The 230126-nt window shown below is 64.2% G+C and carries 196 protein-coding genes and 4 tRNA genes (2 of these 200 cut by a window edge); 89 read left to right on the forward strand and 111 right to left on the reverse strand.

Annotated elements, in window-relative coordinates; all coding sequences use genetic code 11:
• Positions 1-734: the 3' portion of an efflux RND transporter periplasmic adaptor subunit gene (locus ACZ0AJ_RS15795; protein WP_499455417.1), read on the forward strand. Its footprint begins 433 nt before the window's first position; only the last 734 of its 1167 coding nucleotides appear in the window; its start codon lies off the left edge, out of view; it ends in the stop codon at positions 732-734.
• Complete coding sequence (locus tag ACZ0AJ_RS15800; RefSeq protein ID WP_499455419.1) at positions 731-3850, forward strand: efflux RND transporter permease subunit; 3120 nt, start codon at positions 731-733, stop codon at positions 3848-3850. Before ACZ0AJ_RS15795 ends, ACZ0AJ_RS15800 begins: the two co-directional genes overlap by 4 nt.
• A gap of 8 nt (positions 3851-3858) precedes the next feature.
• Here the strand turns inward: ACZ0AJ_RS15800 and ACZ0AJ_RS15805 are convergent, their stop codons facing one another.
• The 7 genes from ACZ0AJ_RS15805 to ACZ0AJ_RS15835 all read right to left on the reverse strand — a co-directional run bounded on the left by ACZ0AJ_RS15805 (position 3859) and on the right by ACZ0AJ_RS15835 (position 11708).
• A complete protein-coding gene (locus tag ACZ0AJ_RS15805) occupies positions 3859-4332 on the reverse strand; it encodes a hypothetical protein (RefSeq protein ID WP_499455420.1) in 474 nt (157 codons plus the stop codon).
• Positions 4329-5066: a phosphatase PAP2 family protein gene (locus ACZ0AJ_RS15810; protein WP_499455570.1), complete on the reverse strand. Its 738-nt coding sequence runs from the start codon at positions 5064-5066 to the stop codon at positions 4329-4331. Before ACZ0AJ_RS15810 ends, ACZ0AJ_RS15805 begins: the two co-directional genes overlap by 4 nt.
• A 28-nt stretch (positions 5067-5094) precedes the next feature.
• Complete coding sequence (locus tag ACZ0AJ_RS15815) at positions 5095-6735, reverse strand: phosphoethanolamine transferase (RefSeq protein ID WP_499455424.1); 1641 nt, start codon at positions 6733-6735, stop codon at positions 5095-5097.
• Positions 6736-6821: 86 nt separating this feature from the next.
• Positions 6822-8063 (reverse strand): sensor histidine kinase, encoded by a 1242-nt coding sequence (locus ACZ0AJ_RS15820; protein WP_499455571.1) that lies wholly within the window; start codon positions 8061-8063, stop codon positions 6822-6824.
• A complete protein-coding gene (locus tag ACZ0AJ_RS15825; RefSeq protein ID WP_499455426.1) occupies positions 8050-8739 on the reverse strand; it encodes a response regulator transcription factor in 690 nt (229 codons plus the stop codon). Before ACZ0AJ_RS15825 ends, ACZ0AJ_RS15820 begins: the two co-directional genes overlap by 14 nt.
• Positions 8740-8793: 54 nt before the next feature.
• Positions 8794-10800 (reverse strand): LTA synthase family protein, encoded by a 2007-nt coding sequence (locus tag ACZ0AJ_RS15830; RefSeq protein WP_499455428.1) that lies wholly within the window; start codon positions 10798-10800, stop codon positions 8794-8796.
• A gap of 260 nt (positions 10801-11060) precedes the next feature.
• Positions 11061-11708: an ElaB/YgaM/YqjD family protein gene (locus ACZ0AJ_RS15835; protein ID WP_499455430.1), complete on the reverse strand. Its 648-nt coding sequence runs from the start codon at positions 11706-11708 to the stop codon at positions 11061-11063.
• Between the two features lie 380 nt (positions 11709-12088).
• On the opposite strand from ACZ0AJ_RS15835, the gene ACZ0AJ_RS15840 reads away from it, so the two are divergent.
• Positions 12089-12985, forward strand: a complete 897-nt coding sequence (locus ACZ0AJ_RS15840; RefSeq protein ID WP_499455574.1) for a cupin-like domain-containing protein — start codon at positions 12089-12091, stop codon at positions 12983-12985.
• Here the strand turns inward: ACZ0AJ_RS15840 and ACZ0AJ_RS15845 are convergent.
• Complete coding sequence (locus ACZ0AJ_RS15845) at positions 12982-14907, reverse strand: metallophosphoesterase family protein (RefSeq protein WP_499455433.1); 1926 nt, start codon at positions 14905-14907, stop codon at positions 12982-12984. The two genes, ACZ0AJ_RS15840 and ACZ0AJ_RS15845, sit on opposite strands and share 4 nt — an antisense overlap.
• Before the next feature lie 294 nt (positions 14908-15201).
• Between ACZ0AJ_RS15845 and ACZ0AJ_RS15850 the strand changes: the two genes are divergently transcribed.
• Positions 15202-16389: a DUF2325 domain-containing protein gene (locus ACZ0AJ_RS15850; protein WP_499455434.1), complete on the forward strand. Its 1188-nt coding sequence runs from the start codon at positions 15202-15204 to the stop codon at positions 16387-16389.
• Positions 16390-16421: 32 nt separating this feature from the next.
• Here the strand turns inward: ACZ0AJ_RS15850 and ACZ0AJ_RS15855 are convergent, their stop codons facing one another.
• The 4 genes from ACZ0AJ_RS15855 to pepN all read right to left on the reverse strand — a co-directional run bounded on the left by ACZ0AJ_RS15855 (position 16422) and on the right by pepN (position 22546).
• Positions 16422-18443: a DUF4214 domain-containing protein gene (locus ACZ0AJ_RS15855; RefSeq protein ID WP_499455435.1), complete on the reverse strand. Its 2022-nt coding sequence runs from the start codon at positions 18441-18443 to the stop codon at positions 16422-16424.
• Between the two features lie 179 nt (positions 18444-18622).
• Positions 18623-18698, reverse strand: a tRNA-Thr gene (locus ACZ0AJ_RS15860).
• Between the two features lie 161 nt (positions 18699-18859).
• Complete coding sequence (locus ACZ0AJ_RS15865) at positions 18860-19861, reverse strand: class 1 fructose-bisphosphatase (RefSeq protein ID WP_332533143.1); 1002 nt, start codon at positions 19859-19861, stop codon at positions 18860-18862.
• Between the two features lie 27 nt (positions 19862-19888).
• On the reverse strand, positions 19889-22546 hold the full coding sequence (gene pepN / locus ACZ0AJ_RS15870; protein ID WP_499455436.1) for an aminopeptidase N: 2658 nt from the start codon (positions 22544-22546) through the stop codon (positions 19889-19891).
• 188 nt (positions 22547-22734) lie between these two features.
• Here pepN and ACZ0AJ_RS15875 point away from each other — a divergent pair, with 188 nt between their 5' ends.
• The gene (locus ACZ0AJ_RS15875; RefSeq protein WP_499455437.1) at positions 22735-23388 is read left to right on the forward strand and encodes a DUF4136 domain-containing protein; all 654 of its coding nucleotides are present in this window, start codon (positions 22735-22737) and stop codon (positions 23386-23388) included.
• Between the two features lie 169 nt (positions 23389-23557).
• Here the strand turns inward: ACZ0AJ_RS15875 and ACZ0AJ_RS15880 are convergent, their stop codons facing one another.
• Entirely contained in the window at positions 23558-23710 is a 153-nt protein-coding gene (locus ACZ0AJ_RS15880) for a hypothetical protein (protein WP_499455439.1), read from the reverse strand.
• Positions 23707-24684: a quinone oxidoreductase family protein gene (locus ACZ0AJ_RS15885; RefSeq protein WP_499455440.1), complete on the reverse strand. Its 978-nt coding sequence runs from the start codon at positions 24682-24684 to the stop codon at positions 23707-23709. The genes ACZ0AJ_RS15880 and ACZ0AJ_RS15885 overlap by 4 nt, the downstream gene beginning before the upstream one ends.
• 187 nt (positions 24685-24871) lie before the next feature.
• On the opposite strand from ACZ0AJ_RS15885, the gene ACZ0AJ_RS15890 reads away from it, so the two are divergent.
• The 13 genes from ACZ0AJ_RS15890 (at position 24872) to ACZ0AJ_RS15950 (ending at position 38859) form a co-directional block, all read left to right on the forward strand.
• The gene (locus tag ACZ0AJ_RS15890; RefSeq protein ID WP_183556443.1) at positions 24872-25597 is read left to right on the forward strand and encodes a YebC/PmpR family DNA-binding transcriptional regulator; all 726 of its coding nucleotides are present in this window, start codon (positions 24872-24874) and stop codon (positions 25595-25597) included.
• Between the two features lie 13 nt (positions 25598-25610).
• The gene (purD, locus tag ACZ0AJ_RS15895; protein ID WP_499455579.1) at positions 25611-26876 is read left to right on the forward strand and encodes a phosphoribosylamine--glycine ligase; all 1266 of its coding nucleotides are present in this window, start codon (positions 25611-25613) and stop codon (positions 26874-26876) included.
• A gap of 209 nt (positions 26877-27085) precedes the next feature.
• Complete coding sequence (gene hemF, locus ACZ0AJ_RS15900) at positions 27086-27997, forward strand: oxygen-dependent coproporphyrinogen oxidase (RefSeq protein ID WP_499455441.1); 912 nt, start codon at positions 27086-27088, stop codon at positions 27995-27997.
• Entirely contained in the window at positions 27994-28659 is a 666-nt protein-coding gene (locus ACZ0AJ_RS15905) for a nicotinate-nucleotide adenylyltransferase (protein ID WP_499455442.1), read from the forward strand. Before hemF ends, ACZ0AJ_RS15905 begins: the two co-directional genes overlap by 4 nt.
• Entirely contained in the window at positions 28659-29387 is a 729-nt protein-coding gene (gene rsfS / locus ACZ0AJ_RS15910) for a ribosome silencing factor (RefSeq protein ID WP_499455582.1), read from the forward strand. The genes ACZ0AJ_RS15905 and rsfS overlap by 1 nt, the downstream gene beginning before the upstream one ends.
• Positions 29388-29393: 6 nt before the next feature.
• A complete protein-coding gene (gene rlmH / locus ACZ0AJ_RS15915; protein WP_183556438.1) occupies positions 29394-29864 on the forward strand; it encodes a 23S rRNA (pseudouridine(1915)-N(3))-methyltransferase RlmH in 471 nt (156 codons plus the stop codon).
• A 59-nt stretch (positions 29865-29923) separates the two neighbouring features.
• Positions 29924-30541, forward strand: a complete 618-nt coding sequence (locus tag ACZ0AJ_RS15920) for a Maf family protein (protein ID WP_499455443.1) — start codon at positions 29924-29926, stop codon at positions 30539-30541.
• A 78-nt stretch (positions 30542-30619) separates the two neighbouring features.
• Entirely contained in the window at positions 30620-32083 is a 1464-nt protein-coding gene (rng, locus tag ACZ0AJ_RS15925; protein WP_499455445.1) for a ribonuclease G, read from the forward strand.
• 2 nt (positions 32084-32085) lie between these two features.
• Entirely contained in the window at positions 32086-32700 is a 615-nt protein-coding gene (locus ACZ0AJ_RS15930) for an HD domain-containing protein (protein ID WP_499455447.1), read from the forward strand.
• 272 nt (positions 32701-32972) lie between these two features.
• Complete coding sequence (locus ACZ0AJ_RS15935; RefSeq protein ID WP_499455449.1) at positions 32973-33872, forward strand: sensor histidine kinase; 900 nt, start codon at positions 32973-32975, stop codon at positions 33870-33872.
• Between the two features lie 230 nt (positions 33873-34102).
• Positions 34103-36514, forward strand: a complete 2412-nt coding sequence (locus ACZ0AJ_RS15940; protein ID WP_499455450.1) for a catalase — start codon at positions 34103-34105, stop codon at positions 36512-36514.
• Positions 36515-36745: 231 nt separating this feature from the next.
• Positions 36746-37822, forward strand: a complete 1077-nt coding sequence (locus ACZ0AJ_RS15945; RefSeq protein WP_499455451.1) for an acyltransferase family protein — start codon at positions 36746-36748, stop codon at positions 37820-37822.
• A gap of 86 nt (positions 37823-37908) precedes the next feature.
• The gene (locus ACZ0AJ_RS15950; RefSeq protein ID WP_499455452.1) at positions 37909-38859 is read left to right on the forward strand and encodes a zinc ribbon domain-containing protein; all 951 of its coding nucleotides are present in this window, start codon (positions 37909-37911) and stop codon (positions 38857-38859) included.
• Here ACZ0AJ_RS15950 and ACZ0AJ_RS15955 read toward each other — a convergent pair.
• Positions 38856-39092 carry a hypothetical protein gene (locus ACZ0AJ_RS15955; protein WP_183556428.1) on the reverse strand — a complete coding sequence of 79 codons (237 nt, stop codon included), beginning with the start codon at positions 39090-39092 and terminating at the stop codon, positions 38856-38858. The two genes, ACZ0AJ_RS15950 and ACZ0AJ_RS15955, sit on opposite strands and share 4 nt — an antisense overlap.
• 196 nt (positions 39093-39288) lie before the next feature.
• Here ACZ0AJ_RS15955 and ACZ0AJ_RS15960 point away from each other — a divergent pair, with 196 nt between their 5' ends.
• Positions 39289-41541 carry a family 1 glycosylhydrolase gene (locus tag ACZ0AJ_RS15960; RefSeq protein WP_499455585.1) on the forward strand — a complete coding sequence of 751 codons (2253 nt, stop codon included), beginning with the start codon at positions 39289-39291 and terminating at the stop codon, positions 41539-41541.
• A gap of 141 nt (positions 41542-41682) precedes the next feature.
• On the opposite strand, the gene msbA is transcribed toward ACZ0AJ_RS15960, so the two are convergent.
• Together msbA and ACZ0AJ_RS15970 are read right to left on the reverse strand one after the other, a co-directional pair.
• A complete protein-coding gene (gene msbA, locus ACZ0AJ_RS15965; protein ID WP_499455587.1) occupies positions 41683-43449 on the reverse strand; it encodes a lipid A export permease/ATP-binding protein MsbA in 1767 nt (588 codons plus the stop codon).
• On the reverse strand, positions 43406-44719 hold the full coding sequence (locus tag ACZ0AJ_RS15970; RefSeq protein ID WP_499455454.1) for an O-antigen ligase family protein: 1314 nt from the start codon (positions 44717-44719) through the stop codon (positions 43406-43408). Before ACZ0AJ_RS15970 ends, msbA begins: the two co-directional genes overlap by 44 nt.
• Before the next feature lie 53 nt (positions 44720-44772).
• Here ACZ0AJ_RS15970 and ACZ0AJ_RS15975 point away from each other — a divergent pair, with 53 nt between their 5' ends.
• Complete coding sequence (locus tag ACZ0AJ_RS15975) at positions 44773-45603, forward strand: glycosyltransferase family 2 protein (protein WP_499455455.1); 831 nt, start codon at positions 44773-44775, stop codon at positions 45601-45603.
• Positions 45604-45725: 122 nt separating this feature from the next.
• On the opposite strand, the gene ACZ0AJ_RS15980 is transcribed toward ACZ0AJ_RS15975, so the two are convergent.
• The 6 genes from ACZ0AJ_RS15980 to ACZ0AJ_RS16005 form a co-directional block, all read right to left on the reverse strand.
• Positions 45726-47330, reverse strand: a complete 1605-nt coding sequence (locus tag ACZ0AJ_RS15980; RefSeq protein WP_499455457.1) for an alkaline phosphatase D family protein — start codon at positions 47328-47330, stop codon at positions 45726-45728.
• A gap of 183 nt (positions 47331-47513) precedes the next feature.
• Positions 47514-48173, reverse strand: coding sequence for a hypothetical protein (locus tag ACZ0AJ_RS15985; RefSeq protein ID WP_499455458.1), 660 nt, complete (start codon positions 48171-48173; stop codon positions 47514-47516).
• A gap of 116 nt (positions 48174-48289) precedes the next feature.
• Positions 48290-49345 carry a glycosyltransferase family 9 protein gene (locus ACZ0AJ_RS15990; RefSeq protein WP_499455460.1) on the reverse strand — a complete coding sequence of 352 codons (1056 nt, stop codon included), beginning with the start codon at positions 49343-49345 and terminating at the stop codon, positions 48290-48292.
• Positions 49335-52829 carry a DNA polymerase III subunit alpha gene (gene dnaE, locus ACZ0AJ_RS15995; protein ID WP_499455590.1) on the reverse strand — a complete coding sequence of 1165 codons (3495 nt, stop codon included), beginning with the start codon at positions 52827-52829 and terminating at the stop codon, positions 49335-49337. The genes ACZ0AJ_RS15990 and dnaE overlap by 11 nt, the downstream gene beginning before the upstream one ends.
• A 124-nt stretch (positions 52830-52953) precedes the next feature.
• Entirely contained in the window at positions 52954-54492 is a 1539-nt protein-coding gene (locus ACZ0AJ_RS16000) for a methyltransferase regulatory domain-containing protein (RefSeq protein ID WP_499455461.1), read from the reverse strand.
• Between the two features lie 190 nt (positions 54493-54682).
• Complete coding sequence (locus tag ACZ0AJ_RS16005; RefSeq protein WP_499455462.1) at positions 54683-55369, reverse strand: PEP-CTERM sorting domain-containing protein; 687 nt, start codon at positions 55367-55369, stop codon at positions 54683-54685.
• A gap of 229 nt (positions 55370-55598) precedes the next feature.
• Between ACZ0AJ_RS16005 and ACZ0AJ_RS16010 the strand changes: the two genes are divergently transcribed.
• Positions 55599-56480 carry a sulfurtransferase gene (locus ACZ0AJ_RS16010; RefSeq protein WP_499455464.1) on the forward strand — a complete coding sequence of 294 codons (882 nt, stop codon included), beginning with the start codon at positions 55599-55601 and terminating at the stop codon, positions 56478-56480.
• Between the two features lies 1 nt (position 56481).
• Here ACZ0AJ_RS16010 and ACZ0AJ_RS16015 read toward each other — a convergent pair whose 3' ends face one another.
• The 7 genes from ACZ0AJ_RS16015 to ACZ0AJ_RS16045 form a co-directional block, all read right to left on the reverse strand.
• Positions 56482-57069: a DUF4214 domain-containing protein gene (locus ACZ0AJ_RS16015; RefSeq protein WP_499455465.1), complete on the reverse strand. Its 588-nt coding sequence runs from the start codon at positions 57067-57069 to the stop codon at positions 56482-56484.
• Between the two features lie 104 nt (positions 57070-57173).
• Positions 57174-58286, reverse strand: a complete 1113-nt coding sequence (locus tag ACZ0AJ_RS16020) for an acyltransferase family protein (protein ID WP_499455467.1) — start codon at positions 58284-58286, stop codon at positions 57174-57176.
• Positions 58287-58388: 102 nt separating this feature from the next.
• On the reverse strand, positions 58389-59723 hold the full coding sequence (locus ACZ0AJ_RS16025; RefSeq protein ID WP_499455469.1) for a TolC family outer membrane protein: 1335 nt from the start codon (positions 59721-59723) through the stop codon (positions 58389-58391).
• A gap of 5 nt (positions 59724-59728) precedes the next feature.
• The gene (locus tag ACZ0AJ_RS16030; RefSeq protein ID WP_499455470.1) at positions 59729-61081 is read right to left on the reverse strand and encodes an HlyD family type I secretion periplasmic adaptor subunit; all 1353 of its coding nucleotides are present in this window, start codon (positions 61079-61081) and stop codon (positions 59729-59731) included.
• Positions 61081-62910 carry a type I secretion system permease/ATPase gene (locus ACZ0AJ_RS16035; protein WP_499455471.1) on the reverse strand — a complete coding sequence of 610 codons (1830 nt, stop codon included), beginning with the start codon at positions 62908-62910 and terminating at the stop codon, positions 61081-61083. The genes ACZ0AJ_RS16030 and ACZ0AJ_RS16035 overlap by 1 nt, the downstream gene beginning before the upstream one ends.
• 285 nt (positions 62911-63195) lie before the next feature.
• Positions 63196-65043 (reverse strand): DUF4214 domain-containing protein, encoded by a 1848-nt coding sequence (locus tag ACZ0AJ_RS16040; protein ID WP_499455473.1) that lies wholly within the window; start codon positions 65041-65043, stop codon positions 63196-63198.
• Positions 65044-65434: 391 nt separating this feature from the next.
• Positions 65435-66766 (reverse strand): FecR family protein, encoded by a 1332-nt coding sequence (locus tag ACZ0AJ_RS16045; protein ID WP_499455474.1) that lies wholly within the window; start codon positions 66764-66766, stop codon positions 65435-65437.
• 181 nt (positions 66767-66947) lie between these two features.
• Between ACZ0AJ_RS16045 and ACZ0AJ_RS16050 the strand changes: the two genes are divergently transcribed.
• From ACZ0AJ_RS16050 to ACZ0AJ_RS16120, 15 genes are all read left to right on the forward strand, one after another.
• Complete coding sequence (locus ACZ0AJ_RS16050; RefSeq protein ID WP_499455592.1) at positions 66948-68855, forward strand: CHASE2 domain-containing protein; 1908 nt, start codon at positions 66948-66950, stop codon at positions 68853-68855.
• Complete coding sequence (locus tag ACZ0AJ_RS16055; RefSeq protein WP_499455476.1) at positions 68852-70111, forward strand: tetratricopeptide repeat protein; 1260 nt, start codon at positions 68852-68854, stop codon at positions 70109-70111. The genes ACZ0AJ_RS16050 and ACZ0AJ_RS16055 overlap by 4 nt, the downstream gene beginning before the upstream one ends.
• A gap of 77 nt (positions 70112-70188) precedes the next feature.
• On the forward strand, positions 70189-70524 hold the full coding sequence (locus tag ACZ0AJ_RS16060; protein ID WP_499455595.1) for a VanZ family protein: 336 nt from the start codon (positions 70189-70191) through the stop codon (positions 70522-70524).
• Positions 70525-70546: 22 nt separating this feature from the next.
• Complete coding sequence (locus ACZ0AJ_RS16065) at positions 70547-71308, forward strand: Crp/Fnr family transcriptional regulator (RefSeq protein ID WP_499455478.1); 762 nt, start codon at positions 70547-70549, stop codon at positions 71306-71308.
• 345 nt (positions 71309-71653) lie between these two features.
• Positions 71654-72454: an ABC transporter permease gene (locus tag ACZ0AJ_RS16070; RefSeq protein ID WP_499455479.1), complete on the forward strand. Its 801-nt coding sequence runs from the start codon at positions 71654-71656 to the stop codon at positions 72452-72454.
• Positions 72454-73677: an ABC transporter ATP-binding protein gene (locus ACZ0AJ_RS16075; protein ID WP_499455481.1), complete on the forward strand. Its 1224-nt coding sequence runs from the start codon at positions 72454-72456 to the stop codon at positions 73675-73677. The genes ACZ0AJ_RS16070 and ACZ0AJ_RS16075 overlap by 1 nt, the downstream gene beginning before the upstream one ends.
• Complete coding sequence (locus ACZ0AJ_RS16080; protein WP_499455482.1) at positions 73674-74993, forward strand: FkbM family methyltransferase; 1320 nt, start codon at positions 73674-73676, stop codon at positions 74991-74993. Before ACZ0AJ_RS16075 ends, ACZ0AJ_RS16080 begins: the two co-directional genes overlap by 4 nt.
• A 3-nt stretch (positions 74994-74996) precedes the next feature.
• The gene (locus ACZ0AJ_RS16085) at positions 74997-77927 is read left to right on the forward strand and encodes a glycosyltransferase (RefSeq protein WP_499455483.1); all 2931 of its coding nucleotides are present in this window, start codon (positions 74997-74999) and stop codon (positions 77925-77927) included.
• Between the two features lie 13 nt (positions 77928-77940).
• Positions 77941-78954, forward strand: a complete 1014-nt coding sequence (locus tag ACZ0AJ_RS16090) for a glycosyltransferase family 2 protein (RefSeq protein ID WP_499455484.1) — start codon at positions 77941-77943, stop codon at positions 78952-78954.
• On the forward strand, positions 78947-79321 hold the full coding sequence (locus ACZ0AJ_RS16095) for a GtrA family protein (RefSeq protein WP_499455485.1): 375 nt from the start codon (positions 78947-78949) through the stop codon (positions 79319-79321). Before ACZ0AJ_RS16090 ends, ACZ0AJ_RS16095 begins: the two co-directional genes overlap by 8 nt.
• A complete protein-coding gene (locus tag ACZ0AJ_RS16100; protein WP_499455486.1) occupies positions 79318-80172 on the forward strand; it encodes a GNAT family N-acetyltransferase in 855 nt (284 codons plus the stop codon). Before ACZ0AJ_RS16095 ends, ACZ0AJ_RS16100 begins: the two co-directional genes overlap by 4 nt.
• Complete coding sequence (locus tag ACZ0AJ_RS16105; RefSeq protein WP_499455487.1) at positions 80162-80941, forward strand: PIG-L deacetylase family protein; 780 nt, start codon at positions 80162-80164, stop codon at positions 80939-80941. The genes ACZ0AJ_RS16100 and ACZ0AJ_RS16105 overlap by 11 nt, the downstream gene beginning before the upstream one ends.
• Before the next feature lie 2 nt (positions 80942-80943).
• Positions 80944-83040 (forward strand): ArnT family glycosyltransferase, encoded by a 2097-nt coding sequence (locus ACZ0AJ_RS16110; RefSeq protein WP_499455489.1) that lies wholly within the window; start codon positions 80944-80946, stop codon positions 83038-83040.
• Between the two features lie 206 nt (positions 83041-83246).
• Complete coding sequence (locus tag ACZ0AJ_RS16115) at positions 83247-83411, forward strand: hypothetical protein (protein ID WP_499455490.1); 165 nt, start codon at positions 83247-83249, stop codon at positions 83409-83411.
• A 123-nt stretch (positions 83412-83534) separates the two neighbouring features.
• Entirely contained in the window at positions 83535-85247 is a 1713-nt protein-coding gene (locus ACZ0AJ_RS16120) for a PAS domain-containing protein (RefSeq protein WP_499455491.1), read from the forward strand.
• A gap of 144 nt (positions 85248-85391) precedes the next feature.
• Here ACZ0AJ_RS16120 and ACZ0AJ_RS16125 read toward each other — a convergent pair whose 3' ends face one another.
• The 4 genes from ACZ0AJ_RS16125 to ACZ0AJ_RS16140 all read right to left on the reverse strand — a co-directional run bounded on the left by ACZ0AJ_RS16125 (position 85392) and on the right by ACZ0AJ_RS16140 (position 89198).
• Positions 85392-86978 carry a DEAD/DEAH box helicase gene (locus ACZ0AJ_RS16125; protein ID WP_499455600.1) on the reverse strand — a complete coding sequence of 529 codons (1587 nt, stop codon included), beginning with the start codon at positions 86976-86978 and terminating at the stop codon, positions 85392-85394.
• A 280-nt stretch (positions 86979-87258) separates the two neighbouring features.
• Positions 87259-88011, reverse strand: coding sequence for a hypothetical protein (locus ACZ0AJ_RS16130; protein ID WP_499455602.1), 753 nt, complete (start codon positions 88009-88011; stop codon positions 87259-87261).
• 23 nt (positions 88012-88034) lie between these two features.
• On the reverse strand, positions 88035-88655 hold the full coding sequence (locus ACZ0AJ_RS16135) for an LON peptidase substrate-binding domain-containing protein (protein ID WP_258835566.1): 621 nt from the start codon (positions 88653-88655) through the stop codon (positions 88035-88037).
• 99 nt (positions 88656-88754) lie between these two features.
• Entirely contained in the window at positions 88755-89198 is a 444-nt protein-coding gene (locus ACZ0AJ_RS16140) for a hypothetical protein (RefSeq protein ID WP_499455604.1), read from the reverse strand.
• Positions 89199-89395: 197 nt separating this feature from the next.
• Here ACZ0AJ_RS16140 and ACZ0AJ_RS16145 point away from each other — a divergent pair, with 197 nt between their 5' ends.
• The gene (locus tag ACZ0AJ_RS16145) at positions 89396-91702 is read left to right on the forward strand and encodes a CHASE domain-containing protein (protein ID WP_499455606.1); all 2307 of its coding nucleotides are present in this window, start codon (positions 89396-89398) and stop codon (positions 91700-91702) included.
• Positions 91703-91718: 16 nt separating this feature from the next.
• Here the strand turns inward: ACZ0AJ_RS16145 and ACZ0AJ_RS16150 are convergent, their stop codons facing one another.
• Positions 91719-93599, reverse strand: coding sequence for a bifunctional diguanylate cyclase/phosphodiesterase (locus ACZ0AJ_RS16150; protein WP_499455608.1), 1881 nt, complete (start codon positions 93597-93599; stop codon positions 91719-91721).
• Between the two features lie 278 nt (positions 93600-93877).
• On the opposite strand from ACZ0AJ_RS16150, the gene ACZ0AJ_RS16155 reads away from it, so the two are divergent.
• The 4 genes from ACZ0AJ_RS16155 to ACZ0AJ_RS16170 all read left to right on the forward strand — a co-directional run bounded on the left by ACZ0AJ_RS16155 (position 93878) and on the right by ACZ0AJ_RS16170 (position 96809).
• On the forward strand, positions 93878-94285 hold the full coding sequence (locus tag ACZ0AJ_RS16155; protein WP_499455497.1) for a YbaN family protein: 408 nt from the start codon (positions 93878-93880) through the stop codon (positions 94283-94285).
• A gap of 59 nt (positions 94286-94344) precedes the next feature.
• Complete coding sequence (locus ACZ0AJ_RS16160; protein WP_499455498.1) at positions 94345-94803, forward strand: Rrf2 family transcriptional regulator; 459 nt, start codon at positions 94345-94347, stop codon at positions 94801-94803.
• Positions 94790-95773 (forward strand): NAD(P)/FAD-dependent oxidoreductase, encoded by a 984-nt coding sequence (locus tag ACZ0AJ_RS16165; protein ID WP_499455499.1) that lies wholly within the window; start codon positions 94790-94792, stop codon positions 95771-95773. The genes ACZ0AJ_RS16160 and ACZ0AJ_RS16165 overlap by 14 nt, the downstream gene beginning before the upstream one ends.
• Positions 95774-95834: 61 nt before the next feature.
• Complete coding sequence (locus tag ACZ0AJ_RS16170) at positions 95835-96809, forward strand: ribonuclease Z (protein ID WP_499455501.1); 975 nt, start codon at positions 95835-95837, stop codon at positions 96807-96809.
• Here the strand turns inward: ACZ0AJ_RS16170 and ACZ0AJ_RS16175 are convergent, their stop codons facing one another.
• The 4 genes from ACZ0AJ_RS16175 to ACZ0AJ_RS16190 are packed head-to-tail and all read right to left on the reverse strand — an operon-like array spanning position 96810 to position 100535.
• Positions 96810-97412 (reverse strand): hypothetical protein, encoded by a 603-nt coding sequence (locus ACZ0AJ_RS16175; RefSeq protein WP_499455502.1) that lies wholly within the window; start codon positions 97410-97412, stop codon positions 96810-96812.
• 43 nt (positions 97413-97455) lie between these two features.
• Positions 97456-98040, reverse strand: coding sequence for a cohesin domain-containing protein (locus ACZ0AJ_RS16180; protein ID WP_499455612.1), 585 nt, complete (start codon positions 98038-98040; stop codon positions 97456-97458).
• Positions 98041-98070: 30 nt separating this feature from the next.
• Complete coding sequence (locus ACZ0AJ_RS16185) at positions 98071-99489, reverse strand: MBL fold metallo-hydrolase (protein ID WP_499455614.1); 1419 nt, start codon at positions 99487-99489, stop codon at positions 98071-98073.
• A 53-nt stretch (positions 99490-99542) separates the two neighbouring features.
• Entirely contained in the window at positions 99543-100535 is a 993-nt protein-coding gene (locus ACZ0AJ_RS16190) for a Bug family tripartite tricarboxylate transporter substrate binding protein (protein WP_499455616.1), read from the reverse strand.
• Positions 100536-100689: 154 nt separating this feature from the next.
• On the opposite strand from ACZ0AJ_RS16190, the gene ACZ0AJ_RS16195 reads away from it, so the two are divergent.
• On the forward strand, positions 100690-101652 hold the full coding sequence (locus ACZ0AJ_RS16195; protein ID WP_499455505.1) for a LysR family transcriptional regulator: 963 nt from the start codon (positions 100690-100692) through the stop codon (positions 101650-101652).
• Here the strand turns inward: ACZ0AJ_RS16195 and ACZ0AJ_RS16200 are convergent.
• The 5 genes from ACZ0AJ_RS16200 to ACZ0AJ_RS16220 all read right to left on the reverse strand — a co-directional run bounded on the left by ACZ0AJ_RS16200 (position 101649) and on the right by ACZ0AJ_RS16220 (position 108231).
• Positions 101649-102731 (reverse strand): porin, encoded by a 1083-nt coding sequence (locus ACZ0AJ_RS16200; RefSeq protein ID WP_499455506.1) that lies wholly within the window; start codon positions 102729-102731, stop codon positions 101649-101651. The genes ACZ0AJ_RS16195 and ACZ0AJ_RS16200 overlap by 4 nt on opposite strands.
• Positions 102732-102814: 83 nt before the next feature.
• Positions 102815-104251 carry a pyruvate kinase gene (gene pyk / locus ACZ0AJ_RS16205; RefSeq protein WP_499455507.1) on the reverse strand — a complete coding sequence of 479 codons (1437 nt, stop codon included), beginning with the start codon at positions 104249-104251 and terminating at the stop codon, positions 102815-102817.
• Positions 104248-105594, reverse strand: coding sequence for a glycerate kinase type-2 family protein (locus ACZ0AJ_RS16210; RefSeq protein ID WP_499456802.1), 1347 nt, complete (start codon positions 105592-105594; stop codon positions 104248-104250). Before ACZ0AJ_RS16210 ends, pyk begins: the two co-directional genes overlap by 4 nt.
• Positions 105595-105626: 32 nt before the next feature.
• Positions 105627-106985, reverse strand: coding sequence for a dicarboxylate/amino acid:cation symporter (locus ACZ0AJ_RS16215; protein ID WP_499455619.1), 1359 nt, complete (start codon positions 106983-106985; stop codon positions 105627-105629).
• 151 nt (positions 106986-107136) lie between these two features.
• Positions 107137-108231, reverse strand: coding sequence for a tartrate dehydrogenase (locus ACZ0AJ_RS16220; RefSeq protein ID WP_499455509.1), 1095 nt, complete (start codon positions 108229-108231; stop codon positions 107137-107139).
• Between the two features lie 279 nt (positions 108232-108510).
• On the opposite strand from ACZ0AJ_RS16220, the gene ACZ0AJ_RS16225 reads away from it, so the two are divergent.
• Positions 108511-109479 (forward strand): L,D-transpeptidase, encoded by a 969-nt coding sequence (locus ACZ0AJ_RS16225; RefSeq protein ID WP_499455510.1) that lies wholly within the window; start codon positions 108511-108513, stop codon positions 109477-109479.
• Between the two features lie 16 nt (positions 109480-109495).
• On the forward strand, positions 109496-109753 hold the full coding sequence (locus ACZ0AJ_RS16230) for a hypothetical protein (protein ID WP_499455512.1): 258 nt from the start codon (positions 109496-109498) through the stop codon (positions 109751-109753).
• A gap of 249 nt (positions 109754-110002) precedes the next feature.
• Here the strand turns inward: ACZ0AJ_RS16230 and ACZ0AJ_RS16235 are convergent, their stop codons facing one another.
• The 9 genes from ACZ0AJ_RS16235 to ybiB form a co-directional block, all read right to left on the reverse strand.
• A complete protein-coding gene (locus ACZ0AJ_RS16235) occupies positions 110003-110308 on the reverse strand; it encodes a hypothetical protein (protein WP_499455513.1) in 306 nt (101 codons plus the stop codon).
• A 55-nt stretch (positions 110309-110363) separates the two neighbouring features.
• Entirely contained in the window at positions 110364-110879 is a 516-nt protein-coding gene (locus ACZ0AJ_RS16240; RefSeq protein ID WP_499455514.1) for a helix-turn-helix domain-containing protein, read from the reverse strand.
• A 676-nt stretch (positions 110880-111555) separates the two neighbouring features.
• A tRNA-Ile gene (locus ACZ0AJ_RS16245) sits at positions 111556-111634 on the reverse strand.
• A 113-nt stretch (positions 111635-111747) separates the two neighbouring features.
• On the reverse strand, positions 111748-114003 hold the full coding sequence (gene rpoD, locus ACZ0AJ_RS16250) for an RNA polymerase sigma factor RpoD (protein ID WP_183556376.1): 2256 nt from the start codon (positions 114001-114003) through the stop codon (positions 111748-111750).
• A 226-nt stretch (positions 114004-114229) separates the two neighbouring features.
• A complete protein-coding gene (dnaG, locus tag ACZ0AJ_RS16255) occupies positions 114230-116026 on the reverse strand; it encodes a DNA primase (protein WP_499455623.1) in 1797 nt (598 codons plus the stop codon).
• 121 nt (positions 116027-116147) lie between these two features.
• On the reverse strand, positions 116148-116597 hold the full coding sequence (locus ACZ0AJ_RS16260) for a GatB/YqeY domain-containing protein (protein ID WP_499455516.1): 450 nt from the start codon (positions 116595-116597) through the stop codon (positions 116148-116150).
• Positions 116598-116724: 127 nt separating this feature from the next.
• Positions 116725-116937, reverse strand: a complete 213-nt coding sequence (gene rpsU, locus ACZ0AJ_RS16265) for a 30S ribosomal protein S21 (RefSeq protein WP_005665410.1) — start codon at positions 116935-116937, stop codon at positions 116725-116727.
• Between the two features lie 95 nt (positions 116938-117032).
• Positions 117033-118250, reverse strand: a complete 1218-nt coding sequence (locus ACZ0AJ_RS16270; RefSeq protein ID WP_499455518.1) for a BaiN/RdsA family NAD(P)/FAD-dependent oxidoreductase — start codon at positions 118248-118250, stop codon at positions 117033-117035.
• Between the two features lie 73 nt (positions 118251-118323).
• Entirely contained in the window at positions 118324-119304 is a 981-nt protein-coding gene (gene ybiB, locus ACZ0AJ_RS16275) for a DNA-binding protein YbiB (protein WP_499455520.1), read from the reverse strand.
• Between the two features lie 168 nt (positions 119305-119472).
• On the opposite strand from ybiB, the gene ACZ0AJ_RS16280 reads away from it, so the two are divergent.
• The 3 genes from ACZ0AJ_RS16280 (at position 119473) to ACZ0AJ_RS16290 (ending at position 122654) form a co-directional block, all read left to right on the forward strand.
• On the forward strand, positions 119473-120534 hold the full coding sequence (locus tag ACZ0AJ_RS16280) for a 3-deoxy-7-phosphoheptulonate synthase (RefSeq protein ID WP_499455521.1): 1062 nt from the start codon (positions 119473-119475) through the stop codon (positions 120532-120534).
• An 89-nt stretch (positions 120535-120623) separates the two neighbouring features.
• Complete coding sequence (tsaD, locus tag ACZ0AJ_RS16285) at positions 120624-121664, forward strand: tRNA (adenosine(37)-N6)-threonylcarbamoyltransferase complex transferase subunit TsaD (RefSeq protein WP_499455522.1); 1041 nt, start codon at positions 120624-120626, stop codon at positions 121662-121664.
• 144 nt (positions 121665-121808) lie between these two features.
• A complete protein-coding gene (locus ACZ0AJ_RS16290) occupies positions 121809-122654 on the forward strand; it encodes an endonuclease/exonuclease/phosphatase family protein (protein ID WP_499455524.1) in 846 nt (281 codons plus the stop codon).
• Here ACZ0AJ_RS16290 and ACZ0AJ_RS16295 read toward each other — a convergent pair.
• The 3 genes from ACZ0AJ_RS16295 to ybaK form a co-directional block, all read right to left on the reverse strand.
• Positions 122651-123319, reverse strand: a complete 669-nt coding sequence (locus tag ACZ0AJ_RS16295) for a DsbA family oxidoreductase (protein WP_499455525.1) — start codon at positions 123317-123319, stop codon at positions 122651-122653. The genes ACZ0AJ_RS16290 and ACZ0AJ_RS16295 overlap by 4 nt on opposite strands.
• Positions 123320-123418: 99 nt before the next feature.
• Positions 123419-124042, reverse strand: coding sequence for a glycerol-3-phosphate 1-O-acyltransferase PlsY (gene plsY / locus ACZ0AJ_RS16300; protein ID WP_499455527.1), 624 nt, complete (start codon positions 124040-124042; stop codon positions 123419-123421).
• A gap of 89 nt (positions 124043-124131) precedes the next feature.
• Entirely contained in the window at positions 124132-124623 is a 492-nt protein-coding gene (gene ybaK / locus ACZ0AJ_RS16305; protein ID WP_499455529.1) for a Cys-tRNA(Pro) deacylase, read from the reverse strand.
• 38 nt (positions 124624-124661) lie between these two features.
• On the opposite strand from ybaK, the gene ACZ0AJ_RS16310 reads away from it, so the two are divergent.
• On the forward strand, positions 124662-125606 hold the full coding sequence (locus ACZ0AJ_RS16310) for an endonuclease/exonuclease/phosphatase family protein (RefSeq protein ID WP_499455531.1): 945 nt from the start codon (positions 124662-124664) through the stop codon (positions 125604-125606).
• A gap of 52 nt (positions 125607-125658) precedes the next feature.
• On the opposite strand, the gene ACZ0AJ_RS16315 is transcribed toward ACZ0AJ_RS16310, so the two are convergent.
• From ACZ0AJ_RS16315 to ACZ0AJ_RS16335, 5 genes are all read right to left on the reverse strand, one after another.
• Complete coding sequence (locus ACZ0AJ_RS16315; protein ID WP_499455628.1) at positions 125659-127770, reverse strand: putative bifunctional diguanylate cyclase/phosphodiesterase; 2112 nt, start codon at positions 127768-127770, stop codon at positions 125659-125661.
• A gap of 223 nt (positions 127771-127993) precedes the next feature.
• Complete coding sequence (locus ACZ0AJ_RS16320) at positions 127994-128215, reverse strand: hypothetical protein (protein ID WP_499455532.1); 222 nt, start codon at positions 128213-128215, stop codon at positions 127994-127996.
• A gap of 85 nt (positions 128216-128300) precedes the next feature.
• Positions 128301-129203 (reverse strand): site-specific tyrosine recombinase XerD, encoded by a 903-nt coding sequence (gene xerD, locus ACZ0AJ_RS16325; protein ID WP_499455533.1) that lies wholly within the window; start codon positions 129201-129203, stop codon positions 128301-128303.
• Positions 129176-129700 carry a methylated-DNA--[protein]-cysteine S-methyltransferase gene (locus ACZ0AJ_RS16330; protein ID WP_499455534.1) on the reverse strand — a complete coding sequence of 175 codons (525 nt, stop codon included), beginning with the start codon at positions 129698-129700 and terminating at the stop codon, positions 129176-129178. The genes xerD and ACZ0AJ_RS16330 overlap by 28 nt, the downstream gene beginning before the upstream one ends.
• Before the next feature lie 415 nt (positions 129701-130115).
• Positions 130116-131117, reverse strand: coding sequence for a TRAP transporter substrate-binding protein (locus ACZ0AJ_RS16335; RefSeq protein WP_499455536.1), 1002 nt, complete (start codon positions 131115-131117; stop codon positions 130116-130118).
• 108 nt (positions 131118-131225) lie between these two features.
• On the opposite strand from ACZ0AJ_RS16335, the gene ACZ0AJ_RS16340 reads away from it, so the two are divergent.
• Positions 131226-133259, forward strand: coding sequence for a two-component system sensor histidine kinase NtrB (locus ACZ0AJ_RS16340; RefSeq protein ID WP_499455538.1), 2034 nt, complete (start codon positions 131226-131228; stop codon positions 133257-133259).
• Between the two features lie 41 nt (positions 133260-133300).
• Positions 133301-133882, forward strand: coding sequence for a response regulator transcription factor (locus ACZ0AJ_RS16345; protein WP_183556360.1), 582 nt, complete (start codon positions 133301-133303; stop codon positions 133880-133882).
• A 103-nt stretch (positions 133883-133985) separates the two neighbouring features.
• On the opposite strand, the gene ACZ0AJ_RS16350 is transcribed toward ACZ0AJ_RS16345, so the two are convergent.
• Complete coding sequence (locus ACZ0AJ_RS16350) at positions 133986-134954, reverse strand: IS1595 family transposase (RefSeq protein WP_499455539.1); 969 nt, start codon at positions 134952-134954, stop codon at positions 133986-133988.
• A gap of 153 nt (positions 134955-135107) precedes the next feature.
• Between ACZ0AJ_RS16350 and ACZ0AJ_RS16355 the strand changes: the two genes are divergently transcribed.
• Positions 135108-135488 (forward strand): DUF3052 family protein, encoded by a 381-nt coding sequence (locus tag ACZ0AJ_RS16355; RefSeq protein ID WP_499455541.1) that lies wholly within the window; start codon positions 135108-135110, stop codon positions 135486-135488.
• Here ACZ0AJ_RS16355 and queG read toward each other — a convergent pair.
• Positions 135485-136600, reverse strand: coding sequence for a tRNA epoxyqueuosine(34) reductase QueG (gene queG / locus ACZ0AJ_RS16360; RefSeq protein WP_499455542.1), 1116 nt, complete (start codon positions 136598-136600; stop codon positions 135485-135487). The two genes, ACZ0AJ_RS16355 and queG, sit on opposite strands and share 4 nt — an antisense overlap.
• A gap of 65 nt (positions 136601-136665) precedes the next feature.
• Here queG and tsaE point away from each other — a divergent pair, with 65 nt between their 5' ends.
• The 3 genes from tsaE to ACZ0AJ_RS16375 are packed head-to-tail and all read left to right on the forward strand — an operon-like array spanning position 136666 to position 139470.
• A complete protein-coding gene (gene tsaE / locus ACZ0AJ_RS16365) occupies positions 136666-137166 on the forward strand; it encodes a tRNA (adenosine(37)-N6)-threonylcarbamoyltransferase complex ATPase subunit type 1 TsaE (RefSeq protein WP_499455544.1) in 501 nt (166 codons plus the stop codon).
• Positions 137127-138683, forward strand: coding sequence for an N-acetylmuramoyl-L-alanine amidase (locus tag ACZ0AJ_RS16370; protein ID WP_499455546.1), 1557 nt, complete (start codon positions 137127-137129; stop codon positions 138681-138683). Before tsaE ends, ACZ0AJ_RS16370 begins: the two co-directional genes overlap by 40 nt.
• Before the next feature lies 1 nt (position 138684).
• Complete coding sequence (locus ACZ0AJ_RS16375) at positions 138685-139470, forward strand: D-hexose-6-phosphate mutarotase (RefSeq protein ID WP_499455547.1); 786 nt, start codon at positions 138685-138687, stop codon at positions 139468-139470.
• Between the two features lie 19 nt (positions 139471-139489).
• Here ACZ0AJ_RS16375 and ACZ0AJ_RS16380 read toward each other — a convergent pair whose 3' ends face one another.
• Positions 139490-140533, reverse strand: a complete 1044-nt coding sequence (locus ACZ0AJ_RS16380; RefSeq protein WP_499455548.1) for a carbonic anhydrase — start codon at positions 140531-140533, stop codon at positions 139490-139492.
• Positions 140534-140757: 224 nt separating this feature from the next.
• Between ACZ0AJ_RS16380 and ACZ0AJ_RS16385 the strand changes: the two genes are divergently transcribed.
• The 8 genes from ACZ0AJ_RS16385 (at position 140758) to ACZ0AJ_RS16420 (ending at position 149330) form a co-directional block, all read left to right on the forward strand.
• Complete coding sequence (locus ACZ0AJ_RS16385; protein ID WP_499455550.1) at positions 140758-141702, forward strand: peptidylprolyl isomerase; 945 nt, start codon at positions 140758-140760, stop codon at positions 141700-141702.
• A gap of 72 nt (positions 141703-141774) precedes the next feature.
• Complete coding sequence (mutL, locus tag ACZ0AJ_RS16390; protein WP_499455551.1) at positions 141775-143721, forward strand: DNA mismatch repair endonuclease MutL; 1947 nt, start codon at positions 141775-141777, stop codon at positions 143719-143721.
• 8 nt (positions 143722-143729) lie between these two features.
• Positions 143730-144674: a tRNA (adenosine(37)-N6)-dimethylallyltransferase MiaA gene (miaA, locus tag ACZ0AJ_RS16395; protein ID WP_499455553.1), complete on the forward strand. Its 945-nt coding sequence runs from the start codon at positions 143730-143732 to the stop codon at positions 144672-144674.
• A gap of 82 nt (positions 144675-144756) precedes the next feature.
• A tRNA-Met gene (locus ACZ0AJ_RS16400) sits at positions 144757-144833 on the forward strand.
• A gap of 59 nt (positions 144834-144892) precedes the next feature.
• Positions 144893-144969, forward strand: a tRNA-Met gene (locus tag ACZ0AJ_RS16405).
• Between the two features lie 181 nt (positions 144970-145150).
• Positions 145151-146593, forward strand: a complete 1443-nt coding sequence (locus ACZ0AJ_RS16410) for an oligosaccharide flippase family protein (protein WP_499455554.1) — start codon at positions 145151-145153, stop codon at positions 146591-146593.
• Between the two features lie 493 nt (positions 146594-147086).
• Positions 147087-148073: a glycosyltransferase gene (locus tag ACZ0AJ_RS16415; protein ID WP_499455635.1), complete on the forward strand. Its 987-nt coding sequence runs from the start codon at positions 147087-147089 to the stop codon at positions 148071-148073.
• A gap of 42 nt (positions 148074-148115) precedes the next feature.
• Positions 148116-149330 (forward strand): glycosyltransferase, encoded by a 1215-nt coding sequence (locus ACZ0AJ_RS16420; protein ID WP_499455557.1) that lies wholly within the window; start codon positions 148116-148118, stop codon positions 149328-149330.
• 183 nt (positions 149331-149513) lie between these two features.
• Here ACZ0AJ_RS16420 and ACZ0AJ_RS16425 read toward each other — a convergent pair whose 3' ends face one another.
• The 6 genes from ACZ0AJ_RS16425 to gstA all read right to left on the reverse strand — a co-directional run bounded on the left by ACZ0AJ_RS16425 (position 149514) and on the right by gstA (position 155212).
• Positions 149514-149672, reverse strand: coding sequence for a hypothetical protein (locus tag ACZ0AJ_RS16425; RefSeq protein WP_211524545.1), 159 nt, complete (start codon positions 149670-149672; stop codon positions 149514-149516).
• Positions 149673-149799: 127 nt separating this feature from the next.
• Positions 149800-150132: a putative signal transducing protein gene (locus ACZ0AJ_RS16430; protein WP_499455558.1), complete on the reverse strand. Its 333-nt coding sequence runs from the start codon at positions 150130-150132 to the stop codon at positions 149800-149802.
• Between the two features lie 14 nt (positions 150133-150146).
• Entirely contained in the window at positions 150147-151415 is a 1269-nt protein-coding gene (locus tag ACZ0AJ_RS16435; RefSeq protein ID WP_499455559.1) for a DUF445 domain-containing protein, read from the reverse strand.
• 106 nt (positions 151416-151521) lie between these two features.
• Complete coding sequence (locus tag ACZ0AJ_RS16440) at positions 151522-153480, reverse strand: AAA family ATPase (RefSeq protein ID WP_499455561.1); 1959 nt, start codon at positions 153478-153480, stop codon at positions 151522-151524.
• Between the two features lie 561 nt (positions 153481-154041).
• Positions 154042-154605, reverse strand: coding sequence for a DUF1697 domain-containing protein (locus ACZ0AJ_RS16445; RefSeq protein ID WP_499455562.1), 564 nt, complete (start codon positions 154603-154605; stop codon positions 154042-154044).
• Position 154606: 1 nt separating this feature from the next.
• Entirely contained in the window at positions 154607-155212 is a 606-nt protein-coding gene (gstA, locus tag ACZ0AJ_RS16450; RefSeq protein WP_499455563.1) for a glutathione transferase GstA, read from the reverse strand.
• A 159-nt stretch (positions 155213-155371) separates the two neighbouring features.
• Here gstA and ACZ0AJ_RS16455 point away from each other — a divergent pair, with 159 nt between their 5' ends.
• Positions 155372-155701, forward strand: a complete 330-nt coding sequence (locus tag ACZ0AJ_RS16455) for a hypothetical protein (protein WP_499455565.1) — start codon at positions 155372-155374, stop codon at positions 155699-155701.
• Positions 155698-156531 carry an HDOD domain-containing protein gene (locus ACZ0AJ_RS16460; protein ID WP_499455566.1) on the forward strand — a complete coding sequence of 278 codons (834 nt, stop codon included), beginning with the start codon at positions 155698-155700 and terminating at the stop codon, positions 156529-156531. Before ACZ0AJ_RS16455 ends, ACZ0AJ_RS16460 begins: the two co-directional genes overlap by 4 nt.
• Before the next feature lie 114 nt (positions 156532-156645).
• Here ACZ0AJ_RS16460 and ACZ0AJ_RS16465 read toward each other — a convergent pair whose 3' ends face one another.
• The gene (locus tag ACZ0AJ_RS16465; RefSeq protein ID WP_183556342.1) at positions 156646-157053 is read right to left on the reverse strand and encodes a hypothetical protein; all 408 of its coding nucleotides are present in this window, start codon (positions 157051-157053) and stop codon (positions 156646-156648) included.
• Positions 157054-157658: 605 nt separating this feature from the next.
• Here ACZ0AJ_RS16465 and miaB point away from each other — a divergent pair.
• The 10 genes from miaB to ACZ0AJ_RS16515 all read left to right on the forward strand — a co-directional run bounded on the left by miaB (position 157659) and on the right by ACZ0AJ_RS16515 (position 168840).
• Positions 157659-159020, forward strand: coding sequence for a tRNA (N6-isopentenyl adenosine(37)-C2)-methylthiotransferase MiaB (miaB, locus tag ACZ0AJ_RS16470; RefSeq protein ID WP_499455568.1), 1362 nt, complete (start codon positions 157659-157661; stop codon positions 159018-159020).
• Positions 159017-160138, forward strand: a complete 1122-nt coding sequence (locus ACZ0AJ_RS16475) for a PhoH family protein (RefSeq protein WP_499455639.1) — start codon at positions 159017-159019, stop codon at positions 160136-160138. Before miaB ends, ACZ0AJ_RS16475 begins: the two co-directional genes overlap by 4 nt.
• Positions 160113-160580, forward strand: coding sequence for an rRNA maturation RNase YbeY (ybeY, locus tag ACZ0AJ_RS16480; RefSeq protein WP_499455641.1), 468 nt, complete (start codon positions 160113-160115; stop codon positions 160578-160580). The genes ACZ0AJ_RS16475 and ybeY overlap by 26 nt, the downstream gene beginning before the upstream one ends.
• Positions 160581-160703: 123 nt before the next feature.
• Positions 160704-161582: a CorC family transporter gene (locus ACZ0AJ_RS16485; protein WP_183556338.1), complete on the forward strand. Its 879-nt coding sequence runs from the start codon at positions 160704-160706 to the stop codon at positions 161580-161582.
• On the forward strand, positions 161582-163153 hold the full coding sequence (lnt, locus tag ACZ0AJ_RS16490) for an apolipoprotein N-acyltransferase (RefSeq protein WP_499455569.1): 1572 nt from the start codon (positions 161582-161584) through the stop codon (positions 163151-163153). Before ACZ0AJ_RS16485 ends, lnt begins: the two co-directional genes overlap by 1 nt.
• A 324-nt stretch (positions 163154-163477) precedes the next feature.
• Positions 163478-164392 carry a glycine--tRNA ligase subunit alpha gene (glyQ, locus tag ACZ0AJ_RS16495; RefSeq protein WP_332532295.1) on the forward strand — a complete coding sequence of 305 codons (915 nt, stop codon included), beginning with the start codon at positions 163478-163480 and terminating at the stop codon, positions 164390-164392.
• Positions 164393-164409: 17 nt separating this feature from the next.
• Positions 164410-166506: a glycine--tRNA ligase subunit beta gene (glyS, locus tag ACZ0AJ_RS16500; protein ID WP_258835628.1), complete on the forward strand. Its 2097-nt coding sequence runs from the start codon at positions 164410-164412 to the stop codon at positions 166504-166506.
• A 22-nt stretch (positions 166507-166528) separates the two neighbouring features.
• On the forward strand, positions 166529-167101 hold the full coding sequence (gene gmhB / locus ACZ0AJ_RS16505; protein ID WP_183556334.1) for a D-glycero-beta-D-manno-heptose 1,7-bisphosphate 7-phosphatase: 573 nt from the start codon (positions 166529-166531) through the stop codon (positions 167099-167101).
• 51 nt (positions 167102-167152) lie between these two features.
• Entirely contained in the window at positions 167153-167893 is a 741-nt protein-coding gene (locus tag ACZ0AJ_RS16510) for a lysophospholipid acyltransferase family protein (protein WP_258835629.1), read from the forward strand.
• A complete protein-coding gene (locus tag ACZ0AJ_RS16515; protein ID WP_499455572.1) occupies positions 167890-168840 on the forward strand; it encodes a M48 family metallopeptidase in 951 nt (316 codons plus the stop codon). Before ACZ0AJ_RS16510 ends, ACZ0AJ_RS16515 begins: the two co-directional genes overlap by 4 nt.
• 43 nt (positions 168841-168883) lie before the next feature.
• Here ACZ0AJ_RS16515 and ACZ0AJ_RS16520 read toward each other — a convergent pair whose 3' ends face one another.
• The 6 genes from ACZ0AJ_RS16520 to ACZ0AJ_RS16545 form a co-directional block, all read right to left on the reverse strand.
• On the reverse strand, positions 168884-169393 hold the full coding sequence (locus ACZ0AJ_RS16520) for a YcxB family protein (RefSeq protein WP_499455646.1): 510 nt from the start codon (positions 169391-169393) through the stop codon (positions 168884-168886).
• Between the two features lie 95 nt (positions 169394-169488).
• Positions 169489-170778 carry a lipid IV(A) 3-deoxy-D-manno-octulosonic acid transferase gene (waaA, locus tag ACZ0AJ_RS16525; RefSeq protein ID WP_499455575.1) on the reverse strand — a complete coding sequence of 430 codons (1290 nt, stop codon included), beginning with the start codon at positions 170776-170778 and terminating at the stop codon, positions 169489-169491.
• Between the two features lies 1 nt (position 170779).
• The gene (gene waaC / locus ACZ0AJ_RS16530; RefSeq protein ID WP_499455576.1) at positions 170780-171760 is read right to left on the reverse strand and encodes a lipopolysaccharide heptosyltransferase I; all 981 of its coding nucleotides are present in this window, start codon (positions 171758-171760) and stop codon (positions 170780-170782) included.
• Positions 171761-171770: 10 nt separating this feature from the next.
• The gene (locus ACZ0AJ_RS16535; RefSeq protein ID WP_499455577.1) at positions 171771-173153 is read right to left on the reverse strand and encodes a phosphomannomutase/phosphoglucomutase; all 1383 of its coding nucleotides are present in this window, start codon (positions 173151-173153) and stop codon (positions 171771-171773) included.
• 247 nt (positions 173154-173400) lie between these two features.
• A complete protein-coding gene (locus ACZ0AJ_RS16540) occupies positions 173401-173712 on the reverse strand; it encodes an H-NS histone family protein (protein WP_499455578.1) in 312 nt (103 codons plus the stop codon).
• Between the two features lie 103 nt (positions 173713-173815).
• Entirely contained in the window at positions 173816-174910 is a 1095-nt protein-coding gene (locus ACZ0AJ_RS16545) for an MraY family glycosyltransferase (protein ID WP_499455580.1), read from the reverse strand.
• Positions 174911-175183: 273 nt separating this feature from the next.
• Here ACZ0AJ_RS16545 and ACZ0AJ_RS16550 point away from each other — a divergent pair, with 273 nt between their 5' ends.
• On the forward strand, positions 175184-176032 hold the full coding sequence (locus tag ACZ0AJ_RS16550; RefSeq protein ID WP_499455581.1) for a symmetrical bis(5'-nucleosyl)-tetraphosphatase: 849 nt from the start codon (positions 175184-175186) through the stop codon (positions 176030-176032).
• Between the two features lies 1 nt (position 176033).
• Here ACZ0AJ_RS16550 and ACZ0AJ_RS16555 read toward each other — a convergent pair whose 3' ends face one another.
• From ACZ0AJ_RS16555 to ACZ0AJ_RS16580, 6 genes are read right to left on the reverse strand one after another with little or no spacing between them, the layout of a single operon-like run.
• Positions 176034-176777 (reverse strand): lysophospholipid acyltransferase family protein, encoded by a 744-nt coding sequence (locus ACZ0AJ_RS16555; protein ID WP_499455583.1) that lies wholly within the window; start codon positions 176775-176777, stop codon positions 176034-176036.
• Between the two features lie 55 nt (positions 176778-176832).
• Positions 176833-178128 (reverse strand): dihydroorotase, encoded by a 1296-nt coding sequence (locus ACZ0AJ_RS16560; protein WP_183556325.1) that lies wholly within the window; start codon positions 178126-178128, stop codon positions 176833-176835.
• Positions 178125-179099, reverse strand: a complete 975-nt coding sequence (locus ACZ0AJ_RS16565) for an aspartate carbamoyltransferase catalytic subunit (RefSeq protein WP_183556324.1) — start codon at positions 179097-179099, stop codon at positions 178125-178127. The genes ACZ0AJ_RS16560 and ACZ0AJ_RS16565 overlap by 4 nt, the downstream gene beginning before the upstream one ends.
• Positions 179080-179610 carry a bifunctional pyr operon transcriptional regulator/uracil phosphoribosyltransferase PyrR gene (pyrR, locus tag ACZ0AJ_RS16570; protein WP_258835639.1) on the reverse strand — a complete coding sequence of 177 codons (531 nt, stop codon included), beginning with the start codon at positions 179608-179610 and terminating at the stop codon, positions 179080-179082. Before pyrR ends, ACZ0AJ_RS16565 begins: the two co-directional genes overlap by 20 nt.
• Positions 179611-179614: 4 nt before the next feature.
• Positions 179615-180001 carry a Holliday junction resolvase RuvX gene (ruvX, locus tag ACZ0AJ_RS16575; RefSeq protein ID WP_258835640.1) on the reverse strand — a complete coding sequence of 129 codons (387 nt, stop codon included), beginning with the start codon at positions 179999-180001 and terminating at the stop codon, positions 179615-179617.
• A 26-nt stretch (positions 180002-180027) separates the two neighbouring features.
• Positions 180028-180684, reverse strand: coding sequence for a YqgE/AlgH family protein (locus ACZ0AJ_RS16580; RefSeq protein ID WP_370660855.1), 657 nt, complete (start codon positions 180682-180684; stop codon positions 180028-180030).
• Between the two features lie 194 nt (positions 180685-180878).
• Here ACZ0AJ_RS16580 and ACZ0AJ_RS16585 point away from each other — a divergent pair, with 194 nt between their 5' ends.
• The gene (locus ACZ0AJ_RS16585; protein WP_499455651.1) at positions 180879-182369 is read left to right on the forward strand and encodes a cryptochrome/photolyase family protein; all 1491 of its coding nucleotides are present in this window, start codon (positions 180879-180881) and stop codon (positions 182367-182369) included.
• Between the two features lie 25 nt (positions 182370-182394).
• Here the strand turns inward: ACZ0AJ_RS16585 and ACZ0AJ_RS16590 are convergent, their stop codons facing one another.
• The 6 genes from ACZ0AJ_RS16590 to ACZ0AJ_RS16615 all read right to left on the reverse strand — a co-directional run bounded on the left by ACZ0AJ_RS16590 (position 182395) and on the right by ACZ0AJ_RS16615 (position 191657).
• Complete coding sequence (locus ACZ0AJ_RS16590; protein ID WP_499455653.1) at positions 182395-187674, reverse strand: hybrid sensor histidine kinase/response regulator; 5280 nt, start codon at positions 187672-187674, stop codon at positions 182395-182397.
• Between the two features lie 7 nt (positions 187675-187681).
• Positions 187682-189949, reverse strand: coding sequence for a methyl-accepting chemotaxis protein (locus tag ACZ0AJ_RS16595; protein ID WP_499455655.1), 2268 nt, complete (start codon positions 189947-189949; stop codon positions 187682-187684).
• Between the two features lie 57 nt (positions 189950-190006).
• Entirely contained in the window at positions 190007-190549 is a 543-nt protein-coding gene (locus tag ACZ0AJ_RS16600; protein WP_183556318.1) for a chemotaxis protein CheW, read from the reverse strand.
• Entirely contained in the window at positions 190546-190944 is a 399-nt protein-coding gene (locus tag ACZ0AJ_RS16605; RefSeq protein WP_499455589.1) for a response regulator, read from the reverse strand. The genes ACZ0AJ_RS16600 and ACZ0AJ_RS16605 overlap by 4 nt, the downstream gene beginning before the upstream one ends.
• A 26-nt stretch (positions 190945-190970) precedes the next feature.
• Positions 190971-191366 carry a response regulator gene (locus ACZ0AJ_RS16610; protein ID WP_183556317.1) on the reverse strand — a complete coding sequence of 132 codons (396 nt, stop codon included), beginning with the start codon at positions 191364-191366 and terminating at the stop codon, positions 190971-190973.
• A gap of 138 nt (positions 191367-191504) precedes the next feature.
• Positions 191505-191657, reverse strand: coding sequence for a rubredoxin (locus ACZ0AJ_RS16615; protein WP_036170087.1), 153 nt, complete (start codon positions 191655-191657; stop codon positions 191505-191507).
• A gap of 98 nt (positions 191658-191755) precedes the next feature.
• Here ACZ0AJ_RS16615 and thiD point away from each other — a divergent pair, with 98 nt between their 5' ends.
• Positions 191756-192565, forward strand: coding sequence for a bifunctional hydroxymethylpyrimidine kinase/phosphomethylpyrimidine kinase (thiD, locus tag ACZ0AJ_RS16620; RefSeq protein ID WP_258835643.1), 810 nt, complete (start codon positions 191756-191758; stop codon positions 192563-192565).
• Positions 192566-192615: 50 nt separating this feature from the next.
• On the forward strand, positions 192616-193914 hold the full coding sequence (hemL, locus tag ACZ0AJ_RS16625; RefSeq protein WP_499455591.1) for a glutamate-1-semialdehyde 2,1-aminomutase: 1299 nt from the start codon (positions 192616-192618) through the stop codon (positions 193912-193914).
• A 146-nt stretch (positions 193915-194060) separates the two neighbouring features.
• Here hemL and corA read toward each other — a convergent pair whose 3' ends face one another.
• The 8 genes from corA to mpl form a co-directional block, all read right to left on the reverse strand.
• Positions 194061-195026: a magnesium/cobalt transporter CorA gene (corA, locus tag ACZ0AJ_RS16630; RefSeq protein ID WP_482896218.1), complete on the reverse strand. Its 966-nt coding sequence runs from the start codon at positions 195024-195026 to the stop codon at positions 194061-194063.
• A gap of 96 nt (positions 195027-195122) precedes the next feature.
• Positions 195123-195881: a monofunctional biosynthetic peptidoglycan transglycosylase gene (mtgA, locus tag ACZ0AJ_RS16635; RefSeq protein WP_499455593.1), complete on the reverse strand. Its 759-nt coding sequence runs from the start codon at positions 195879-195881 to the stop codon at positions 195123-195125.
• A 12-nt stretch (positions 195882-195893) separates the two neighbouring features.
• Positions 195894-196709: a shikimate dehydrogenase gene (gene aroE / locus ACZ0AJ_RS16640; RefSeq protein WP_499455594.1), complete on the reverse strand. Its 816-nt coding sequence runs from the start codon at positions 196707-196709 to the stop codon at positions 195894-195896.
• Positions 196706-197590 carry an energy transducer TonB gene (locus ACZ0AJ_RS16645; RefSeq protein ID WP_258835647.1) on the reverse strand — a complete coding sequence of 295 codons (885 nt, stop codon included), beginning with the start codon at positions 197588-197590 and terminating at the stop codon, positions 196706-196708. Before ACZ0AJ_RS16645 ends, aroE begins: the two co-directional genes overlap by 4 nt.
• Positions 197591-197777: 187 nt before the next feature.
• Complete coding sequence (locus ACZ0AJ_RS16650) at positions 197778-199829, reverse strand: ribonuclease catalytic domain-containing protein (protein ID WP_499455596.1); 2052 nt, start codon at positions 199827-199829, stop codon at positions 197778-197780.
• 2 nt (positions 199830-199831) lie between these two features.
• On the reverse strand, positions 199832-200419 hold the full coding sequence (locus ACZ0AJ_RS16655) for a chorismate--pyruvate lyase family protein (protein WP_499455597.1): 588 nt from the start codon (positions 200417-200419) through the stop codon (positions 199832-199834).
• Positions 200416-201015, reverse strand: a complete 600-nt coding sequence (locus tag ACZ0AJ_RS16660) for a YqiA/YcfP family alpha/beta fold hydrolase (protein WP_499455598.1) — start codon at positions 201013-201015, stop codon at positions 200416-200418. The genes ACZ0AJ_RS16655 and ACZ0AJ_RS16660 overlap by 4 nt, the downstream gene beginning before the upstream one ends.
• 14 nt (positions 201016-201029) lie before the next feature.
• Positions 201030-202406: a UDP-N-acetylmuramate:L-alanyl-gamma-D-glutamyl-meso-diaminopimelate ligase gene (gene mpl, locus ACZ0AJ_RS16665; protein ID WP_499455599.1), complete on the reverse strand. Its 1377-nt coding sequence runs from the start codon at positions 202404-202406 to the stop codon at positions 201030-201032.
• An 89-nt stretch (positions 202407-202495) separates the two neighbouring features.
• Here mpl and ACZ0AJ_RS16670 point away from each other — a divergent pair, with 89 nt between their 5' ends.
• The 8 genes from ACZ0AJ_RS16670 to ACZ0AJ_RS16705 all read left to right on the forward strand — a co-directional run bounded on the left by ACZ0AJ_RS16670 (position 202496) and on the right by ACZ0AJ_RS16705 (position 209334).
• Entirely contained in the window at positions 202496-203128 is a 633-nt protein-coding gene (locus tag ACZ0AJ_RS16670; protein WP_499455601.1) for a hypothetical protein, read from the forward strand.
• On the forward strand, positions 203125-203691 hold the full coding sequence (locus ACZ0AJ_RS16675) for a TlpA family protein disulfide reductase (protein WP_332532266.1): 567 nt from the start codon (positions 203125-203127) through the stop codon (positions 203689-203691). Before ACZ0AJ_RS16670 ends, ACZ0AJ_RS16675 begins: the two co-directional genes overlap by 4 nt.
• Before the next feature lie 132 nt (positions 203692-203823).
• Entirely contained in the window at positions 203824-204255 is a 432-nt protein-coding gene (gene aroQ / locus ACZ0AJ_RS16680) for a type II 3-dehydroquinate dehydratase (RefSeq protein WP_183556304.1), read from the forward strand.
• A gap of 94 nt (positions 204256-204349) precedes the next feature.
• The gene (gene accB, locus ACZ0AJ_RS16685; RefSeq protein WP_258835656.1) at positions 204350-204808 is read left to right on the forward strand and encodes an acetyl-CoA carboxylase biotin carboxyl carrier protein; all 459 of its coding nucleotides are present in this window, start codon (positions 204350-204352) and stop codon (positions 204806-204808) included.
• Between the two features lie 103 nt (positions 204809-204911).
• Complete coding sequence (gene accC / locus ACZ0AJ_RS16690; RefSeq protein WP_258835657.1) at positions 204912-206312, forward strand: acetyl-CoA carboxylase biotin carboxylase subunit; 1401 nt, start codon at positions 204912-204914, stop codon at positions 206310-206312.
• Positions 206309-207268 carry a 50S ribosomal protein L11 methyltransferase gene (gene prmA, locus ACZ0AJ_RS16695; RefSeq protein WP_499455607.1) on the forward strand — a complete coding sequence of 320 codons (960 nt, stop codon included), beginning with the start codon at positions 206309-206311 and terminating at the stop codon, positions 207266-207268. The genes accC and prmA overlap by 4 nt, the downstream gene beginning before the upstream one ends.
• A gap of 4 nt (positions 207269-207272) precedes the next feature.
• On the forward strand, positions 207273-208382 hold the full coding sequence (locus ACZ0AJ_RS16700; RefSeq protein WP_499455609.1) for a DUF3426 domain-containing protein: 1110 nt from the start codon (positions 207273-207275) through the stop codon (positions 208380-208382).
• Between the two features lie 10 nt (positions 208383-208392).
• Entirely contained in the window at positions 208393-209334 is a 942-nt protein-coding gene (locus ACZ0AJ_RS16705) for a carbohydrate kinase family protein (RefSeq protein WP_499455610.1), read from the forward strand.
• A gap of 78 nt (positions 209335-209412) precedes the next feature.
• Here the strand turns inward: ACZ0AJ_RS16705 and ACZ0AJ_RS16710 are convergent, their stop codons facing one another.
• Both ACZ0AJ_RS16710 and ACZ0AJ_RS16715 read right to left on the reverse strand, forming a co-directional pair.
• Positions 209413-209943, reverse strand: coding sequence for a YggT family protein (locus ACZ0AJ_RS16710; RefSeq protein WP_343026094.1), 531 nt, complete (start codon positions 209941-209943; stop codon positions 209413-209415).
• 120 nt (positions 209944-210063) lie between these two features.
• Entirely contained in the window at positions 210064-210630 is a 567-nt protein-coding gene (locus tag ACZ0AJ_RS16715) for a histone (RefSeq protein WP_499455611.1), read from the reverse strand.
• On the opposite strand from ACZ0AJ_RS16715, the gene ACZ0AJ_RS16720 reads away from it, so the two are divergent.
• A complete protein-coding gene (locus ACZ0AJ_RS16720; protein ID WP_499455664.1) occupies positions 210596-211693 on the forward strand; it encodes a hypothetical protein in 1098 nt (365 codons plus the stop codon). The two genes, ACZ0AJ_RS16715 and ACZ0AJ_RS16720, sit on opposite strands and share 35 nt — an antisense overlap.
• 512 nt (positions 211694-212205) lie before the next feature.
• On the opposite strand, the gene ACZ0AJ_RS16725 is transcribed toward ACZ0AJ_RS16720, so the two are convergent.
• From ACZ0AJ_RS16725 to ACZ0AJ_RS16760, 8 genes are all read right to left on the reverse strand, one after another.
• Complete coding sequence (locus ACZ0AJ_RS16725) at positions 212206-212625, reverse strand: hypothetical protein (RefSeq protein ID WP_499455615.1); 420 nt, start codon at positions 212623-212625, stop codon at positions 212206-212208.
• Positions 212626-212701: 76 nt separating this feature from the next.
• The gene (locus ACZ0AJ_RS16730; RefSeq protein WP_499455617.1) at positions 212702-214411 is read right to left on the reverse strand and encodes a PQQ-dependent sugar dehydrogenase; all 1710 of its coding nucleotides are present in this window, start codon (positions 214409-214411) and stop codon (positions 212702-212704) included.
• A 141-nt stretch (positions 214412-214552) separates the two neighbouring features.
• Positions 214553-215659: a ribonucleotide-diphosphate reductase subunit beta gene (locus tag ACZ0AJ_RS16735; protein ID WP_499455618.1), complete on the reverse strand. Its 1107-nt coding sequence runs from the start codon at positions 215657-215659 to the stop codon at positions 214553-214555.
• Positions 215660-215803: 144 nt separating this feature from the next.
• The gene (locus ACZ0AJ_RS16740; protein WP_499455667.1) at positions 215804-218755 is read right to left on the reverse strand and encodes a ribonucleoside-diphosphate reductase subunit alpha; all 2952 of its coding nucleotides are present in this window, start codon (positions 218753-218755) and stop codon (positions 215804-215806) included.
• A 496-nt stretch (positions 218756-219251) separates the two neighbouring features.
• Entirely contained in the window at positions 219252-220694 is a 1443-nt protein-coding gene (locus tag ACZ0AJ_RS16745; protein WP_499455669.1) for a sigma-54-dependent transcriptional regulator, read from the reverse strand.
• Between the two features lie 18 nt (positions 220695-220712).
• The gene (locus ACZ0AJ_RS16750) at positions 220713-222374 is read right to left on the reverse strand and encodes a sensor histidine kinase (RefSeq protein WP_499455671.1); all 1662 of its coding nucleotides are present in this window, start codon (positions 222372-222374) and stop codon (positions 220713-220715) included.
• 13 nt (positions 222375-222387) lie between these two features.
• Complete coding sequence (locus ACZ0AJ_RS16755; protein ID WP_258835672.1) at positions 222388-222636, reverse strand: PP0621 family protein; 249 nt, start codon at positions 222634-222636, stop codon at positions 222388-222390.
• On the reverse strand, positions 222636-223439 hold the full coding sequence (locus ACZ0AJ_RS16760) for a cytochrome C assembly family protein (RefSeq protein WP_499455624.1): 804 nt from the start codon (positions 223437-223439) through the stop codon (positions 222636-222638). The genes ACZ0AJ_RS16755 and ACZ0AJ_RS16760 overlap by 1 nt, the downstream gene beginning before the upstream one ends.
• A gap of 253 nt (positions 223440-223692) precedes the next feature.
• On the opposite strand from ACZ0AJ_RS16760, the gene ffh reads away from it, so the two are divergent.
• Both ffh and ACZ0AJ_RS16770 read left to right on the forward strand, forming a co-directional pair.
• Positions 223693-225060, forward strand: a complete 1368-nt coding sequence (ffh, locus tag ACZ0AJ_RS16765; protein ID WP_183556289.1) for a signal recognition particle protein — start codon at positions 223693-223695, stop codon at positions 225058-225060.
• Between the two features lie 233 nt (positions 225061-225293).
• Complete coding sequence (locus tag ACZ0AJ_RS16770) at positions 225294-225710, forward strand: SWIB/MDM2 domain-containing protein (RefSeq protein ID WP_499456804.1); 417 nt, start codon at positions 225294-225296, stop codon at positions 225708-225710.
• A 100-nt stretch (positions 225711-225810) separates the two neighbouring features.
• Here the strand turns inward: ACZ0AJ_RS16770 and ACZ0AJ_RS16775 are convergent, their stop codons facing one another.
• The 4 genes from ACZ0AJ_RS16775 to ACZ0AJ_RS16790 form a co-directional block, all read right to left on the reverse strand.
• Positions 225811-227184, reverse strand: coding sequence for an alkaline phosphatase (locus ACZ0AJ_RS16775; RefSeq protein WP_499455625.1), 1374 nt, complete (start codon positions 227182-227184; stop codon positions 225811-225813).
• 16 nt (positions 227185-227200) lie between these two features.
• Positions 227201-228646, reverse strand: a complete 1446-nt coding sequence (locus tag ACZ0AJ_RS16780; RefSeq protein WP_499455626.1) for an alkaline phosphatase — start codon at positions 228644-228646, stop codon at positions 227201-227203.
• Positions 228647-228739: 93 nt separating this feature from the next.
• A complete protein-coding gene (locus ACZ0AJ_RS16785) occupies positions 228740-229363 on the reverse strand; it encodes a lytic transglycosylase domain-containing protein (RefSeq protein WP_499456805.1) in 624 nt (207 codons plus the stop codon).
• On the reverse strand, positions 229363-230126 hold the end of the coding sequence (locus tag ACZ0AJ_RS16790) for a proline--tRNA ligase (RefSeq protein WP_499455627.1). It continues 955 nt past the right edge of the window; 764 of the gene's 1719 nt are visible here — the last part of the coding sequence; the start codon falls outside the window, past its right edge; it ends in the stop codon at positions 229363-229365. Before ACZ0AJ_RS16790 ends, ACZ0AJ_RS16785 begins: the two co-directional genes overlap by 1 nt.

The raw sequence follows: 230126 nt of genomic DNA on the forward strand, positions 1-230126 counted from the left end.
TGAGCGCCCAGCAGGTCACGCAATACGTGACGGGTGAGCAGACTGGCGCCGCGCGCGTCCAGTCGGCCCAGGCCACGCTCACCCAGCAGCAGCTGCGCCTGAAGTACACGCAGGTGACGGCGCCCGACAGCGGCGTGATTTCGGCGCGCAGCGCCACCGTCGGCGCCGTCGTCGGCGTGGGCACCGAACTGTTTCGCATGATCCGCCAGGGTCGCCTCGAATGGCGCGCCGAAGTAACGGCGCAAGACCTCGGGCGCATCAAGGCGGGCACGCGCGCGATCGTGCGCGGCGCCAGCGGCCTCGAAGTCACCGGCAAGGTGCGCGTCGTGGCGCCGTCGGTCGATCCGCAGACCCGGCTTGCGCTGGTCTATGTCGACCTGCCGCCAGCGCTGTCGGGCGATATGCCGCTCAAGGCCGGCATGTTCGCCAGCGGCCGGTTCGAGCTGGGCACGTCGAATGCCCTGACCGTACCGCAGCAGTCGATCGCGGTGCGCGACGGCTTCAGTTATGTGTACCGCCTGAATGCGGACAGCCGCGTGAGCCAACTGAAGGTCACCACGGGTCGCCGCCTGGGCGACCGGGTCGAGATCGTCGGCGGCCTGGCGGCCGATGCGCCCATTGTCGTCACCGGCGCCGGGTTCCTCAATGACGGCGACCTGGTACGCAATATCGCCGCGCCCGCAACTGCGCCGGCAACCGCGCCGGCAGCAGCACCGACAAAGGCTGCACGATGAATTTCTCCGCCCTGTCGATCCGCAATCCGATCCCGGCGATCATGCTGTTCGTCCTGCTCACCGTGGCGGGACTGATGGCCTTCAACGCCAGCAAGGTGCAGGACTTCCCGGACATCGAACTGCCGATCGTCACCGTCACCGCCGTCCTGGACGGCGCCGCGCCGGCGCAGCTGGAAACGGAAGTCGCGCGCAAGATCGAGGACTCGGTCGCCACGCTGCAGGGCATCAAGAACATCTACACGCGCGTGCTCGACGGCGTGGCCACCGTCACGGTCGAATTCATCCTCGAGCGCGATTCGGCCGAAGCCGTCAACGACGTGCGCGACGCGGTCTCGCGCGTGCGCGCCGACATGCCGGCCGAACTGCGCGAACCGACCGTGACCAAGGCCGCCACCGCCGGGCGCGTCGTCTCGACCTTCACGATCGCCGCGGCCGAAGGCTCGGGCCTGGACGACCAGGACCTGAGCTGGTTCGTCGACAACGACGTCGCCAAGCGCATGCTGGGCGTGCCGGGCCTCGGTGAAATCCGGCGCGTGGGCGGCGTCACGCGCGAGATGCGCGTGGAGCTCGATGACCAGAAGATGGCGGCGCTGCGCGTCTCGGCGCTCGACATCTCGCGCCAGCTGCGCAATGTGCAGCGCGAAGCGCCGGGCGGCCGGGGCGACGTCAGTGGCGTCGAGCAATCGGTGCGCACGCTGGCCACCGTCGGCACCGCGCAGGCGCTGGCCGCGATGGAGATCCCGCTGCCGGACGGACGCCACGTGCGCTTGGACCAGGTCGCGCGCGTGCTCGACACCGTGGAAGAACCACGCGCGCTGGCCGAGCAGGATGGCCGCCGCGTGGTCGCCTTCGAAGTGTTCCGCACACGCGGGGCTGGCGAGATCGATGTCGCCAACGGTGCGCGCGCCGCGATGGAGCAGCTCAAGAAAGAAAACCCGAAGCTGATCGTCAATGAAGTGATCGACAACTCGGTGTCGGTCGACGAAAACTTCGACGCCTCGATGCACATGCTGTACGAAGGCGCGCTGCTGGCGGTGCTGGTCGTGTGGTGGTTCCTGCGCGACTGGCGCGCCACATTGATCGCTGCGGCTGCCCTGCCGCTGTCAGTGATTCCGGCCTTCCTGGGCCAGTACCTGTTTGGCTACACGCTCAATATGGTTACGCTGCTGTCGCTTGCCCTCGTGATCGGCGTGCTGGTCGACGATGCGATCGTCGAGATCGAAAACATCTCGCGCCACCTCCACATGGGCAAGTCGCCGATGCAGGCCTCGCTCGAAGCGGCCGACGAAATCGGGATGGCGGTCATCGCCACCACGTTCGCGCTCGTCGCGGTGTTTTTGCCGACCGCCTTCATGGGCGGCATCCCCGGCAAATTCTTCAAGCAGTTCGGCTGGACCGCCGTGCTGGCGATCCTGGCGTCGCTCTTGGTGGCGCGCCTGCTCACGCCGATGATGTGCGCGTACCTGCTCAAGGCGCCGAAGAACGCCGGCGTGGCCGGTCACGAGCCGCAAGACAGCGCGATCATGCGGCGCTACCTGGCCGTGATGCAGTGGTGCCTGCGCCGCCGTGGCCTGACGATGCTGGGCGCGGCCGTGTTCTTCGCGGGCTCGCTGGCGCTGGTGCCGCTGCTGCCGACCGGCTTCATGCCGCCGGCCGACCGCTCGCAGACCCAGGTCAACGTCGAACTGGCGCCGGGCGCCACGCTGGCCCAGACCCGCGCCGTGGCCGAACAGGTGCGCCTGGAACTGATGAAGGTCGAGGGCGTGACAAGCATCTTCAGTTCGATCGGTGGCGGTTCGAGCGGCGACGCGTTCTCGCCCGGCGCCGCTGCCGAAGCACGGCGCGCGGTGCTGACGGTGAAAACAGTGGACCGGAGTGACCGCGACGTGAAGCTGGGTGTCATCGAAAACACGATCCGTGACCGCGTGGCCGCCATTCCCGGCGCGCGCTTCACGGTCGGCATTCCCGACGCCGGCACCAAGATGCAGCTGGTGCTGCGCAGCGAAGACGCCAATGCGCTGAGCACCGCGGCGCGCCAGGCCGAGCGTGAATTGCGCGGCCTGCCCGGCATCGGCAACGTCAGTTCGAGCGCCTCGCTGGTGCGCCCCGAAATCATCGTGCGTCCCGACTTTGCACGCGCGGCTGACCAGGGCGTGACGGCGGCGGCCATTGGCGAGACGGTGCGCGTGGCCACCGCCGGCGACTATGAACAGTCGCTGGCCAAGATGAACCTGGACGAGCGCCAGGTGCCGATCCGCGTGAAGCTGCCGGACGCCGTGCGGGCCGACCTGGCGGCGATCGGGCGCCTGACGGTGCCCGGCAAGAACGGACCGGTGCTGCTCTCGACCGTGGCCGACATCACGATGGAAAGCGGCCCGGCGCAGATCAATCGCCTGAACCGCACCCGTAACGTCACGCTCGACGTCGAGCTCTCGGGCCGCTCGCTTGGCGAAGTCAATGCCGAGGCGCGCGCGCTGCCAGCGTTCCAGTCGCTGCCGTCGTCGGTGACGATCGCCGAACTGGGCGACGCCCAGGAAATGCAGGCGCTGTTTGCCAGCTTCGGCCTGGCGATGCTGATCGGCGTGCTGTGCATCTACGGCGTGCTGGTGCTGCTGTTCTCGGACTTCATGCAGCCGGTGACGATTCTGGCTGCCCTGCCGCTGTCGATCGGCGGCGCCTTCGTGGCGCTGCTCGTCACCAGCAATGCGCTGTCGATGCCGACGATGATCGGCCTGATCATGCTGATGGGGATCGTGACCAAGAACTCGATCCTGCTGGTCGATTACGCGATCCTGGCGCGCGAGGCGGGCATGAACCGCTTCGACGCGCTGGTCGACGCCTGCCACAAGCGCAGCCGGCCGATCGTGATGACCACCATCGCGATGGGCGCCGGCATGCTGCCGCTGGCGCTGGGCTTCTCGGGTGACCCGAGCTTCCGCTCGCCGATGGCGGTGGCCGTGATCGGTGGCCTGATCACATCGACGTTACTGAGCCTGCTGGTGGTGCCGGCGGTGTTCACGTATGTCGACGACTTTGAAAACTGGCTCAAGCGCACCGGGCGCAAGATGCGGCGCCAGCCGGGGCGGGCCGTCGAGGTGGACAACACCCCGGCCTGAGCGCGCCTTCAGCGGGGTTCTTCGACGCCGGCAGCCTGCAGCAGCTGCCAGAGCGCGAAGACCTTCGCGCCATCGTTGGCCGGGCAGTGCCGCAACAGCGCTGCCCTGCTGCGTTCATCCATCGCATCGACAATCCGCCCGATCAGCGCCGCATCGTCGTCACCCACGATGGCGAGCGGATGCGCCCAGCGCGGGCGCCCCGGTTCGCGGCCGAACAGCCAGACCGGCAGCACGCCCAGCAACAGCAGCGGGCACACGACGGGAATCAGATAGGTCCACCAGGGCGACCACAGCGCACCGACCACGCCGGTCAGCGCCAGACTGGCCACGATGGTCGCGCCATATAACAGCGCGCCGCACCGCTCGAGCCAGTCCGGCGGATAGGCCCTTGCCAGCCGGTTCACGATGCCCTGCAGACGGACATGGTCGCCGCGTGACAGGGCACTCCGGGCAGGATCGACGACGGTGCGCAGCATGCTCATGATGGCCTGCCCTGCAAGGTGGCGATCAGCGCCACGACGATCGTGCACGCGATCCAGATCGACCACAGCGTATGCGTCATGAAATGCGCGCCGCGCAGTTGCTGCAGATAGCCGACCGTGGCACCGGCGCCGATCGCCAGCAAGGCGACGGCACGCGCCCGCGATGGCCGCGCCGGCAACCAGCAGACGGCCAGCGCCACCAGCCACAGGGCACTCGACGCGTGGCCGGCAGGCAGGCACTGGCCCGGCAGCGTGTCGGCCGGGAACGCACCGAACAGGCGCACATACGGCTGCTCGCCGCCATAGCGCACCAGGTCCCATGGACAATGCGATGCGCTCAGGTGTTTCAGGGTACTGGTCACGGCCGGCACCAGGATGGCGGACAGCGCAACGATGCGCAGCTGCACGCGGCCGAGTGCGCCCAGCGCGGCGCGGGGCCGCCAGGCGTCGACCAAGGCGTAGCCGACGATGCCCACGGCAAGCAGCATCAGGAACTGCTTGACGATCACATGGTTGAACGTGACGGTCAGCCACGTATCGCGCCAGGGAAAGACGCGGCGCTGTGCGTCGAACACGGCATCGGCCAGCACCAGGTCGAGATCCGTATAGCGGCCCAGCCACAGGATGGCCAGCGCGCCCGCCGCCAGCAGCATGGCCAGACGCCGCAGGACGTGCGCTGACAGCAGCGGCGCATGCAGCCCAGGCTCGGCCCGCATCTGATGAAGCTCACGCATCTCAAGCATCTCGCGCATTTCATGCATGTCACGCTCCCCGCACGCACGCATGGAACAGGTCCAGGCGCGGATTGAGCACGGCCGTGTTCACGTCGAGCATGCCAAGCACCGAGTGGAACACATTGTCATGCGACAGCGGTTCGTTACGCCGCGCCGCCAGGCAGCGCCGGTCGATGCGGAACCGCTCGCTGAAGCTGTCGGACATCCACAGCATCATCGGCACCTCGGTCTGTTCACGCGGCGCGAACATGTACGGCGCGCCGTGCAGATACACGTTGTTCTCGCCCAGCGACTCGCCATGGTCCGAGAAGTACAGCATGGCCGTATCGGCGTCCTGCGCGGCCGCGATCGCGCGCAAGCCGTCGATGGTCTTGCTCAGGAAGTAGTCGGTGTACAGGATCGTGTTGTCGTAGGCGGCCCGGATCGATTCGCGCGAGCACGTATCGAAGTCATTGCTCGCGCACACCGGACCGAAGCGGCCGAACCCTTGCGGGTAGCGGCTGGCATACGCCGGACCATGGCTGCCCTTCTGGTGCAGCACCACGACCAGGTCCTTGCTGCTGTTGGCGAGCAAGTCCGGCAAGCCATCGAGCAGGCGCTCGTCGTAGCATTCGTCGCCGCTGCAGTGCACGTTCTTGCCGTCGGGCCGCGACAGGTCCTCGTACCCGACGCGGTTGCACACGCCCTTGCAGCCCGAATTGTTATCGCGCCACAGCACGGCGAAACCCGCATGCGTCAGCACGTCCAGCAGGCCTTCCTGGCTCGCTGCTTTGGACTGGCTGTAATCGTTGCGGCCGAAGGCGGAAAACACGCACGGGACCGACACCGCAGTCGCCGTGCCACACGAACTGACACGCGAGAAATTGATCAAGCCAGCTTGCCGCTTCAGCAGCGGATTGGTGTCGCGCCCGTACCCATCGAGCGAAAAATTCGCTGCCCGCGCCGTCTCGCCCACGACGATCACCGTCAGCGTCTTGCGGTGATGGCCGGCCCAGGCGGCGCCCTTCACGGCATCGCGACCCAGCGGCGCGACCACGATCTGGGCGGCCCAGCGGCTGCGCAGATACCCATCCACGGCCTGGATGAAATTGGTGGGTGTGAGCAGGAAACGCAGTTCGCGGTGCTCGTGCAACGTCGGCGCCAGGCTCTTGAACAGCAGCGCCAGCAGGGCAAACGCCAGCAGCAGCGAGCCGCCCGCATTGCTGCTGCGCTTGAGCAGCCCTTTCACGCCACTGGGAAACTGGATATTGGCGCGCGCGATCCACAGCGATGGCAGCACGCCCAGCAAGCCGATCCTGGCGGCCATCTGCCAGCTGATCAGTTCGGTCGCTTCGCGGGTATCGGTCTCGAACACATTCTGGATCATCGCCTTGTCGATGACGATGCCGTACGCCGCGATGAAGTAGCCTGCCGCAGACGCCACCAGCACGAGGGCGATCAGCACCGGCTTGGCGAGGTAGCGAAAGCTGGCCAGCGTCAGGCAGGCATTGAAGAACAGGACGACAATCAGGAAGGTGCCGGCAAGCAGGGGCAGGCTGGCCAGCGATATGCCACCGGTCGCATGAACCAGCACCGTCCAGAACGTCACGTTGCCCAGGCTTGCCAGCAACAACGCCACGACCAGCACAAGCAGCGACGCATCGATCCGTCTTGTAAACAGTTTATCCATTTCACGCCCTTGTCAACATTGCAGCAACCATCGCTGCAGTGCTTCAAGGATAGAAAGGATGATGGCAAGCCACCGTCAACGCGGCGTTAGGATGGCGTGAACGTCACAGGAAAAACGATGGTGAAGCGGCTGCCGCCACTTGGGCGGTTTTCGTACACGAGCGACGCGCCCAGGTATTCGCAGATGCGCTTGACCAGCGACAGGCCCAGCCCGGTGCCGGCCGAGCCGCTCGACGGGATCGGGCGTGCGCCCTCGCCCAGCGTCTGCCGCACTGCCTCGGGCAAGCCGCGCCCCGTGTCTTCGACCGTGATGCGCCCAGGTTCGATGACGACCGTGACTTCGCCCTGCTCGGTGTACTGGCAGGCGTTACGAATCAGGTTGGCGATGGCTGACACGCACAGTTCGGCAGGCGCGCAAATGCGAAACGCGGCATCGCCGACACAGCGCAGCGTGACGGGCCGGCCGGTCACCATGGCCTGGTAGCGCTCGGTTTCGCGGCGCGCGATCTCGCCCACCGAGACGGGCGAGAACAGGGCGAGCTGGGGGGCGCGCGCCAGCACCAGCAGCACCGTCACGCATTCCGTCGCCTCCTGCGCCGCCCGGTAAATGCGCTGCGCCGGCGCCTGCACCGCCGGGCTCTTGCCGTTTTCGACGAGGATCTCGGCCGCGCCCATGATGACGGTCAGCGGCGTGCGCAGCTCGTGGCTGACGTCGCCGGTGAACAGGCGTTCACGGTCGAGGTATTCGCGCAACTCACGCGTGTGCGCGGCCAGCGCGCGCGCCAGGGTTCCCAGCTCGTCGCCCCGTTCGGTATGCGGCAAGGCAAAGGCGCCCTGCCCCACGGCGTCGGCCAGTTCGCGCAGCGGTGTGACGATGCGCCTGCTGACAAAGCGGCCAAGAAACAGCGCCAGCGTGACGAAGCCGGCAAAAAAGGCAGCGAACATCGAGTACACCAGGATCTCGATCTCTTCGTAGTCGCTTTCATGGTCGACCACCACATACGGCCCCCGTTCGTCGGCGCCGGCCAGCACATGCAGGCCAATGCCATCGACTTCGGCCTCGGACACGCCGGCCGGCAGCGCGCGCAGCGAGAGCGGAATATCGTCGCCCCGGTGAAAGCGCAGGCCGGCCGGCAGGTCGGCCGGCAACCCGGCGGCGGCCCTGGGGCGCGCCCATTTCTCGACTTCGGCCAGGCGCTCGTCGACCAGGTGGACTTCGATGCCCTCGACCACCAGCGCGGCCAGCACCGCGAAGAACAGCGACAGGACAACGCCGAACAGGATGAAGGCGCCGACGATGGGCCGGCTCAGTGAACTAGCCGGGCGCATCGGGCATCGCCAGTTTGTAGCCGACGCCGGCGATGGTATGGATCAGGGGTGAGGCAAATGGCTTGTCGACCGCCTGGCGCAGCGCGTGGATGTGTGTGCGCAGCGCATCGCTCTCGGGGCGGTCTTCGCCCCAGACCGCCTGCTCGAGCGCCTCGCGCGGCACGATGCGCGGGGCCGCCGCCATCAGGCAGCGCAGCAGGACGTACCCGGTCTTGGTCAGCACGATCCTGACGCCATCACGCGAAGCCTGTTGCTGGTCGGGATCGAACACGAGCGGACCGAAGCGCAGGACGCGGCTGAATGCATGCTGCCCACCGGCACGGCGCGCCAGCGCTTTCAGGCGCACGTCGAGTTCGACCAGGGAAAACGGCTTGACCAGGTAGTCGTCGGCGCCGCTGTCGAAGCCCTGCACCTTGTCCTGCAGGCTGTCGCGCGCCGTCAGCATCAGCACCGGCGTCGCGCTGGACAACTCGGTGCGCAGCTTCTGGCACAGCTCCAGGCCGTTCAGGCCCGGCAGCATGACGTCGAGGATGATGACGTCGTAATTGTTTTCGGACGCCAGCGCCAGGCCGCCATAGCCGTTGCGCGCCGAATCGACGGCGTAGCCCTTCGGCTCCAGGAACCCGTACAGGTTGGCCAGGATGTCCGGGTTGTCTTCGACGATGAGGATGCGCATGCTGGTCATTGTAAGATGAAACCCGGGCTAGAAGCCGGGGTGAATCCGGTCCGCTCAGCGCGGGCGATAGCGCTGCTCGCGGTACAGGATCGACGGCAGGATCACGTGCGCCATCGCCTTGTCGACCTGCGCCTGGGTCGGGCTGCCGCTGCCCGGGCTGAAATGCCCGCTGGTGGCATCGTACTGCCCTGCCAGCGGCGATTGTCCGGGCCGCAGCACGGTGGCCGAGGCGCCTTCGAGGTAGGCAAAATAATCGTTGAACTGGATCAGCGCGCGGCCCGGCGTCGTGCTGTCTTTCGCGAGGTCGCGCCCGATCATCGGGTGCGTGCTCGACACACCCAGCAGCGACAGCAGCGTCGGCGCCAGGTCGATCTGGCTGGCGATGGTCGCAATGCGCTTGGGCTCGATGTCCGCGCCCAGGATCAGGCCGGGGATGTGGAATTTCTTGATCGGCACGAGGCTGTCGCCATACACGCGGTTGTCGTGGTCGGCCACGATCAGGAACACCGTGTCTTTCCAGTAGGCCTGCTGTTTGGCTGCGCGGATGAACTTGCCCAGCGCGTAGTCGGCATACTTGACGGCGTTGTTGACGGTCTGCTTGTCGCCGTCATGCAGCGCGATTTTACCGTCCGGGAATTCGAACGGCTCGTGGTTCGACGACGTGAAGATCAGGCTGAAGAACGGCTTGTTCGCGGCGTGCAGGGTGTTCAGGCGTTCGAGCGACTTGTCGAACAGGTCTTCATCCGATGCGCCCCAGCTGGCGACGAAGGTCGGTTTCATGTCGCCGATGTCGACGATCTTCTGGAAGCCGTTGCCGGTGAAGAAGCTGCGCATATTGTCGAAATGCGCTTCGCCGCCGTAGACGAATTCGGTGTGGTAGCCCTGGTCGCCCAGGCCGGCCGCCAGCGTATAGAAATTCTGCTGCGACAGCGACAGCTTGACCGTGCTGCGCGCGGGCGTGGGCGCATAACCGGCGACCACTGCCTCGATGCCGCGCACCGAGCGGGTGCCGGTGGCGTACAACTGCTCGAACCACCAGCCCTCGCCCTTGAGTTTTTCGAGCTCCGGCGTGACGGCCAGCCCGCCCAGCGACTCGACGAACGTCGCGCCCAGGCTTTCCTGCAGCACGATGACAAGATTCAGTGGCTTGGCGCGGGTGACGGCCGCGCTCTGGTAGTGCCGCGTCGGCTGCTCAGGGTTGGCGAACTGATAATCGCGCAGCCATGGCGCCGCCTTCACTTCGGCAAACACCTTCGCGCGCGGGAAGTCGCCATAGATGTCCGACGACTTGGCCTCGTTGTCCATCGAGCGCATCGCGTCGAGTACCGACCATGCCGAATTGATGACGAGCGAATTGACCATCGCATCGCCCGTCAGCGCGAACATGGCCGGATTGGCAGGCCGGTGACCGGTGGTCGAGCGGATCTGCATGAACACGAGCAGGCACAGGACCGGCCATACCAGCAGCATCCTGCGGCCCGGCCACATCGGGGTGCTGGCAGAGGCGCCTTTCAGCAGGCGCACCAGCGCGACACCCACGAGCACGGTGACCGCGCAGCCCAGCAACACCGCCGTGCGGAAACCGTGCCACAGCGTGGAAAAGACTTCCCGTGGATTGTTCAGGTATTCGATGAACAGGCGATTGGGGCGCACGTCGTACTGCATGATGAATTGCGGCGACGCGACTTCCATGAACAGGATGAAGATCAAGGCCAGCATCGTCCAGCCCAGCGTGAAGCGTTGCCACAGGCGGGCCGTACGGCGATGCGCCAGCAAGGGCGCGGCCAGCAATGGAATGGCCAGGCAGTAGCCAAGCAGAATCAGGTCGGCGCGCACGCCCTGCACGATGATGTCCAGCACGGCGCCGGTGGCATGCACGCGCTCCCATTGCCAGGCCAGCATGGCCAAACGAAAGCCCGAGAGCAGCACGAGGCCGATGAGCAGCATCTGAACCAGCGGTGCGAAGGGGCCGGCGATACGTGTGCTGCGTGCCAGCCAGGAAGATGCAGGGCGTGTCGGGGCAGTGGCCGCCCGGTGCAGGTAGAGCTCGTCAGTCTTCATGAATCCGTCGGATGGGCCGGGCCATGCGCTGCCCGACGATGAATCGATCACGCGGACCTGGATCCAACGCGCCTTCTGATGCGGTATGGATGCTAGATTGCCCACCGTCATCGTCACGTTAATCAGACGTTAAGAAAGCGTTAAAGCTCAGAATGAAAAAAGCCCGGCCAGCAGATGCTGGTCGGGCTTTCGATCGGCACATCGATGATGCGCCAGAATCAATCCACAGTACGAGACCGTGGAATTAATTGCGTGTGGAATTAATCGCGGTACGAGTTGTAGTCTTTGCGGTAGTCGTTGCGATAATCGTCACGATAGTCGCTACGGTCGCTCGAGCCACCCAGCAGCTTGGCCAGAATGAAGCCGACGCCGACTGCAGCCAGCAGTGCGCTGCCTGGGTTGTTCTTGACGTATTCCTTGCCCTGAGCCGACAGGTCCGAGTACTTCTCGGTGATCTGGGTCGAACGGTCGCCGAATTTTTCTTGCGCGGTGCTGATCAGGCCAGTGACCTTTTCGACGCCTGCGTGTGCTTTCGAAGCGATGTTGTCGACGACTGGCTGAGCGGCTTGCGCTGCCTTGTCGATGGCGCCGTGTGCTTTCTCAGGCGTGATCGACGACATTGCTGCCTTGATGCTACCAGCGGCGTTTGCTGCGGTGTCGCTGATCGACGATGCGGCCGACGAAGCCGACGAGGTCGATGGCGTCGATGGCGTCGATGGGGTCGACGACGAACCGGTGGTCGAACCCGACGTGTTGCCGGCGCCGGTGCTGGCGCTGCTGCCGCTGTTGCCCAGACCGCTGTTGCCGGTCACGGTGCTCGTGCCCAGCGAACCGGTGCCCGAACCTGGGTTCGAACCTGCGTTGGTTGCGTTGATGCCTTTACCTTCGGTAGACTTTTGATTATCCATGATGTAACCCTCATAAAATAGTGATCAACGCGGAGTAGAACGAAATTCGACTAGCACCACATCTTTGATTGAATAAGTCCGATACAACAAGCGGGAACGATCTTGTACTGCGCTACATCAACATCGATTTGACTCGGCGTCTCTGTACATTTTCTTAGCGTCCCATCCCAGTTGGCCACCTTGCGGCAACTTTCCGAGTCGCAGTATCGGATTCACTGCGTCGCGATACAAAAAATACAATGGGCACCCTGCGCAGACCGTGCGCTGACTAACAGAACCATCACATCGGTTCATAAAGCGGTCATTTTGGGTGATTTAGGCGCACTTTACGGCAGCTGGCGGTACCATACGCCCCCTTATCACAGACAGGAACGCCTGACATGGCAGTACAGAAGGACCCGCGCGCCGCGCGCCTGCCGCCGCTGCGGCGCACGGACGTGACGCAGGCAGAACAGGACGCGGCAGCGCGCGCGCAGCGCGATGCGCAGGTGCGCGGCGTCGACTCGATCCCGGCCATGCGCGAGGCGATCAAGGAAGCGGCGCGGGCGCTGCCCCCGTTCACGCACGTGCCACGCCTCGCGCGCCTCGATGCGGCGGCATTCCGCACGCATGCGCTGGCCGGCATGCCGTTTCTGGTGACGGACGTGGTCGGGCGCTGGCCGATCGTGCAACTGGACATCGCCACCCTGCGCGCGCAGTACGGCCACCTGCCCGTGCGTGCGCGCGTGGGCGACTACGTGCACACCGCCTTCGCGCCGGACCGGGCCATGCAGGACATGCTGCTGCGCGACTATCTGGATCTGTCCACGCCGGTCGAATCGGGGTTGCCGCCGTACGTGGGCAACCTGGCGCTGCGCGAACTGAACCGGCTGTGCCACTGGCCGGCCTACTTCGACAAGATGGGCCCGCCCCGCTTCTGGATTGGCCCGGCGCGCACGATTACGCCGCTGCACTGCGACTACGACGACAATATCTTCGCCCAGATCCGCGGCGTGAAGCGCATCTTCCTGGCCCCGCCCCATCACGATGGGTTCTTGTATACGCGGGAAGCCAATCCGCTGCTGTTCGGCTCGCCCGTTGACCCGGAAGCGCCGGATTTCGAGCGTTTTCCGCTGGCACGCCAGGCGGCGCTGGTGGAAGTGATCGTCCGGCCGGGCGACATGCTGTATGTGCCGGCCGGCTGGTACCACCAGGTACGGGCGCTGGAGTTTTCGCTGTCGTCGAACCGCTGGGCGCGCGGGTTGCCGCTGGCGCTAGCGGACCGGCAGCCCGGCTAGGCGGCCTTCTTCGGCCGTTCGACTGCGGGCTCGGCCGCCTTTTCCTCGCCCAGCTTCAAAAACTGCGTGGAAGGCCGGCCATCGGCATTGTGCTGCACGATGCGCTCGGGCCGGCCCTTCGCATCGAGCCAGACCTGGCCGATGCCGGAGCCGTTCCACAGGCGCTCGCCGTGCTTGCGCTGGTCGGGCAGGTGCGGTGTGATCGACATCGCGCGCCGCTTGGTGAACCAGTTCAGCGGCGAGCGCGGCGAATACAGCCAGCGATTGAGGCGATCGAGCCAGTTGAGCAGGTCTTCGGGGAATTCGTTCTTGAAGCCGCTGCTGGTGATCTGCCAGATGTGCGGCGGCCGGGTGTCGTCGCGCACCTCGACGTCGTAAGCGAACGAATAGTGCACGTCGCCCGACAGGATCACGTAGTTGCCCGGTGTGCGCGAGTGACGGAAGATATTCAGCAGGCTGCGGGCCGCGCCGCGGTGCGCCATCCAGTTTTCGGCGTCGACGGTCAGTGCCTGGCCCATCAGCGTGGCAATCTTCTGCACCACCTCGATCAGCTTCACGCCGAACATCGGCGCCGCCGAGACGATCACCGCCGCCGTCTCATCGATCAGCTCATGCTGGAATTCGGTCAGCGACTCCCAGTCCATCAGGCCGGACGGATGGCTCGGGCGGCGCTGGTTGCGCCAGCGCCGCGTACGGGTGTCGAGCACGATGACAGCCGGCTGCGTGCGCAGCATGTAATCCCACTGGCGGAACGTCAGCAGCCGCTCGATCAGCGCGCCATGCGGTTCGGGTTCGAGGCGATTCTGGGAATCCGGCCTGGCGGCCATCGCGGACATGTCGTCCAGCACCTCGCCGAAGACGTCAGGCCGGTTGCCCCAGCCCTGGCACAGCATGTAGGCCACCAGCGCATTGCCCATGATGCGGCGCGAGAACGGATGGCCGTAGGCGGTCTTTTCCCACTTGTACGACAGGTTCCAGTCATCGGTGACGTCGTGGTCGTCGAAGATCATCAAGGTCTGCACGTGCGCCATCAGGCGCGCGGCGCGCGGCAACTCGTCGCAGAAGCCGTGAATGATGCCGGCTTCCTCGTGCCAGCGCTCCTGGTGCTTGGGGTCGAGCTCGGGCATCGCGATCTCGCCAATCACCTGCCATGGCACCGGCGACCAGACCAGCAGGTACATCGCCAGCACTTCGCCCAGCGTCATCAGGTGGTTGTCAGCGTTGGCCGTGGTGAAGATCGGCTTTTCCACGCCGCCGAAGAACTTCTCGCGCAGCGCCTCGCTCGACTTATGGGCCGGCAGCAGGCGCTGGCGGCCATAGTAGCCGTCGGGATGGGCGTACAACTCGTCGCTGTCGGCGACGATGGCGCCTTCGACGCATTCGCCGAACAGGCCCAGACGCTCGATCAGCGCGTGGGTCGCGCCCAGCATCGGGCCGGCCACATCGTCGGCATAGACCTGGTCGCCGGCCAGCAGCAGCATCGACGGCCGCTCGCCAGCCTGATCCACGTGCCCGGCAATCAGATCGTCACCCCGTGCCAGGCCGTCGCGCGACGGGTGATGCGGCTTGCGGCACGAGCCATACAGGATGTTGTCGGAGCGGCTGCGCAGCACCATGTTCGGCATCGCGGCGCCGTTGTGCACCAGATGCGGCGCCCACGCCGCGATGCCCTGTTCGACGCCTTCGACATCCGTCAGCAACAGGTCGTAATCGATCAGCGTGTCCTGCGGCAGCGGCTCAGGCAGCGTGACATCGATAAAGTGAATGTGCGCATCGCGCCCGATCGGAATGATGCGGCACGAGGCTTCATCGATCACGAGTCGCTGCTGATCGCCGCCACGCGGTTCCAGCACCAGGGTGAAGGACAACGGCGTGCTGCCGACCAGCCAAAGGACGAGACGGCCAGGTTCGAGGCGGCGCAACAGAGGACCGACGAGGACGGATGGAAGGCCGTTGGGGGTGTGTATGTGGATCACGCGGACGACGGCTGGCTGTGAAAAAAGTCGGGTCAGTGTAACAGAGCCATCTGGAAATCAAAGTTGCTTTTCCATGCGCGCGGGTATGCATGATCACGTCAGATGCGTTATCGGAAATAGTAAAGGCGTTGTAAATTCTGCTTGCACGAAGCGCAGACTGCGATAGAATAAATGAGAATCATTATCATTTGATGGGGAGCACTGCTCTCCTCTGCCATTTTCCGTGCCAAAGGATTTGCCATGTGCGACAAACATGCTTCGACCGTACCCTGCTCCAACGATAACGCGCAGAGCTCGCGCCGGCGGCGCGTCTGGGAGTTGTCGCATGCGTCGCATTGTCCGCTGGTGGGCGTGGGGTTGCCGTTAAATGGCTTGCGCAAGCTGGTCGAGAAGGTGACCGGCGGGAAGGTGCTGCATGATGATTACGATATTCACGTCGGCACCGTCAGCGAATGCGCATTGCGCACGCCCGTGGCCGATGCGGTTCAGAAAGAGCTTGAACGTCGCTATGCGCAGCATATCCAGCGCTTCCGCACGGCCAAGACCACCGAGCAGGTCGAAGCCATGTGGGCAGCGGCGGTTGCGGCCGGCGATGTGGCTGGCGCATTCTGGGCCGGGCTGTCCCATCCCCGCTGCACGGTGGCGCTCGAAGAGAAAATGTGCCGCGATATCCACATGGTGCAACACCAGGCCGGCGCCTGCGCCCGCGCCGATCTCAACAAGTTCAATGCGATCGTTGCCGACAATTCCCGTCTCGAACGCGAAGTCGTCCGCCTGCAGGAACGGTGCAATGCGCTGGCGCACGAAAAAGCGCTCGATGCCGAGCGCCACGAGCAGCTTCTGATGACGGCGCGCGCCGCCACCATTGCCCGGGATGGCGATGTCGCGACCCTGCGCGCCGAGCTGGCACGCCTGCAAGCCAGCGTCCCCGACCTCGATACGCGCGAGCGCATGGCCGAACGCATCGCGCAACTGGAAGCGCGCGAGCAGGCCCTGCGTGCGCAGGTTGCTGAACTGAAGACATTGCGCCCCGCCGCACCCGATGCCGAAGCGGCTCCCGCACCGGCAGCGGAACCTGTTGCTGTCCCGGTTGCGATGCCGGTACGGCTGCACAACCGCGCCGTGCTGTGCGTCGGCGGGCGCAGCAGCAGCGTGCCGATCTACCGGACGATGATCGAGCGCGTCGGCGCCCAGTTCGCGCACCACGACGGCGGCCTGGAAGACAGCAGCAGCCAGCTCGATGCCAGCCTGGCCGCTGCCGACCTGGTGATTTGCCAGACCGGCTGCATCAGCCACAGTGCCTACTGGCGCGTGAAGGACCATTGCAAGCGCCATGGCAAGCGCTGCGTGTTCGTCGACAATCCGAGTGTGTCGAGCCTGGCGCGTAGTCTGCAGGAAGCGGCGACCGAAGAAACTCAGCCCGGCTGACGGCTACGCATCGACCGGCCAGCAGTGCAACGTCAGCCCAGGTCGATCGAGGTGCTGATCATCCCGACCAGCGCCGTCATCTCGGCCGAATCAGCAATTCCCAGCAGCAGGTCGCCACGACTCAGATCGTTATCGTCCATCAGCTTGATCCAGCCGGTGATCTCGTTCGCGCTGGCAATGCGTTCCAGGCCTGACTGGTACAGGTGTGCGATGAATTGGGCATCGGTCATGGTATCGATGCCGCCTTCAGCCACGTTCACGAACATGTCGGCGATCGCCGTGATCGTGCTCCCGCTCTCGAACGCGCCAATCCAGTAATTCAGGCCACCAGCATCCGGTGCGCGGTCAAACAGGGCGTCGTACATGCGCACCAGGCTGCCAATCTCGGTATCGACGATGTGGGTCGTGGCGCCGGCAGACCGCGCATACGACAGCATCCCGAATGAGTCGGCAAACTCCAGCAGAACCTCGGCACGCGTGTCGCCGTCACGCAGGCTGGCAAGCAGGCTATACAGCTCCTTGTAATTGCCCGAACGCTCGGCGCCATTCAGGTACAGGGATCTGCCGAAATCGTCGTACGTGAGTGCATCGTCGCCACCGTAGTTCTGCAGCAGGCTGGCAGCGATGTCCACCAGTGACGTCCCCGACGCATGCGCCGCTTCCCAGCCATCGAGTTCAACGCGCGTGGCGACCCGGTCTTCCAGTGCATCGATCATGCGGGTGATCGTGCCGCGTAACGACAGGTCTGCGCTCGCACCACGGAAGTTCAGCAGTTCCACATTGATCAGATGGTCAGTGCCATCGTCCCCGGACCGTGCACTGACCACCATCTGGCCCTGCTCCACGCGGATCGTATAATCGGCCCGCGTGCCACTCAAGCGCGCCGTATCAAGGCCTGCGCCGCCATCGATCCAGTCGTTTCCGGCGCCCCCGGTCAGCTCGTCGTCGCCTGCGTCACCGTACAGGCGATCGTCGCCGGCGCCGCCATCGACCAGATCGTTTCCGCCGCCAGCGTGCACGATGTCATTGCCTTCGCCGGCATTCAGGCGCTGTACAGCGTCGTCGGCCACCAGGAACTGATTGCCCGCGCCGCCGCCATACTGAAAGCCCACGGTCATGGCGCCGGACAGCGCGGCAAAGCCGATGTGGTCGAGTTCGAACGTATGCGATCCAATACCGCGTGCATCGATAACGAGCGCAGTGACCGGATTGGCGCCGTCCTGCGGCGTACCGGCCAAGGCCATGCTGACAAAGGCCTTCCCCGTGCCAGGTGCGATCACCGGAACAATGGTTTGCAACAGCAGCGGGGTTGCAGGGGCGAGGCTTGCCAGAAAATCGGTGGCGCCGGCGATCAGCCCGGCCTGTGAGGCAGAACCGGCGGCGCTGTGCTGACCAATCTCGCGCAGCACCTCGTCCAGCGAGGCTGCGGCCGCCTGCGGCGCGGCGCTGCCGGACGCCATCAGGCCAACACCGTCGATATCAGCGGCACGCAACAGCACTGCCCCGCTGCTATCCCTGACGATAGCAATGCCATCGGACGGATTGGGGTTCGCTGGCGCGTCAGGCAGCGCCCTGGTCGGGATCGAGAGCAGCTGGCGCACCGTCCCATCGGCTTCGGTCACATAGCGCACCACGACTTCGCGCCGCTCGTCGAGCGTCGTCTGCGGCGCGGTGCCAGGGCGCTCGTCGACATCGCTCACCCACACCGTCAGCATCTGCGCAGCCGTGCCGGCCCATTCCTGGCGCGTGACTTCGACTTCGTAGGTATTGTTGCCGGCGCCATCCCCAAGGTCGCGCGGCATTTCGTAGTCGGGCGCGTCAATAAAGACCAGATGACCATTGGATGGATCGATCGAAAACAGCGCGGCGTCGCGGCCGCCGGTGATCGTATAGACATTCGGTGTGGGCAAAGGAACGGCAAACACGGTATCGATGGCCACGTCGCGCGCGTTCTCCATGACCTGGACGACGGGGCCGCCGGGATAAGAAAAGCGCGGGAGAAAGGGGCCGTCGTAGGGCGGGCTTGCGGTGCTCGATCCGGGTGTGGTTGCCATCATCGTTCCTCAAGGTGGTCTACCAGGAGTATAGCCACGCCAACCACCACACCATTCAGAAATTGAACACCCGATGCATTTCATGCACCGGGAATACAACTGCGTTATCTGAAATTTGTACGCAAGAAAAAAGGGTTACCGGCCGAAGCCTGTAACCCTTTGATCTGACTAACTAATTTTGGTGCCGCTGACCGGAATCGAACTGGTGACCTTCGCATTACGAATGCGCTGCTCTACCGACTGAGCTACAGCGGCGAAACCTGTGCTTCGCCTTCCATCGTGCCCGACAAACAAGCCGTCGCTCACGAAAGAGCCGTATTCTAGCAAACAAACTGGCAACCTTGCTAGTGTGTATCGCATCACTTTCGCAAGATTTCCGGTTTGCCTAATTTATACGCAGACGATCGTGCGCACCATCAGGCCGCGTGATAGCCCGTAACGACATCCACTTCTTCCTTCGAACCCAAAAACACCGGCACGCGCTGATGCAGCTTGGTCGGCTGGATATCGAGGATGCGGCCCTTGCCGTCGGTCGCCGCGCCGCCCGCCTGCTCGACGATCATCGCCATCGGATTGGCTTCGTACATCAGGCGCAGCTTGCCTGGCATGCTGGTGTCGCGCAGGTCGGCCGGGTACATGAAGACGCCGCCGCGGGTCAGGATGCGGTGCACGTCGGCCACCATCGAGGCGACCCAGCGCATATTGAAGTCCTTGCCGCGCGGGCCGGTGGAGCCTGCCAGCAGCTCGTCGACGTAACGCTGGACCGGTGGATGCCAGTGGCGCTGGTTCGACATATTGATCGCGAATTCCTTGGTCGCTGCCGGAATCTGCATATCGCTCTGGGTCAGCACCCACGAACCCTGCTCGCGGTCGAGCGTGAAGCAATGCACGCCGTTGCCGGTCGTGAGCACCAGCATCGTCTGCGGGCCGTACACGGCGTAACCGGCGGCCACCTGCGTGCTGCCGGCCTGCAGGAAGTCCTGCTCGGTCGGGTCCTGCATGCCTTCCGGCGCCTTGAGCACCGAGAAGATCGTGCCGATCGACACGTTGACGTCGATGTTCGACGAGCCGTCCAGCGGATCGAACAGCAGCAGGAATTCGCCTTTTGGATAGCGGCTCGGAATCTGGCGGATGGTTTCCATTTCTTCGGATGCCATCGCGGCCAGGTGGCCGCCCCACTCGTTGGCTTCGAGCAGGATCTCGTTGGAGATCACGTCGAGCTTTTTCTGCACTTCGCCCTGGATGTTTTCGGTGTCGGCACTGCCGAGCACTTCGCCCAGCGCGCCCTTGCTCACCGAATAGCTGATGCGCTTGCAGGCGCGGGCCACGACTTCGATCAGCAGGCGCAACTCCGCATTGATGCTCTGGTGCTGGCGTTGCTCTTCCACCAGGTACTGCGTCAGACTTACGCGTTTCATGGGTTCCTCAGGTTGTGTTGAATGTGTTTAGTTGGCCAGCGCCTTGCCGACGATCTCGCGCACGTCGTTCGACAGCTTGACCTGCCCCGCCACCTTCTGCAAGGCTTCGCGCATCTGCCACTGCAGGGCTGGCGCGTAACGGCGCCAGCGGTCCATGGCGCGCGCCAGGCGGCTGGCCACTTGCGGGTTCAGGGCGTCGAGTGCGATCACTTGTTCGGCCCAGAAGGCGTAGCCGCTGCCATCCGGCGCGTGGAACTGTACCGGATTGTTCACGCAGAACATCGCCACCAGGCTGCGCGCGCGGTTCGGGTTGCGCAGTGTGAAGGCCGGGTGCGTCATCAGGGCGCGCACGGCCGCCAGGTCGGTGGTCGGACTTGACGCCTGCATCGCGAACCACTTGTCCACGACCAGCGCCTCGTTCTGGAATTCGTCATAGAACACGGCCAGCGCGTCGGCCGCCTGCGGCACGCGCGCGGCGACCAGGGCAGAAAGCGCCGCGGCGCGGTCGGTCATGTTGTCGGCTTCATCGAACTGGCGCTGCGCCAGCGCGACGCTGGCGGCGTCCGGCGCGGCGTTCAAGTAGGCCAGCGCCAGGTTCTTCAGGGCGCGCTTGCCGGCCGAGGCGGCGTCCGGGCTGTAAGGGCCCGGCGTGGCGTTGGCTTCGTACTGGGCCAGCAACTCGCTGCGCAGGCGCGCACCGAGGTCGGCGCGCATGAACTGACGCGCGATGTGCACGGCCAGCGGATCGACGCACTCGAGCTGCTCGGCCACCATCGATTCGGAGGGCAGCGTCAGGCACTGCTCGCGGAAGGCCGGATCGAGCGTCTCGTCGACCAGGATCTTGCGCAGCGCCTCGATGAAGGTCTCGTCCAGGTTCAGGCTGGCGGCGGCATCGTCCTGCGCGCCCGCTTCACCGGTCAGCTTGAGCAGGCGTTCCATGGCCAGGCGCTGGCCCGCTTCCCAGCGGTTGACCGGATCGCTGTCATGACTGAACAGGTGCAGCAGGTCGGCATCGGTGTAGCCGCCCTGCAGGATGACCGGCGCCGAAAAGTCGCGCAGCACCGAGGCCACCGGTTGCCCGGTCACGCCCGTGAAGACGAAGGTTTGCTCGGCTTCGGTCAGTTCGAGCACGGCGGTGGTGCCGCGTTGCTGGCCGTCGACGACGAGGGGCATGTCGGCGCCGGCGGCGTCGAGCAGGCCAACGGCCACAGGAATGTGGAACGGCAGCTTTTCGGGCTGGCCGGGCGTGGCCGGGCACGACTGGAACAGCGTGAGCGTGTAGGTCTGCGCGGCTTCGTCCCAGCGGCCTTCGAAGCGCAGCACCGGCGTGCCGGCCTGGCTGTACCAGCGCTCGAACTGCCCCAGTTCACGGTCGTTGGCGTCGGCCATCGCGCGGCGGAAGTCGTCGCACTCGACGGCTTGCTCGTCATGGCGCGCAAAATACAGGTCCATGCCCTTGCGGAAACCATCAACGCCGAACAGCGTCTGGTACATGCGCACGACTTCGGCCCCTTTTTCGTACACCGTCACGGTGTAGAAATTGTTGATCTCGACAAACGAATCGGGCCGCACCGGGTGCGCCATCGGGCCGGCGTCTTCGGGGAACTGGGCCTGGCGCAGCGTGCGCACCTGGTCGATGCGGGTGACGGCGCGCCCGGTGGCGGTGCCGATCATGTCGGCCGTGAATTCCTGATCACGGAACACCGTCAGGCCTTCTTTCAGCGACAGCTGGAACCAGTCGCGGCACGTCACGCGGTTGCCGGTCCAGTTGTGGAAGTATTCGTGCGCTACCACCGCCTCGATACCCTGGAAGTCGATGTCGGTGGCCACGCGCGGGTTGGCCAGCACAAACTTGGTGTTGAAGATATTCAGGCCCTTGTTTTCCATCGCGCCCATGTTGAAGTCGCTCGTGGCGACGATCATGAAGCGGTCCAGGTCGAGTTCGAGCCCGTATTTTTCTTCGTCCCAGCGGATGCTGTGCTTGAGCGACTGCATCGCGTAGTCGGTCTTGTCCAGGTTGCCGTCCTCGACCCACACCTGCAGCAGCGCATCGCGCCCGTCGGCCAGGCGGAAGGTTTCTTCCTGGCAGACCAGTTGCGCAGCGACGAGGGCGAACAGGTACGACGGCTTCTTGAACGGGTCTTCCCACAATGCATAGTGGCGGCCATCGTCCAGGTCGCCTTCTTCGAGCAGGTTGCCGTTGGACAGCAGCACCGGATAGCGGGCCTTGTCGGCGCGCAGCATCACGGTGAATTTGGCCATCACGTCCGGACGGTCCGGGAAGAACGTGATGCGGCGGAAGCCCTCAGCCTCGCACTGCGTGAAGAAGTTGCCGTTGGACACATATAAACCGCTCAGCGTCGTGTTCTTGTCGGGTGCGCACAGCGATTCGATCTCGAGCACCACGTCGTCGGGCGCCGAGCGGATCGTCAGCAGGTTGTTGGCCAGCGTGTAGTCGCGCTTGCCCAGCAGCTTGCCATTCAGGCGCAGCGCCACCAGCTCGATGTCTTCGCCGTGCAGTTCGATGCCGCGCGTGGTGGCGGCCGGGTTGCGCCGCAGCGTCAGGCGGCTGGCCACGACGGTGCGGGCCGGGTCCAGGTCGAAGCCCAGTTCGACGGTATCCACCAGATAGCTGGGCGGGGTATAGTCCTTGCGGAAGATGGTCTGGGGCGTATCGGTGCGCATGGTGGGCTCGGGCTGACACAGTGGATGAGGGGCTTATTTTACCAACAAGCTTTTGGATCGCCGCCGACGAATTGCCATGTATCGCTTTGTAGGCACGGTAACCGGGTGTAAAAGTGGCTCCCCTGAATCTTAACAAGGGGTAATCTTGAAGATCGGGGAAAGACCGACAAGACAAACGGGAGATTTGCATGAAACGCTTCATCACCATCGCTCTGGGTACCGCGTTCGCGTTGCTGCTGGGCGGCTGCGCGACGAGCATCCGCAGCGATGTCACCACGTTCCACCAATGGCCGGCGCAGATTGCCGACAAGAGCTATGTGTTTGAAGTGCCGTCGCCGCAGGACGATACCCTCGAGTGGCGCAGCTACCAGGACCTGGTGCGCGGCCAGCTGGCGCGCCAGGGCTTCCGCGATGCCAACGGCGCCACGCCGGCGCTGACCGTGGCGATGCGGTTTACCACCACCGACGTGCCGGTGCGCGTGATCGAACCGTTGATGACGCCGTATTTCTATCCGAGCGCGCGCTTCGGTTACGGCGGCTACCGCGGCGGCTTCAACCGCCGCTACTGGGGCGGCTGGTACAGCCCGTTCTACGATCCGTTCTGGGGTCCGTATCCGTCGTACCAGACGTCGATCGAGCACCAGTACCGGCGCGAGCTGCAGGTGGCGATCAAGTCGTCGCGCGACGGCAAGCGCCTGTTTGAAGTGACCGTGCACAACACGAGCCGCAATATGTCGACACCCGAAGTCATGCCGGCGCTGGTGCAAAGCGCGTTCGAGGGCTTCCCCGGCCAGTCGGGCGTAGCGCGCCGTGTGGTGGTGACCAAGGAACCGGGCCGCTAAGCATCACAAACGTCGCATACCCCCCCCCACGTCATTCCCGCGCAGGCGGGAATCCAAGTACTGTTCGCGTTGTCGTGACGCGGGCGCCCTTGGATTCCCGCCTCCGCGGGAATGACGTTTTTGGGCTGCCTTAGACTCCCGCCTCTGCGGGAATGACGCTTTTGGGCCGCTAGCTGAAATACGCCTCCGACCCGAACGTGATGGCCACGACCAGCAGCAAGGCCAGCACCAGCACGATCAGCAGCCGCCCGAACTTCGGCGCGCCATCGCCCGTCGGCCCCGATGGCGGCGTGAACGGCGGCTCGTCCCGGGTATCCCTCATGGCAGCAGCACCGTCGAGCCGGTGGTGCGGCGCGACTCCAGCGCACGGTGCGCATCGGCCGCCTGCGCCAGCGGGAACGTCTGGTTGACGTTGATGGTCACCTTGCCGCTCGTGACCATCTCGAACAGCTCGGCCGACATCGCTTCGGCTTCCTGCTGATTGGTCATGTAGTCGAACAGGGTCGGGCGCGTGATGTACAGCGACCCGCGTTTGGACAATTCGCCAGGCGTGAACGGTTCCACGGCGCCGGACGCATTGCCGAAGCTGACCATCAGCCCGCGCCGCTGCAGGCAGTCGAGCGACGCGGCAAACGTGTCCTTGCCCACCGAGTCGTACACCACCGGCACGCCGGCCCCGCCCGTGATGTCTTTCACGCGCGCCACGATGTCTTCGTCGTTGTAGTTGATGACGTGCGCCGCGCCGTGCGCCAGCGCCAGCTCGCCCTTCTCTTTCGAACCAACGGTGCCGATCAGCTGCACGCCAAGGGCGCGGGCCCACTGGCAGGCGATCAGGCCCACGCCACCGGCCGCAGCGTGGAACAGGATCGTCTGACCGGCCTGCAGCGGGTAAGTCGAGCGAAACAGGTATTGCACCGTCAGGCCCTGCAGCATCATCGCCGCTGCCGTCTCGAACGAGATCGCGTCGGGCAGCTTGACGACGACCGCAGCCGGCATCACGCGCAGGTCGGCGTAGGCGCCGTTGGGGCCGCCAGCGTACGCGATACGGTCGCCCGGCTGGACATTGGTCACGCCCTCGCCCACCGCCTCGACCACGCCCGCGCCTTCCTTGCCCAGGCCGCCGGGCAGCGGCTGCGGGTACAGGCCGGTGCGAAAATAGACGTCGATGAAGTTCAGACCGATCGCGTGCTGGCGCAGCAGGATCTCGCCCGGGCCGGGCGCGCCCACGTCGACATCGACATACTCCATGACCTCGGGGCCGCCATTGGCGGCGATGCGGATTGCTTTGGCGTGCATGCAGTTCTCCTTTGTGTACGTCAAGAATACCGTATTCATGCTTGCTGGCGGCGAAAGCGCTGGCGCGCCAGACTGTTGTTTCCATGCCGATTCGCGCCCCCTGCTTGCGGGCCCTTGGACCTTTTTGCAAGGGGGCGCTATGCTAGAATGTCGGCCACTCTTGCATACCGTCTAAGGAATTCTCGACATGGCTGGACACAGCAAATGGGCCAATATCAAGCACAAAAAGGCCGCAACTGACGCCAAGCGCGGCAAGATCTGGACGCGCCTGATCAAGGAAATCACCGTCGCCGCGCGCATGGGCGGCAGCGACATCCCGTCCAATCCGCGCCTGCGCCTGGCAGTCGAGAAGGCGGCCGATGCGAATATGCCGAAAGATAACGTCACGCGCGCCATCCAGCGCGGTTCGGGCGAGCTCGAAGGCGTCAACTACGAAGAAGTGCGCTACGAAGGCTACGGCATCGGCGGCGCAGCGATCATCGTCGAGTGCCTGACCGACAACCGCGTGCGCACCGTGGCCGAAGTGCGCCACGCGTTCAGCAAGAACGGCGGCAATATGGGCACCGAAGGCTCGGTCGCGTTCATGTTCCAGCACACGGGCCAGTTCCTGTTCGCGCCGGGCGTCGACGAAGACAAGCTGATGGAAGCGGCGCTCGAAGCCGGCGCCGACGATGTCGCGGCCGACGACGAAGGCGGCTTCGAAGTGCTGTGCGATCCGCACGCCTTTGCGTCGGTGAAAGAAGCGCTCGAAGCGGCCGGCTTCAAGGCCGAAGTGGCCGAAGTCATCATGAAACCCGCCACCGAAACGGTGTTCACGGGCGACGACGCGATCAAGATGCAAAAGCTGCTCGATGCACTGGAAAACCTGGACGACGTTCAGGAAGTGTTCACCAACGCCGTGATCGACGAATAACCTGGTAGGCAATATGAAAATTCTCGTAGTCGGCTCGGGCGGCCGCGAACACGCTCTGGCGTGGAAACTGGCCCAATCGGAACGCGTGCAAACGGTCTTCGTCGCTCCCGGCAACGGCGGCACCGAGCTCGACACGCGCCTGGTGACGGTCGACCTGCACGAGCCGCAGGCGCTGGCCGACTTCGTCGTGGCCGAGCACATCGCACTGACGCTGGTGGGCCCGGAAGTACCGCTGGCCGCCGGCATCGTCAACCTGTTCCGCTCGCGCGGCCTGAAGATCTTCGGCCCTACCCGCGAAGCAGCCCAGCTCGAGAGCTCGAAGGATTTTGCCAAGTCGTTCATGCAGCGCCACGGCATCCCGACCGCGAAGTACGAAACGTTCTCGGACGCCGCTGCCGCCCACGCCTACATCGACGCCAATGGCGCCCCGATCGTCATCAAGGCCGACGGCCTGGCGGCCGGCAAGGGCGTCGTGGTAGCCATGACGCTCGACGAAGCACACGGCGCCGTTGACCACATGCTGGCCGATAACGCCTTTGGCGACGCCGGCGCGCGCATCGTCATCGAAGAATTCCTGGCCGGCGAAGAAGCCAGCTTCATCGTCATGTGCGACGGCAAGAACGTGCTGGCACTGGCCACGAGCCAGGACCACAAGCGCCTGAAGGACCACGACCAGGGCCCGAACACGGGCGGCATGGGCGCATATTCGCCGGCGCCGATCGTGACGCCGTCGATGCACGCGCGCGTGATGCGCGAAATCATCAACCCGACCATCCAGGGCATGGCGCGCGACGGCATCCCGTTCACGGGCTTCCTGTACGCCGGCCTGATGATCGATGCCGATGGCAATCCGCGCACGCTGGAATTTAACTGCCGCATGGGCGACCCGGAAACGCAGCCGATCATGGCGCGCCTGAAAAGCGACTTCGCCACCGTACTCGAACACGCCTGCAACGGCACGCTCGACACGGTCGAACTCGAATGGGACCGCCGCACCGCCGTGGGCGTCGTGATGGCCGCCGCCGGCTATCCCGACAGTCCGCGCAAGGGCGACGTGATTGACGGCATCCCGCCGGAAGCGCCGGAATGCGTCACCTTCCACGCCGGCACGCGCGTCGTGGGCGGCACGCTGCAAGCCAGTGGCGGCCGCGTGCTATGCGTCGTGGGTCTGGGCGACAGCGTCAAGATGGCGCAGAAGCGCGCGTACGAAACGGTCGAGAAGATCCACTTCAATGGCGCGCAGTACCGGCGCGACATCGGCTGGCGCGGGATCAAGTAAGCGGGGTTGAACTTGGGTTCCCGCCTTCGCGGGAACGACGGACTAACAGCCGCCTTGAATATCACGTCAGCATGTTTGCACGTCGTTCCCGCGCAGGCGGGAACCCAAGTCACACCGAACAGCCTCAGGCGCCAACCGCCTTACAACGAACCACCACGTGCGCAGGTGTACAATCTGCGCTCTTTTCATTTCCCGACCGCGATCGTTCCATGCCATCCCTTCATAGCGCAGCCATCAAGGCCTGGTTGCTCGACCTCCAGGCACGTATTGTCCAGGACCTCGAACAGGTCGATGGCAAGCCGTTCCTGCGCGATGCGTGGGAACGCCCCGAAGGTGGCGGCGGCATTTCGCGCCTGATCGAAGAAGGCAATGTGTTCGAGCGCGGCGGCGTGAATTTTTCGCACGTGATGGGCGCCGCCCTGCCCCCGTCGGCCAGCGCCGTGCGCCCTGAACTCGCGGGCCGCGCCTGGGAAGCGATGGGCGTGTCGCTGGTGCTGCATCCGCGCAATCCATATGCGCCGACGGTGCACATGAACGTGCGGTTTTTCGAAGCGACCGCAGCCGGCGAAGAGCCGGTCTGGTGGTTCGGCGGCGGCATGGACCTCACGCCGTATTACGGCGACGAGGCCGATGCACGCCACTTCCACCAGACCTGCCACGACGCGCTGGCGCCGTTCGGTCCGACGCTGCACCCGCGCTTCAAGAACTGGTGCGACGAGTATTTTTATCTGAAGCACCGCAAGGAAGCGCGCGGCGTGGGCGGCATCTTTTTCGATGACCTGAACGAACTGGGATTCGAGCAGTCGTGCGCGCTGATGCAAAGCGTCGGCAACAGCTTCAACACGGCCTACCTGCCGATCCTGGCGCGCCACAAGGACCGCCCGTACGGCGAGCGCGAGCGCGATTTCCAGGCCTACCGGCGCGGCCGCTATGTCGAGTTCAACCTGGTGTGGGACCGCGGCACGCTGTTCGGCCTGCAGTCGGGTGGCCGCACCGAGGCGATCCTGATGTCGATGCCGCCGATCGTGAAATGGCGCTACGACTGGCACCCCGAGCCGGGCAGCCCGGAAGCGCGCCTGGCGACCGACTTTTTGCCGCACCGGGACTGGCTCGCGCCGTGACGGCCTGCATCGCCGTGCTGGGCGGCAGCTTCGATCCGGTGCACCTCGGCCACGTCGCGCTGGGCCAATTGTTTTGCGGCTTGCTGCAGGCGGACGAATTGCGCATCCTGCCGGCCGGCCACCCCTGGCAAAAGAACGGCATGGAAGCCGGTGACGCGCATCGCATCGCGATGCTCGAACTGGCCTTCAGGCCACTGAACAACGACAAGCTGAACGTCGTGTTCGACCTGCAGGAAATTGAACGCACGACGCCAACCTACACGGTCGAGACCCTGCGCGCGCTGCGCCGGGAACTCGGCCCGCAGGCATCGATCGTATTCCTGATGGGCGCCGACCAGCTGCGCAATCTGGATACCTGGAATGAATGGCGCGAACTGTTCGCGCTGGCCAACCTGGGTGTGGCCACACGTCCAGGTTACGACCTGGCGCAAGAAACATTGCCACCACCGGTGGCACAAGAATTGTCGACGCGCCTTGCGACGCCCGACACCGTGCGCGCAAGCAGCCACGGAAAAGTTTGCCTCGCACCGACGCTGGACGTCGACATTTCGTCAAGCCGCATTCGTGCGGCCTTGCACGCGGGCCTCGAAGCGGACGCAAACGCGCTCGCGATGGCGCAAGTGCTAGACTATATTCAACAACATAACCTGTACAAAAACTAATGGATCTCAAGAAACTTCAAACCCTCGTCGTTGACGCCCTGGAAGATGTCAAGGGCCAGGACATCGTCATGTTCGACACGACGCACCTGACCAGCCTGTTCGACCGCATCGCCGTCGTCTCGGGCACCTCGAATCGCCAGACCAAGTCGCTGGCCGCATCGGTGCGCGACAAGGTCAAGGCTGCCGGCGGCGACGTCATCGGCATGGAAGGCGAGGACACCGGTGAATGGGTGCTGGTCGACCTGGGCGACATCATCGTCCACATCATGCAGCCGGCCATTCGCCAGTACTACCGTCTCGAAGAAATCTGGGGCGAAAAGCCGGTCAAGCTGGGCGCCGCCAAGCGCAAGTCGACCGCCGAAGGCGCAGAAGCCGACGAAGCCAAGCCAAAGTCGAAGCACCTTGCCGCCAACCAGGACAAGGTCGAGGCCAAGCCGGTCAACGAACGTAAACCTGCCGCCAAGCGCGCCGCCACCGTCGCCAAGACCATCGCTGCCGAAGGCCCTGCTGCTGCCAAGAAGCCGGCTGCCAAGAAGGTTGCCGCCAAGGCTGTCCCAACCGGCAAGACCGTGAAGGTCAACCCGAGCAAGACCGAGACCGCCGCTGTCGAAGCGACCAAGTCCAAGCCGCCAAAGCGCGCCGTGAAAGCTGCTGCACCGAAAGAAGCGCCAGCGGTCGAAGCGCCGGCCAAAAAAGTGATCCGTCGTATCAAGAAGGATGCCGAGTAAGCCTTCATGCAATTGATCATTGCCGCGGTCGGTCACAAGATGCCGGCCTGGATCGAGTCGGGTTTCACTGAGTACACGAAGCGCATGCCACCCGAGCTGCGCATCGTGCTCAAGGAAATCAAGCCGGTCGAACGGTCCGGCAGCAAGACCGCTGCCACGGCGATGGCGCTCGAACGCGAGCGCATCGAGGCGGTCTTGCCCAAGGGCGTACGCATCATCGCGCTCGACGAGCGTGGCCGCGACCTGACCAGTGTCGGCCTGTCGCAGCAGCTGGAAACCTGGCAACGCGACGGGCGCGACACCGCGTTCTTGATCGGTGGCGCCGATGGGCTCGATCCCGAGCTCAAGGCACGTGCCGAAGGCTTGATCCGTATTTCCAGCATGACGCTTCCGCACGGTATGGTGCGGGTGATGCTGGCCGAGCAGTTGTATCGTGCCTGGTCGATCACCCAGAACCACCCTTACCACCGGGTCTGAATTTTGCTTGTTCAGTAATTTTTTACCTGTCTGACTGCTTTGCCAGATCGTCCGATTCGATGAGAAACAACCAGAACAAGATTTACCTCGCTTCGAAAAGCCCGCGTCGCCGCGAATTGCTGCGCCAGATCGGCGTCGACTTCGAGCTGATGCTGCTGCGCAGTGATCCGGCCCGCGTGGTGGACGTCAGCGAAGACGTGCTGGCGGACGAAGACGTGCACCATTATGTCGCGCGCGTTGCCAAGGAAAAAGGCGCGTTTGCCTTCAACCTGCTGCTGCAACGGCGCCAGCCGCTGCGCCCCGTACTGACAGCCGACACGACCGTCACAATCGATGGCGAGATTCTCGGCAAGCCAGCCGATAACCGAGAGGCGATCGCCATGCTCGAGCGCCTGTCGGGCCGTACGCACCAGGTGCTGACCTCGGTTGCCGTGCATGCCGAACGCGTGGCCGAGCAAGTCACACAGGTGTCGAACGTGCGCTTTGCCAAGCTCACCCCGGAACAGATCCGTGCCTATTGCGCCACGCCCGAGCCGTACGACAAGGCCGGCGGCTACGGCATCCAGGGTCCGGCGGCGCTGTTCATCGAGCACATCGAAGGCAGCCACTCGGGCATCATGGGCCTGCCCCTGTTCGAGACCGCCAGTTTGCTGCGCAAGGCGGGTCTGACGGTCTGAATTGATCGCCTTCCCGCCCCGGCGATGCCTCGTGAGCGTGTATCATGATCACCCTGAACAATACGTGCGGCAGGGTCCATGAACGAAGATATTCTTATCAACATCACGCCGCAGGAAACACGCGTCGCGCTGGTTTTGCAAGGCGCGGTGCAGGAACTGCACATCGAGCGCACGCTCACGCGTGGGTTGGCGGGGAATGTCTATCTGGGCAAGGTCGTGCGCGTGCTGCCAGGCATGCAGTCGGCCTTCATCGACATCGGCCTGGAACGCGCCGCCTTCCTGCACGTGGCCGATATCTGGGAAGCGCGCAGCCACGACGGCAGCAACGTTCCCCCGACCGCCATCGAAAAACTGCTGTTCGACGGCCAGGTACTGACCGTCCAGGTCATTAAAGATCCGATCGGCACCAAGGGCGCACGCCTGTCGACCCAGATTTCCATCGCCGGCCGCATGCTGGTGTACCTGCCGCAAGACCAGCACATTGGCATCTCGCAAAAAATCGAAAAGGAAAGCGAGCGCGAACGCCTGCGCACGCGCCTGCAAAACTTGCTGCCGCCCGACGAAAAAGGCGGCTACATCGTGCGCACGATGGCCGAAGAAGCGCCGGACGACGACCTGGCCGCCGACGTCGACTACCTGCGCAAGACCTGGGGCGCCATCGTCCAGGGCGCCCGCACCCGCCCGCCGACCACCCTGCTCTACCAAGACCTGTCGCTGGCCCAGCGCGTGCTGCGCGACTTCGTGCATGACGAAACCGCCACCATCCAGGTCGACTCGCGCGAGAACTACCTGAAACTCGTCGAATTCGCGCAGGTCTATACGCCAAGCGTGCTCTCGCGCATGGCGCACTACACGGGCGAGCGGCCGCTGTTCGACCTGTATGGCGTCGAAGAAGAAATCCTGCGTGCGCTCGGCCGCCGCGTCGACCTGAAATCCGGCGGCTACCTGATCGTCGACCAGACCGAGGCGATGACGACCATCGACGTCAACACGGGCGGCTACGTTGGCGGACGCAATTTCGCCGACACGATCTTCAAAACGAATCTGGAATCGGCGCACGCCATCGCGCGCCAGCTGCGCCTGCGCAACTTGGGCGGCATCATCATCCTCGACTTCATCGACATGGAGAACAACGAGCACCGCAACCAGGTGCTCGCCGAGCTGAAGAAAACCCTGGCACGCGACCGCACCAAGGTCTCCGTGAGCAATTTCTCGGCGCTGGGCCTGGTGGAAATGACACGCAAGCGCACGCGCGAATCGCTGGCCCACATCCTGTGCGAGCCGTGCCCGGCCTGCTCGGGCAAAGGCCAGGTGAAAACCAGCCGCACGATCTGCTACGAAATCCTGCGCGAACTGCTGCGCGAAGCCAAGCAGTTCAACCCGCGCGAGTTCCGCATCGTCGCTTCGCAAGAGGTGATCGATCTGTTCCTGGAAGAAGAATCGCAACACCTGGCCATGCTGGGGGACTTCATCGGCAAGCGCATTTCGCTGCAGGTCGAGAAGGGGTATCACCAGGAACAGTACGATGTGATTTTGATGTAACCATGGACTTGCTGCCCGCGCACTGGCTCGCAACCTGGGCCGCCCTGAACCTGGCCCCGCCCACCGGCTTGTGCGAGCAATTGCTGCGCGCGTGGGACGAACCCCAGCGCCATTACCACACGCTGCAACACCTCAACGAATGCCTGGCGCTGTTCGACACGCTACGCGCGCATGCCGAGCAGCCTGCCGAGATCGAGCTGGCCCTGTGGTTCCATGACGCCATCTACGACGTGCAGGGCCACGATAACGAAGCACGCTCGGCGCACTGGGCCATTGACGCATTAAAGGCTGGCGGCATCGATGCGGCCCGCTGCCAGCGCGTGCATGACCTGATCATGGCCACCTGCCACACCGCCCTGCCCGCCTCGCCGGATCAGGCTTTGCTGGTCGACATCGACCTGGCCATCCTGGGCGCACCCGCTGCGCGCTTTGCGGAATACACGCGGCAGATCAGCGCCGAATACGCATGGGTGCCGCCAGAGGTCTACGCGGTCAAGCGCCGCGCCGTGCTGCAGGGCTTTCTCGACCGCGAACAGATTTACACGACGCCCGCCGTCGCGCAGCGCCTTGAGCAGCGCGCCAGAGACAATCTGGCCAAGGCCATTTCGTCGTTCTGAACAACGATCCATCAACAGGCAGCAAGATTGATCCAGATCGATTGCAGCCTGCTTGACGAACGCGCCTGCAAACCTATTGAGAACCAGTCCATCCAAGCTGCATGATGCGCCGTTGCTGCCGCCCTCGATTGAAGCACGCAGCCAACATCCGCGCGTGATTCTGCTTGCGTTCCCATCGGTTCCGCTTGACTTGCGTCAGCAAAATACTTAGCGTCTCACAACAGGCAGCAGGAAACTCATCCCTTTTCGCGCGTGAACCACAGGTGATTGCCATGCGAACCCGACTCCGCAATCGTCACAGCAAAGCACCGGACCAACTGCGCGATGCCTTGGCACCGTCGCGCTATGCCGATGTGGTTGCCGATGATGGACTCGAAGCGTCCATGCGACAGCTGACCGAAGGGCAAATGCTCGTGAATCAGGCGCTGGTCGAAAAGGTCATCGCCTGCCAGCATTCCGAAGCAACGTTACGCGCATCCGAACAGCAACTGCATTCGTTACTGGCCCACCAGCGCGCCAGCAGTGAAGCCGAGCGCAAGCGGATCTCGCGCGAGATCCACGATTGCCTTGGCCAGAACCTGCTGGCCTTGCGGCTCGACATCGTCACCCTGCACCAGCAAACGGAAGACCAACGTGGCCGTCTGCACGATTGGGTGAGCGCGGCGCTCGGTAATATCGATGAGACGCTGCGCACCGTCAAGCACCTGCTGAGCGAACTACGGCCTGCCGGCCTTGAGCTGGGCGTCGTGGCCACGCTGGAAATCGAGGCGCGCAAGTTCACCCGCGCGAGTGGCATTGCCTGCGACGTGCAGGCTGACGGGCGTCTCGACGATCTGCAGATCGACGAAGCCATCCTGATGAGCTTACACCGCGTGCTGCGCGAGTCGCTCGACAATGTGTGTCGCCATTCGCTTGCGAGCCGGGTTCAGCTACACCTGGCGGGCGCGGACGGCATGCTCGAACTGACGATCAGCGACAACGGCGTCGGGTTCAACCCGCAGGCGCCACGCAAATCGGGCAGCTTTGGCCTGGCGACGCAGCAGGAACAAGTGGCTGCGCTTGGCGGCACACTGGCTATTAATAGTGCCCACACGCAGGGCACTCGTCTCGTCGTGCGCCTGCCCCTGTTGCCGCAACAAGCCGGTGTGAAGCACGTCGATCGACTAACGTAATGGCCTGCCGACACCCATATTGCGGTGCTGCACTGCCCTGGCATTCAGATCAATGCCGCACGACTATCTTGTTTATTTTGGAGCAAGCTGACGATTGAAAATCCTGATCGATATCATAGGAATAATTAAATACTGATCTTCCTGTGTGTGTGTGAACTCACAGTGGAGGTCCGACGTGCTGGGCTATGTTATTGGGAGTTTAATAATCTCTACAACAAACAAGGAACAGCATGCCAACATCAAAGCACCCTAGCTCATTCGACGGCGCCGGATCGGTCCTGAGCACGGTAGCCGGTCCATCCGATGCCAAGCCGCCACAAAGCCTTGGCGTCAGCAACCCGATCGCGGATCGTCTGCTCGATAAAATCCCTGCTGAGCAAGAGCTCGCGGCGGCACGTCCATTCAATGCCAACAAGGCCAGCGAGTATGGCGACGCATCGCGTACGCCAGCAGTCGGCGAAACCTTCAAGCCGTCGACCCACGCCGCCACCGGCAGCACGTCGACCGAAATCATCGCCAATGACAAAGTTGGCGATGGCAATCCGCCAAAAGGCGAAAACGCGACCGTCGATCCACTCGACCGCGTGCGCGTTGACCCGGCCGATCGTCACCTGACGACCAACCAGGGCGTGCCGGTTTCGGACAACCAGCATTCGCTGAAGGCCGGCCTGCGTGGTCCGACTCTGCTCGAAGACTTCGTGCTGCGCGAAAAAATCAGCCACTTTGACCATGAGCGCATCCCTGAGCGCGTCGTGCACGCACGCGGCTCGGCTGCGCACGGTTATTTCGAATCCTACGACAACTTCAGCGCGCTGACCCGCGCCATCCCGTTCGCCAAGAAGGGCAAGCGCACGCCAGTGTTCCTGCGCTTCTCGACCGTGGCCGGCGAACGTGGTTCGACCGACACCGCACGCGACGTGCGCGGTTTCGCAGTCAAGTTCTATACCGAAGAAGGCAACTGGGATCTGGTGGGTAACAACATCCCGGTGTTCTTCATCCAGGACGCCATGAAGTTCCCTGACCTGGTGCACGCAGCCAAGCCGGAACCGCATCACGCGATGCCGCAGGCGGCCACTGCCCACGACACATTCTGGGATTTCGCCTCGCTGTCGCCGGAAATCGCGCACATGCTGATGTGGACGATGTCGGACCGCGCCATTCCGCGCAGCTACCGCACGATGCAGGGCTTCGGCGTGCACACGTTCCGCCTGATCAATGCACAGGGCGAAGCGCGTTTCGTGAAGTTCCACTGGACGCCAATGCAGGGTACGCACTCGCTGGTGTGGGACGAGGCTGTCCGCATCTCGGGCGCCGATTCCGACTTCCACCGCCGCGACCTCTGGGAAGCCATCGAAGCGGGTAATTTCCCTGAATGGGAACTGGGCTTGCAGATCTTCACCGAAGAACAAGCTGCCAGCTTCCCGTTCGACGTGCTCGATTCGACCAAGCTGATCCCGGAAGAACTGGTGCCGCTGACCCCGGTCGGCAAGATGGTGCTGGACCGCAACCCGGACAACTTCTTCGCCGAAACCGAGCAAGTCGCATTCTGCACGTCTCACGTCGTGCCGGGCATCGATTTCTCGAACGATCCGCTGCTGCAAGGTCGTAACTTCTCGTACCAGGATACCCAGCTGACCCGTCTGGGCGGCCCGAACTTCCACGAGATCCCGATCAACTCGCCGATCGTCCAGATCCAGAACAACCAGCGCGACGGTTTCCATCGCCAGGCCATCAACCGCGGCCGCGTGAACTACGAACCGAATTCGCTGGGCGGCGGTGTGCCATACCAGGCTGGTCCTGCAGGTTTCACCAGCTTCCCGGAGACGATCGCAGCGGACAAAGTGCGCGGCAATCCGGAACTGTTTGCTGACCACTACTCGCAGGCGCGTCTGTTCTGGCAGAGCCAGACCACGGCCGAGAAGAACCACATCGTCAACGCATTCCGTTTCGAGCTGACCCGCGTGCAGACGCCGGCCGTGCGCGAGCGTGTGCTGGCGCTACTGGCCAACGTCGATGACGTGCTGGTGTCCCGCGTGGCCGAAGGTCTGGGCATGGATGTGCCGGCACCGCTGCCACTGGCAACCGATGCGCCGATTCCAACCTATCCGCCATCGCCAGCGCTGTCGCTGATGAGCCGTCCAGGCGTCACCGGCATCAAGGGCCGCCGCGTCGCCGTGCTGATCGCGTCGGGCGTCGATGACAAGGCAGTCAAGGGCCAGTATGGCAGCCTGCTCAAGGATGGCGCCGTGCCACGCATGGTCGGTAACATGCTCGGCAAGGTCAAGGCGCTTGACGGCGACCCGATTGACGTCGAGATCTCGGTCGAAGCCGGCCCATCGGTCATGTACGACGCAGTGATCGTGCCGGACGGCGACCAGGCCGTGGCCACGCTGGCCAAGAACGCACAGGTGCTTGAATTCCTGCGCGAGCAGTACCGTCACGGCAAGCCGATCCTCGTGTTCGGCGCCGGTTCGGACCTGCTGACCAAGGCCATGGTCCCGACCACGCTGCCAGACGGTTCGGATGACCCGGGCCTGATCATGGGCGATGCTGCCAATGCCGATGCGGCCCTGGCAGCGTTCAAGACGGCGCTGGCCGGCTTCCGCGTGTTTGCCCGCGAAACCGATCCACCATCGGTATAAGTCAACTCGGCCCGTCTGCCATCACGTTGGTGGCAGACGGGCTTGATGACACCGCAGCAACATAAAAGACACCGCCCGGTGTCTTTTTTTTATTGATTTTTTATAACTGCTCTATTTACTACAACAAATTATTGGCGTAACCTGTTGGTTGCTATTTTGTTACCAAGTGGTATGTACACGCTGTGCGCTACCTTTGGATGACCCACCCAGCACGTATCCGAAAGGCGCTCGATGACCCTTGGCCATGCAACCGGTGACCGTATCGCGTTTTTGCGAATTGTTATGATTTTTGGTGTCATTATGTTGCATACGCCAGCATATGTGCCCATGTCGGCCGTTGGCGATGGCTGGTTTGACCTGATTAAAGCCTTTTTCCAGCTTGCGGTATTTCGTGCCAGCGTGCCGGTCTTGACCGTAATCTCGGGTTATTTGCTCTTCAAGTCCTGCATCGACCAGGAACCGGTACGCTGCCTGACCAAAAAAGCACGCACGATCCTGATTCCCTTTCTCTGCTTTAACCTGCCGCTGGCGCCTGTGGCCCTGGGGGCGGAGATGTTTGGCGGCATGCAGTTGTCGGCCAATCTGTGGCCTTTCGATGCGACCGGCTGGTTGAATGCGGCGTTCGGCCTGACTGACTCCCCAATCAATTACCCGCTCAATTTTTTGCGTGACCTGATCGTACTGATCCTGCTGGCACCCCTGTTTGGCTGGTTGCTGCGCAAGGCTGCCTGGCCTGGTCTGGTTCTCGTCTCGGTCATCTTCATGGGCGATTTCGACGGGCATCTGCTGCAGCGTAATCTGATGGCCATGCAGTTCTATGTCGGCGGGATGGCGGCGGTGCGCGCGTGGGACTTGCGCTGCCTCGACCGCCATGCCGGCATCCTGTTCGCCGGCTTCGTGCTCGCCTGCCTCGCCGTCCTGCATTTCCGGATGGAAGACACGACCTACCTGCGCCTGGCTGCGCCGTTCCTGCTCTGGCCTGCAACCGCCTGGGCAGCCAGCACGCGGTTCGGTGCGTGGCTAACTGGCATGAGCAAATACAGCTTCTTCCTGTTCCTGGGCCATGCACCGATCCTGATGCTGACCTGGATCCTGTATGGCCGCTACGGCAGCGCCATTCCCTACCCGGTCTATTGGGTGATGGCGCCGCTGATCGTGAGCGCTATCCTGGTGGCCGTGTATCAGCTTGCACTCGGAACGATGCCGCGCGTCTTCAAGTCCATGATTGGTGCCAGCACCAGGCCGGCAGCAGGACGGGGTGAGCAGCGCCGTGGGAGCCTGGCACAGCCTGCTACCCTGAAGATCTGATGCGTGGAATTGGGTGAGTTTCCTGTAGTGCAACGATCGCTATAATCGTCCTGTGCCCTCCCCCCACTTTCAGGAAAGCCTCCCCCATGTTCTGTTCTCACTGCGGCGCCCCGATGGCGCCGGATGCTGCTGCGTGCGCGGTCTGCGGCAAGGCGGCAGCGGTCAATGCATCACCCTCTGTCACTCTCGACAAACCACCGCTGTACAGCGTCGATGATGGTGGCATTCCCGACGGTGTGAAGGGCTGGAGCTGGGGCGCATTTTTCCTGAACTGGATCTGGGCGATCGGCAATCGCTCCTGGATCGGCCTGCTGGCGCTGGTGCCCTACGTGGGCTGGATCATGGCATTCTGGCTGGGATTCAAGGGCCGCGAAATGGCCTGGAAAAACAAGCAGTGGGACAGCCTTGAGCACTTCAACCGCGTCCAGCGGAAGTGGTCGCAATGGGGTGTCGGCATCACGGTGGTCGCAGCGATCCTCGGTATCCTCGCGGCCATCGCCGCCCCTGCCTATCAGGACTACACGACACGCGAGCACGAGGTACAGCGCGCTGCCGACCAGGCCGCGAACGCCGCGCCGCTTGCTGGCGGTAGCATCCTCGATAGCAATGCCGACAACCTGCCAACGTCGCTGCGCACCGTGGCCGGCCTGCTGGAACGCAAGACCGGCGCCGCTGGTGCCGCCATGCTGCTCGATGGCCAGGCCCTCTTCACGGGCGAAGATGCGCGCTGGCAGTTCCCGCTGCGCAGCTTCAAGCTGTCCGGTGGCAAGGAAGCCATCCTGATCGCCAGCAGCGGCGGACGCGGCAATAGTTGCGAGACGCTGTTCTACTTTTTGCTTGCCGATGCATCCGGCGTCACGCCCACGCCGCTGTTCGGTACCTGCGCCGCGCAAGGCAGCATCGCGCAGCGTGGCGACACCATCACCATCAAACTGCCGGACGTGAACCGCGCGTCAACCATCGTGTTCGAGAACGGTGTCGTGCGCGCCGATGGCCAGGTCGTGAGCCTGACCGGCATGAACGATCCATCGCGCTAGCTGCGCCGCTTCTTCCAGTTGTAATCGGCGCCCGTGACGTCCACGCCGGGATGGCCCACGACGTCCGGATGCTCCGAGCACATGGTGATGAAGCGGATGCCTTCGCCATCGCGCTGGCGCTTGCGCAGCGCCTCCATGAATCCCATCGCCGGGACCATCTCGGCCGTGTCGAAGCCCTGCGCATGCGCGTGCGTGGCCGCGCCGTCCACCACTGTCCAGTAGACCATGTACATTGGATTTCCCCCTGCGTTGTAAAGAAACACATTGTCGCTTGAATAGATCTGCTCTCCAGAAGTGCCAGGCTACCCAAAAAACCGCCGCCAGGAGGTAGGACTGGTCCGAAAAACGCCCACTATGTGAACCACTTAACATAGTGACTGCCCGGTGACCGTTAGTCTGTTGTCATGTTCACTACGCAGGTAAGCCTTTATGACTCTTCGCACCGATTCCCAGCCCGACCTCGCCCTCTGGGGCGGGCTCGAATGCACGGTTAACCGCGTACGCGACGACTACTTCAGCCAGATGGACCGCAACGGCCACGCTGGCCGCCTGCAAGATATTGAACGCTTTGCATCGCTCGGCATCCAGGCGATCCGCTACCCGGTGCTGTGGGAGCGCACGGCGCCCGATGGCATCGACAAGGCCGACTGGTCATGGGCTGACGAGCGCTTGCCGGCGCTGCGCGACCTCGGCGTCAACCCGATCGTCGGGCTGATCCACCACGGCAGCGGCCCCCGTCACACGAGCCTCGTCGATCCCGCCTTCCCCGACCAGCTGGCCGAGTACGCCGGCGCCGTGGCCGCCCGCTATCCGTGGGTCGAGCACTACACGCCCGTCAACGAAATCTGCACCACCGCGCGCTTCTCGGGCCTGGCCGGTGTGTGGTACCCGCATGGTGGCGACGAAGCCACGTTCATCCGCGCCCTGCTGATCCAGTGCCGCGCGACGGTGCTGTCGATGCGCGCGATCCGCGCCGTCAACCCACATGCAAAACTGGTCCAGACCGACGATCTGTCCAAGACCTACGGCACGCCCGAGATGCAGGACATCGCGAACTACTTCAACGAGCGCCGCTGGCTCGCCTGGGACCTGCTGTGCGGCATGGTCGATACCGGCCACAAGCTGTGGGACTACCTGCTCGACTCGGGCGCCACGGCCGACGAGCTGCGCTGGTTCCGCGACAACCCGTGCCCGCCCGACGTGATCGGCGTGAACTACTACGTCACCAGCGAGCGCTGGCTCGACCATCGCCCGGAACGCTATCCCGAGAGCCACCGCCACGTGTACCGGGGCGTGGCGCACGCCGACATCGAAGCGCCGCGCGCGCTGGCCACGCCCACGCCCGGCATCGCCCCGCTGTTGATGGAAACCTGGGAACGCTACGGCATACCGATCGCGATCACCGAAGCGCACATCGACGCCAACCGCGAAGACCAGCTGCGCTGGCTTGTCGAAATCTGGAACGCCGCCCTCAAGGCGCGCCAGCAGGGCGCCGACATCCGCGCCGTCACGGTCTGGGCGCTGCTGGGCTCGTTCGACTGGAACAGCCTGGTGACGGCGTGCCACGGCTACTACGAGCCGGGTCCGTTCGACGTGCGCTCGCCCACGCCCCGCCCTACCGCGCTGGCAACCCTGATGCGCGAACTGGCCAGCAAGCGTGCACTGTCCAATCCCGTCCTGCAGGGCGAAGGCTGGTGGCGCCGGCCGGGCCGCTTCTGGTGCAAACCCGTGGCCACCCGCACGGCAGTGGCCGACATCGCCGTGCGCAGCCAGTTCAAGTCGGCGCCCGTGCAGCCGATCCTGATCACGGGCGCCACCGGCACGCTCGGCGCAGCGTTCAAGCGCATCTGCGAAGCGCGCAACCTGGCCTGCCACGCACTTACCCGGCAAGAGATGGACATCACCGACCCGGCCTCGGTCGACGCGGCAATCGTGCGTTTCAAGCCGTGGGCGATCATCAATGCGGGCGGCTTCGTGCGCGTTGACGAGGCCGAAACCGACAGCGAGCGCTGCATGCGCGAAAACACGCTGGGCCCGACCGTGCTGGCGCTGGCCTGCATGCGCCATGCGCTGCGCTTCATGACGTTCTCGAGCGACCTGGTGTTCGACGGCGCCAAGGGCGCGCCGTATGTCGAATCCGATGCGACCAATCCGCTCGGCGTCTACGGGCGCAGCAAGCTGGATGCCGAAACCCGCGTGCTGGACGCCGATCCGCAGGCGCTCGTGATCCGCACCAGCGCGTTCTTCGGGCCATGGGACCGGCACAACTTCGTGACCCAGGCGCTGGGCGCGCTGGCCAATGGCGAGCCGTTCCAGGCGGCGGGCGACATGATCGTCTCGCCGACCTATGTGCCGGATCTGGTGAAGGTCGCGCTCGACCTCATGATCGACCGCGAGCGCGGCATCTGGCACCTGACCAACGGCGACGCCGTGAGCTGGGCCGAGCTGGCGCGGCGCGCGTGCGCGGCAGCGGGCATGTCAGCCGATGGCTTGCAGGAGGTTGCGGCCGATGCGGTGGACTATCCGGCGCAGCGGCCGGCGTTCAGTGCGCTGGGCAGCGAACGCGCGCGGCTGCTGCCATCGCTGGACGATGCATTGCAGCGCTATGCGCATGCGGTGCAGGAAGCTGCCGGCGGCGCGGGAATCCGGCAGGCCGGAGAAGCGGCGCATTACGCGCGCTGATGGCCGTTGTTGTTGGAGAACCGTCGTACCCGCGGAGGCGGGTACCCAAGTGTCACGCGCTGCCACTGGCAGCGAAACGTCGTGGAAGTGCCAATGCCTTGGGTTCCCGCCTTCGCGGGAACGACGTGTTTGTGCAGCAGGCTAGACTGCCTGTTTCTTCTCGGCCGTGAACTGCAGATAGTACAGATTCGCGTACATGCCCTTCATGGCCAGCAGTTCGTCGTGCGTGCCCTGCTCCACGATGCGCCCTGCTTCCATCACCACGATCCGGTCGGCCCGCTCGATCGTCGACAGGCGGTGCGCGATCACGATCGTCGTGCGCCCGGCCATCAGCGTGTCGAGCGCCGACTGCACCGCGCGTTCGCTCTCGTTGTCGAGCGCCGATGTCGCTTCGTCCAGGATCAGGAGCGGCGCATCCTTGTAGATCGCGCGTGCGATCGCCACGCGCTGGCGCTGGCCGCCCGACAGGCGCGAGCCGTTCTCGCCGATGCGCGTGTCGATGCCATCCGGCAGGCGCGCCACGACGTCCGTCAGGTGCGCCGCGCGGATCGCGCCGGCCAGACGCTCGTGGTCGATGTGCTCGGCCCCGTAGGCGATGTTGGCCGCCAGTGTGTCGTCGAACAGCACGACGTTCTGGCTCACCATCGCCAGCTGGCTGCGCAGCGACGCGAGCTTGATGTCGGTGTACGGCACGCCGTCGAGCAGCACGCGCCCGCCTTGCGGATCATAGAAGCGCGTGACCAGGTTCACGAACGTCGACTTGCCCCCACCCGAGACCCCCACCAGCGCCACGGTCTGCCCCGGCAACACCTCGAGCGAGACATCGTCGAGCGCCGGGCCAGCCGCATTCGGGTACTGGAACGCGACCCGTTCGAACACCAGGTGGCCGCTCGCGCGGCCCAGTTCGCGGCTGCCGGTATCGACTTCCGGCTCGGCGTCGATGATGCCGAACACCGTCTCGGCGGCCGACATCCCGCGCTGCATCGGGCCATTCACTTCGGCCAGCGACTTGAGCGGTGTGAGCAGCATCAGCATCATGGTGACGAACTGCGTGAATTCGCCGACCGTCATGTCGGCCTGCATCGCCAGCACGACCACCAGCGACAGCGCCAGCGAGGTCGCGATCTGGGTCACCGGCGTGGTGGCGGCAAAGGCCACCGTCATGCGCTGCGAAAAACCGCGCAGCGCGACGCTGCGCTGATGAAAGCGGCGGCGCTCGTAGGCTTCACCGGCGAACACGCGGATCACCTGGTGGCCGCGCGCGGCTTCCTCGACCACGCCGGTCATCTCGGCAGTCACGCGCTGGCTTTCGCGATTCAGGTTGCGCAGGCGCTTGGTGGTCGTGCGCACGATGACGGCCGTCAGCGGAATCACGACGATGGCGATCAGCGTGAGCTTCCAGTTCAGGTACAGCAGGCTGCCCAAGAGGCCAATCACGACCAGCACGTCGCGCACGCAGGCGACGAACACCGACTGGATCATGTCGACCACCTGGCGCACGTCGTTGACGACCGTGTTGATGATCTTGCCGGTGCTCTCGTCCTGGTAGCGCGCGACCGGCAGGCGCAGCACGCGCTCGAAGGCCATCGCGCGCATGTCGTTGAGCACGCGCGAGAGCACCCAGTTGTTGAAGTAGGCGGTACCAAAGGTGCCGATTCCGCGCAGCACGAAGATCGATACCAGCACGGCAGGAATCAGCCACAGGCTGAACGAGACCCGCTCTTCGAAGCCGCGGTCGAACAGCAGCTGCATCGCCTTGGCCAGCAGCGGCTGCGTCGCAGCGGTGATCGCCATTGACAGCAGCGCCAGCGCCGCGCGCGATTTGTACGGTTTGACGAGCGCCAGCAGGCGCCGCACGATGACCTTAGTTTCCACGTTGTTCAACTTTCTTTTCAAGCGTTGCGGCATCGGCCTGGCGCGTCTTCGCGACCAGGCACAGTCCCATCAGCAGGAACACCATCAGCGCATAGAACATGCTGCCCTTGAGCGACCAGAAAATCACCTCGGTCAGGCCGAAGCTGAAATAGCTCAGCACCACCAGCATGCCCGCCAGCGCCGGCGCGAACTGCGGCAGGCCGGCGCCACGCGCATGCACTTGGGCCTGCACGCCGCGGCCGAGCTGGCGCGCGAAGAACACGAACGGCGCGACCAGGATGCCGGCCCAGGCCAGCAGCCCGAAGATGCCGCCCGTGGCCAGCGCCTGCAACCCGTCATTATGAAGGTGTTCCAGGGACAAGATCGCCGGATCGAGCGTGCCCTGCTCGACCATGTGGCGGATTTCGGCGCGCAGCGTGTTGCGGTCCAGGCCGAACAGCGGGCGCTGCTCGATCAGGATTGCCGCGCCCTTCCACAATTCGAGCCGGGTGCCGACATTGGTATGCACATTGCCGCCGTCGACCCAGGTCTGGACATCGTCCACGCCCTGCAGCGCGCGCTCCTGCATGCCGGTGGCCGGCACCAGGAACGCGGCGGCAACCAGCGCGAAGCTGCCGGCCAGCAGCAGGCGCAGCTTGCGGCTGTGCAGCAGCTGCGCGTAACTGAGAAACAGCACGGCCGCCAGCGCCAGCGCAACCCAACTGCCGCGGGTGCCGGTGAGCAGGCAGGCGGCCAAGCCGGCCAGCGCGCCCAGGCCCGCCAGCGCCGCCTTGCCGGCGTGATGGCGATAATCGATCGCCGCCGCCAGGGCGACCAGGCCCAGGCACAGCGCCAGGTCGCCGAAAGTGATCGCATTGAGAAAGCCGCCCGGGCGCTCGACGCCCATGGCGATGCGCTGCCAGGCCACGAACGGCAGCGCCGCAATCGCACCGGCCACCACGCCCCACCACAGCATCGCGGCGCGCGGCCTGGCCAGCACGACCAGCGCCATGGCGCTCATCGCCAACAGCAGGCGTGACGGTTTGTCGAGCGAATCCAGGTGCGCCTCGGGTCGCACCACCACGGCGGCCACGGCCAGCGCAAACTGGAACACGAAGGCTGCGATGACCCAGCGGATCGCTTTCCAGTACGGCGCGGTCGCCGCCCAGGCCTTGCGCGGCACGAACAATGCAGTGAGCAGGAACAGGAGGCTGGAAAAACCGATGCCGGACGGCGTGGTCAGACTAATCAGGGGAAACAGGAACATCTGGAAGCCCACCAACAACTGCAGCGGCTCCCGGGCCTTGATCGACGTATTGTTCATTCTTGTTCTTGTGGGCTATTCTTGCGGCCTAGAGAGCATTTGTATCGGACACCATGCAGCAAACACAGACATTGTCGGTCGTGATCACCACGTACAACCGGCCCGACGCACTGGGAGCGGTGTTGGCCGCCTGTTTCTTGCAGGACGACAAGAATTTTGAAATCATTATCGCTGATGACGGCTCGACTGCCAACACGCGGGACTGCGTCGCGCGGCTGGCGGCAGGCGCCCCGGTGCCCGTCAAACATGTGTGGCAACCGGACGACGGCTTTCGCGCCGCCATGGCCCGCAACCGCGGCACGCTGGCGGCAACGGGCGACTATATCATCTTCCTGGATGGCGACTGCGTGCCGCAGCGCGACTTCATCGCCCGCCACCGCGCGCTGGCCCAGCAGGGCTTCCTTGTGTCAGGCAGCCGCATCCTGCTCAGCCAGGCGCTGACCGAACGCGCGCTGCGCGATGGTATCGACGTGGCCGGCCTGAGCGTCGCCCAGCGCCTGCGCCTGCGGCTGGCTGGCGACATGAACAAGTTCCTGCAGACGATCGTGCGCTGGCCCGACATCGCCCGCGTGCGCCGCAAGTTCAGCTGGCGCCGCATCAAGAGTTGCAACCTGGGGGTATGGAAGGCCGACCTAATCGCAGTCAATGGCTTCGACGAAAGCTTTACCGGCTGGGGCCACGAGGATTCCGACCTCGTGGTGCGGCTGTTTCATGCCGGCGTGCTGCGCAAGGACGGCGCGATGGCAACCGAAGTGCTGCATCTGTGGCATGCCGAAGCCGAGCGCGATCAGGCATCCAGCAACCGGCGCACCGTGCTCGAGCGCGCCGCCAACGGCACAACGCAGGCCAGCGTCGGGCTGCGTGAACATGCTGCCGCGAACTGACCTGACCTGACCTGACCTGACCTGACCTGACCTGACCTGACCAGTAGGGTGGGCGGGTTTCCCGCCCACGCGTTCAACCCGCCTTCGCACACCATGGAGCTTCATCAGGCCACGATCAGGCCTTAGACGCCCACTGCCGGCAACGTCTGCGCAAACTGCGAGACGCCGTCAAGATTGAACAGCTCGACCTTCATCGCCTTGGTGCGCGGGTCGATATTGACCTCACCAAAGAACTGGTAGCCAGAAAACGGCGAAGAATTCTGGATCACCGGACTTTTGGAAAACACCGCCGTGGGGCCGAAAGTCCTGTCGAGCACGCCCGGACCGAAGGCGCCGGCATTCATCGGGCCGGCGACGAATTCCCAGAATGGCGAAAAATTCGTGAACCGGGCCTGGGCCGGATCGTAATAGTGGGCCGCGCAATAATGGACGTCGGTGGTAATCCAGACCACGTTCGGGATCGCCTTGATACTGCTGAGCAGGCGGGCCATTTCGAGTTCGCGGCCAAGCGGCATACCATCGTTGCCGTTGGCGATCGCTTCCCAGACGTCTTCACCCCGGGCATTCTTGCCGTCGCCAACGTTCAGGCCGATGGGCATGTCGGCGGAAATGACTTTCCACGTTGCGGTCGAGGCTTTCAGCCCGGCGATCAGCCATTCCACCTGTGCACTACCCAGGAACGCCGAACTCGCGTCTTCCCCGGTTTGCAGATTGGCGCTGTTCGGACCGCGATACGTACGCATGTCCAACACGAACACGTCCAGCAGCGGGCCGTGCGAGATGGTGCGGTAAATGCGCTGCGGTTCGCTCTGCTTGTAATAGCGCATCGGCGCATATTCGAGAAAAGCGCGGCGGCCACGGGCCGTGAGGGTGGCAATGTTTTTCTCGGTATAGCGTGCGTCGCCCGACAAATCCTTGGCGGCGCTGTAGTTGTTCGTGACTTCATGATCGTCCCACTGCCAGATCTGCGGCACCTGGGCGGCAAACTTGCGAAAGTTCGCATCCAGCATATTGTAGGCATGGCGGCCGCGGTATTCCTTCAGTGTTTCGGCGACCTTGCTCACTTCCTCCGTGACCACATTGCGCCAGACCTGGCCGTTTTCCGCCGTCACCTGGGCCAGGATCGGCCCGTCGGCATAAATCGTGTCGCCGTTGTGGATGAAAAAGTCCGGGTCGCGCAAGCGCATCGCTTCATAGATTTTCATGCCGCCAAAATCGGTATTGATGCCCCAGCCCTGGCCGCACTGGTCGCCGCTCCAGTGAAACCGCACGGCCCGGGTGCTATCCGCAGCCGGTGTGGTCCTGAATTGCCCCGAGATGGTTTCGCTCTCGATTTTTGCATTATTGGGATCGACGTAGCGCACGCGCACGAAAACCGTCTGGCCGGCCGGCAAGCCGCCCAGGTCGATCCGGCTCGTGAAATCGGTCGCGTCACTGGCCGTGGGGCCGACGATGCGGCTGGCATTGCTGAAACGCTCGCTGGTATCGTAGTCGACGATCATCTGCGCAGTGCGGTCGCTGCGGCTCCAGATGATCGCCCGTTGATCGGTGATGTCGCCGAACTGGATCCCCGACGGCATCTTCGGCCGTTCCTTGTCACTGACACCGATGGCCGCATGGCTGCTGCCGCCGCAGCCCCCGAGCAACAGGGAGCCACCCAATGCCGAACTGCCCACCAATGCCCCGCCCTGGGTCAGGAAAGTGCGACGCGAATGCGATGAAGTCATGCCTGCTCCGTTCATGTAAGAGCAGGCAAGCTTATTTTTTCAATATGACGTGGGCATGAAATCGGCAACCGGATCGCGTCAGTCCTTGTAATCCAGTGCGTGGATGCCGCTCTGACGGTCTGCGTGGGCCGCCTGAAAGCCGGGCCGCTGTTGCCAGCGCTGCCAGCAGGCATCCTGAAATTCTCAGAGCTGTTCGGGCGGCGCCTGTTTGATCCACCTTGTCAGGTCTTCGGTTTCCGGAGCGAACGTAATGACTTCACTCATGATGACTCCCAGATCGACTGCCTCATCGTGTTTTCCCCAATCGAATAAGAGATCCAATTGTTGCGACTGGTGGCGGATTGCAGAATACCAGCTCGACATCTTTTGACGCTCAACCCCGCTATAAACGTCCGGTCTTGTTTCGAACGCGCCCTCACTTAACGGGGGCGTGTACCAATAAAACATGCCCCGGCTCTCATCGGTCGCCAAACGCCAGTATGCTACGCCAAGGGGGCATCTCCGACACATGTGACGAAGTAAAGTTTCCTTCGCATCTTCTGCAAGCCCGCGAGCTTCTCCTGCCACTGTAAAAAGACTATTGACTTTAACTTCAGTCTGGAACCGGACATACACAGCCGTTCCGTCGAAACTCGTGCCCGCGAAGTAGAACCAGGTTCTTTCGAAACGCGGAGCACTAGAGACATAGGGAAATGCGGACCAACTTTTTTGCAACCATGCCGTATCGTCGTAATCACCATACATATCGCTGCCATCGTTACCACCGCCACGGCAATTCAAATACTCGGGATTATTTGGATTTAATTGATTGCTATGATTATCGTTGTCCGACTTTTTAGACATTGGGATTCCACTATTATCAGCACAGGCATGCGCAACCAAAGCATCATACTGCAAGCCTGAGGATAGAAGATTCCTCAACTAATAAGGACCGTTTCCCCTTATTGTCCGTCCGCACCCTAGCCCACTCCACGCCTCGCCCCCGCCCCACCCCAGGCCCGCACCCGCGCAGCCACGTCCTGCGGCGTGATCGACCCCATGCAGGAGCAGGTCGCGGAGTCCGTGCAACCGGCGCACGGCTGGCGGGCAACCGCCACCTCGGCCAGTGCGCCCAGCGGTGCCCAGCGGCCCGGATCCATTGGCTTGATTGGCGGGAACAGCCCCAGCGTCGGCCGTCCCAGCGCTGCCGACAGGTGCATCGGGCCGGTGCTGCACGCTACCAGACCATCGCAGGCGCCGATCAGCGCCAGCAGTTCGTCCAGATCGAGCCGGCCGCACAGATTCTCCACGTTCGGCAGCGCCAGCAAAGCCGGCGCCTGCGCGGCCAGCAGCACGCCCTCGGCCCCACTGCCGGTGACGAACAGGCGCATGGCCGGATCGCTCCCCAGATCGCGTGCCAGCGCTGTGAAGTGGGTCAATGGCCATTCACGGGCGCTGCCATTCGATTTCGGATGCAGGATGACATGCCGCCGCCCCGGCGCCAGCAAGGCGTCGACGGCGACGCGCTGCGGTGCGGCCAGCCCGTACAACTGCGGGATCTCGGCCAGCGTCGGCACATGGTCGATGCCCAGCGGGCGCAACAGCAGAAAGTTCAGCTGCGCCTCGTGCAGGTCGGATTTCGCGCGGCTAAAGCGCGCCAGGCGGTTGCAGGTGAACCAGTGATACACGCGGTGGCTGGTGCCCACCCGGTTGGGCACGCGCGCTGCCTGCGCCGCGCGCGCCAGGCGCCGGTCGGGAAAGGCGAAGATCACGGTGTCGTAGTCGCCTTCGGCAAACAGGCGGGCCAGGTCGTCCGATGCTTCGAGCGTGATCACGCGGTCGAGATGGCGGCTGTGGCGCATGGCCGGCGCCACATAGGCGCGGCACAGCAGGTCGATTCGCGCCTGCGGAAAGCGCTGCTTGAGGTAGCCCGCCAGCGGCAGCGTCAGGACAACGTCGCCGATATTGTCGGTGCGGCAGATCAGGATGCGGCCAAAGGCCGATCTGCCGTCGGTCGGACGCGCGCTAGTACTCAACGGCGACGTCCTTCGCACCCAGCGACAGCTCCAGCGCCGCCTTGAGCGTATCGGATGGCGCCACGCGCCAGTCGTCGCCCAGTTGCACCGTGAACGGAATATCCTGCGTCTGCAGCCGCAAACTCACCGGCATCCCGTCATGCACCCGGTGCGGCTGCAGTATCTCGGCCAGGCGGGCTGCGCTGACCGACTTGTCGAGGTCCATCTCGAGCTTGTGGCCGTACTGGATGCGCGCCGTGGCCAGGTCGTACACCTTCTCGGCCGTGATGCGCAGGCCGCCGTTGAAGCGGTCTTCGGACACCTTGCCCACCACGAGCAAAAATTCGTCTTCCTTGAACGCGTTCTTGTTGGCCTCGAACACCTCGCTGTAGACCGTCACCTCATGCACGGCGGTCTTGTCGTCCAGCGCCACGATCAGGATCTTGCCGCGCTGCGTCATCTGCGTGCGGATGCCCGAGATCACGCCGCACATCATGCGCGGGTCGCGCGACGGCTCCAGGTCTTTCATGCGCGTCTTGGCAAAGCGGCGCACCTCTTGCGCGTACGAGTCGAACATATGGCCCGACAGGTAGTAGCCCAGCGCGATCTTTTCTTCGGACAGCTTCTGGCGGTCGGTCCACGGCAACGCCTTCACGTACTCGGGCGGCGCGACCAGGTCGGCATCGTCGCCACCGAACAGGCTGACCTGGTTGATGGCCGCCGCAGCCTGGCCGGCCGCTTCCATTGCGAACGACACCGACGCCAGCAGCACGGAGCGATCGACCCCGAATGCGTCCATCGCGCCGGCGCGGATCAGCGACTCGATCGTGCGGCGGTTGATCTGCTTGCGGTCGACCCGGTTGCAGAAATCGAACAGGTCCTTGAACTTGCCGCCCGCCGTGCGCGCGGCGATGATCGCTTCGATCGCGCCCTGCCCTGCGCCCTTCACGCCGCCCAGGCCGTAGCGGATATTGGTGACCTGCTTGCCCGTTTTCGAGCGCGCCTCGCCCTCCGGGGTGAAGCGGAACTGCGATTCGTTGACGTCCGGCGGCAGGATGGTGAGCTTGCAGACTTCTTTCGCATCCTCGACCAGGATCTTGATCTTCTCGGTGTCTTCCATCGCCAGCGACATATTGGCTGCCATGAACGCGGCGGTGTGGTGCACCTTCAGGTACGCCGTGTGGTACGACAGCAGCGCGTAGGCGGCGGCGTGCGACTTGTTGAAGCCGTAGCCCGCGAATTTTTCCATCAGGTCGAAGATCTCGTCGGCCTTGGCGGTGGTGAGGCCATCCTTGGCCGCGCCGGCGCGGAAGATCTCGCGGTGCTCGGCCATTTCTTCGGCTTTTTTCTTGCCCATCGCGCGACGCAGCATGTCGGCGCCGCCCAGCGAATAGCCGCCGACGATCTGCGCCATCTGCATCACCTGCTCCTGGTAGACCATGATGCCGTAGGTCTCGGACAGGATCGACTCGGTGCGCGGATCGGGGTAGTCGAACTTTTCGCCGTGCTTGCGCTTGCAGAAGTCGGGGATCAGGTCCATCGGGCCCGGGCGGTACAGCGCGACGAGCGCGATGATGTCCTCGAAGCGGTCGGGCCGTGCATCCTTGAGCATGCCCTGCATGCCGCGCGACTCCAGCTGGAAGATCGCGACGGTCTTGGCATCGGACAGCAGCTTGTACGACGCGCGGTCGTCCAGCGCCAGCTTGGCGAGATCGAATTCGCTCTCGGCCGGATCGAGCTCTTTGATGTACTTGACCGCGCGGTCGAGGATCGTCAGCGTGGTCAGGCCCAAAAAGTCGAACTTGACCAGGCCCACGGCCTCCACGTCGTCCTTGTCGTACTGCGAGACCACGCCGGTATCGCCGCCCTGCGTGTACAGCGGGCAGAAGTCGGTGAGTTTGCCCGGCGCGATCAAGACGCCACCGGCGTGCATGCCGATATTGCGCGTGATGCCTTCGACCTTCTGCGCCAGTTCGAGCAGCGTCTTGACCTCTTCTTCGTTCTCGAGGCGCTCCTTGAGCATCGGTTCTTCTTCGATCGCCTCGGCAATCGACACCTGCTTGCCCGGCTTGAACGGAATCAGCTTGGAGATGCCATCGCAGAAGTTGTAGCCAAAGTCGAGCACACGGCCCACGTCGCGGATCGCGCCCTTGGCCGCCATCGTGCCGAAGGTCGCGATCTGCGAGACCGCATCGCGCCCGTACAGGTCTTTCACGTGCTGGATGACGAGTTCGCGCTTTTCCTGGCAAAAGTCGATGTCGAAGTCGGGCATCGAGACGCGTTCGGGATTCAGGAAACGCTCGAACAGCAGGTTGTACTTGAGCGGATCGAGGTCGGTGATCTTGAGCGCATACGCCACCAGCGAACCCGCACCCGAACCGCGGCCCGGGCCGATCGGCACGTCGTTGTTCTTGCCCCACTGGATGAACTCGGCCACGATCAGGAAGTAGCCGGGGAACTTCATGTTGATGATCGTTTGATTCTCGAAGTCCAGGCGCGCTTCGTAGCGCGGGCGCTCGCGTTCGCGCTCCGCCTCGTTCGGGTACAGCTGCAGCAGGCGGTCTTCCAGGCCTTTCTTGGTCTCGGCGATCAAAAATTCATCGATCGTCATGCCCGGCGTCGGGAAGTTCGGCAGCTGCGGTTTGCCCAGCGTGAGCGTGACGTTGCAGCGCTTGGCGATTTCGACGGAGTTGGCCAGCGCGCCCGGCAGGTCCCTGAACAGCTCGGCCATCTCGGCCTGCGACTTGAAGCACATGTTCTCGTTGAAGCGGCGCACGCGCTTGGCGTTGGCCAGCATCTCGCCTTCGGCGATACAGACGCGCGCTTCGTGGGCGATGTATTCGTCCTTGTCGAGGAACTGCACCGGGTGCGTCGCCACGACCGGCAAGCCGAGGCGCCCGGCCAGTGCCACCGAGTGGCGTACCTGCTGCTCCTGGTTGAGCTGGCCGGCGCGCTGGATCTCGATATAAAAATGGCCCGGAAACACGCGCGCCCAGCGCGCGGCATTGGCTTCGGCGCGGGCGATGTCGCCATTCTCGATGGCCTGGCCGATGTCGCCAAAGTGCGCGCCCGACAGCACGATCAGGCCATTGGCCTGCGACTGCTCGGGATGCAGGGTCGAGGTGGACGTGGTCAGCGCTTCGAGCCATTCGGCGCGCAGTTCGGCGCGGCCCTTATGCTGGTTGGTGAGCCAGGCACGCGCCAGCAGGTCGCACAGCTGCAGATAGCCGGTGTGGTTCTTGGCCAAAATGAGCAGGCGGTGCGGCTTGTCGCGGTTGTCGTCGTTGGTGATCCATGCATCGACCCCGACGATCGGCTTGACGCCCTTGCCGCGCGCCTCTTTGTAGAAGCGCACCAGGCAAAAGGTATTGGCCAGGTCGGTCACGGCCAGCGCCGGCTGCCCATCCTTGACCGCCGCCTTGACCAGCTCGTCAATACGGACCAGGCCGTCGACGATGGAGTATTCGGAGTGGATGCGCAGATGGGTAAAAGTCGGGGAAGTCATCCCCGCATTTTACCGCGCCCGGGCTTTGCGCGGAGGGGCCGGCGAGGTCTGTGGGTCCAGGGGGCGGGTCAGCGTGGCGTTCTCGCCAACATGGTGCTTCGACGATCTGAAAGCTGGAGCCGCCCTAGGCAGCCACGCCCAAGGCCTGCAAAACCGGCAGGCGCGTTGTTTCGAACGCATGCGCCTGGCTGCGCAGCATCTCGGTCTGGCGGGCGTCGTCCAGCACCGGCTGGCCATCCTTCATGATGCGCTGACCTTGCGCCTGCAGCGCCGCCGCCGCGAAATCGGCCAGCGCCCCGAGGCTGGCCGCACCACTGCTGCGCGCCAGCAGAAACAGCTGGTCGATGCGGCGCACCGGGAAGCCGCCGCCCGTCACCGGCGAGGCCAGGCAACCGACATCTTCGGCGTAGCGCGCCATGGCGCACAGGCGAGCGTTGAGGAGCAGCGCGCCGGCCCTGGCATCAGCGATTGCCTCGTCGGCCTGGGCCGGGTGCAGGTTGCCGGCGCCGGTCAGCAGCATGACCGCCTCGACGATCCCGGCCAGCGTCGCGCCGTACGGGGCCAGCGTGATTTCGAGTTCGCCCAGGCTGTGCGGCCGGTGGTCGGCCAGCGCATCGAGGATCGGGCGGTAAACCTCTTCGTGCAGGTTCGCTTCGCCCAGCGCGCCGCTGACCTTGAGCTTGACCCTGGCGGCCGGCGTGGCCAGCACCACGCGCATGGCGCGCAGGCGCTCGGTGCGGTCGGCTGGCGCCAGCGGGCGCGCGCCGCGCACCCAGTAATCGCGCCGGAACAGGCGGTTGACGATGAAGTCGCGCGCCGACTCGCGAAAACCGGCGTCCGGAATCGCGGCGAGCACATCCTGTTGCTGCGCGGTCAGGTTCAGCATCGGCACGTGGTCGATGAACTGGGCCGACGTGGCGTAGCTCAGCCGCGCACCTTCCATCCAGGTGCGCATCTGCGCGAACGGCATCGGCTGCCAGTCGCGGTTGAAATATTCGTGTGCCAGATAGCGCGGGTCCTGGCTGCGCAGACGCTTGAGGTGCTCGGCCACCTCGGGATTGACCTTGCCGTACAACGCCCCGCTCGCGAGCAGCCCGTCGACAAAGTCGAGCGCCGCGTCGATGCGCGCCGCGGGGCCGATGCCGGGTGGATTGAGGGCTGCGTCGAAGCCGGCCATCAACTCGGTCAGCGGTCCGGTCGCGGCCCAGCCGGGCTGGGTGTTGTAGCTGACGTAGACGACACCGCCCACCTTGAGCTTGCGTTCGATGAAGCTGGCGATCACGCGGCGGTTGGCATCCGACACCCAGCTCCAGATGCCGTGCAGCGCGATGAAATCGAACTGCGGCAGATCGGCGCGCTGGCAATACGCCTCGAAGGCCTCGTCGGACAAATTGGCTGCCAGCGGCAAGTCCTGCGCCAGCTCGCGCGCAAAACCGACCTGGGCCGGATTGAAATCGGTGCCATGCCAGGCCGCGCCGCTGGCGGCCGCATGAATATTGATGCTCATGCCCTGGCCAAAGCCCAGCTCGCAAGCGGTCTGGATATCCGGAGGAACAATGCCCTCTTCTAACAGGGCCAGACGTGCACGCAATGGGTTGAGTTCGGGATAGTAGCCGTAGGTATAGGCTAACTCGGTCATATAGCCTTCGGACCAGTCGTGCATGGCGTTCCTGTCGGTGATGGAGCAATGCGAGGCACTCTAGCACGGCCTATCCGGGCCGCATATGGCGACCTTGCGCGACCATCCGGCACGGTGTGTTGTTAACGCAAAAACGTCGTTCCTGCCTGCGCAGGAACGACGTTTTTGATGTGCTGTCAGCAACGCGCCAGTATGCCGGCGCGCCGTGCGGCAATTAGCCGCGCTTGTTGCGACGGGTGAATGCCAGGCCAGCCAGCGCCAGACCCATCAGGGCAACGCTGCTTGGCTCAGGCACTTCAGCCTCGAGGCCGGTGACGTTCAGATTGTTCACGTTCACGGTCAGGCCTTTGTCCAGACCCAGGGTGCGAATGCCGATCGCGTTGAACGACGTCAGGTTCGAGTTACCGGTTGCCATCAGATCGGCGCCGGTCAGCGACGACTTTTCTTCAGCCGTTGCATTGAGCCACATGTCGAAACGGTTGTAGGTCGTCGAGCCAGCGGCCTTGTACAGGTTCGCAAAGATGTTGTAGGTGGTGCCTGCAACCAGATTGCTGTTAGGCATGAAAGGACCACCCTCGCCGCCCAGGCGTGCGAACAGGTCGTTGGTGCAGCTGCCACCCGTGCCGCAGTTTGCCTTGAAGCCGACGTTCGGGCCTTTGTAGGCTTCGGACGTGTTGTTCGAGTTGCCGAACCACAGAGCCACGAAATCGTTGCTGTCAACCGTGGCGCCGGTGTAGGTGAAGTTGAAGTCGATCAGCACGCTGCCGCTCTGGGCTGCCGGCATCACGTTGGTGTAGGCAGTGTTGCTGTCCGAGTTGAAGGTCAGCGTCGAAGGAATGGTAGCGGCCGAAGCGGCACCGGCAGTCAGCGAAAGGGCCAGCAGAGCGATATTACGGATCATTGTTGTTTTCCTAGTAGATCAAAGTTTGAACAGCACTGCCCCCTATAAGCAAGCTTGATGCCAGCTAAGTGCTTACCATTAAAATCAATGACTTATTTGATACGCATCAATGCTCTGGTGCAATCGTGTAAATCTATCCGACAAGCATATGGCGCTTACCTGGTGGTTGGCGGGGCTGGCTGACTTATAATATCGACCTGTTCGTTCACCGCTTTTCTTCTTTATCGCCATGTCCTCCGCACAACAGTACGTCAACATCGCCGCCTACAAATTTGTCACGCTCGACGATCTGGAAAGCCTGCGCCCGCAGTACCAGGCGCTGTGCAACGAGCTTGCCCTGAAGGGCACGGTGCTGCTCACACCGGAAGGCATCAATATGTTCTTGTCGGGTACGCGCGAGCACATCGACACGTACCTGGACTGGGTGCGCAGCGACGCCCGCCTGGCCGACCTGACGTGGAAAGAAAGCCTGTCGACCGAACAGTCGCACAAGCGCATGCTGGTCAAGATCAAGAAAGAGATCATCACGATGCGCATGCCGCTGATCAAGCCCGAACTGGGCCGGGCGCCGGCAGTCGATCCCGTCACGCTCAAGCGCTGGCTCGACCAGGGCCACGATGACGACGGCGTCGAGGTCGTGATGATGGAAACGCGCAATGCCTTTGAAGTCGACGTCGGCACGTTCGAGAACACGCTTGATTACCGCATCGACAAGTTCACCGAGTTTCCCGAAGTCGCGGCGCAGCACCGCGATGCGCTGGCTGGCAAGACAGTGGTGACCTTCTGCACCGGCGGCATCCGCTGCGAAAAAGCGGCGATCCACATGAAGGAAATCGGCTACGAGCGTGTGTACCAGCTCGAGGGCGGCATCCTGAAGTACTTCGAGGACGTCGGCGGCGCGCACTATACGGGCGACTGCTTCGTGTTCGACTACCGCACCGCGCTCAATCCGAAGCTCGAGCCGACCGAAACCGTGCAGTGCTTCGCCTGCCGCGCCGTGGTAACGCCGCGCCAGCAGTTATCGCCTGATTATGTGTATGAGGTGTCGTGCCCGCACTGCATCGGCAGCAACAGCGCTGGCCAGGCAGCAGCCGGCGAGGCCGCGGCCTGATTCACGCCAGCGGCGCCACGCCGATCAGGCCCACATCGTCGATGGCGGTGCCGTCGGCGCCCACGATGCGTGCGATCCACGTATCGACGACGACCGGGTCGGTCGCATCGAGCGCAGTCTTCACATCCTTGACGGTGGCAAGAAATTCCATGGCCAGCTCTAACCCCGCATCGCGGCTGTAGGCTGCCACTTCGTTGGGCGTATCGAGGCGCAGCGTGAAGACAGTGGCGGCAGCCGCCTTGCCGTTAAAGGCGACCGCATCGGTGCCGACCGCCGCCTCTGCAATTTCCCTGACTGCGTCGTCGATCGCGATGACGCCCCTGTCCATCAGGCTGGCCCAATAATCGACGCCAGCGGCTTCTGCTTCGCGCCCGAACAGGTGGTCGTAAATCTTGGTGACCACGGTGCGGCTGTCCATGTGGCTGTAGTTGTCACGGTATTCCTCGGCAGCGGCAAACGATCGCGAGATATCGGCCAGCGTGGCACCGCTGCCGAGCGTATTCACCCAATACTCGAGCCCGGCTGGGTCGGCCGGCCGGCCAAAGTAGGCAACATAAAGTTGTTGGACTCCGACTGTATTGACGGCCATGTTGAGGCTCTCTCAGGCTAATAATAAAATGATACTACTCCAGCCAGGCCCGGGCGTCATCCTTATTGTCGGCGCCGACATCAGCCTGCCGAAGCGGACTGGCGCTACGCCTTGAGCGTTTCCTTTGCCTCGTGACGCGCTGCCCCGTAACTGCGGCGCATGCGCAGGAACGGCTCTTCGATGATGTGATAGCTGAGCGTGGCCAGAGCCCAGGTGGCACCATACGTCACGGTGAGCATGAATACCACATCCAGCCAGCCGATACCGAACGGACGCACCGTCCCGACCTGCGTCGCCAGCGTATGCAATAGCGCCATGTGGAGCAGATAGAACGAGAAGCTGATCTTGCCGCCGTGGGCCAGCACGCGCTCGACAAGCGCCGGCAAACGCAGCGCAAGCGAAGTCCAGCCCAGGATTACCAACGCCCAGCCCGCGCTTTCAATAAACGACCAGATAATCCAGAACGCCGAATGTGGATTGCTGCCGAAACTGGCCACACGGTGCATCAGCGCCGTATCCCACATCACCAGCGCCACGCTGGTCAGCGTGAGCAACGGCGCGAAGCGACGCAATTGCGCCGTGTAACGCGCATACGCCATGGCGGCGATCATGCCGATAATGAACTGGTCGAAGCGGCCGACGAACGTGCTGAAATACATGAGCGTGCTGTTGGTGTTGACGGTGAAAGCGGCCGCCTTGAAAAACAGCAGCAAAATCAGCCACCCGGCCAGATAGCGCATGCCACTGTCCATCGCGAAGCGCGCAAGAAACGGAAACACCAGATAGAACAGGAACTCGAGCGAAATCGTCCAGGCGGCCCCGGTGATCGGCGTGCCGGAGGTTGGCGCCAGGCCCAGGTTGGTCGCGAACAGGTAGAGCAGATCGGCCGGCTGAAACTTGTCCCGGCCGATCGAGGTAGCGACCAGGAAAATCACGAGATACAGCGGCAGGATGCGCAGGATGCGGTTGCGCAGGAAGTCCGCATACACAATCTGACGCTGGTGCAGCGCGATCAGCATGAACAGGAAGCCCGACAGTGTGAAGAACAGGCCGACGCCGGTATGACCTTCAATGATCAGGGCGCCCCATGAGCTGCTCAGGCCGGTGCCGCCCAGGCCGCGGTATTCGAGATGAAAGTGGAACAGGAAGACAAGGGTGGCAGCAAGCCAGCGCAGTTGGTCAATGCGCGGGTTGTATTGGATGTTCAGCGATTGCATGCCTGCCCTCTTGTCTAAGAGGTTTATTGTAGCGTTACTGGATCGAAATAGTCGGTCATTCGCGGCTGACCCGAACGGCTGGCCTGTCCGCGAATCCTGCGGTTACCGGAAGTACGCAGCAACCTCGCGCACATCCTGCACTGACACCGTACCGGTCAGCGCGCGCATGCGCAAAATTCCGACCAGATAGGCATACCGGGCCTGCGCCAGATCGCGCTGATTGGTAAACAGCTGTTGCTGCGCATTGAGCAAATCAAGATTGATGCGCACGCCGCCTTTGATGCTTTGCTCGGTCGCCGTCATCAGGAGCTTGGACGAATCCACCGCTGCCGCGAGCGCATCGACTTTGCGGCCGCTGCTCACGACCAGGCTGTGGGCGCGGCGCAGGTCAACCATCAGCTTGTCGGTCCGGGCATCGACCTCGGACTGTACGCGCGCGTAGTTCGCCGCCACCTGGCGCGTCTGCGCATTGACTGCGCCGCCGCTATAGATCGGAATGGTCACCTGCACACCGAGACTGCGGTTGGTGATGTCCTGTCCCAGCGTGTTGATCGTTTCGTTATCGCCCTTGCTGTAGGCGGCGACAAAATCCACGCGTGGAAGATGTCCAGCCTTGATGCGGCCGATTTCCAGGCGGGCGTTTTCCACCGCCAGGCGCGCAGCCGACAATTCCTTGTTGTTCTTGAGCGCCAGTGCGCTCCACTCCTCGAACGATCCCGGGGTCAGCGTGCCAACGCGAAATCCTTCGGCCAGTTGCTCCAGCCCTCCCGCGTCGCCGCCGATGATGCCTTCGAGCACTTCACGCTGGGCCTTGGCATTGTCCTGCGATTCGATCAGCTGGGCTTCGGCCAGGTCGAGCCGGGCCTTTGTCTCGAGACTGTCGGTCTTGGTGCCCTCGCCGTTTGCGAACAGGCGCGAGTTGACCTTTTGCTGTTCCAGATACACGTCACGTTGCACGCGTGCGAGTGCGAGCTGGTCTTCCGCGAACAAGGCGTCGAGATAAGCGGTCACGACGCGCACCGCTACTTCATTGGTGTCGGCCTTGAACTGCTCGGCGCCCTGCTCGGTCTGGACCTTGCCCTGGCGAAAGCGCTGGATGGCGTCCATATTGAACAGGGGCTGGCGCAGCTGCACCACGGCCGACGTGTTGTTATAGCGCGGGTGGTCAAGCTGGGTGCGACCGTTGGCCAGACTGACCTCGCGATCGGTCACGTTCTTGTTGCGGCTGTAGCTCGACGACAGAACCGGCAGCAAGCCGGAACGGCCCAGCACGCGGTTTTCCCTGGCCGCCTCGTTGGCATAGAACTGCGAACGGTAAGTCGGATCGTTCTTGAGCGCCGCCTGGTACGCTTCTTCGAGCGTGATCGCGCCGGCCTGGCCGGCAGCGAGCACTGCCACCGCGGCGGCCAGCGTGCGCCTGATGTTCATGATGCGCATCGCCATTACTCCTCGCCCAGCGCCGAGTGCGCACGGTCGATGATCGGCTTGATGAGGTAACTCATCATTGTGCGCTCGCCCGTCTTGACGAACAGGTCGACCGGCATGCCGGGGATGATATCCAGCTTGTGGGTAGCGATTTTTTTCGCGCCTTCTTCGGTCACGCGCACCCGGACCTTGTAGTACGGGTTATTGGTTTTTTCATTCACAAGACGGTCAGCCGAAACGCGCACCACTGCGCCTTCGATATGCGGTGTCTTGTTGGCATTGAACGCCGAGAAGATCAGCTCAACCGGCAAGCCGGGCTGCACTTTGTCCACCAGGTTCACCGGCAATTCGCCCTCGACGATCAGCGCGTCGCCGCTCGGCACGATGTCCATCATCTTGAAGCCGGGCGGCACCACGCCACCATTGGTAAACACTGCCAGGTCGACCACAGTCCCGTCCACCGGCGCCTTGACTTCGACATTGTTCAGATCGAATTGCTGGGCCAGCAGCCGTGCGTTCTGCGCTTCAGCTTCGCGCTGCACATCGTTCAGCTGCGTGCGCACTTCTTTCTGGTAATCCTGCAACCGCTGCGAGCGGCGCAGTGTCAATTCGAGCACCTGGCTTTGCGCGCGGCCGATATTGCCGATGTCTTCAGAGATCAGCCCATTGAGCTGCGCATACGTACGCTCGAGGTCCAGCAGGCGATTGCGCGCTACATAGCCCTCTTTTGCCAGTTCGCGCATCCCGCCCAACTGCTCTTTCAGGAAATCGACCTGCTCCTTCTTACTGGCACGCGATTCCTGCAAGCCGGTCGTCTGCAATTTGAGGCCGGCGATATTCTGGTCGATGCCCGAAAGTTCATTTTGCAGCGACATCCGGCGCGATGCCAGCAAGCCTTCTTGCAGCATCATCATCTCGGCCACGCGCGGTTCGTTGCGGCGCTTGAGCAGCTCTTCCGGGAAGGCGATCGTCTTGGCGCCATCGCGTTCGGCGACCAGGCGTGCTTCGCTGGCGCGGGCGCTCAGGTATTGCCCTTGCGTGATGTTGAAATTGGACTGTGCAAGAATCGGGTTCATCTTGACGAGGACCTGACCGGCCTTGACGACCGCACCATCGCGCACCAGGATTTCCTGCACCGTGCCACCGCTCTGGTGCTGTACCGATTTACGGCTGGCTTCTTTTGCGACGGTGCCCGACATCGGCACGCCCTTGTCCAGCGGCGCCAGCATGGCCCACAGCATGAAACCGCAGAACCCCACCAGCACCACGATCCAGCCGATGCGCGAATAACGGCTCGAATCGGTATTGACCTCGAGTGGCGTCACATCATGCGTGACGACATCGGTCGCTTCATTTTTCAGGAGCTTCATTATTTGGTCCCTCCGGTCGTCATTTCAGGCGCTGGCGCAGGCGCAGTTGGCGCCGGTGGCGTTCCCGGGCCAGGCACTGGCGCCGGTGACGGTGCCGGTGCCTGACCTTGGGCGGCGCCCTGCTGCGCGAGCATGGCTTTCTTGTTGGCTTCCTGCAGCGCCGCGAGCACATCGTTGGTCGGGCCGAAGGCCTGCGCCGCGCCATCGCGCAGCAGCAGCAGCTTGTTGGTTGCGCTCAGGATCGTCGTACGGTGCGTGATCAGGACAATCGTCTTGCCGCGCTGGCGCAGGTCCATCACGGCTTTCACCAGTGCTTGCTCGCCGACGTCGTCGAGATTCGAGTTCGGCTCGTCCAGCACCAGCAGGGCCGGATCGCCGTACATTGCGCGGGCCAGGCCCAGACGCTGCTTCTGGCCGCCCGACAAGCCGGCGCCGCCATCACCCAGCGGCGTATCGTAGCCAGCCGGCAGGTGCAGAATCATGTCGTGCACGCCGGCGCGCTTGGCCGCCATCACGACCTTCTCGGGATCGACTTCGCCGAAGCGGGCAATGTTTTCGCTGATCGTGCCGCCGAACAGCTCGATGTCCTGTGGCAAGTAGCCAATGTGCGGACCCAGCTCGGCCTTGTTCCATTGGAACATGTCAACGCCATCGAGGCGCACCTTGCCGACCATGGCGGGCCACACGCCTACCAGCAAACGCGCGAGGGTCGACTTGCCGGACCCGCTCGCGCCGATCACGCCAAGCACGTCGCCGGCGTTGATACCGAACGACAGGTTTTTGATCACTGGCGACTTTCCGCCTGGCGGGCTGGCGGTGACGCCTTCGGCGGTCAGGGCACCGGTCGGCGCCGGCAACTGCATGCCTGCCTCACGCGCCGGATTGAGCTCCAGCAGCTTGTTCAGGCGCTCCATTGCGCTGCGGGTGCCGCTCCACGATCTCCAGACGCCAATCACCTGCTGCACCGGCGCCAGCGCGCGGCCTACCAGGATCGAGGCGGCGATCATCATGCCGCCGGTGATCTTGTTTTCAAGCACAAGCAGCGCACCGAAGCCCAGCACGAGCGACTGCAGCGAGACTTGCACAAACTTGGTTGCCGCAGCGATGCGCGCGGCTTTTTCGCTGGCGTCGGCCTGCAAACCCAGAAACTTGCTGTGGGTCTTGAACCAGCGCGTGATCAGGTTCGGCAGCATGCCCATCGATTCGATGACTTCGGCATTGCGCAAATTGTTGGTGGCCATATTGTTCGACGCGATTGCGACCGTGTTCGCTTCTGCCAGCGGGGCCTTGGTGACGCGTTCGTTGACATATGCCAGGATCACCAGGATCACGGTGCCGCTGAGAGCGAACCAGCCGAGCGAAGGCTCGAAGAAGAAGATCACGATCAGGTAGACCGGGAACCACGGTGCGTCAAAGAAGGCGAACAGCGCGTTACCGGTCAAGAACTGGCGCAACGTCGTCAGGTCGGACAACGACTGGCCGGCATTTCCGCCGGCCTGCTTCAGGTTCTGTTCAAAAGCAGCGGTGTACACACGCTTGTTGAGCAGCATGTCAAAACGCGCACCCACCCGTACCAGCACATAGGCACGCACCATCTCGAGCCCCGACATCAACAGATAGGCGCCGAGCATCAGCACGGTCAGCATGAGCAGGGTGATCTCGTTGCGACTGGCCAGCACGCGGTCGTACACCTGCAGCATGTAGAGCGAGGGAACCAGCATCAGGAGGTTGGAAATGGCGCTGAAGGTGCCGACGGTCCAGAACGTGCTCTTGAATGTAAGCAGCGCCTGTCCGATCTCGGACTTCTTGTCGAAAATTTTGTTATTCATTGGCCTGAAGTAACACAATGGGAAAGTACTGGTCCTGCGTTAATCACGTCAACGAGAGACAAGCGGGCATGACATTATCGCCGATTCCGACTAAAAAATGTGATGCACATCACATTCAACAGGTCATATGTTGGTTTTCAGCATTTGAGCTCCCTAGCAACATGCTGTATACAGCACTTGCTCGACCATCATCAAGTGCGTACTACGCCGGAGCCGAACTGCGGGACGAAAAAAACCCCGCTGGCCGAAGCCAGCGGGGTTCTTTACTACAACTTGGAAGGCGTATTAAGCGCCGACGAAGTTGCTGTCGTTCAGGCTAGCAACCGACAGGCCAACAACTTTGACCAGGCCGTCGCCGGCGCCGAGTGCAGCGGTAGCATCGTTAGCGAAGATGTAAGCATCGCTGCCGAAGTTGAACACTGCGTACGAGTTGATAGCGGTGTACGAAGCAACCAGCGCCAGAGCAGCTGCGAAGTCGGTAGCTGCCGAGATGTTTGCCAGTTCGGTGTTGACCAGAACTTCACGTGCGCCCAGAGCCGAAACGTCCAGGACGTCCGAAGCTGCGACGAAATCGGTAACCGTGACCATGTCAGCAGCGATAGCAGCAGCGCTGGTACCCGACATGTTGGTCAGGCCAGTGATGTTCAGCGTGTCGCTACCAGCACCCATGGTGATGGTGACGGCAGTAGCTGCGTCGTCGCTGTTGATGCCGGCGTTCAGGTTCAGGACGTCGTTGCCAGCGCCCAGGTTGATCGTCAGCGCATCGCCTTGCAGGCCGGTGGTGTTCAGGGTGACGTTGTCGTTGCCCGAACCGAAGGTTGCAGTGGTCAGCTCGCCAGGGGTGCCCAGATCCACGGTCAGGTTGCCGGTCGAACCAGCAGCGTTGAACGAGGTCAGATCAACGAAACCGTTCATGGTGACGGTGGTGTTCGAGGTCAGCGACACGTTCAGGACGTCGACGTCAGTCGCGGTAGCGGTCAGTGCCAGCGTGTTCGACGCAGGAGCTGGGGTGGTACCGGTGGTTGCTGGGATCGTGATCACCGAACCCGACACGGTGACCGTGCTCAGGTTGTTGGCGGTGGTTTCCAGGAACTCAACTGCCGAACCCGACTTCACGCCGTCCAGAGCGACTGCAGCAGCGGTGGTGCCGGCTGCAACGGTCACAGCGACGTCAGCGACGACGTTGGTTGCATTGGCGCCGGTGCTACGGAAGCCAGCGGTCACGCCGGTGCCGACGGTCACGTCCTGGAAGTCAGCCGTACCGTTGGTGTTGTCGATCTGCCACAGTTGCTGCACGCCGCCGAACATGTTCGAGTTCAGTGCCAGTGCGCCGGTGGTGCCGACGTGGGTCAGGTTGACGATTTCAACGTTCGACACGGTTGCGCCGGCTGGCATGGTTGCGCCTGCAGTTGCCAGCAGGTTCAGGGTGTCTTGACCGCCCAGGCCGTTGATGGTGTCACCAACGTTCAGGGTGCCGTCAGCGCCGTTGGTGCCGGAGACAACTGCGGTGAAGACATCGCTACCTGCGGTGCCGTTGACTTGCTCACCGATGGTCGAGGTCAGGCTGAAGCTCTGGCCGGTCGAAGCCGAACCGGTCGAGATCACGGTAGCGATCGACGCGTTCAGGGTTGCTGGGACGATTGCGTTGGTCAGGGTCGAAGCAACGTCGGTCACGCCAGCCAGGAAGGTCTTGGCAGCCAGGTTAGCAGCGGTGCCGCTGTAGCCCAGGATTTCAGCCGAGGTGTCCAGAGCGTCGGTGAAAGCGACCGATGCCTTGACTTTGTTCGAGTACGCGGTTGCGTCGGTGCCTTGAGCCGAGGTCGAGATAGCAACGACAGCTTCAGCGATGGTCACGCGACCGTTGATCAGGCCCTGGCCCCAGTAGTCCAGACCTGCTGGCTCAGCAGCACGGCCGAACAGGTTCATGTAGATCGTGTTGACGATCTGGTACTGGCTCTGGCCAGCGAAGGTGTCTTTGTATTCTTGCGAGTTGGCGAAAGCAACTGCAACGGCCGAGGTATTGCCGCCGTTAGCGGTGACGATGCCTTCCCAGTATGCCAGGCCAGCTTTGTCCGCTGGACGGCTGAAGTATGCGACGTACAGCTTTTGTACTGCTTCGGTATAAACACCCATTTGTAGCTCCTAAGTTCAGTCAATATTCAAATTTTGCAAGCCGCGAATCGACTTCTGCAATCCAACGGACCGAATGATGACAGAGGGACTCGCTTAGTTCGTGTGACGATCATCACAAAAAACAGCATTTTTTGTCCCAAGACTGTAATTCAATGCAATCTGTTGGGCCGTTATTATCGGAGAACATGTTCAACAACGCAAGAATGATCCAATTGCTTCCAATTACTTGCCTACCCGTCAATGAATACTGAAACTTAATCATTATTCGCGATCGGAGACAATTAGAGAGAATTGGCGACATGTGCTCATCAAGCGCAGCCCGCACTGTGTATCTCGAGAATAAAAAAAGCCCCGGATTAACCGGGGCGCATATTAAAACAATGCTTGAATACTATTTATTCCAGAATGTAACGCCGCTAATATCGCGCTCTTCGATGCGGCGCCTGAATACATAAGCGGCACTGCCATTATCTGCGTCGCTGAGCATGCCGCTGACCGACATATTATTGGTCCGGGTACGCGAGAACTGGCCACTGTTGGCGAAGCGGCCATCCTTGACCACATCGCCCTCGGCCATCATGTTGATGACCTCCCTGCCATTGACCACGTCGAAGCTGGTATTGAAAGTGGCTTTGCCGAAGTCGACATTGAGCACCCCATTCTGCACCGTTGCCAGCTGCACCGGGATCGCGGCATTGTCGTTGCGGATGGTGGCCTCGCCGCCCTTGAGCGTAAAGCTGGCGTTGCCGCGCTCCGGCTTGACATAGTCGCGGCCCGCCAGGCGATTGACCACATAGTCGCCGCTGATGAACTGATCGGCGCCGGGCTTGGAATCGAGCGTCATGGTGGCAGGATTGCCCGCCAGCGCCGCCCAACGGCCCCATTCGATCTTGCGCTCAAGCACCACCGGCACGTCAGGCACGGACGGCACCACGGGCACCTCCGGCACCGGCACCACCGTTACAGGCGGCACGGTAACCGGCTTGCCCGGCTGCGACACCAGCTTGTCCAGCGTATCGCTCTTGCGTGCATCGAGCAGCGGCATGGCGCCACCCGGCTCGCGCTTGGCCACCGGCTCGTCCACCCGCGGCGGCGCAACCTGGTCCGGCGCGCCGCCGCCCGATTCCATCACTTGTGGCGCAGTCGTGCCCAGCTTGACTTCAATCAGTTGCCCGCGCTGTGCAGCAAACAGTTCACGGCTGGCCGCGCCTTCGCACGGGCCGCCGCCTTCGGGACGGCAGCCGCCGGCAAAACCGCTGACGACCACGCCACCGGTCAGCACGGCCACGCGCGAGGTCTGCTGGTCGGTGTAGACGGTAAAGTCGGTGCCGCGCACGCCAATGGCGGCCACCGGCGTATTGAAGCGGAAATTCTGGCGCGCCTGCTTGACGGCATCGCCCGACTTGCTGCGCGCAACGCCGCTGAGCAGCTCGAGCTTGACCCGGGTGTTGGCGGGCGTGACGCGGTCGACGTGGTAAGCCACGATGCGCGCCCGGGTGTTGGGGCGCAGGATGAACAGGCCGTTATCGATCGTCTTGACATACAGGAAGCCGTCCGCCCCGGTGCTGAGCATGTCACCTTCCTGCACGGCGATCCCTTCAGCCCCCGCCTTGTCGGCGACCTGGGCACTGCCAGTGGTGAAGATGACCTTGCCCGCTTCGGCCGCCTGGGCCTGGCCCGTTACTGCGACCAACGCGCTGATGACCAATAATTGACGCAACATGCTTTCCCCCTTGTAATGGCGTGATTATCCGCACCAGCGTCACTAGTTCTGTGATCGTCATCACATTGTAATCCAATACCGGCGCCTGCTTACTAGATACGGAATATTGTCAGTTGCACTCACAGCAACACTTTTCGCGTTATACTCGTGTTTTCTTCCACTAACATCAACCGCTGGCGGCGTGAGCGACTCCTTCATCAAACCGAGCAGGCGTCAGCCTCCCGCCCAACAGGCAGCGGCATTCGTCCGCGGCGCGATCGCCGTCGCGGCGGTGTTGCTGACGGTCTTCGCCCAGTGGGGTTCGTCCGCCGATCTGTCGTTTTTCGGCGACGAGTGGTTACGCGACCGCTTCGTACGCATCCACGGCACGAGTGCGCCCGAGCCCCGCATCCTGGTCGTCGACATCGACGAAACGAGCATGAGCGCGCTTGGACCCTGGCCGTGGCCGCGCAGCCGCATCGCCGATCTGGTTGACATCCTGCTTACCCGCTATGAAGCGCGGGGCGTGGGCCTGGACATCCTGCTGCCCGAAGCAGGCGATGCGACCGGCGATGCGCGTCTGGCGGCACTGGCCATGCATGCGAACCTGGTGCTGGCACAAGCCTTCGATTTCGATCCTGACAGGCGCCGCCCGCACCCGATCCGCGAGGGCGTACCCGCCGGCGCCCTCGCCGGGTACGGCGGCCAGGCTGTCGAGGCCGACGGCCACATTGCCAACCACGCCGGACTGGCGACGGCGCGCCATGTCGGCAATATCGGCTTCGTGCCCGACCCCGACGGCACCTTGCGCCATGTGCCACTGGTGTTGCGTTTTCAGGGCCGCCACTATCCAGCGCTGGCCCTGGCCCTGACCAGCTGCTGCAGCGCCGGCGCGGCGCCGTCGATGCCTGCCTCGGGCGCCATGCGCATTCCATTCAAACGCGACTGGCAGGCATTTACGGTGGTCAGTGCCGCCGACATCCTCGACGGGTCGATCGACCCGGCCAGCGCACGCGATCGCCTGGTGCTGGTCGGCTCGTCGTCGCTGGGCCTGGGCGACCGCGTCACCACGCCCTACGCGCCGAGCCGTCCGGGGCTGGGCGTGCAAGCCGAAATTCTGTCCGCACTGCTCGACCGCCAGGTCGGCGCCGCGCCCGCTCCGTGGCCGGGCAAGCTGCTGGCGCTCGGTGCCGCCCTGCTGTCGGCCGTGCTGGCCACATTTGCCTTCCCGCGCCTGCCGGCCATGGCCTGCGTACTGCTGCTCGGCATGGTCTCGGCACTGTGGATCGGCGTCGCGTTTTTCATCATGCCGCACGATCCTGCATTCTCGACCACTGCGCCGCTGGCAACCAACCTGTTCCTGCTGGCAGTGGCCGTGCCCTACCAGTGGCAGCAGGCGCAGCGCCGCTCGCGCCACCTGCTCGGTACGCTGCGCCAGTACGTTGCGCCGGAAGTGGTCGCGCAACTGCTGCGCAGCGACCTGGCCGACCCGCTGGCGCCGCGCCGGCTCGATGTCACGACCCTGATCGCCGACATGGAGGGCTACACCTCCCAGGTCGAAAACCTGACGGTGGAGCAATCGGCCCAGCTGACGATCGAATTCCTCGACTGCCTGACCGGCCCCGTCATTGCCACCCACGGCACCCTGGACAAATACACTGGCGACGGCCTGGTGGCATTCTGGGGCGCTCCGCTGCCCATCGACCAGCATGCCGACCTGGCGCTCGATGCCGCATGCGCCATCGTCGCCCGGGTCGGGGCGCTGTCGGCCACGCGCGAAGCGCTCGGGCATCCACCGCTGCGAGTGCGGATCGGCATCGAAAGCGGCCTGGCCATGGCCGGCGACTTCGGCACCTCGTTTCGCAGTATCTATACGGCAGTGGGCGACAGCGTCAACACGGCTTCGCGCCTCGAGCATGCCGCGCGCGAATTTCCGCATGACGTGATCGTCGGCGCCGGCACCGTCGAGCGCTCCCGCCGTCACGCATTTACCGAACTGGGCGAACGCCTCCTGCGCGGCAAGGTCAAGCCCACCATGTTATATACGCCAGCCTCCATCGGGCCCAAGTCGCCGGATGCCGCGCTGGCCAGCATCGAAAGCAGTACATGACCCACCATGCGGCGCGCAGCGTGCGCGCACTCGCCCTTCTGCTGTGCCTGGCAACGTCAGCGCACGCCGCGCATGCTGCGCCGGGCGCCGATGCTACTGCCCCGGACGATAGCGACGCACTGTATTTGAAAGCGCTGGAATCGATCGCCGAGGGCCGGCGCGGTGACGCCTCGCACGAGCTCGACGAGCTGGTCGAACGTCATCCGCAGCACGCCGGCGCCCTGCTCGACCTGGCGCTGACCCACTGTTCCCTGGGCAATGCCGACCAGGCCGAGCGCCTGTTCGCTGCGTTCGAGACGCGTTTTTCGCCATCCCGGCCGATCCTGGAGCTGATCGCCAATGCGCGCGATCAGGGTTGCGCTGCCTGGGACGCGTCGTCGTCGACCGTTGTCACGCTCGGGAGGGGAATCGACCAGAACGTGAACCAGGGCGCGCGCACCACGCGCTACGTGGTCGACGCGCCAGGCGGACAGGTCGAGTACGAGCTGGCGGGCGACTTCCGCCCGCGCCACGACCAGTACGTGCAGCTGAGCGGTGACTACGTGCGAGAAATCACCCCGAACGGCAGCGTCGGCTTTGCGCAGTACCAGTTGCGTCGCAACGACAGCCTGCACCAGTACGACAGCGCCTCGCTGTTCGTCGGGGCCGAGACGCCGTGGCGCTTCGGTCCGTGGCGCGTGCGCGGCACCGGGACCGTGGGCCTGGTCACGCTGGGCAACCAGCTGTACCAGCGCCAGGTCCAGTTGCAGGCGCGCGCGACCCCACCGCTGAAGCTGCCGGCCGGCATCGGCTTCGACATGGTGGGCAGCGTTACCTACAACACCTTCCCGAGCCTGTCGAATTTCGACTCGACCACGCAGGAAGTGCGCGGCCACCTGGCCTGGCGCGGCGTCCACGGCGTTGCCAGCGCTTCGCTCGGCTACCAGAACGACCATGCCCTCGAGCGGCGTCCAGGCGGCGACCGCGACGGCATATTCGTCAACCTGCTGGTGCGGCGCGAACTGCGGCAAGGCTTGATTGCCGAGCTCGGCTATACCCGGCAGGGATGGGACAGCAGCCAGGCATATTCTCCTGGCCTGGTCGACGAAGTGCGCGACCAGACGACGCAGGTGGTGCGTGGCGTACTGCGCTGGGCGGTCGGCAAGCGCCAGACGCTGTTGCTCGAGGGACGGATCGTGCGCAACCGGGAAAATATCTCGATCTTCCAATACAACAACCGCCAGCTCCAGCTCAGCTGGCAATGGCAAGTGCCGTGAGCACCGGCGGCGCCGGCATCGCCGGCTGACGGCAGACCGTATACAATCGCGGCCTGTTGGCACTCTGAAAGCGGTTGATGGTGGTTGTTGCGGATTTGATGTTGTTGTTGCTCGCCGCGAGCATCGTGTGTGTCGGGTGTCTGGTGCCGAACCGCTGGCTCCCGCCGTTACCTAACGACAAATTCCTGCATTTCGCCAGCTTCGCCGTGCTTGGCGTGCTGGCCCTGCGCATGGCGCATGACCATCGCGAAGCGGCACTGTGGCTGCTGGGCCTTTTCACGCTCGGCTGGCTCATCGAATGCCTGCAATCGCTCGTGCCCGACCGGCGTTTTTGCTGGCGCGACGGGGTGGCCAATACCGCAGGCATTGGCTTCGCGGCGCTCTGCGCCCATCTGTATACGGTATTCTTCTGAGTACCTCCTTTCAGAAAGCAGCATGAACACCACCGTTAACTCCGAAACGCCCCAGCCAGCACCCGGCGCCGCCGAAACGCCGGCGCAGCACGAAGAACAGCGCCAGATCCAGATTCATTTGCGCAAGATTCCGTTGCTCGCCGGCCTGACCGACGACGAGATCGTGCGCGTCAAGCAAGAGATCCGCATCCGCCAGTACCGCAAGCGCGACATCGTGTTGCAAAAGGGCGGCCACGGCGACGGCCTGATGTTCCTGCTGTCGGGGCAGCTGCAGGTGATCGACGTGACCGAGGATGGCCGCGCGATCGGCCTGCGCATGCTGGCGCCCGGCGACTTTTTCGGCGAGATCGCCCTGATCAACAATTCCACGCGCTCGGCATCGGTGGTGGCAATGAGCGACGTGCTGGTCGCATTCCTGCCAGCGGCGAGCGCCATGCACCTGTTCTCGCACTCGCCGTCGGTGGCCAACCAGATGCTCCAGCACCTGGCACAGAAGATCCAGCGCGATTCCGAGTTCCGTTCGCTGCTGAGCATTAACAATACTGCCAAGCGTATCTATACCTATCTGGTGCTGATGCAAAAGAACAAGCCGAGCGAGCCCGGGGCCCCGGCTGTGCTCGAGAACCTGCCGACCCACCAGGACATCGCCAACATGATCAACACCAGCCGCGAAACCGTGACCCGGGCACTGACCGCGCTGGCCCAGCAGGGCATCGTGCAGAAGGATTCGCACCGGCTCATCATCGTCAAGCCGGAAGCGCTGCAAAAGCTGGTGCAGGGCTGATCGGCATTCCCTTCATGTAACGACAGGTCGTTACAATTGAACAAATTGTGGGCAGGGTCGTAGAGTATAATTTCGCCCTGATTTGCAATACTGTTCAGTTCTGGGTGTGTCAGTTCCCCACCAGCCCACGACTCGTCATTCCCGCGCATGCGGAAATCCAAGTTCAGAGCCACGAGTCACGATGCCGATCGTGGCTTGACAGCAAACTCAGGTTTCCGCCTTCGCGGGAACGACGATCCTGGGGCTAACCAACTGAACAGCATCGCCTTACCCGATCCAGCCAATGATGATGAAAACACCCTGCCTGCCCCCATTCAAGGCGCCGCCCCGCCCGTTGCACGCCCCATGATTGCGCCCCTGATGCTGCGCGGCCTGTGGACCTATCGCGATTTCGTGCTGGGCAGTGTTAAACGCGAATTCCAGGCCAAATACGCCAATGCCATTCTGGGTGCGCTGTGGTCGGTGCTCAGCCCCCTCGCCATGATCCTGGTCTATACGGTCATCTTTTCCGAGGTCATGCGTACCAAGCTGCCTGGTGCCGAATCCGGCTTCGCCTATTCGATCTACCTGTGCGCCGGCGTGCTGACCTGGGGCCTGTTTGCCGAGATCGTCGCGCGCGGCCAGGGCATGTTCATCGAACAGGCCAACGTCATCAAGAAGATCAGCTTTCCGCGCATCTGCCTGCCGGTGATCGTGGTGCTCAATGCGCTCGTCAACTTCGCCATCATCTTCGGCCTGTTCGTCGTGTTCCTGATCGCCACCGGCAATTTCCCGGGCTGGATGTTCGCCGCCCTGCTGCCGGTGCTGGCGGTGCAGGTGCTGCTGGCGATCGGCCTGGCCATGATCGTCGGCATCCTGAATGTGTTCTTCCGCGACGTCGGCCAGTTCGTGACGATCGCGATGCAGTTCTGGTTCTGGCTGACGCCGATCGTCTACCCGGCCAGCATCCTGCCGCCCGAGGTGCGCGCGATGCTGGCCTGGAACCCGATGGTGCCCGTGATCGAGGCCTACCAGGCGGTGCTGGTGCACGGCGCCGCACCGGCCTGGGGTGCCCTCGGCTGGGTCGCCCTGCTTGCGCTCGTGCTGTGCGCATTCGGCATGCGGCTGTTCCGCAAACGCGCCGGCGAAATGGTGGATGAACTCTGATGGGCACGATTACCGTAGCGAACCTGGGCAAGGCCTATAAAACCTATCCGACGCGCCTGTCGCGCCTGTCGGAATGGATCCTGCCGTTTCGCGGCCCGCGCCATTCGCTCAAATGGGTGCTGCGCGACGTGAGTTTTCAGGTCTCGCCCGGCGAAGCCGTGGGCCTGATCGGCATCAACGGCGCGGGCAAGAGCACGCTCTTGAAACTCATTACCGGCACCACACAGCCGACCCATGGCAACGTGACGATGCAGGGCAGCGTGGCGGCCCTGCTCGAACTGGGCATGGGCTTCCATCCCGATTTCACCGGCCGCCAGAACGCTTACATGGCCGGCCAGCTGCTGGGCATGTCGGTGAGCCAGATCACGGAGCTGATGCCGCAAATCGAAGCGTTTGCCGACATCGGCGACTACATGGACCAGCCGGTGCGGGTGTATTCGAGCGGCATGCAGATGCGTGTCGCATTTTCGGTGGCCACCGCGCGCCGGCCCGACATCCTGATCGTCGACGAGGCGCTGTCGGTGGGCGACGCCTACTTCCAGCACAAGAGTTTCGATCGTATCCGCCAGTTCCGCAAGGAAGGCACGACCCTGCTGCTCGTCTCGCACGACAAGCAGGCGATTCAGTCGGTGTGCGATCGCGCCATCCTGCTCGACGGCGGACGTCTGGCGTGCGAAGGCCGGCCCGAGGAAATCATGGATTACTACAACGCCATGATCGCCGAGCGCGAGAACGATACCGTGCGCCTGAACGAACTGGCCGAGGGCAAGGTGCAGACCGTTTCCGGCACCGGCGAGGCGACGGTGTCCGACATCGTGCTGCTCGACGAGACCGGGGCCCAGGTCGAGGTGGTCGATGTCGGCAGCCCCGTCACGCTCGAGGTACGGGTCAAGGTCAATGCCCCGATCCCGCGCATGGTGCTCGGCTACATGATCAAGGATCGCCTGGGCCAGGCCATGTATGGCACCAATACCCACCTGAAGGCGCTGCCGCTGGACAACGTGGCCGCCGGCGAGGAAGTGGTGTACCGCTTCGCGTTTCCGATGAACCTGGGACCGGGCACCTATTCGGTTGCCACCGCCATCGTCAGCACGGATACGCATCTGGTCAACAACTACGAGTGGCGCGACCTGGCGCTCGTGTTCACGGTGATGAACATGCGCCGGCCCCATTTTGAAGGTTCGGCCTGGCTCGATCCGGCCGTCGACATCCAACGCCTATGACTTTCGTTTCCTATTCCCAGAATTCCGAGGATGTGCTGCTCTGGCGTGCGCTCGGCCACGTCAGGCACGGCTTCTACATCGATGTCGGCGCCAACGACCCGGTCGAGCACTCGGTAACCAAGGCGTTCTATGAACGCGGCTGGCACGGCATCAGCATCGAGCCGCTGCCGGCGTTCCACCAGGCGTTCGAAGAGCAGCGCCCGCATGACGTCAACCTGGCCATCGCAGCCGGCGCCACGGACGGTGAACTGACGCTGTACGACGTGCCGGCGGTACGCGGCTGGGCCTCGCCCCAGGCCTCGGTGGCCGAGATGCACCGCGCCGAGGGCCATGAGGTGGCCGAGATCAAGGTGCCGGTACGTACGCTGGCCTCGATCTGCGAACAGTACGTGCGCGGCGAGATCCACTTCCTGAAAGTTGACGTCGAGGGCTTCGAGGGCGAGGTGCTGCGCGGGATGGACTTCGCGCGCTGGCGTCCCTGGATTCTGGTCATTGAAGCGACGCTGCCCAACAGCCGCGAGACCAACCATGGCAGCTGGGAACACCTGGTCACGGACCAGGGCTACCGCTTCGCCTGGTTCGATGGCCTGAACCGCTACTACGTGGCCGACGAACATGCCGAACTGGGCGCGCACCTGACGATCCAGCCGAATGTGTTCGACGAGTTCATCTCGCACCATCTCGACAAGTCCTGGGTGGCCGAGCGCACCCTCAACGATGCGCTGGCGCACGCTGCACAGCGGGTGCAGGAAATGGCCGCGCACGTCGAGCGCTACCACGCACAGAACAGCCAACTGATCTCGCAGATGGACAATGCGAACCAGCGCGCCGACCAGGCGCATCACCGCGCCGAGCTGGCCCATGACCGCGCCGAGCTGGCCCAGAACCAGGCCGTGGTGCTGGGCAACCGGCTCGATGCACTCCACGCCGATGCCCTGAAACTGACCGCCTGGGGCAAGGACCTCGAAGCGCATGTCCGCGCCATCGAGGCCAGCACCTCGTGGCGCGTCACGCTGCCGCTGCGCCGCGTGGGCACGCTGGTGCACAAGCTGCGCCGTCCCGACCGGGTCAGGCGCATCGTCCAGCGCCTGACCCGCAACGAGTCGCTGCGCCGCCTCCTGATCCCCCTTCTGCTGCGTTTCCCGGCGCTGAACCGGCGGGTCGCCATGAGCCTGGCCACCATCAAGCAGCCCGCGCCGGAGCCGTTGCCACCCGGCGTGGAGCCGGTGCCGGACGACCTGCGCGCCTACCCGGCCTCGGTGCGCAAGGTCCTGGTCGACCTCCAGCGCGCCCGCCATCTCCAATCAGGCAAATAATCCATGCGCATCGTTATTGATCTTCTCGGCTACTCCACGCGTGTCGACGCGGCGGCCCTGCGCCTGTGCGCGCAACTGGCGCGCCAGGTCCCGGCCGGCGCCGACCTGTGGGTGGCCGCGCCCATGAGCGACACGGGCGCTCTGGAAACCCTGCGCCTCGAGCCGGCCCTGGCCGAACGCGTGCGCAGCGTCGACTTGTCCATCAACGGCGTGGCCCGCACGCTCCTGCGGCGCCACGCGCTGCAAGAGCTGATCGGCCTTGCCCCCGGCGCCGTGCTGGCCGTGGGCAAGGCCGGCGCCGATGACGGCGCCTATCCGGTGCTGTCCCAGAATCCGGATGCCCCATGCGACGCCAACGCATTGCTGCGCAGCCTGGTCCAGCTGGCAGCCAGGCCGGCGCCTGCGCACGCGGGCGGTGCCCGTCCCAGACTGGCGTATGTATCGCCGCTGCCGCCGGTGCATTCCGGCATCGCCGACTACAGCGCCGAACTCGTGCCCGAGCTGGCGAAGTATTACGACGTCGAGCTCGTGATCGCGCAGGAGACAGTCTTCGATCCGCGCCTGGATGGTCTGGCGCGGCGCGATCCCGACTGGCTGCGTGCCCATGCCGGCGAATTCGAGCGCGTGCTCTACCACTTCGGCAATTCGCACGCGCACCAGCACATGTTCGAACTGCTGCGCGACGTGCCGGGCACGGTGGTACTGCACGACTTCTTCCTCTCGGGCGTGCTCGACAATCTGGAGCGCGAGGAATACCTGCCCAAGGGTTTCCTGCACGCGCTGTACGACTCGCACGGCTTCAGCGGCTTGCTGTCGCACCGCAAGGAAGGGCGCAACCCGTCGATCTGGAAGTACCCGCTCAACAAGGCGGTGCTCGACCACGCCAATGGTGTGATCGTGCATTCCGACTTTTCGCGCGATCTGGCCCGCGCATGGTACGGCGAGGACGCCGCCGCCGGCTGGCGCACGATACCACTGCTGCGCGGCCGCCCGGACGGCGCCGCCTCGGACGCCGCGCGCGCCGCAGCGCGCAGCGCTGCCCGTGCGCGCCTGGGCCTGCAGCCTGACGAATTCGTCGTCTGCACGTTCGGCATGCTCGGCAGCACCAAGCTCAACGCCGAACTGCTCGACGCATTCCTGGCGTCGCCGCTGGGCGCCGATCCGCACTGCCGTCTGGTCTACGTCGGCGCCAACGATCCGGGGCCGTACGGCGCGGCGCTGGCCGAACGCATCGCGGCCAGCGCCGCGCCCGAACGCATCGGCATCACCGGTTTCGTCGACGCGAGCGCCTATGCAGACTGGCTCGCCGCCTGCGACAGTGCGGTGCAGCTGCGCAGCGCTACCCGCGGCGAGACCTCGGCCTCGGTGCTGGACTGCCTGCTGTACGGCGTGCCCACGATCGTCAATGCGCACGGGGCGAGCGCCCAGCTGCCGGACGACGTGCTGCTCAAGCTGCGCGACGAGTTCGACATCGCCGAACTGGCCGCGGCCCTGGCCGGGCTGCAGGCCGACGCCGCGGCGCATTCGCGCCTGGCGCACAGTGCGCTCAAGCACATGGCGGCGCACCACGCGCCGCAGCATGTCGGCAGCCTGTTCCGCGATGCCATCGAAGACTTCACGCGTGCCGGACGCGACGCCGTCTACCGCCGCCTGATCGCCAGTTCTGCCTCGCTGGTGGTGCCGTCGAAGCTGCCGGCGCTGGCGGCAGCGGTCGCGTTCAACCGTGCGCCGCTTGCGCAGCGCCAGCTGCTGGTGGACGTTTCGGCGCTGACCCAGTCCGACCTCAAGACCGGCATCCAGCGCGTGGTGCGCAGCATCCTGCTGTCGATGATCGCCAACCCGCCGGCGGGCTTTCGCATCGAGCCGGTGCATTCGCGCGGCGGCAACCAGCCGTATATGTACGCGCGCAGCTTCGGCATGAAACTGGTGGGCGAACCGGACCTGCCCCTGGAAGACGCGCCGTGCGACATCCGCGCGGGCGACATCTTCTTCGGCCTGGACCTGTTTACCACCGGCACCACCCAGAACGAAGCGCGCCTGCTCGACATGCGCATGCGCGGCGTAGAGGTGTATTTCGTCGTCTATGACGTGCTGCCAATGCTGCGCCCCGAAGTGTTCCCGTTCGGAACCGAGCAGTATTTTGGCGATTTTCTGCGCAGCGTGCACAAGGTTTCCAATGGCGTGCTGTGCATCTCGCGCGCCGTTGCCGACGAACTGGCTGCCTGGTTCGAGAGCCAGAAAATGACGCGCCGCAGCCCGCTCAAGCTGGCCCACTTCCACCTGGGCGCCGACATCGACGCCAGTGCCCCCAGCTTCGGCCTGCCGCCGGAAGCCGACCAGGTATTGGCGGCACTGGCCCAGCGCCCAAGCTTCATCATGGTCGGCACCGTCGAGCCGCGCAAGGGCCATGCCCAGGCGCTGGCCGCGTTCGATCTGCTGTGGGACGGTGGCGAGGACGTCAACCTGGTCGTCGTTGGCAAGGAAGGCTGGATGGTCGAGAAGGTCTGCGAGCGCATGGCCGCCCATCCCGAAAAAGGCAGGCGGCTGTTCTGGCTGGCCGGCATCTCGGACGAGATGCTGCAGAAGCTGTACGCCGCGTCGTCTGCCTTGCTGGCGCCGTCCGAAGGCGAAGGCTTTGGCCTGCCGCTGATCGAAGCTGCGCAAAAAGGCATACCGATCCTGGCGCGCAACCTGCCCGTGTTTCGTGAAGTGGCGGGCGCGCATGCGTCCTATTTCGAGGGCCTGGCCCCGCACGATCTGGCCGACGCCATCAAGGGCTGGCTCGAACTCCACCGCGACGGCAAGGCGCCGCCATCGACCGGCATGCCATGGCTGACCTGGGATGGCAGTGCGCGGCAAGTGCTCGATGCGCTGGTCGACCAGCACTGGTACAAAACCCTGCCCGGCACTGCGCAGGTCGGCAACATTTCCTGATTACATAGATGCCATGAACGTCAACGTCTCCCAAGCCCACACTGTCGACACCCCGGCACAGATCGCGGTCGTGATCCCCTGCTACCGCGTTACCCGCCACATCATCGGCGTCATCGCGGGCATTGGTCCGGAAGTCTCGCATGTGTACGTGATCGATGACCGCTGCCCGGACGGCAGTGGCGACTTCGTCCGCACCAACTGCAGCGACCCGCGCGTGACCGTGCTCGAACACACCGAGAACCAGGGCGTGGGCGGCGCCGTCATGACCGGCTACCGTGCTGCAGTGGCCGATGGCGCCACCGTGATCGTCAAGATCGATGGCGACGGCCAGATGGACGCTTCCCTGATTCAGATGTTCATTGCGCCGATCCTGGCCGGCGAAGCCGATTACACGAAGGGTAACCGCTTCTTCAATCTGGAACGCCTGGGCGCAATGCCGCCGGTGCGCCTGTTCGGCAACGCCATGCTCTCGTTCATGACCAAGCTGTCGTCGGGCTACTGGCATCTGTTCGACCCGACCAACGGATATACCGCGATCCATGCCGATGCTGCACGCTACCTGCCGTTCGAGAAGATCAGCAAACGCTACTTCTTCGAAAGCGACATGCTGTTTCGCCTGAACACATTGGGCGCCGTGGTCGTCGACGTGCCGATGGACGCGGTCTATGGGGACGAGGTGAGCAACCTGAAAGTGTCGCAGGTGATCACCGAGTTCGCAGCCAAGAACGTGCGCAACTTCTTCAAGCGCCTGTTCTATAACTATTATCTGCGCAACCTGTCGGTCGCCTCGCTCGAATTGCCTTTCGGCGTGCTGCTCACGACATTCGGTATTGTCTTTGGCCTGATTCACTGGATCGCGTCGGCCAAGAGCGACGTGGCCACGCCGGCCGGCACCGTGATGCTCGCGGCGCTGCCAGTGATCATGGGTGTGCAATTGATCCTGGCTTTCCTGAACTACGATATCGCCTCGGTGCCGAGCCGACCGCTGCACAAGAAGACGCTGTTCCGGCGCCGCCACCATGACTGACCCGGCGCGCCTGCGTCAGATCGGCGTGTTTCTCATCGGCGGCGTGCTATGCGCCGGGATTGACATCGGCCTGATGCAGTTGCTGATCATGAAAGGCGCGCACCACTGGACCGCCGCCAGTGCCGGGTTTTTCGTGGGCCTGCTGGTGAACTACGCGTTTCACAGCCGCGTCACGTTCGGCCAGGCCGCATCGAAAAGCAGCTTTTCCCGCTTCCTGTGCGTGGTGGCCATGAACTATATGCTGACCATCGGCTGCGTCGCGCTCGCGGTGACCCTGCTTGATAATCCTCTCATCGGGAAAATCCTGTCGCTGCCGCTGGTGGCGGCCAATGGATACCTCCTCAGCCGCTACTGGATCTTCAAATGATGCGTATTACTCCCATTCAGAACGACGCAGCGACCCTGGCCCAATATGTCGCCCTGTTCGCCGCCTGCTTCCCCGGGACCGGCAAGTTCACGCCCGACTACCTGACCTGGCTGTACACGGCCAACCCGGACGGCCCCGCCGTCGGCATGGATGCGTGGGATGGCGAACGCCTTGCCGCGCACTATGTCTGCATTCCGGCACGTGCCTGGGTCGAGGGCAGCGAAGTGCTGGTGCTGCTGTCGCTCAATACTGCGACGCACCCGGACTACCAGGGCAAAGGCCTGTTTACCAAACTCGCCACCGCAACCTTCGAGTTTGGCGCTGCCGCAGGCTTCGATGGCGTGTACGGCGTGGCCAATGCCAACAGCACGCCCGGCTTCGTGCGCAAACTGGGTTTCCAGCTGGTGCGCCCGCTCGAGGCGCGCGTGGGCCTGGGCACGCTGTCGCATGGCCCGAAAGCGCCAGCGGCGCAGCTGTCGTTCGAGCGCAGCTGGACGCCGGAGGCATTAGCCTGGCGCTGCGCCAATCCGCACAGCCGGGTGCACCGGCGCACGACCGGTACGCGCGAGCAGTTCTATGCGCCTGCCTTCGGCCTGTCGGTGCCTGCCTATGCCGAACTCGCAACCAGCGTCGCTACGCCGGCGGTGGGTGACGCGCCCTTCCTGTCGCCGCTGCGGCTCCTGATTGGCCTGGCGCCGGATGCCAACGCCGGTTGGTGGAATTACGCCAGCATCCCCCAGCGCCTGCGCCCGTCGCCGTTGAACCTGATCTACCGCTCGAATACCGCACGCGTCGCCGCATTGGACCCGGCCCGTATCCAGTTCAGCTTCCTGGACTTCGATGCCTATTGAGCCGGTCGCCCTGTTCGTATTCGCCCACCAGGACGACGAGTTCGGGGTGTTCGAACGCATCGTTGCACTGCGCCGCCAGGGCATCCGCGTTGCCTGCGCCTACCTGAGCGACGGCCAGACTGCCACCGGATCCAGCGCCGCGGTGCGCAATGCCGAATCACTGTCCGTGCTCGCGCGGCTCGGCGTGGCTGCCAGCGATGTGACCTTCGCAGGCGAGCAGCTCGGCATTGGCGATGCGCGCTTGCCGCTGCACCTGGACGCCGCCGGACAATGGCTGGCCGCCTGGTTCGACAGCTTCACGTCCATCGATTCGATCCACGTGATGGCCTGGGAGGGTGGCCACCACGATCACGATGCACTGCACGCCTTGACCGCCCATCTGGCAGCCGCACGGGGTCTGCTCGCGCGCACCTGGCAATTTTCCCTGTATCAGTCGCGGGGCCTGGGCGGCCCCTGGTTCAGGGTGCTTGCGCCCATCACAGAAAATGGCCCGGTCACGGCCACGCCGATCGCCTGGCGCGCGCGCCTGCGCTATCTGGCACTGTGCCTGTCGTACCCGTCGCAGCGCGTCACATGGATTGGCTTGTTCCCGTTCGTGCTGTTGCACTACCTGCTGCGTGGTGACCAGGCGCTGCAGCACGTGACGCTCGATCGCATCGCCGAGCGGCCCCACGCCGGCCCGCTCTATTACGAAAAGCGCAAGTTTTTTACCTGGCAACAGCTCAGCGACGCTGTCGCGGCATGGCGCGCCAGGCAACCACGATCATGAATATGGAAAACACGAAAATTTCGGAACGCAGTGCCTGGCTGCTCCTGACAACCGGCCTGGCGATGGTGCTGGCCTGGCTCATCATGCGCAACCACGGGCTGTATCCGGCAATCTTTGCCGACGAGTGGTACTACAGCAAGATGGCACGCCTGCAGCCACTCGGCGAAGCGATCGTGCCGTCCTATCTGTACCTGTGGTTGTTTAGTGCCACAACGGCCTGCGGCACAAGCTTTCTCGATTGCACCCGCATCGGCAATGCCGTATTGCTGGTGGCATCCGGCCCGTTCATCTACCTGATCGCGCGCCAGGTTGCAGGGCGCGGCATTGCCATCGCGCTTACCCTGATGTGCCTGATGGCGCCGATCAATCTTGCCACCGCGTTCTTCATGCCGGAAGCGACGTATTACTTCGGCTTCATTGTACTGAGCTGGCTGCTGCTCACGCGCAGCACCTGGAGTCCGATCCGTCAAGGCCTGGCGGCCGGCGTTGTGCTGGGCCTGCTGAGCCTCGTGAAAGTACATGCGTTGTTCCTTTTGCCGGCGGTCTGCCTGTTCGTCATCGGCGCCGGCTGGCTGCGCGCACAAGGCGCGCCATGGCTGCGCGATGGCATCATCGGCGCTGTCCTGCTGGGTGCGATGGTCCTGGCAGTCAAGTTCGGCATTGGTTACCTGCTCGCGGGCGATGCGGCCCTGAGCGTGTTCGGCAGCTTCTATAGTTCAGGGGCCGCGTCCAACACCAGCCGCGACTTGGGGCGCCTGCTTGGCGCCGCCTTCATCAACGGGCGCGGTCACCTGATGGCGATGGCGCTGCTTCTGCCGCTGCCGATGGCCACGCTGTTGCTGTGGGTCGTGAGTCTGCGCACACGCCGCGCCAGCACGACCGGTTTCAATATCCTCTGCCTGTACACATTCCTGGCCCTCGGTGCCGCCGCCGGCATGGCGGTGGCCTATACCGCGTCGATTGCCGGGGTGGGGCCGCATGAGGTGGTGCGCCTGCACCTGCGTTACTACAGTTTCACGTTCCCGCTGTTGATCGTCGTGGCCGCCGCCGGTTTCTCGCCCGTGCACTTTGCATCGATGAACGCATCCCCGGTCACGCGCGCCGTCGTCGCCACGCTGGTCGCTGCGGCAGTCGCTGCGTCGTACGTGATGCTGCCACGCTACATGCTGTCATCGATCGATGGCCCCGAAATCATGTCGATTCCGCTCGCAATGTGGACCGGCCAGGCGATTGTGGGAACGGGCCTCCTGGTGCTGGCCCTGTGGGCATTCGGCAAACGCCTGGCTGCGCCGCTGTTCCTGTTCGTGTTGCTGCCGGCTACGCTGGCGCTGGGTGTGATGAACAGCCTCACCTACCTGGCGCAAATTGTGCCGGGTTGGGCGCCGGACCGCGCCGGTATTGCTGCGCGCGACCATGTGCCGCCTGCCGAGCGCAAATACCTGACGATCGCCGGCAACGACCTGGTGGAGATCATGCGCGCCCAATTCCACGTCGACGACAACGATACGGCGATGCTCGAACTGGCGCCTGGCTCCGCGATCGAGGATTATCAGCTTCCGGTGCGCAACAAATGGCTCCTCGTGATTGGCGAGCATGCGTTGCCGCCGAAGGTGGATGTGGTCCTGAAAACGCCGGAGTACGCGCTGGTGCGGCTGGCTGCCGACTTCCGCCCGGTGGGTCAGGCCAAGCTGTCGGTGCCGCCAGGGGCCGACAGCCTGCTGGCGAGCGTCGAAGGCCTGTCGATGGTGGAGCACTGGGGGCGCTGGTCTGACAGCAAGCACGTGGTGCTGCACTTCAACCGCCAGCTGCCCCGGAACCTCGATGTCGTGATCAAGGGCATGGCCTATGGCGACAATACGACGCTGCCGTTCACGCTGCGCGCAGGCCAGGCCAGCACCACGTTCCGCCTTCGCGGCAGCATGCAGGAAATCCGGCTGCGCCTGACGACGGATGGAACACAGCGCAGCCTGACGATCGACGTGCCCAAGCCAATGGCGCCAAGCGCGACGAGCAACCTGCCGGACGTGCGTGAGCTCGGGATTGGCATCGCCGAAATCAGTATCGGGAAGCGTGGGCCGGACGTTTCCGGCGCACCCTGATGCAAGGCGCTATTTTCGTTAGCAATGGATGAGCAGCAGTGTGCCAGGCCGGGTCGTGGCATCCGCCCCGGCGCCTGCGGGTGCCCGAGGCGCTGTATTGCATTGTAGTGACGGGCCACCAGCCAAATATCAGGATCTACTGCAGGCTGTAAACGTTGACCGTACCTGACCTGGGGCGACAATATCGCGCCAGGCGTATGCGCATCATGCTGGCCCTGACCGCCGTCCTTGCACGGCTTTACTTTGGCGGCAACGGCTCGGATCCGGCCATCTTCGCCGACAAGCAGTACGACAGCCACGCCAGCAGCACCGCAGCGGCGACCGCCGCTATCCGGATCTCCTGTGTTACCGAAAGATATTTAACAGCATGAGCCGCAAAGGTGAGCGTTTTTGTGCGCTCACGAACGGAATCTCCCGTTATCCAAGCGTTATATTAATTACCATACTCCGAGATGCGTCTTCAGCATCCCGGCCTCCCACGCTCAAGGAAACGCATGGTACTCGGACCACCCAAGGACGACACGCTCAAGAAAGACCTCGATGTGCAAGGAGGCGGCCAGAGCCGCGGCGTACCGGCCGCCGGCCAGGTCGAGGGCAATGCCGTCAACCCGATGGGCCCGACCGAGGACAATCCCGGTGTGAATCACTGGCAGGCCAGCTATATCGAGCACGGCGGCCTGGACGAGCGCGGCAATATCTTCTTCGCGGCCGTGGAAATGACCCGCATGCCGATGCTGATCACCGACCCGCGCCAGCCCGACAACCCGATCGTGTTCGCCAACGGCGCCTTCGAAGACCTGACCGGCTACACGCAGGAAGACATCCTCGGGCGCAACTGCCGCTTCCTGCAGGGCCCCGACACCGACCGCAACACCGTGGCCGAGCTGCGCCAGGCCGTTGCTGAGGCGCGCGCGGTGGCAGTCGACCTGCTGAACTACAAGGCCGATGGCACGCCGTTCTGGAATGCGCTGTTCTTCGGTCCGATCTTCGACAAGGACGGGCAGCTGCTGTTTTTCTTCGCCTCGCAGATGGACATCACCGAGCGCCGCACGACGCAGGAATCGTACCTGCAGGCGCAGAAGATGGAAGCGATCGGCCAGCTGTCGGCCGGCATGGCGCACGATTTCAATAACCTGCTGCAAGTCATCAACGGCAACCTGGACGTGGCCCTGTTGGGCACCGAGCGCCAGCACAAGGCGCTCGAGCCGATCCGCCGCGCCCAGCGCGCGACGATGCAGGCAGCCAAGCTCACCCAGCAACTGCTGACCTTTGCACGCAAGCAGCGGCTCGAACCGAAGCGCCTGAGCCTCAATAGCCTGGTGGTCGAGTTTTCCGACATGCTGGTGCGTACGCTGGGCGACAAGATCAACCTGCAGCTCGACCTCAAGCCGGGCTTGCCGGCCTGCACGATCGATCCGACCTACCTCGAAATGGCGCTGCTCAACGTGGTGCTCAATGCACGCGATGCGATGCCGGGTGGCGGCGGCGTGAAGGTCGGCACCACGGTGCTGTCCGAAGAGCGGCGCCGCCAGCTGGGCCTGCGCGCCGGCGACTATGTCTGCATCTGCGTGGTCGACGAAGGCCAGGGCATGACGCCCGACGTGCGGCGCCGCGCGACCGAGCCCTTCTTCACGACCAAGGGACCGGGCACGGGCCTGGGCCTGGCGATGGTGCACGGCTTCGTGCAGCAGTCGCATGGCCGCCTGGACATCGACAGCGAACCGGGGCGCGGCACGCAAGTACGCATGATATTCCGGGTGGCCGATCAGGCCGACCAGGCCGACGGGGAAGCGGACGCTGGCACAACGGCGCAGGGACCCGGCGCCGATGGCAAGCGACGCTGCCGCATCCTGGTGGTCGAAGACAATGTCGACGTGCGCGAACTGGCCGAGGCGATGCTGCAGATGGCGGAGTATGACGTGGTGGCCGCGCACAGCGGCGAGCGCGCGCTCGAGATCCTCGATGCCGACCAGGAGTTTGATCTGCTGTTCACGGATGTGATCATGCCGGGGGGAATGAACGGACTGGAATTGATCGAGCGCGTGCACGCCCGGCTACCCGAGATGCCAGTGCTGGTCACGACCGGCTATATGGAACAACTGCCGGGCTCCGACCTGCGCAGCGACGGCCTGAACGTGCTGGCCAAGCCGTACCAGCATCAGGACTTGCTGGACCGGATCAAGGCGGCGTTGAAGCGCGCGCCCTGAGGCTGGTTTGAACGCGTGGACGGGAAACCCGTCCACCCTACGGTGATGCAGCGGTAGGGTGGACGGCTATGCCGTCCACGCGTTCAGATTCATGTCATGTTCGTTGAACGCGTGGACGGGAAACCCGTCCGTGCGAACCAACGATTACTTCGGCCCGCCGCCGAGCAGGAAAGCCAGCTTCTGCTTGCCCGGCTTGGCCGGTGCGTTGATCGGATCGGGATCCTTGCGCGGGCTGCTGGTCGGCTCGTAAGGCTTCAGGAACCACGGGTCGACGCGCTCGCGGCGCGAACCCGGGCCAGGTCCGGTGCGCGGCGTGCGTGGCGCGCCACGGCCGGCTTCGGCGTCACGGCGCGGGCCCCGTTCGGTATCGCGTGGCGCTACTGCTGCTGCATCGCGGCTGCCATCGCGCACGAATTCACGGCTGGCGTCGCGCGGTGGACGGGCAGACTCCCGGCCAAATTCACGTCCCGAGTCACGACCGCCAGCCGCATCACGGCCACGGCTGGCCGGCGCGACGAAGCCGTCGAGCGTGCCGCGCGTGATCGTCTGCTTGATCAGCTTTTCGATGTCGAGCAGCAGGCGCTCGTCTTTTTCCGAATACACCGACAGCGCGTCGCCCGAAGCGCCGGCGCGGCCCGTGCGGCCGATCCGGTGCACGTAGTCTTCAGCGTTGTATGGCAGGTCGTAGTTGATCACGGCCGGCAGGTCGGTGATGTCCAGGCCGCGGGCGGCGACGTCGGTTGCCACCAGCACTTCGACACCGCCATCCTTGAACGCGTCCAGGGCCGCCATGCGTTCCTGCTGCGTCTTGTCGCCGTGGATCGCGGAAGCCTTGATGCCGCGCTTTTCGAGGTGCGTCGACAGGCGCGAGGCGCCGATCTTGGTGTTCGAGAAGATGATCACCTGCTTGAGGTTGCGCGAGCGGATCAGGTGCTCGACGACGTCGCTCTTCTGGCCTTCTTCGACCTTGTAGACGATCTGCGTGACCTTGTCGGCGGTGGCATTGCTGCGCGCGACTTCGATGGTCAGCGGATTGTTCAGGAAGGTGTTGGCCAGCTTCTTGATCTCGGGCGAGAACGTGGCCGAGAACATCAGGTTCTGGCGCTGCTTCGGCAGCAGGTTGATGATGCGCTGCAGGTCGGGCAAAAAGCCCATGTCGAGCATGCGGTCGGCTTCGTCCATCACCAGCATCTGCACCTGGCCGAGGCTGACGTTCTTTTGCTCGATATGGTCCAGCAGGCGGCCCGGCGTGGCGATGACGATCTCGACGCCGCCGCGCAGGATTTCGGTCTGCGGCTTCATGTCCATGCCGCCGAAGACGACGGTGGCGCGCAGCGGCGTGTGCTTGGCGTAGGCCTTGACGTTTTCGGCGACCTGCACCGCCAGTTCGCGGGTCGGCACGAGGATCAGCGCGCGCACCGGGTGGCGCGCCGGCGACATGCTCGGGTTGGCATGCTGCATCAGCAGCTGGATGATCGGCAGCGAGAAGCCGGCGGTCTTGCCGGTGCCGGTCTGGGCCGCGCCCATGACGTCACGGCCCTGCAGCACGACAGGAATGGCTTCGGCCTGGATCGGCGTCGGGTGCACATAGCCCTGGTCCGTCAGCGCGCGCAGGATTTCCGGCGCCAGGCCGAAATCGGCAAAGCGCACGACCGGGACGGCGTCAGCGGCGACCAGCACATCCACGTCTGGCGTGACAGCGACTTCGGTATTGTTCGGGGTATCAGACATAGTTTTTTCGGGAAATCATTCGTTCAGCTCTACGATCGGGCAGGTTGGCCCATCGCGATCGGCAGTACGCAGCGAGGGGTGACAACGGAAACCGGACGCCGGCGCAAGGCGGCGGGACCGGAAGATTGGCCTGCAAGCGGGCCGGAGAAAGCGGACGTAGAGACACTTTTAGCGGGTGACAAGATACCCGAAATCGGCACCCCTGTATATGCCCGCCACTTTTTTAAGCAGTTTATCAGAAGAAACAGCAGGAAGCGTGCAGCGCGCGGCGGTGCCATCCTCACCGGATCCAGCCGCGTTGCTGGGCGGCGCGTTCGGCGGCCGGGTCGAGCGCGTTGCCGGCGATGCGGGCCTCGATGGCGGCGCGCACGGCAGGCGGCGGAATGCTGCCGTCGAGCCAGGCGGCGCCGGCTGTGCCCTGGGACAGGACCGGAATCGTCCAGCGCCCACGACGCAGGCAGGCCAGGCCCGCGGTGGTATCGACCACGAAGCTGCGGCAATAGCCGCCATCCTTGGCCACGAACGTGATGCCGATGCGCACGCCGCTGTCGGACGGGCCCGGCGTGGCCAGCTGTTCGGCCAGGGCCGTCACCAGCGCACCGCGCGCGATCAGCACGCCATTGTCATGGTCAAGCACGGCCACGCCAGTGCCCTGCCCCAGGTGATGCCAGCCGACCGCGCCCAGGATGGCGCTGCCCAGCAGGGCCGCCGCCAGCGTCACCCAGTGCAGACCGACGACGCGGTTGGGCGCGGGAGGTTGCGGCATTGGCATCGGGCGCCCGGGGCGCAGGCTGTTCAGGTGCACCACCTTGGCCCCGTGCGGCACGGCGCGCTGCGCGTTGGGACCGCCATCGTGGCCATTGGCCGACACCCCGATGCTGCGCCCGTGCCCGCTACGCAGTTCGGCCCGGAGCTGGGCCACGCGTGCCGCCAGGACCGGATCGGCCCGCGCAGCCCGTTCGACCGCCGCACGCGCCGGCTCGGCAAGGTCGCCGTTGATGTACGCAATGAGCAAGTCGTCCGAGAATGTCATGCTGGCTGGACCCCGATGAGCGGCTAGGAAGTGATCAACCCATGTTCGTCGAGGACATCGTGCAGCAGTTCGAGCCGGATCACGGGGTTATCAAGCATCAGCATATTGTGCTTTTGCTGGTTGGGCAATGGCAATAGCTCGCACCAGCGATTGGCGACCCAGCCACAGTCGTCCAGCCGGAACGGCGGCTGCACCGGCCAGCGGTGCTGCGGGACTTCGTGCAGCGAATTGAGCACGCGGTCGAGCGCATCGGCGGCGCCCTGCAGCTCGGACGGAATGCGCACGATCTGGTCGTCTTCGGCCAGTTCGGCTTCGGCCACCCACAGGCCATTCACACGCTGCTCGGCGGTGACGACATTGAAACGCGCTCCGCCCCGGCACAGCACCTGCAGCAGACCAGGGGTTTCAGCGGTAGTTTCGGTGACCGAGGCGATGGTGCCGGCGGCCACGAAGCGCTCTTGCCCGGCATCGGCTTTGCGCACCTCGTGGCCGCTGGTGAGCAGGACGACGCCGAACGGCGTGCCGTCGACGATGCAACGGCTGATCATGTCGAGGTAGCGTACCTCGAACACCTGCAGCGGCAGCACCCCGTCCGGAAACAGCACCGTACTGAGCGGGAACAGTGGCATGGAAATCGTCGACATGGGTTCATGATGACAGAATCGTCGCCAACACGGGACACGATTGCCCGGGCCCACGGCTGCTGCGGATCACCCTGCCCCGGAGCCCCCCGCCGCAGCCCATCAGTCCTGCGGCGAGCGCAGCGGCAGGTAGCGCACCCACTGGCGCAGGCTCCCCAGGCGCCAGACCAGGCGCCCCCAGCCGGGGCCGGGGGCGGTCACCACGCGCACGCGCACCACCTTGCCCAGCACAGGCGGGCACACGTATTCGAATACGCCCTCGTCACTGAATGGCAGGCGCACGTCGCGCCCGGGCGCAATCTTGAGCGGACCGAACACGATCGGCACCCGGTCACTGTTGCGTAGAAGCAGCACATCCTGCACGCCCCGCGTCAGGCGGATTTCGCCCGGGACCGCCATGCCACTGACCGTCACGCCGGGTGGAAACGCCAGGAGCAACTGGTGACTGCGGCCCTTGACCGGCGCCAGCATGCTCCACAGCACGACCAAGCCAAGTACTGCAGCCAGCACCGTCAATGGCAGATGGCGGTACAAGAATTGCCTCATACCGCACCCGCATACTTACAACAAAGAAGATTCCGGCTAGAATGTTTCATAAAATAAATTAACAGCGACGAGCCCGATTGGCAGCTCATTAACAAATTAGCAAAGTTGCGTGCGCCCCATGAATGCGAGGGTGCGTATCCTGTGGTGACCCTACCGCTCCCATCTACTGCGCCACCACGGCTGCACTACACAAGGACATGCAGCACACCCCTCTCCGCCCTCCTGCCTCACCGCCGCCGCCCGCCGCCGGCCACGCGCCACTGTTGATGGCGCTGCTGGTGTTCGTGCTGACGCTGCTGGTGACCTGGGCGGCCTGGGCGAGCGCGCAGCGCAGTGCCGAGGCGCAGCTGCGCGAAGCCTTCGATTATCGCACCCGCGCGATGACCTACAACATCAGCCGGCGCATGCTCGTCTACGAGCAGGTGCTGCAAAGCGCGCGCGGCTTCCTGCGCGGCTCGGTCGACCTGCCGCGCGCCGTGTTCAGCGAGTATTACCAGAGCCTGGACCTGGTGCAGAACTTCCCCGGCATCGGTGCGCTCGGCATCGCCACGCGGCTGGCGCCCGGCGACGTGGCGGCGCACGAGGCGCAGGTGCGCGCCGATGGCTTTCCCGATTACCGCGTCCAGCCGGTGCCGACGCCGGCCGACCCGGCGGCAGCCGGGTCGGTGCTGGCGGTGATCTCGCACATCGAGCCGTTCAATGCCCGTAACCTGCGCGCATTCGGCTTCGACATGGCCAGCGAACCGGCGCGCCGCGCGGCCCTGCTGGCAGCGCGCGACAGCGGCCAGGCGACCCTGAGCGGCAAGGTGGTGCTGGTGCAGGAAGACGATGGCAGCGCCGAATCCGGGGTGCTGATGTACCTGCCCGTATATCGCACGGGCCGCCTGACCGACGACACCGCGCAGCGCCGCGCCGCCCTGACCGGCTGGATCTACGCGCCGTTTCGCATGAATGACCTGATGCGCCGCGTGGGCGGCGTGAGCGCGCTGGACCTCGACGTCACGATCCACGATGGCGACACCAGCTCGCCGGCCACGCTGCTGTACGAGTCGGCCGGCGTCGCCACGCACACGGCGCCGCGCCTGTCCACGACCACCCGGATGATGATCGCGGGCCGTGTCTGGACCGTGCGGATGGGCTCCGGCGCCACGCTGGAAGCCACACTCGACACCGCCCGCCCGCGCATGATCGCCATCGCCGGCATCGTGCTCGGCGCCCTGGCCAGCCTGATCGTATGGCTGCTGGCCAGCTCGCGCCGGCGCGCGCTGGAACTGGCGCACGCGATGACGCTCGAGCTGCGCGAGTCGCACGACCGCATCGCCGCCGACGGCCGCCGTACGCGCGTGATCCTCGAAACGGCCTACGACGGCTTTGTCGCGCTCGACCGCCAGGGGCGCGTGGCCGACTGGAATGCGCAGGCGTCGCAGATCTTCGGCATGGAAGCCGAAGACGCCATCGGCCGTCGGGCCGAGGAATTACTGCCTGCCGAAGGCCATGCGGCCTTCCGCAACGCGTTCGACGCGTTTGCCAAAAGTGGCGTGGGCCCGCTGCCGGGCCAGCCGGCCGAAACCGAAGTGCTGCACACGAGCGGCCGGCGCGTGCCGGTCGAACTGGCGGTGGCGCTGTTGCCGCCGTCGGACGGCGCCGGCGCCACCGTGTTCGTGCGCGACATCACGTCGCGCCGCGCCGCCGAGGAACGCGAACTGCAGCGCCAGGCGCGCCTGGTCGAAGCGCGCATGGCGCTGCACCGCGCGCAAAAGCTCGAAGCGGTAGGCAAGCTGACCGGCGGCGTGGCGCACGACTTCAACAACATCCTGCACATCATCAGCGCCAACGTGCAGCTGATGCTGCGCGCCGATGGTCCGCCCACGCGCAAGCGCCTGCACAATGTGCTCGATGCGGTCGAACGCGGCTCGAAGCTGGCTGGGCAGCTGCTCGCGTTCGCACGGCGCCAGCCGCTGCACCCGAGCGTGGTCAATGTGGCCGAGCTGCTCGACCGCAGCGACAGCCTGCTGCAGCGCGCCGCCAGCGACGCCGTCAAGCTCGAGCGCAGCAGCGCGCCCGATCTGTGGCCGACGCTGGTCGACCCGAACCAGCTCGAGCACGTGCTGCTCAATCTGATCATCAATGCACGCGATGCAATGGAAGGCGGCGGCCACATCGCGCTGCGCCTGGAGAACGTGACGATCAGCACCGCCGCCGGCCAGCTCGATGCCGAGCTGGCGCCGGGCGACTACGTGATGATCACGGTGGCCGACACGGGCCACGGCATGCCGCCCGAGGTGATGGAGCATGCGTTCGAGCCGTTCTTCACCACCAAGCCGGAAGGCAAAGGCACGGGTTTGGGACTGTCGATGGCGCACGGCTTCGTGCGCCAGAGTGGCGGGCAGATCCGGCTGGCGAGCAAGCCGGGCGCCGGCACCACGGTAACGATCTACCTGCCGCGCCATACGGCGCATGCGCTGCCGACGCAGGCGGCGCCAGACATGGGCGCGCTGCTGTGATGCCGGCCGGCGGCTGTCAGCCGACGCGGGTGCGGTAGCTGCCCGAGATCCGGTTGCGCCCGTGCGCCTTGGCGTCGTACATCGCCAGGTCGGCGCAGTGCAGCAGCGCTTCGCCATCGTCGCCGCAATCGGGATACATGGCGTAACCAATGCTGCCGGAGATATTCAGTTCGCGCGGGCCGTCGATGAACGGTTGCTCCAGGCAGGCCAGGATGGCGGCGGCCACGCGCTCGGTGTCCTGGGCCTGCGCGCAGCGCGGCAGCAGCACGGCGAATTCGTCGCCGCCCACCCGTGCCAGCGTGTCCGATTCACGCAGTACCCCGCGCACCCGCTCGGCCACCATGCACAGCAGACGATCGCCCACCGCGTGGCCGTAGGTATCGTTGACCGGCTTGAACTTGTCGAGATCAAAATAGATCAGGCCCACCTTGTGGCCATCGCGCGCCGCAACCCGGATCGCCTGGCGCATGCGGTCGTCGAGCAGCACGCGGTTGGGCAGCTTGGTCAGCGGGTCTTCATGCGCCATGCGCCGCATGCGCTCTTCTTCCTGCTTGCGCGCGTCGATGTTCGAGAAGGTGCCAACCATGCGCAGCGGTTCATTGCGCTCGCCCCGCTCGGTGACGGTGCCTCGTGCCTCGATCCAGCGCCAGCTGCCATCGCGCATGCGGATCCGGTGCACCATCGCGTAGTCGGGCGTGACGCCATCGATATGGTCGCGCAAGGCCGCGCGTACGGCCCCGAATTCGTCCGGATGCACCAGCTCGGCCAGGCCATTGCTACCGAACCACGAGACGGTCGCGTGTTCGCTGTCGAGGATGCGCTGCGCACTGGGCGAGAGCAGCGCCGTGCCTTGCGTGATGTCGCAATCCCAGACGCCGTCGCCGGCAGCGTTCAGCGCCAGCTTCCAGCGCGCCTCGGCCGCCGCCAGTGCCCTGAGCGCGCGCCGGCGCCGGTCGGCAGCGCCAATCGCTGCCCACCCCAGCAGGCCCAGCACGAGCGAGACGACCACGCCCACATTGCGCATCATCGCGCTTTGCTGGTTGAAGCGCGCCTCGGCGTCGTGGACGGCCTGGCCGACCGTGACCACGAGGCCATAGTCCGGCATCTTGTACCAGGCAAAGATACGGTCGATACCATCGAGTATGCTGACCTTGCGGAACATGCCGCTGTTACCTTTGGCGCGAAGATGCGGCGCCTGCGCCATATTGACGCCCATATAGCGTTCGCCGTCAGGGCGCGAACTGCGCGCGATGATGGTGCCGTCCAGGCGCATCAGGCTCACAGCGGCATCCGGCCCCAGATCGATACTGTTGTAAAAGCGCAGGAAATACGATGGCGGCACCGCAGCAGCAATCACACCCGTCAGGCGCCCGCCAGCATCGCGGATCGGGCGCGTAAACTGGATCGACCACTGCCCGCTGACGCGATGCTTCTCGGGACGGCCGATATACAACCGGTCGCCGGCCTGCGTGCGGTGGATGGCGAACTCGGGCAACTCACCCAGCGCCAGCCCCGGCGGGCCCGCACCATCATTCGTGTACAGCAGACGGCCACCGGCATCGGTGACGGTGAAATGAATGGGCATGCGCAGATGGCGCGCGTGCTCGGCCACGCCCTGGGCGAAATCGGCCGGGGCGCGCTGCCACGTACCGCGCAGCTGGACCAGCGACAGATCGATCAGCCCGACGGTGGCCTTGACCTCTTCCGAAAATGCGCGCGACAGGTTCTGGACATTGCTCTTGCCGCCGGCTTCGGCCAGTTCGGCAAAGCGCGCCTGTTCGACGGCGACCAGGCCCCAGACGACCAGCAGCATCAGCGCCAGATACACCACCAGGTGGCGCAGTACGCGGCGCTTGACGTAGCCGCCGAACACGGCCACGGAAGAATGGGACGACATGGGATAAGGCATGGAAGACGGCCGGATCGAGCCAGGCAACAGATGGACAGCACATGGAATGGATAGCCGGGCGTCAAAACAATTCCTGGTCCTGCCAAATAAACGCGCCCGTCGTTGGACTCGACATTATACTGACTTCCACGTTAAAAGTTGCAAATAGGAATTTAAAGTTGTGTAACAATATACGGTTCAACCACGCGTCATGCGACCGAGTTGCAAAGAATGCATACCGGGTAGTCATTTCGACAAGTTTGATCCGAGGGTGCTAGAGTAACGCCATGAAAGTTTTTTATAACGTCCTCGGCGTGCTGGCTGTACTGCTGGGCATCCTCGGCATCTTCCTGCCGCTGCTGCCGACGACGCCCTTCCTGCTGCTGGCCTCGGCCTGCTTCGCGCGTGGCTCGGTGCGCCTGCACCGCTGGCTGATCGGGCACCGGGTATTCGGCAAGTACATCGCCAATTTCGAGGCCGGCCATGGCATCCCGCTCAAGGGCAAGATCGTGGCGACCGTGATGCTGTGGGGCTCGATGGCATGGTCGTCGCGGCACTTCGACAGCATCGCAATCCTGATCATGATGGGCGTGATCGGCGCCTGCGTGAGCACGTATATGTGGTGGTATCTGCCGACGCTGAAGCTGCCTTCTACTCGCACCAAGCCCATCGTTTCCCCCACCGAGCTGCCGTAAATCGCTGTTTTTCCAGCGCGTCGCGATCTGCTGCCCGTTTTTGTACTATCATTAGTTACATGAAACGCGATAGCAAACTCTCTTCCGTCCTCCACGTGCTGCTGCACCTGGCCCACAGCGACCGCCCGATGACGTCGGAGCAGATGGCCGGCATGCTCGGCACCAACCCGGTATTGGTGCGGCGCGTGCTGGCCGGCCTGCGCGAACGCGGCTACATCAGCTCCGAGCGCGGCCATGGCGGCGGCTGGACCGTGACGTGCGATCTGGCGCAGGTCACGCTGCGCGATGTCTACGATGCCGTTGGCGCGCCCACCGTGTTCGCGATGGGCAACCGCAACGAGCACAGCGAGTGCCTGGTCGAGCGCGTCGTGAATGCCTCGCTCGAAAGCGCGTTTGCCGACGCCGAGGCGCTGCTGGTCGAACGCCTCGGCCAGGTGAGCCTGGCCGACCTGTCGCGCGACTTCAACGGACGTTACGACAATCACCTTCATACGAGGCCCAAGCATGAACACGACTGAACCGACACCGGCAGCGACAACGCCCTACGACGCCATCATCATCGGCGGCAGCTACGCCGGCCTGTCGGCCGCGCTGCAACTGGCGCGCGCACGGCGCCGCATCCTGGTGGTCGACGCGGGCCAGCGCCGCAACCGCTACGCAGCCAATTCGCACGGCTTTTTGACGCGCGACGGCCAGCCCGCCGCCGACATTGCCGCCGAGGGCCGCGCCAACGTCGCCGCCTATCCCAACGTGAACTGGCACGATGGCACGGCGACCTCGGCCCGTCAGGATGGCGATGCGTTCGTCGTCGAACTCGATGGCGCCGACACCGTGCGCGCTGCACGCCTCGTGCTGGCCACCGGCGTACGCGACGACCTGCCACCCATTGACGGCCTGGCCGAGCGCTGGGGCAAGAGCGTGTTCCACTGCCCGTACTGCCACGGCTACGAACTGAACGAAGGCCGCATCGGCGTGCTGGCCAGCGGCCCGCTGTCGGTGCACCAGGCGCAGATGCTGCCGCACTGGGGCCAGGTGACGTTGTTCACCAACGGCGTGTGCCCATTGAACGATGCGCAACGGGCCGACCTGCAGGCCCGCGGCGTGGAAGTCGACGACACGCCCGTGCGCCGGCTGGTGAATGTCGCCACGGTCGTGCTGGAAGACGGGCGCCAGGAAATCATGACCGGACTGTTTACCTATGGGCGCGTGCACATGGCCAGCCCGATTGCGGAACAACTCGGTTGCGCATTCGAACAGGGGCCGCTGGGACCGTTCATTCGCACGGACGACAGCCGGCAGACCACGGTCCCAGCCGTGTTCGCCGCTGGTGACGCGATGCGCGCCGCCAGCTCAGTGGCGCTCTCGGTGGCCGATGGCGCCATGGCGGGCGTCGGCGCGCATCGCTCGCTGGTGTTTGGCGTGACGCCGTTTGCGGCGCCGATGATCCCTGCCGCGGCATCGTCGGCGCCTGCAGGCACCCGCGAATAAGCTTCTGCCCGTTGGCATTGGCGTGACGGATAATGGCAACGTCACTTCACGGGAACCGCATATGGAAATCATTGTTCTGGGGACGTCGGCCGGCACGCCGACCCGGCAACGCAATATGTCCGGCCTGGCGCTGCGCCTGCGCGGCGCAAAACAATGGGTGCTGGTCGATTGCGCCGAAGGCACGCAGCACCGCATCCTGCGCACGCCCCTGTCCGTCATGAGCCTGCGCGCCGTGTTCATCACCCACCTGCACGGCGACCATTGCTACGGCCTGCCGGGGCTGCTCGCCAGCGCCGCGATGGCGGGCCGCAGCGACGCCTTGACGGTCGTCGGCCCGCCGCCGCTGCGCGGGATGATCGAGGCCATCATGGTGGCGAGCCAGCTGAGTCTGCCATACCCGCTCGTCTGGCTGACGCCGAACGATTTGGCTGGCGACCTGGCCGATGCGCCGCTCATGCCCGAGCTGGCGGTAGATGCAACCGCGTTGTCACACGGCCTGCCGTGCTGGGCCTATGGATTTACGGAGGCGGCAATGGCGCGCCATCTGGACACGGAGAAATTACGTGCGGATGCCGTGCCGGCGTCGCCGTTGTGGGGCGATCTTCAGAAAGGGCGCGATGTGACGCTGGCCGATGGGCGCGTCATCAAGGCGACGGACTACCTGCTGCCGCCACGCCGCGCGCGACGTATCGTCGTCGCCGGTGACAACGATCGGCCAGAGCTGCTGGCCACCGCAGCGCAGGGCGCGGACGTGCTGGTGCACGAGGCCACTTACACCGAAGACGTGCTGCAAAAGATCGGGCCAGGGCCGCAACACACTTCAGCAATGCGGGTGGCGCGCTTTGCCGAAGAGGCAGGCGTGCGCAACCTGGTGCTGACGCATTTCAGTCCGCGCTATCAGGACCGTGGCGTGCTGCCAATGTCGCTGCTGGAGGATGAGGCACGCGCGCACTACAACGGCAATCTGATCCTGGCGCGCGACCTGGATCATTATGTGCTGGACCGCAGCGGCGCGATGGCGCTGGCGGTCGCATGATTACACCGGCTCGCCGAACTCGGCCTTTGCCGCCTGGACGCGTTTGAGCGATGTCTCCGGATCGAGACCGGCCATGATCAGGTTGACGATTTCTTGTTTGTCTTCTTGCCCGATCCACGCGCATTCCTTGCGGTGCGAGCAGAAATAGGCGTACCAGGAGACGTCTGCCGGGCGCTCCTTGCGGGGTTTCAGGCGTGCGGGCACACTAGCGCGCGCCTTGCTGGCGTAGTCGGCGAGCGGAGCGTCGATCGCGGACCAGTCGAAGGCGGCGACAGCCTGTTTGTCGGCATCCCAGTCGCCCTGGTACCCGGCAGGTGGGTGCAGGGTAGTGGGATTGATGGCAAGACAGGCCAGGTTCGGGTAGGCATGGGCCGCACAGAATGCTTCAACGAACTGCAGCTTGGCGCCGATGCCGACCGGGACTGCGCGGTCCAGAACCAGATCCTTGGGGTACATGATCCGCGCTACCCGCAGCAAGTCCTTGTAGGTGACGGGTGTGCCATTGGCGGCGCCTGCGTGCTGCCGCAGGGCCTCCACCAGGCGCACGCCGATGTCGATGTCGTTGTGGGTACGCGGTACGTCTGCAGCGGGTTGAATGACCATGCGAGTCTTGTCGGAAAAATCTGGCCGTGGGCCCAATCCGTCATTATGCATGCACCCGGCGGCCACCGGGCGAACGCCAGCGTCGCAGCACGAGCAGCGCGCCGCCCGCCAGCATCAGAGCCCAGCTTGCCGGTTCCGGGACGGCCGTCACGTCCAGCTGGCCGATGGCGGCAGGTATGTCATTCAGCCCCGCGTCGAGCAGCACCAGGTTTCCCAGCTCAAACACACTGCTGCCAACCGCAAGACTGGTGAAATGCAGCGTCGCCAGGATGCCGTCGCCCTCGACGCCCGCCGTTGGACCGAGCAAGGTGGCAAACAGGAACGACAGCGTGTCAGGATCGCCCGCCACCGTACCGGGATCGAACAGCGTCGGCCCTGCACTGGCCAGGAAGCCGCCCTCCTCAGCACCGTCGAGCCTGAACATGGCACTGTCAAAGCCGAGGTCGAACTGATAGGCATACAAGTCGGCGACGTCGGCAGCACGAACGTCCACCGTGAAGCGCGCCCCGGCGGTAACGCTGGCGGGGCCGGACAGGGTCACCGTGGGAACGGCGTGCGCCGGCACAGGCGCCAGGATCGACAGCATGAGCGCCGCGCAGGATGTGGCAAGCAAGCGTGAAAACATCATCATCGTATCTCCAGTCAGTGAAAGTCGTTGTCAGGCATTGCAGGACAGGCCTGCCGGGATCAGCCGCGCAATGGCCGAAACATCGCGGATATCGATCACGCCGCTGCCGTCCACGTCGAGCCGCGGCACATACGCGGCGGTGTTGCGGCGTGCACCGATGATGGCCTTGACGGCCAGCAAGTCATTGCAACCGAAATCGACCGTTGCCGTGGTCTCGCTGCCCAGGTCGACGATGCCGGGACCGGTTCCGCCCTCGAATGTCGCCGTGACGCGGTCCACCCCTGCGCGCAAGCCGGCCGGCACCGAACAGGTCGCGACGCCGCCGGCATCGGTCGTGGCCGTGCAGACAGCGCCGTCGGCATTGACCCGGAACGAGACCTGCTGGAGCGCAAGCGGCCCCCAGCCATTGCTCAGGCGCGCAGCAAGGCGGTTCGGCGCCGGTGTCGCCGGCAGGAAGTCGAGCGCGCTGACACGCCATACCGGCACCGACGTTGCAGCGTCCTGCCTGGCAAGCCAGGCCGCCGTGCATTCGCGCCCGACTGCCAGTGCGCGCAGCAGTTTTTCGTTGCCGATAATGAACTGGCTCGGCGAACGCAACCCTTCAGCCTGGATCTTTTTGACCAGGTTGACCGAGCCGTCCCAATACACGTGCGGATTCGATGCGCTGTCGATCTTCTGCCCCTTGACCAGCGCATAGGTCCGCTCCATCGAATCGAGGTAGTCGCGGATGAGGGGCGCCGCTGCCTGCATCGACGAGCCGCCGGAGACGAACAATCTGACCGGCTTGCCCTTGTCGTGCGCCTCGATGACGTAGGCCGTGGCACCCGGCGTATGGCCGGGTGTCGCCAGCACCGTGACGGGCACGCCGGCGATCGTCACGTTCTTTGGCGCGCGATCGGTGGAAACCCAGGTGGCCGGCTGGTACGCCTTGCCGGCGGCATCGGCCGCGCCCAGGTAGGCGATCGCGCCGAGGTTCGTCCGCAGGTAGTTCATGCCGCCATCGTGGTCGCCATGGCCATGCGTGAGCAGCACGGCATTGAGCGGCAGGCTGGCGCTCAGGCCCAGCGAGCGCAGTGCCGGCACCGTGTAGGTTTCGACTTCCTGGGCATTGTTGCCGGAGTCGACCATGACGAAGCCGCGCTCGTTCTTGATGATGTAGGTGCCGACGTACTCGCTGCCGATATACCACACGTCGTCGAACAACCTGGTCAGCGGCATCCGGATCACATTCTTGGCACGCTGCTCCAGGACGATCCGGTTGTTGTCATCGGGCAGATTGCAATAGAACGCGCGCCAGGATTGCACCAGCGACGGGTCGCCCCCGGTATTGCGCGTCGACGCTTCCATATGGCGCTGGAATTCGGCAGTGGATTGCGCCTGGGCCCAGGGGCAGACGGCGAGCGCAGTCGACAGCGCGCTGCATTTGAGCAAAGTCTTGAGTGTTTTCATGATCGTCCCGGCAGTAAAAAGGTGATCCGTTGGAGAACGCGGACAAGCGCGGCTTACTGGATGGTGACGTTCGCGTCCTTGACCAGCTTCGCGTAGCGCTCGGTGTCGGTCTTGATCTGGGCCGCCATCTGCGCTGCGGTGTTGCCAACCGGGACGGCGCCGATGTCGCTCATCTTCTTGCGAAACTCCGGCGACGACACAACCTTGATCACTTCGTTGTTCAGGCGCGTGACCACGTCCCTGGGCGTTGCCGCCGGCGCCAGGATGCCGAACCAGGTGCCCTGATCAAAGCCCTTGAGCCCGGCTTCGTCGAGCGTCGGCACGTCGGGCAGGGCCGCCGAGCGCTGGATGGTGGTCACGGCCAGGGCGCGCAACTTGCCGGCGCGGATGTGCGACAGCACGGGCGTGACGGTGTCGAACGACATGTCGATCTGGCCGCCCAGCAGGTCGATGGTCAGCGGCCCGCTCCCCTTGTAGGGCACGTGCAGGATGTCGACCCCGCTGCCGATATTGAACTGGGCGCCAATCAGGTGCTGGCCGGTCCCGTTGCCGTTCGAGCCGAAGGTCAGCTTGCCGGGCGACTTCTTGGCCAGCGCCACGAGTTCGGCGATGTTTTTGGCCGGCAGCTTGGGATTGACCACCAGCACGTTCGGCACGATCGCGATCGTCGACACGGGCGCCAGGTCGCGCTGGAAATCGTACGGCAGCTTCTTGTAGACGCTGGTGGCAATGGTGTGGTGGACTGCGCCCATCAGCAACACGTACCCGTCCGGCCGGGCCTTGGCGACATAGTCGGCGCCGATCGTGGCGCCAGCGCCCGGCTTGTTTTCGATGATGACCGGCTGGCCCAGTCCCCGGAACAGCTCCTGACCGAGGGTACGCGCAATGGCGTCCGTCGTGCCGCCGGTGGCGAAAGGAACGACGATGCTGATGGTCTTGGCCGGCCAGGCCTGGGCCATGGCCGCGCCACTGCCGCCGATGAGGGTGGCAGTGGCGATGGCAATGGCTGTCGCGCAGCCCGAGTACGACCGGGTCAACTGGTGCATGCTTGTCTCCTGATTTATTAGAAATTGCCCGGACGATACGATCTGACGGGGCCAAATCGTTCGCTTTTTCTACGTCGGGTCAGGTGAAATATACGGACTTGTTGCCAATTAAAGATGGTGCTAAGGTTGAACCATTGTCAAATTTGGTTCAACAATGTCAACGCCAGCCACTGCCCATTCCGAGATGTCGTTCTTCAGTTTGCTGGTGCGTGCCGGCAGCCTGTCTGCCGCGGCGCGCGAACTCGACGTGACCACGGCGGGCGTGAGCAAGCGCCTGTCGCAACTCGAGGCGCGCCTGGGCGTACGCCTTCTGCACCGGACCACGCGCCGCATCGGCCTGTCGGCCGAAGGCGAGATGTACCTCGAGCATTCGCGCCGGATCCTGGCCGATATCGAAGACATGGAGCAGATGATCACCAGCGCCGGCACCGCGCCCAAAGGCTTGTTGCGGGTCAATGCCACGCTCGGGTTCGGGCGCAGCCATGTCGCGCCGCTGATCTCGGCCTTTCACAAGCGCTATCCCGAAGTCGATATCCAGCTGCAATTGACGGTCAACCCGCCCAGCCTGATCGAAGACGCATGCGATGTCTGGATTCGTTTTGGCCAGCCGCCCGACACGCGCGTCATTGCGCGCCGCATCGCCTCGAACCGGCGCCTGATCTGCGCCGCCCCCGGTTATCTCGAACGCCACGGCACGCCGCGCGTGCCGCACGATCTGGCCCACCACAGCTGCATCGGCATTCGTCAGGGCGAAGAAGGCTACGGCATCTGGCACCTGAAGTCGGGCCAGCGCAATGAAACCGTCAAGGTACGCGGGCCGCTGAGCACCAACGACGGCGAGATCGCCGTCGACTGGGCGCTCGAGGGCCACGGCCTGATCATGCGGGCGGAATGGAATATCGCGCGCTACCTGGAAAGCGGCAGGCTGCGCCAGGTGCTCGAGAACTGGGAGACGCCACCGGCCGACATCTACGCCGTCTATCCCTACCAGTTGCAGACGGCGGCGCGCGTGCGGACGTTCGTCGACTTCGTCGCCGACGCCTTTTCGGCCGCCACGCCGACCGGCATCGAGGTGGCGCGCTGGCCGGCGCAGGACGCCGGCACCGCCGCGCGCTAGAACGTGTGGCGCACGCCCAGGTTGAAGGCACGGTCGCCGCTGCCCGACTCGGAATTGTTCGCCACCGTATAGCCGGCGCCGTTCTTGTTGTCGATGACGCCGTAGACCGTGTACAAGGTGGTGCGCTTGGACAGCAGGTACAGGTAACCCACGCCGTACGCGCGGGCATCCTGGTCGAAAGCAGTCTTGTCGTCCTTGCGCTGGAACGTCACGATCACGTTGCCGGGACCGGCGCGCACCACGGCCCCCAGCAGCAGCGAATTGCCGTCGGTCGACGCCGTTGGCGCCACCCCGCCGTACGGATTGCTGTTGTTGCCGAGCGGCGCGCTGTTGAAGCCCTTGTCCACGCTGAACGCCAGGTGGGCCTTGAACAGCTTGAAATCGTAGTTGGCCGCCAGCAGCTTGTTGCTGCCGTTACCGCGCTTGACCGGCGTCACGCCCGGCGCCGCGGCCACGTCCGAATTCTTGTTGTTATAGACCAGGCGTACATTGAGCGGACCCGCCGAGTAGCCGACCGATGCGCCGTACTGGCGCCCTGCCTTGCTGCTGCCCGGCTGTTCGCCGAAGCTATAGGCCAGGTCGCCCGAAAAACCGCGCATCACCGGCGAGGCGTACAGCACCGTGTTGCTGGTGCGGACATTGCTGCCGTAATCGGCGAACAGGTTCTTTGAACCGCCGGCATACCCGGTGCCGAACGGATCGCCGACCTGGGTCAGTGCCTGGTGCCACGCCGTGTACTGGCGCCCCAGCGACAGCGCGCCGGCCCTGGTCTTGAGCCCGACAAAGGCCTGGCGGTTGAAGATGGTGCCCGAGGCATCGACTTCGCCGGTGTCGAGGCGATGGCCATTTTCGAGCGTGAAGAACACCGAGGTCCCGTCGCCCAGGTCTTCGCTGCCGCGAAACCCGATCCGCGACGTCGATCCGGTGCCGCTGGTGATCTTGTTGACGCTGCCATTCTTGCCGCCGCTTTCGTGCACATAGCCGGCATCGGCGATGCCATAGATCGATACGCTGCTTTGCGCCCAGGCCCCGCCTGCGCAGCAGGCCAGGACGGCTGCCACGCTGAGTTTGCTGTACATGTCTCCTCCGTTTTTTATTGTGGAGCGATCGCCCCTTTTACTGCGCCTGTGCAGGCCCTTCACCGGCAAGCCTGCGGTACCTCTCACTGCACTGCCCCGCCCTCGCCCAGCCGGGCGATGCGCAGCAGATTGGTGCTGCCAGCTGCGCCGAATGGCATGCCGGCTGCGATCACGACGATCTCGCCCGGCGCCGCAAGATGCTCGCGCCAGGCGGTGGCGCAGGCAAATCCGGTCATCTCGGAAACCGACGCCACATCATGCGTCAGCACCGCATGCACGCCCCATACCAGCGCCAGCCGGCGCGCCGTCGCCAGCCGCGGCGTCATGCCGAGAATCGGTGCGCGCGGGCGCTCGCGCGCAATGCGCAGCGCCGAGTGGCCGGAGCTGGTATAGGCAACGACCGCGGCCGGGGCCAGCAGGGCGGCCACGCTGCGCATGGCCAGGCCGATGGCATCGGCGATCTCCGCGCGCGCCGGACTGTGGCTGGCCTGGATGCTCTCGGTGTAGTGGGTATCGGCCTCGGTTTGCACGATGATGCTGTTCATCATCGTGACCGCTTCGAGCGGAAATTTGCCCGACGCCGATTCGGCCGACAGCATCACGGCATCGGCCCCGTCATAGATGGCGGTGGCGACGTCGGATGCCTCGGCCCGGGTCGGCACGGGCGCGGCCACCATCGATTCGAGCATCTGGGTGGCGACGATCACCGGTTTGCCAAGGCGGCGACAGACCCGCACGATGCGCTTCTGGATTGCCGGCACCTGCTCGGCCGGCATCTCGACCCCGAGGTCGCCGCGCGCGACCATCACGGCGTCGGCCGCGTCGACGATTGCATCGAGTTGTGCGATCGCCGCCGGCTTTTCGAGCTTGGCGACGATCGCCGCACGCTCGCCCACCAGCGCGCGCAGTTCGTGGATATCCTCGGCGCGCTGCACGAACGACAGCGCGATCCAGTCCACGCCCAGTTCGAGCCCGAAGGCCAGGTCGGCGCGGTCCTTGGCCGTCAGCGCCGACAGCGGCAGCACCACGCCAGGCACATTGACGCCCTTGCGATCGGACAGCAAGCCGCCATTGACGACCGTCGTGTCGGCCCGTTCGCTATCGAAACCCTCGACCCGCAACTGGATGCGGCCATCGTCGAGCAGCAGCTCGGTGCCGACAGCGAGTGCGGCAAAAATTTCGGGGTGCGGCAGCGCGACGCGGGTGACGTCGCCAGGCCTGGCGGCATCGAGGTCGAGCCGGAACGCGGCGCCCTTCTCAAGCCTGACCGGACCGTCGGCGAAGGTGCCGATGCGCAGCTTGGGGCCCTGCAGATCGAGCAGCACGCCGATCGGCCGGCCCACGCTGTGTTCGAGGGCGCGCAGGGTATCGAGCCGGCGCCGGTGGTCGTCGTGCGTACCATGGCTGAAATTGAGGCGAAACACGTCGGCGCCGGCACGGAACATGGCTTCGAGCGTGGCCGTATCGGTGCTGGCCGGTCCCACGGTGGCGACGATCTTGGCTTTGCGGTCACGGTTCATCGGAGGGTCTCCATGGCAGGATCAAGAATGAGAAAGGCGCGAAAATCGTTGACATTGGTCAGCGTCGGCCCGGTGATGACGGCGTCGCCCAGCGCCTGGAAAAAGCCGTGGCCATCGTTGCGGTCGAGGCTCTCGCGCGGAAGGATTCCCTGGGCGAAGGCGCGCGCCAGCGTGTCCGGCGCGATGTACGCGCCCGCGATCTCTTCGCGGCCGTCCACCCCGTCGGTGTCGCCGGCCAGCCCATGCACGCCGGCGGCGCCGCGCAGCGCGAGCGCCGCCGCCAGCAAAAATTCCACATTGCGCCCGCCGCTGCCGTCGCCGCGCAGCGTGACGGTGGTTTCGCCGCCGGACAGCAGTACGCACGGCGCCCGGAACGGCTGACCGCGCCGCGCCGCCTGCAATGCGATGGCGGCCAGGGTCTTGCCGACGTCGCGCGCCTCGCCCTCGATGCCATCGCCGAGAATGTACGCGTCGATGCCGGCCCGGCGCGCAGCCGCGGCCGCGGCGGCAAGCGCCATCTGCGGCGTGGCAACCAGCCTGACCTCGTTGCCGGCCAGGCGCGGATCGCTCGGCTTGACGGACTCGCCGGCCCCGCTGGCCAGTATCTCGCGCACGTGCGGGGCCAGCGCAATGCCGTAGCGGTCGATGATCGCCAGCGCATCATGGCAGGTGCTGGCATCGGCCACGGTGGGACCGGAAGCGATATCGCACGGGTCATCCCCCGGCACGTCCGAAATCAGCAAGGTGATCACGCGCGCCGGATGGCAGGCGGCCGCCAGGCGCCCGCCCTTGATCGCCGACAGGTGACGCCGCACGCAGTTCATTTCGCCGATGCTGGCCCCCGAAGCCAGCAATGCGCGGCTGAGCGACTGCTTGTCCTCGAGCGTGATGCCGGGCAGCGGCAGCGGCAGCAGCGCCGACCCGCCGCCCGACACGAGGCACAGCACGGTGTCGGCAGCGTCGAGCTGCGATACCAGCGCCAGCATGCGCGCGGCGGCGTCGCGCCCGGCACCATCGGGCACCGGGTGCGCGGCCTCGACCACCTCGACCTGTGCGCAGGGCGCGCCATGGCCGTAGCGCGTGACCACCAGGCCTTCGATGCCGTCGCCCCAGTAGTCCTCGACCACGCGCGCCATCTCGGCCGACGCCTTGCCGGCGCCGATGACGATCAGGCGGCCGGCCGCGGCTGATGCCCCCTGGCGCGGCAGGCATTGCTCCAGGTGCGGCATCATGCAGTGCACCGGCTGCGCCGCCGCAATCGCAGTGCGAAACAGCTGTTCGAGAAAAGCGCGTTCGGCGCCGGTGCCGGCATGTGCCCCGGCCAGCGCGCTGTTGACTGTCATGTCCATCATCATCTCCATGGGTCCGGGCCGGCTCAGGCGTTCGCCTTGCGCGGACCCGCGCCGCCGATCAGGTTGAGCGCAACCGCATCGGCCTCGCCATGCACATCCGGCTCCGGCGCTGTTAGCGGTTCGACCGGGTGGCCGTCGAGAATACGGTGCATGCGCACGGTGTCCACGGCGCCGACCCAGCGCGCCACGGCGACCGTGCCGACCGCATTGCCGATGGTATTGGTGATGGCGCGCGCTTCCGACATGAAGCGGTCGACGCCGAGCAGCAGCACCATGCCGGCCACTGGAATATTGCCCATCGATGCCAGCGTGGCGGCCAGCGTGATGAAGCCCGAGCCGGTCACCCCGGCCGAGCCCTTCGACGTCACCATCAGCACGCCGAGGATCACGAACTGGTCCATCAGCGACAGCGGCGTATTGGTGGCCTGCGCAATGAAGATCGCAGCCATGGTGTAGTAGATGCACTGACCATCGGGATTGAAGGTGACGCCGGACGGCACGACCAGGCCCACGACAGGCTTCGAAACCCCCAGGTGTTCCAGCTTGTGCATCAGCTGCGGCACGACGGATTCCGACGAGCTGGTGCCCAGCACGGTGAACAGCTCGTCACGGATGTAGCGCAAAAATTTCCACAGGCTGAAGCCGGCGATACGGGCGATCGTGCCAAGCACGAACACGACGAACGCCACGCAGGTCAGGTACATGCATGCCATCAATTGGCCGAGCGATACGAGCGATTCGAGACCGTATTTGCCGACCGTGAAGGCAATCGCACCAAAGGCAGCGATCGGTGCGATGCGCATCACCATGGCCACCACGACGAACATGGCGTTGCTGAATGCTTCGAGCACATCGACCACTGGCTTGGCACGCCGCCCCATATGCGACAGCGCGATGCCGAACATCGTGGCAAACACGAGGATCTGCAGGATATTGTTGTTGGCCAGCGCATCGACCACGCTGGTGGGCACCATGCCCAGCAGGAAATCGATGAACCCGCCCGACGTCGCCGCGGCCGAGGTGTAATTGCTGATCGCGCTGGTGTCGAGCGACTTGGGATCGACGTTCATGCCGACGCCCGGCTGGAACACATTGACCACGAGCAGCCCCAGCAGCAGGGCAAACGTCGACAGGACCTCGAAATAGATCAGGGCCCGCACGCCGACGCGCCCGAGCTCCTTCATGCTTTCCATCTTGGCGATGCCAAGCACGACCATGGCAAAGATGACCGGTGCGAACACCATCTTGATCAGGCGAATGAAGAGGTCGCCGAGCGGCTTGAGATCCTCGCCGAGTTGGGGATACAGAAATCCGATCAGGCCGCCGGCAACGACGCCGATCAGGACCTGGACATACAGCTTTCCGAAGAAGCGCTTTGACATAGGGTGTCTCCTTGATAGGTGCTGCTCGGTACGCGCCCGCCCGGCTCTGCGGCGGGTCGATGCTGGGCACGTACGGAAATGCGCCGCGCCGCGCGAAGGCGCGGGCGGCAGGCTGCCGGGCGGCGGGCGCCGCGACTGCCGGATGGGGCGCTCAGGCGGCGCGGGCCGCGACGCTGGCGCGTTGACCGATGAAGTCGCACACGGCGCTGGTGACGTCGGCGGTACTCGCCTTGCCACCCAGGTCGCGCGTGTGCAGCGCGGGATTGGTCGTCACGCTTTCGATGGCGGCCATGACATCGCGCGCCGCAGCATCCTCACCCAGGTGTTCGAGCAGCATCACGACCGACCAGAAGGTGCCGATCGGATTGGCCAGGCCCTGGCCCATGATGTCGAACGCCGAACCGTGGATCGGCTCGAACATCGACGGATAACGGCGCTCCGGATCGATATTGCCGGTTGGCGCAATGCCGAGGCTCCCCGCCAGTGCCGCCGCCAGGTCGCTCAGGATGTCGGCATGCAGGTTCGTCGCGACGATGGTGTCGAGCGTGGCCGGCCGGTTGACCATGCGCGCCGTGGCGGCATCGACCAGTTCCTTGTCCCATTTGACGTCAGGGAATTCTTTCGAGATCTGGACCGCGATCTCGTCCCACATCACCATCGCATGGCGCTGGGCATTGCTCTTGGTGATCACGGTCAGCAGCTTGCGTGGACGCGACTGCGCCAGCTTGAACGCGTAGCGCATGATGCGTTCGACGCCCACCCGGGTCATCATGCTCAGATCGGTCGCCGCTTCGATCGGGTGCCCTTGGTGCACGCGACCGCCGACGCCCGAGTATTCGCCTTCGGAATTCTCGCGCACGATCACCCAGTTCAGGTCTTGCGGCGCGCAGCGCTTGAGCGGACCATCGATACCCGGCAGGATACGGGTTGGGCGCACATTGGCGTACTGGTCGAAGCCCTGGCAAATCTTGAGCCGCAGGCCCCACAGGGTGATGTGGTCGGCAATATCCGGATCGCCGGCCGAACCGAACAGGATCGCATCCTTGTCGCGCAGCGCATCGAGGCCATCGGCCGGCATCATGACGCCATGCTTGCGGTAGTAATCGCCACCCCAGTCGAAATCCTCGAAGTTGAACTGGAACGTACCGCTGGTTGACGCCAGTGCCGCCAGTACTTGCTGGCCTGCCGGCACGACTTCCTTGCCGATGCCGTCGCCTGGAATGGTTGCGATGTTGTAGGTCTTCATTGTTGCTGTCTCCGTCAGGGGTGATGTTGTGAGCACCACTTTATCGGATGAAGACGGTTACAAGAGAACCATAATTCAAAGCATTGTTAACTTAGTTTTAATAATCGCGGCAATATCGGTCAGGGACGACGAAGCCAGGCGCTCGCCAACAGCCAGCCCTCTCCCATCATGGGCGAACTTTCGACGACGGCTCTTTTTGGTTATATGATCATGTATCCGGGGCGGACGGTTCAGCAGGATCGCGCATACAAAAATTTTATCTCGTCTCAGGAGCATGCCTTGATCAAAAGCTCGCTACCCCTGCTCGCAGCCGGTGTCCTGGCAGCCCTCCTTGCCGGACCAGTCCTGGCGCAGGGAGAAAAAGTCTCGTCCGCTGTCGAGCTGGCACGCCAGGCGGACCGGCTCAAGCCCGGCCAATGGGTGTGGGCGCCGCAGATTTCACCGCAAGGCCCGCTGCTGGTCTTCGTCGACCTGTCGAAACAGCTCGCCACTGTCTACCGCAACGGCGTGCGCATCGGCGTGAGCACCGTTTCCACCGGCAAGCCCGGGCACGAAACACCGACCGGCGTATTCACCATCCTGCAAAAGGATGCGAAACACCGTTCCAGCAAGTACAACAACGCGCCGATGCCGTTCCAGCAGCGCCTGACCTGGGACGGTGTCGCACTGCATGCCGGCGGGCTCCCCGGCTACCCGGAAAGCCATGGCTGCGTGCATCTTCCCTTCGCCTTTGCCAAGGCCCTGTTCGAGACGACCGGCCATGCCACGACCGTCATCATCGCTGGTAATGCAGCCCATCCCGTCAGCACCGGGTCGGGTGACGTGCTGGCGCCGTCGGATGGCGACGTGCCGGACACCGGCTTCTGGAATCCCGAACGGTCCGCATCGGGGCCGGTAACCATCGTGATGTCGCGCAGCGACCAGGCGCTGATCGTGTTGCGCAACGGGGTCGAGATCGGCCGTTCGCCCATCGCGCTGGATCAGGGCAACGATGCAACCCATGTCCTGACACTGACTGAAGATGCCGATGGCCAGCCGGCCTGGGTCTTTGCCGGGGTGTCGGGCCATGAGGACGAAGCCGGCCGTGTCGTCAACGAGGCCACCCGCAACCTGGTGCGCATTCCGCGCGAATTCCATGAACAGGTGGCGCCGATCCTGCGTCCCGGCACCACCTTGCTGGTGACCCAGGCGCCGCTCAGGAGCGGCCAGCCGGGTACCGGTCTCACCGTGATAAGCAGCAGCCCCTAGAAGGTCAGAAGCGGCGGTGTCCGCTGTCCATTTCGCAGCGGCCGTTGAAGGCGATCATGCCTTCGACGGTGATCGCGCCGCTGCGGCGATCGATGTTCAGCGTCGGCCGGTTCAGCGCGTTCAGGCGGAAGCGGCCCCGGATCTCGTTGTGACCGACGAGCAGCTCATCGATATCCCACCACGGCTGCTATCAACGCACTTGACAACGGTGCCGATATTGCAAGGCTCAAGAATGGCTGGGTCATGCAAACATCGCGACTACACGCATTTATGACCGCCGCCAGAGCCGTCCCGAGGATAGTCCCACATTTAAGGTCACATACTAAAAGCTGCTAACGCAACTAGACGAAGAGTCGTTTTAGGGAGGGCTCAGATCGAATACAGCAGGCTTCCAGGGTTGGACGAGCCCGCATGAAGAGTTGCTATAGACCTGACACTGTCGAGCAAGACCGTTCTCGTCAAGACGAAGGTGTACAGCAGTCTGGAAGCGCAACGCACGCCCGTCGAGCAGATCCTCGACTATTCAGTTCGCAAGCCACTTTTCGTTAAATCGTTCTCTGAAATCTTCAACAATATCTTCAAATCTTTTGAAGCCCTCGTCGCGCATTTTCTTTGCGAAGCTAATGCTTTGCTCCGTTCCACTAACTGCAGACCAGTAGAAGTGGACAATGCCTTTGGCATCACGTTGGTTCATGCGCATAATCGTCTGCCGAATCCCGCTTTTGAGGGAACCGGATGCGTTAGGGGACGTAAGTATTGGGTCAAAAACCTGCTCGTGAAGAAACCGAAGTACTTCCGCCTTTTTTACGCTATTTGTTGGATCGAGCATAATTTTTCTCTGTAAGTAAGAGCGCGCCTCTCCAAAAATGTGCACTGTTCATGCACTACCCTTTGATCAGGATCTCGATCTGCGTTGGGTCGATACCGAACATCATTGACAGCCCCTGCTTGGCCTCTGCAATGGTCAACGGACGTATTGCAACGGCTTTATCGGCGACTAACCCGCCAGGGGTTTGAGGCTGCGCGTCATCTTCGGCTGACAATGTGTTCGGAGCCCACAGTGCCTCATCAGTGGCAGCTATTGGCCCGCTTTCGAACAACCCCTCGTTTTGCAACTCCAGAACATTCGAAAAATCTCGCTCGAGATCAGTTGGGATTTCGTACCCAAGGGCACGATTGAGCGCAAGCCACGTGGTCTCCGGTCGCGGGCGCGCAAACTCGCCACAGTCCGGCTCTTCGTAGCGTCGAGGCATCACCCCGTGGATTCCAGCGGCTCTCGCCAACGCTGCTCGGCTCATACCCAGCAACTCCCGTCGGGCTCTCAGAGCCATAGGAAATTCCGGCGAATACGGATGAGGCAGCATGTTCTTGGAGGACGGATGTACTACGTAGTTCGACATATTTCACCTTATAGAGTAAGTAGGGGGCAAGACGTAGCTCACATGTCACTTAATATAACTTATAAATCATCAATCAACAAACAAAAGTTGAATTAAGTTATAAAAAACCATTGCAAACCTTCTAATCAATAAGGAACATCGATGAAAAAGTTCTAGAAAAGTTGCATTCATGAAGAAGTTGCTCACTTCACGTCGATGCACGCAACTGCTCGCTCACGAATGCTGCCAGCCGTTTAATGGGACAAACCAACTTCAACCCTCATGAGCTCAAACGGCCATTTCAATAGCCCAGCGTCAGATCAAACGGTGCAACCCACATCTAGACGACGAGCGTCTAGTGGAGTTTGTAGGCACAGCGCTTCGGGAAGCGAGGCCAGAAGGCCGCGCATAGAGCTTCGTCGACGTGGCGAATTTGTGTATGCCATGGCCGACAAGACGTTGGGCACGGAAACCGTCCGCTAGATGTTTAAAGATTGTGGTAAGTGTCCGCCAACGCCAGTAGGCAGCAGCGGATGGCCCTGCGGAGCATCGTCGACCAGACGAATCGTCGCGCCGCGAGCCACGTAGTTGAAGAGATTTACTTACACAGCCGTTACACAGCTCAGAACGTTACACAGAAAAGGAATCAGAGGTCGCAAGGAGAATCGCATAAGCCCCTGATTTTTCAAGGAAAATTTGGTAGGCCTCCCGTGAGTCGAACACGGCACCAACGGATTATGAGTCCGCTGCTCTAACCAAGCATGAGCTAGAGGCCCAGAAACTGGGATGGTGGCAAGCAAACGCCACCTGCCCATCAACACGAACGTGATGAGCGAAGTGGCGAGAGCATATTGCCTTTAGTACAGGCGCGTCAAGCCCGCATCAACAATCAGCTGTTGTTCTCGAGGAAGCTCTTGAGCTTGTCCGAGCGCGACGGATGACGCAGTTTGCGCAGCGCCTTCGCTTCGATCTGGCGAATCCGCTCACGGGTGACGTCGAACTGCTTGCCGACCTCTTCCAGCGTGTGGTCGGTCGACATCTCGATGCCGAAGCGCATGCGCAGCACCTTGGCTTCGCGTGGCGTCAGCGAGTCGAGGACGTCCTTGACCACGCCGCGCATCGAGGCGTGCAGCGCGGCGTCGGATGGCGCCAGCGTGTTGTTGTCTTCGATAAAATCGCCCAGATGTGAATCGTCGTCGTCACCGATCGGCGTTTCCATGGAAATCGGCTCTTTCGCGATTTTCATGATCTTGCGGATTTTATCTTCCGGCATTTCCATCTTGATCGCGAGCGTGGCCGGATCGGGCTCGGCGCCGGTCTCTTGCAGGATCTGGCGCGAGATCCGGTTCATCTTGTTGATCGTCTCGATCATGTGCACCGGAATACGGATCGTGCGCGCCTGGTCGGCGATCGAACGGGTGATCGCCTGGCGAATCCACCAAGTTGCATACGTCGAGAACTTGTAGCCGCGGCGGTACTCGAACTTGTCCACCGCCTTCATCAGGCCGATATTGCCTTCCTGGATCAGGTCGAGGAATTGCAGGCCGCGGTTGGTGTACTTCTTGGCGATCGAAATCACCAGGCGCAGGTTGGCCTCGGTCATTTCGCGCTTGGCCTTGCGCGCCTTCATTTCACCGGCCGCCATCTGACGGTTGATGTTGCGAAGGTCAGGCAGCGGCAGCACGACGCGCGCTTGCAGGTCGATCAGGCGTTGCTGCAGTTCCTTGATCGTCGGGATGTTGCGGCCCAGGATCGCGCTGTAAGCGTGGCCGGCGTTGACTTCGCCATCCACCCATTCCAGGTTCGTCTCGTTGCCCGGGAAGACCTTGATGAAGTGGGCGCGCGGCATGCCGCAGCGGTTCACGGCCACGTCGAGGATCTGCTTTTCGATGTGGCGCACTTCGTCGACCTGGCCGCGCAGCGTGTCGCACAGCTTTTCCACGACCTTGGCCGTGAAACGGATGCCCAGCAGCTCGTTGGAGATCGCGTCCTGCGCCTTGACGTAGGCTTTCGAGTTGTAGCCATCCTTTTCGAACGCCTTGCGCATCTTGTCGAATTGCTGGGCGATCTCGGCGAACTTGGCCAGAGCCGTGACCTTCAGCGCTTCGAGCTGCTCGGCCGAGTAGCCGGCGGCGCCCGAGTTGCTTGGCGCCTCTTCTTCTTCCTCTTCGCCTTCGGCGTCGTCCTCGTCTTCTTCGTCCTCGTCCGACTCGCTGGCGACGGGCGCGGCGACCTGCGGCGTGTTGTCTTCGCCTTCCTGGTCAACCAGGCCGTCGACGATTTCGTCGATCTTGATTTCGTCGCTGTCGATCTTGGCGGCGGTACCGATGATCTCGGCAATCGTCACCGGGCAAGCCGAGATGGCCTGGATCATGTCCTTCAGGCCGTCTTCAATGCGCTTGGCGATCTCGATTTCGCCTTCGCGCGTGAGCAGCTCGACCGAGCCCATTTCGCGCATGTACATGCGAACCGGATCGGTGGTGCGGCCGAAATCGGAGTCGACCGTCGAAAGCGCAGCTTCGGCAGCCGCTTCGGCTTCATCGTCGCTGGTGGCGTTGGGGACGTTGTCGGACAGCAGCAGCGTCTCGGCATCGGGCGCGTGTTCGTAGACAGCAATGCCCATGTCGTTGAACGTGCCGATGATGCCTTCGATCGCTTCCGGATCGACGATGTTTTCGGGCAGGTGGTCGTTGATCTCGGCGTACGTGAGGAAGCCGCGCTCCTTGCCCGACTTGATCAGGGCCTTGAGCTTGCTGCGGCGCAGCTCGAGTTCTTCTTCGCTGGCCTCGGTATCGGACGAGAACGCATCCTTGAGCAGCGCCTTCTCTTTGGCCTTGCGGTCCTTGGCCTTGGCCTTGTCCGCAGCCTTGAGCTCGGCGCGCTCGACCGCGTTCAGCGCGGCGATCTCGTCGTTTTCAGGGGTAAATTCTTTGGGCTTGCGACCGCGCCGGCCCGGCACTTTGACAGACGGCAAGACGTAGCCCGACGTATCGATGGCGGCAAGCGTGGCCGCATCGGTCGTCTGGTTGACAGGCGCCGAGGTCGCCGTACGCACCTCAGCCTTGTCTTGCGCGTTGTCGGCCTTGGCGGCGGACGTTCTCGTGGTCGTGGCAGCCACGTTGGTTTCGGGTTTCTTGGTTGGCACAGGCGCTTTCGATGTCACAACGACTAACTTTACGGTGGTTAAGAATAAAGTTTTGTTACCTTCATCATCCTGCAGGCACAAATCCATGCCCCGCTAACTAATACTCCACGCACGCAATTGAACCAAGAAGTGTTTCAACAGTTGCAATAGTTAGCGTTTTATTATAGCACGCACCCTTTCTTTTTCCAGTCGTGAGCGCCTTGGCCCACGGGGAGAAAGCCCGTGTTCATCGGGGTGCCATCGCCGCAGTCGCTTCACGTTCCAGAAGGTCCAGCTGGGCAGTAATCTCGCGATAGCGAGTACTGACCTGATCTGGGGTCAAGCCGGCAGAAAACAACTGGTTCAATTCTTCTCGTAACGAATCCATCTTGATTTGGCGTACTGAACTGAGCAGGACGATGCGGTCGCCATCGACCTCGTTTTCGGGTTCGGCGGCAATTTCGGCAATCATGCCATCATACTCGTTAGTGACTTCATGCAACTGTTGTGACAGTGCGGCAAACGTACCGTGCGGGCCCAGGGCCTGCGCGGTATCGATCAGATGCCGCAGGCGATCCGCGCCCTCTTCGCCGAAATAGTCGAAGGCGCTCAGCGCGACCTCGTCAAGTTCCAGTGCCAGGTGCGGATGCGCGACCAGGATGCGAAGCATCTTGCGTTCCAGGCCCACCGGCTCGGGCCGGCCCTGACGCGGTGGCGCGCGGCGCGCGGTGGCCACCGGTTTAGACAACTCGAACAGGCTTTCGATCTCCGCCGGCGTCGATTGCGTCATGCTGGCCAGGCCGCGCACGATCTGCAGGCGCAGGCTCGACGGCGTCATCGATTGCAGCAGCGGCTTGGCGTCGAACTGCGACCTGGCGCGGCCTTCCGGCGTGTCGAGATCGTGCTCCTGCGTCACTTCGCGCAGCAGGAATTGCGACAGCGGCATCGCATCGGCAATTTCTTGCTCGAAGGCTTCTGCGCCGCGCTCGCGCACGAAGCTGTCTGGATCGTGCTCTTGCGGCAGGAACAGGAACTTGATGGTCTTGTTATCGCTCACTTGCGGCAGGCACGCTTCGAGCGCGCGACGGGCAGCCTTGCGGCCGGCCTTGTCGCCGTCGAAGCTGAAGATCACATCGTCGGTCTGGCGCAGCAGCTTTTGCACGTGGGTACTGGTGCAGGCGGTACCGAGCGTGGCCACCGCTTGCGGGAAGCCCAGCTGGGCCAGCGCGACAACATCCATATAGCCTTCGGTCACCAAGACATAGCCGGCGTCGCGAATCGCCTGGCGCGCCTCGAACAGGCCATACAGCTCCAGGCCCTTCTGGAACAGCGGGGTTTCAGGCGAGTTCAGGTACTTCGGTTCGCCGCCGTCGAGCACACGCCCGCCAAAGCCGATGACCTGGCCTTTGGTATTGCGGATCGGGAACATCACGCGCTCGCGGAAGCGGTCGTAGCGTTTGTGGCGGTTGCCTTCTTCGTCGACCTTGTCGATCACGAGGCCCGACTCGACCAGCACATGGGCCTCGTACTCGGGGAAGACGGCGCGCAGGCTGTCCCAGCCGGCCGGGGCATAGCCCATGCCGAAGCGGGCCGCCACTTCGCCGGTCAGGCCGCGGTTCTTCAGATACGCGATGGCGTCCGGCGCGTCGCGCAGCTGGGCGCGGTAAAACGCGCACGCTTGCGTCAGCGCATCGGTCAGCGCCAGCGATTGCGCCTGTTGCGCGGCGCGCTGGGCCGGCGGGATCTTGTCGTCGACGTCGGGCACGATCATGCCGACGTTCTGGGCCAGGTCTTTCACCGCATCGACAAAGCCCATGCCCGAGTATTCGATCAGAAAGCCGATCGACGTACCATGGGCGCCACAGCCGAAGCAGTGATAGAACTGCTTGGTCGGGCTGACCGTGAAGCTGGGGGACTTTTCGTTATGAAATGGGCACAGGCCCATGAAGTTCGCCCCGCCCTTCTTGAGCTGGACGTAGCGGCCCACGATATCGACAATGTCGACCCGGTTGAGCAAATCGGTGATGAAAGTTTGCGGAATCACTTGAGCTTACACAGTGTTTGTCTAGGGCCAGACTATACCGCAGCGCTTGCTGCAAATTGATATGCAACAAGTTGTCGCCCCTGCCTGAGGGCGGGCAGAGACGACGCGTTGCAGGTGACGCTTACGCGCCAGCCAGGGCTTTCTTGACCAGGCCGGAGACCACGGTCATGTCGGCGCGGCCAGCCAGCTTTGGCTTGAGCACGCCCATCAGCTTGCCCATATCTTGCGGGCCGGTCGCGCCGGTTTCGGCAACGGCAGCAGCGACTTCGGCGGCGATTTCTTCGTCCGACAGACCAGCCGGCATGTACGCCGACAGGATGACCATCTCGGCCTTCTCGATGTCGGCCAGGTCGGGACGGTTGCCGGCTTCAAACTGGCTGATCGAATCCTTGCGCTGCTTGATCATTTTTTCGATCACGGCCAGCACCTGGGTGTCGTCCAGCTGGGTCTGCTCGTCGAGTTCCTTGCGCTTGACTTCGGCAATGATCAGGCGCACCGCTGCCAGGCGGCCGGTTTCCTTGGCGCGCATGGCGCTTTTCATGTCTTCGGTCAGTTGTTCTTTTAAGCTCATGGGATCTCCGTATTCAAAAGGGTGAAACGACAAAACCCGCTGCGGCGAAACCGAAGCGGGTTTGCGGACTTCAGCGACTCGCCGGGACTGGCAATGCCGTCACCGGGTCTTGGCCGTCTGAACTGTCTTAGTACAGTTTCTTCGGCAGTTGCTGGCTGCGGATGCGCTTGTAGTGACGCTTCACTGCTGCTGCCAGCTTGCGCTTGCGTTCTGCGGTCGGTTTTTCGTAGAACTCGCGTGCGCGCAGTTCCGTCAACAGACCGGTCTTTTCGATGGTGCGTTTGAAGCGACGCATGGCGACTTCGAACGGCTCGTTTTCTTTAAGGCGGATAGTGGTCATGTAAAAATCAAACCGTTGGATTTAGGGAAGAACGAAATTCTAGCATCGTTTGCAGTCCAGTGGAAGCTTTAATCACGAAGTGGTGTTTTCAAGTGTCAACTATTTGCCACCGCCAGACCGGCTGCCACACCCGATGCCCAGGCCCACTGGAAGTTGTATCCGCCCAGCCAGCCGGTCACGTCGACCGTCTCGCCGATGAAGTACAGGCCGGGCACATTGTTGGCCATCATCGTCTGCTGCGACAGGCCGCGGGTGTCGACACCGCCCAGCGTGACCTCGGCCTTGCGGTAGCCTTCCGAGCCGGTCGGGACGATGGCCCAGCGGTTGATGGCGTCGCCCAGCGCACGCAGTTTCGCGTCAGCCATGTCGGCCAGGCGCGCAGTAGCGTCAAAGCCATTGGCCGCGAGCAAGCCTTCGGCCAGGCGTGCCGGCAGCCACTGCGTCAACACATTGCCCAGCTGCTTTTTCTCGGTTTTCTTCAGGCCGATCAGCGTGTCGGCCACGTCCATTTCAGGCAACAGGTTCAGCACGATCGGCGTGCCCGGCTGCCAGTAGCTGGAAATCTGCAGGATCGCCGGGCCGGACAGGCCGCGGTGCGTGAACAACAGATCCTCACGGAAGTGCCCGCCCCGCGCACCCTTGCCTTTGCTGCTGCCGGTGCTGACCTCGACCTCGAGCGCGATGCCCGCCAGCGGCACGAACGGCTCCCAGCTCGGGCCGTCGAACGTCAGCGGCACCAGGCCCGGACGGGTCTCGACCATTTTCAGGTCGAATTGCGTGGCGATGCGATAGCCGAGATCGGTCGCGCCGATCTTCGGAATCGACAGGCCGCCCGTGGCGACCACGACACTACCCACCAGCAACTCGCCGGCGTCGGTCTCGATGGCAAAGCCATCCTCGGTCTTGCGCACACCGGCCACTTTGCAGGGCATGCGCCACTCGACACCGCCCAGGTCGCACTCGGCGCGCAGCATCGCGATGATCTGCTCGGCCGAATCGTTGCAGAACAATTGGCCGCGGTGCTTTTCGTGGTGGGCGATCCGGTATTTCTTGACGAGCGCCAGGAAGTCTTGCGCCGTGTAGCGCGACAGCGCGCTGCGGCAGAAATGGGGATTGTTCGACAGATAATGCTGCGGCCCGGCATTGACGTTGGTGAAGTTACAACGTCCACCGCCCGAGATGCGGATCTTTTCGGCCAGCTTGGCCGCGTGGTCGACCAGCATCACGCGCTTGCCGCCCTGCGCCGCCACGGCCGCGCACATCATCCCGGCCGCGCCCGCGCCGATTACCGCCACATCGAATTGATTTGCCATGCCTGCCACCACCTTTGCTCAACCCGCCATTGTAAGGCAGCGGCGGATTGGCGAACAGCGGCGCGGTGGGTCTTTACTCGGCCACTGGCAGGCTGCGGGCGCGGATCTTGCGCGAGACTTCGACGCAGTACGCCACCTGCGTGGCAATCGATGGCGGCACCGGCACCTCGCCGCGCAGCGCGGCGCCGATCCAGGCGGCCGTGGTGGCTGCGTCACGGCCGTCAGGCACGATGGCCAGGTCGTCGGTAGGCGCATCGCGCTCCACCAGCAGGGCGCGCTGGCCGGCGTGGAACCAGTCGATGCGCTGGGCGCGGTGCGGGTGGGCGACGGTTTCGCCCTCGGTGCCGCGCATCAGGAATGCGTCGCCCCGGGTTTCACTGTCGACGCCTTCGAAGTACTCGCCCAGCGTTACCAGGTATTCAGGGTGCGTGTACGACACCAGGCGCAGCGCCGGGCCGTCGAACGGCTGCAGGATCTTGACAATGGTATGGGTCGAATTGCGCACACCCAGCACGCGGCGCAGTTCGAGCATGCGCGCCAGTTCCGGGGCCAGGCGCTCGATCGGCATGAAGGCCACGCGGCCGTGAACGAATTCGTTGTGGACTTCGGCGCCGGTGGTCGCGTCGGTCACGCCCAGCTCGTGCAGGATTTCAGCGGTGGTGACGCGCCCGGGATCGTTGCTCACGCCATGCACCAGCACCGGCACGCCTTCGCGCGCCAGCAGCAGCGCCAGCAGTGGCGTCAGGTTGGCCAGCTTGCGCGAACCGTTATAGGTGGGAATCGATACCGGCGCGAATTCGCCGCGCGGTGCCGGCAGCGGCGTGAACGCGGCGCTCGCTGCATCCATGAAGCCGGCCAGTTCATCGACCGACTCGCCCTTGATGCGCATGGCGAGCAAAATGGCGCCCAGTTCGAGGTCGGACACGCGACCCTCGAGGATGGCCGCGTACAGCCGGTGCGCGTCGTCGCGCGTCATGCTGCGCGCCCCTTTTACGCCGCGGCCGATTTCCTTGATGAAGGGGGCAGCGATAAAGCGTTCGATATCGGTAGTCATGACAAAAGGATACACGGGAACGTCGCGCTGCGGCAGCACGCACGGGTGCAGAGCGCAGCGCGACGCCGCCCGACGCCGCCCGACGCTGCCATTTGGGGCCGCGCATGTGCACATACAGCAATTTCCGCTTACACTGATCCATCCCCCAAAAGAAATATAGATCGCATCATGACCAGTACGCCACAAATCGAAAATACCAACGTCAGCTCGTTCGCCCGCATGCCAACGCCGGTCGAGCTGCATACCACCCTGCCGCTGAACGAACGCGCCTATGCCACCGTGATGCAGGGCCGCGAAACGCTGCGCAATATTCTGGATCGCAAGGACAAGCGCCTGTTCGTCGTCGTGGGTCCGTGCTCGATCCATGATCCCGAAGCCGGCCTGGACTATGCGCGCCGGCTCAAGGCGCTGCAGGACGAGGTGAGCGAGACGATGGTGCTGGTGATGCGCGTGTACTTTGAAAAGCCGCGCACGACCACCGGCTGGAAGGGCTATATCAATGACCCGTTCATGGACGATTCGTTCCGTGTCGAGGTTGGCATGGAGCGGGCGCGCCAGTTCCTGCTGGATGTCTGCGAAATCGGTTTGCCGACCGCGACCGAGGCGCTCGACCCGATCTCGCCGCAGTACCTGGGCGACCTGATCGCCTGGACGGCCATCGGCGCGCGCACGACCGAATCGCAGACGCACCGCGAAATGTCGTCCGGCCTGTCGACGCCCGTGGGCTTCAAGAACGGCACCGATGGCGACGTGAGCATTGCGATCAATGCAGTGCTGTCGTCGTCGAACCCACATGCGTTCCTGGGCATCAATGGCCAGGGCTCCGTGTCGATCGTGCGCACCAGCGGCAATGCCTATGGCCACGTCGTGCTGCGCGGCGGCGGTGGCCGGCCGAACTATGATTCGGTCTCGGTGGCCATTGCCGAACAGGCGCTGACCAAGGCCAAGCTGCCGGCCAACCTGGTGGTCGACTGCTCGCACGCCAACAGCTACAAGAAGCCGGAGCTGCAACCGCTCGTCATGTCCGACGTCATCCAGCAAATCCGTCATGGCAACAAGTCGCTGGTCGGCGTGATGATCGAGTCGAACATCGTCAGCGGCAGCCAGTCGATTCCAAGTGACCTGTCGCAGCTGACCTATGGCTGCTCGGTGACCGACGGCTGCATCGGCTGGGAAGAAACGGAAACCATGCTGCGTGAAGCGCACAAGGAATTGCTGCAGCGTCCGTAACAAACCGTGCAACATCCGCAGGGTGGGCGGCGGCGCCCTCCGCCCTGCGGTAGAATGCCCGGTTCCGCTCAATCTACCTGGCCTTCCCCATGATCGTTCTCGGCGTCGAATCCTCCTGCGATGAAACCGGCTTTGCTCTGTATGACACCGAGCGCGGCCTGCTGTCCCACGCCCTGCATTCGCAGGTCGCAATGCACGAAGAATATGGTGGTGTGGTGCCCGAACTAGCCTCGCGCGACCACATCCGGCGCGCCATTCCGCTGCTGGACGAGGTGCTCAAGCGTGCCAATCTGCCGGCGTCAAATATCGACGCCATCGCTTACACGCAAGGCCCTGGCCTGGCCGGCGCGCTGCTGGTCGGCTCGTCGGTGGCGTGCAGCCTGGCGCTCGCGCTCGACAAGCCGGTACTCGGCGTGCATCACCTCGAAGGCCACCTGCTCTCGCCGCTGCTTGCGTCGGAACGGCCGGACTTCCCGTTCATTGCGCTCCTCGTCTCGGGCGGTCACACACAGCTGATGCGCGTGGATGGTGTGGGCAGCTACACGCTGCTGGGCGAAACGCTGGACGATGCCGCCGGCGAAGCCTTCGACAAGTCGGCCAAGCTGCTGGGCCTGGGGTATCCGGGTGGCCCGGCGATCTCGCAACTGGCCGAGCGCGGCGATCCGGCAGCCTACAAACTGCCGCGGCCGATGTTGCACAGCAAGGATTTCAACTTCAGCTTTTCGGGCCTGAAGACGGCGGTGCTTACCGTCGTCAAGAACCACGACGTCAAGGTGATTGCGGATATTCCCGAACAGGACAAGGCCAATATCGCGCGCGGCTTTGTCGACGCGATTGTCGACGTGCTCACCGCCAAGTGCGTGAGCGCCATGAAGCACACGGGTTTGAACCGGCTGGTGATCGCCGGCGGCGTCGGCGCCAACAAGCAACTGCGCGCGTCGCTCAATGCGGCAGCGGCCAAACGCAAGTTCAAGGTCTATTATCCGGAGCTGGAATTTTGCACCGACAATGGCGCAATGATCGCGTTTGCCGGCGCGATGCGTCTTGAGCGCAACCCTGCGCTGGCGCAGCGCGATTACGCGTTCAATGTGCGTCCGCGCTGGCCGCTGGACGAGCTCGAAGCGGCCTGAATACCGTCCCAAAACCAGTCGTAAGCCAGGAGAAACAGCCTGCCGCCAACATTGAACTTGCCTGTCTGACACCGATCCTACGGTGTGACCGTTGCCATTAAAACGGTGGCAATATCCGTCGATCAAGTTTTACGGAGGTGAGCAATGCGCGTAGTCAGCTGGAATATTCATTGGGGTTGTGGCAAGGACGGTCGGATCCGCATTCACGCGATGATCGACGTGCTGCGCCGCCTGAACCCCGATGTGATTTGCCTGCAAGAGGTGGCTGCCAATCACCCCGAGCTCGAAGGCAGCGCCAGCGCCAACCAGTTCAAGCAACTCGCCGGCGCCTTCGGCGGCTACCACGCGATGGAACACGCGCCGAGCGAGATTTACCAGAACAATGTCCCGCGCCTGTTCGGCAACCTGATCCTGTCCAAGTACCGCATCTCGCAAGTGCACCGGCACCTGCTGCCGTGGCCGGCCGACCCGGACCATGCGGCCGGCATGCCGCGCGGCCTGCTGGAAACCGTTGTCGAAGCGCCTGGCGGCAAGCTGCGCCTGCTCACGACGCATCTCGAATATTATTCGCCCGTCCAGCGCATGGCGCAGGTCAACCGCATCCGCGAACTGCATGCCGAGGCCAGTGCCCGAGCCCTACTGTTCCAGCCCGATCCGAACCTGGACGCGCCATTCCAACTGGGCTTTCGGCCCGGCTCGGCAATCCTGTGTGGCGATTTCAATTTCGCGCCCGATGCGCCGGATTACGCGACACTGCTGGCCGCGCCGGAAGGCAGCGCGCTGGCGCTGGTCGATGCCTGGCGCGTGGTGCACGGCGACATGGCGCGCGCGCCGACCACCGGGCTGCACGGGTATCCGTGGCCCGAGCGGCCTGAATGCTACGATTATTTCTTCGTCACTGACGACCTGGCGCCGCGCCTGACCGCCGTTGACGTGCAGTCCGAGACGGCGGCGTCGGACCACCAGCCGGTGGTCCTCGATCTGACTTAAGCGACGGCGTCGGCCGGCGTTTCAAGACCTGGAATCTCGCGCAGCGCGCGCTCGAATACTTCAGGCAACTGACCGCCGGAAATCAGGTGTTTCTGATTGATGATCACGGCCGGCACCGACTTGATGCCGGCGTTCAGGAAGAACTGCTCGCGCTCGCGCACTTCGTCCTTGTACTCGTCCGATGCCAGGATGCGCGCGGCCGCTTCGCGCTCCAGGCCCACGCTTTCGACGGCGCGCAGCAGCACGGCGTGGTTGCTCGGGTCTTCGCAGCGGGTGAAATACGCTTCGAGCAGCGCAACCTTCAACTGACGCTGCTTGCCTTCTTCTTCGGCCCACGACAGCAGGCGGTGCGCGTCGAAGGTGTTGTAGATGCGGCCGCGCCGTTCCATGTCGAACGTAAAGCCCACGGCGGCGCCGCGCTCGCGGATCATTTCGCGGCTGGATGCCTGCTGCTCGAGGCTGGCGCCATATTTTTCAGTGACGTGCTCGACGATGTCCTGGCCTTCCGGCGGCATGTTCGGGTTCAGTTCGAACGGCTGGAAATGCAGGTCGACGCGCACGTCGTCGCCTAGTGTCAACAGTGCCTGTTCGAGCGATTTGAGACCGACTGCGCACCATGGGCACGAGACGTCCGACACGAAATCAATCCTGAGTTGCTTGGTCACGGCGTACCACCTTTCTGTCCGGCGCGGCACGAATGTGCCGCTATTGCCGACCATGGTAACGCCTCGGCAAAAAAGCCGCGCACGCTGCCCTGCTTTGCCTTATTTTGCCTTTTTGGCACCGGCCGACTTGCTGCCGAGCTTGGACTCCTTGCCCGCGATCAGGTTGCCGATATTGCCGCTGTGACGCCACACGAGCAGTGCGCTCATGACGATCACGGCCAGCAGAATGGCATCGGCGCCGAACAGCATGCCGTAGTACAAGGGCGCGAACACCGCAGCCACCAGCGCGGCCAGCGACGAGTAGCGGAAGGCGTAGGCGATGATCAGCCAGGTGGCCAGCGTCGCCAGCCCCAGCCATGGATTGATGCCGAGCAGCACGCCCAGCGCGGTGGCCACGCCCTTGCCGCCGACAAAGCGGAAGAACACGGGCCACAGGTGGCCGATGAACACGGCGATGGCGACGAGCGCGATGCCGGTATCGTCCAGCCCGTAGTCGTAGCCATAGCGCACCGCCAGCCAGACGGCCAGCCAGCCCTTGGCCGCGTCGCCAACCAGCGTGGCAATCGCGGCTTTCTTGCTGCCGCTGCGCAGCACATTGGTGGCGCCGGGGTTTTTCGAGCCATACGTGCGCGGGTCGGACAGGCCGAACGCGCGGCTCATCACGACCGCGAAGGAAATCGAACCGAGCAAATACGCGGCAATGGTGGCAATCAGGGTGTTCATCGTGTCTCTTTCGTGGGCGCCGGTATCGGGCTCATTCTTCTACCGGAAATTGGTGCGTGAATATACACCATCGGATGCATGCGGCGAAGCTACTCGGCGATGGCGCAGATCACTGGGTGCGCCTGCAGCACATCGACCAGCACGCGCGGATCGATGCCCACCAGATAGCCGCGGCGTCCGCCGTTGATGTAGATCTTGTCGAGCTGCAGGATGCTTTCTTCGACATACACCGGCATCGCCTTGCGGATGCCGAACGGCGATGTTCCACCAACCAGATACCCTGAATGGCGCTGGGCCACATCCGGCTTGCATGGTTCGACCGACTTGCAGGGGATGGCGCGGGCCAGATTCTTGGTCGACACCTTGCAATCGCCGTGCATCAGAACGATCAATGGCTTGGCTGCTTCATCCTGCATGACCAGGGTCTTGATCACGTCATGCTCCGGCACGCCCAGCGCGCCGGACGAGACCGATGTACCGCCGTGCTCCTGGTACGCATACGGATGCTCGGAAAACGCCACGCCATGCTTGCGCAGGAATTGGGTGGCGGGGGTCTCGGAGACGTGCTCTTTCTTGGCCATGCGTGTTACGCTAAAGACGAACAATAGGGGTTTCTATTATGCAGGAAGAACTTCGGTTTGCCACCTTCAACACTTTCAATCTGGCACCTCCCGGTGCACGCTTGTACGACAATCTGGCACCCACGACGGCCGACGAATACGAAGCCAAACTGGACTGGACGGCGCACCAGCTCGACCTGATCAATGCCGACGTGATCGGCTTTCAAGAAATTTTTTCGCAGAGCGTGCTGGCGGAAGTCTTGCAGCGCACGCGGCGCTACCGCGACGCGCACCATATCGGCTTCGATCCCGACCCGGGTGCGGCGCGCCTCACGCCCAGCGTGGCCCTGGTCTCGCGCCTGCCGCTGGCCGAGCCGGGCACCGAACTGGGCAAGTTTCCGGCCAATGTCACGATGCCGGCCGGCAGCCGCGACCCCGATCGCTTCACGCGCGCGCCGCTGCATGCGGGCGTGATTGCGCCGTCGGGCGTGGTGATCGACGTGATCGTCGTGCATTTAAAATCGCGCCGCCCCGATTACCGCTCGAGCGACAGCGGGGCCGACCCGCACCTGTACGCGCTGGCATGCCTGCGCTCGCTGATCCGGCGCGGCACCGAGGCCACCGCGCTGCGCGTGCTGCTGACAAATATGGCGCACACGCACCGCCGCCCGCGCATCGTGCTGGGCGACTTCAACGACGTGGCCGATTCGGTGACGACCGAGATCGTGCTGGGTGCAGGCACGCCGCAGGCCGAGCGCCTGTATGACGCGAGCCAGGTGCAGCGCCGGCTCGATCACCAGCGCCATGTGGGGTTTTCAATCCTGCACGACACGCGCCACTCGACGATCGACCATATCCTGGTGTCGCCCGAATTCAATCCGGCGCTGCCCGAGGCGATCGGCGAAGTCATCGACGTGGTGTACCTGAACGATCACCTGAACCTGGCATTGCCCGAGTCGTCGGACCACGGGCAGGTGCTGGCCAGGATCCGGCTGTTCGACTAGGGTCGCCGCATCAAGGCCACCGCACTAAGGTCTCCGCATCAAGGTCTCCGCATCACGGTCTCATATACCAGGCCCGGTGCGGGCTCAGGTTCGGCCGTGTACTGGCCGCGCTGGCATAGAACCCCTGGTAATCGTCGCACCCATGCCGGCGCAGAAAGTCGAGCTGCTCGGCGGTTTCCACGCCCTCCCCCACCACCCGCAGCTGCAGGCTGCGCGCCACCGCGATGATGGCCGGCACCATCGCGGCATCCACCGGATCGTGCCCGACGTCGCCCACGTAACTGCGGTCGATCTTGACCGTGGTGAGCGGAAAGCGCCGCAATGCTTCCAGGCTCGACAGGCCGGTGCCGAAGCGGTCGATACTCAGCCGCACCCCGCGGGCACGCAGCGCCAGCGCCGTAGCGGCAAACGCGGGCTCGCCCCGGATCAGCGCGTCTTCTGCGATCTCGAGCTCGAGCGCTCCGGGTGGCAAGCCGGCGCTCTCCAATGCGGCATCGATTGCCGGCAGCAAGCCGTCGTGCCCCAGCTGGGCATCGGACAGGTTGACCGCCACCGCGACGGCGGCCCCGGCATGGCGCCACGCACGCGCCCGCTGGCAGGCTGCGCGTAGCACCCATTCACCGATCGGAATGATCAGCCCGGAATCCTCGGCCACCGGCAGGAATTCGTGCGGCAACAACAGCCCGCGCTGCGGATGACGCCAGCGCAGCAACGCTTCGACCGATGTCACGCGTCCGGTCGCCACTTCGATTGCGGGCTGGTATTGCAGCATGAATTCCTTGCCGTCGAGCGCCTGGCGCAAGCGGTTTTCCAGCTCGACGCGCTCGATCACATGGGCGTTCATGGCAGGGCTGAAAAACTGGAAGCTGCCGCGCCCGTTCTGCTTGGCGTGGTACATCGCGACATCGGCGTGGTGCAGCAGGGTATCGACTTCGGCGCCATCGTCGGGGCACAGCGCGATGCCGATCGAGGCCGACAGCGTCACTTCCTGGCCGCCGATGTCGATCGGCAGCGCCACGGCCTGGGTCACGGCGAGGGCCACGTGCGCGGCCTGGTCGGCGCCCTTGATGTCGGCCAGCAACACGACGAACTCGTCGCCGCCCAGCCGGCTGATGGTGTCGACCTGGCGCACACAGGCGCGCACGCGCAGCGCCACTTCGCGCAGCACGATGTCGCCGGCCTGGTGGCCGTGGGTGTCGTTGACGGCCTTGAACTTGTCGAGGTCGAGAAACATGACGGCGGAGCTGCTGCCCTGGCGGCGCCAGGTGGCCAGCGCCTGGTGCAAGCGGTCCAGGAACAGGATGCGGTTGGGCAGGCCCGTGAGGGCGTCGTGCTCGGCCTGGTGGCGCACCTGTTCTTCGATGCGCTTGCGCTCGCTGATATCGGACAGCATCGCCATATAGCTCGACACCTCGCCATGCGCATCGCGAATGGCCGTCAGCGTAACGCGCACCGGATAGCGCTGGCCGTTGCTGCGCGCGCTGGCCAGTTCGCCTTCCCAGTGGTCGGCGCCCTCGAGCCCGGTCCAGACGCGTTGATAGAAGTCGTCGTCGACACCCCAGCCGAGGCTGGCCAGCGGCTGGCCGATGATCTGCTCGGGCGCATGCCCGGTGATGGCGGTAAAGGCGCCATTGACGGCGCGCACGCGGTACTCGGCATCCATCATGATGATGGCGTCGCGCGCGTTCTGGAACACTTGCGCGGCCTGCTCGAGATTGGTCTCGGCCTCCTTGCGGGCCGTGATGTCGATTTCCATGCAAAACACTTCGTGCATCACGTCGTCGTGCTTGACGGGATAGTGGCACGAATACACCCAGTGGCGCCGGCCCGTCATCGATTGCACCAGCCAATCGCTTGCCTGTGGCGCCTGGCCGGTGCGCCAGATAGTGGCGATGACGTCTTCGAATTCGCTCTGGCGGTCGAGGTGGAATACCAGGTCGCGAAACGCGCGGCCGACGGCGTCGCCCGACGGGATGCCGTACAGCTCTTCGCTGGCGTGGTTCCAGAAGCGGATGATGCCGGCGCGGTCCATCGAGTGCACGGCCACGGCCGGGGCCAGCTCGAGGGCCGTGACGAAATGGTAGAGCCAGTCGAAGGCTTGTACGCCGCCCCCGGATGGGTCGGCCGCCGGACGACCCGGGGAATCTGGCAGTAGCTTGCTCACGGCAGCGCCTTTCGCTTGGGCGGTGACAGCAATCAGGAAGACAAGCCTGTCAGTGGCATGCTGCGAGACACGCTTTGTGTGCGAAGCGGCACATGGCGCGCTGGCAAAAATCGGGGAGGTAAGAAGGCAATTGCACCCTGCCATCAACTTGGGCAGCCAGCTGACCGCTTGTCGCATTCAGATGGCTCAGACCGCAATTGCCGCGGTTAGTTCAATGATAGGTTCAGGCCGGGCTGGCAGGCACGGCTGCCGGAGCAACGGCGTCGCTGTCGGTCTTGTTGTCGCTGTCGGTACTGCTGTCGCTGTCGCTGTCTTGCACGATGGCGTTGCCATCGGCATCGACGTCATTCTTTGGTTCGAGCTTGCGCTTGGCCTTGTCGTCGGCCTTGCGCTTCTTGTCGAGTTCCCGTTGCCGTTTTTCGTATTGAAAATTATTCCGTGCCATAGTCACCTCGATATGATGGAGCGGTAGGGGTACCGTCCTGACCGGCCATTATGGACTACCGGGCCGATCCCGGCTTGCCTTAACGCTAACCGCGGGGATGGTGCTCGGTGTGCAGGCGCTTGAGGCGTTCGCGCGCCACGTGGGTATAGATCTGGGTGGTCGAGATATCGGCGTGACCCAGCAGCAGTTGCACCACGCGCAGGTCGGCGCCATGGTTGAGCAGGTGCGTGGCGAACGCGTGGCGCAGCGTGTGCGGCGACAGCGGCCCGGTGATGCCGGCTTTCTTGGCGTGCTTCTTGATCAGGATCCAGAACATCTGGCGCGTCATCGGGCCGCCCCGGCTGGTGACGAACAGGGCGTCGTCCATCTGGCCATTGAGGATGATGCCGCGCGCATCCTTCAGGTAGCGCTCGATCCAGCGCCGCGCCTCTTCGCCGAACGGCACCAGGCGCGTCTTGCTGCCCTTGCCCGTCACCCGCAGCACGCCGTCATTCAGGCTGACTTCGACCAGCTTCAGGGCCACCAGTTCCGACACCCGTAAACCGCTGGCATACATCAGCTCGAGCATCGTGCGTTCGCGCAGGCCCAGTGGCGTGGCGACATCGGGCGCAGCGAGCAGCGCCTCGACCTGGCTTTCGTTTACCGTGTGCACGAACCGGGTCGGCTGGCGCGCCGAGGCCATCTTCAGGCACGGGTCGACATCGATCCGGTTGCGGCGCAGCGCCAGCCCATAGAAGCGCTTGAGCACCGACAGCCGGCGGTTGGCCGTGCTCGGGCGCGAGTCGGGATGGCGGTCAGCAAAATACGCAGCCAGGTCGTCCGCGCCGACGGCCAGCAGGCCACGCTCGGGCTGGCGCGCGTGCAGCCAGGTGGCGAACAGGCGCATGTCGCGGCGGTAAGCGTCGAGCGAGTTCTTGGCCAGGCCCTCTTCCAGCCAGAGCGTGTCGCAGAACTCGTCGATCAGGGCCAGATCGACTGTTGTTGCCATGGGCTTGCGGTGGCGCCTTCATGGCGCAGCAACCAGCGTTTGACGGACAAATGGAAGCCGTTTTCGTCATCCTGGTTGGCAAAGCCGCCCAGGCCGCCGGTGGCGGTGACGCGATGGCACGGGATCACGAGCGGGAACCGGTTGGCGCCGCAGGCCTGGCCGACGGCGCGCGGGGCCGAGCCGATCATGCGCGCCACGTGCCCGTAGGTGTGCACGGCGCCGCGCGGGATCGCGTGGATGTGCTGCCAGACCTTGCGCTGGAATTCGGTGCCGGCTTCCAGCAGCGGCAGGTCGAACACGACATCAGGATCCTGCAGGTAGCGCGCGACCTGCTGCGCTGCCTGCTCGGCAAGCGCGCTGTCGGCGCTTTTCTCAGTGAACGATGGCGGCAGGTAGACCAGCTCGCATACCTTGTCGTCGGCCGTGCGAATACCCAGCGCGCCAAAGGGCGCCGGTACGATGGCGTTGAACAACAGGGAGGCGCGATCTGGCTTCATGGCGACGGTTGGCAGTGCGCGGTAGCGGGACCATCCCGCTGGCAGGCACTCCGGCATCTTACCCGCCGCAGCGCGTGTGCGGCCAGTCGTTTGGCATCAGGAAATAAAAAACAGGCAAAAAAAAGCGCACCATCTGGTGCGCTCCAATTCGGGTCACGTTCCCGGTCGTTTGGCAGTGCCAACGACTTCTGTAAAACGTGGTGTCTCCTCGAATATTCTCCGGTACGAGTACCGTTCTTATAGCAATGCTCCCCCAAAACCTGTACTGCTTGTTGCTGGCACTGCACCGCACCACTTCAGTGCGTATGAGCGCCATGATAACGCAAATGCTTATAGAAAATGTATCTTTTAGGTCACAAAATCAGAAAATTGTTTTACTTATAAACAAAATGCCTTGGTGACCAGACACTTACGCTCACCGTGCAACTTCGCGCAGGATAGCATGTACCGTCTCCTTGCCGATCCTGTTTTCCATCTGGCCGTACACGGGCTGCAATGCGCGGCGCCATTCGGCCTGCTGGGCAGGATTGAGCGTATGGATCACGGTGGTGCCGGCCTTGCGGATCTTTTCCATCGACTCATCATTGGCGCGCTGGGCAATCTGCTTTTCGTACACGGTCGCTTCGCGCATCGCGCGCGCCAGAATCGTGCGGGTCGCTGCCGGCAAGCCGTCCCAGAATTTCTTGTTGACGATCACGGCGTAACCCAGATAGCCGTGGTTCGACACAGTCAGGTGTTTCTGCGTTTCGTGCATGCGCTGCGTGTACATGTTCGACGGCGTGTTTTCGGTGCCTTCCACCACGCCATCGCGCAGCGCCGGGGCGGCTTCGGAAAACGCCAGCACCATCGGCTGCGCGCCCAGCGCCCGCATCTGCGCATCGAGCACCATGGACGCCTGGATACGCATGCGCACACCGTCGAAATCCTTCAGCGCGATCAGCGGCTGATTGGCCGACATGACCTTGAAACCGTTGTCCCAGAAGGCCAGGCCGGTGATGCCCTTCGGTTCGAGCTTGCGCAGCAGCTCGCGCCCGATGCGCCCTTCCGTCACCTTGTACAGCGCCGCCTTGTCCGGAAAAATATACGGCAAGTCGAACGCTTCGAATTCGCGCACGCCCAGCGGCGAGAACTTGGCCAGCGACGGCGCGAGCATCTGCACGGCGCCCAGTTGCAGGGCCTCGAGTTCTTCGCGGTCCTTGTACAACTGGCTGTTTGGATAGACTTCCACCCTGACCTGGCCACGCGTCATTTGCTCGGCCAGCGCCTTGAACCGCTCGGCGGCGCGGCCCTTGGGCGTATCCGGCGCCACCACGTGACTGAACTTGATCACGATCGGCCCCTGTGCCCAGGCATTCATACTGGCGGCTGCGGCCAACACGGCGCACAGCGCGCGCATGGCCAGGGAATTGAGTTGCATGACGGTTCGATTCTTCCTGATGAAACGTTACACTGGCACATGCCGCATTGCCCGCCATCGCGGCGATGCCACGATGCGCCCGACAGTGTAACCAAAACAGGACCTTGCATGAAATTTCCATTCATCCAGCCCGGGGCGACAGACGACCTGGACGCCGAGCCCGAGCCGCGCGCGCGCTCGCGCGGCTGGCGCTTCCTGCGCTGGATGGTGCCGATCCTGCTGGTCCTGCTGTTTTTGGCCGTGCTGATCTGGCTGCCATGGCAGGCGCGCCAGATGGAAAGCAACGATCGGCAAGAGCAATTGATTGCCGATACGCTGTGGGTCGAGCAGACGCTGCGCTTCGAGCTGGCGCGCAGCGAAGAAGCGCTGGCCGCCCTCGGCGCCGACCTCGTCGTCGCGCCGCTGCCGCCGGCCAAGCTGACGGCGCGCTTTCGCCAGATGTTTACCAATGGCCCCGAACTGGTGCGCGTGGTCTGGAGCGATGCCGACGGCGTCCAGCAAGCCATCCACGGCAGCGACCTGCCTGCCGCCGGCCTGCCCGCTGCCACCGTGCTGGCCGGCGAAATGGCGCGCTCGATCCGGCGCGGCCGCTACAGCGTGCCGTATGGCGCCACGGCGTCGACCCACGGCGTGATCGATTATTACCTGCCACTGTTTCGCGGCGGCCAGTTCGCCGGCAGCCTGGTGGCGACCTACAGCCTGCAAGTGCTGCTGGATGAAACGGTGCCGTGGTGGTTCGCCCAGGACAATGCGCTGACGCTGCTCGACCGTAACGAATTGCCGGTGGCGCGCCGCGCATCGGGCGGCCCGGGCCGCAACGTCTACACGCACCAGCGCGAGCTCGACCTGCCCGGCGCCCAACTGGTGCTGTCGACCAATAGCGTCAAGCGCGCGCCGCAATTGCTGCCCAATCTGCTGGTCGGCTCGGTGATCGTGCTGGCGCTTGGCTTGTTGATGAGTCTGGCGGCGCTGTGGCGCCACATCTCGCGCACACTGGCGGCCGAAGCTGCGCTGCGCCAGCAGATGGCGTTTCGCACGGCCATGGAAAACTCGCTGATCACGGGCTTGCGCGCGCGCGACCTCGAAGGCCGCGTGACGTACGTGAACCGCGCCTTCTGCCAGATCGTCGGCCTGTCGCAAGAAGAATTGATTGGCAAGAAGCCGCCGATGGCGTACTGGGCGCCGGAAGCGATGGCCGAATACGAAGACCGCTTCCAGGGCATCCTGTCGGGCAAGGTCACGCCGCAGTTCGAGACCGTGTTCCAGCGGCCCGACGAAGTGCGGGTGCCGGTGCTGGTGTTCGAGTCGCCGCTGGTCGACGTCGACGGGCGCCATACCGGCTGGATGAGCTCGGTGCTCGACATCACCGATCGCAAGCGCGTCGAAGAACTCAACCGCCAGCAGGAAGAAAAGCTGCAGGCCAGCGCGCGCCTGGCCACGATGGGCGAGCTGTCGTCGATGCTGGCGCATGAACTGAACCAGCCGCTGGCCGCCATCTCGAGCTATACCGTTGGCGCGCTGAACATGCTCGACCGCGCCGCCGGCGCCGGCCAGGAAGTCAAGCCCGGCATGCTGCGCCACGCACTGGAACAGGCGCGCCAGCAAGCCCAGCGCGCCGGGCACATCATCCGCAGCGTGCACGAGTTCGTCAAGAAACGCGAACCGCTGCGCCAGGAACTGACGATCCGCAGCGTCATTGCCAGCGTGCACGCACTGATCGAATTGCAGGCGCGCCAGGCCGGCGTGGTGCTGCGCGTGCACTTGCCACCAGGCTTGCCGCCGGTGCTGGCCGACCGCGTCCTGCTCGAGCAGGTGCTCCTGAACCTCACGCGCAACGGCATCCAGGCCATGCAGGACACCGTGCCGGACCAGCGCGTGCTGCGCATCGAGGCAGCGCACATCGACGACCAGGTGGCCGTCTCGGTGATCGACCGCGGCCATGGCATTTCGGCCGAAGTGGCCGAGCGGCTGTATTCGCCGTTCTATTCGACCAAGGCCGAGGGCATGGGGATGGGGCTGTCGATCTGCCGCACGGCGATCGAGTTCCATGGCGGCACGCTGAGCCACGCGCCGTACCCGCCCGGGGGCACCGTGTTCACATTTTCGCTGCCGGCGCAGGCGGCAAGCCGGGCGGTCGGCTAGAATCGCGTGCGGCGCCCTGCCCGACTATTACGGAGACCCCCATGCTGCACATCGTCGACGACGAAGAAGTCATACGCGATTCGCTCGCCTGGCTGGCGCAATCGCGCGGCCTCAACGCGCGCAGCTATCCCGGCGGCCAGGAATTTCTCGACGTCATCAAGGACCTCGACGTCAGCGGCGACTGCGTTCTGCTCGACGTGCGCATGCCCGGCATGAACGGCATTGCCGTGTTCGACCAGTTGATCGGTCGCGGCCTGTTGCCGCGCCTGCCGGTGATTTTTCTGACCGGCCACGGCGAGGTGCCAATGGCGGTCGACTCCCTCAAGCGCGGCGCTTTCGATTTCTTCGAGAAACCGTTCAACGACAATGTCTTGATGGACCGCGTGGAAGAAGCGCTGGCCGCCTCGCGCAAGGCGGCCACCTCCGCTGCAGTGCAGGCGCGGCTGGCGACGCTGTCCACGCGCGAACGCGAGGTGCTCGACCTGATCCTGGCCGGCATGATGAACAAGGTCGTGGCCGACAAGCTCGGCATCAGCATGCGCACGGTCGAGGTGCACCGGGCCCATATCTTCGACAAGATGCAGGTCAAGACGGCGGTCGAACTGGCCGGCCTGCTCAAGTAAATACCAGCGGCGCGCTCGCGCTGCCTTCACACTGTCTTCATTTCCTGCGCGTAAAGGGTCTGAAGGGTGCGCAACAGCCTTGTAAAATAAGGCGCAGTCAGCATTATCTGTTGATGAAGCTGATAGCAATGCGGAGCAATTGTTCTGGCGAAATGATCCGCTGACCATCCAGCGCCCACCGCCAGCCCAGGTAATTGGGCAGGTAGCGCGACGCCACGCCATGAAAGCCCTGTAACCAGGCCTTGAAGCGATGGTGGTAAGCGTTCACGTTCTGCACATGGATGGCAAGGCTGCCCAGACGCCGCACACGCACACTTGCGCGCAGATTGACCGTCTCGTGCGCGATCCTGTGCTTGCGTGCAAAAGCGCGGTACGCGGCATGGCTGTCACTGACCAGCAACGCCTGCCTGTTGAGCCTGGGCAGCAAGTCACGAGCGAGTTGCGCAGCGGTGAGTGCGCCGCGACCCGTGACGGCGTCGACCGTGCGTCCCTCGCGGTCGCGCGCGACCAGGATGCAGTCGAGTTCGCTGGAAATGCCCCGTTTGACCGCATGGCTGCCACGGTGGCGCGGTGGCCGATCGAGCGTGCGCGAACCTTTTTGTGATTCGAGCAGGAATGTTTCGTCAGCCTCGACGATGCCGTTAAGGACTGCGGGCCGGTCGAGCTTGACCCAATGCAGGAAGCGGTGGCGCCAGCGAAAGGCGGTGTTGCGGTGTACGCCGACCCGATCTGCGGCCTTGCGGACGGGGAGTGAATCGAGCATCACCTGCGAATACGCGAGCCATTTGGCCTTGAGCCGGAGTCGCGCCAGTGGCGTGCCGGTCAGATCGTTGAAGGTGCGGCCGCAGGCACAGCAGCGGTAGCGCTGCAAATCATTCGCGAACCCGTGCCGGTAGCAGCGCTCGTTGCCGCATCTGGGGCAGCAGCGGCCCGGCGCTCTGACCTCACTGATGAGCGCGACTACCTGATCGAGCCCGGCTGCAGGATACAGGGCATCAAGCACTTGCCGGCGCTGGGGTTGGTTCAGCGAAGGCAGTTTTGCAAACCAGCCCTTGAAACGTGGCGCTTTCATGATCGACTCCTGACGCTGAGGACAGGGGTTGGACCACTGGACTGCTCGTCAGTTCAAAGCGAGTCTCTATTTAACGTTGACTGCGCCTAAAATAATGTCTGAACGCGCCGCGGCCAGGGCGCCGCGATGCACAGGCTTTTTCAGGAAACGCGCATGAACGAAAAGACAGTTGCAGACAAGATGTTTTTACGCACGGCGACATCAATGCTCGTGCTCAATGGCCAAGCCAATCCGACCATGACGGCGCAGATGCCGGCCGACATCGTCAAACAAGGAGACGGGCCGTTCGACGTCATCCTGATGTTTTGCATGGGTCAGAACGACCTCGCGCACTACCTGCCGCTCGCCAAACAACAGCTGAGTGACACCGGCTCGCTCTGGATCGCGTACCTGAAGCAGACGGCCTCAAAGGCGACCGACATCAACCGTGACTCGATCAATGCCTATGCCAAAGAGCATGGGATTACCGGCGTGGCCATGATTTCGATGGATGGTGACTGGTCGGCGCTGCGCCTGAAACGCATCGCAGTCTAGGTGGCCGAATCGGGCCAGGCGCCATGGCGCGCCAGTGCCCACGCCACATGCTCGCGCACCAGTTCCGATGGATGATCGGCCCGCGCTTGCAGCGCCGCCACGATGGCCGCATCGCCGCGCAACTGCTGCGCCGCATTGCCCAGCCCTACCGCCAGATTGCGCAACCAGCGCTCGTGCCCGATGCGCCGGATCGGACTGCCTTCCATGCGCCGGTTGAATTCGGCTTCTTCCCACGCGAACAGGCCGATCAGGTCGCCCTCGCCCAGGCCGTTGCGCTCGTCGAAATCGGGCACCTGCGCCCGCTGCGCAAATTTGTTCCACGGGCACGCGACCTGGCAATCGTCGCAGCCGTAGATGCGGTTGCCGATCAGCGGGCGCAGCTCTTCGGGGATGCTGCTTTTCAGCTCGATCGTCAGGTACGAGATGCAGCGCCGCGCGTCGAGCTTGCCCGGGCCCAGGATCGCGCCGGTCGGGCACATGTCGATGCAGGCGGTGCAGCCGCCGCAATGCTTGCCGGTGGGCGGGTCGACCGGCAGCGGCAGGTCGATCAGGATCTCGCCGATGAAGAAGGTCGAGCCGGCCGCGCGCGACAGCAGCAGCGTGTGCTTGCCGCGCCAGCCCAGGCCGGCTTTTTCGGCCAGCGGCAACTCCATCACGGGCGCCGAGTCGGTAAACACGCGAAACCCGAACGGCCCGATGTTCTCCTGGATTTTTTCGGCCAGCGCCTGCAGGCGGTTGCGCAGCACCTTGTGGTAGTCGCGGCCCCGCGCATACACCGACACGACGGCCGCGTTCGGGTCAGCCTGGCGCAGGCGTTCCCCGGCGCGCCAGTCGCCCTGGCGTTCGGTCGGCAGATAGTCCATCCGCACCACGATCGCGCGCACGGTCCCGGGCACGAGTTCGGCCGGCCGCGCACGCTTCATGCCGTGGGTTGCCATATAATCCATCTCGCCGTGGTAGCCCGCATCCAGCCAGGCTTGCAAGCCTGCTTCGAGGTGCCCCAGATCGACATCGGCAATGCGCACGTCGGCAAAGCCCAGCCCCGCGCCCCATCCCTTGATGGCGCGCGCTAGCTGGGGCAGATCGACGGATGAGGTTGGGGAATCGGCCATACCGGGGTGGGAACACCACAAGAAAAGAACGCAGCAGAATGCAGTACAACACGCTATTTTATGCCATGCAGCCCATCAAAGCTCACCAGCACCACTATTTGCCGGACGAGCCGGCCACCAACGCACTTGGCGGCGCGCTAGCCCGCGCGCTGGCGCCCGGCCTCGTCATCTATCTGCACGGCGACCTGGGCGCCGGCAAGACCGCCCTTACACGCGCCCTGCTGCGCGCGCTGGGTCATACGGGCACGGTCAAGAGCCCGACCTACACGTTGTCGGAGCCGTACAACGTGATGCTTGACGACAATCCGCTGAGCGTGATCCACTACGATCTGTATCGCATGTCGAGTCCGGAAGAATTCCTGGACGCCGGCTTTCGCGAAGATTTTGACGGCCACAACGTCTGCATCGTCGAATGGCCCGAAAAAGGCGAGCCCGTGTTACCGCCGCCGGACATCCGTTTACTGCTGAGCGTCAGCGGAAACGGCCGTGCTGTAGAATTGCAAGCGTTGTCTGAATTAGGCCTGCTATGCCTCGATCGTCTCGCTTTCCCCCCGCCGCCCCAGTAACCACTGCGTCCGCACGCCGCCGCGTCATGCTCAAGGCCGGCGGCACGCTGCTGCTGTCCGTCGTCGCGCCGCTGCCCGTCAGCGCCAACCAGATCCTGGCAGTACGTGTCTGGCCCGCGCCCGAATACACCCGCGTCACGCTCGAAAACGACACCAACCTCAAGACCGAGCACTTCCTGATTCCCGATCCGCCGCGCCTGGTCGTCGACATCGACGGCCTGGGCTTGAGCACTACGCTCAAGAGCCTGGTGGCCAAGATCGAATCGAACGACCCGTATATCAAGCAGGTGCGCGTGGGCCAGAACCGGCCAAACGTCGTGCGCCTGGTGTTCGATCTCAAGGCCGAGGTCAAGCCGCAGGTGTTTACGCTCGCGCCCGTGGCCGGCTACCAGCACCGCCTGATCTTCGACCTGTACCCGGTCACGCCCGTCGACCCGATCGCGGCGATGATCGAAAGCGGCGAATGGAGCACCGGCCCGACCAAGACCGTGGCAGCCGGCACGCCGGCGCTGGGCGATCCGGTGTCCGGCCCGCCGGGCGCCACGATGCCAGCCACCGTGCTGCCGCCGTCCGGGGCCATCAGCCCGGGCACGGCCGCCGCAGCAGGCGCCATCGTCGCCGCCACGCCGCCGGTACAGATTCCGACGCCGCCGCCAGTGGCGCCGCGCACCCAGCCGAACGCCGCGCCGGACGCCATCGCCCGGCTCGAATCCGAGATCTCGGGCCTGCGCGGTACACCGCCGGCCCAGGCAGTGCAGCCCACGCCTGGCAGGGCCAGCGCGCGCCAGCCGCAGAAAGTGGCGCGCATGGTCACCATCGCGCTCGACCCGGGCCACGGCGGCGAAGACCCGGGCGCGATCGGCGCCAACGGCAGCCGCGAGAAAGACATCGTGCTCGAAGTGGCCAAGCGCCTCAAGACCAAGCTCGAACAGCTGCCCAACACGCGCGTGATGCTGACGCGCGACGGCGACTTCTTCGTGCCCCTGAACACCCGCGTGCAAAAGGCGCGCAAGGTGCAGGCCGACCTGTTCGTGTCGATCCACGCCGACGCCTGGGTCTCGCCAACGGCAAGCGGCTCATCGGTGTTCGTGCTGTCCGAAAAAGGCGCCAGTTCCAGCGCCGCGCGCTGGCTGGCCAGTGACCAGAACCGGGCCGACCTCGTGGGCGGCGTGAACCTGGCCGGCGGCAGCGCTGACAAGCAGCTTGCCAGCGTGCTGTTCGACCTGTCGACGACGGCGCAGATCAACGACAGCCTCAAGCTCGGCAAGGCCGTGCTGCGGGAAATCGGCGGCATCAACCGGTTGCACAAGGCGTCGGTCGAGCAGGCCGGCTTTGCCGTGCTCAAGGCGCCGGACATCCCATCGATCCTGGTCGAAACAGCGTTCATCTCGAACCCGCAAGAAGAAGCACGCCTGAACGACAACGGCTACCAGGATCAACTGGCCAACGCCATCACAAACGGCATCCGCCGTTATTTCGCCGACAACCCGCCGATGGCCAAGAGCCGCCAGACCTGACATGGACCACATCACTTTCGGGCAACTGCCCGCGATCCGCATCACGGCGCCCGACGGCGCCACCGCCGTCGTCACGCTGTACGGCGCGCACCTGGTCTCGTGGCATGGGGCCGATGGTGGCGAGCGCGTGTTTCTGAGCGCCCGCTCGGCGCTCGACGGCAGCCGCGCGATCCGTGGCGGCGTGCCGGTCATCTTTCCGCAGTTCGCCGAGCGCGGCGACGGCATGCGCCATGGCTTTGCCCGCGTGTCCACCTGGCGCCTGGAAGACAGCGGCGTCGAGGATGGCGCGGCGTGGGCCGTGTTTGGTTTGAACGAGGCCGATCTGCCGCCAGCACTGGCAGGCGCGTGGCCGCACCGGTTCGCGCTGCAACTGCGCGTGGCCGTGCGCGCCAACGAACTGATCATGGCGTTGAATGTGCGTAATACGGGCGACGCAGCGTTTCCGTTTGCGGCGGCGCTGCACAGCTATCACCTCGTGCCGCACCTGGCCGACGTGCGTATCGAAGGGCTCGAAGCAGGCACGCTGTCGATCGCCGACAAGCTCGACGTGGTGTACGAACAGGTCGACGACACCATCTTCCTGGGCACCTGGGCGCGCGTGCTGACGCTCGAGCAGGAAGGCTTTTCCGATGCGGTCGTGTGGAATCCGGGCGCAGCCGACACGGCGGCGTTGCCGGACATGGAAGATGAAGAGTATCAGCGCTTCGTCTGCATCGAACCGGCGCAGCTGACGCCGGTGCAGCTCGAACCCGGCGCGGCCTGGGAAGGCCGCTACCGGGTCAGCTGAGCGCCGTTACATCGCGCAGTTACATTGATTCCTTGATCATCCGTCCATTGCTCGGCTGCACAGGCCGCGCATTGTACGGATACAGCCGCGAGAACAGCGCCATCTGTTGCGGCGAGGCCGTCATCGGCTGCTTCATCACGATCCACAGCACATTCTCGGTACAGGGCGGCTCGCTGAGCGACCCCATGTACGTGAAGTAGTCGCGCCGCGTCGGCAGGATCTCGTTCACGTTCAGCACGATCGATGGCGTCACGGTCGTCAGCTTTTCCAGCGGCAGGTTGTTCCACACAGTCTGGATCATCGGATTGGCATCGCCTCGCTCGAGCGGCACCGCCAGCACGGCGATCTTGTTGTCGTAGCTCTTGTGCACCAGGTGCACCACCATCTCGGTGCCGCGGCCATTCACACGTTCTTCGCCCGGCCGGTGAAAGTGAAACTGCTGCAGCTCATACGTGGTGCCGCCCACGGTCAGGAAATTTCCGCCCGCGACATTGACCTGCACCGTGTGGCCGTTATCGATCTCGTTGAACGAGCTCGGCTGATAGTCGAACGTGATCTGCTCGAGGTTGACCTTGATGCCGTCGCGCAGGTCGATCGGCGACTGGCGATTGCCCGCATTGCAGGCTGCCCACGCGGTATTGATCTTGGACCAGTTCTCGGGCCCGAACTCGCCGTCATAACTCCAGTGCGTGCCGTTCTTCGGTTTGGCCGCTTCAACGGCCACGGCCGCCACCATCGCGGCTTCGCGCTTGCGACGTGCGTCGGCCGCCTTGCGAGCGCGCGCGGCTTCTTCGGCGCGCAGGGCCTGCTTGGCGCGCAGCTCGGCGAGCTTTTCGGCGATGCGCACCGACAGGTCGACCTCGGTATCCTCCTCGGATTTCGCGGGCGCAGCGGCGGCGGCAGCAGCAACAGGTGCAGCAGCGGGCTTGAGGTTCGGCCGAATGGACGCGATCGCAGGCTTGGCCGGCTCGGCCACGGGCTTGGCGGTCTTCGGTGTCGGTTCGTTCGCCTGTGCCAGGGCGGTGACCAGGCCCAGCGTACATAGTGCGATCAGGTTACGCATGTGATTTTCGGATAGTTTGATTCTCTCCATCCTTTATCGGACCGGGGGCGGGTAACTTGAGTGCGCTGCGGCAACATCAGACATTTAATGTCCGGATCGGCTGGTTTGCTGGCCTGCGCGACAACACCTCATACCATCCTTGCATCACCCGCCCCACGCCCTTTGCCCTCGATTACAATTGCCCGATACTTATAAAGGCGGCGCCGCCGCGACAGGGAGAGCAGATGCAGGCAGTGTCATCAACAAAGAACACGATCCATGCAACCGTCGGCGCGGCGCTGTGCGCACTGCTGACCATTGCCAGCGCGCACGCCGCAGCGGCCAAGGCGGAGCAGGAATTGCCGCCCCGGCTGACAGTGGCCGATGTCGTCAAGGCATCCAAGCCGACCGAATGGCGCGCGCTCGACCCCGAGAACACGATGTACATCGAACTGCCAACGGGCCGCGTCGTCATCGAACTGGCGCCGCGCTTCGCGCCGAATACGGTGGCCAATATCCGCGCGCTGGTACGCGAGCGCTACTTCGACGGCTTGTGGGTGATGCGCGCGCAGGATGGCTTCGTCGTGCAATGGGGCGACCCGGATGAAGAAAAACCGCGTCCGTTCAAGGCCGCCAGGACCGTGGCCGCCGAATTCACCGTTCCGTACACGAAGAGCGACCCCTTCACGCGCCTGAAGGAACGCGACGTCTACGCGCCGCAGGTCGGCCACGTCGATGGCTTTCCCGTTGCGCGCAATCCGGCCACCCGGCAAACCTGGCTGCCGCACTGCTACGCGATGATCGGCGTGGCGCGCGACAACGGCGCCGATACCGGCAATGGCTCTCAGCTCTACACCGTGATCGGCCATGCGCCGCGCCACCTAGACCGCAACATCACGGTCGTGGGCCGCATCGTGGCCGGCATGCCGCTGCTGACCGTCATGCCGCGCGGGACCGGCGCCTCGGGCTTCTACGAGAAGGCCGAACAGCGCACGCCGCTCGCCAGCGTGCGCATGGCGGCCGACGTGCCGCCCGCCGAGCGCAGCAAGCTCGAAGTCATGCGTTCGGACAGCGCTGCTTTCCAGGCCGTGATCGACGCCCAGCGCAACCGCGGCGGACCGTGGAGCAAGGTCGCGGCCGGCGCGATCGACCTGTGCAACGTGCCGATTCCCGTGCGCGAGCAGCCTTGAAGCGATAGGGGCGGCGGTCCAATTTGCAGCCGGGGACGATCCGGCGCTTTTTGGGCGGGCTATAATCTGCGGATGAACGCCCCTGCCCCGACCATCCGCCCCATCCAGCAGCTTCCCGACCAGCTCATCTCGCAGATCGCCGCCGGCGAAGTGGTCGAGCGGCCCTCGGCCGTCGTCAAGGAGTTGCTGGAAAACGCGCTCGACGCCGGTTCGACGACGATCACCATCCGCCTGGAAGAAGGCGGCGTCAAGCGCATCGCCATCACCGACAACGGCCGCGGCATCGCGCCGGATCAGCTGCCCCTTGCGCTGTCGCGCCACGCAACGTCCAAGATCGCCTCGCTGAGCGACCTGGAAAACGTGGGCACGCTGGGCTTTCGCGGCGAAGCGCTGGCCTCGATCGCGTCGGTCGCCTCGGTGCGCGTGACCTCGCGCACGGCCGACGCCGCGCATGCGTTCGAGATCGTCGGCTCGCACGAAGGCGTGGTGGCGCCATCGTCGGGCGCCTGCGGCACCACGATCGACGTGCAGGACCTGTACTTCAATACGCCGGCGCGGCGCAAGTTCCTCAAGTCCGAGCAGACCGAATACGCGCACTGCGCCGAAGTCGTGCGCCGCATCGCGCTGTCGCGCCCGGACGTTGCCTTCAGCCTGTCGCACAACGGGCGCACGATCGACCACTGGAATGTCAGCGAAGCGGCCAAGCGCAGCGCCCACATCCTGGGCAACGATTTTGCCGAAGCGCGCCTGGCGCTCGACGAAGCGGCCGGCCCGCTGCACCTGCATGGCTACGTCGGCCTGCCGACCGCTTCCAAGGCGCGCGCCGACGGCCAGTTCTTCTACGTGAACGGGCGCTTTGTGCGCGACAAGGTGCTGGTGCACGCGGTCAAGGCGGCGTACCAGGACGTGTTGCACGGCGACCGCTTCCCGGCCTATGTGCTCTCGCTCGACCTCGACCCGGCGCTGGTCGACGTCAACGTGCATCCGTCGAAGACCGAGGTGCGCTTTCGCGACAGCCGCGCGGTGCACCAGTTCGTGTTCCACGCGGTGCAGCGCACGCTGGCGCAGACGTCGGCCACCGCGCACGGCAGCGTGCCGGGGCCGATGACGGCTGCCGAGGTGCGCCCGAGCGGCACGCCGCTATGGCAAATCTCGCAACTGTCGCAGTCGCCGTCGCAGCAGCAGCGCCCGCACGAGCAGACCTCGTTCGGCGCGCAGTTGACGCAGACCTTCTCGCCGTCGCCGTACGCAGCGGGCAGCCGCTGGGACGATGCGGCCACGGGTGGCGGCGTGCCCCAACGCCTGGAAGCCTACGGCGCGCTGTTTGCGTCCGACGCGGCCAGCAGTTCGTCTGGCACTGCCTCGAGCCCGGCGCCAGTGCCGGTGCCGATGGCGGCAGCCGACAAGCCGCTGTCGAACGACGACTTCCCGCTCGGCTTCGCCCTGGCCCAGCTGCACGGCATCTACATCCTGGCGCAGAACACGCGCGGCCTGGTGCTGGTCGACATGCACGCGGCGCACGAGCGCATCCTGTACGAGCAGATCAAGAATGCGCTGGACGCCCAGGCGCAGGGCCAGGAAATGCAGGTGCAGGCGCTCTTGATCCCGGTGACGTTCTACGCCGACGCGATGGAGGTCGCCACCGTGCACGAGCACGCGGACACGCTGGCAACGCTGGGCTTCGATATCGCGGCCCTGTCGCCGACCACGCTGGCAGTGCGCAGCGTGCCGACGCTGCTCAAGAACGCCGATGCCCAGACGCTCGCGCGCGACGTGCTGCGCGACGTGCGCGAATTCGGCGGCTCGCGCGTGCTGATCGAACGGCGCAACGAGCTGCTGGGCACCCTGGCCTGCCACACGGCGGTGCGCGCCAACCGCATCCTGAGCCAGCCCGAAATGAACGCGCTGCTGCGCCAGATGGAAAGCACCGAGCGCGCCGACCAGTGCAACCACGGCCGCCCGACCTGGGTGCAGCTCGAGATTTCTGCGCTCGACAAGCTGTTCCTGCGCGGTCAGTGATGATGGACATGCACACACCACTGGCCGTGGCCATCATGGGCCCGACCGCCTCCGGCAAGACCGCGGCCGCCCTGCGCATCGCCCAAACGCGCCCCGTCGAAATCATCTCGGTCGACTCCGCCCTGGTGTATCGCGAGATGGATATCGGCACCGCCAAGCCCACACCCGACGAACTGGTCGCCGTGCCGCATCACCTGATCGACATCCTCGATCCGCTCGATGCGTATTCGGTCATGCAGTTCCGCAACGATGCGATCCGGCTGGTGGCCGAGATCACGGCGCGCGGCGCGCTGCCGCTGCTGGTGGGCGGCACGATGATGTATTTCAAGGGCCTGGTCGAGGGGCTGGACGACTTGCCGACCGCCGACGTGGCGCTGCGCGCCGCGCTCGACGCCGAAGCGGCGCGCATCGGCTGGCCCGGCATGCACGACAAGCTGCGCGTGCTTGACCCCATCACCGCCGACCGGCTGGCGCCGAACGACGCCCAGCGCATCAACCGCGCGCTGGAAATCATCGAACTGACCGGCAAGCCGATGTCGGCGCTGCTGGCGCTGCGCACCAAGCCCGTGCTGCCGTTCAGGCTCGTGTCGTTCGGTCTGGAGACTGATGACCGCGCAGTACTGCACAAGCGCATCGCGCAGCGTTTCGATGCGATGCTGGGCACCCGCGACGACAGCGGGCTGGTGGCGGAGGTGGCGCGGCTGCGGGCGCGCGGTGACCTGTCGCCGCTGCTGCCGTCGATCCGCTGCGTGGGCTACCGCCAGGCCTGGGATTACCTCGACGGGCGCATCGACCGCGCCACGCTGCGCGAGACGGGCATCATCGCCACGCGCCAGCTGGCCAAGCGCCAGATCACGTGGCTGCGCGCGATGCCGGACCGGATCGTCATCGATTGCCTGGGGCCGGATCCGGCCGGCGCGATGCTGGCGCACCTTGCGCTGTTGGAAAATTGACATGCGCGGCGACTATTTGTGACCCACACGCCCCAGCGATCTTGACAGCCATCCACTCACGCCGGATAATACTTGCCGTTGCGGTGATATAGCTCAGTTGGTTAGAGCACAGCACTCATAATGCTGGGGTCGGTGGTTCAAGTCCACCTATCACCACCAAAGATTTCAGGCGATGGCCTGGCTCCAACGAGTCAGGCCATTTTGCTTTTGCCCGTTCCGGTGATATAGCTCAGTTGGTTAGAGCACAGCACTCATAATGCTGGGGTCGGTGGTTCAAGTCCACCTATCACCACCAAGCTTCACTCTCGCAACAGAGAGCGCCAGAAACCGCAGTCCCCGCCACGGAGACTGCGGTTTTTTTGTGCCCTGCCCGTCCACGGCACGCAATGCCAGAATTTGGTCCCTGCGAATATATGCCCGGCCTGCACCACCGTGCATAATGAGACGGATAAATAGAAAAAAAGCGGCTCTATCTTATGGCGAACATCCGGCGCTCCCTGTTCATCAACTTTTTTACGTCGACCGGCGGAACGATTGTTCAGTTTGCCGTCACGCTGTTTCTGGCACGCGTACTGAGCCCCAGCGATATCGGCATCTATTCGATGACCATCGTGTTCATCAATATCGCGCATATTTTCCAGGACTTCGGCGTTGGCAGTTATCTGCAGCGTGAAAAAGAACTGACGCCGGAAAAGCTGCGCGCCGCCACGGGCGTGATTTTCACGACCTCGTGGTTGATTGCTGCGGCCATCTATGCCGGCAGCGACTGGTTTGGCGCATGGTTCAATGAACCGAAGATGATCCCCGTGATGAAAGTACTGGCGATTTGCTTCGTCTTCATCCCGTTTGGCTCGATCACCAATTCGCTGCTGATACGGGATTTTGCGGCTGGCAAGCAGGCATGGGTTACCGCAGTGAGTACAGCGACATCGGCAGCCACCTGCATTATCCTTGCCCTCATGGGTTTTGGCGCGCTGAGCATGGCGTGGGCCAATCTCGTCAATATCATCACGTGCGCCATCGCGTACATCCCTTTCCGCCCCAAATATCTTCCATGGATGCCCTCTTTCCGGCACTGGCGCGACGTCGTGCATTTTGGAATGAGCTCGCTTCTTACAAATTGCCTCAGCTCGATTAACAATTCGATTCCCGATATCCTTCTGGGGAAACTGGGCAATGCGACCCTGGTCGGCTTTTTCAGCCGGGCCAATTCGACCGTCACGATTTTTTTCCATATCGCCGGCAGCACGGCAAATTATGGCTCGGTGTCGTACATCGCTCAGGCGCACCACCGTGGCGAATCGGTCGGCACCTTGCTGAACAAGGCAACCTCGCTGCTGACCGGCATTGCCTGGACCGCGCTCGGACTGACGTATGTGTTCGCCACAGACATCATCACTGTGCTGTATGGCGAAAAATGGCTGCCCTCGGTGCCAGCCATCGACGGCTTGCTGGTAGCCTGCGCCATCGGCACGATCTTCAATTACTACCCTGCGGCCATGACAGCCATCGGCAGGCCGTTCCTGGCCTCGTTCCCGATCGTGGTCACGCTTGCCTCGCGCGTGGCCTTTGCCTTTGCCCTGTTTGACGGCAGTATTCGCAGTTTTTCGTGGGTGATTTGCGGCGCGACCATTGTTGCGATGCCCGTGCTGCTGATCCAGCAACGTATCTATTTTCGCCATCGGCTGTCGACGATGCTGGTGGCATTATGGCCCAGCGCTGCCGTCGCCCTCATTTGCATGGCGGGCGCCGCGATGCTCAAAATGGCGTTTCCTGCCTCATTCACACCGGTTCTCGTTCTTCTTGCCTCGGCCCTGCCCCTGGCATGCCTCTGGTATTTGTCACTTCGTATCACGGAGCATCCATTAACACCCGAGATCGATAAAATGCTGGCTGGGTTACGGGCGCGTATTGCATAAATACGGGACAATGCCAAGCTTATTTTTCTGGCATAGCGGATCAGTTGGTTTGCGGCGACAGAGACTTTATTTTGAGCTCAGCTGGTTCGCCTCAGTGATATTATAATAACAATTGTCATTGCCAAAAAAACCTGCCGTTATTTATCTTGGCAGACAATGTGAATTGTGTATCGTTTTTTGTGCAATTACACATTACCCTCTTCTACCAAGTGCCGCCCCGAGTTAATTGGCCAGAATGCCAGACCCTAAACATCCGCTGTCCCAGTACGTTTTTGTCGTATTTGCCGACGATTGGGGCCGGCATCCGTCCAGCTGCCAGCATTTATTCCTGAGGATTATTCCGCACGTCCAGGTTATTTGGGTGAATACCATTGGCCTTCGTACGCCGCGATTGAACCTGCATGATTTTAAAAGGACCATGCAGGTCATTCGTTCATGGATTCGGCCCGGCGCCAGACTCAGGGCGCGCTCGAAAGACCGGGGACGGCATGGTGTGAATGCCTGCTCCACCGCGGCGTCCAGGGATGCCGTGTTCCCGTATATCGTCAACCCGGTCATGTGGCCATCGTTCCAGGGGCCCACGTCCACTGCGCTGAATCACCACCTGCTGTCGGGCGCCGTGCATGAGGCGCTTCGACATGTGGCGCCGGGCAAGTATCCCATTCTGGTGAGTACGTCCCCCATCGTCCCAGGCCTCTTTCGCGATCATATTTTCATGCGGAAGGTCTATTATTGCGTCGATGATTTCACGCACTGGCATGGAATCAATGGCCCGGCCATGCAACGCCTGGAGCAAGAAACGCTGGATGCGTGCGATCTCATGATCGCCACGTCCACCTCGATTCTCGAAACCCGCTCCCCGTTTGCCAGTGCGTCGACCTTGCTGACCCATGGCGTGGACCTAGCGCATTTCTCGCGAGCCCAACCCGATCCTGCCAGCCCCCTGGCTGCCCTGCCCCATCCTTTGGTGGGCATGTTCGGCGTGTTCGACCAGCGTGTCGACGGCCAGGCGCTCAGGGCTGCCGCGCTGCTGTCACCGCAGGCAACCTTCGTGGTGCTGGGCCCGATCGTGGACCGGGATCCCGGTGAATTCTTCGATGTGCCCAATCTGCGCTTCTACGGCGCGGTGCCGTATGCCGACTTGCCCGGTCACGTCGCGCACTTCGACGTGTGCATTCTGCCTTACGTGGTCGACGCGTCGACCTGGAACATCAATCCGCTCAAGCTCAAGGAATACCTGGCCACGGGCAAACCCGTGATCACGTCGCCCCTTCCCGAGGCGGTTCGGCTGGCTGCCTACCTGACCCTGGCGGCGTCGGATGCGTTCCCCCAGGCAGTGGCGGCGGCGCTGGCCACGCTCGAATCGGGCGATGACGCGTATCCGAACGACGCACGCACGCGCCTCGACGACTTTCTCCAGAGCGAAAGCTGGGAGGCAAAAGCCGACCGCTTCCTGGCCGATGTCATGGACGATCTCTAAGCATTTATGACCGACCGCATCCGCATCCTTTGTATCGCAACCATGTTTCCCAATCCACGGATGCCGGTGCATGCCCAGTTCGTCAAGCAACGACTGGACGCGTTGTCGACCAAGGTCGATCTGATTGTGGTTTCGCCCATCCCCTGGTTCCCCGGCGAGCGGTACTTTCCGCGCTATGCCAACCGCAACCAGATTGCGCCGCAGACCGACGCCAACGCGTACCCGACCTATTTCCCGAAATTCTTCTCGATCCCGGCCGTGCTCAAGCCGCTGGAGGGTGTCTTCCTGGCCTTCGCGCTGTGGCGGTTCATCGGCTCGCATGGTCTCAAGGGCAAGATCGACGTGCTCGACTGCCACCTGGCGTTTCCGGAAGGGTTTGCGGGCGCCCTGCTGGCCCGCGTCATCGGCAAGCCGTATGTCGTCACCCTGCGCGGCCACGACATCAACGACCTGCCCCGGTTTCCCGTGCGGATCCGGCAAGTGCTGTACGCGCTGCGCCATAGCGCGCGCTACTTCGGTGTCGCCCGGGCGCTGGTCGACGGCGCCATCCGGCTGGGCGCGCCGCCCGACAAGGGCCATGCGTCCACCAATGGCGTGGACACGGCGCGGTTTCGTCCCACGGCAAAAATCGATGCCCGCGCGGCGCTGGGCTTGCGCACCGACCGGCGCTACATGCTGTCGGTATCGCACCTGGTGCCACGCAAGGGCGTGGACATCCTGCTGCGCGCCCACGCCCTGCTGCGCACCGCGGGGCACACGGACCTGTGCTTCATCGTCGTCGGGCAAGGCGGCGAGGAAGGCGACTGTGAAGCCGACCTGCGCGCCCTGGCGACCGAACTCGGGATCGCCGAACACGTCGTCTGGGCCGGCGCCGTACTGAACACCGACCTGCACGCCTGGTACTCGGCGGCCGACGTGTTTTGCCTGGCCAGCGAAAAGGAAGGCTGGCCCAATGTCGTCCTCGAAGCCATGGCCTGCGCCACGCCGGTAGTGGCCCACCGCACCTGGGGCGTGCCCGAGATCATCACTGGGCCAGACCTGGGCATCCTGGTCGACGCCCGCGAGCCGGCACCATTCGCACACGCCATCGGCGTCGCACTGGAGAATGACTGGAACCCGGCGCGGCTACGGGGCTACGCGCTGGAGAACACCTGGGACAAGGTGGCCGACGGGCTCCTCGCGCACTTCGAGGCGATCGTCAAACCTGCTCAGAAAGCGGGGGTCAGGTCTGACATTCGGACACAAGCTCAGCCGTAGTACCAGTATATTGAAGCTTACAGATAAGGCCGTGTCCATTTGTCAGACCTGACCCCGGCTGTGCCGGCATGGTAGTACCAGAACGTCGAGGCTTGCAGACAAGGCCGTGTCCATGTAACAAAAAGCCGCTGCATCAAACGACGCAGCGGCTTTTTGTTGAGCCGGTACTGCTTTGGCGCGGCATCAATGCTTCTTGCCCCCACCCGAGACCTTGTTCTCGGTTGCCCAGGCGCGGCGCTCTGCTTCCTTCTTTCCGACGCCCTTCTTCTCGTACCCTTCTTCAATATGTTTGACTTGGCGCTTCTGCTTGTCGGTGTACGACGATTTATCACCTTGCGGCATGATGATTCTCCTGTCAGCAAATGCGTTGGCCAGCCGGGATGACCGGCCACGACAGCATCAGCCTACGCCGCTGCCGGTTCGCGTTTTGTGCGCCAGACCACCGATGCGGGCACTTGCTTCAGCCAACTCAGGCCGGCGTACGCCACTCGCCATCGGGTGCATCCTCATCCAGCGCGAAGTCCCCGCGCGCCAGCGCCAGCAGCACCTCGTGCGCCGCCTGCACGTGCTCGGCCGGGACCAGAAGCCGCACGCCGCCCAGCGCGGGCGCCAGCAGCAGGTCGGTCTGCATCAGGTGCGCGTCGGCCAGCATCGCCGGGATACCCGATGCTTCCAGGCAGCCCTGCGCCAGCGTGGCGTCCACGGGAATCATGTAGCGGGCCACGACGTACAGATCGCGCTCGGGCACGGCTTCGATGTCGGGGTGGGCGGCGAGCCAGTCGTTCAGGGAGAGCGTGTGCATCCGGGTTCCTTGGCTTAGCGCAGTAGTGCGGGAAGGTGCGACAACAGGTACAGGACCACACCGATCATCCCGCCCACGATGGTGCCGTTGATGCGGATGTATTGGAGGTCCTTGCCGATATTGAGTTCGATCTGGGCCGACATTTCGCGGTCGTCCCATTGCTTGACGGTGTCGGCGATGTGGCGCGTGAGGTAGCCTGCGAATTCGGGCGCCACGCCGCGCGCGGCGGCTTCGAGATTGTCTTGCAGCGATTGGCGCAGTTGCGGATCGTCGCCCAGCGCCTTGCCGATCCAGGCGCCCATGCCGATGATGCGGCGGCGCATGCTCGAATCGTCGCTGGCCAGATCGCGCTTGAGCCACGCCTTCAGCTCGGCCCACAGCGAACCGACGTAGCCATTGAACGTGTCGTCTTCGAGCAGGTAGCGCTTGACGTCGTCGGCCCTGGCGATGAAGTCGGGGTCGGCCTTCATGCGCTCGATGAAATCGGCCACATATTCGTCGAAGCGTTCACGCAGTGGGTGCGCGGGGTCGGCCGCGACCTTGTTGAGAATACCCGAGGCCAGGCGCACGGCGATGTCGGCGCCCTTGCGGCCAATGAGTTCGGACGGCAGCATGCGTTCGACCAGCGCGTAGTCTTGCTTGAGCCAGTCGACGATGCCACCCGCGATGGCGCCCTGGGTCTCGGTATTGTCTAGCAGATGGGCGAGCTGGCGAATGCCTTCGTCGAGCAGTTGCTGGTGGCGCCGGCCGCGCGTCAGGCTCTCGAGGATGGCGCCGCCGGACTTCGACAGGTCGACGCTCCCCACCATCGTGTGCACCGCGCGTCGGATGACGTTCTGCACCGGCGCATCCTCAATAAAGTCGAGCATGAAGGTGGCGGCGCGCACCAGGTGCGCGCCCATCAGTTCGGTGTTGGCGGGCTTGGCCAGCCAGTCGGCCAGCAGTTGCACCGGGTCGTGGCGGCGGATCAGCTTGAGGATCGACTCGGTATCGAGGAATTTTTCGCGCACGAACAGCGCCAGGTTGTCGGCGATCTTGTCCTTGTTGCCGGGGATGATGGCGGTGTGGCGCGAGATGATCGGGATCGGGATGCGCCTGAACAGCGCCACCACCGCGAACCAGTCGGCCAGCGCACCGACCATCGCGGCTTCGGAAAACGCGCGCAAGAGGCCCGTCCACCAGGTCTGCGGCAGCAGCAGGCTGACCACGAACAGCACGGCTGCGCCTATAAAGAAGCTGAGGGCGATCAGTTTGGACTTGCGCAGTTCGTCGTGCTTTTGCATGCGGGGCGGCCCGGCTGTGGCGATGCTGCCATGCTAGCCGACTTTGCCCGCGCGTGACGCGCCGGCTGCCCGCGGCGCATCCTTCTTCCAGAGGAAATCAGGCGCCTTAGGCCGCCACTTCTTCCTCGCACAAGGTCAGCTTCGCGCAGCGCTGTCCGTGCAGCTGCGGCAGCAGGAGTTCGCTGCGTTCTTCCAGCAGCGCAAACACCTCGTCCTTCGACAGTACATATTGTTCCAGCAGCGTGTCCTTGAGCGACTCCATCATCAGCTTGTAGTCGCGGATCGCGTCCAGCGTGTAGCTGTACAAGGCATCGGCCTTTTCTTCCACCAGCCGCACCGTGTGCTCGCCGCCGATATCCTTCTGCAACTGGCTGTAATCGATCTTCGAGCGCGAATACATCGACAGGCGGCTCACCATCAGGTTGAGCATCTTGGTGATCTTTTCGATGTCGTTCTGGCTGCCCACCGAAATACCACGCGGGCCGTAGAACATTTCTTCGGCCGCGACGCCGCCGTACAGGCCCACCACATCGCGCTCGAGTTCTTCCAGCGTGCGCAGCGACATGTCTTCACCCGACTGCAGCACATAGCCCAGCGCGCCAATCTTCGACACTGCTTCGGTGCTGATCTTGAGCAGGTGCGAGCGTTCCTTGACTTCGGCCAGCGTCAGGCCCTGGCGCAGGAACGGGTCGATCTGCATGAAGAAGTGACCCAGCTCGTGCAACGCGATCCGCTCGCGCTGCTTGTGCTTGTCGAGCGTCGTGGCGCGGTCGGTCAGGCCGATCGTGGCGCGCTCGTACGCGCGGAACAGCAGGTTCGTGTTGATGATCGTCTTTTCCTGGATCGACAGCATGCTGGCGCGTTCGACCACGGTTTCCAGCAGCGCCGGGCTCAGGTTCTGGGTAATCTCGGCGACCTGGTCCAGGTTCAGGTCATTCCAGTCGACGAGGCCATCCTTCTTGCGCGACAGGAAGCTGCGCAGCAGTTCGCGGCGCTCGGCCTTGTTCGGCAGGCGGAAGTTGATCTTGACCGAGAAGCGGCGCAGCATCGCTTCGTCCATCTCGGTCGAGCTGTCATCGAAGTTCGAGGCGACGATCCAGATGACGCCCGCGCCCTTGTCGCTCTTCACGCCGTCCAGCAGGCCAAGCATCGTGTTGGCGGTATCGTCTTCCCATTTCTTTTCGCTGCGCCCGCGCGGCATGAAGAGGCTCTGCGCTTCGTCGAGGAAAATGATGCACTTGCCCTTGGCGCAGGCCTTGCGGTGCAGTGCGTTCAGGGCCTTGGAGCCGCCGCCGACATAGCCCGATTCGAGCGCCGAACCGGACGCCGAAATCATCGGCAGGTTCAGGCGCTTGGCCAGGTAGCCGACGAGCTTGGTCTTGCCGGTACCGGCCGGGCCGGTGAGCATCACGTTGAACGGCTTGTCGATATTGTGCGACTGGTACTCGGCGCGGTTGCGGATCATTTCTTCCAGGTGCAGCACTTCCTGCTTGATGTCTTCCATGCCGATCAGGTCATCCATGCTGCCCTTGAGCTTGTCCGGGCTGATGACCGATGCGCTCATGCCCGTGCCCGGCATGCCGAATTTGATGAGGTACAGCACCAGCAGCACGATCGCGATATTGAAGGCGTTCTGCTTGAAGAAGGCGCCGGTACGCGCCAAGGTGCTTTCGCCCTCGTCCATCACGGCTTCGTGGGCCGCGAGGAAGTCGTCCTTGGCGATCGAATACGGAATCGCGTTCTTGAGCAGCACTTCGCGCTCGAGCGACAGGTGCGAGGTACTCGGCACCTTGACCACGTTCAGCGCTGCCGAATCCTTGAACTTGTAGATATAACGCGGCGCTTCGGACAGCGGTTTGGCAATCAAGAGGTATTCCAGGCGGGCTTTCTGACTGGCCAGTGCGGTAATCTCGGCGATGTTCTGCGAATGGACCACCGGGCGCGCGTCCTGCGGCACATTGGATTTGAAGATCGCCAGCGTCACCAGCATGCCCATCAGGATGACGGCGAGGATGCGGACGTAGACGTTCTTGAATGCAATCTGAAGACGGGAAAAATTGGGCATAAGGTGTACTCGTCGAAAATGCGTACAGCAAAGAGAGACTGGGGTGCCATGCCACCGGTAACCGTGGCCGGCGTCGGCAGTGGGCCGACGAATTCGAGGTAATGAAGCTTGCTTTTTAATGCTTTGCGGCAAGGGAGTAAGAAGACTATACCTTCAAAAAAAACCGCCGGGAATACCAAAAAGTCAAAAACGGACGCGATTTAAGTCGAATGAAAGTCTTGATAAGAGAATTGATTATCCGACTGACAGCATTCGTGATGAGTCTGTCAAATAAATCGAACATTCTTGCGAGAACGGCATGATGAAATGCCTAAAGAATGAAAATCTGTATTGCTGAGCGCTGCATATTTACCACAGTCAACTTTTTCGGAATGCATGCAATATGACGCTATCGGTATATAAAGTGATGGCTATTTCTGCAACTGCTCCGGCAAAGGCGTGCAGGCTCGCGCCGATTGAACAACCAATCGGGCGAAAATCGGGGGCGAATCGGGGGGAAGAATCAGGCACTGAAATTGATGCCATCAAAAGGCAGCAAATGTTTATTGAGACAGGCGTCGGTTAATCGGCGCCAGCGCAGCACAGGCCATGCAACTTGATCATCGTATTCCAGTTGCGCGACGTGGCGCCATCGCCCAGCCGTTTGCCGAGCGCTGCCGCAACTGCGCTGTCGAGCAAGCCTTGCGGACACCAGACGTAGACAGCGTGACGCCCGAGCGCCACCGTTTCGGGCGCCCAGTTTTGGCCGCACAGGTCGGCCGCCAGCGCGCGTTGCGGCTCGCCTGCCAGCAGGAAGACGAACAGGCGCGCGTGGTCGGTGGCCACGTGCAGCAAGGGATTGTCGTCAATGATCTCGGCCACTTTATCGCTTGCAAAGACGAACACGCGCGCACTGACACCCAGATGCAGGGCAATGGCCGCTTCGATCTCTTGCGCCGCATCGCCCGGCGGGACCACGGCGTCGAACACGATATTGCCGCTATTGAGCAGACTGCGCACGCCCGTATGGCCGAGGTCTTCGACCAGTTTGCGTAGGTCCGCCATGGCAATGCGTTTGGCACGGCCGACATTCACGCCGCGCAGCAGGGCAATGTAGCGCGACTGCGGCGTGGTGTCGGCCCTCATGCTATTGCAACCCTTCCTGGCGCAACGCTTCCTGCACCGCAGGCAACGCCTTGATGCGCGCATGATAAGCCTGCAGTGCCGGCCAGTTATCCAGCGAGAAGCTGGTGAATCCCACCCAGTTCAACACGGTAAACAAGTAGGCATCGGCCACGGTGAAGTCGTCGCCCATCAGGTAGCCCTCGTCAGCGATCTTGCCCGCCACATAGGTCAGTGGCGCGGCCAGCGCAGCCCAGGCAGTTTCCTTGGCTTCGCCCGACGCGCCCGGTGCAAAGATAGGCGAAAAGCGCTTGTGCAGCTCGGCCGATGTCCACGCCAGCCATTCCATCGATTCGTAGCGTTCAAATGTGCCGGGTGCAGGTGCCAGCGCGCCTGCCGGAGCTTGGTCTGCCACGTATTGCAAGATGACCTGGCTCTCGGTGAGCAGGTGACCATCTTCCAGCGACAGCGCTGGCACATAGCCCTTGGGATTGATGGCCCGGAAATCTTCGCCGGCTTCGGTCAGCTTGGTGCGCAGGTTGACGCGCTCGCTGTCGAACGGCAGGCCGGAGGCGATCAGGGCGATACGGGGCGCAAGCGAGCAGGCGCCGGGACTGAAGTAGAGTTTCACGGGGTTCCTGAAAATAATGATGGATGGCAAAAGCCTACAGCATTTTGGCACCGCCCTCCAGCCACAAGTCGTGCGGCATGAATGCGACATATTGCGTCGCCGCCGTGATCGGCCTGCACACCGGTGATACCATCTCCTGAGTATTGAATGGAGGAAACTATGAGCGACGATCACGAGCTGGTCCCGGTGACCAGCGCCCTGCCGGGCATGGTGCTGTCGGACGAATTGCTCGACAGCCACGGCCTGGTATTGCTGGCCAAAGGCACGGTCTTGAGCGAGGCAATCATCGCGTCGTTTGCGCGCCATCAGATCGACGTGGTGCCGGTGGCGCGCGTCGAAGCGCACCGCGCGCCGGATGCGACTGCGGTGCAAGCGCGGCTCGAGATCCTGTTCCGCCGCCACGACCGCGACGACGACAACGACTGGGCCGGCAACCTGCTGCGCCGTTACGTCGAGGATTACCGGCTCGAACGGCAGGTGGCGCCATGACCCTCGATGAATTGACGGCCGGCCTGGAAGACCTGCCCTCGCTGCCGGCCGTCGTGATGGAGCTGCTAGGCAGTATCGACCAGGAAGATGCCGATCTGACCTTGCTGGCGAAAAAGGTCGCGCTCGATCAGGCACTGACTGCCAAGACACTGCGCCTGGCCAATTCGTCGACCTTCGGCCTGCAGGTCAAGGTCACGACGATCCAGCAGGCATTGACCTTCCTGGGCGTGCAAGCCACGCGCAACCTGATCATGGCGGCATCGATCACCGGCTGCTTTCCCAGCGGCCGCTGCCCGGCGTTCAATGACAAGGCCTTCTGGCGCTTGTCGATCGCCACCGCCGCCTGCGCGCGGGTGCTGGCGCGGCACATGCACTTCAATCCCGACGTGGCGTTCACGGCCGGCTTGCTGCACGGGATCGGCCGCCTGGTGCTGGTGACGCGTTACCCGGAACAATACGACGCCGTCCTGCGCGAATGCGAGCGCGTCGATGGCGATCTGCTCGAGACGGAGCGCGCCATGCTGGGTGTCGACCACGTATTGGCAGGCCGGGCGCTGGCCGAGCACTGGCAATTTTCGGACACGCTGCGCCAGGCCATCGCGTTTCATGTTCAGCCGGAGATGCCGGGCGCGGGTTTCCTGGCCACCATCGTGCATGTGGCAAGCGCGGTCGCGCATGCGCTTGATCTGGCGGGCTATGCGCGCGAAGTGGTGCCGACGGTGTCGAGTGTCGCCTGGACGGCGCTGGGATTATCCGAGGAAGCGTGGTTGCAGGTGTTCCGCGAGACGGAGCTGCAATTTGAAGAGATGACCGCCATCCTGTTGGCGTAGGCCGCAGGACGGAATCAGGTAGTACGGAGAAAACTGCTGTGCGGCGCCACTCAGGCAGCGCCGCGGCACGCCAACAACGAAGGCATGACAGACACATCTGCCATGCCCACGATTTCAGTGCGCATAATTACCGGTTTTTGGCGTCACGTCGCCCGACTGGTTTGCCTGACCCTGTGCTGGCTGACCAGCCTGCTGGGCTGCTGCGGCAGCGGCTGCTGCTGCTTTTTCTTCTGGCTTCGGACGGCCTTGTGCATCCGACAGACGGTACTTGGTGCGGCGATCGCCCATCAGGTCACGCAGGTCACGGATGCTCATGCCCGTCACTTCGTGCATGCGGATCAGCAGCGACGCGCCAACCGGCAGACGATGGTGACGAATCTTGCTGATCACGGGCGGCGCCACCTCGAGCATGCGCGACAGCGCTGCGTCGTTCTTCAGCTGCATCTTGCCCAGTAAAATATCGAGCAGATGGTTCGGGTTGTAACTCTCTTGCGACGACAGAGCGTGATGTTGTTGTGCCATGATATTACCTCACGAGTTGGTTAAAATAGTTCCCTTGTGAACCTTAGTAGAAGACAACATGTCTTCCACTTAAGTTCCCGGAACGTGTTCAGGAATTAAACAGGGCGAATCTGAGTAGTTCCTTAAGAATTCCGGTCTTGCCGTGCACTACGTCGTTTCTGCATGCGCACTTGTCTTTCAAACAAATTATGGCGGCGCGCGCCGGACCGAGGCCGACCCTGCGCACGTGACTCCTTGTCAGAAATCAAGCTAACGTATGGAAAGCTTGTCACGTTTGCATTTCAGCACATGGGGCCACATTGTGGCGCACGCAAGAGATTTCCCTGATAAATTTTTCCAATCAGAATGATCACGGAACTCTTTGATTTACATAGAGAAATACTTGGTGCATACGATGCCATAGCGCGGCGAAAATAAAGTATGTTCGCTAGCGGACATTTAACATTGTAAATAAAAAGATAATTACTTTAAGTAAAGAAACTAAGAATTCCTTTTGGAATGATTTGTCCTGTCCTGCCCGTGTTTTTATCGGGTCAATACCGAATTACGGTAAACTGATTCCCCTGCCTTGTCGGCACAGCAATTCGTCCCCAACTACCCTCTCCATGCAGAAAAAAGTCTTTATCAAAACCTTCGGTTGCCAGATGAACGAGTACGACTCGGACAAGATGGTCGATGTCCTTGGCGCCTCGGATGGGTTGGTACGCACCGACAAGCCGGAAGACGCAGACGTCATCCTGCTCAACACATGCTCGATCCGCGAAAAGGCGCAAGAGAAAGTGTTCTCCGATCTTGGCCGCCTGCGTGAACTCAAGCGCAACAAGCCGGACCTCGTCATCGGCGTGGGCGGCTGCGTTGCTTCGCAAGAAGGCCAGGCCATCATCAAGCGCGCGCCGTTCGTCGATGTCGTGTTCGGCCCGCAAACGCTGCATCGCCTGCCCAAGCTGATCAGCGACCGGCGCGCGTCCGGCGTGGCCCAGGTCGACATCGCCTTCCCCGAGATCGAAAAGTTCGATCACCTGCCGCCGGCCAAGGTCGACGGCCCGGTGGCGTACGTGTCGATCATGGAAGGTTGCAGCAAGTACTGCAGCTACTGCGTCGTCCCGTACACCCGCGGCGAAGAAGTCTCGCGCCGCTTCGAGGACGTGTTGACCGAGGTGGCGGGCCTGGCCGCGCAAGGCGTCAAGGAAATCATGCTGCTGGGCCAGAACGTGAATGCGTTCCGAGGCACCATGGAAAGCGGCGAGATCGCCGACTTCGCGCTGCTGCTCGAATACATCGCCGAGATCCCCGGCGTCGAGCGCCTGCGCTTCGTGACCAGCCACCCGAAGGAATTCAGCCAGCGCCTGATCGACGCCTACGCCAAGATCCCGCAACTGGTGAACCACCTGTACCTGCCCGTGCAACATGGCTCGGACCGTATCCTGTCGGCCATGAAGCGCGGCTATACGGGTCTCGAGTACAAATCGATCATCCGCCGCATCCGCGCGGTGCGTCCGGACATCACATTCTCGTCCGACTTCATCGTGGGCTTTCCCGGCGAGACCGAGGCCGACTTCGAAGCGATGATGAAACTGGTGGCCGACGTCAATTTCGACAACAGCTTCAGCTTCATCTTCAGCAAGCGCCCCGGCACGCCGGCCGCGAACCTCGACGACGACACGCCGCACGAGGTCAAGCTGGCGCGCCTGCAGCGCCTGCAAGCCCTGATCGACGCCAACACCCGCAAGCACAGCGCCGCCATGGTTGGCACCGTGCAGCGCGTGCTGGTCGAAGGGTATGCCAAGAAAGATGTAACCCAGCTCCAGGGCCGCGCCGAGAATAACCGCGTGGTTCTGTTCCCCGTGGATGCAGCGGGTGTCCAGCTCATCGGCCAACTGGTCGATGTGCGCATCAGCGCCAGCCACGATTATTATTTGCGCGGCGAACTCGTCGCCAACCTTGATACGATTGCCATCGCCAGTTGAAAACACAGCCAACCCAGCCCTCGTACTTCATTCCTGAGCCGCTCGACAACACGCGGCTTGCCCACCTGTGCGGTCCACTCGATGAAAACCTGCGCCAGATTTCGGCCGCGCTCGACGTGACCGTATTCCGCCGTGGCGAGAAATTCATCGTCACCGGCGACAATGCCGAGCGTGCCGTCGAATTGCTCGAACGCTTCTACGCGGTCGCCAACAAGGTCGTGCCGATCGAAGAAGTGCAACTGGCCCTGGTCGAGCAGCGCGCCGGCATCAAGCCGCGCAGCCTCGAGGCGCCCGGCGGCGAGCCGCGCGCCATCAAGGGCGTCAAAGCGGTCAAGGCCGTGCCCGACGTGGCGCAGGCCGACGCGCAGGACGACGTTGCCCCGAACGACGTCGACAGCCCGGCCCTGAGAACCCGCCGCAGCGACCTGCGCGGGCGCACGCCGCACCAGATCCAGTACCTCAACGATGTGCTGAACCACGACATCGCCTTCGGTGTGGGCCCGGCCGGTACCGGCAAGACCTACCTGGCCGTGGCCTGCGCGGTGGACGCGCTCGAACGCGACGCCGTCAAGCGCATCATCCTGACCCGCCCTGCAGTCGAGGCCGGCGAGCGCCTGGGCTTCCTGCCGGGCGATCTGGCGCAAAAAGTCGACCCGTACCTGCGTCCGCTGTACGACGCGCTGTACGATCTGCTCGGCTTCGACCGCACGCAAAAGCTGTTCGAAAAGCAGATCATCGAGATCGCCCCGCTGGCCTACATGCGCGGGCGCACGCTGAACCACGCGTTCGTCATCCTCGATGAGGCGCAGAACACGACCGTCGAGCAGATGAAGATGTTCCTGACCCGCATCGGCTTTGGCAGCAAGGCCGTGATCACGGGCGACGTGACCCAGGTCGACCTGCACAAGAACCAGCGCAGCGGTCTGGTCGACGCCATGCACGTGCTCAGGGATGTGCGCGGCATCGCCTTTTCCCAGTTCTCGAGCGTGGACGTCGTGCGCCACCCGTTGGTCGGGCGCATCATCGATGCCTACGAATCCGACAATTCGGTGCAGGAACTGGCCGATCTCCCCAAACCGATCCCGGTGAAAAATGCAAGAAAAAAAACATCCGCTTGAACTTGAGGTGCAGTTCGCCGACCCGCGCCTGGAAAGCCTGCTGCCCGAGGCCACCCTGCGCACCTGGGTCGAGGCTGCCCTGCTCGGCCCGGCCGAACTGACGATCCGGTTTGTCGATGCGGCCGAAGGCCAGGCGCTGAACCTGGCCTATCGGGGCAAGGACTACGCGACCAACGTCCTCACCTTCGCTTATAACGAAGATGAAGACCTGGCCGAGGACGATCCGATCAAGGCCGACATCGTCCTGTGCACCGACGTGTTGCAGCGCGAAGCCGACGAGCAAAAGAAAACCGTCGAAGAACACACGGCGCACCTGGTCGTGCACGGCGTGCTGCACGCGCAGGGCTGGGACCACGACAACGATGACGATGCCGAAGAAATGGAACAGTTCGAGCGCGACATCATGGAAGTGCTGGGGTTCCCCGATCCGTATGCGGACTGAGTGAAGACAGCTTGACCTGAACGGCGGCGCGCCCGCCGCTCAGGCCGCACGCCTGCATCAAAAACAGGCAATGTGCCTTTTGGTGTATCCTACGCCCATCGCAACAACGGCTTCTCGCCAACTATGCCCGAGTATCCCAGTGACGTCCGTCCGGACGCCAAACCCCATCGGTCCCTGCTGGAAAGGTTGACCGCATTCATCTCCCCCGAGCCTGAAAACCGCGCAGAGCTGCTTGAAGTGCTGCACGACGCCCATGAACGCAACCTTCTCGATGCCGACGCCCTGTCGATGATCGAAGGCGTGTTCCAGGTGTCCGACCTGTCCGCGCGCGACATCATGGTGCCCCGTTCCCAGATGGACGTGATCGATATCACGAAGCCCATCGAAGAGTGGATGCCCTACGTGCTCGAAACCGCCCACTCCCGCTTCCCGGCCATCGAAGGCGAACGCGACAAGGTCGTGGGTATCCTGCTGGCCAAGGATTTGCTGCGCTATTACGCCGAAGAATCGTTCGACGTGCGCACCAAACTGCGCCCGGCCGTATTCATTCCCGAATCGAAACGCCTGAACGTGTTGCTGCGCGACTTCCGCGCCAACCACAATCACATGGCAATCGTGGTCGACGAGTATTCCGGCGTGGCCGGCCTGATCACGATTGAAGACGTGCTCGAGCAGATCGTCGGCGACATCGAAGACGAATACGATTTCGACGAAGAAGAAGACAATGTGATCTCGATCCGCGAAGGCCAGCTTGGCCCGCGCTGGCGCGTCAAGGCACTCACCGAGATCGAACAGTTCAACGACGAAGTCGGCACCAACCTGCCGGACGACGACGTCGACACCGTCGGCGGTCTGGTCGCCAGCCACCTCGGCCATATGCCGCACAAGGGTGAAGTGGTCGATCTGCACGGTGTGCGCTTCGAAGTGCTGCGCGCCGACGCGCGTCAGATCCACGTCCTGCTGGTCGAAAAACTGCCATTGGCGGACGACGAACACGACTGATGCTGCGTCGCCGTACCTCCCCAGCCGCAGCGCCGGTCCCGGCGCTGCGCGCCAACAAGCCCTCGGCCCTGCTGTTGCTGGGCGCAGCACTCGCCGGCGCCTCGTCCCTGTTGTCATTCCAGCCCGTGGGCTGGTGGCCGCTGCAATTTTTGTCCCTCGCCTGGCTGTTCTACCAGGTCGGCATGAGCCCGTCCGTCAAGCGCGCCACGCTGATCGGCTGGGCCTTCGGCTTCGGCTGGACGCTGGCTGGCGTGCACTGGCTGTATGTCTTCATGACCGATTTCGCCCACTTGCCGGCCGTGCTGGCGGTGGTGGGCTTGACGCTGCTGTGCCTGTACATGGGCCTGTGGGGCGCCTTCACGGCGGGCGTGGCGACCTGGCTGCGTCGCCGCTGGTCGCTGCCGGTGGCCGCGTTCCTGCTGCTGGTGCTGCCCGTGACCTGGGGCGTGTCGGAATGGCTGCGCGGCTGGATATTCACCGGTTTTCCATGGGCCTCGTCCGGCTACGCACATGATCTCGCGCCGCTGGCTGGTTACGCGCCGCTGATCGGCGTGTACGGCATCGGTATCGTCGTGGGCGTCATCGCCGGGTGCCTCGCCATGCTGACGCAGCGTGCGCGCTGGCCAGCAATGGGCCTGATGGCCGCTCTGCTGCTGACCGGTGCAGGTCTGCGCACTGTCGAATGGACGCAGGATGTCGGCCAGCCGATCAGCGTGCGCCTGTTGCAAGGCAATATCGCGCAAGACCGCAAGTTCGACGCCGAATTCCTGAACAGTATCCTCACGCGTTATCAGGGCCTGATCACTACGGCACCGGCCGACCTGATCGCCACGCCCGAAACGGCGATCCCGACCTTCCCGCAACACCTGCCCGACGGATACTTGGCGGGTCTGCAGCGCTACGCCACCACCAGCGGCAGCACGCTGGCCATCGGCATGCCGCTGCTGGACGGCCCGGGCAAGTATGGCAACAGCCTGGTCACGCTGACGCCGCAGCCCCAGGCCACCGTGTACCGCTACGACAAGGCGCACCTGGTGCCGTTCGGCGAATTCATCCCGCCGGGTTTCCGTTGGGTGACGGACATGCTCGACATTCCGCTGAATGACGCCACCCGTGGCGCCGCGCTGCAGGCGCCGTTCGCCGTCAAGGACCAGCTGGTGCTGCCGAATATCTGCTACGAAGACGTGTTCGGCGAAGAAATCGCCTACCAGCTGCGCAACGCGCCGCAACCGGCGACGCTGATGCTGAACGTGTCGAACCTGTCGTGGTACGGCCAGTCGGTGGCGATCCCGCAGCACCTGCAGATTTCGCGCATGCGCACGCTGGAAACGGGCCGCCCGATGCTACGCGCGACCAATGACGGCGCCACCGCCATCATCGACCGCCGCGGCAATCTGACGCACGCACTGCCGTTCTACACCGACGGCGTGCTGGCCGCCACCGTGCGCGGCGCGACCGGCATGACGCCGTTCATTCGCCTGGGGAGCGCGTCGTTCCTGCTGCTGGGGGCATGCATGCTGCTTGGCGCCTGGTTTGCCGGGCGGCGTCGCATGGGGCGGACGGCTTCGTGAACATCTGCGTTTTGTTGACGTTAGTGATCACCGCGACAACGTAGGGTGGATGGCTCTGCCATCCACGCGGTGATGGTTAAACGTCGATCCAAAGCAGACGACATCGAAGGCGGCTTCGTCAACCCATGCGTTTTGTTGACGTTATCGATCACCGCGTGGACGGCGTAGCCGTCCACCCTACCAGAGGGTACGAAAACCCAATATGGACGGCATCGCCGACCACCCCAACCCAAATCCCTTCCCAGAGGGTACGAAAAATTCAGTAGAATTGGCCATTTGGCAAACATACCGCGTTCACGGTCCACGGGCCGCGTTCCACTCGACATGCTCACATTCCAGCAAATCATCCTCACCCTGCAGTCCTACTGGGACAAACAGGGTTGCGCACTGCTCCAGCCCTACGACATGGAAGTCGGCGCCGGCACCTTCCACACCGGTACCTTCCTGCGCGCGATCGGCCCGGAGCCTTGGCGCGCCGCCTATGTGCAGCCATCGCGCCGTCCGAAGGATGGGCGCTACGGCGAGAATCCGAACCGCCTGCAGCACTATTACCAGTTCCAGGTTGCGCTCAAACCCGCGCCCGAAAATATCCTCGACCTGTATCTCGGTTCGCTCGAGGCACTGGGCCTGGACCTGAAAAAGAACGACGTGCGCTTTGTCGAGGATGACTGGGAAAGCCCGACGCTGGGCGCCTGGGGTCTGGGCTGGGAAGTCTGGCTCAACGGGATGGAAGTCACGCAGTTCACCTACTTCCAGCAAGTGGGCGGCCTTGATTGCAAGCCGGTGCTGGGCGAGATCACGTACGGCATCGAGCGCCTGGCCATGTACCTGCAGGGCGTCGAGAACGTGTACGACCTGGTCTGGACCGAGTGGCAGGAAGACGGCAAGACCAAGTCCCTGAGCTACGGCGACGTGTTCCACCAGAACGAGGTCGAGCAGTCGACCTACAACTTCGAACACTCCAATACCGAGATGCTGTTCCAGGCGTTTGCGAACCACGAATCGGAAGCCAAGCGCCTGGTCGAACTGGCGCTCACGCTGCCGGCCTACGAGCAGATCATGAAGGCCTCGCACAGCTTCAACCTGCTGGACGCGCGCGGCGCCATTTCCGTGACCGAGCGCGCCGCCTACATCGGCCGCGTGCGCACGCTGTCGCGTCTGGTGGCGCAAGCCTATTACGACTCGCGCGAAAAGCTGGGCTTCCCCATGGCCCCCAAAGCTGACGTCACCGCTGCTTGATAAGAACAGAACAGACCATGAACCAAACACTCCTCGTCGAACTGCAGACCGAAGAACTGCCGCCGAAGGCGCTCGTCAAGCTGGGCGCCGCCTTTGCCGCCGGCATCGCGAATGGCCTGAAAGCGCGCGACTTCCTCGAAGCCGACAGCGTCGTCACCACGTACGCCACGCCGCGCCGCCTGGCCGTCTCGATCACCAATGTGCGCGATACGTCGCCTGACAAAGCGATCCGTGAAAAAGTGCTGCCGGTGACGGTGGCGCTGGACAAGGAAGGCAACCCAAGTGCGCCGCTGGCCAAGAAACTGGCCGCACTGGGCTTTCCCGACCTGACGATCGACCAGCTCGAACGCGCCCCGGACGGCAAGACCGAAAGCTTCTTCTACACCTACACCGCCGCCGGCAGTGCGCTCACCGGCGCGCTGCAGGACGTGCTGCAGGACGCAGTGAACAAGCTGCCGATCCCGAAGCTCATGAGCTACCAGCGTCCGAACGGCGACACCGTGCAGTTCGTGCGCCCGGTGCACCGCCTGCTCGCGCTGCACGGCGAGCAGGTACTGCCACTGACGCTGCTTGGCTTGACGGCTGGCCGCGAGACCGCCGGCCACCGCTTCCTGTCGCATGGCGGCGCGATCACGATTGCGCATGCCGATCAGTACGCGAACACGCTGGAAACCGAGGGCAAGGTCATCACGTCGCCGCAGGCGCGCAAGGACAGCATCCGCGCGCAGCTGCTCGAACAAGCCGGCGCCGACCAGGTCCTGATGCCCGAGTCGCTGCTCGATGAAGTCGCGGCGCTGGTCGAATGGCCGGTCGTCTACGAATGCCGCTTCGAAGAAGAATTTCTGGCCGTGCCGCAGGAATGCCTGATCCTGACGATGCAGACGAACCAGAAATACTTCGCGCTGACCGATGCCGACGGCAAGCTGCGTTCGCGCTTTCTGATCGTGTCGAACATCGCGACCGACGACCCGTCCGCGATCGTCGGCGGCAACGAGCGCGTCGTGCGCCCGCGCCTGTCGGACGCCAAGTTCTTCTTCGAGCAGGATAAAAAGAAGACGCTCGAGTCGCGCCTGCCTGCGCTCAGCAACGTCGTGTACCACAACAAACTGGGCTCGCAGGCCGAACGCAGCGAGCGCGTGACCAAGCTGGCCATGTACATCGCCACGCGCCTGGGCTTTGACGCGTCGCTCGCCGAACGCGGCGCGCGCCTGTCGAAGGCCGACCTGCTCACCGACATGGTCGGCGAATTCCCGGAACTGCAAGGCATCATGGGCACGTACTACGCGCGCCACGATGGCGAGCACGATGAAGTGGCGCGCGCGGCGTCCGAGCACTACCAGCCGCGCTTTGCCGGCGACACCCTGCCAACCACCGATACCGGCCTGGCCGTCGCACTGGCCGACAAGCTCGAAACGCTGGTGGGCATCTGGGCCATCGGCCTGCAGCCAACGGGCGAAAAAGACCCGTTCGCGCTGCGCCGCCACGCGCTGGGCATCATGCGCATGCTGGTCGAAAAGCGCCTGCCGCTCGAACTGTCCGACATGCTGCGCGATGCGGTCACGACGTTTGCCGACCAGCCGGCGTTCAAGGATCCGAGTGCGGAAGTCACGGCCTTCATGCTCGACCGCCTGCGCGGCCTGCTGCGCGACCGCGGCTTCTCGCCGAACGAAGTCGAAGCCGTGCTGGCCCAGAACCCGGACCGCGTCGACGACGTCGTGCAGCGCCTGGAAGCCGTGCAGGCTTTCGCCGCACTGCCCGAAGCCGCCTCGCTCGCCGCCGCCAACAAGCGCATCACCAACATCCTCAAGAAGAACGAGGAAGCACTGGCGCAAGCCGGCGCGGTCGATCCGGCCCTGCTGCAGGACCAGGCCGAGAAAGACCTGGCTGCTGCCGTCACGCGCGTGCAGCCGGCCGTCGATGCGGCGTTTGCCGCAGGCGACTTTGCCGGCACGCTCAAGACGCTGGCCGAGCTGCGCGAGCCGGTCGACGCGTTCTTCAACGACGTGATGGTGATGGCCGACGACATTGCGCTGCGCAACAACCGCCTGGCGTTGCTGGCGTCGTTGCACGGCATGATGAACCGCGTGGCCGACATCTCGAAGCTGGCAACGTAAGCACCGCATGCAGGCATCCCCGATGAAACTCATCATTCTCGACCGGGACGGCGTGATCAACCACGACTCGCCCGACTTCATCAAGTCGCCGGCCGAGTGGATCCCGATCCCCGGCTCGCTCGAGGCCATTGCCCGCCTGAACCAGGCGGGCTATCGGGTGGTGCTGGCGACGAACCAGTCGGGCATTGCGCGCGGCCTGTTCGACATCGCCACGCTCAACGCCATCCACGCCAAGATGCATGCGGCCGCGCAGCTGGTGGGCGCCGACATCGACGCCATCTTCTTTTGCCCGCACGCGGCGCTCGACGCCTGCGACTGCCGCAAGCCCAAGTCGGGCATGTTCGAAGAAATCGGCAAGCGCTTCAAGATCAACCTGAAAGGCGTGCCCACGGTGGGCGACTCGCTGCGCGACCTGCAGGCGGGCTTCAACCGTGGCTGCACGCCCTACCTGGTCCTGACCGGCAAGGGCGAGCGCACGCAGATGACAGGCGGCCTGCCGCCCGGCACGAAGGTGTATCCGGATCTGGCCGCGATGGTCAGCGCCCTGCTCAAGCCCGCCGGCGCCACTGGTGCTGGCGCTGCCCAGGCGTCATAATCAATACAACACCACGATAAGAATAACCAGATCGTTTTGTCCGGAGTCCCTTTGCGTAATTTCAGTCTGTTTCTGCGTTCCCTGCTGTTCACGGTCGTCATGATGGTGGCGACGATCATCTGGGCTTCACTGTGCTTCCTCGCAGCCCCCCTGCCCTACAACCAGCGCTTCTGGTTCACCTCGCGCTGGAACGTCTTCATCATCTGGTGCGCGCGCGTCATCTGCGGCATCCGCTACGAATTCAAGGGCTACGACAATCTGCCCGACGCGCCGGCCATCGTGCTCTCGAAGCACCAGTCGGCATGGGAAACGATTTTTTTGCTGCCGAACCTGACGCGTCCCCTGGTCTACGTCTTCAAGAAGGAAATCCTGTACATCCCGTTCTTCGGCTGGGCCATGGGTTTGCTGCGCATGATCCCGATCGACCGCAAGCAGGGCAAGAACGCGTTTTCGCACGTGGTGCGCCACGGTAAACGCCGCCTGGCCGATGGCCAGTGGATTATCATGTTCCCCGAAGGTACCCGCATCCCGGTGGGCCGCAAGGGCAAGTACAAGAGCGGCGGCGCGCGCCTGGCGGTCGAGACCCAGGCAGTGGTGGTGCCGATCGCGCACAATTCGGGCGAGTGCTGGCCCAAGAATTCGTTCATCAAACGGCCCGGAACGATCACGGTATCGGTCGGCAAACCGATATCGCCGCAAGGCCATACCCCTGACAGCCTGATGCAAGAGGTAGAAAATTGGATAGAATCGGAAATGCGCGTCATTTCGCCCCACGCCTACAAAGGTGGTTGAGCGACGTTAGCACCCAGATCAGGAATTCGCGTCCGCAGCAAACGGCGGCGTCGTCGAAGATCGACGGCGACCAGCTCGAGCTGTTTGCACAGGAATTCTTTGCGGCGCTCAAGCCTTCCGACAGGCCGGCGCCGCCGTCCCAGCCATTGTTCAAGGCGCCGCCGGCGCCGCCCCGCACCAGGCTTCCTTCGCCGCCCGTCGGCCCGCAAGACCCTCCCCTCAAACGCATCGCGCTCGGCCAGCACTACGTCGACTACGCGCTGCGCCGCTCGTCGCGCCGCTCGATCGGCTTCATGATCGACGACGACGGCCTGCGCGTGACCGCGCCGCGCCGCGTGACGCAGGACGACATCGAGAACGCGCTGCGCGCCAAGAGCCGCTGGATCATCACCAAGCTGCTCGAACGGGGCGAGCGGCGCGAACTGCGCCAGCAACGCGCGCCGGTCGTGTGGGTCGATGGCGCCCTGCTGCCGTTCATGGGTGGCGAAATCACGCTGCGGCTCGAACCGGCCACGCGCAGTCATTGCCGGTTTGATGAGGCCACGCGCGAGCTGGCGATCGGCGTGGTGCCAGGGCTGGCCGAGTGGCAGCTCAAGGAACGGGTCAAGCTGTGGTTCCAGGCCGAGGCCAAGCGGGTGTTCACCGAGCGCCTTGACCATTACGCGCCGCGCCTGAACGTGCGCTACAAGACCTGCACGCTGTCGTCGGCCAGCTCACGCTGGGGTTCGTGCACGGTGGGCGGGAGTATTCGCCTGAACTGGCGCCTGATCCACTATCCGCTGGCGCTGATCGATTACGTGGTCGCGCACGAACTGGCGCACCTGCGCGAGATGAACCACAGCCCGGCGTTCTGGGCGACGGTCGCCGAGGTGTATCCGGATTACGATGGGGCGCGCCTGGCGCTGCGCAAGCAGTCGCACCAGATGCCGGTATTGTTTGACGAATAGGCGGGGAAGCAGGCAGGCCGCTGGCCTGCCGGATGCATGCCGGTCAGTGCAGGCTCAATGCATGGCGCGCGGCCGCCAGATCGCGCATGGTAGCGGTCTGTTGCTGCGACAGGCAGCGAAACGGGATCGGCAGCGTGCCCCGCTTGAGCACCATCATGAAGCCGCGCGAATAGGTGCGCACGGCGGCCACGTCGGCCCATTCGATCAGCGTGACGCCACCACTGGTGCGCACGATGCCGTGGGCGTCGATGGTAAATTCATAGGTGCGGCGCCCGCGTCCGAGCAGCACGAAGTTCAGCCCCGCGCTCAGCGTGCTGCGCAGGCGCAGCAGAAAGCTGGCAGGCCAGCGCACGCGCCGGCGACGGATCAGGAAGCCCCCGTGCTGCCACATGAAGCTGACGTATTCGCTCAGCGAATAGCGGACGAAAAAATGCAATGCATCGAGCGGCAGCACGCTTGCCGCTTGCTGCTTTGCCGGTGCGTGGTCGACCAGGCCTGAGCCCAGGATCGTTCCCAGCGTGTCGACTACCCCTTCCTGGACCCGAAGAGACACTGGCTCTCCATCACTGCCCGGTGTCGCGCGATTCAATGACAACATGGCGCATCCCCTATAGTTTTGTAGCGTGCAGATGGGAATGGTAACAAAACCTACCCAATAAGCCGTTGCACGAGTTCAACAGTGCGCAGGGTCGCGCCGCGGTGGCGGCCGGCAAACGCCAGTGCCCTGGCGCCCATCGCCGCGCGCGCCGCATCGTCACGCAGCAGCTGCGCGGCTTCCCTGACGAGCGCGTCGGCGTTCGGCACGCGCAAGGCGGCGCCGTCATCGACCGCGTCGATCGTCGCGTCCAGAAAGTTGAACGTGTGTTCGCCCACCAGCACCGGCTTGCCCAGTGCGCAGGCTTCGATCAGGTTCTGGCCGCCCAGCGGCAGCAGGCTGCCGCCGATGTAGGCGCAGTCGCAGGCGGCGTAGTAGGCGAACATTTCGCCCATCGAGTCGCCCAGCAGCACGTCCGCATCAATCGCGGCGCCGGTGGTGTCAGCATCCAGCTGCGACCGGCGCGCAAGCGTCAAACCGCCTGCCTCCACCAGCTTCGCCACCTCGTCAAAGCGCTGCGGATGGCGTGGCACCAGCAACAGCAATGCGTGCTGCGGCTTGTCGCGGTTCTGCCGCCAAGCGTCCAGGATCAGGGCTTCTTCGCCTTCGCGCGTGCTCGCGCACAGGAACACCGGCCGGTGCGCCGCGCCATCGATGCGCGTGCGCAGCCAGGCGCCCTTCTCCAGCGCGCTCGGTGGCGGCACGATGTCGAACTTGACGCTGCCGGTAACGACGACGTTCGGCGCCCCCAGCGACGCAATGCGCGCCGCATCGGCGTCGGTCTGCGCCGCCACCAGCGTGAACGAGCGCGCGGCTTCCAGCATCACGGCGCCGGTCTTGCGGCCCCGTTTGAGCGAGCGTTCGGACAGGCGTGCATTGGCCAGCACGATCGGCACGTTTTGCCGCGTGCACGCGTGGATCAGATTCGGCCAGACCTCGGTCTCCATCAGGATGACGGCGCGCGGACGATGGCGGCGCAGGAAGCGCGTCGTCATCCATCCCGTGTCGTATGGCAGGTAGGCCTGCACGACACGCTCGCCGTGGCGCGCAAACAGGTCGCGCCCGGTGGCGCGGCCGGTCGGCGTCATGTGGGTCAGCAGGATGCGGCACTCGGGATACGCCAGCAGCAGCGCATCGATCAGCGGCTCGCTGGCGCGCGTCTCGCCCACCGACACCGCATGCACCATGATCGTGGGCCGCTCGCCTGCCGCAGGGCCGCCAAGGGACAGGCGTTCATCCCAATGCGCGCGGTAGCCCGGCTCCTTGCGCCCGCGCCACCACAGCCGGCCCAGCACGGCCGGCATGGCCAGCCACCAGAGGCTTGAGTACAGCGTGCGGTTCATGTCATGCCGGCGCCAGCAGGCGCCGTGCTGCTGCGATGACGTCCGCGCTTGACGGTGGCGCACCCAGATCGCCCAGATTGACGATGCGATCGGACCAGTTGCCTTCGGTCTTCCACTTGGGCGAATCGCAGTAGATTTCGATCGTCGGCCGCACGAAGGCGGCGGCGATATGGGTCAGGCCCGTGTCGACGCCCACTGCCAGGCGTGCATGCTGGGCCAGCAACACCGCGTCCATCATCGACAGTTTTGGCAGCACGCGGGCATTGGGCATGGCTGCTGCCAGCGCCTGGGCATCCTCGTGTTCAGACTTCGAGCCCCATGGCAGCAGCACCGGCATCGGTGCGAGCGCCGCGCCCAGTGCGATCCAGTTGGCGTCCGACCACTTCTTGGCCGCGCGCGCCGTGCCATGGAAAAAGACCGCGTAGTCGTCGTGCGGCAAAAACGCCGGCCGCGTGGCTGGCGTCGGCGCCGGTAGCCCGAACTCGGGGGCCGAGTCGACGCTGTAGTCGAGCGCAGCGCCGGCGACCATGCGTCCGCGCGCCACGGCATGGGTGCGCGGATTCAACGGGATGCTGTCGGTATGGAAGATGCGCGAGATGCCTTCATAGCCCGAGCCTTCGCTGCCGTTGGCCAGGCCGACTTTTTTACCACCCTTGCGCACGCGCGCCGCGCCCATGATGATGCCGGTCTTGAGCAGACCCTGGGTGTCGAACACATAGTCGTATTCGTCTTCGCGCAGCGTGCGAAAGAACGCGCGGATTTCAGCCCGCGTTTCTCGCTTGCCCAAGCTCTTGCGCCAGCGGCGCAGCGACCACGGGATGATCTTGCGCACATGGGGATTCAGGCGCACGAGGCTCACGTAGCCCTCTTCGACCACCCAGTCGATCGTGGCGCCCGGATGCTCGCGCAGCAGGTCGGCCACCATCGGCAGGTTATGCAGCACGTCGCCCAGTGACGACACGCGCACGAGCAGGATCTTCAAGCGCGTATCCTCAGAACGGCAGGTCGGCGTCCGGCTTGGCGGCCAGGATCACGGTCTTGAACTCGGCCTGGATGCGCGCCAGTGCTTCAGGCGATTCGCCCTCGAAGCGCAGCACGACAACCGGCGTCGTGTTCGACGAACGGGCCAGGCCGAAGCCATCGGCGTACTCGACGCGCAGGCCGTCGATGTCGTTGATTTTTTCGGATGTCGGGAACGTGGCGTTGGCGCGCAGGTGGTCGATCAGCGTGAAGTTCTCGCCTTCCTGCAGCTGCAGGTGCAGTTCCGGCGTGCTGCTGGCCATTGGCAGACTGTTGAGCAGCGCCGACGGATCCTGCTGCCTGGTCAGGATCTCGAGCATGCGCGCGCCGGCATACATGCCGTCGTCGAAACCGTACCAGCGCTCCTTGAAGAAGATATGGCCGCTCATCTCGCCGCCCAGCGGCGCGCCCGTTTCCTTCAGCTTGGCCTTGACCAGCGAGTGGCCGGTCTTCCACATCAGCGGCTTGCCGCCATGCTGCTCGATGTACGGCGCCAGGTGGCGCGTGCACTTGACGTCATACAGGATCTCGCCGCCCGGCACGCGCGAGAGCACGTCGGCTGCGAACAGCATCATCTGGCGGTCCGGGAAGATGATCTGGCCATCCTTGGTGACGATGCCGAGGCGGTCGCCGTCGCCGTCGAAGGCCAGGCCGATTTCGGCGTCGGTCTCTTGCAGCGCGCGGATCAGGTCTTGCAGGTTTTCCGGGTGCGCCGGGTCAGGATGGTGGTTCGGGAAGGTGCCGTCGACGTCGCAGAACAGCTCGACCACTTCGGCGCCCATGCCGCGATACAGGTCGCCCGCGAACGCACCGGCCACGCCGTTGCCGCAGTCGACCGCGATCTTGATCGGGCGCGCCAGCTTGACGTCGCCGATGATGCGCTCGAGGTAGGCGGCGCGGATGTCGTGGGTGCTGTAGCCGCCGCGCTGCGCTGCGATCGCGCCGTCATACGCTGCGATGCTGTCGTGCAGACCGGTGATGGCGTCGCCGTAAATGGCTTCGCCGGCCAGGACCATCTTGAAGCCGTTGTAGTCAGGCGGGTTGTGGCTGCCGGTGACCATGATGCCCGAGCGTGTGTCGAGCACGTTGGTGCCGAAATAGACCATTGGCGTGGCGACCATGCCCAGGTCGATCACATCGACGCCGGCGTCACGCAGGCCTTCGCTCAATGCGCCAGCCAGTTCAGGGCCGGACAGGCGGCCGTCGCGGCCGATCACGACCTTGCTCTCTCCCTTGGCCAGCGCGGCGGCGCCGAAGGCACGACCGATGTGACGCGCGATGCCGGCGTCCAGGGTCTTGTCGATGATGCCGCGAATATCGTAGGCCTTGAAAATCGTTTTGGAGAGAGCGACCATTTTGTTTCCTGGAATATTGGAGGATTGATAAGTAAGCACTATTGTAACGGCAAGCGTGGCTGGCGTGGGAATGGCGCGCGTGCGCAAGCCGGGCACAAGCCGAACGACAGAACAGGGGAATATCGGGGAATAGCTGGGGAATAGCCGGGGCCGCGAATGGGCGCCGGCGTCGATGGCAGCAGCCCATCGGCGCCGGCGCTGGAGAAGCGCGCGGCGCATGCTCCGCGTGGCGGAGCGCTAATACTGCTTAGACGCGCAGGTCGTCGATCGACTTGCCGCCATCGACCCATTCCTTGACCCACTTTGGTTGACGGCCACGGCCGGTCCACTGCTGGTTGCTATCCTGCGGGTGACGGTAACGCACGGCGACGGTCGCGCCTTTCGAACCGCGGCCGGTGGTGGCCATCAGTTCTTTCAGCGGCATGCCGACGCTTTGCGCGATTGCCAGGATTTGTTCGCGTGCTTTCTGCACTTCCTGGGTTTCACGCGTTTTCATTTCCTGCTTGATTTGTTCTTGCAGGTTGCGCAAATCGCCTACCGACATATTCGACAGATCCATCATCGTTCCTCGTTCGTTAAAAAATTGAATGCAGATTCAGCAATTGCTGACGATCGGTGAATACTCACCAAATGTCGCAATATACTACAACAATAATATCCGGTCAGTCTTTCTTGCTTAAAAAAAGCCAGCGCGGCGACTTGAATCGAACGATACGCCCATACAACCAGAGGTAACTGATTATGAACAACAGACAGAACACCATCAGTGCGCCGGTGCTTTCCCAGAACACGGTTGCCGGTATCACTGCCAGCAATGAAATCAGCCATAAATAAGGCGATGTGCGCGCATTGCGTTTCATCAGTGCGCGGGCCTCGCGCGGTCCCACGGTCCATTGCACGATGCGCCGAAAAATCAAACTGTGCAAGTGAATACCGTCGGGCAGTGTTGGTGATTTGCCGCGGACAAACATGCGGCGGTATGCAGAGAATATGGTTTCAAACGCAGGGTAAATCAGCAATAACGCTGCATACCAGGTGGAGACTGCCGGATTGCGCATCACCAGCAGCAGGGCCAGCTCGCCCAGCAGGAAGCCAAGGAAATACGCTCCCCCATCGCCGAGGAAAATCAGGCCGACCGGATAATTCCAGATCAGGAAACCGGCCGTGGCGCCGGCAACGATCAATGCCCCCACCAGCACGAACATATCGCCCACCTGCAAGGCAACGTACGACAGCGACAGCAGCATGAAAACGCTGATCACGCCGGCCAGACCATTGAAACCGTCGATAATATTGATGGCATTGGCGACGCCGGCCACGGCGAGCATCGTGAGCGGCAGCACGATCCAGATCGATTCGAGCGGCACGACCGTCCACGGCAAATCGAGCCGGCCAATACGCGCATCGAGCAGCCAATAACCAAAGCCTGCCGCAAGCATCGTCAGGAACAGGCGCCGGCTCGGCGAGACCTTTCCCGTATAGTCTTCGGCAATACCGCCGGCCAGGGCAATCGTGGCACAGGCAATCAGGGTTGCCAGCCAGGCCGCCATTTGCGGCTGGCGCAGGATCGATAAACCGGACGCCACCACCACTGCCAGAAAGATGGGAATACCGCCGATACGCGCGACCGCATGCGTATGGTTTTTCTGTACGCCGGTAAAATCACCATCGAGTCCCAGGCCATGTTTTCGCGCGGTCTTGATGACCAGCAGCGTGAGCAATGCGCAGGAAAGGAAACTGACAAAAAACGAGAACATTATTGTTTTCTTTCGAAGCGATTCTTGTGCAGCGCTCCGCGAAGGAAGCGAATTGGCGCAGCCACGATACGCTATTCATCAATGGAAAGCCGGCCTCATTGTACCGGACTGGACGTGGATGCCGGCGCGCGTATTTATGTTTTCATCCGCTTGCGCGGCGACGCAAAAAACTTCCCTGGCGCGTAAAATCATTTAGTATCCGCCAGAGCATCATATGCTCCATTTTTCATAACGCCAGGCAGCAGGACGGCAATGTCCTGCCAGAACAAGAATATGACCACTTACGCCATTGGCGACCTCCAGGGCTGCGCGCATGAAGCGCAGCTGCTGCTTGACCGCATTGCCCTCGTCGCGGGCGATGACGCGCGCATCCTGTTCGTGGGTGACCTCATCAACCGCGGCCCCGAATCGCTGATGGCGCTGCGGCGCATGAAAGCGCTCAACGAATCGAGCGGCGGGCGCGTCGATGCCCTGCTCGGCAACCACGACCTGCACCTGATCGCGGTGGCCGGCGGCGCCCAGCGCCTGAGCCGCTCCGACACGCTGGACGAGATCCTGGCCGCCCCCGACCGCGATGAACTCATCGCCTGGCTGCGCGCGCGGCCGCTGGCGATGTTCGTCGACAATCACCTGCTGGTGCACGCCGGCGTGGCCCCCCAATGGGATGCGGCGCAGACGATGGCGCTGGCCGGTGAAGTCGAACGCATGCTGCAGGGCGACGGCTGGCTCGACTTTTTGAACCAGATGTACGGCAACCAGCCCGACCGCTGGGACGACAGCTTGACGGGCATCGAGCGCCTGCGCTGCATCGTCAACGCACTCACGCGCATGCGCCTGTGCGCACCTGACGGCGCGATGGATTTCAAGCACAAGGAATCCGACACCGGCCCGGTCGGCAGCGACCTGCTGCCATGGTTCGACCTGCCGGCGCGCCGCACGCAGGACGTGACGGTCGTGTTCGGCCACTGGTCCGCGCTGGGCGTGGTGCAGCGCCCCAACCTGGTCGGGCTGGACAGCGGCTGCGTCTGGGGCGGCAAGCTGACAGCCGTGTGCCTGGATGACCGCACGCTGCTGCAGGTGGATTGCCCCGAGTACCGCGAGCACGGCGGCAAGCAGCGCTAAGCTAGCGTGGGACTGCGGTGGCTACTGCGTTCGCCACCGCCTCCTGCGATGCCTGCGCCAGTTCGCGCCGGTGCGCACCAAGGCTTTCCAGGGGCGCCAGGCAGGTCAGGCGCGCCGTGACGGGCGGCCCCTGCAAAATCCGGAACAGGCTGTCGACAAAGGTCGTCTCGCCGATGTACTCGATCGATGGATGGTGCGCGCCGTCGGCGCCGACATAGGCCAGCGCATACGGCTGCACCGGCACGCCAGCGTCGACCGCCGCCTCGAACAGGTTGGCGTGGAACGGCAGCACCTGGCCTTGCAGACCGGTCGTCCCTTCCGGGAACAGCGCGACGCGCTCCCCCTTCTGCAGCACCTCGACCAGTCCCTTGAACACGTGGCGCAACTCGCGCCGGTTGCCGCGCGCAATGAACACGGTGCCGGCACCGGCGGCCAGACGCCCCATCACGGGCCATTCGCGAATTTCAGCCTTGGCCACGAACCGGCACGGGCTCAACGCATTGATGACGAAGATGTCGAGCCACGACACGTGGTTGGCCACGACCAGCGCATGCGCGAGCGCGGGCACGCCCAGCGCCGGTGCGACGTGCACGCGGCACAGGCGCAGCAGGCGCGCGGACCAGCCGCGCGTCAGGCGCGCGCGCTGGCTGGGCGAGGCAAAGGGAAACACCAGCGCGCACGTCGCCAGTCCTTCGCACAGATGGACAGTAACGCGCGCGAGGCGCCAGGCAAGCCGGATATTCAAAGTGGTGGGCGCCGTGAAGGCGCGCGCTCCAGGCGAAGCGCGCGCCGTGGTGGAATCAACGCTGGTAGGCCACGCGGCCGCGCACGACGGTCGCGCGCACCTGCCCGGCCAGCTCGTAGCCGAGGAATGGCGTGTGCTTGCCCTGGCTGGCCAGCGCCTTGCCGTCGACCAGCCAGCGCGCAGCCGGATCGAACAGCACGACATCGGCCGCTGCGCCCACGCCCAGCGTGCCCGCCGGCAGGCCCGCAATGCGCGCAGCTTCGCAGGTGACCTTGCCGAGTGCCAGCGCCAGCGCGCCCTGGGCATCCTGTGCGCCGTGTGGCTGGTCCTGCGCCCATTTGAGCGTGAGCGCCAGCAGCAGCTCGAGACCCGTGGCGCCGGGCGAGGCTTCGCCGAACGGCAGCAGCTTTTCGTCGTCGTCCACTGGCGTGTGGTCGGAGCAGATCGCATCGACCGTGCCATCGACGAGCGCGGCGCGGATCGCGTCGCGGTCGCGCTGCGAGCGCAGCGGCGGCGTGAGGCGCGCATTGGAATCGAAGAAGCCGATGTCGGCGTCCGTCAGGTGCAGATGGTGCACACCCACGTCGACCGTCAGGTTCAGGCCTTCTTTCTTTGCGGCGCGAATCAGGTCCAGGCCTGCAGCGGACGAAATCCGGCACAGGTGCACGCGCGCACCGGTAGAGCGCATCAGCTCGAAAATCGTGTGCAGCGCGATGGTCTCGGACATCACCGGCACGCCGGACAGGCCGAGGCGCGAGGCCAGCGGGCCGGCATGGGCCACGCCGCCACGGCCGATGTGCGCGTCCTGCGGGCGCAGCCAGACGGTATAGTCGAAGGTCTTGGCGTACTGCATCGCGCGCAGCAGCACGTTGGTGTCGAGGATGGGTTCCTCGGCCTGCGCAAAGCCGATGCAGCCGGCTTCGGTCAGTTCGGCCATCTCGGTCAGCGCCTGGCCTTTCAGGCCCACGGTCAGTGCGCCCAGCGGGTGCACATTGGCCTGGTCGACGATGCGCGCGCGGTGCTTGAGCATTTCGACCAGGCCTGGTTCGTCGAGCACCGGGTCGGTGTCGGGTGGGCAGACCAGCGTGGTCACGCCGCCCTGCATCGCTGCCTGCAGCTCGGATTCGAGCGTGGCCTTGTATTCGTAGCCCGGCTCGCGCAGGCGCGCCGACAGATCGACCAGGCCCGGGGCGACCACGAGGCCACTCGCGTCGATGCTCTGGTCGGCCGTGAAGCCTTGGGGGGCGACGCCAAGCGCCGCGATCTTGCCGTCGACGATGAACAGGTCTTGCACGGCGTCGACGCCGTTCGCCGGGTCGATCACGCGCCCGTTCTTGATATGGAGTTTCATGCGTGGGTTCCTGCCAAAATGCTCATCACTGCCATGCGTACCGCGATCCCGAACGTCACCTGCGGCAGGATCACCGCCTGGCTGCCGTCGGCCACCGCCGAGTCGATCTCGACGCCGCGGTTCATCGGCCCCGGGTGCATCACGATCGCGTCGGGTTTGGCCAGCGCCAGGCGCTCGGGCGTCAGGCCGTAGCTCTTGAAGTACTCTTGCGCCGACGGCAGCAGCGCGCCGCTCATGCGCTCGTTCTGCAGGCGCAGCATGATGATCACGTCGACGTCCTTCAGCCCCTCATTGATGTTGGTGAAGGTGCGCACGCCCATCTGATCCAGGCCGCCCGGCAGCAGCGTGTGCGGGCCGATGGCGCGCACTTCGGGCACGCCCAGCGTCGTCAGCGCGTGGATGTCCGAACGGGCCACGCGGCTGTGCAGGATGTCGCCGACGATCGCCACGCGCAGATTGGTGAAGTCTTTCTTGTAGTGCCGGATCGTGTACATGTCGAGCAGGCCCTGGGTCGGGTGCGCGTGGCGCCCGTCGCCGGCATTGACGACGTGGACATCCGAACGGGTCCGGTTCAAGTGCTGCGCAATCATGTACGGCGCGCCCGACTGCGCGTGGCGCACCACGAACATGTCGGCGTGCATCGCGGCCAGGTTGTCGATCGTGTCGAGCAGCGACTCGCCCTTGGTGGTCGACGAGGCCTGGATGTTCAGGTTGATCACGTCGGCCGACAGGCGCTTGGACGCGATCTCGAACGTGGTGCGGGTGCGCGTCGAATTTTCGAAGAACAGGTTGAACACGCTCTTGCCGCGCATGAGCGGCACCTTCTTGACCTCGCGGTCGGAGATCCCCACGAAGCTCGATGCGGTGTCGAGGATGTGGTCGATGTGCGACTTCTTGAGGCCCTCGATGGTGAGCAGGTGCTGCAGCTCGCCGTTTTTGTTCAGTTGCGGATTATTGTGCAGGATCGGCATTGTCTTGTTCGATGGTAAGCGAAAGTTGGCCTGTCTCATCGCGCTGCAGGCACAGCGACTCGTTGGCTTCGAGCACGGCGTGGGCGCCGACGAAATCGGCGGCCACCGGCAGCTCGCGCCCGCCCCGGTCGGCCAGCGCGGCCAGGCGGATGCAGGCCGGACGGCCGTAGTCGAACAGCACGTTGATCGCCGCGCGCGTGGTGCGGCCGGTCTGCAGCACGTCGTCGACCAGTACCACAGTGGCACCGTCGACCGCGAAGCGGATGTGCGTTGGTTTCACGTCCGGGTGCAGGCCCTTGCGCGCATAGTCGTCGCGGTAGAACGAGACGTCGATGGAGCCGAGACGGTGCGTCAGGTCGAGGTCGCGCGCAAGGCGCTCGGCCAGCCAGGCGCCGCCCGAATGGATGCCGACGATGGCCGGCTCGGCGACGCCGTCCAGGCCTGCGCGGACCTGGGCCAGCAGCTCGCGGTAGAGCGCTTCGGCATCGAATGCGTGTTTGTTGGTGGGCATAGGGTTAGCGTGATGCGTCAAAATACTGTTGCAAAATGATGGCGGCCGCCTTGTCGTCGATGACGTCGCCGCGCTTTGAGGCGATCACGGCCGACGAATAACGTTCATCGACCAGTTCGACGGGCAGGTTGAAGCGGCCATGCAGCTGGTTGGCAAAGCGGCGGCTGCGCAAGGTCATGTCGTGCTCGGCGCCATCGGGATGGCGCGGCTCGCCCACGATCAGGCGCGCCGGCTGCCATTGGGCGATCAGCTCGCCAATGATCTGGAAGCGGGTGGCGTTGTCGATCGCACTGACGACTCTCAAAGGCTGGGCCTGCCCGGTCAGGGTGTTGCCCATGGCGATGCCGATCCGCTTGATGCCGAAGTCGAAGCCCAGAACGATATCAACCATGCACGCGTTTCTTGTACGGGAGCGCCTTACGCATGGCCAGCCTCGGTGGCGAGCATCAGGGGATCGATGCCCAAGAGCTTGATGGCAGCGTGGTAGCGCTCTTCGATCGGGAGGTCGAACAGCACGCGCGCGTCGGCGCCCACCGTCAGCCAGCCATTGCGCGAAATTTCTTCTTCGAGCTGGCCCGGGCTCCAGCCGGCATAGCCGATGGAGACGAGCATGCGCGCCGGGCCACCGCCGTTGGCGACGGCCTCGAGCACGTCGATCGAGGTGGTAAACGAGACGTCGTCAGTGACGGTCAGCGACGACGAATAGCGCCCGCCCGGCGAATGCAGCACGAAGCCGCGGTCGTCCTGCACGGGGCCGCCGAACATGATCGGTTCGTCGACAACGGTGGCGCGCAAACCTTCGGCCAGCTTGAGGTCGACGCGGTCGAACAGGGTTTCCATCGTCATGTCGGTCGGCTTGTTGATGACCACGCCGAGCACGCCCTTGTCGTTGTGCTCGCAGACATAGACGACGGTGCCACCGAAGACGGGATCCTGGATCGACGGCATGGCGATCAGGAAGTGGTTTGCCAGGTTCAGACCGGATGCTGCAGGGCCCGCCATGGTGGGGGAGCCATCCTGCTCACGGGGCATGCCCGGCATGGGAAGAGTTTGGCCAAATTTGGTTTTTTTCATACGATTGCTCTCAAAAGGCGCACTCTCGCGTTGTTACTTCTGTTGAACGGCTGCCAAGTATCTGCAGAACAACCTTACGCTTTTCGACAGTTTACACCCATTTGCCCCTGAGGCCATTGGAAGCATTCCTCGGGCGCCACACGTTTCGATGATGGGCAGTAAAATCTGGATCCGCCTTGACCCCGCACACGATGATGAATTTAAGCAAGTCTTTAGTCTGGTTTCGCCGTGATTTGCGCACGTTCGACCACGCCCCCCTGCACCACGCCCTGCGTTCATCGCAGCAGGTGTATTGCGTGTTCGTGTACGACACCGACATCCTCGATGAGTTGCCAAAGGATGACCGGCGTCTGCGTTTCATCCATGCCAGCCTGGCCCAGCTCGACACCGAACTGCGCCGCCTTGGAGGCTACCTGATCGTGCGCCACGGCAGCGCGCGCGATGAAGTCGCGGCTTTAGCGGAAGAACTCGGGATCGATGCCGTGCATGCCGGCACCGACCATGAACCCTCGGCCATTGCCCGCGATCTCGCGGTGGCCGAACAACTGGCCGGGCGCGACTGCGCCTTCCATACCTACAAGGACCAGGTCATCTTCGAGAAGCAGGAAGTGCTCACGCTCGCCGGTGGCGTGTTCTCGGTGTTTACGCCGTACAAGAATGCCTGGCTCAAGCGCCTGGCAGCGCATCCCGAGACGCTGGCCACCTACCCGGTCGACGCCCATGCGCATGCGTTCGCGCCGCCCACGGGTGCGCCGGCAGCCCTGCCGGCCCTGGAAGACATCGGGTTCACGTCGGGTGAGCCGCCGCTGCCGGCCGGCATGGATGGGGCCGAGGCGATGTTCGAGGCGTTTGTGACCGAGATGGCCGATTACGGCCGTGCGCGCGACTTCCCGGCCGAGGAAGGCACCTCGAGGCTGTCGGCGCACCTGCGCTTTGGCACCACGTCGATCCGCCATCTGGTGCGCAGCGCCCGCGACATGGTGCAGTCGGGTACCGGCGGGACCGGTGCATCCGTGTGGCTGTCAGAACTGATCTGGCGCGACTTCTATGCGATGGTGCTGTCGCAGAACCCGCACGTGGTCGAACGTTCGTTCAAGCCGGCGTTCGACGCGGTCGCATGGGACACCGGGGACGACGCCGACGCGCTGTTTGCGGCCTGGTGCGAGGGTCGCACGGGCTATCCGCTGGTCGATGCGGCGATGCTGCAGCTCAATCAAACTGGCTTCATGCACAACCGGCTGCGCATGGTCACTGCCAGTTTTTTGACCAAGGATCTGGGGATCGACTGGCGCCGCGGCGAGCGCTATTTCGCGCGCCAGCTCAATGACTACGAGCTGGCCTCGAACAACGGCGGCTGGCAGTGGGCGGCGTCGACCGGGTGCGATGCGCAGCCGTGGTTCCGGATTTTCAATCCGGTCACGCAATCGACGCGCTTTGACGCGCGCGGAGAGTTCATCCGACGCTACCTGCCGCAGCTGGCAAAGCTCGATGGCAAACAGATTCACGCGCCGTGGCTGGTGAAGCCGGATGTGCTGGCAGAGCGCGGGGTGGTGCTGGGACGGGATTATCCGGCGCCGGTCGTGGAGCACGACGCGGCGAGGCAGCGCACACTGGAACGCTTTGCGGTGGTCAAAAAGGTGGTGGCGGTGATGGACGACGCAAAGGACGACGCGAACGACGACTGAACGCCGCCGTTACGCCACTACGCCATTACGCTGCTTCGCGCCCCAGCAAGCCCTCGATCGCCGCCAGCAGCACCGTCTCCTGGTACGGCTTGCCGAAGTAGGCATTCACGCCCAGCCCGAGCGCCACGTTGCGGTGCTTGTCGGCAGTGCGCGACGTGATCATGATGATCGGGATCGCCTTCGTTGCCTCATTGCCCCGCACATTGCGGGTCAGGTCGAAGCCGTCCATGCGCGGCATCTCGATATCGACCAGCATCAGGTCCGGCGCGCCCTGCCCGATCAGTTCCAGCGCCTCGATGCCGTCCTTGGCCAGCACCACGCGATAGCCTTCGCGTTCGAGCAGGCGCTGCGTCACGCGCCGCACCGTCAGCGAATCGTCGACCACCATCACGATGGGGCGCCGTACCTGGGCCGCGATGGCCTGCTGCACACGCGCCTCACCCTGCGGTTGCTGCGCCAGTGCCAGCGGATCGAGGATCAGGACGATCTCGCCCGAACCCAGGACCGTGGCGCCGTCGATGCCCGGCATGCGCGCCAGCTGGCGACCGATGTTCTTGACCACCACCTCGCGGTTGCCCAGCACGTCGTCCACGCGCAGCGCGATGCGGCGGCTGCCGCCATTCAGCACCAGCACCGGCGTCGAACGCTGCGTTGTGATGCGTTCGTCGTCATCCATGCCCAGCAAGTCTGGCAAGCCGTAGAGCGCCAGTTCGTGGCCAGCCAGCCCGATGTTGCCAGCGTCGATCGCGGCGGCCAGGTCGGCCTCGCGTACCTGCTGCACCGCCTCGACCAGCGTCGATGGCACCGCATGGGTGCGGCCACCGGCCACCACCAGCACGACCTGCGCCACGGCCAGCGTCAGCGGCAGCGTGATGGTAAAGCGCGCGCCCTGCCCGGCTTCGGACGCCACTGCGACGCGTCCGCCCAGCGCCTGCGCTTCGGAGCGCACCACGTCCATGCCGACGCCACGCCCGGCCAGTTCGGTCAGCGTGTCCGCCGTCGAGAAGCCCGGCGCGAAAATCAGGTCGGTCACCTGGTCGTCCGGCGCCTCGTCGCCTTCGGCAATCAGGCCGCCGGCCAGCGCCTTGGCGCGGATGCGCTCGAGGTCCAGCCCCGCGCCGTCATCGCTGAAGTTGATCAGGACTTCGTTGCCATGCTGGCTGACCTGCACCAGCAGCTCGCCCGTCTCGGCCTTGCCGGCGCTCTGACGCGCCGCGCGCGGCTCGATGCCGTGCACGATCGCGTTGCGCAGCAGGTGCTCGAACGGCGCGGCCATCTGTTCCAGCACGCCCCGGTCGATTTCCACTGCGCCGCCCCGGATGTCCAGGTTGACGCGCTTGTCGGTTTCTTTCGCGGTCTGGCGCGCGACGCGGAACAGGCGCTCGGACAGGCTGGCAAACGGCACCATCCGCACCCGCATCAGGTCGCGCTGCAGATCGCGCGTCATGCGCGCCTGGGCCGACAGTTCTTCGTTGGCCGAATCGACCGTGCGCGCCAGGCTTTCCTGGAACGAGGCGACGTCGTCGACGCTTTCGGCCAGCATGCGCGTGAGTTCCTGCAGGCGCGTGAAGCGGTCGAATTCGAGCGGATCGAATTCGCGCTCGCCGGCAATCGACAGGCGCGAGGCGATCTGCGACTCGGCCTGCATCTCGATCTCGCGCAACTGGCGCCGCAGGCGGCCCACGTTGTCCGAGAAGTCGCCGAGCGACGACTTGAGGACGCCAATCTGGTTTTCCAGGCGCGAGCGCGTGATCGACACCTCGCCCGCCTGGTTCACCACGCGGTCGAGGATGTCTGCGCGCACGCGCACCAGCGGCGCGCGGGCCGGCGCGGCCGGCGCGGCCGCGGGGGCATCTGCGGAGGCCGGCGCCGCTGTCGTTGCAGAATCGGCGCCGGCCGGCTGCTGCAGGCCCTCGAACAGCAGCATCGCGCTGTCGTAGTTGGCCAGCAGCTCGTCGAACGCGCTCGGCGGCAGCGTCGAGGTGCCGGCATGCACCATGTTCTCGATCTGCGTTTCCAGTTCGTGCGCGTGCTGGCCAAGACGCATCGCGCCGGCCATGCGCGCGCTGCCCTTGACGGTGTGCAGGTCGCGCTGCATGCGCTGCGCGACGCCGGCGTTGGACGGCTCCTGCTGCCACTGGCGCAGGTCGTGTCCGATGCGCGGCAGCAGGTCGGTCGCTTCTTCGAGGAAGACCGGCAGCAGGTCGGCGTCGATCTCGTCGACGTACCCGCTGGCACCGACCAGCTCGGACTCGTGCAGGTCGTCGAGCGCCAGCTCGGGTTCCGGTGCAGGTTCCGGTTCGGGTTCAGCTTCCGGTTCAGCTTCAGGTTCCGGCACCGGTTCGGCCAGCACCGCTTCATCGGGCGTCACCGCCACGAAGCCAGCCTCCCCCGGCTCTGGGGCGGCCTGTTCCAGCGCTGGCGCCGCGAACGGGTCGTCACCGAATGCGCTGAAGATGTCGTCGATATCGTCCGAGGCTGCTGCAGGCGCGGCCTCGCGAGGCGCAGGCGCCGGCGCCATGAATGGCGGCGGCTCGGCCAGCAACTGCTTGTAGGCGTCGGCAAACAGCGTATCGAGACGGCTGGCCAGCGCCGGTTCGAGCTTGTCGAACGGCGATGTGCCCAGGCGCGCGCGCAGCGCGGCCAGCTGTTCGATCAGGTCCGGCTGCGCCGGCGCCAGTTCGCCCAGCGTGAACACGTGCAGCATCGCGCGCATGCGCGCCAGCGTCGTGTCGAACAGGGCCAGCCCGTCCTCGTCGAGTGGCGCGCCCGGCACGGTGAGCTTCTCGAGCGTTCTTTCCAGCGCATGCGCCAGTTCGCACAGGTCGGTGTAGCCGACCGTGGCCGAGGTGCCGGCCAGCGTGTGCGCGGCCGTGATCGCATCAGCGGACGCACGCTGCGCCGGGTCCTGGCGCAGCGCGGCGAACGCGTCTTCCAGCGTGGCGCACAGCGATTCGGTTTCGAGCAGGTAGACGTCGTGCAGCGCCTGGCCAATGGTCAGGTTGCCCACGCGCCGCACGCCATCCTCGCCCGGCGGCGTGATCTGCACGTCGAGTACAGGGATATCGTCGAACTGCGCATCGAATTGCGCGTCCAGCTGTCCATCGGTGACTGGCGTCGCATCGGCCGGCGGCTCGAACGCGCCGCCCTCCTGCACCCGCGCAGCTGCCTCGATCAGCGCCGCGCCATCGCGCTGTGGTGCCTGCCCGGCGGCCAGTTCGGCCACCCAGGCATCCAGTTCGGCATAGGCGTGCGCGAGCAGCGCCAGCAGGTCGGCGGTGGCCGCGCGGCCGTCGGCCAGCCAGATGTTCATGACCCGCTCGATGCTGGCGGCGGTGGCGCCAAAGGCTTCCAGGCCCACCATGCGGCTGCTGCCCTTGAGCGTGTGGAAGGCGCGGCGCAGGCCCGTCAGCGTTTGCTGGTTGCCCGGCTCGTCGGCCGCGCGCGGCAGCGTCTCGACCACGACGCCGAGCACTTCCTGCGCTTCGGCGATGAAAATCCCGAGCAGTTCGGCATCGACGTCGTCGTGGGCGTCGGCCACAGGCGCCACCGGCGTCTCGACCGCGGCAGGGGCCTCGGTGAACTCGAACGGCAGTTCGCGCAGCAGCTGTTTCTCGGTGTCGAACGTGAAGCGGCCGCGCGCCAGCGCGCTGTCCTGCGCCAGCAGGTCGGCAAAGAAGCCCAGGGCGCCGATGTTCTGCGCAATATTGTGCAGCGACGCGTGCTGCGCGGTGACATCGCTGGCGCTGTCGGCCAGCGTGCGTACTGCGTCCTCGACGTGGCGCACCGTCAGCACGGCCTGCTCCTGGTCGAGGATGGCAAACGCACCCTGCAAGCCATGCAGCACCGGCCCGGCCTGTTCCAGCACCTGGCGTTTGGACGGGTCGTCGTAATAATCGTCGAGCAGTTTTTCGATCTGGCGCAGGCCGGCCTTGACCTCGCCCGCCAGCACGGCCACGGTCTGGCCCTGCTGGATCTGGCGCGCCAGTTCGCCCTGCCACTGCGGCGCATCGGGCGGGGTTTCGCCGGCGGCCAGCGCCAGCAGGCGCGCGCCGACGGCTTCGGCGTTCTGCGAAAAATCGTCGGGCAACTGGCGCAGCTGGTCCAGGCTGTTCTCGACGAACAGCATGGCGGCCGCCATCTCCAGCCCGAACTGGTCATCGCGGCCCGACTGCACCGAGTCGCCCGCCGCGCGGCCCAGCTCACGCAGCAGTTGCGCGAGCGCCGGTGCGCCCAGCTTGTCGCTGGCGCCGGCCAGGCGCGCCAGCGCATCGTTGAAATCGGTCTCGACCGCGGCGTCGGGCTTGCCATCGCCGGCGATCAGGTCCCAGTCCGACTTGGTGCGGGCCAGCGCTTCGCGCGCATCCTTCAGTGCCTGCGGATCGAGTTTGCCGTAGCGCCGTTCGGCGTAGTCGTGCGGCACCGCACCGTCCAGGCCCAGGGCCTGGCGCAGCGCACCTGCCTCCGGGCCCGGCGCGCAGGAGGCGGCCACGAAGAACAGCGCGTCGCGCAGCATCGTCTCGGGCGAATCCTGCTGGCCCTTGGCCAGGCGCCGCAACTGCAGATTGATCTGGCCAAAGAGCTGTTTGACATACAGGTCGGTGGCGATCTGGCCGTCGGCCACCACGGTGGCAAACGCATGCAGCGCCTGCCAGAACAGGCGCGCGCGTGCGCTTTCCTGCGCGCCGGCGATCGGCGCGATTGCCGCAGCCATGTCGTGCGCCTGTACGCGGCGCGCGGCATCGTCGTCGGCCTTCAGGTACGGCAGCAGGGCTTTTTCGAACTGCGCGCGGCAGGCCGCGATGTCGACCTCGCCAACGGCAGTACCAGTGGCCGGCAGTTCGGGCAGCACCGACAGATCGAGGGGCAACAGGTCGGCCGGATGGACCTTGGTCTCACCCTGGCGTTCGACCATGTCGCGGTAATACGGGAACAGGCGCGCCGGCTGTTGCGGGGCGCCGCCCAGGAGTTCGTCGAGGTATTCGCCCAGCGCCCCGAAGGCGTCCAGCACCACCTGCACGCTCTCGGCGTTGCAGGCCAACTGACCATCCTTGAAACGATCGAGCACCGCTTCGGCGGCGGCGGTGAACACGCCAACGCCTTCGACATCGACCATCTGCAAGGCGCCGTGCGCCTGGTGCAGATGCGATTTCGCATGCAGCAGCAGCGTTGGCTGCGCCTCGGGCGAGCGGCCAGCGGCGTCGCGCAGGGACGTCGCGGCGCGCGTGAGGGCGTCGCGGATTTCGCCAATGACCCAGGACAGCGGGCCGGTATCAAAACTGCTGGAGCGGTTCAAGGTCGTCATCGCCCGGTCAGGATACCACGCGGAAGCGGGACACCGAATCCTTCAATTCCTGCGCCAGCGTGGCCAGTTCCTGAATGGACAGCGCGGTCTGGCGGGTACCCTGGCGGGTCTGTTCGGTCACGGCCAGGATCTGCTGCATCTTGTCGGCCACGCCGGTGGCCTTGGTGGCCTGGCGTTCGGTGGCGGTCGACATGTCGCTGATCAGGTCACCGAGGCGGTTCGAGACGCGCGAAATGTCCGACAGCGCAGCGCCGGCGGCGTCCGACAGGCGCGCCCCCTCGACCACACCCTGGGTCGATTTTTCCATTGCCGCCACCGCGTCGTGGGTGTCGGTCTGAATGGTGCGCACCAGCGCGCCGATCTGCTTGGCCGCGTCGCCCGAGCGTTCGGCCAGGCGCTGCACCTCTTCAGCCACGACCGAGAAGCCGCGCCCTGCTTCGCCGGCCGATGCGGCCTGGATTGCGGCGTTCAGCGCCAGCACGTTGGTCTGCTCGGTAATGTCCGAAATCAGCTCGGTGATCTCGCCGATCTCCTGCGACGATTCGCCCAGGCGCTTGATGCGCTTGGAGGTTTCCTGGATCTGCTCGCGGATTTCCTGCATGCCCTCGATGGCATTTTGCACCGCGGTCGAGCCCTGCGCCGCCGCCGCCACCGACTGGCGCGCCACGTCGGCCGATTCGAGGGCCGAACGCGACACGTCGGTAATCAGGCCAGCCAGGCGCAGCGTCGTCGTCGACGCATCCTGAATCTCGCGCGACTGCTGCTCGGCCGCGCCCAGCAGCTCGGTCGAGACGTCCTGCGCACCGTTCGATGCGCGCGCCACCTGCTCCGCCGTGCGGATGACCCGCACCACCAGTTCGCGCAATTCTTCGACCGTGTAGTTGACCGAGTCGGCAATCGCGCCGGTGATGTCTTCCGACACCGTCGCCTGCACGGTCAAGTCGCCGTCCGCGACGTCCTGCAGTTCGTTCATCAAGCGCAAAATGGCGGCCTGGTTCTGTTCATTGGTGGCCTTGGCTTCTTCTTCCTTGGTCTGCGCCAGGTGGCGCATCGCTTCGGCTTCCTGGCGGCGTCCTTCGGCGCCGGCGGCGCGTTCGCGCGATTCCTGCAGCATGGCGCGGGTGGTGCCCAGCGTGGCGAGCAGCGTGAACACGCCGGCGCCGATGGCCAGCCAGAACCACGGGCTGATCTGGGCCTGGTCGCGCTGGTAATCCATGTGCAGCTTGGCGAGCATCACGCGCAGCGGTTCGCTGTCGCGCGAGATCAGGCGCTCGGCGGCGCGGGCGCCGGCGTAGCTGGTCAGGTTGCCGATCAGCGGCGTGACGGTCTTCACGTATTCGCGCAGGCTGTCGCGGGTGCGCGACAGGCGCACGCGCATTTCGAGGTCCGTCAGCGGGGCCAGGCCATAGCGGCCGCCGCCATCGAGCAGGCCATCGACGAGCGCTTCGAGCGAGGCGATGTCGCCCAGGATGTAGGTCACCGCGTTCTGGGTCGAACCCGGCGTGTTGAAGGTCTGGGCGCCGGCCGTCAGGCGCTGGGTCACCGACAGCAGGCTCAGTGCCGCCATCTGGCGCCGGGCGTCGGCGGACTCGTCGCGCTGCAGGCGTTCGGCAATGGCGACCAGCTCCGGGCCCACTTCTTCATACTGGGCCAGACTTCCGCCGAAGGCGATCAGGTTGCGCCGGTTGCCGAGAATGTTGGCAGCGGCCTTGGACGAGCGGTTCCACAGCACGATGGCTTTTTGCAGGTCGTCGGCGCGCGCGCCGCTGGCGGCGGGAATGCGGCCGGTCGGCGACTGGCCGCCACGCGCCAGCAGATCCAGTTCGCGACCCAGTTCGGTGCGGCTCTCTTCCAGCTGGAAGAACGCTTGCGCATCGCCGCGCAGCGCGATCGGCGCCGCCTTGGCGAAACGCTGCGAGTGCATCACGGCGTCACCGGCGACCTGGCTCTGCCCCGCCAGGCGGGCGTCGCTGGCGGCGTTCTGCCACATGGCCAGCACGGTCAGCACCGCGCCGGCGGCGACGGCGCCCAGCAGCAGGCGCAGGCGATTCGGCTGGAAGCCGCTGCCCATGAGCGTCGCGCGCATGTCGCCCGCGCCATCGGAGACGGCGTCGTCGCGGCCACGAAAGCCGCCCAGGCGGCGCGCCGCTGCGGCGGCCGAACCAGTGGCCGATCCGGTGGCTGCCCCGTCAGGCGCCGCAGCGTCGGCGACGGGGACCGGCGTGACCGGCCGCACCGCGTCATCGGCTGCGCCACCCCTGGCGAAGACATTCATGGTCAATTTCGAGGCGAATCCCATTCCGGCTCCCTGTGCTGCAATTAGTATGTTCGGTTAGCGTGCAATGTGCAGGAAGCGCTCTTCGCGCACCAGCGCCGCCAGCGACAGCGGCATCCATGTGTTGCCATCGGCATCGCGCAGGGCGTCGCCGTCGCGCGTCATCGTCCCGGCATGGCGCAAGCCATACACCGCGGACGCGAGCAGCGCGCAATTCAGGCCCAGGGCTGGTGCAAACACCAGCAGGCGTGGCGTGCTGCCAGGGACCGCCGCTGCGGCCACGTGCCCGTCATCGAGATAGCGCGCCAGGTCGATCACGCCCAGCAGGCTGCCGCGCACATTGGCCAGCCCCAGGTACCACGGGCGGGTCAGCGGCACGGGCGTGACCGGCACGGGTGCGACGATCTCGCCCACTTCGGCCAGGTCGACCAGATAGCGCGCGCCGCCGATGGCCAGGCCCAGTTGCGCCACGCTGGCGCCGGCGCCGTTCTTGGCCGCCTGCATCCGTTCGAGCAGCTGCTCCTGGTACAGGCGCAGGCGGGTGCGCCGCGCCGCGGGATCGCGGCGGCCTGCACGTTCGTCCGCGCCGCCGGTGGTCATGCCTTCACGCTGCCGGTAGCGTCGCCCGGCACGGCCAGCGCCGCAATGGCCGCCAGCAGGCGCGCCGGATCGACCGGCTTGACCAGGTATTCCTTGGCGCCCTGGCGCATGCCCCAGATACGGTCGGTTTCCTGGTCCTTGCTGCTGCAGATGATGATCGGCAGCGCCGCCAGCTCGGGGTCGCGCGAAATGGCGCGGGTCACCTGGAAGCCGTTGGTGCCGGGCATGACCACGTCCATCAGAATCAGCTGCGGGCGCTCGGCGCGAATGCGCTCGATCGCTTCGTCGCCGCTGACGGCGGTGCATACGGTAAAGCCGTTCTTGACCAGGATGTCGGTCAGGTACAGTCGTTCGGTCGGCGAATCGTCGACGATGAGAATCTTTTGAATGGCCACGCAGGGCTCCAGCGTTGGTTGAATCGTCAGCCTGCCGCCGGCGCATGCTCGCGCACGGCCGCCAGCAGGCTGTCTTTGGTAAAGGGTTTGGTCAGGTAGGCGCTGGCGCCGACCATCGCGCCGCGCGCGCGGTCGAACAGGCCGTCCTTGGACGAGAGCATCAGCACCGGGGTCGCGTGAAACCGCACGCTCTTCTTGATCAGCGCGCAGGTCTGATAGCCATCGAGGCGCGGCATCAGGATGTCGCAAAACACGAGCGCAGGATGGTGGTCGTTGATCTTGGCGAGCGCGTCGAAGCCATCGTCGGCCAGCACCACGTGGTAGCCCGCCTGGGTCAGGAAGATCTCTGCTGACCGGCGGATCGTGCTGCTGTCATCGATCACCATGATGGTCAGGCTTGATGATTGCGGCGATGTCGTCATGGTCGTTTCACTTCGGCTTGAAGTGCCACGATAGCATAACGAATCTTTCTTGTGCGCAAAGTGTTGCAGGGAGTCAACTACACGTTTGCGATGGCATCAGGGGCTTGCCAGGATGCCATGCAAGCACAACAACAGGTGTTATATCGCTGTCATTTCAAAGTCGTCCTTGCGTGCGCCGCACTCGGGACAGGTCCAGTTCATCGGTACGTCGGCCCAACGGGTGCCCGGCGCAATGCCGTCCTCCGGTGCGCCGGCAGCTTCATCGTAGACCCAACCGCAGATCAGGCACATCCAGGTCAGGAACGGGGCGGTGGATTCAGTACTCACGGTGTTGATCCTTGTATCTAGTAAAATGTGGAATCAGAATCCGGCATCTTAATCTACCCGTCGTGCAAAACCAACCGTTACCCCTCATCCTGAGTTTTGGCGTCTGCGATCCCGTCGGCGCGCTGGGCGTGCAATCGGACGTCGCCGCCTTTGCCGCCCTCGGGTGCCACGGGCTGTCGGCCATTGCGGGTCTGCTCGTGTCCGACAGCGCCCGTGTCGAGCACATGTATGAGCTCGACAGCGACTGGATGGCCGAACAGGCGCGCGCGCTGCTCGAAGACATGCCGATCGCCGCCTTCAAGGTTGGCGCCGTGGGCACTGCGCTGCACCTGGCCGCCATTGCCGAGATCGTGTCCGACTACCCGGACGCGCCGCTGATCCTCGACCCGTTCCTGTCGGCCCTGCCCGACGCCGGCATGGGCGACGAAGAAATGCTGATGGCCCTGCGTTCCATTCTGGCGCCGCAAGCCACCGCCCTGATCCTGTCGCAGGCCGAACTGGGCCGCATGGCCGAGCTGTGGCGCGACGGCGGCGATGCCGATCCCGGCAACCTCGACGAAGACGTGGCCGAACTGACCTCGTCCGGCCTGCAGTATGTGCTCGTGACCGGCACGCGCGACACGGCCGGCGCCTGCTCGAACCGCCTGTTCGACACCAGCGGCGAAGTTGCGCGGGTCGACTGGCAGCACCTGCCCGGCCCGTTCCTGGGCGCCGGCAATACCTATTCGGCCGCGTTCACCGCCCTGATGGCGCGCGGCATGGATGCGCCGACCGCGCTGGCCGTGGCGCAGGAATACACCACCGGCGCGCTCGAGAACGCACAACGCTTCGGGATGGGCAAATTCATTCCCGCCAAATTCTTCCGTCCCTGAGTTTCAAGCGCGCTGCGCGGGACGGTCTTTCCTCTTCTTGAAACGTCACCATGACCATTGAACAAGCCACCTCGCGTAACGACACCCTGTTTGCCCGTGCCCAACTGACCACGCCCGGCGGCGTCAATTCACCGGTGCGCGCCTTCCGCTCGGTCGGCGGCACCCCGCGCTTCATCACGCGCGCCCTCGGCCCGCACTTCTGGGACGCCGACGGCAAGCGCTATATCGACTACATCGGTTCGTGGGGCCCGGCCATCCTCGGCCACGCCCGTCCTGAAGTGGTGTCGGCCGTGCAGGCCGCCGCCGCCAACGGCCTGTCGTTCGGCGCGCCGACCGAAGGCGAAATCGAGATCGCCGAAGAAATCTGCCGCCTGCTGCCATCGATCGAGCAGGTGCGCCTGGTCTCGTCCGGCACCGAAGCGACGATGAGCGCACTGCGCCTGGCGCGCGGCGCCACGGGCCGCGACAAGATCGTCAAGTTCGAAGGCTGCTACCACGGCCACGCCGATTCGCTGCTGGTGAAAGCCGGCAGCGGCCTGCTCACCTTCGGCAATCCGACCTCGGCTGGCGTGCCGGAAGACTTCGTCAAGCACACGCTCGTGCTCGACTACAACGATGTGGCGCAACTGGAAGATGCGTTCGCGACGATGGGCGACGAGATCGCCTGCGTGATCGTCGAGCCGGTGGCCGGCAACATGAACCTGATCCGCGCCACGCCTGCATTCCTGCAGAGCATGCGCGACCTGTGCACGAAGCACGGCGCCGTGCTGATCTTCGACGAAGTGATGTGCGGCTTCCGCGTGGGCCTGCAGGGCGCGCAAGGCATGTACGGCATCCAGCCTGACCTGACCGCGCTGGGCAAGGTCATCGGCGGCGGCATGCCGGTGGCGGCGTTCGGCGGGCGCGCCGAGCTGATGCAGAAGATGGCGCCGATCGGCCCGGTGTACCAGGCCGGCACGCTGTCGGGCAATCCGGTCGCAGTGGCGGCGGGCATGACGACGCTCAAGCTGATCCAGGAAGCCGGGTTCTACGAGCGCCTGACCGCGACGGCGAACCGCCTGGTGGCCGGCCTGACCGAGGCCGCGCGCGAAGCGGGCATCGACTTCTGCGGCGACGCCGTGGGCGGCATGTTCGGCATGTACTTCTCGAAGGAAGTCCCGGGCAGCTACAGCGAAATGATGGCCGGCGACAAGGAGCGCTTCAACCGCTTCTTCCACGGCATGCTGGACGAAGGCGTGTACTTTGCCCCGGCGATGTTCGAGGCAGGCTTCGTGTCGATCCAGCACGACGACGCGGCGATCGACGAGACCATCGAAGCGGCGCGGCGCGTGTTCAAGCGGATTGGGTGACAGCCACTGGCCCCCAGGCCGTCATTCCCGCGGAGGCGGGAATCCCATTGCCTGCGTCGCGACCGGCTTGAACTTTAGTGGACGTGCAACGGACTTGGATTCCCGCCTGCGCGGGAATGACGGGGGTAAAGAGTCACGGGACGGCCTTATTTCAGCCAGCCACGCCTTCTGAAATACCACAGCGGTGCCACGCCGCAGCCAATCATCAACAGAATGGCCAGTGGGTACCCGAAGCGCCATTGCAGCTCGGGCATCACGGCGAAGTTCATGCCGTAGACGCTGGCGATGAGGGTCGGCGGCAGGAACGCGACCGAGGCCACCGAGAAGATCTTGATGATCTTGTTCTGGTTGATGTTGATGAAGCCGACCGTGGCGTCCATCAGGAAGTTCACCTTGTCGAACAGGAACGAGGTGTGGCCGTCGAGCGACTCGATGTCGCGCAGGATCTGGCGCGCTTCCTCGAACTGGTCCGAGTTCAGCAGGCGCCCGCGCATCAGGAAGCTGACTGCGCGGCGCGTGTCCATCATGTTGCGTCGGATGCGGCCGTTCAAGTCTTCCTCGTGCGCGATCGCGTTCAGCGCGGCGGCCGCGTCCTGGTCGGTAAATTCTTTCTGCAGCACGCGGGTCGAGACTTCTTCGAGACTCTCGTAGATGCCCTCGAGCGAGTCGGCCGAATACTCGGCGTCGGTCGCGTACAGGTCGAGCAGCACGTCCATATAGTCTTCGATCGAGCCGGGCCGCGAACGGGCGCGCATGCGCACCAGGCGGAACACCGGCAAGTCGTCGTTGTGCACCGAGAACAGGATCTTGCCCGACAAGATGAATGCCACCGTGATCACGCGTGACGGTCCGTCTTCTTCTTCCAGCAAAAAGTCGGTGCGCAGATGCAGGTCGCCGTTTTCGGCTTCGTAGTAACGCGCCGATGCTTCGATGTCCTGGACTTCGTCTTCGCCCGGCAGGATCACGTTGTACTTGGCCTTGACCCAGACGCGCTCTTCCTCGCTCGGATCGGTCAGGTCGACCCAGACCGGCGCCACGCTCTCGAGTTCCTCGCGGGATTCGATCGTGACCTGGTTCAGGCGGCCGTTCTGTAGGACGAATACATTGATCATGCGGTGGGTCTCGCTATTCTTGGCCGGTCGACAAAAGTAGCGCAAGTGTAACCGTTTGCCCGCCGTGGAGCCAACTCCAGCGCCATAAACGCGCGTTTATGGCCGCTCATCCGCACGTGGCACGTCGGCCGACGGGATCCGGCGCTGGATCGTGCTGGTGCGGCGCTCCAGGTAGCGGGTCGAGCGGTTCTTGTCGTAGAAGCGGGGATTGGGCAGCATCACGGCCAGCCGTGCGGCCTGCGCCGTGCTCAGTTTGGCGGCGGACGTCTTGAAGTAGTAGCGCGCCGCCGCTTCGGCGCCGAACACGCCGCGCCCGAACTCGGCCACATTCAGGTAGATTTCCAGGATGCGTTGCTTGCTCATCACGGCTTCGAGCATGAACGCGATGATGGTTTCCTGCCCCTTGCGCAGATAGCTGCGCGAGCCGGACAGGAACAGGTTCTTGGCCAGTTGCTGGGTGATGGTCGAGCCGCCGCCCACCAGCTTGCCCCGGCGCTCGTTGCGCTCGTAGGTGCGCTCGATGGCTTTCAGGTCCACGCCGTAGTGCTCGTTGAAATTGGCGTCTTCAGACGCCACCACTGCCCGCTTCAGATTGTACGAAATCCGCTCGTACGGCACCCATTCGTGCTTGAGTGTGGCATTGGGATTGGTTTCGCGCAGCACCGACAATTGCGCGCGCATGAAGCTGGTCGAGCCGGGATCGACCTGCGAATACCAGCACACCATCAGGAAGAAATACAGCTGGACCAGCAGCACGATCAGCAACGGCCCCAGAAAGAGCCACTTGATCCAGCGCCGCTTCGCTGGTGCCTTCGCTGATCCCTTCGCTGGTGTCTTACTGCGCGATGTGGCCACGGGTGACCCCTGTTATTGTGATTGACGCATCGATGCCAGCACGTGCGCCGTGCCCGGCCGCTTGCCCCGCCACAGCGCGAACGCTTCGGCGGCCTGCTCCACCAGCATGCCCAGGCCGTCGCGCACGGCGGCGCCATGACCCGAAGCAAAGTCCATGAACACGGTAGGCTTGTTTCCGTACATCATATCCAACGCGAGCGTGTCCGGGCCGAATACGGTTGCCGGCACCGGCGGCACGGCGGCGTCCAGGCTGGCCGACGTCGCATTGACGATCACATCGAAGGGGCCGTCGACATCGGAGAAATTGCTGACCGCCAGGCGCGCCGCATGGTCGGCAAATTCCGCCACCAGCGCCTCGGCGGTGGCCAGCGTGCGGTTGGCAATGACGATCTGGCGCGGACCGGCGTCCAGCAACGGCAGCAGCGCGCCGCGCGCAGCACCACCGGCGCCCAGCAGCAGCACGCGCTTGCCGTCCAGCGACACGCCCGCATTGCGCACGATGTCGGCCACCAGGCCCACGCCGTCCGTGTTGTCGCCGACGATCTCGCCGCCCTCGAACACCAGCGTATTGACGGCGCCGGCCGCCTGCGCGCGCGGGGTCAGCCGCGTGGCCAGGCGCGCCGCTTCGAGCTTGAATGGCACGGTGACGTTGGCGCCCTTGTAGCCTTCGCCCACCAGGCGCGCCACCGTCGCGGCAAAGCCATCGACGGGCGCCAGGCATTGTTCATACTGAATATCCTCGCCCAGCTCTGCGGCATATTGCGCGTGGATCCGGGGCGACTTGCTGTGGGCAATCGGGTTGCCGATAACGCAGTAACGGTCGGTCATGGCGAAGCATTCCCCAGGGTTGCGCGCAGACTGTCTTCGCGGGTGAACTGGAAGCGCGTAAACACTTCCCACAAATCGTCCTTGCCCTTGGTGCGCATATTGGCCGGGAACGCGCCGTACGGCGCCGAGCGGCGCACGATGTCGAGCGCCGCCTTGTCAAGCGCAGGATTGCCCGAGCTGCGCTCGACCTTCGGGCCGCCATCCTTCAGGTACAACGTGCCATCCTGGTACACGGGGATGTACACCACCAGCTCGCCATACAGCTTCTTGCCGGCCTGCTGCGGGAAATTGAGCGTGCCGACTTCCTCGATCCGCTTCTGCATCGCCTTGTAGTACAGCGCGTACCCGGCCTCGCGCGTGCTCGGCGTGATCTTCGTGCGTTTCGGGCGGCGGTTTTCTTCTTCGATGCGTTCGAAGATTTCGGCAGCGCTGCGCGAGATGGCGCGCGACGTGTCGAGGTTGTCTTCGCCCGTGCGCGACGGGTCCGGCTTTTCCCGTTCAGTGACGGGTGGCGCGGTAAAGCTCGACGTGCGGGCGCGCGTGACGACGTCCTGCTGGATCTGCTCGAGCGCGGCGATGCGGCGCTGCAGCGCTTTGATGCTGTCGCCATCCTCGACCTTGCGCAGGTCGGGCAGCGGCGACTTGGCGCGGCCCGCTTCGGCGGCGCCGCCACCGTCCAGGTTGGCCTGGGCCAGCGCATCGGCCTTGGCCGGCGCGCGGTCGTGCTTGGCATTCACCAGGATGACTTCGAGCCCCGGGTCGGCCGGCGTCTGGCGAAATGTTTCAGGCGCAGCAAAGCGCACCGCCAGCAGCGCCGCGTGGGCTGCCACCGATACGGCCAGGGCAATGATCAGGGGACGGTTGTGTAGGAGAGACTTCACGCGCTGCGGGTGAGAATTGAATCGGAGAATTGATTCATTCTAACCTGAGGCGAACCCATACGGGAGGTGGAATTGGCGTGCGCCACAACGTGATGGGTTCGACAATATCAGCCGGATAACGATCGTTATCACGCAGTCAAGCCTGCCGGTCACGCATGGCATTGGCTGCCATGCGTGACTGCTGCAATCAGGGCGCTGCTTGCGGCGTGGCGTCCGCCGCGCCCGTGTCCACCACGGCAACCGCGCCTTCCGCTTCCACCGCTTCGGCCGCTGCCGCTTCGCCAGTGTCGGTATCGGCTTCGGCGTCCTCTTCATCCCCGATGGTCGCATCCGGCGTGCTGCTGGCCACTTCCAGCAAACGCGCCTCGAGGTTCAGCTCGATCTCGTCCCAGCGGACGATGTCGAGCTTGACCTGCGCGCCGCGCGCCACCTGCGACATGCCTGGCAGGCGCACTACCAGCGGCACGTCGGTCAGGCGCACGAGCTCGTCCTTGAGCACGACGGCGTCGACCATCTTGACGCCCTCCTGTCCCAGCCAGCGCAGGCACCAGTAGCGCTCCATGTTCTGCTGGAACTCGTTGTAGGCCGCGTACGCCGCGTCGAAGCTCGACACGATCGAGAACAGCGTCGCATCGCGGTGCTTGAATGGCGCGACGAGTGGCGCCGTGACGCCGTTTTCGGCCGCCGCGATGATCTGCCACTGGTTGACCAGGTCGGTGTAGCGGCGCAGCGGCGATGTGCTCCATGCGTACTGGTCCACGCCCAGGCCCTGGTGCGGCGCGGCGTGCGTGACCATGCGCACCTGCATCTTGGCGGCCCAGCCGCCGGCGCCCGGCCCCTGCGAGCGGTAGATGCCCGGCACGCCCGAGTCGTGCAGCAGCTTGCCCCAGGTGCTGTTGGCAAAGATCATCAGCTCGGCGACGATCTTGTCCAGCGGCGCGCCCCGCTTGCGGCGCACGATCGAGACCACGTCGTCTTCGACGTAGAAATTGAAGTCCATGCGGTTGGCTTGCTCGGGCTTGAGGCCAAAGGCTTCGCGCTTTGCCATGCGGCCGGCTTCGAGCTGCAAGGCCCACTGCCACAACTGGCCCAGTTCTTCCTTGTGCGGATACTCGCCCTCGCCGCTCTGGAGGGTTTCCTCATTCACCAGGTCATCCAGGTCGTTATGACGCAGATTGCTCTTGATCGGCACCAGCTCGGCGCGCGTCGTCGTCGAGATAACGCTCCAGTCTTCGGGATTGAGCACGGCGTACAGCGACAGCGCCGGGCAATCGTTGCCCTCGGCCAGCGTGAACGCATTGACCACCTCGTCCGGCAGCATCGTGATCTTGTCCCCCGGCATGTACACGGTCGACATGCGCGCGCGGGCGATCTTGTCGATCGCGTCGTCCGGACGCACAGCCAGGCCCGGCGCGGCGATGTGGATACCCACGCGCACGGTACCGTCTTCCAGCTTGACGACCGAGAACGCATCGTCGATCTCGGTCGTGGTCACGTCGTCGATCGAGAATGCGGCAACGTCGGCGCGTGGCAGGTCGGTCGGCGCTTTCGGTACGTCCACCGGCGCAAAACCGGCGCCGCGCGGGAAGTTCTCGAACAGGAAGCGGCCCATGTGCAGGTCTTTGGGCGAGGCCAGGCCGCCGACGTCCAGCATCAGGCGCGCTGGGTTGGTCTGCAGTTCGTTGGCCGCGGCCTCGAACGCCTTGTATTCAATGGTGTTCTTGTCGGGCTTGAACAGCAGCTGGTGCACGAGCGGCTGCATCGACTCGGGCAGCTTGCCGGCTTTCAGCTCATCGACATAGCCAGCCTGGATGATCGCCTGCTGCTTTTTCTTTTCGATACCGGCCAGCGCGGCCTTGAGCGACGCTTCCGGCGCGGCCTTGTAGCGGCCACGGCCCTTCTTGTAGAAGTAGATCGGCGAGCCATGCAGCGTCAGCACGAGGCCGGCCGCTTCGTGCGGCAGCGGCGCGTGGCCGAAGTATTCGGCGCCCAGCTCGGCAAAGCCGAATTCGTCTTCGCCCGCGACTTCCCACAGGAACTCGAGGTCGACTTCTGCCGCCACGGCCTTGGCCGCGTCCATCAGCTCTTGCGGGCCGGGCTTTTCAAATTGCAGCAGGACGTCGCGCGTCTTGACCTTGGTGCGCTTGCCGCTGGCCAGTTCGACCTGGTATGCCTCGCCGGCTTGCGACAGGATGGCGCCGACCTTGAAGTCGCCCGATTCCTCAAAAAATACATTCATGATTATTCTGTGTTGTTCGTGGTTGCGCCCGCTCCCAGGCTGAGCACCGCCGGCAAGAATACCTCGGTGACCAGGAGCAGGCCTTGACGGCGGCGATAGACGCAGCGCCGCGCATGGTAAATCGGCTGTTGCGCGCCTGCGCCGCCAATGGCCGCGTGCGCGCGGCGCACGAGCGGATGGTCGGCGCCCAGGCGCGCAAATTCAAGTGATCCGCGCCGCACGAGCGGATCGTAAAACAGGGTCGAGCCGAGCGAACGTTCGCCCAGCGCCGAAAACAGCGGCCAATCGCTCGCGTTGGCATCGGGCGGCACGACCGTATGGGCAAAGACCACCGGCGTGCCATCGCAGACGAGCAGCACTTCGCGTTCCCATACACGCTGTGACCGCGCCAGGCCAATCGCCGCCGCTTCATCGGCCAGGCACACGGCGCCGTGCTGGTGCAGGCGGCGCACGCGAAACGCGTCACTGCTGGCGACCAGGCGCGCGGTCAGCGAGCCGGGCGTGACGAGCCAGTCGTGCATTGGTGGAGAAGCACGCACGGCGCGCGCATGCGGCTGCCAGGCGGCCAGGCGCAGCGAACGGTTCCTCACCGCGTTCCGTCCCCGACTGCATCCATCCCGCAGAATGCCAGCACCTCGTCGACATACATCGGAAACTCCGACACTGCATGGTCGCTGCCGTAGATCACGTGCTGGCGCGCGCCGGCGTAGTGCGCCACCATGTCGCGGTAGTCGAGCACTTCGTCGCCCGTGGCCGCCAGCAGAAAATAGCGCTCGGGCTGCGTGATGGCCGCAACGCGCAGTGCCTTGAGTTCATCGATGTACTCGGCGCGAAACTCGAACGGTTCGTCAGAATGCCAGTTGGTCGTCACACCCACGTGGTGTTCGAGGTTGCGGATCGGGTCGACCGACGGGTTGATGACGACGGCCGGCACGCCCAGGCGCTCGGCCAGCGCGCACGCATAGAAGCCGCCCAGCGACGAGCCGACGATCGCGAGATTGCCCGGTGCGTGCTGCGCGGCCAGGTCCAGCGCCAGTGCGAACGCGGCCTTTGGCGACGCCGGCAATTGCGGGCAGATCAGGCGGTCGAGCAGGCCGCGCTCCTCGAGCGCCGCCTGCACGACGCGCGCCTTCATCGATTTGGGCGACGAGCGAAAGCCGTGCAAATACAGAAGGTACGGTGGCAAATTCGGCGCCGACGTCATGGGGCCAGCGCGTCCAGCAGCTTCTGGTGCACGCCGCCGAAGCCGCCATTGCTCATGACCAGGATATGGTCGCCCGGCTGCGCCTGCTGCACGATGGCCTGCACCATATAGTCGATCTGGTCGAAGCTGTGCGCGATCGCGCCCATCGGCTTGAACGCATCGGCCAGCGACCAGCCCAGCGCCTGCTGGCTGCCGAAGCCGAACACCAGGTCGGCATCCTTCAGGCTGCCCGGCAGCGCATCCTTCATCGCGCCCAGCTTCATCGTGTTCGAGCGTGGCTCGAGCACGGCCAGGATGCGGCCCGAACCTTGCGCGCCCAGTTTCTGGCGCAGGCCGCCAACCGTGGTGGCAATCGCCGTCGGGTGGTGCGCAAAGTCGTCGTAGACGGTGATGTTGTTGACCACGCCGCGCACTTCCATGCGGCGCTTGACGTTCTCGAAACGGGCCAGCGATTCGATGGCCTGCGCGACCGGCACGCCGACATGGCGCGCGGCGGCAATCGCAGCCAGCGCATTCGAGCGGTTGTGCTTGCCGGTCAGGTCCCAGTGCACGGTGCCTTGCGGCGCGCCCTTGAAGATGACGTCAAAGCTCGCGCCGCCCGGATGCTCGACCATCGTCCAGTCGACACCGTCGGCGCTGCCAAAACTTTCCTTCTCGCTCCAGCAACCGCGCTTCAGTACGCGCCCGATCGATGCTTCGTCGCCATTGACCACCAGGCGACCCACGCCCGGCACGGTGCGCACCAGGTGGTGGAACTGGGTTTCGATGGCGCCGATGTCCGGGAAGATGTCGGCGTGGTCGTATTCCAGGTTGTTCAGCACGGCCGTCTTGGCGTGGTAGTGCACGAACTTGCTGCGCTTGTCGAAGAACGCCGTGTCGTATTCATCGGCTTCGATGACGAAGAAGTCCGATGGCTTGTCGCCATGCAGGCGCGCCGAAACACCGAAGTTCATCGGCACGCCGCCGATCAGGAAGCCCGGCGCATAGCCGGCATCTTCCAGGATCCAGGCCAGCATCGATGTGGTCGTCGTCTTGCCGTGCGTACCGGCCACGGCCAGTACCCATTTTTCGCGCAGGATATGCTCGCCGATCCACTGCGGCCCCGACATATACGGCAAGCCGCGGTTCAGGATTTCCTCGATCAGCGGGTTCCCGCGCGTCATCACATTGCCGACCACGTACAGATCGGGATTCAGCGACACCTGCTCCGGGCCATAGCCCTGGATCAGCTCGATCCCTTGGGCCTGCAACTGCGTGCTCATCGGTGGATAGACGTTGGCGTCGCAACCGGTCACGCGGTGGCCGGCTTCCTTGGCCAGGACCGCCAGGCCACCCATGAAGGTGCCGCAAATGCCGAGAATATGAATGTGCATGGGAAGGTGCGCGGGTGCGATGTAAATGGACGAAACCGGGATTCTACCCGAGGCGCTGCCAAATTAAGGTTCAGAGTATGATCTCGATCATGATGCCGAACTTGAACAACGATCTTATTCAATTGCGCGCAGAGATTGCCCTCGTGGCTGCGCGCATGGTTGCCCAGGATGGCGCCGACATCGATACCGCGCGCCGCAAGGCGGCCCGCCAGGTGCTCGGCGTGAACCAGCCTTTTCCCAATATGATGCCCGACGACATCCAGGTCGAAGACGAAGTGCGCAAGTACCTGGCGCTGTTCGGCGGCCCGGACCACAGCGAGCGCCTGGCACAATTGCGCGCCACGGCGCTGCAGGTGATGGAGGCACTGGCCGACTTCAATCCGTACATCACGGGCCCGGTGCTGCAAGGTACGGCCGGTGAGCACGACGATATCCATCTGCAACTGTTCGCCGACAGCGCGAAGGAAGTGCAGATCTATCTGCTGAATCGCAATGTTAATATCGAGATCTCGGAAACCCCGCATTTCAAAGGGGGGCGCCATGCGCCCGTCGAGACCGTCAGTTTCCCGTGGATGAAGGAAACTGTGCATGCGCAATTGTTTGAATACCAAGACCTGCGCGGCGCGCTCAAGCCGCGCGCGGATGGCCGCCCGCAACGTCTCGACGCTGCCGGCCTGCGCGCGCTGATCGCTGCCGACTCAACACTGGAACAGAACGAATGAACAAGAAACACCTGGCCACCTACGTGGCAGTGGCCGCGCTGTTTGGCGTGATGGGCGCCGTCGTCGCGCTCTATAAAAAGGCGCCGGCACCGGCCTCCCCCCAGATCAGTACGGCTGCCGGCGCCGGCGCAGTGACCAATGCCGTCACCAATCTGTATGCGCAGTCGCTCAACAACCTGGCGGGTGAACCGCAGCCGTTGGCCCAGTGGAAGGGCAAGCCCCTCCTGGTGAATTTCTGGGCCACCTGGTGCGGCCCATGCGTGCAGGAAATGCCGGAGCTGTCGCACCTGGCGGGTGAAGACAAGGGCAAGCATTTCAATGTGATCGGCATCGGCATCGATTCGCCGACCAATATGAGCGAATTCGCCGCCAAGCACCAGATTGCTTATCCACTCTACGTGGCGGGCATGGGCGGGACCGAGCTGTCGAAGGAATTGGGCAACACGATGGGCGGCTTGCCGTACACTGTGCTGATCGGCGCCGACGGGCAAGTGCTCAAGACGTATATTGGCAAGCTCAAGTTCGACGAATTGCGCGCTGACCTGGCCAAATTGAAGGGTTGATTGCGCTTTTAACGAACGACCGTACGATTTGCAATTGCGGCCAATTTCGGCTAAACACCAGCAATTTTACTGCTTGCCAACAGCCGAGCTAGGCGGCACAATGCCTGACTTTCGGGCTACCAGACTCTCATTATGGCGAAAAAGCTACTGCTTCTCAACGGCCCCAACCTCAATTTATTGGGGACGCGCGAGCCTGCGGTGTACGGCACGACGACCTTGGCCGACATCGAGAACGCAGCAGTTGCACAAGCCACGAACGCGGGCGCAGCACTGGAGCATTTCCAGAGCAACCATGAGGGCGCCCTGATCGATCGCATCCACGCCGCACGCACCGAAGGCGTGGATTTTATCGTGATCAATCCTGGTGGCTTGACCCATACCAGCGTAGCACTGCGCGATGCGTTCGCGTCGGTGGCCATTCCATTCGTCGAGGTGCACGTGTCGAACGTGCATGCCCGCGAATCGTTCCGGCAGCATTCCTATCTCTCCGGCATCGCGCGTGGCGTGATCTGCGGACTGGGGCCGGACGGATACAGGTTTGCCATCGACTTCGCACTTAAATAGCGTTAATCTACGTCAACTTCATGTATCAGCGGCTGCGCGGCCTGTTTGACGCGCCGGCCTGCTCTCTAAAACGAATAATTCCAAGGGGTTTCACATGGATCTACGAAAACTCAAGACCTTGATCGACCTGGTCGCTGAATCGGACATCGCCGAACTCGAAGTGACCGAAGGCGAAAGCAAGGTCCGCATCGTCAAGTCGTCTGCTGTTGGCCAGGGCCAGATGATGATGATGCCGCAACAAGGCGTGCAACAATTCGCGGCTCCAGCCCCGGCCGCTGCGCCTGTCGCTGCAGCACCGGTCGTGGCCGCCGAGCCAACCGGCCACGTCGTCAAGTCGCCGATGGTCGGTACCTTCTACCGTTCGTCCGCACCGGGCGCTGCCGCATTCGTCGAAGTGGGCTCAAACATCAAGGAAGGCGAAACGCTGTGCATCATTGAAGCGATGAAGCTCCTGAACGAAATCGACGCCGATGTCTCGGGCGTTGTCACCAAGATCCTCGTGGAAAACGGCCAGCCGGTCGAATTCGGCCAGCCGCTGTTCGTGATTGGCTAAAGCCTCAAGCTGGGCGGCAGTCCTGCCACCAGCTCACCCATGACGTGTCCGGCGCCGCTTGTCTTTCAGCTGCGCCGGTTTTCACTGAACCACCGGACCAACCATGTTTGAAAAAATCCTCATCGCCAACCGTGGTGAAATCGCGCTGCGTATCCAGCGCGCCTGCCGCGAGCTGGGCATCAAGACGGTCGTCGTGCACTCCGAGGCCGACAAGGACGCCAAGTACGTGAAACTGGCGGACGAGTCGGTCTGCATCGGCCCGGCACAATCGAGCCTCAGCTATCTGAACATGCCCGCGATCATCAGCGCGGCCGAAGTGACCGACGCCGAAGCGATCCACCCGGGCTACGGCTTCCTGTCCGAAAACGCCGACTTCGCCGAGCGCGTCGAGAAATCGGGCTTCGTCTTCATCGGCCCGCGTTCCGAATCGATCCGCCTGATGGGCGACAAGGTCTCGGCCAAGCAGGCCATGATCCGCGCCGGAGTGCCGTGCGTGCCAGGCTCGGACGGCGCCCTGCCGGACGACCCGAAAGAAATCGTGCAGACGGCGCGCCGCGTCGGCTACCCGGTGATCATCAAGGCTGCCGGCGGTGGTGGCGGACGCGGCATGCGCGTGGTGCACACCGAAGCGGCCCTGATCAACGCCGTGGCGATGACCAAGACCGAAGCCGGCGCCGCCTTTGGCAATCCGGAAGTCTATATGGAGAAGTATCTGGAAAATCCGCGTCACGTGGAAATCCAGATCCTGGCCGACGAACACAAAAACGCCGTCTGGCTCGGCGAGCGCGATTGCTCGATGCAGCGCCGCCACCAGAAGGTCATCGAAGAAGCGCCGGCGCCGGGCATCCCGCGCAAGCTGATCGAAAAGATCGGTGACCGCTGCGCCGAAGCCTGCCGCAAGATCGGCTACCGCGGCGCCGGCACCTTCGAATTCCTGTACGAGAATGGCGAGTTCTACTTCATTGAAATGAACACGCGTATCCAGGTCGAGCATCCGGTCACCGAGATGATCACCGGGATCGACATCGTCCAGGAACAGATCCGCATCGCCTGCGGCGAAAAGCTGCGGTTCCGCCAGCGCGACATCATGCTGTCGGGTCACTCGATCGAGTGCCGCATCAATGCCGAAGACCCGTTCAAGTTCACGCCGTCGCCGGGCCGCATCACCAGTTGGCATCCGCCGGGTGGCCCTGGCATCCGCGTCGACTCGCACTCGTACGCCGGCTACTACGTGCCGCCGCACTACGACTCGATGATCGGCAAGGTCATTGCGTATGGCGCCACGCGCGAGCAGGCGATTCGCCGCATGCAGATCGCGCTGTCCGAAATGGTGGTAGAGGGTATCCTGACCAATATTCCGCTGCACCGCGAACTGATGGTCGACGCCCGCTTCATCGAAGGCGGCACCAACATCCACTACCTGGAGCAGAAACTGGCCGCCAAGCCCGACCTGCCGAAGGAAACGGCGCTGTCGGCCAAATCCGAAGTCAAGGTGAACGAATGAGCTGGACTGAAGTCGTCATCGAACTGGCGCGCGAACACGCCGAAGCGCTGTCGGACGCCCTGATGGAAGCCGGCGCGCTGTCGGTATCGGTGGAAGACGCCGACGAAGGCACCGAGGACGAAAAGCCGCTGTTCGGCGAGCCGGGCATGGAGCCGACCGAAGCGGCGTGGGATCACAGCCGCGTCGTCGCGTTGACCGATGCCGATGCCGACCAGCTGGCGATCGTCACCGAGGCCGCGCAAGCGATCCGGCTGCCCGTCGTGCCGGCGTTCACCACCCGCAAGGTGGAAGACGCCGACTGGGTGCGCCTGACGCAATCGCAGTTCGAGCCGATCCACATCGGCACCAATATCTGGGTCGTGCCGAGCTGGCACGTGGCGCCGGATCCGAATGGCCTGATTCTCGAGCTGGACCCTGGCCTGGCCTTCGGCACCGGCAGCCATCCGACGACGCGCCTGTGCATGGAGTGGCTCGAAGCCCATCCTGCGCCGGGCAAGTCGGTGCTGGACTACGGCTGCGGCTCGGGCATCCTGGCGATGGTGGCCAAGAAGCTCGGGTCGCAGGACGTGGCCGGTGTCGACATCGATCCGCAAGCGATCGAATCGGCACGCGCCAACGCCGAGCGCAACAACGTCGCCATCGACTTCTACCTGCCTGACACGTTTGCCGCCTCCGGCAATGCGCGCCATGCCGGCGGCAAGTTCGACATCGTCGTGGCCAACATCCTGTCGAGCCCATTGAAGCTGATGGCGCCGATGCTGGCTGGCCGCGTGGCCGATGGCGGTTCGCTCGTGCTGTCGGGCGTGCTGGCACGCCAGGCCGACGAAGTGGCTGCAGCCTACGCGCCATTCATCAAGCTGGGCGTCTGGGCCGAGCAGGATGGCTGGGTTGCCCTGCACGGCACGCTTGGCCAGGACACACCGCCGGCACGCACTGCCACTGCCACTGCCGGATAAAGGCATGGCGCTCGCCACACAATGCCCCCACTGCGGCACGCAGTTCCGCGTCGCCGCGGACCAGCTCAAGCTGCGTGGGGGCATCGTGCGTTGTGGCGCATGCCAGCAGATTTTTGACGGAAACAGCGCGCTGATCGATCTGGCGGCCGGGCCTGCACCGGTTGTTGCGGCGCCTACCGACGCAGCGGCTGAAGTTCCTTCTCCTGTGATCTCCCCTGCTCCCGTCGACGAGACGCCGGTCGAGACGCCGGTTGAGACACTTGCCCCGGTGAGCGAGCCGGTCGCGCAGCAGGAACCAGAGCAAGAACCAGAACCGGCGCCGACGCCGACATCAACGCCCGAACCGGACACGCTCCCCGCCCCCGAACCAAGCCGCGAACACACGGCAGACTCGATCGGCCCGCCGACCCTGCTGCTGCGCGAATCGTCGGGCGGCTCGCCGCCAATCGCATCCAGTGTGCCTGCCTCGCCGCGCAACCGCGCCGCTGAAGCACGCGCGCGCCGCGTCAAGGCCGCACCGCCGCACATCGACGAAGCGCCCAAACCACCGCCGCCACCGCCCAAGCCAAAGTCGACGCCAAAGCCGGACATCGACGAACCCGAGTTCGTGCGCAGCACGCGCCAGCGCGAAGCTTCCAGCAAGACGACGCGCATCGCGCTGGCCATCGGCAGCGTGCTGCTGCTGATTGCGCTGGTCGTCCAGGCGGCCGTGAGCTTTCGCGACGTGCTGGCGGCGCGCCATCCGGGCCTGCGTCCGATGCTGGTCTCGACCTGCGCCCTGTTCGGCTGCAGCGTCAACCTGCCGGCGCGACCGGAGCAACTGGTCATCGAGACCGGTGAACTCATCACGCTGGGCGGCAACGCCTACACCTTCAGCACCGTGCTGCGCAACCAGGGCGACATGGCGCTGGCCTGGCCGAGCCTCGAACTGACGCTGAACGACCTTGACGACAAGCCGCTGGTGCGCCGCGTGTTCGCCCCGCGCGACTACGCCGGCGCCGCCGCTGCCGCGCCCACCGGGTTCGCCGCACGCGGCGAGCAGCAGGTGCGCATCCATTTCAGGCTGGAGGGCGCAGAGCCGTCCGGCTACCACATCGCAGTGTTCTATCCATGAAAGCCACCCCATGACCAAAACCGCCCTGATCTGCGGCTCGCTCGCGTTCGACAAAATCATGCAGTACCACGGCCGCTTCGGCGACACGCTGCTGGCCGACCAGCTGCACCGCGTGAACGTGTCGTTCCTGGTGCCGACGCTGCGCACCGAATACGGCGGCTGCGCGGCCAATATCGCGTACAACCTCAAGCAGCTGGGCGGCGAGCCCCTGATGATGGGCACCCTGGGCCAGGACGGCGGCGACTACCTCAAGCGCATGCAGGAACAGGGACTCGAGACGCGCGGCATCCGCACGATCCCCGAGGCCTACACCGCGCAGTGCTTCGTGACGGCCGACCAGGACAACAACCAGATCAACGCCTTCCACCCGGGCGCGATGGAATACTCGAACCAGAACAACGTGGCCGACCAGGGCGCGATCCGCGTGGCGATCATCTCGCCTGACGGCCGCGACGGCATGATCAAGCACGCGCGCGACTGCGCCGAGCAGAAGGTGCCGTTCATGTTCGACCCGGGCCAGCAACTGCCGATGTTCTCGGGCGAAGAACTGATCACGTTCATCGGCCAGGCCAGCTACCTGGCGTGCAATGACTACGAATTCGAGATGGTCATGGACCGCACGGGCCTGAGCCATGCCGACATCGCAGCGCGCCTGGAGGCGTTGATCATCACGCGCGGCGAAGCCGGTTCGGACATCTACGCGAACGGCGAGCACATCAAGATTCCAGCCGTGACGGCGACGAACGTGGTCGACCCGACCGGCTGCGGCGACGCCTACCGCGCAGGCCTGCTGTTCGGCATCACCAATGATCTGGACTGGGCCACGAGCGGGCGCATCGCCAGCCTGCTGGGCGCGATCAAGATTGCCTCGGCCGGTGGCCAGAACCACCACTTCACGCCGCAGGAATTCGACGCGCAGTACGAGCAGGCGTTCGGTAGCAAGTTCCGTTAAAAGGAAGGCGCCGCTGGCGCCGTGCATGACATAAAAAAAGGCCTCTGCATGCAGAGGCCTTTTTTGCGATCGGGTGGTTCAAACGTACCCGAACACCTGCCGCAGCACGAACAGCAGGATCTGGATCAGCACGAGCGCCACCAGCACCGACAGGTCCATCCCGCCGATCGGCTTGACGACACGCCGGATCGGCCGCAGCAGCGGCTGATTGAGCGCGTGCACGAACGGCGCCAGCGGCGCATTCGGATTGACCCAGCTGAAGATCGCTTCGATGATCAACAGCGCCATGAAGCCGTACAGGATCCACGTCAGGAAGCGGTGCAGCGCGTACAGCAGCATCGTCTCGCCGCTGGCGCCGGCCAGCAGCAGCACCGTGCTGGCCACCAGGACCACCAGGAAGGCGCCGATGAGGCTTGCCCAGTCGTAGCCGCGGGTACCGGGCACCACGCGCCGCAGCGGCATCACCAGCCAGTCGGTGATGGTGTGGACGAACTGGCGAATCTGGTCGGGAAGACGCACGCGGATGGCATTCGTCCAGAAGCGCAGCAACAGCACCCCACCCAGCAGGCCTGCAACGATATCGACGATAAACTGAAGAATGGACAGCACGGACTCTCCTCAAAAAAAAACCGCTGTGCGAAGGATCACACAGCGGCATTGTGCCTGAAGCGCGCCCCACTTGCCATGCTGCGCAAGACGCGCGGCAGACAGGCAGGGCAGCGTTCGCGATTACGGACGGCTGCTGGTCGGGAATGGCCAGGCGGTTGGCGCGATCACGCTTTTTGCTGGCGTGGCTGCTGACGCTGCCGGTGCGGCTGCAGGCGTGTCGCCCGCTTTCGCGTCAGCCGCTGCCGGCTTGGTCGCTGCCTTCTTGGCGGCTGGCTTCTTCGCTTCCGGCTTGGCGTCGGCCTTGCTGTCCGCTTTCACGTCGGCTTTTGCATCGGCTTTGACATCGGCCTTCGCGTCGGCTTTGACTTCCGGCTTGGTGTCGGCCTTGATGTCGGCTTTCGTGTCGGCCTTGGTGTCGGCCTTCATGTCCGGCTTCGCGGCAGCTGGCTTGGCGGCGACGGTTTTGGTCGCAGCGGTCTTGGTGACAGCTGGCTTGGCCGTGGCCGTGGCCGTTTTTGTCGCAGCGGTTTTGGTCGCAGCAGGCTTGGCGGCAGCGGTCGTGGTCGTGGTCGCAGCAGCTTTGGTCACGGCTGGTTTGGCCGCGGCGCTGGTGGTAGTCGCTTTTTTCGCGGCTGGCTTGGCAGCAGCGGTCTTGGTGATGGCCGGTTTGGCTGCGGTTTTGGTCACCGTTGCTTTTTGCGCTGCCGGCTTTGCCGTTGCTTTGGTCGTGGCTGCTTTTTGGGCGACTGGCTTGGCGGCTGCCTTGCTGGTGCCCGCTTTTGCGGTGACCGGCTTGGCTGCAGCTTTGGTCGTCGTTTTAGCGACTGGCTTGGCGGTGGTTTTCTTTACTGCCGGCTTGGCTGCTGATTTAGCGGTCGACTTGGCTGGCGATTTCGCTGCCGACTTGGTGGTCGATTTGGTGGCCGATTTAGCAGTCGACTTGGTCGCCGATTTAGCGGTCGACTTGGTGGCCGATTTAGCCGTCGATTTGGTAACGGCCTTGGCCGACGTTTTCGTGGCGGCAGGTTTGGCTTCTGGCTTGGCTGCTGGCTTAGCCGCTGCTTTCTTTGCAGCTGGCTTGGCTGCAGGTTTGGCTGCTGCTTTCTTTGCCGCTGGCTTGGCTGCAGGTTTCGCTGCTGCTTTCTTCGCTGCCGGCTTGGTTGCTGCCTTAGTTGCTGCCTTAGTTGCTGACTTAGCTGCCGGCTTGGTTGCTGCTTTAGTTGTTGCCTTAGTTGCTGGCTTGGTTGTTGCTTTAGTTGCCGACTTAGTTGCCGGCTTTACTGCGGACTTGGCAGCGACTTTCTTGGTTACCGGCTTCGCTGCAGTTTTAGCGACGGTTTTCTTTACCGTTGGCTTTGCTGCAGTTTTGGTGACGGTTTTCTTTACTGCCGGCTTTGCGGTCGACTTGGCAGTCGATTTAACTGCGGCTTTGGCTGCAGTGGTTTTGGTCGCAGCGGTCTTGGTTGCAGTGGTTTTCTTTGCAACAGGTTTCGCCGTGGTTTTCGTCGCTGGCTTGCTCACTGCCCGGGCTGCCGGTTTGGCTGCTGCCTTGGTGGTGGTCTTGGCAGTGGTTGCCTTTGCCGTGCTGGCCTTGGCGGTGGTGGCCTTGGTCGCGGCTTTTTTCGCGACTGGTTTCTCTGCTGCAGCCTTTGCGGTCGACTTCGTCGTGGACGAAGGCACGCTCTTCACTGCTGCCTTTACAACTGTTTTTTTAGCGGTTGCCATTTTAATTCTCCTTCATCTGCGATGAGAAATACGCTCAGGGTTTAAAACCCGCCAGGTCGTTGTTGACCGGCGAGTTATTCATCGACGCAAACCGAAGATCGATATGCGCCAATGAATCCGGCACCGGCTGAACTGCTGCAACTCCTCACAGTTGCAGCGCTTCAGCCAACGTCGACAGGCCACCGTTCCAGCATCGTCACAGCGCTACCCTTGCGGGTGCGAAAAGAAAAAGCCGCCTTGCCTGAGCAATTGGTCAGGCAAGGCGGCTTGTTCTTTTCGCTTCGCTTCCGTGCATACTGTTTGGTTCAGCGCCCTATTATTCGATCGATTTGCCCGATGCCCGCGACAATATCACATCTTCTTGATTTGACAAATTCAATCGCGTAAAGGACGTGCTTTGTTTGTGTGTGCGCAACCGAGAATCGGAAACAAGCCGCGCAATATGAGCGGCCAAATAAGCAAGCGCGCCCCAATTGACGGGGATTCTGCAAATGGCGACGGATTCACGCGCGCCTTTCAACCCAAGGTTGAATCGATTCACAGATCGAACGGTCCGAACCAATAGATACTGTCGATCACGCCGCCGCGTTTGGCAATATAGGCCAGCCGAGTTTGGCAATTGACGAATACCGAATGGAACGAGCCATCCATTTGTCGCGCCATTCGCTCCACCGGGTGGCTGCCGAGCGGCACCAGGTAGACGGATCGCGGCGCCGCATCCGCCGGCGTGCCGGCCGTGGGTGCGACCACCATCTCCTTCGCCACCAGATTGAAACCGTGGTTGGTGACCCGGGCGCGCGCGCCGTCGTCCAGCGCCAGGCACGCCGCATCGCGCGGCGCGCCGTCCACGTAGTCTTCGAGAACCAGTGTCTGCTTGACCGCCGTGGGTGGTGTACCGGCGCAGCCAGCCAGCAAGGCCGCGCCACAAAGGGCCAGCTTGAGCGTATGCGGATTCATGAACGTCCCCTACCAAGAGTAGATGCCCATCCTAGCGCATACGCGGTCGCTTGTGCACGCGCGTGTCCAGGTTGCGTCAGCGCCCCGGGGCCACGCGCCACAGCGTGCCGCCGGCATCGTCGACCACCAGCAGCGCGCCATCGCGTGCGACTTCGACTGCCGCCGGCCGTCCCCACACATCGCGGTCGCTGACCACCATGCCGCTCATGAAGTCCTGATACTGCCCGGTGGGCACCCCGTTCTTCATGAACACACGCACGACCTTGTAGCCGGTGCGCACGCCACGGTTCCACGAGCCGTGCAGCGCCACGAACACATCGCCCTCGTACTCCTTCGGGAATGCACTCGTCGCACCCTCCGGCGCGTGGTACGCCACCATGCCCAGCGGCGCCGAGTGCGCCTGCAGCAGCACGTCGGGCGTGATCGTCTTGCCCTTCAGGTCGGGCCGGTGACCCGCCAGGCGCGGGTCTTCGTTGTCGCCGATGTAGTACCACGGCCAGCCATAGAAGCCGCCCTGCTTCACGCGCGTGAGGTAGTCCGGCGGCAGGTTGTCGCCCAGCGCATCGCGCTCGTTCACATTGCACATGACGTCGCCCGTGGCGGGCAGCACCAGCAAGCCCACGCAGTTGCGCAGACCGGTCGCGAAGGTGCGGCGGTTCTTGCCGTCCGGGTCGAACGCCATGACGGTGGCGCGGTCCGTCTCGACGCCCCAGGCGCCGCCCACGCCGTGCTCGCGCTCCCACTGCGCCAGCGGCACGGGCGGCGTGCGCCCGATGTCGGCCGCGACGTTGGTGGCCGAGCCGATCGACAGCAGCAGCGTCTTGCCGTCCTTCGAGAAGGCCAGCGTGCGCGTCGTGTGCCCGCCACTGGTCTCGGACAGTTCGGCAATCACGGTTTCGGGCGCGGCGCGCGCCGTCAGGTCGCCATTGCGGTACGGGATGCGCACGACCGAATTGACGCCGGCCACATACAGATACTGGGGGTTGGCGCCGCTCGGCCAGAATGCCATGCCGTATGGGCGCGCCAGGCCAGTGGCGAACACGCCGGCGCTGTCGGCCTTCTTGCCATCGCGCGAGCGCAGCACCTTGATCGCGCCCGCGCCGGTCGCGGCCAGGAACACGTCGCCATTCGGCGCGCGCAGCGCCACGCGCGGCTTGTCGGCGTCCTGTGCGAACACGCTGACCGTAAAGCCGGGCATCACGGTCGGCAGCGTGCCGTTGGGCCGCGCCTGCACGCGCGCGCTGTTGCCGGCGCTGTCCGTGGCAAACGGCGCGGCCAGATCGGTGGGCTTGATGTGATAGGTCTTGCCAGGCTGGTTTTCAGTCCAGGCACCGGCGCGGGAGGCAGGTTGTGCATCGGCTTTCGCAAGGGCTGGCGCGGCGGCAACAGTTGCAGCACCCTGCAGGCTGGCCAGGTAATCGATCAGCGCGCCGCGCTGTTTTGCGTCCGGCACGCCGACCGGCATCATCGTGCCGGGCACGCGCTTGGCCGGGTCGAGCAGGAACAGGTCGAGTTCGTCGCGCGTCCACACCGTGCCGCTCGCGCCGGCCTTGGCCAGCGCCGCCGAATAATTGAACCCGGCGACACCCGCCGCCTTGCGCCCGACAACGCCGAACAGGCCCGGGCCAGCCATCTGCGCCATCCCGGTATCGACCGTGTGGCAGCTGGCGCAGTTGTTCTGGAAGATGGTGCGGCCCGCGGCCACCTGGGGCGCAGCGTGGGCGACGGATACTGTCGCCAGGCCGGCGAGCATGAGGGCGTGCAGCAGCGTGGTGTGGGCGTTCAAGGGTGTCTCCTGGTCAGGCTTGAAAGATCGCCATCATAGGTCAACATCGACGGGCTGCGCGCAACACGCGAAAAAAAGCCCGGCTGATCCAACGCCGGGCTTTTTGTTCGTGGCTGACGCAGGGCGATCGACGCCCCCGCATCAATCCCAGCTCAGCGTGCCGCCGGTCTGGTACTCGGTCACGCGCGTCTCGAAGAAGTTACGCTCTTTCTTCAGGTCGATCATTTCGCTCATCCACGGGAACGGGTTTTCTTCGTTCGGGAACAGCGGCTCAAGGCCGATCTGCACCGCGCGGCGGTTGGCGATGAAGCGCAGGTAGCCCTTGAACATCGGGGCGTTCAGGCCCAGGACGCCGCGTGGCATCGTGTCTTCGGCGTAGCGGTATTCCAGGTCGACTGCTTCCAGGAACAGGGCCTTGATCTCTTCGCGGAATTCCGGCGTCCACAGCTGCGGGTTTTCCATCTTGATCGTGTTGATCAGGTCAATGCCGAAGTTCACGTGCATCGATTCGTCGCGCAGGATGTACTGGTACTGCTCGGCAGCGCCAGTCATCTTGTTCTGGCGGCCCAGCGCCAGGATCTGCGTGAAGCCCACGTAGAAGAACAGGCCTTCCATCAGGCAGGCGAAGACGATGATCGACTTGAGCAGCTTCTGGTCGTTCTCGGTCGTGCCGGTCTTGAATTCAGGGTCGGTCAGCGTCTCGATGAACGGGATCAGGAACTGGTCCTTGTCGTGGATCGATTCGATTTCGTTGTAGGCGTTGAAGATCTCGGCTTCGTCCAGGCCCAGCGACTCGACGATGTACTGGTAAGCGTGCGTGTGGATCGCTTCCTCGAATGCCTGGCGCAGCAGGTACTGGCGGCACTCGGGGGCCGTGATGTGGCGGTAGGTGCCCAGCACGATATTGTTTGCGGCGAGCGAGTCGGCCGTCACGAAGAAGCCCAGGTTGCGCTTGACCAGGCGGCGCTCGTCTTCCGACAGACCGTTCGGGTTCTTCCACAGCTCGATGTCGCGCTGCATGTTCACTTCTTGCGGCATCCAGTGGTTCGCGCAGCCGGCCAGGTACTTGTCCCATGCCCATTTGTACTTGAATGGCACGAGCTGGTTCACGTCGGTCTGGCCGTTGATGATGCGCTTGTCGTCGGCATTGACGCGTTTTGCCACTTCGGCGGCAGGTGCAATGGCAAGGCCGGCGTCGGCTTGCGGAGCGCTTGGCGCGCTGGTTGGTTCGTCGTCCCAGTTAAGCATGGTGGTCCCTTCTGTGGTGCGCTGGCGCAGCGACTGCGGCCCGGGCACATTGATGCATTGGTTATTCGTGTTGTCGGCGACTGGCGCCGTTGTACTTGCCGGAGGGCGAGCCGGCCTTGCAGGCGGCTCGCCTCCCTTACTACATTACTGGCAGGCTTCGCATTCCTCGAAACCGTCGTCGCCCGGACGCAGGTAGCAGGCGGCGCCGTCTTCTTCGGTCGCTGCTGCCGTCGCCGTATTGGCCGCCGGTGCCGGCGCTGGTGCAACCGGCGCTTTCTCGCCAGCCGACAGGCCACCGGACAGGCCGCCCGAGACCGACACGGCATTCAGCGCGCCGGTGCGGGTGGTCGACTTTTCCAGGTGCGTCGCTGCGATCGTGCGCAGATAGTACGTGGTCTTCAGACCGCGCAGCCAGGCCAGCTTGTAGGTTTCGTCCAGCTTCTTGCCCGATGCGCCGGCCATATAGATGTTCAGCGACTGGGCCTGGTCGATCCACTTCTGGCGGCGCGACGCAGCGTCGACCAGCCACTTCGGCTCGACTTCGAACGCGGTTGCATACAGGTCGCGCAGGTCTTGCGGAACGCGGTCGATTTTCGACAGCGAGCCGTCGAAGTACTTCAGGTCGGCGATCATGACTTCGTCCCACAGATCACGTGCCTTCAGGTCGCGCACCAGGTACGAGTTGATCTCGGTGAATTCACCCGACAGGTTCGACTTCACGTACAGGTTCTGGAACGTCGGCTCGATACAGGCCGAGACACCGATGATGTTCGAGATCGTCGCGGTCGGGGCGATTGCCACGCAGTTCGAGTTGCGCATGCCGAACTGCTTGATGCGCTCGCGCACCGGGGTCCAGTCCATCTTCGACGACGTGTCCTGCTCCAGGTACTGGCTGCCACGTTCGTCGGCCAGCAGCTGGATCGAGTCCTGCGGCAGGATGCCGCGGTCCCACAGCGAACCGGTGTAGGTCTCGTAGCGGCCGCGCTCTTCGGCCAGTTCGGTCGACGCCAGGTAAGCGTAGTAGCAGACCGCTTCCATCGACGTGTCGGCGAACTGCACGGCCCGGTCGGACGAGAACGGGATGCGCATCATGTGCAGGCAATCCTGGTGGCCCATCACGCCCATGCCGACCGGACGGTGGCGCAGGTTCGAGTTGCGCGCTTTTTCGACCGCGTAGTAGTTGATGTCGATGACGTTGTCGAGCATGCGCATGGCGGTGCGGATCGTCTTTTGCAGCTTGACGTGATCCAGGCCATCGCCCTTCATGTGCTGCGGCAGATTGACCGAGCCCAGGTTGCAGACGGCGATTTCATCGGCGCTGGTGTTCAGCGTGATCTCGGTGCACAGGTTCGACGAGTGCACGACGCCCACGTGCTGCTGTGGCGAGCGGATGTTGCACGGGTCCTTGAACGTGATCCATGGGTGGCCGGTTTCGAACAGCATCGACAGCATCTTGCGCCACAGGTCGAGCGACTCGATCTTCTTGAAGACCGCCATTTCGCCGCGCTCGGCCTTGGCTTCGTACGCCAGATAGGCTTGTTCGAAGGCCTTGCCGGTCAGGTCGTGCAGGTCAGGCGTCTCGGATGGCGAGAACAGCGTCCAGTGCGATTTTTCCATCACGCGCTTCATGAACAGGTCGGGAATCCAGTTCGCCGTGTTCATGTCGTGGGTGCGGCGGCGATCGTCGCCCGTGTTCTTGCGCAGGTCGAGGAACTCTTCGATGTCGAGGTGCCAGGTTTCCAGGTAGGCGCAGACAGCGCCCTTGCGCTTGCCGCCCTGATTGACCGCGACAGCCGTGTCGTTGACCACTTTCAGGAACGGGACCACGCCCTGCGAGCGGCCGTTGGTGCCCTTGATGCGCGAACCGAGTGCGCGCACTGGCGTCCAGTCGTTGCCCAGGCCGCCGGCAAACTTCGACAGCAGTGCATTTTCCTTGATGGCGTCGTAGATGTCTTCCAGGTCGTCGCCGACGGTGGTCAGGTAGCACGACGACAGCTGCGAACGGCGGGTGCCCGAGTTGAACAGCGTCGGGGTCGAGCTCATGAAGTCGAACGACGACAGCAGGCTGTAGAACTCGATGGCGCGCGCTTCGCGATCGTCTTCACGCAGGGCCAGACCCATTGCCACGCGCATGTAGAACGCCTGCGGCATTTCGATGCGCACATCGCGCACGTGCAGGAAGTAGCGGTCGTACAGCGTTTGCAGGCCGATGTAGCCGAACTGCAGGTCGCGGTCGGCGACGATGGCCTTGGCCAGGCGCTCGAGGTCGTACTTGCCCAGTTCTTCGTCGAGCAGCTCGTTGGCGATGCCCTTGGCGATGTATTGCGGGAAGTAGGTCAGGTATTCGGCGGCGGCGCCGGCTTGCGCGACTTCGCGGCCGAAGACTTCCTTGCGGATCGTGTGCAGCAGGATGCGGGCGGTGACCTGGCTGTAGGCCGGGTCTTTTTCCATCAGCGCGCGCGCAGCCAGAATGGCCGACTTGTGCAGCTCTTCGACCGGCACGCCGTCGTACAGGTTCTTCATGGTCTCGGCCAGGATCGCGTCGGCGTCGACGTGTTTTTCGAGGCCGGCGCAGGCGGCGCCGATCAGACCGATGACGGTGTTGATGTCCAGCAGGCGGCGCTCGCCGCCATCGACAACGTGGATCTGCGGCGCGACGACGGCGCCACCGCCACCGGCGGCTTCTTTCGCGGCGCGGCGCTCTTCCATGCGCTTGGCGCGGTACAGCACGTATTCACGTGCGACATCGTGTTCGCCCGAGCGCATCAGCGACAGCTCGACCTGGTCCTGCACGTCCTCGATGTGGAACGTGCCGCCGTTCGGCTGGCGACGCACCAGTGCGGTGACGACGTTGTTGGTCATCTGCTCGACCAGCTCGCGGATGCGCGCCGACACGGCACCCTGGCCGCCGGCGATTGCCAGGAAGGCCTTGGTCATCGCGACCGAGATCTTGTGCGGCTCGAACGCCACCACCGAACCGTTGCGGCGGATGACGCGGTAGTCGCCGCGGGCGACGATGTCGGCCGGGGTGGTGCCGGCGGGCGCCGAGCCTGGGGCGACATGTTGGTTGATCGAACTATTCTGTGCTGTTTGCATTGCGCCTCCAGGAGCGGTCGGACCGCCGTTGTCTACGTGGCAACCGTCTTGCCGTAGTGCGCAAACCCGGTCCGTCAACAAATTAAAAAACGATGCCCTGCCAGCCGGTGGCCTGTGGTGGCAAACCAGAGAAGCAGGGTAAGAATCAGTAAATAATGCGTGTCGACAAGTGCTTCATTAACCGATCGATGGATAAGTTTGTGTGCAACTTGTGGACAACGTATGAACAACTCGCCGCAGCCCGCAATCCTGGTGCCTTTTCAGTCACTACCACTATATCTAGTGCCGGGCGTTGATATCAGACTAATTGTAGTACCTCGTTTGCGGTACAGGCAAGTAAATAAACGTCCAAAATTTTTACTTTTATCGCGTGCGAGCCTTGACTTTCGAGAGTCGCCATAAGGACGGGGAGTACGCGGTAAGCGACTACTAACCTTAAAAAAACCGTGGGGAAATGACCGGGCCGCGGGACCGCCGCCCGGCTGCAGACCAGCCGTCAATCGTCCGGCGCGCTGATGTCCAGCTTCTGCATCTGATAGCGCAACTGGCGGACACTGATGCCGAGCAGGCTGGCGGCCTGGGTCCGGTTGAACTGGGTTTGCTGCAGGGCGCGGCCGATGATGTCGCGTTCGACCTGCTCCAGGTATTCGGGCAGGTTGGCGGGCAATTCGGCAGGGCCGACGCCCGGCGGCGCCGATACCGTTGGTGTGACCGGTGCGGCCGGAGCGACTGGCGCCGCGGCAACGGGCGGCGTGACCGCCGGCGGCGCAAGTTCCGCCCGCGCCGGTTCGATCGGCCGCGCCGCCTTGAGCGACAAATCGCCCACTTCGATCACGCCATCGTTGGCAAACGCCAGCGCCCGCTCCAGCACGTTTTCCAGCTCGCGCACATTGCCGGGGAACGAATATGCCCGCAGCGCATCCAATACCCCGGCCCCGAGCGTGGCCTGCCCTGCCCCGGCCAGGCGCTGCAGGATGCCGCCCACCAGTGGCGCCAGATCGTCCAGGCGCTCGCGCAGCGGCGGTAAGCCCAGCTCGATCACGTTCAGCCGGTAGAACAGGTCTTGCCTGAACTTGCCCGTCTCGACGCAGCGGGCCAGGTCCTGGTGGGTCGCGCTGATGATGCGCACGTCGACCGGCTCCTCGACCGTCGCACCAATCTTGCGCACGCGCCGCTCCTGGATCGCGCGCAGCAGTTTCACTTGCATCGCCAGCGGCAGGTCGGCCACCTCGTCGAGCATCAGCGTGCCGCCGTTGGCCGCCTGAAAGAAGCCGTCACGTTCATCGGATGCGCCTGTGAACGCGCCCTTGCGGTAGCCGAAGAACTCGGCCTCCATCAGCGTTTCGGGAATCGCGCCGCAGTTCACGGCGATGAACGGTTTCGCGGCGCGCGAGCTCTGGGCGTGGATTTCGCGCGCGGCCAGTTCCTTGCCGCTGCCGGATTCGCCCGTGATCGAGATCGGCGCCATCGAGCGCGCCAGGCGGGCGATCTGGGCCCGCAAGGCCGCCATCGCGGGCGAGCTGCCGATCATGCGCGAGTCGGGCGCAACACCGCCGCCCGCCGCGGCGCTTTCGGATTGCTTGAGCGCCGCGCGCACCATCACGCGCAGTGCGTCCAGCGCCACCGGCTTGGCGATATAGTCGAACGCACCGGCCTTCAGCGCCACCACTGCATTTTCGGCGCTGCCGTAGGCGGTGATCACGGCCACCGGCGTGCCCTTGCCGGAGGCGCCAATTTCGCGCACCAGTTCAAGGCCCAGGCCGTCCGGCAGGCGCATGTCGGTCAGCACCAGCGCGTAATCGCGCTCGTCGAACAGCGCGCGCGCCTCGCGCAGCGTGGCGGCGCTGTCGACGTCCAGGCCCATCTTGAGCAGCGTGATCTCGAGCAGCTCGCGCAGGTCGGCCTCATCGTCGAGCACCAGAACGCGCGGCGCGCTCATGACGGCTCCCCGGCCACGTCAGGCAAGGGCAAAGGTGATGACAAAGCGGCCGCTGGCCTTGCGCGGGCCCAGCGCGGACGGGTCGAACCGGTATTCATAATCGAGTTTCGCATCGTTGTTGAGGCACAGTTCGCGCGCCAGGTAGAGTCCAAGGCCGGTGCCCTTGCTCGAGGTGGTATAGAACGGCTCGAACAGATGGTCGCGCACTTCGGGCGTGATGCCGGGGCCATCGTCCTGCACGTGCAGCTCGCGCCGCCCGGCCGCATCGCGCGCCGGAAAGATACGGATGCTGGCCGGCTGGCGGCTGGCATAGCGCACCGCGTTGTTGAGCAAATTGAGCAGGACTTCGTGCAGGTGCAGCGGGTCGAAGCGCACCGCGCTGCCGCCCGGATCGCCGATATAGACTATATCACCGGCCAGGCCGTGGATTTCGCAGAACTCGGCCTTGAGCTGTTCGAGAAACGCGCCCAGCGGCACCGGCTCGCCATTGGGCTGGGCCTTGCGCGAGAGCTGCAGGATGTCTTCGACCATGCGGTTCACGCGCGCCACATTGTCGCCAACGATTTTCAGCAGCCGCACTTCGGCCGGGCCGTGCAGGTCTTCGGCCAGCAGCGCCGTCGCGTGACCGATGGCCGACAAGGGGTTGCGTACCTCGTGCGCGATGCTGGCGGTCAGGCGGCCCATCGACGCCAGCTTGAGTTGCTGCGCCTGGTTCTCGATGGCGCTCACGTCCTGCATGAAGATCACGCTGCGGCTACCTCCCTCGCCCGCCGCATCGGCTGGCGCGGCGACACGGGCAAAGCGCAGCTTGACGTGCACCGGCTGGTCGCGCCGGCCGCGCACGTCGCCCGCGCCATCACCTTCGCGATACGGCTTGACGGTGACGAAGGCGGTATCGTTCTCGGGCGCGGCGAGCCAGGCATCGAACGCTTCGGCGAGCGGCTCGAACGCTGGCGCCGCATGCAGCAGGAAGCCCGACGTGTCGGCCTGCAGCCCGAGCATCCGGCGCGCCGCCGGGTTACCTGTAAACACCGCGCCGTCGGCGCCCACCACCAGGATGCCGTCGCCCACGTCGGCGATCACGATTTCATTGATCGCCTGCTGGATGCGCAGATCGGCGCCGCGCTGGGCCGCCAGTTCTTCCTGCCCCAGCAGGCGCGCGGCCATGCGGTTGGCCACCAGCACGGCGGCAAAGAACGCCGCGCCGAACAGGCCCGCCTGCATCAGCGGCGGATCGAACCCTTCGACCAGCTGCCACACGCTCAGGCCAAGCAAGAACAGCGTGGCCACCGCCGCCGCAAACAACGCCAGCAACAACGGTGCGAGGATTGCGGCGCCGGCCAGCGGGAACAGATACAGGATGCCAAGGCTGCTCCGCAAGCCGCCAGCGGCCAGGTACAGCAGCGAAATGACCAGGAGGTCGAGCGCGACCTGCACCCCGAGCTGCACCAGGAAGCGGCGCTGGCGGCGCGCGGCGAACGAGAACACCAGCGCCATGATGGCGTAGCCCAGGCAGATCTGGGCGACCTGCTGCGTGATGCGCAGCGCGCCGTTCTCGAAGTCGACGCCGAAATACAGCAGCAGCACCAGCGCGATGACGATGCGCGTGAGCGTGAAGGTCTGCAGCGAGCGCCACAGGGCGACGCGCGCTTCGGGCGACAGGATGCGGCGTTGCGTCAAGGCCGGCCTGCGCCTACGGCGGCGGCAGGCGCACGTGGCCTGGCGAACAGTAGTCGTGGCCGTCGGCGCGCACCGATTCGGACGCCGGGAAGTACATGCCGCAGTGGGTACATTGGGCCATCGCTTCGATCTGCACCGGCGCCTTGGCCGCGCCGGGGCGCGCCTGCGGCGGTACGGCCGCACGTTTGCTCATGGCGCGCAGCTTGTTGCGCACTGCGAAGACGACGAGGGCGATGAAGGCAATCCAGAATAATAGTCGCATCAGATGGTTCCCCGGTGCAGGATAACTTCAAGCACGAAACGGCTGCCGACATAGGCCAGCGCCAGCGTGGCAAACCCGGCCAGCGTGAAGCGCAGCGCGGTCTTGCCGCGCCAGCCTCGCCAGCGGCGTCCCGCCAGCAGCGCCGCGAACAACGCCCACGACAGCAGTGCGAACACGCTCTTGTGGTCGAGCAGCAGCGGCCTGCCGAACACCTGCTCGGAGAACACGAAACCCGACAACACCGTCAGGCTGAGCAGGACGAAGCCGATCCAGATCACCCGGAACAGGAGTTTTTCCATGGTGAGCAGCGCCGGCAGCTGGTCGAGCGCGGCGCCAAAGCGGCCGCCACCGGCAGTGCGGGTGTGCAGCCGCGCTTCTTGTAACGCCATCAGCACGGCGTGGAAGGCGGCAATGGTCAGGGTGCTGTAGGCCAGCACCGCGACCGCGATATGCCAGCCAAAGGCTGGCGACTTGCCGGCCAGCGGCGTCAGGGTGCCGGGAAACAGAAGCGGCAGCAGCGCGGCCACGGCGGCAAACGGCATCACCAGGCGGCGCATGCCATCGAGGGCGAAATTGCGGTTCTCGAGCCAGTAGGCGGCCACGGACACCCACAGCGCGGACGAGAGCATGATGGCGAAACCGACGCGCAACCGGCCCGGCACCATCACGTCCATGCCGAGCGAGACGCCGTGCAGCGCCCATGCGCCGGCCGTCACAGCCGAGATGGCCGGCGCGCGGCACGATGGCAGCAGGGCGCATACCGCGTACAGGAAAGCCGCGGCAAGGAAGAGGAAATTCTGCATGACGGGAGTCTACACCATTGCATGGTGCCGCCGTGGGGTGGGCGGTTTTTTCGCCCACCTGGCATGCGAGCGGCGCCGCCCGCGCTTTCCTTCCGCGCAAAACGCCACGGTTTGCTGAAAAAATGTGCGCCTGCCGTCCGCCGGAAGAACCACCGGCACCTGCGCAAGGTAAAATGCCGCTTTGGCGGCGCTCGCCCACCGGCATTTCGCTCGGGACCGCGCGTCCGATGTGCCCTTACTAATTAGGTTGAACATGCTAGATAACCTCACCCAACGCCTTGCCAAGGTCGTCAAGACCATGCGCGGCGAGGCGCGCCTCACCGAGGCAAACACTGCAGAGATGCTGCGCGAAGTGCGCATGGCCCTGCTCGAGGCCGACGTGGCGCTGCCGGCGGTGCGTGAATTCATCGCCAAGGTCAAGGAAAAAGCCCTCGGCGAAGAAGTCGTCGGCTCGCTCAGCCCGGGCCAGGCGCTCGTCGGCGTGGTGCAGAAGGAACTGGCGGCCCTGATGGGCGCCGACCTCGGCCCCGAGGCCAGCCAGCTGTCGTTCGCCCAGCAACCGCCGGCGATCATCCTGATGGCCGGTCTGCAGGGTGTCGGCAAGACCACCACCACCGGCAAGCTGGCCAAGTACCTCAAGGAACAGAAAAAGAAGAAGGTCCTGACCGTCTCGGCCGACGTGTACCGTCCGGCCGCAATCGCGCAGCTCGAATCGGTGACCAGGCAGGTCGGCGCCGACTTTTTCCCATCGACCGCCAGCGACAAGCCGGTCGACATCGCACTGGCCGCACTCGACTGGGCCAAGAAGCATTACCACGACGTGCTGATCATCGATACCGCGGGTCGTCTTGGTATCGACGAAGCGATGATGCAAGAGATCGCGGCCGTGCACGCCGCCGTCAACCCGATCGAGACGCTGTTCGTCGTCGACGCCATGCTGGGCCAGGATGCGATCAATACCGCCAAGGCGTTCAACGACGCCCTGCCCCTGACCGGCATCGTGCTGACCAAGCTCGATGGCGACTCGCGCGGCGGTGCGGCGCTGTCGGTGCGGCACGTGACGGGCAAACCGATCAAGTTTGCCGGTGTCTCCGAAAAACTCGATGGCCTCGAAGCCTTCGATCCGGCCCGCATGGCCAACCGCGTGCTGGGCATGGGCGACATCCTGGCGCTGGTCGAAGAAGCGCGCAAGGGTGTCGACGCTGAAGCGGCGGCCGAACTGGCCAACAAGATCAAGGTCGGCGGCCGTTTCGACATGAACGACTTCAAGTCGCAGCTGACGCAAATGAAAAAGATGGGCGGCATGGCCGGCCTGATGGACAAGCTGCCGGCCCAGTTCCAGCAAGCCGCGGCAGGCGCCAACATGGGCCAGGCCGAGAAATCGGTCCAGCGCATGGTCGGCATCATCGATTCGATGACCCCGCTCGAGCGCGCGAAACCCGAACTGATCAAGGCCAACCGCAAGCGCCGCATTGCGGCCGGCGCGGGCGTGCAGGTGCAGGAAGTCAATCGCATGCTCAATCAGTACGATCAGATGCAGACGATGATGAAAAAGCTCAAGGGCGGCGGCCTGATGAAGATGATGCGTGGGATGAAGGGCATGATGCCCGGCATGCGTTAATCCATCGTTTTCCGCCCGCAGAACCGCGCAGCGTATCGCTTTGCGCGGTTTTTTTACGCCCCTGGTCGGCGTTTTATCGTTCCCGTGCGTTGTTGTGTGCGATAGCGCCCATTTAGCCGCTTATCAGAGTGAAAAAGTTTGGAAAAAGACTTGCACGAACAGTAAAACGCTACCAATATAGGCGTGCGATAAATTACGCATTTTTCCATGTGTTCGTTTTAGGAGGCTCGAAGATGGCAACAGCCAAAAAAACCACTGCAGCACCAGCAAAAAAATCAGCTGCCAAGCCTGCTGCAGCGGCCAAGCCCGCAGCAAAAAAGGCAGCAGCACCAGCAAAAGCAGCCGCTAAAACGGCTGACAAATCAGCTGACAAATCGGCCGACAAGCCAGCAGTTGCACGCAAGCCAAACGCCGCGTTCATGAAAGCCATGACCCCGTCGGCCACGCTCGCTGCAGTCGTTGGCGACAAGCCGCTGCCACGCACCGAAGTGACCAAAAAGGTCTGGGATTACATCAAGTCGAAAGACCTGCAAGATCCGGCAAACCGTCGCATGATCAATGGCGACGACAAGCTCAAAGCAGTCTTCGGCGGCAAAGAGCAAGTGTCGATGTTTGAAATGACCAAACTGATTTCGGATCATCTGAAATAAGTTCAGGTTATATTCACTCGGCGTCTCGCTGATTAAAAAAGCCCCGGATTCAAACCCGGGGCTTTTTGTTATTCAGCTGTAAATAACCTGAATCTGGAACTTACAAGCCGCCGGCAGCCTTCATCAGTTCGAACACGCGGGTATTCTCCATCGTGCCTTTGAATGACGCCGAACCGGCACCAGTCGCATACAGTTTCACGTCGCCGCCGCCATGGGTTTCGGACGACTTGTGCACGCCCGTCTCCTGGTGGTAATCGTCGCCCTGCGCGACCATGCCATCGACATCGGCGCGCACGTCCGGCCGGTTCGGGCCATTGCCGAACACCAGCGTGGTGAACGTCTTGCCATCTGCATCCTTCTTCGGCTCGCCTGTCGCGTAGTCGCGCACGATATCCAGGATCGGGTTGCCGCGCTTCGGATAGCCGTTGATCTGCATCGTGTGGTCATGGTCGGCGGTGAGCACGATCAGCGTGTTCTGCAGGCCCGGATCGATCGCGCGCATGCGCTCGACCGCCAGCTGCAAGGCGTCGTCGAACGCCACTGTTTCTTCCAGCGCGTGCTTGGCGCGGGTGTCGTGCAGCGCGTGGTCGATCTTGCCGCCTTCGACCATCAGGAAGAAGCCGTTCGGATTGGTCGACAGCAGGTCGATCGCCTTGCCCGTCATCTCCGCCAGCGTCGGCTGCTCGGGACGGCGCTGGTACGCATAATCGAGGTGGCTGCTGGCACTGTAGATGCCGACGAACTTGCGCCCCGCCTTCGCCGACATCATGCCGGCGCGGGTGCCGGCCACGTAATAGCCGGCGCCGGCAAATTCGGCCATCAGGTCGCGTCCATCCGGCCGGCCCTTCGGATTGAGCGCCGCATCGCGCGGCGTGAAGTGATTGCGCCCGCCGCCCATCAGCACATCGACGCCATCGCCCAGCGCCGCGTTGTAGCCGGCGCCGCCCGGCACCAACTGCTGCGCAATCGTGTAGGCCGCATCGCGGCTGCAGGTGTGCGCGAAGGTCGATGCCGGTGTGGCATGCGTCAGTTCGGTGGTGGTGACGGCGCCGGTGGCGCGGCCCCGGGCCTTGGCCAGCTCCAGAATCGTCACGGCCGGCGTGCCGTTGTTCGCGCCGCACTGGTCGACACCGTCCTTGGTCGGGTTGATCGTGCGCGCGCCGGCCTGCGAGATGACGTCGTTATTGAGCTTCATGCCGGTCATGTACGACCCCATCGACGGCGCGCTGTCGGTGGTCTGGTAATCGAGCGAATAGGTCTTGATGCGCGCGGTGCGCTCCATCAGGCGCTCGAAGTGCAGCAGGCTGTCTTCGCCGCCGCGGTAGATGCGGGCGGCGGTGGTGACGGACGGGCCCATGCCGTCGCCAAGGAAGAAGATGATGTTCTTCGCTTTTTGCTGGGCCGAAGCCGTTGCCGGCAGCGCTGCACCGAAGGCGGCGGCCAGCAGCAGCGGGAGAATGCGTCGTGAAGTCATGGTGGATTTCTCGTGCTTACAGACCGGCTGCGGTCTTGATCAGATTGAAGACGCGCGTGTTGTCGATGGTCCCGCGGAACAGCTCCGCGTTCGCGCCGGCCGCGCCCAGGTAGACGTCGCTGCCGCCATGCGTCTCGGCGCCCGCGCGCGTGCGCACGGCCGCTTGCTGGTGGTAGTCGTCGGCTGTCACGACGGCATCGGTCAGCGGCGTGGTGCGCCCGCCCTGGTGGCGATTTTCGCCCGTACCGAAGCCGATGATCGTGTACGGCATGCCCTGGCTGTCGAGCGTCGGCTTGCCGTCGGCCGTGCGCACCAGGCCCAGTACGCCCGGGTTGGCAGGTGTGGTCTTGCCGGTGCGCGCTGCATAGCCGTTCAAGAGCAGCGTGTGGTCATGGTCGGCGGTGGCGACGACCAGCGTGTTCTTCAGGCCCGGGTCGAGCGCTTCCATGCGCTCGAGCGCCGCCTGCAGCGCGGCGTTGTACGTCACCGTCTCTTGCAGTGCGCGTTTGCCCAGCGTCGCGTGCAGCGCATGGTCGATCAGGCCGCCCTCGACCATCAGGAAGAAACCACCACGGTGCGGCGCCAGCAGGTCGATTGCCTTGGTCGTCATCGCTGGCAGCGCCGGTTGACGGGCGGCGTCGCGGATCGCGTCGAAGTCCATGTGGTTGGCGGCGAACAGGCCCACGACCGGCGCGCCTGGCGTCAAGGCATTGAACCCGGCGGTGTCGTTCACGACCCGGAAGCCCTTGGCTTTGAACTCGGCCTGCAGATCGCGGTTGTCGGCGCGCTTGCCGCCACGCGCGAATGGCGTGAATTGCTGCGCGCCGCCCCCGAACAGGACGTCCAGGCCATTGGCGCCCAGGGCTGCGTTGTAGCCGGCGCCGCCCGGCACCAGGCTGGCGGCGATGTCGGTTTCCAGCTTGCGATGGCAGGCGTGGGCATAGGTCGCGGCCGGGGTGGCGTCGGTGACGCTGGTATTGGTGACCACGCCCACGGCCATGCCGCGCTTGCGGGCCAGTTCGAGCAGCGTGACGGCTGCTTCGCCGTTCTCGCAGCGGCTCACCAGGCTGTTGCCGTTGGCGTCCTTGGCGGGAGCGATCGAGCGCGTGCCGGCCGACATCGAGATCACGCCGTTGTTCTGCTTCACGCCGGTCATGTAGGCGGCCATCGAGGCGGCGCTGTCGGTGACCTGCGCATCGTTGGAGAAGGTCTTCACGAACGCCGATTCAGGCAGGCGGTCAATCGCCAGCTCGCCCTCTTCGCCGACGGCAAAGATGCGCGCCGCAGTCAGCGTGTTGACGCCCATGCCGTCGCCCAGGAAGAAGATGATGTTCTTTGCGCGCTGGTCGACCGGGTTGGTCGTCAGGGCCGGGGTTGCGGTCTGGGTTGAAACTGGCGGTGTCGCCGCGCAGCCGGTGAGCGCCGCCAGCAGTGCGCCAGCGGTGAAAAGAATGGGTCGCATGCAGTCCTCACTGGGGAAAGCGGGAAGTCTACACTGCGTCGATGACGGCGTGGTGGATTGCTATGTTAGGGTTTTGTACAAGGCAGGAACGCTTTACGCCCCCGGTTTGAATTCCCAGTTCTTCCAGGCGGCCAGCACCGCATTCGGGTACTTCGGCTTGCCCCGGCTGCCGTTGTAGCGGCCCAGCGCCAGGTACAGGTCGCCCCGCTCCATGTCGATATACATGCGCAGGATCGCGCAGCCGTAGCGCAGGTTGGTCTGCATGTGGAACAGGCGGCGGCGGTCGCCGTCGCCGATTGCCTTGGTCCAGAACGGCATCACCTGCATGTAGCCGCGCGCGCCGGCAATCGAGATCGCATACTTGCGGTAGGCTGACTCCACCTGGATCAGGCCCAGCACCAGTCCCGGATCAAGGCCCGCGCGCGTCGCTTCATACCACGCGGTCTCGAGGAACTCGGTGCGGGTCTGGACGTCGGGCAGGCGCTTGGCCAGGCGCGGCGACATCTGGTCGAACCACGCCTGGTAGCGCGCCCGCCCCGCCTCGGTGCGGAAGGTCGGGCGCGGCGGACGCGCGTCGGCGATGGCGTTGGCCAGCGCCAGACGCACCGAATCCGACAGCGCTTCTTCTTTCTGGTTACCGGCATGCGCCGGCGCCGCCAGACCGAAGGCCAGCGCCAGCAGCACGCCTCCGGTCCGGGAGGCCAGGCGCAACCCCATCACTTGCCCAGCTTGGCCTTGATGAAGCCGACCATCTCGCCCACGGCGACGCTGCTCGCTTCGGCATCGCGGCGGCCCTGGTATTCGAGGTTGCCCTCTTTCAGGCCACGCTCGCCGATCACGACGCGGTGCGGCACGCCGATCAGCTCCCAGTCGGCGAACATCGCGCCTGGGCGCAGGCCGCGGTCGTCGACGATGACGTCGATGCCCATGGCCGACAGCGACGCATACAGCTGCTCGGTCGCGTCCTTGACCATCTCACTGCGGTCCATGCCCATCGGGCACAGCACCACTTCGAACGGCGCCAGCGCGTCCGGCCAGACAATGCCCTTGTCGTCGAAGTTCTGCTCGATCGCCGCGCCCAGGATGCGGGTCACGCCGATGCCGTAGCAACCCATCTGCAGCGGCGCAGGCCGGCCGCCATCATCGAGGAAGGTCGCGCCCATCGCCTGCGAGTACGCGGTGCCGAGCTGGAACACGTGGCCCACTTCGATGCCGCGCTCGATCGCCAGCACGCCCTTGCCGTCTGGCGACGGGTCGCCTTCGACGACGTTGCGCAGGTCGGCCACGAGCGGTTCTGGCAGATCGCGGCCCCAGTTCACGCCGATGTGGTGGAAGTCTTGTTCGTTCGCGCCGCAGACGAAATCGGCCATGTTGGCGACCGTGCGGTCGGCCACGACGGTGACCGGCACTTTCGTGCCGACCGGACCGAGGTAGCCCGGCACGGTGCCGAACACCTCGAGGATTTCGGCTTCGGTCGAGA

Source organism: Telluria sp. AC161, from assembly GCF_979258535.1.

What these genes read in the sequence shown, in the direction of transcription:
- ACZ0AJ_RS15800 (WP_499455419.1), top strand. Translation starts at nt 731, where the DNA reads ATGAATTTCTCCGCCCTGTCGATCCGCAATCCGATCCCGGCGATCATG.
- ACZ0AJ_RS15805 (WP_499455420.1), bottom strand. Translation starts at nt 4,332, where the DNA reads ATGAGCATGCTGCGCACCGTCGTCGATCCTGCCCGGAGTGCCCTGTCA.
- ACZ0AJ_RS15810 (WP_499455570.1), bottom strand. Translation starts at nt 5,066, where the DNA reads ATGCGTGAGCTTCATCAGATGCGGGCCGAGCCTGGGCTGCATGCGCCG.
- ACZ0AJ_RS15815 (WP_499455424.1), bottom strand. Translation starts at nt 6,735, where the DNA reads ATGGATAAACTGTTTACAAGACGGATCGATGCGTCGCTGCTTGTGCTG.
- ACZ0AJ_RS15820 (WP_499455571.1), bottom strand. Translation starts at nt 8,063, where the DNA reads ATGCGCCCGGCTAGTTCACTGAGCCGGCCCATCGTCGGCGCCTTCATC.
- ACZ0AJ_RS15825 (WP_499455426.1), bottom strand. Translation starts at nt 8,739, where the DNA reads ATGCGCATCCTCATCGTCGAAGACAACCCGGACATCCTGGCCAACCTG.
- ACZ0AJ_RS15830 (WP_499455428.1), bottom strand. Translation starts at nt 10,800, where the DNA reads ATGAAGACTGACGAGCTCTACCTGCACCGGGCGGCCACTGCCCCGACA.
- ACZ0AJ_RS15835 (WP_499455430.1), bottom strand. Translation starts at nt 11,708, where the DNA reads ATGGATAATCAAAAGTCTACCGAAGGTAAAGGCATCAACGCAACCAAC.
- ACZ0AJ_RS15840 (WP_499455574.1), top strand. Translation starts at nt 12,089, where the DNA reads ATGGCAGTACAGAAGGACCCGCGCGCCGCGCGCCTGCCGCCGCTGCGG.
- ACZ0AJ_RS15850 (WP_499455434.1), top strand. Translation starts at nt 15,202, where the DNA reads ATGTGCGACAAACATGCTTCGACCGTACCCTGCTCCAACGATAACGCG.
- ACZ0AJ_RS15855 (WP_499455435.1), bottom strand. Translation starts at nt 18,443, where the DNA reads ATGGCAACCACACCCGGATCGAGCACCGCAAGCCCGCCCTACGACGGC.
- ACZ0AJ_RS15865 (WP_332533143.1), bottom strand. Translation starts at nt 19,861, where the DNA reads ATGAAACGCGTAAGTCTGACGCAGTACCTGGTGGAAGAGCAACGCCAG.
- pepN (WP_499455436.1), bottom strand. Translation starts at nt 22,546, where the DNA reads ATGCGCACCGATACGCCCCAGACCATCTTCCGCAAGGACTATACCCCG.
- ACZ0AJ_RS15875 (WP_499455437.1), top strand. Translation starts at nt 22,735, where the DNA reads ATGAAACGCTTCATCACCATCGCTCTGGGTACCGCGTTCGCGTTGCTG.
- ACZ0AJ_RS15880 (WP_499455439.1), bottom strand. Translation starts at nt 23,710, where the DNA reads ATGAGGGATACCCGGGACGAGCCGCCGTTCACGCCGCCATCGGGGCCG.
- ACZ0AJ_RS15885 (WP_499455440.1), bottom strand. Translation starts at nt 24,684, where the DNA reads ATGCACGCCAAAGCAATCCGCATCGCCGCCAATGGCGGCCCCGAGGTC.
- ACZ0AJ_RS15890 (WP_183556443.1), top strand. Translation starts at nt 24,872, where the DNA reads ATGGCTGGACACAGCAAATGGGCCAATATCAAGCACAAAAAGGCCGCA.
- purD (WP_499455579.1), top strand. Translation starts at nt 25,611, where the DNA reads ATGAAAATTCTCGTAGTCGGCTCGGGCGGCCGCGAACACGCTCTGGCG.
- hemF (WP_499455441.1), top strand. Translation starts at nt 27,086, where the DNA reads ATGCCATCCCTTCATAGCGCAGCCATCAAGGCCTGGTTGCTCGACCTC.
- rsfS (WP_499455582.1), top strand. Translation starts at nt 28,659, where the DNA reads ATGGATCTCAAGAAACTTCAAACCCTCGTCGTTGACGCCCTGGAAGAT.
- rlmH (WP_183556438.1), top strand. Translation starts at nt 29,394, where the DNA reads ATGCAATTGATCATTGCCGCGGTCGGTCACAAGATGCCGGCCTGGATC.
- ACZ0AJ_RS15920 (WP_499455443.1), top strand. Translation starts at nt 29,924, where the DNA reads ATGAGAAACAACCAGAACAAGATTTACCTCGCTTCGAAAAGCCCGCGT.
- rng (WP_499455445.1), top strand. Translation starts at nt 30,620, where the DNA reads ATGAACGAAGATATTCTTATCAACATCACGCCGCAGGAAACACGCGTC.
- ACZ0AJ_RS15930 (WP_499455447.1), top strand. Translation starts at nt 32,086, where the DNA reads ATGGACTTGCTGCCCGCGCACTGGCTCGCAACCTGGGCCGCCCTGAAC.
- ACZ0AJ_RS15935 (WP_499455449.1), top strand. Translation starts at nt 32,973, where the DNA reads ATGCGAACCCGACTCCGCAATCGTCACAGCAAAGCACCGGACCAACTG.
- ACZ0AJ_RS15940 (WP_499455450.1), top strand. Translation starts at nt 34,103, where the DNA reads ATGCCAACATCAAAGCACCCTAGCTCATTCGACGGCGCCGGATCGGTC.
- ACZ0AJ_RS15945 (WP_499455451.1), top strand. Translation starts at nt 36,746, where the DNA reads ATGACCCTTGGCCATGCAACCGGTGACCGTATCGCGTTTTTGCGAATT.
- ACZ0AJ_RS15950 (WP_499455452.1), top strand. Translation starts at nt 37,909, where the DNA reads ATGTTCTGTTCTCACTGCGGCGCCCCGATGGCGCCGGATGCTGCTGCG.
- ACZ0AJ_RS15955 (WP_183556428.1), bottom strand. Translation starts at nt 39,092, where the DNA reads ATGTACATGGTCTACTGGACAGTGGTGGACGGCGCGGCCACGCACGCG.
- ACZ0AJ_RS15960 (WP_499455585.1), top strand. Translation starts at nt 39,289, where the DNA reads ATGACTCTTCGCACCGATTCCCAGCCCGACCTCGCCCTCTGGGGCGGG.
- msbA (WP_499455587.1), bottom strand. Translation starts at nt 43,449, where the DNA reads ATGCCGCAACGCTTGAAAAGAAAGTTGAACAACGTGGAAACTAAGGTC.
- ACZ0AJ_RS15970 (WP_499455454.1), bottom strand. Translation starts at nt 44,719, where the DNA reads ATGAACAATACGTCGATCAAGGCCCGGGAGCCGCTGCAGTTGTTGGTG.
- ACZ0AJ_RS15975 (WP_499455455.1), top strand. Translation starts at nt 44,773, where the DNA reads ATGCAGCAAACACAGACATTGTCGGTCGTGATCACCACGTACAACCGG.
- ACZ0AJ_RS15980 (WP_499455457.1), bottom strand. Translation starts at nt 47,330, where the DNA reads ATGACTTCATCGCATTCGCGTCGCACTTTCCTGACCCAGGGCGGGGCA.
- ACZ0AJ_RS15985 (WP_499455458.1), bottom strand. Translation starts at nt 48,173, where the DNA reads ATGTCTAAAAAGTCGGACAACGATAATCATAGCAATCAATTAAATCCA.
- dnaE (WP_499455590.1), bottom strand. Translation starts at nt 52,829, where the DNA reads ATGACTTCCCCGACTTTTACCCATCTGCGCATCCACTCCGAATACTCC.
- ACZ0AJ_RS16000 (WP_499455461.1), bottom strand. Translation starts at nt 54,492, where the DNA reads ATGCACGACTGGTCCGAAGGCTATATGACCGAGTTAGCCTATACCTAC.
- ACZ0AJ_RS16005 (WP_499455462.1), bottom strand. Translation starts at nt 55,369, where the DNA reads ATGATCCGTAATATCGCTCTGCTGGCCCTTTCGCTGACTGCCGGTGCC.
- ACZ0AJ_RS16010 (WP_499455464.1), top strand. Translation starts at nt 55,599, where the DNA reads ATGTCCTCCGCACAACAGTACGTCAACATCGCCGCCTACAAATTTGTC.
- ACZ0AJ_RS16015 (WP_499455465.1), bottom strand. Translation starts at nt 57,069, where the DNA reads ATGGCCGTCAATACAGTCGGAGTCCAACAACTTTATGTTGCCTACTTT.
- ACZ0AJ_RS16020 (WP_499455467.1), bottom strand. Translation starts at nt 58,286, where the DNA reads ATGCAATCGCTGAACATCCAATACAACCCGCGCATTGACCAACTGCGC.
- ACZ0AJ_RS16025 (WP_499455469.1), bottom strand. Translation starts at nt 59,723, where the DNA reads ATGCGCATCATGAACATCAGGCGCACGCTGGCCGCCGCGGTGGCAGTG.
- ACZ0AJ_RS16030 (WP_499455470.1), bottom strand. Translation starts at nt 61,081, where the DNA reads ATGAAGCTCCTGAAAAATGAAGCGACCGATGTCGTCACGCATGATGTG.
- ACZ0AJ_RS16035 (WP_499455471.1), bottom strand. Translation starts at nt 62,910, where the DNA reads ATGAATAACAAAATTTTCGACAAGAAGTCCGAGATCGGACAGGCGCTG.
- ACZ0AJ_RS16040 (WP_499455473.1), bottom strand. Translation starts at nt 65,043, where the DNA reads ATGGGTGTTTATACCGAAGCAGTACAAAAGCTGTACGTCGCATACTTC.
- ACZ0AJ_RS16045 (WP_499455474.1), bottom strand. Translation starts at nt 66,766, where the DNA reads ATGTTGCGTCAATTATTGGTCATCAGCGCGTTGGTCGCAGTAACGGGC.
- ACZ0AJ_RS16055 (WP_499455476.1), top strand. Translation starts at nt 68,852, where the DNA reads ATGACCCACCATGCGGCGCGCAGCGTGCGCGCACTCGCCCTTCTGCTG.
- ACZ0AJ_RS16060 (WP_499455595.1), top strand. Translation starts at nt 70,189, where the DNA reads ATGGTGGTTGTTGCGGATTTGATGTTGTTGTTGCTCGCCGCGAGCATC.
- ACZ0AJ_RS16065 (WP_499455478.1), top strand. Translation starts at nt 70,547, where the DNA reads ATGAACACCACCGTTAACTCCGAAACGCCCCAGCCAGCACCCGGCGCC.
- ACZ0AJ_RS16070 (WP_499455479.1), top strand. Translation starts at nt 71,654, where the DNA reads ATGATTGCGCCCCTGATGCTGCGCGGCCTGTGGACCTATCGCGATTTC.
- ACZ0AJ_RS16075 (WP_499455481.1), top strand. Translation starts at nt 72,454, where the DNA reads ATGGGCACGATTACCGTAGCGAACCTGGGCAAGGCCTATAAAACCTAT.
- ACZ0AJ_RS16080 (WP_499455482.1), top strand. Translation starts at nt 73,674, where the DNA reads ATGACTTTCGTTTCCTATTCCCAGAATTCCGAGGATGTGCTGCTCTGG.
- ACZ0AJ_RS16085 (WP_499455483.1), top strand. Translation starts at nt 74,997, where the DNA reads ATGCGCATCGTTATTGATCTTCTCGGCTACTCCACGCGTGTCGACGCG.
- ACZ0AJ_RS16090 (WP_499455484.1), top strand. Translation starts at nt 77,941, where the DNA reads ATGAACGTCAACGTCTCCCAAGCCCACACTGTCGACACCCCGGCACAG.
- ACZ0AJ_RS16095 (WP_499455485.1), top strand. Translation starts at nt 78,947, where the DNA reads ATGACTGACCCGGCGCGCCTGCGTCAGATCGGCGTGTTTCTCATCGGC.
- ACZ0AJ_RS16100 (WP_499455486.1), top strand. Translation starts at nt 79,318, where the DNA reads ATGATGCGTATTACTCCCATTCAGAACGACGCAGCGACCCTGGCCCAA.
- ACZ0AJ_RS16105 (WP_499455487.1), top strand. Translation starts at nt 80,162, where the DNA reads ATGCCTATTGAGCCGGTCGCCCTGTTCGTATTCGCCCACCAGGACGAC.
- ACZ0AJ_RS16110 (WP_499455489.1), top strand. Translation starts at nt 80,944, where the DNA reads ATGGAAAACACGAAAATTTCGGAACGCAGTGCCTGGCTGCTCCTGACA.
- ACZ0AJ_RS16115 (WP_499455490.1), top strand. Translation starts at nt 83,247, where the DNA reads ATGCTGGCCCTGACCGCCGTCCTTGCACGGCTTTACTTTGGCGGCAAC.
- ACZ0AJ_RS16120 (WP_499455491.1), top strand. Translation starts at nt 83,535, where the DNA reads ATGGTACTCGGACCACCCAAGGACGACACGCTCAAGAAAGACCTCGAT.
- ACZ0AJ_RS16125 (WP_499455600.1), bottom strand. Translation starts at nt 86,978, where the DNA reads ATGTCTGATACCCCGAACAATACCGAAGTCGCTGTCACGCCAGACGTG.
- ACZ0AJ_RS16130 (WP_499455602.1), bottom strand. Translation starts at nt 88,011, where the DNA reads ATGACATTCTCGGACGACTTGCTCATTGCGTACATCAACGGCGACCTT.
- ACZ0AJ_RS16135 (WP_258835566.1), bottom strand. Translation starts at nt 88,655, where the DNA reads ATGTCGACGATTTCCATGCCACTGTTCCCGCTCAGTACGGTGCTGTTT.
- ACZ0AJ_RS16140 (WP_499455604.1), bottom strand. Translation starts at nt 89,198, where the DNA reads ATGAGGCAATTCTTGTACCGCCATCTGCCATTGACGGTGCTGGCTGCA.
- ACZ0AJ_RS16145 (WP_499455606.1), top strand. Translation starts at nt 89,396, where the DNA reads ATGCAGCACACCCCTCTCCGCCCTCCTGCCTCACCGCCGCCGCCCGCC.
- ACZ0AJ_RS16150 (WP_499455608.1), bottom strand. Translation starts at nt 93,599, where the DNA reads ATGTCGTCCCATTCTTCCGTGGCCGTGTTCGGCGGCTACGTCAAGCGC.
- ACZ0AJ_RS16155 (WP_499455497.1), top strand. Translation starts at nt 93,878, where the DNA reads ATGAAAGTTTTTTATAACGTCCTCGGCGTGCTGGCTGTACTGCTGGGC.
- ACZ0AJ_RS16160 (WP_499455498.1), top strand. Translation starts at nt 94,345, where the DNA reads ATGAAACGCGATAGCAAACTCTCTTCCGTCCTCCACGTGCTGCTGCAC.
- ACZ0AJ_RS16165 (WP_499455499.1), top strand. Translation starts at nt 94,790, where the DNA reads ATGAACACGACTGAACCGACACCGGCAGCGACAACGCCCTACGACGCC.
- ACZ0AJ_RS16170 (WP_499455501.1), top strand. Translation starts at nt 95,835, where the DNA reads ATGGAAATCATTGTTCTGGGGACGTCGGCCGGCACGCCGACCCGGCAA.
- ACZ0AJ_RS16175 (WP_499455502.1), bottom strand. Translation starts at nt 97,412, where the DNA reads ATGGTCATTCAACCCGCTGCAGACGTACCGCGTACCCACAACGACATC.
- ACZ0AJ_RS16180 (WP_499455612.1), bottom strand. Translation starts at nt 98,040, where the DNA reads ATGATGTTTTCACGCTTGCTTGCCACATCCTGCGCGGCGCTCATGCTG.
- ACZ0AJ_RS16185 (WP_499455614.1), bottom strand. Translation starts at nt 99,489, where the DNA reads ATGAAAACACTCAAGACTTTGCTCAAATGCAGCGCGCTGTCGACTGCG.
- ACZ0AJ_RS16190 (WP_499455616.1), bottom strand. Translation starts at nt 100,535, where the DNA reads ATGCACCAGTTGACCCGGTCGTACTCGGGCTGCGCGACAGCCATTGCC.
- ACZ0AJ_RS16195 (WP_499455505.1), top strand. Translation starts at nt 100,690, where the DNA reads ATGTCAACGCCAGCCACTGCCCATTCCGAGATGTCGTTCTTCAGTTTG.
- ACZ0AJ_RS16200 (WP_499455506.1), bottom strand. Translation starts at nt 102,731, where the DNA reads ATGTACAGCAAACTCAGCGTGGCAGCCGTCCTGGCCTGCTGCGCAGGC.
- pyk (WP_499455507.1), bottom strand. Translation starts at nt 104,251, where the DNA reads ATGAACCGTGACCGCAAAGCCAAGATCGTCGCCACCGTGGGACCGGCC.
- ACZ0AJ_RS16210 (WP_499456802.1), bottom strand. Translation starts at nt 105,594, where the DNA reads ATGACAGTCAACAGCGCGCTGGCCGGGGCACATGCCGGCACCGGCGCC.
- ACZ0AJ_RS16215 (WP_499455619.1), bottom strand. Translation starts at nt 106,985, where the DNA reads ATGTCAAAGCGCTTCTTCGGAAAGCTGTATGTCCAGGTCCTGATCGGC.
- ACZ0AJ_RS16220 (WP_499455509.1), bottom strand. Translation starts at nt 108,231, where the DNA reads ATGAAGACCTACAACATCGCAACCATTCCAGGCGACGGCATCGGCAAG.
- ACZ0AJ_RS16235 (WP_499455513.1), bottom strand. Translation starts at nt 110,308, where the DNA reads ATGCTCGATCCAACAAATAGCGTAAAAAAGGCGGAAGTACTTCGGTTT.
- ACZ0AJ_RS16240 (WP_499455514.1), bottom strand. Translation starts at nt 110,879, where the DNA reads ATGTCGAACTACGTAGTACATCCGTCCTCCAAGAACATGCTGCCTCAT.
- ACZ0AJ_RS16260 (WP_499455516.1), bottom strand. Translation starts at nt 116,597, where the DNA reads ATGAGCTTAAAAGAACAACTGACCGAAGACATGAAAAGCGCCATGCGC.
- rpsU (WP_005665410.1), bottom strand. Translation starts at nt 116,937, where the DNA reads ATGACCACTATCCGCCTTAAAGAAAACGAGCCGTTCGAAGTCGCCATG.
- ACZ0AJ_RS16270 (WP_499455518.1), bottom strand. Translation starts at nt 118,250, where the DNA reads ATGGCAAATCAATTCGATGTGGCGGTAATCGGCGCGGGCGCGGCCGGG.
- ybiB (WP_499455520.1), bottom strand. Translation starts at nt 119,304, where the DNA reads ATGACTACCGATATCGAACGCTTTATCGCTGCCCCCTTCATCAAGGAA.
- ACZ0AJ_RS16280 (WP_499455521.1), top strand. Translation starts at nt 119,473, where the DNA reads ATGACCAGTACGCCACAAATCGAAAATACCAACGTCAGCTCGTTCGCC.
- tsaD (WP_499455522.1), top strand. Translation starts at nt 120,624, where the DNA reads ATGATCGTTCTCGGCGTCGAATCCTCCTGCGATGAAACCGGCTTTGCT.
- ACZ0AJ_RS16290 (WP_499455524.1), top strand. Translation starts at nt 121,809, where the DNA reads ATGCGCGTAGTCAGCTGGAATATTCATTGGGGTTGTGGCAAGGACGGT.
- plsY (WP_499455527.1), bottom strand. Translation starts at nt 124,042, where the DNA reads ATGAACACCCTGATTGCCACCATTGCCGCGTATTTGCTCGGTTCGATT.
- ybaK (WP_499455529.1), bottom strand. Translation starts at nt 124,623, where the DNA reads ATGGCCAAGAAAGAGCACGTCTCCGAGACCCCCGCCACCCAATTCCTG.
- ACZ0AJ_RS16310 (WP_499455531.1), top strand. Translation starts at nt 124,662, where the DNA reads ATGCAGGAAGAACTTCGGTTTGCCACCTTCAACACTTTCAATCTGGCA.
- ACZ0AJ_RS16320 (WP_499455532.1), bottom strand. Translation starts at nt 128,215, where the DNA reads ATGGCACGGAATAATTTTCAATACGAAAAACGGCAACGGGAACTCGAC.
- xerD (WP_499455533.1), bottom strand. Translation starts at nt 129,203, where the DNA reads ATGGCAACAACAGTCGATCTGGCCCTGATCGACGAGTTCTGCGACACG.
- ACZ0AJ_RS16330 (WP_499455534.1), bottom strand. Translation starts at nt 129,700, where the DNA reads ATGAAGCCAGATCGCGCCTCCCTGTTGTTCAACGCCATCGTACCGGCG.
- ACZ0AJ_RS16335 (WP_499455536.1), bottom strand. Translation starts at nt 131,117, where the DNA reads ATGCAACTCAATTCCCTGGCCATGCGCGCGCTGTGCGCCGTGTTGGCC.
- ACZ0AJ_RS16340 (WP_499455538.1), top strand. Translation starts at nt 131,226, where the DNA reads ATGAAATTTCCATTCATCCAGCCCGGGGCGACAGACGACCTGGACGCC.
- ACZ0AJ_RS16345 (WP_183556360.1), top strand. Translation starts at nt 133,301, where the DNA reads ATGCTGCACATCGTCGACGACGAAGAAGTCATACGCGATTCGCTCGCC.
- ACZ0AJ_RS16350 (WP_499455539.1), bottom strand. Translation starts at nt 134,954, where the DNA reads ATGAAAGCGCCACGTTTCAAGGGCTGGTTTGCAAAACTGCCTTCGCTG.
- ACZ0AJ_RS16355 (WP_499455541.1), top strand. Translation starts at nt 135,108, where the DNA reads ATGAACGAAAAGACAGTTGCAGACAAGATGTTTTTACGCACGGCGACA.
- queG (WP_499455542.1), bottom strand. Translation starts at nt 136,600, where the DNA reads ATGGCCGATTCCCCAACCTCATCCGTCGATCTGCCCCAGCTAGCGCGC.
- tsaE (WP_499455544.1), top strand. Translation starts at nt 136,666, where the DNA reads ATGCAGCCCATCAAAGCTCACCAGCACCACTATTTGCCGGACGAGCCG.
- ACZ0AJ_RS16370 (WP_499455546.1), top strand. Translation starts at nt 137,127, where the DNA reads ATGCCTCGATCGTCTCGCTTTCCCCCCGCCGCCCCAGTAACCACTGCG.
- ACZ0AJ_RS16375 (WP_499455547.1), top strand. Translation starts at nt 138,685, where the DNA reads ATGGACCACATCACTTTCGGGCAACTGCCCGCGATCCGCATCACGGCG.
- ACZ0AJ_RS16380 (WP_499455548.1), bottom strand. Translation starts at nt 140,533, where the DNA reads ATGCGTAACCTGATCGCACTATGTACGCTGGGCCTGGTCACCGCCCTG.
- ACZ0AJ_RS16385 (WP_499455550.1), top strand. Translation starts at nt 140,758, where the DNA reads ATGCAGGCAGTGTCATCAACAAAGAACACGATCCATGCAACCGTCGGC.
- mutL (WP_499455551.1), top strand. Translation starts at nt 141,775, where the DNA reads ATGAACGCCCCTGCCCCGACCATCCGCCCCATCCAGCAGCTTCCCGAC.
- miaA (WP_499455553.1), top strand. Translation starts at nt 143,730, where the DNA reads ATGCACACACCACTGGCCGTGGCCATCATGGGCCCGACCGCCTCCGGC.
- ACZ0AJ_RS16410 (WP_499455554.1), top strand. Translation starts at nt 145,151, where the DNA reads ATGGCGAACATCCGGCGCTCCCTGTTCATCAACTTTTTTACGTCGACC.
- ACZ0AJ_RS16420 (WP_499455557.1), top strand. Translation starts at nt 148,116, where the DNA reads ATGTTTCCCAATCCACGGATGCCGGTGCATGCCCAGTTCGTCAAGCAA.
- ACZ0AJ_RS16425 (WP_211524545.1), bottom strand. Translation starts at nt 149,672, where the DNA reads ATGCCGCAAGGTGATAAATCGTCGTACACCGACAAGCAGAAGCGCCAA.
- ACZ0AJ_RS16430 (WP_499455558.1), bottom strand. Translation starts at nt 150,132, where the DNA reads ATGCACACGCTCTCCCTGAACGACTGGCTCGCCGCCCACCCCGACATC.
- ACZ0AJ_RS16435 (WP_499455559.1), bottom strand. Translation starts at nt 151,415, where the DNA reads ATGCAAAAGCACGACGAACTGCGCAAGTCCAAACTGATCGCCCTCAGC.
- ACZ0AJ_RS16440 (WP_499455561.1), bottom strand. Translation starts at nt 153,480, where the DNA reads ATGCCCAATTTTTCCCGTCTTCAGATTGCATTCAAGAACGTCTACGTC.
- ACZ0AJ_RS16445 (WP_499455562.1), bottom strand. Translation starts at nt 154,605, where the DNA reads ATGAGGGCCGACACCACGCCGCAGTCGCGCTACATTGCCCTGCTGCGC.
- ACZ0AJ_RS16455 (WP_499455565.1), top strand. Translation starts at nt 155,372, where the DNA reads ATGAGCGACGATCACGAGCTGGTCCCGGTGACCAGCGCCCTGCCGGGC.
- ACZ0AJ_RS16460 (WP_499455566.1), top strand. Translation starts at nt 155,698, where the DNA reads ATGACCCTCGATGAATTGACGGCCGGCCTGGAAGACCTGCCCTCGCTG.
- ACZ0AJ_RS16465 (WP_183556342.1), bottom strand. Translation starts at nt 157,053, where the DNA reads ATGGCACAACAACATCACGCTCTGTCGTCGCAAGAGAGTTACAACCCG.
- miaB (WP_499455568.1), top strand. Translation starts at nt 157,659, where the DNA reads ATGCAGAAAAAAGTCTTTATCAAAACCTTCGGTTGCCAGATGAACGAG.
- ybeY (WP_499455641.1), top strand. Translation starts at nt 160,113, where the DNA reads ATGCAAGAAAAAAAACATCCGCTTGAACTTGAGGTGCAGTTCGCCGAC.
- ACZ0AJ_RS16485 (WP_183556338.1), top strand. Translation starts at nt 160,704, where the DNA reads ATGCCCGAGTATCCCAGTGACGTCCGTCCGGACGCCAAACCCCATCGG.
- lnt (WP_499455569.1), top strand. Translation starts at nt 161,582, where the DNA reads ATGCTGCGTCGCCGTACCTCCCCAGCCGCAGCGCCGGTCCCGGCGCTG.
- glyQ (WP_332532295.1), top strand. Translation starts at nt 163,478, where the DNA reads ATGCTCACATTCCAGCAAATCATCCTCACCCTGCAGTCCTACTGGGAC.
- glyS (WP_258835628.1), top strand. Translation starts at nt 164,410, where the DNA reads ATGAACCAAACACTCCTCGTCGAACTGCAGACCGAAGAACTGCCGCCG.
- gmhB (WP_183556334.1), top strand. Translation starts at nt 166,529, where the DNA reads ATGAAACTCATCATTCTCGACCGGGACGGCGTGATCAACCACGACTCG.
- waaA (WP_499455575.1), bottom strand. Translation starts at nt 170,778, where the DNA reads ATGAACCGCACGCTGTACTCAAGCCTCTGGTGGCTGGCCATGCCGGCC.
- ACZ0AJ_RS16535 (WP_499455577.1), bottom strand. Translation starts at nt 173,153, where the DNA reads ATGGTCGCTCTCTCCAAAACGATTTTCAAGGCCTACGATATTCGCGGC.
- ACZ0AJ_RS16540 (WP_499455578.1), bottom strand. Translation starts at nt 173,712, where the DNA reads ATGGATCTGTCGAATATGTCGGTAGGCGATTTGCGCAACCTGCAAGAA.
- ACZ0AJ_RS16545 (WP_499455580.1), bottom strand. Translation starts at nt 174,910, where the DNA reads ATGTTCTCGTTTTTTGTCAGTTTCCTTTCCTGCGCATTGCTCACGCTG.
- ACZ0AJ_RS16550 (WP_499455581.1), top strand. Translation starts at nt 175,184, where the DNA reads ATGACCACTTACGCCATTGGCGACCTCCAGGGCTGCGCGCATGAAGCG.
- ACZ0AJ_RS16560 (WP_183556325.1), bottom strand. Translation starts at nt 178,128, where the DNA reads ATGAAACTCCATATCAAGAACGGGCGCGTGATCGACCCGGCGAACGGC.
- ACZ0AJ_RS16565 (WP_183556324.1), bottom strand. Translation starts at nt 179,099, where the DNA reads ATGCCGATCCTGCACAATAATCCGCAACTGAACAAAAACGGCGAGCTG.
- pyrR (WP_258835639.1), bottom strand. Translation starts at nt 179,610, where the DNA reads ATGCCCACCAACAAACACGCATTCGATGCCGAAGCGCTCTACCGCGAG.
- ruvX (WP_258835640.1), bottom strand. Translation starts at nt 180,001, where the DNA reads ATGGTTGATATCGTTCTGGGCTTCGACTTCGGCATCAAGCGGATCGGC.
- ACZ0AJ_RS16580 (WP_370660855.1), bottom strand. Translation starts at nt 180,684, where the DNA reads ATGAAAAAAACCAAATTTGGCCAAACTCTTCCCATGCCGGGCATGCCC.
- ACZ0AJ_RS16585 (WP_499455651.1), top strand. Translation starts at nt 180,879, where the DNA reads ATGAATTTAAGCAAGTCTTTAGTCTGGTTTCGCCGTGATTTGCGCACG.
- ACZ0AJ_RS16590 (WP_499455653.1), bottom strand. Translation starts at nt 187,674, where the DNA reads ATGACGACCTTGAACCGCTCCAGCAGTTTTGATACCGGCCCGCTGTCC.
- ACZ0AJ_RS16595 (WP_499455655.1), bottom strand. Translation starts at nt 189,949, where the DNA reads ATGAATGTCTTCGCCAGGGGTGGCGCAGCCGATGACGCGGTGCGGCCG.
- ACZ0AJ_RS16600 (WP_183556318.1), bottom strand. Translation starts at nt 190,549, where the DNA reads ATGACCACCGGCGGCGCGGACGAACGTGCAGGCCGCCGCGATCCCGCG.
- ACZ0AJ_RS16610 (WP_183556317.1), bottom strand. Translation starts at nt 191,366, where the DNA reads ATGACGACATCGCCGCAATCATCAAGCCTGACCATCATGGTGATCGAT.
- ACZ0AJ_RS16615 (WP_036170087.1), bottom strand. Translation starts at nt 191,657, where the DNA reads ATGTGCCTGATCTGCGGTTGGGTCTACGATGAAGCTGCCGGCGCACCG.
- hemL (WP_499455591.1), top strand. Translation starts at nt 192,616, where the DNA reads ATGACCATTGAACAAGCCACCTCGCGTAACGACACCCTGTTTGCCCGT.
- corA (WP_482896218.1), bottom strand. Translation starts at nt 195,026, where the DNA reads ATGATCAATGTATTCGTCCTACAGAACGGCCGCCTGAACCAGGTCACG.
- aroE (WP_499455594.1), bottom strand. Translation starts at nt 196,709, where the DNA reads ATGACCGACCGTTACTGCGTTATCGGCAACCCGATTGCCCACAGCAAG.
- ACZ0AJ_RS16650 (WP_499455596.1), bottom strand. Translation starts at nt 199,829, where the DNA reads ATGAATGTATTTTTTGAGGAATCGGGCGACTTCAAGGTCGGCGCCATC.
- mpl (WP_499455599.1), bottom strand. Translation starts at nt 202,406, where the DNA reads ATGCACATTCATATTCTCGGCATTTGCGGCACCTTCATGGGTGGCCTG.
- ACZ0AJ_RS16670 (WP_499455601.1), top strand. Translation starts at nt 202,496, where the DNA reads ATGATGCCGAACTTGAACAACGATCTTATTCAATTGCGCGCAGAGATT.
- ACZ0AJ_RS16675 (WP_332532266.1), top strand. Translation starts at nt 203,125, where the DNA reads ATGAACAAGAAACACCTGGCCACCTACGTGGCAGTGGCCGCGCTGTTT.
- aroQ (WP_183556304.1), top strand. Translation starts at nt 203,824, where the DNA reads ATGGCGAAAAAGCTACTGCTTCTCAACGGCCCCAACCTCAATTTATTG.
- accB (WP_258835656.1), top strand. Translation starts at nt 204,350, where the DNA reads ATGGATCTACGAAAACTCAAGACCTTGATCGACCTGGTCGCTGAATCG.
- accC (WP_258835657.1), top strand. Translation starts at nt 204,912, where the DNA reads ATGTTTGAAAAAATCCTCATCGCCAACCGTGGTGAAATCGCGCTGCGT.
- prmA (WP_499455607.1), top strand. Translation starts at nt 206,309, where the DNA reads ATGAGCTGGACTGAAGTCGTCATCGAACTGGCGCGCGAACACGCCGAA.
- ACZ0AJ_RS16700 (WP_499455609.1), top strand. Translation starts at nt 207,273, where the DNA reads ATGGCGCTCGCCACACAATGCCCCCACTGCGGCACGCAGTTCCGCGTC.
- ACZ0AJ_RS16705 (WP_499455610.1), top strand. Translation starts at nt 208,393, where the DNA reads ATGACCAAAACCGCCCTGATCTGCGGCTCGCTCGCGTTCGACAAAATC.
- ACZ0AJ_RS16725 (WP_499455615.1), bottom strand. Translation starts at nt 212,625, where the DNA reads ATGAATCCGCATACGCTCAAGCTGGCCCTTTGTGGCGCGGCCTTGCTG.
- ACZ0AJ_RS16735 (WP_499455618.1), bottom strand. Translation starts at nt 215,659, where the DNA reads ATGCTTAACTGGGACGACGAACCAACCAGCGCGCCAAGCGCTCCGCAA.
- ACZ0AJ_RS16740 (WP_499455667.1), bottom strand. Translation starts at nt 218,755, where the DNA reads ATGCAAACAGCACAGAATAGTTCGATCAACCAACATGTCGCCCCAGGC.
- ACZ0AJ_RS16745 (WP_499455669.1), bottom strand. Translation starts at nt 220,694, where the DNA reads ATGAGCGCGCCGCGCGTTCTGGTGCTCGACGATGAGGCCGACCTGCGC.
- ACZ0AJ_RS16755 (WP_258835672.1), bottom strand. Translation starts at nt 222,636, where the DNA reads ATGCGACTATTATTCTGGATTGCCTTCATCGCCCTCGTCGTCTTCGCA.
- ACZ0AJ_RS16760 (WP_499455624.1), bottom strand. Translation starts at nt 223,439, where the DNA reads ATGCAGAATTTCCTCTTCCTTGCCGCGGCTTTCCTGTACGCGGTATGC.
- ffh (WP_183556289.1), top strand. Translation starts at nt 223,693, where the DNA reads ATGCTAGATAACCTCACCCAACGCCTTGCCAAGGTCGTCAAGACCATG.
- ACZ0AJ_RS16770 (WP_499456804.1), top strand. Translation starts at nt 225,294, where the DNA reads ATGGCAACAGCCAAAAAAACCACTGCAGCACCAGCAAAAAAATCAGCT.
- ACZ0AJ_RS16775 (WP_499455625.1), bottom strand. Translation starts at nt 227,184, where the DNA reads ATGACTTCACGACGCATTCTCCCGCTGCTGCTGGCCGCCGCCTTCGGT.
- ACZ0AJ_RS16780 (WP_499455626.1), bottom strand. Translation starts at nt 228,646, where the DNA reads ATGCGACCCATTCTTTTCACCGCTGGCGCACTGCTGGCGGCGCTCACC.
- ACZ0AJ_RS16785 (WP_499456805.1), bottom strand. Translation starts at nt 229,363, where the DNA reads ATGGGGTTGCGCCTGGCCTCCCGGACCGGAGGCGTGCTGCTGGCGCTG.